Annotated in this window: 179 protein-coding genes (2 of these 179 cut by a window edge); 71 read left to right on the forward strand and 108 right to left on the reverse strand. The window is 38.9% G+C overall.

Annotated elements, in window-relative coordinates; translation table 11 throughout:
* The 27 genes from ACRD69_RS00655 to ACRD69_RS00785 form a co-directional block, all read right to left on the reverse strand.
* Positions 1-185 carry the 5' end (the start) of an LPD29 domain-containing protein gene (locus ACRD69_RS00655; protein WP_430813121.1) on the reverse strand. 607 nt of this gene lie to the left of the window's left edge, so 185 of the gene's 792 nt are visible here — the first part of the coding sequence; the start codon lies at positions 183-185; its stop codon lies beyond the left edge, outside the window.
* Between the two features lie 177 nt (positions 186-362).
* Positions 363-719, reverse strand: a complete 357-nt coding sequence (locus ACRD69_RS00660) for a hypothetical protein (RefSeq protein WP_430813122.1) — start codon at positions 717-719, stop codon at positions 363-365.
* Positions 720-1,225: 506 nt separating this feature from the next.
* Positions 1,226-1,477: a hypothetical protein gene (locus ACRD69_RS00665; protein WP_430813123.1), complete on the reverse strand. Its 252-nt coding sequence runs from the start codon at positions 1,475-1,477 to the stop codon at positions 1,226-1,228.
* Positions 1,478-1,494: 17 nt separating this feature from the next.
* Complete coding sequence (locus ACRD69_RS00670) at positions 1,495-1,899, reverse strand: M15 family metallopeptidase (protein ID WP_430813124.1); 405 nt, start codon at positions 1,897-1,899, stop codon at positions 1,495-1,497.
* A 210-nt stretch (positions 1,900-2,109) separates the two neighbouring features.
* On the reverse strand, positions 2,110-2,505 hold the full coding sequence (locus ACRD69_RS00675; protein ID WP_430813125.1) for a hypothetical protein: 396 nt from the start codon (positions 2,503-2,505) through the stop codon (positions 2,110-2,112).
* Between the two features lie 24 nt (positions 2,506-2,529).
* A complete protein-coding gene (locus tag ACRD69_RS00680) occupies positions 2,530-3,696 on the reverse strand; it encodes a hypothetical protein (protein WP_430813126.1) in 1,167 nt (388 codons plus the stop codon).
* 6 nt (positions 3,697-3,702) lie between these two features.
* Positions 3,703-7,023 carry a tail fiber domain-containing protein gene (locus ACRD69_RS00685; RefSeq protein WP_430813127.1) on the reverse strand — a complete coding sequence of 1,107 codons (3,321 nt, stop codon included), beginning with the start codon at positions 7,021-7,023 and terminating at the stop codon, positions 3,703-3,705.
* A 6-nt stretch (positions 7,024-7,029) separates the two neighbouring features.
* Entirely contained in the window at positions 7,030-9,114 is a 2,085-nt protein-coding gene (locus tag ACRD69_RS00690) for a hypothetical protein (protein ID WP_430813128.1), read from the reverse strand.
* Between the two features lie 2 nt (positions 9,115-9,116).
* Entirely contained in the window at positions 9,117-11,447 is a 2,331-nt protein-coding gene (locus ACRD69_RS00695; RefSeq protein ID WP_430813129.1) for a phage tail tape measure protein, read from the reverse strand.
* 31 nt (positions 11,448-11,478) lie between these two features.
* Positions 11,479-11,697, reverse strand: coding sequence for a hypothetical protein (locus ACRD69_RS00700; protein WP_430813130.1), 219 nt, complete (start codon positions 11,695-11,697; stop codon positions 11,479-11,481).
* 140 nt (positions 11,698-11,837) lie between these two features.
* Positions 11,838-12,149: a hypothetical protein gene (locus ACRD69_RS00705; RefSeq protein WP_430813131.1), complete on the reverse strand. Its 312-nt coding sequence runs from the start codon at positions 12,147-12,149 to the stop codon at positions 11,838-11,840.
* Positions 12,150-12,210: 61 nt separating this feature from the next.
* Entirely contained in the window at positions 12,211-12,672 is a 462-nt protein-coding gene (locus ACRD69_RS00710) for a phage tail tube protein (RefSeq protein ID WP_430813132.1), read from the reverse strand.
* 18 nt (positions 12,673-12,690) lie between these two features.
* Positions 12,691-13,053 carry a hypothetical protein gene (locus ACRD69_RS00715; RefSeq protein WP_430813133.1) on the reverse strand — a complete coding sequence of 121 codons (363 nt, stop codon included), beginning with the start codon at positions 13,051-13,053 and terminating at the stop codon, positions 12,691-12,693.
* A 2-nt stretch (positions 13,054-13,055) separates the two neighbouring features.
* Positions 13,056-13,529: a hypothetical protein gene (locus tag ACRD69_RS00720; RefSeq protein WP_430813134.1), complete on the reverse strand. Its 474-nt coding sequence runs from the start codon at positions 13,527-13,529 to the stop codon at positions 13,056-13,058.
* A 3-nt stretch (positions 13,530-13,532) separates the two neighbouring features.
* Positions 13,533-13,844: a hypothetical protein gene (locus ACRD69_RS00725; RefSeq protein WP_430813135.1), complete on the reverse strand. Its 312-nt coding sequence runs from the start codon at positions 13,842-13,844 to the stop codon at positions 13,533-13,535.
* Positions 13,844-14,362 carry a head-tail connector protein gene (locus tag ACRD69_RS00730; protein ID WP_430813136.1) on the reverse strand — a complete coding sequence of 173 codons (519 nt, stop codon included), beginning with the start codon at positions 14,360-14,362 and terminating at the stop codon, positions 13,844-13,846. Before ACRD69_RS00730 ends, ACRD69_RS00725 begins: the two co-directional genes overlap by 1 nt.
* An 88-nt stretch (positions 14,363-14,450) precedes the next feature.
* The gene (locus tag ACRD69_RS00735) at positions 14,451-16,163 is read right to left on the reverse strand and encodes an HK97 family phage prohead protease (RefSeq protein WP_430813137.1); all 1,713 of its coding nucleotides are present in this window, start codon (positions 16,161-16,163) and stop codon (positions 14,451-14,453) included.
* Positions 16,156-17,412 (reverse strand): phage portal protein, encoded by a 1,257-nt coding sequence (locus ACRD69_RS00740; RefSeq protein WP_430813138.1) that lies wholly within the window; start codon positions 17,410-17,412, stop codon positions 16,156-16,158. The genes ACRD69_RS00735 and ACRD69_RS00740 overlap by 8 nt, the downstream gene beginning before the upstream one ends.
* Positions 17,413-17,429: 17 nt before the next feature.
* Positions 17,430-19,166, reverse strand: a complete 1,737-nt coding sequence (locus ACRD69_RS00745; RefSeq protein WP_430813139.1) for a terminase TerL endonuclease subunit — start codon at positions 19,164-19,166, stop codon at positions 17,430-17,432.
* The gene (locus ACRD69_RS00750) at positions 19,135-19,509 is read right to left on the reverse strand and encodes a P27 family phage terminase small subunit (RefSeq protein WP_430813140.1); all 375 of its coding nucleotides are present in this window, start codon (positions 19,507-19,509) and stop codon (positions 19,135-19,137) included. Before ACRD69_RS00750 ends, ACRD69_RS00745 begins: the two co-directional genes overlap by 32 nt.
* Before the next feature lie 129 nt (positions 19,510-19,638).
* Entirely contained in the window at positions 19,639-20,010 is a 372-nt protein-coding gene (locus tag ACRD69_RS00755) for an HNH endonuclease signature motif containing protein (protein ID WP_430813141.1), read from the reverse strand.
* 1 nt (position 20,011) lies between these two features.
* Positions 20,012-20,164 carry a hypothetical protein gene (locus tag ACRD69_RS00760; RefSeq protein ID WP_430813142.1) on the reverse strand — a complete coding sequence of 51 codons (153 nt, stop codon included), beginning with the start codon at positions 20,162-20,164 and terminating at the stop codon, positions 20,012-20,014.
* Entirely contained in the window at positions 20,164-20,436 is a 273-nt protein-coding gene (locus tag ACRD69_RS00765; RefSeq protein ID WP_430813143.1) for a hypothetical protein, read from the reverse strand. Before ACRD69_RS00765 ends, ACRD69_RS00760 begins: the two co-directional genes overlap by 1 nt.
* Complete coding sequence (locus ACRD69_RS00770; RefSeq protein ID WP_430813144.1) at positions 20,411-20,599, reverse strand: hypothetical protein; 189 nt, start codon at positions 20,597-20,599, stop codon at positions 20,411-20,413. Before ACRD69_RS00770 ends, ACRD69_RS00765 begins: the two co-directional genes overlap by 26 nt.
* A gap of 282 nt (positions 20,600-20,881) precedes the next feature.
* Entirely contained in the window at positions 20,882-21,427 is a 546-nt protein-coding gene (locus tag ACRD69_RS00775) for a hypothetical protein (protein ID WP_430813145.1), read from the reverse strand.
* 204 nt (positions 21,428-21,631) lie between these two features.
* Positions 21,632-21,826 carry a hypothetical protein gene (locus tag ACRD69_RS00780; protein WP_430813146.1) on the reverse strand — a complete coding sequence of 65 codons (195 nt, stop codon included), beginning with the start codon at positions 21,824-21,826 and terminating at the stop codon, positions 21,632-21,634.
* Positions 21,826-21,993 (reverse strand): hypothetical protein, encoded by a 168-nt coding sequence (locus ACRD69_RS00785; RefSeq protein ID WP_430813147.1) that lies wholly within the window; start codon positions 21,991-21,993, stop codon positions 21,826-21,828. Before ACRD69_RS00785 ends, ACRD69_RS00780 begins: the two co-directional genes overlap by 1 nt.
* Positions 21,994-22,542: 549 nt before the next feature.
* On the opposite strand from ACRD69_RS00785, the gene ACRD69_RS00790 reads away from it, so the two are divergent.
* The 6 genes from ACRD69_RS00790 (at position 22,543) to ACRD69_RS00815 (ending at position 27,175) form a co-directional block, all read left to right on the forward strand.
* Entirely contained in the window at positions 22,543-25,572 is a 3,030-nt protein-coding gene (locus tag ACRD69_RS00790; protein WP_430813148.1) for a DEAD/DEAH box helicase, read from the forward strand.
* 59 nt (positions 25,573-25,631) lie between these two features.
* Positions 25,632-25,820, forward strand: coding sequence for a hypothetical protein (locus ACRD69_RS00795; protein ID WP_430813149.1), 189 nt, complete (start codon positions 25,632-25,634; stop codon positions 25,818-25,820).
* A gap of 146 nt (positions 25,821-25,966) precedes the next feature.
* Positions 25,967-26,185, forward strand: coding sequence for a hypothetical protein (locus tag ACRD69_RS00800; RefSeq protein WP_430813150.1), 219 nt, complete (start codon positions 25,967-25,969; stop codon positions 26,183-26,185).
* Positions 26,175-26,423 carry a hypothetical protein gene (locus ACRD69_RS00805; protein ID WP_430813151.1) on the forward strand — a complete coding sequence of 83 codons (249 nt, stop codon included), beginning with the start codon at positions 26,175-26,177 and terminating at the stop codon, positions 26,421-26,423. Before ACRD69_RS00800 ends, ACRD69_RS00805 begins: the two co-directional genes overlap by 11 nt.
* A gap of 30 nt (positions 26,424-26,453) precedes the next feature.
* Entirely contained in the window at positions 26,454-26,729 is a 276-nt protein-coding gene (locus ACRD69_RS00810) for a hypothetical protein (RefSeq protein ID WP_430813152.1), read from the forward strand.
* 146 nt (positions 26,730-26,875) lie between these two features.
* Entirely contained in the window at positions 26,876-27,175 is a 300-nt protein-coding gene (locus ACRD69_RS00815) for a hypothetical protein (protein ID WP_430813153.1), read from the forward strand.
* Positions 27,176-27,369: 194 nt separating this feature from the next.
* Here the strand turns inward: ACRD69_RS00815 and ACRD69_RS00820 are convergent, their stop codons facing one another.
* Complete coding sequence (locus tag ACRD69_RS00820; RefSeq protein ID WP_430813154.1) at positions 27,370-29,079, reverse strand: recombinase family protein; 1,710 nt, start codon at positions 29,077-29,079, stop codon at positions 27,370-27,372.
* 11 nt (positions 29,080-29,090) lie between these two features.
* Here ACRD69_RS00820 and ACRD69_RS00825 point away from each other — a divergent pair, with 11 nt between their 5' ends.
* Positions 29,091-29,489, forward strand: coding sequence for an alpha/beta hydrolase family protein (locus ACRD69_RS00825; RefSeq protein ID WP_430813155.1), 399 nt, complete (start codon positions 29,091-29,093; stop codon positions 29,487-29,489).
* Between the two features lie 120 nt (positions 29,490-29,609).
* Here ACRD69_RS00825 and ACRD69_RS00830 read toward each other — a convergent pair whose 3' ends face one another.
* Complete coding sequence (locus tag ACRD69_RS00830; protein ID WP_430813156.1) at positions 29,610-30,425, reverse strand: hypothetical protein; 816 nt, start codon at positions 30,423-30,425, stop codon at positions 29,610-29,612.
* A gap of 155 nt (positions 30,426-30,580) precedes the next feature.
* Between ACRD69_RS00830 and ACRD69_RS00835 the strand changes: the two genes are divergently transcribed.
* Together ACRD69_RS00835 and ACRD69_RS00840 are read left to right on the forward strand one after the other, a co-directional pair.
* On the forward strand, positions 30,581-31,525 hold the full coding sequence (locus tag ACRD69_RS00835; protein ID WP_430813157.1) for an alpha/beta hydrolase: 945 nt from the start codon (positions 30,581-30,583) through the stop codon (positions 31,523-31,525).
* Between the two features lie 71 nt (positions 31,526-31,596).
* Positions 31,597-32,007 carry a hypothetical protein gene (locus tag ACRD69_RS00840; RefSeq protein WP_430813158.1) on the forward strand — a complete coding sequence of 137 codons (411 nt, stop codon included), beginning with the start codon at positions 31,597-31,599 and terminating at the stop codon, positions 32,005-32,007.
* A 195-nt stretch (positions 32,008-32,202) separates the two neighbouring features.
* Here ACRD69_RS00840 and ACRD69_RS00845 read toward each other — a convergent pair whose 3' ends face one another.
* The 5 genes from ACRD69_RS00845 to ACRD69_RS00865 form a co-directional block, all read right to left on the reverse strand.
* Positions 32,203-33,024, reverse strand: coding sequence for a hypothetical protein (locus ACRD69_RS00845; RefSeq protein ID WP_430813159.1), 822 nt, complete (start codon positions 33,022-33,024; stop codon positions 32,203-32,205).
* 17 nt (positions 33,025-33,041) lie between these two features.
* Entirely contained in the window at positions 33,042-33,239 is a 198-nt protein-coding gene (locus ACRD69_RS00850) for a helix-turn-helix domain-containing protein (protein WP_262327717.1), read from the reverse strand.
* 187 nt (positions 33,240-33,426) lie between these two features.
* Entirely contained in the window at positions 33,427-34,530 is a 1,104-nt protein-coding gene (locus tag ACRD69_RS00855; RefSeq protein WP_430813160.1) for a methyl-accepting chemotaxis protein, read from the reverse strand.
* A gap of 721 nt (positions 34,531-35,251) precedes the next feature.
* Positions 35,252-37,957, reverse strand: coding sequence for a hypothetical protein (locus tag ACRD69_RS00860; RefSeq protein WP_430813161.1), 2,706 nt, complete (start codon positions 37,955-37,957; stop codon positions 35,252-35,254).
* Positions 37,958-38,099: 142 nt separating this feature from the next.
* Complete coding sequence (locus ACRD69_RS00865; protein WP_430813162.1) at positions 38,100-38,927, reverse strand: phosphatase PAP2 family protein; 828 nt, start codon at positions 38,925-38,927, stop codon at positions 38,100-38,102.
* A 315-nt stretch (positions 38,928-39,242) separates the two neighbouring features.
* Here ACRD69_RS00865 and ACRD69_RS00870 point away from each other — a divergent pair, with 315 nt between their 5' ends.
* The 6 genes from ACRD69_RS00870 (at position 39,243) to ACRD69_RS00895 (ending at position 48,929) form a co-directional block, all read left to right on the forward strand.
* Complete coding sequence (locus ACRD69_RS00870; RefSeq protein WP_430813163.1) at positions 39,243-40,355, forward strand: efflux RND transporter periplasmic adaptor subunit; 1,113 nt, start codon at positions 39,243-39,245, stop codon at positions 40,353-40,355.
* Between the two features lie 74 nt (positions 40,356-40,429).
* Positions 40,430-43,597 (forward strand): efflux RND transporter permease subunit, encoded by a 3,168-nt coding sequence (locus tag ACRD69_RS00875; protein ID WP_430813164.1) that lies wholly within the window; start codon positions 40,430-40,432, stop codon positions 43,595-43,597.
* Positions 43,587-44,918: a TolC family protein gene (locus ACRD69_RS00880; RefSeq protein ID WP_430813165.1), complete on the forward strand. Its 1,332-nt coding sequence runs from the start codon at positions 43,587-43,589 to the stop codon at positions 44,916-44,918. The genes ACRD69_RS00875 and ACRD69_RS00880 overlap by 11 nt, the downstream gene beginning before the upstream one ends.
* Positions 44,919-44,922: 4 nt before the next feature.
* The gene (locus ACRD69_RS00885) at positions 44,923-45,978 is read left to right on the forward strand and encodes a sensor histidine kinase (RefSeq protein ID WP_430813166.1); all 1,056 of its coding nucleotides are present in this window, start codon (positions 44,923-44,925) and stop codon (positions 45,976-45,978) included.
* Positions 45,971-46,738 carry a LytR/AlgR family response regulator transcription factor gene (locus tag ACRD69_RS00890; protein WP_430813167.1) on the forward strand — a complete coding sequence of 256 codons (768 nt, stop codon included), beginning with the start codon at positions 45,971-45,973 and terminating at the stop codon, positions 46,736-46,738. Before ACRD69_RS00885 ends, ACRD69_RS00890 begins: the two co-directional genes overlap by 8 nt.
* Positions 46,739-47,279: 541 nt before the next feature.
* Positions 47,280-48,929: a diflavin oxidoreductase gene (locus ACRD69_RS00895; RefSeq protein ID WP_430813168.1), complete on the forward strand. Its 1,650-nt coding sequence runs from the start codon at positions 47,280-47,282 to the stop codon at positions 48,927-48,929.
* A 155-nt stretch (positions 48,930-49,084) separates the two neighbouring features.
* On the opposite strand, the gene dnaB is transcribed toward ACRD69_RS00895, so the two are convergent.
* Positions 49,085-50,653 (reverse strand): replicative DNA helicase, encoded by a 1,569-nt coding sequence (gene dnaB, locus ACRD69_RS00900; RefSeq protein ID WP_430813169.1) that lies wholly within the window; start codon positions 50,651-50,653, stop codon positions 49,085-49,087.
* A gap of 172 nt (positions 50,654-50,825) precedes the next feature.
* On the opposite strand from dnaB, the gene ispE reads away from it, so the two are divergent.
* Positions 50,826-51,641, forward strand: coding sequence for a 4-(cytidine 5'-diphospho)-2-C-methyl-D-erythritol kinase (gene ispE / locus ACRD69_RS00905; RefSeq protein WP_430813170.1), 816 nt, complete (start codon positions 50,826-50,828; stop codon positions 51,639-51,641).
* Positions 51,642-51,696: 55 nt separating this feature from the next.
* On the opposite strand, the gene ACRD69_RS00910 is transcribed toward ispE, so the two are convergent.
* From ACRD69_RS00910 to tgt, 4 genes are all read right to left on the reverse strand, one after another.
* Positions 51,697-52,020: a biotin/lipoyl-containing protein gene (locus ACRD69_RS00910; protein WP_430813171.1), complete on the reverse strand. Its 324-nt coding sequence runs from the start codon at positions 52,018-52,020 to the stop codon at positions 51,697-51,699.
* 11 nt (positions 52,021-52,031) lie between these two features.
* Entirely contained in the window at positions 52,032-53,576 is a 1,545-nt protein-coding gene (locus tag ACRD69_RS00915) for an acyl-CoA carboxylase subunit beta (protein ID WP_430813172.1), read from the reverse strand.
* A gap of 172 nt (positions 53,577-53,748) precedes the next feature.
* Complete coding sequence (locus ACRD69_RS00920; RefSeq protein ID WP_430813173.1) at positions 53,749-54,831, reverse strand: LptF/LptG family permease; 1,083 nt, start codon at positions 54,829-54,831, stop codon at positions 53,749-53,751.
* A gap of 150 nt (positions 54,832-54,981) precedes the next feature.
* Positions 54,982-56,112: a tRNA guanosine(34) transglycosylase Tgt gene (gene tgt, locus ACRD69_RS00925; RefSeq protein ID WP_430813174.1), complete on the reverse strand. Its 1,131-nt coding sequence runs from the start codon at positions 56,110-56,112 to the stop codon at positions 54,982-54,984.
* A gap of 214 nt (positions 56,113-56,326) precedes the next feature.
* Here tgt and ACRD69_RS00930 point away from each other — a divergent pair, with 214 nt between their 5' ends.
* The 7 genes from ACRD69_RS00930 to ACRD69_RS00960 all read left to right on the forward strand — a co-directional run bounded on the left by ACRD69_RS00930 (position 56,327) and on the right by ACRD69_RS00960 (position 62,141).
* Positions 56,327-57,442 (forward strand): glycosyltransferase, encoded by a 1,116-nt coding sequence (locus ACRD69_RS00930; protein ID WP_430813175.1) that lies wholly within the window; start codon positions 56,327-56,329, stop codon positions 57,440-57,442.
* Positions 57,433-58,041, forward strand: a complete 609-nt coding sequence (locus ACRD69_RS00935) for an RNA polymerase sigma factor (RefSeq protein WP_430813176.1) — start codon at positions 57,433-57,435, stop codon at positions 58,039-58,041. Before ACRD69_RS00930 ends, ACRD69_RS00935 begins: the two co-directional genes overlap by 10 nt.
* A 58-nt stretch (positions 58,042-58,099) precedes the next feature.
* Positions 58,100-58,720 (forward strand): 16S rRNA (guanine(527)-N(7))-methyltransferase RsmG, encoded by a 621-nt coding sequence (rsmG, locus tag ACRD69_RS00940; RefSeq protein WP_430813177.1) that lies wholly within the window; start codon positions 58,100-58,102, stop codon positions 58,718-58,720.
* A gap of 190 nt (positions 58,721-58,910) precedes the next feature.
* Positions 58,911-59,069: a 50S ribosomal protein L34 gene (rpmH, locus tag ACRD69_RS00945; RefSeq protein WP_200464190.1), complete on the forward strand. Its 159-nt coding sequence runs from the start codon at positions 58,911-58,913 to the stop codon at positions 59,067-59,069.
* A 169-nt stretch (positions 59,070-59,238) separates the two neighbouring features.
* Positions 59,239-60,042, forward strand: a complete 804-nt coding sequence (locus ACRD69_RS00950; RefSeq protein WP_430813178.1) for a PASTA domain-containing protein — start codon at positions 59,239-59,241, stop codon at positions 60,040-60,042.
* A gap of 52 nt (positions 60,043-60,094) precedes the next feature.
* The gene (locus tag ACRD69_RS00955; RefSeq protein ID WP_430813179.1) at positions 60,095-61,147 is read left to right on the forward strand and encodes an RluA family pseudouridine synthase; all 1,053 of its coding nucleotides are present in this window, start codon (positions 60,095-60,097) and stop codon (positions 61,145-61,147) included.
* Positions 61,148-61,172: 25 nt separating this feature from the next.
* Positions 61,173-62,141 carry a D-alanine--D-alanine ligase gene (locus ACRD69_RS00960; RefSeq protein ID WP_430813180.1) on the forward strand — a complete coding sequence of 323 codons (969 nt, stop codon included), beginning with the start codon at positions 61,173-61,175 and terminating at the stop codon, positions 62,139-62,141.
* A 167-nt stretch (positions 62,142-62,308) separates the two neighbouring features.
* Here the strand turns inward: ACRD69_RS00960 and ACRD69_RS00965 are convergent, their stop codons facing one another.
* From ACRD69_RS00965 to ACRD69_RS00980, 4 genes are all read right to left on the reverse strand, one after another.
* The gene (locus ACRD69_RS00965) at positions 62,309-63,322 is read right to left on the reverse strand and encodes a DUF4097 family beta strand repeat-containing protein (RefSeq protein ID WP_430813181.1); all 1,014 of its coding nucleotides are present in this window, start codon (positions 63,320-63,322) and stop codon (positions 62,309-62,311) included.
* A gap of 128 nt (positions 63,323-63,450) precedes the next feature.
* A complete protein-coding gene (gcvP, locus tag ACRD69_RS00970) occupies positions 63,451-66,321 on the reverse strand; it encodes an aminomethyl-transferring glycine dehydrogenase (protein WP_430813182.1) in 2,871 nt (956 codons plus the stop codon).
* Between the two features lie 155 nt (positions 66,322-66,476).
* Positions 66,477-67,115 carry an MBL fold metallo-hydrolase gene (locus ACRD69_RS00975; RefSeq protein WP_430813183.1) on the reverse strand — a complete coding sequence of 213 codons (639 nt, stop codon included), beginning with the start codon at positions 67,113-67,115 and terminating at the stop codon, positions 66,477-66,479.
* Positions 67,116-67,282: 167 nt separating this feature from the next.
* Positions 67,283-67,927 carry a protein-L-isoaspartate(D-aspartate) O-methyltransferase gene (locus ACRD69_RS00980; protein WP_430813184.1) on the reverse strand — a complete coding sequence of 215 codons (645 nt, stop codon included), beginning with the start codon at positions 67,925-67,927 and terminating at the stop codon, positions 67,283-67,285.
* Positions 67,928-68,130: 203 nt separating this feature from the next.
* Here ACRD69_RS00980 and ACRD69_RS00985 point away from each other — a divergent pair, with 203 nt between their 5' ends.
* Positions 68,131-68,841 (forward strand): sugar transferase, encoded by a 711-nt coding sequence (locus ACRD69_RS00985; RefSeq protein WP_430813185.1) that lies wholly within the window; start codon positions 68,131-68,133, stop codon positions 68,839-68,841.
* 80 nt (positions 68,842-68,921) lie between these two features.
* Here the strand turns inward: ACRD69_RS00985 and ACRD69_RS00990 are convergent, their stop codons facing one another.
* The 4 genes from ACRD69_RS00990 to ACRD69_RS01005 all read right to left on the reverse strand — a co-directional run bounded on the left by ACRD69_RS00990 (position 68,922) and on the right by ACRD69_RS01005 (position 78,236).
* Positions 68,922-71,729, reverse strand: coding sequence for an alpha-amylase family glycosyl hydrolase (locus tag ACRD69_RS00990; RefSeq protein ID WP_430813186.1), 2,808 nt, complete (start codon positions 71,727-71,729; stop codon positions 68,922-68,924).
* A 65-nt stretch (positions 71,730-71,794) separates the two neighbouring features.
* On the reverse strand, positions 71,795-73,609 hold the full coding sequence (locus ACRD69_RS00995; RefSeq protein ID WP_430813187.1) for a SusF/SusE family carbohydrate-binding protein: 1,815 nt from the start codon (positions 73,607-73,609) through the stop codon (positions 71,795-71,797).
* Between the two features lie 13 nt (positions 73,610-73,622).
* Entirely contained in the window at positions 73,623-75,221 is a 1,599-nt protein-coding gene (locus tag ACRD69_RS01000; RefSeq protein ID WP_430813188.1) for a RagB/SusD family nutrient uptake outer membrane protein, read from the reverse strand.
* A 12-nt stretch (positions 75,222-75,233) separates the two neighbouring features.
* Entirely contained in the window at positions 75,234-78,236 is a 3,003-nt protein-coding gene (locus ACRD69_RS01005) for a SusC/RagA family TonB-linked outer membrane protein (protein ID WP_430813189.1), read from the reverse strand.
* Between the two features lie 538 nt (positions 78,237-78,774).
* Here ACRD69_RS01005 and ACRD69_RS01010 point away from each other — a divergent pair.
* The 6 genes from ACRD69_RS01010 (at position 78,775) to ACRD69_RS01035 (ending at position 87,467) form a co-directional block, all read left to right on the forward strand.
* Positions 78,775-79,806 carry a LacI family DNA-binding transcriptional regulator gene (locus ACRD69_RS01010; RefSeq protein ID WP_430813190.1) on the forward strand — a complete coding sequence of 344 codons (1,032 nt, stop codon included), beginning with the start codon at positions 78,775-78,777 and terminating at the stop codon, positions 79,804-79,806.
* A gap of 947 nt (positions 79,807-80,753) precedes the next feature.
* Complete coding sequence (locus ACRD69_RS01015; RefSeq protein ID WP_430813191.1) at positions 80,754-82,112, forward strand: MFS transporter; 1,359 nt, start codon at positions 80,754-80,756, stop codon at positions 82,110-82,112.
* Positions 82,113-82,120: 8 nt separating this feature from the next.
* Positions 82,121-82,774: a beta-phosphoglucomutase gene (gene pgmB / locus ACRD69_RS01020; protein WP_430813192.1), complete on the forward strand. Its 654-nt coding sequence runs from the start codon at positions 82,121-82,123 to the stop codon at positions 82,772-82,774.
* A gap of 61 nt (positions 82,775-82,835) precedes the next feature.
* Positions 82,836-85,148 (forward strand): family 65 glycosyl hydrolase domain-containing protein, encoded by a 2,313-nt coding sequence (locus ACRD69_RS01025; protein WP_430813193.1) that lies wholly within the window; start codon positions 82,836-82,838, stop codon positions 85,146-85,148.
* A gap of 138 nt (positions 85,149-85,286) precedes the next feature.
* Entirely contained in the window at positions 85,287-87,110 is a 1,824-nt protein-coding gene (locus ACRD69_RS01030) for an alpha-amylase family glycosyl hydrolase (protein ID WP_430813194.1), read from the forward strand.
* 138 nt (positions 87,111-87,248) lie between these two features.
* The gene (locus tag ACRD69_RS01035) at positions 87,249-87,467 is read left to right on the forward strand and encodes a hypothetical protein (RefSeq protein ID WP_430813195.1); all 219 of its coding nucleotides are present in this window, start codon (positions 87,249-87,251) and stop codon (positions 87,465-87,467) included.
* A gap of 369 nt (positions 87,468-87,836) precedes the next feature.
* Here ACRD69_RS01035 and nhaD read toward each other — a convergent pair whose 3' ends face one another.
* Positions 87,837-89,204 carry a sodium:proton antiporter NhaD gene (gene nhaD, locus ACRD69_RS01040; RefSeq protein ID WP_430813196.1) on the reverse strand — a complete coding sequence of 456 codons (1,368 nt, stop codon included), beginning with the start codon at positions 89,202-89,204 and terminating at the stop codon, positions 87,837-87,839.
* Between the two features lie 158 nt (positions 89,205-89,362).
* Entirely contained in the window at positions 89,363-89,686 is a 324-nt protein-coding gene (locus ACRD69_RS01045; protein WP_430813197.1) for a hypothetical protein, read from the reverse strand.
* 304 nt (positions 89,687-89,990) lie between these two features.
* Here ACRD69_RS01045 and ACRD69_RS01050 point away from each other — a divergent pair, with 304 nt between their 5' ends.
* The 9 genes from ACRD69_RS01050 (at position 89,991) to ACRD69_RS01090 (ending at position 98,452) form a co-directional block, all read left to right on the forward strand.
* Positions 89,991-90,404, forward strand: coding sequence for a hypothetical protein (locus ACRD69_RS01050; protein WP_430813198.1), 414 nt, complete (start codon positions 89,991-89,993; stop codon positions 90,402-90,404).
* Between the two features lie 90 nt (positions 90,405-90,494).
* Positions 90,495-91,118 carry a DUF4294 domain-containing protein gene (locus ACRD69_RS01055; protein ID WP_430813199.1) on the forward strand — a complete coding sequence of 208 codons (624 nt, stop codon included), beginning with the start codon at positions 90,495-90,497 and terminating at the stop codon, positions 91,116-91,118.
* A gap of 68 nt (positions 91,119-91,186) precedes the next feature.
* On the forward strand, positions 91,187-91,807 hold the full coding sequence (recR, locus tag ACRD69_RS01060) for a recombination mediator RecR (RefSeq protein WP_430813200.1): 621 nt from the start codon (positions 91,187-91,189) through the stop codon (positions 91,805-91,807).
* Position 91,808: 1 nt separating this feature from the next.
* Positions 91,809-92,261, forward strand: coding sequence for a hypothetical protein (locus ACRD69_RS01065; protein ID WP_430813201.1), 453 nt, complete (start codon positions 91,809-91,811; stop codon positions 92,259-92,261).
* An 11-nt stretch (positions 92,262-92,272) separates the two neighbouring features.
* Complete coding sequence (locus ACRD69_RS01070; protein ID WP_430813202.1) at positions 92,273-92,707, forward strand: BT0820 family HAD-type phosphatase; 435 nt, start codon at positions 92,273-92,275, stop codon at positions 92,705-92,707.
* A 45-nt stretch (positions 92,708-92,752) separates the two neighbouring features.
* Positions 92,753-93,919, forward strand: a complete 1,167-nt coding sequence (locus ACRD69_RS01075) for a glycosyltransferase family 2 protein (protein WP_430813203.1) — start codon at positions 92,753-92,755, stop codon at positions 93,917-93,919.
* Between the two features lie 362 nt (positions 93,920-94,281).
* Positions 94,282-95,877: a hypothetical protein gene (locus ACRD69_RS01080; RefSeq protein WP_430813204.1), complete on the forward strand. Its 1,596-nt coding sequence runs from the start codon at positions 94,282-94,284 to the stop codon at positions 95,875-95,877.
* A 131-nt stretch (positions 95,878-96,008) separates the two neighbouring features.
* Entirely contained in the window at positions 96,009-97,940 is a 1,932-nt protein-coding gene (locus ACRD69_RS01085; protein WP_430813205.1) for a hypothetical protein, read from the forward strand.
* On the forward strand, positions 97,940-98,452 hold the full coding sequence (locus tag ACRD69_RS01090; protein ID WP_430813206.1) for a GNAT family N-acetyltransferase: 513 nt from the start codon (positions 97,940-97,942) through the stop codon (positions 98,450-98,452). The genes ACRD69_RS01085 and ACRD69_RS01090 overlap by 1 nt, the downstream gene beginning before the upstream one ends.
* A gap of 53 nt (positions 98,453-98,505) precedes the next feature.
* Here the strand turns inward: ACRD69_RS01090 and ACRD69_RS01095 are convergent, their stop codons facing one another.
* Positions 98,506-98,961, reverse strand: coding sequence for a type I restriction enzyme HsdR N-terminal domain-containing protein (locus ACRD69_RS01095; protein WP_430813207.1), 456 nt, complete (start codon positions 98,959-98,961; stop codon positions 98,506-98,508).
* Between the two features lie 142 nt (positions 98,962-99,103).
* Here ACRD69_RS01095 and ACRD69_RS01100 point away from each other — a divergent pair, with 142 nt between their 5' ends.
* The 5 genes from ACRD69_RS01100 (at position 99,104) to ACRD69_RS01120 (ending at position 103,079) form a co-directional block, all read left to right on the forward strand.
* Positions 99,104-99,880, forward strand: coding sequence for an AMP nucleosidase (locus ACRD69_RS01100; RefSeq protein ID WP_430813208.1), 777 nt, complete (start codon positions 99,104-99,106; stop codon positions 99,878-99,880).
* Between the two features lie 144 nt (positions 99,881-100,024).
* The gene (gene holA, locus ACRD69_RS01105; protein WP_430813209.1) at positions 100,025-101,026 is read left to right on the forward strand and encodes a DNA polymerase III subunit delta; all 1,002 of its coding nucleotides are present in this window, start codon (positions 100,025-100,027) and stop codon (positions 101,024-101,026) included.
* A gap of 57 nt (positions 101,027-101,083) precedes the next feature.
* Positions 101,084-101,704, forward strand: coding sequence for a rhomboid family intramembrane serine protease (locus ACRD69_RS01110; protein WP_430813210.1), 621 nt, complete (start codon positions 101,084-101,086; stop codon positions 101,702-101,704).
* Positions 101,705-101,709: 5 nt separating this feature from the next.
* Positions 101,710-102,204: a D-glycero-alpha-D-manno-heptose-1,7-bisphosphate 7-phosphatase gene (locus tag ACRD69_RS01115; RefSeq protein WP_430813211.1), complete on the forward strand. Its 495-nt coding sequence runs from the start codon at positions 101,710-101,712 to the stop codon at positions 102,202-102,204.
* Complete coding sequence (locus ACRD69_RS01120; RefSeq protein WP_430813212.1) at positions 102,204-103,079, forward strand: aminotransferase class IV; 876 nt, start codon at positions 102,204-102,206, stop codon at positions 103,077-103,079. Before ACRD69_RS01115 ends, ACRD69_RS01120 begins: the two co-directional genes overlap by 1 nt.
* Before the next feature lie 21 nt (positions 103,080-103,100).
* Here the strand turns inward: ACRD69_RS01120 and ACRD69_RS01125 are convergent, their stop codons facing one another.
* Positions 103,101-103,694, reverse strand: a complete 594-nt coding sequence (locus tag ACRD69_RS01125) for a YqgE/AlgH family protein (RefSeq protein WP_430813213.1) — start codon at positions 103,692-103,694, stop codon at positions 103,101-103,103.
* Between the two features lie 302 nt (positions 103,695-103,996).
* Here ACRD69_RS01125 and ACRD69_RS01130 point away from each other — a divergent pair, with 302 nt between their 5' ends.
* Entirely contained in the window at positions 103,997-105,916 is a 1,920-nt protein-coding gene (locus ACRD69_RS01130) for a Na+/H+ antiporter NhaC family protein (RefSeq protein WP_430813214.1), read from the forward strand.
* 322 nt (positions 105,917-106,238) lie between these two features.
* Here ACRD69_RS01130 and ACRD69_RS01135 read toward each other — a convergent pair whose 3' ends face one another.
* Entirely contained in the window at positions 106,239-108,662 is a 2,424-nt protein-coding gene (locus tag ACRD69_RS01135) for an alpha-ketoacid dehydrogenase subunit alpha/beta (RefSeq protein ID WP_430813215.1), read from the reverse strand.
* A 343-nt stretch (positions 108,663-109,005) separates the two neighbouring features.
* Between ACRD69_RS01135 and ACRD69_RS01140 the strand changes: the two genes are divergently transcribed.
* On the forward strand, positions 109,006-109,248 hold the full coding sequence (locus tag ACRD69_RS01140; protein WP_430813216.1) for a hypothetical protein: 243 nt from the start codon (positions 109,006-109,008) through the stop codon (positions 109,246-109,248).
* A 238-nt stretch (positions 109,249-109,486) separates the two neighbouring features.
* Here ACRD69_RS01140 and ACRD69_RS01145 read toward each other — a convergent pair whose 3' ends face one another.
* Positions 109,487-110,614 (reverse strand): hypothetical protein, encoded by a 1,128-nt coding sequence (locus tag ACRD69_RS01145; protein ID WP_430813217.1) that lies wholly within the window; start codon positions 110,612-110,614, stop codon positions 109,487-109,489.
* Positions 110,615-110,827: 213 nt separating this feature from the next.
* Positions 110,828-111,832: an FAD:protein FMN transferase gene (locus ACRD69_RS01150; RefSeq protein WP_430813218.1), complete on the reverse strand. Its 1,005-nt coding sequence runs from the start codon at positions 111,830-111,832 to the stop codon at positions 110,828-110,830.
* 501 nt (positions 111,833-112,333) lie between these two features.
* Between ACRD69_RS01150 and ACRD69_RS01155 the strand changes: the two genes are divergently transcribed.
* The 3 genes from ACRD69_RS01155 (at position 112,334) to ACRD69_RS01165 (ending at position 114,073) form a co-directional block, all read left to right on the forward strand.
* A complete protein-coding gene (locus ACRD69_RS01155) occupies positions 112,334-112,708 on the forward strand; it encodes an HU family DNA-binding protein (protein ID WP_430813421.1) in 375 nt (124 codons plus the stop codon).
* Positions 112,709-112,877: 169 nt separating this feature from the next.
* Entirely contained in the window at positions 112,878-113,204 is a 327-nt protein-coding gene (locus ACRD69_RS01160) for a hypothetical protein (protein WP_430813219.1), read from the forward strand.
* A 146-nt stretch (positions 113,205-113,350) separates the two neighbouring features.
* Positions 113,351-114,073, forward strand: coding sequence for an outer membrane beta-barrel protein (locus ACRD69_RS01165; protein WP_430813220.1), 723 nt, complete (start codon positions 113,351-113,353; stop codon positions 114,071-114,073).
* 335 nt (positions 114,074-114,408) lie between these two features.
* Here ACRD69_RS01165 and ACRD69_RS01170 read toward each other — a convergent pair whose 3' ends face one another.
* The 13 genes from ACRD69_RS01170 to ACRD69_RS01230 all read right to left on the reverse strand — a co-directional run bounded on the left by ACRD69_RS01170 (position 114,409) and on the right by ACRD69_RS01230 (position 133,367).
* On the reverse strand, positions 114,409-115,851 hold the full coding sequence (locus ACRD69_RS01170) for a RagB/SusD family nutrient uptake outer membrane protein (RefSeq protein ID WP_430813221.1): 1,443 nt from the start codon (positions 115,849-115,851) through the stop codon (positions 114,409-114,411).
* Between the two features lie 143 nt (positions 115,852-115,994).
* Positions 115,995-119,078: a SusC/RagA family TonB-linked outer membrane protein gene (locus ACRD69_RS01175; RefSeq protein ID WP_430813222.1), complete on the reverse strand. Its 3,084-nt coding sequence runs from the start codon at positions 119,076-119,078 to the stop codon at positions 115,995-115,997.
* Positions 119,079-119,214: 136 nt separating this feature from the next.
* Positions 119,215-119,808, reverse strand: coding sequence for a LysO family transporter (locus ACRD69_RS01180; RefSeq protein ID WP_430813223.1), 594 nt, complete (start codon positions 119,806-119,808; stop codon positions 119,215-119,217).
* Positions 119,805-120,071 (reverse strand): LysO family transporter, encoded by a 267-nt coding sequence (locus ACRD69_RS01185; RefSeq protein WP_430813224.1) that lies wholly within the window; start codon positions 120,069-120,071, stop codon positions 119,805-119,807. The genes ACRD69_RS01180 and ACRD69_RS01185 overlap by 4 nt, the downstream gene beginning before the upstream one ends.
* 14 nt (positions 120,072-120,085) lie before the next feature.
* Positions 120,086-123,205: a beta-galactosidase, LacZ type gene (gene lacZ, locus ACRD69_RS01190; protein WP_430813225.1), complete on the reverse strand. Its 3,120-nt coding sequence runs from the start codon at positions 123,203-123,205 to the stop codon at positions 120,086-120,088.
* A gap of 26 nt (positions 123,206-123,231) precedes the next feature.
* Complete coding sequence (locus tag ACRD69_RS01195; RefSeq protein WP_430813226.1) at positions 123,232-125,238, reverse strand: MGH1-like glycoside hydrolase domain-containing protein; 2,007 nt, start codon at positions 125,236-125,238, stop codon at positions 123,232-123,234.
* A 534-nt stretch (positions 125,239-125,772) separates the two neighbouring features.
* The gene (locus tag ACRD69_RS01200) at positions 125,773-127,323 is read right to left on the reverse strand and encodes a tetratricopeptide repeat protein (RefSeq protein WP_430813227.1); all 1,551 of its coding nucleotides are present in this window, start codon (positions 127,321-127,323) and stop codon (positions 125,773-125,775) included.
* 102 nt (positions 127,324-127,425) lie between these two features.
* Positions 127,426-128,688 (reverse strand): NADH:ubiquinone reductase (Na(+)-transporting) subunit F, encoded by a 1,263-nt coding sequence (nqrF, locus tag ACRD69_RS01205; protein WP_430813228.1) that lies wholly within the window; start codon positions 128,686-128,688, stop codon positions 127,426-127,428.
* Positions 128,689-128,707: 19 nt separating this feature from the next.
* Positions 128,708-129,343 carry an NADH:ubiquinone reductase (Na(+)-transporting) subunit E gene (gene nqrE / locus ACRD69_RS01210; RefSeq protein ID WP_430813229.1) on the reverse strand — a complete coding sequence of 212 codons (636 nt, stop codon included), beginning with the start codon at positions 129,341-129,343 and terminating at the stop codon, positions 128,708-128,710.
* An 18-nt stretch (positions 129,344-129,361) separates the two neighbouring features.
* Positions 129,362-130,021, reverse strand: coding sequence for an NADH:ubiquinone reductase (Na(+)-transporting) subunit D (locus ACRD69_RS01215; protein WP_430813230.1), 660 nt, complete (start codon positions 130,019-130,021; stop codon positions 129,362-129,364).
* Positions 130,022-130,033: 12 nt separating this feature from the next.
* Positions 130,034-130,729 (reverse strand): NADH:ubiquinone reductase (Na(+)-transporting) subunit C, encoded by a 696-nt coding sequence (gene nqrC, locus ACRD69_RS01220; RefSeq protein WP_430813231.1) that lies wholly within the window; start codon positions 130,727-130,729, stop codon positions 130,034-130,036.
* A 12-nt stretch (positions 130,730-130,741) separates the two neighbouring features.
* Positions 130,742-131,917, reverse strand: coding sequence for an NADH:ubiquinone reductase (Na(+)-transporting) subunit B (locus ACRD69_RS01225; RefSeq protein WP_430813232.1), 1,176 nt, complete (start codon positions 131,915-131,917; stop codon positions 130,742-130,744).
* Between the two features lie 100 nt (positions 131,918-132,017).
* Entirely contained in the window at positions 132,018-133,367 is a 1,350-nt protein-coding gene (locus ACRD69_RS01230) for a Na(+)-translocating NADH-quinone reductase subunit A (RefSeq protein ID WP_430813233.1), read from the reverse strand.
* Positions 133,368-133,458: 91 nt separating this feature from the next.
* Between ACRD69_RS01230 and ACRD69_RS01235 the strand changes: the two genes are divergently transcribed.
* The 3 genes from ACRD69_RS01235 (at position 133,459) to pruA (ending at position 137,639) form a co-directional block, all read left to right on the forward strand.
* On the forward strand, positions 133,459-134,802 hold the full coding sequence (locus ACRD69_RS01235) for a type IX secretion system plug protein (protein ID WP_430813234.1): 1,344 nt from the start codon (positions 133,459-133,461) through the stop codon (positions 134,800-134,802).
* A 150-nt stretch (positions 134,803-134,952) separates the two neighbouring features.
* A complete protein-coding gene (locus ACRD69_RS01240; RefSeq protein ID WP_430813235.1) occupies positions 134,953-135,570 on the forward strand; it encodes a class I SAM-dependent methyltransferase in 618 nt (205 codons plus the stop codon).
* A gap of 440 nt (positions 135,571-136,010) precedes the next feature.
* Entirely contained in the window at positions 136,011-137,639 is a 1,629-nt protein-coding gene (gene pruA, locus ACRD69_RS01245) for an L-glutamate gamma-semialdehyde dehydrogenase (protein WP_430813236.1), read from the forward strand.
* 160 nt (positions 137,640-137,799) lie between these two features.
* On the opposite strand, the gene ACRD69_RS01250 is transcribed toward pruA, so the two are convergent.
* Positions 137,800-138,558 carry a hypothetical protein gene (locus ACRD69_RS01250; RefSeq protein WP_430813237.1) on the reverse strand — a complete coding sequence of 253 codons (759 nt, stop codon included), beginning with the start codon at positions 138,556-138,558 and terminating at the stop codon, positions 137,800-137,802.
* A 350-nt stretch (positions 138,559-138,908) separates the two neighbouring features.
* Between ACRD69_RS01250 and ACRD69_RS01255 the strand changes: the two genes are divergently transcribed.
* Together ACRD69_RS01255 and ACRD69_RS01260 are read left to right on the forward strand one after the other, a co-directional pair.
* Positions 138,909-139,214 carry an FtsB family cell division protein gene (locus tag ACRD69_RS01255; protein WP_430813238.1) on the forward strand — a complete coding sequence of 102 codons (306 nt, stop codon included), beginning with the start codon at positions 138,909-138,911 and terminating at the stop codon, positions 139,212-139,214.
* A 170-nt stretch (positions 139,215-139,384) separates the two neighbouring features.
* Positions 139,385-139,708, forward strand: a complete 324-nt coding sequence (locus ACRD69_RS01260; RefSeq protein ID WP_430813239.1) for a hypothetical protein — start codon at positions 139,385-139,387, stop codon at positions 139,706-139,708.
* Positions 139,709-139,894: 186 nt separating this feature from the next.
* On the opposite strand, the gene ACRD69_RS01265 is transcribed toward ACRD69_RS01260, so the two are convergent.
* The 7 genes from ACRD69_RS01265 to ACRD69_RS01295 form a co-directional block, all read right to left on the reverse strand.
* The gene (locus ACRD69_RS01265; protein WP_430813240.1) at positions 139,895-141,139 is read right to left on the reverse strand and encodes a glycosyltransferase family 2 protein; all 1,245 of its coding nucleotides are present in this window, start codon (positions 141,137-141,139) and stop codon (positions 139,895-139,897) included.
* A gap of 60 nt (positions 141,140-141,199) precedes the next feature.
* Positions 141,200-141,796, reverse strand: a complete 597-nt coding sequence (locus ACRD69_RS01270) for an OmpH/Skp family outer membrane protein (RefSeq protein WP_430813241.1) — start codon at positions 141,794-141,796, stop codon at positions 141,200-141,202.
* Between the two features lie 205 nt (positions 141,797-142,001).
* Complete coding sequence (locus tag ACRD69_RS01275; protein ID WP_430813242.1) at positions 142,002-143,093, reverse strand: PorP/SprF family type IX secretion system membrane protein; 1,092 nt, start codon at positions 143,091-143,093, stop codon at positions 142,002-142,004.
* On the reverse strand, positions 143,093-164,377 hold the full coding sequence (locus tag ACRD69_RS01280) for a PKD domain-containing protein (protein ID WP_430813243.1): 21,285 nt from the start codon (positions 164,375-164,377) through the stop codon (positions 143,093-143,095). Before ACRD69_RS01280 ends, ACRD69_RS01275 begins: the two co-directional genes overlap by 1 nt.
* Before the next feature lie 193 nt (positions 164,378-164,570).
* Positions 164,571-165,680 carry a DNA-processing protein DprA gene (gene dprA / locus ACRD69_RS01285; RefSeq protein WP_430813244.1) on the reverse strand — a complete coding sequence of 370 codons (1,110 nt, stop codon included), beginning with the start codon at positions 165,678-165,680 and terminating at the stop codon, positions 164,571-164,573.
* A gap of 89 nt (positions 165,681-165,769) precedes the next feature.
* Positions 165,770-166,420 carry an outer membrane beta-barrel protein gene (locus ACRD69_RS01290; RefSeq protein WP_430813245.1) on the reverse strand — a complete coding sequence of 217 codons (651 nt, stop codon included), beginning with the start codon at positions 166,418-166,420 and terminating at the stop codon, positions 165,770-165,772.
* Entirely contained in the window at positions 166,395-166,859 is a 465-nt protein-coding gene (locus tag ACRD69_RS01295) for a hypothetical protein (RefSeq protein WP_430813246.1), read from the reverse strand. Before ACRD69_RS01295 ends, ACRD69_RS01290 begins: the two co-directional genes overlap by 26 nt.
* A 222-nt stretch (positions 166,860-167,081) precedes the next feature.
* On the opposite strand from ACRD69_RS01295, the gene aroB reads away from it, so the two are divergent.
* Together aroB and ACRD69_RS01305 are read left to right on the forward strand one after the other, a co-directional pair.
* Positions 167,082-168,152, forward strand: coding sequence for a 3-dehydroquinate synthase (gene aroB, locus ACRD69_RS01300; RefSeq protein WP_430813247.1), 1,071 nt, complete (start codon positions 167,082-167,084; stop codon positions 168,150-168,152).
* Positions 168,153-168,211: 59 nt separating this feature from the next.
* Complete coding sequence (locus tag ACRD69_RS01305) at positions 168,212-169,444, forward strand: 3-phosphoshikimate 1-carboxyvinyltransferase (RefSeq protein ID WP_430813248.1); 1,233 nt, start codon at positions 168,212-168,214, stop codon at positions 169,442-169,444.
* 209 nt (positions 169,445-169,653) lie between these two features.
* Here the strand turns inward: ACRD69_RS01305 and ACRD69_RS01310 are convergent, their stop codons facing one another.
* On the reverse strand, positions 169,654-171,567 hold the full coding sequence (locus tag ACRD69_RS01310; protein ID WP_430813249.1) for a vWA domain-containing protein: 1,914 nt from the start codon (positions 171,565-171,567) through the stop codon (positions 169,654-169,656).
* A 102-nt stretch (positions 171,568-171,669) separates the two neighbouring features.
* On the opposite strand from ACRD69_RS01310, the gene ACRD69_RS01315 reads away from it, so the two are divergent.
* From ACRD69_RS01315 to ACRD69_RS01325, 3 genes are all read left to right on the forward strand, one after another.
* Complete coding sequence (locus ACRD69_RS01315) at positions 171,670-172,263, forward strand: RNA polymerase sigma factor (protein WP_430813250.1); 594 nt, start codon at positions 171,670-171,672, stop codon at positions 172,261-172,263.
* Entirely contained in the window at positions 172,256-173,542 is a 1,287-nt protein-coding gene (locus tag ACRD69_RS01320) for an energy transducer TonB (RefSeq protein WP_430813251.1), read from the forward strand. Before ACRD69_RS01315 ends, ACRD69_RS01320 begins: the two co-directional genes overlap by 8 nt.
* 63 nt (positions 173,543-173,605) lie before the next feature.
* The gene (locus tag ACRD69_RS01325; RefSeq protein ID WP_430813252.1) at positions 173,606-174,055 is read left to right on the forward strand and encodes a hypothetical protein; all 450 of its coding nucleotides are present in this window, start codon (positions 173,606-173,608) and stop codon (positions 174,053-174,055) included.
* Position 174,056: 1 nt separating this feature from the next.
* Here ACRD69_RS01325 and ACRD69_RS01330 read toward each other — a convergent pair whose 3' ends face one another.
* Complete coding sequence (locus tag ACRD69_RS01330) at positions 174,057-174,635, reverse strand: peroxiredoxin-like family protein (RefSeq protein WP_430813253.1); 579 nt, start codon at positions 174,633-174,635, stop codon at positions 174,057-174,059.
* Between the two features lie 141 nt (positions 174,636-174,776).
* Between ACRD69_RS01330 and ACRD69_RS01335 the strand changes: the two genes are divergently transcribed.
* Positions 174,777-175,385, forward strand: a complete 609-nt coding sequence (locus ACRD69_RS01335; protein ID WP_430813254.1) for a porin family protein — start codon at positions 174,777-174,779, stop codon at positions 175,383-175,385.
* A 196-nt stretch (positions 175,386-175,581) separates the two neighbouring features.
* Positions 175,582-176,157: an outer membrane beta-barrel protein gene (locus ACRD69_RS01340; RefSeq protein WP_430813255.1), complete on the forward strand. Its 576-nt coding sequence runs from the start codon at positions 175,582-175,584 to the stop codon at positions 176,155-176,157.
* Positions 176,158-176,412: 255 nt separating this feature from the next.
* Here the strand turns inward: ACRD69_RS01340 and folE are convergent, their stop codons facing one another.
* From folE to ACRD69_RS01365, 5 genes are all read right to left on the reverse strand, one after another.
* Positions 176,413-177,036 (reverse strand): GTP cyclohydrolase I FolE, encoded by a 624-nt coding sequence (folE, locus tag ACRD69_RS01345; RefSeq protein ID WP_430813256.1) that lies wholly within the window; start codon positions 177,034-177,036, stop codon positions 176,413-176,415.
* 104 nt (positions 177,037-177,140) lie between these two features.
* Complete coding sequence (locus tag ACRD69_RS01350) at positions 177,141-177,863, reverse strand: peptidase associated/transthyretin-like domain-containing protein (RefSeq protein ID WP_430813257.1); 723 nt, start codon at positions 177,861-177,863, stop codon at positions 177,141-177,143.
* Positions 177,864-178,003: 140 nt separating this feature from the next.
* Positions 178,004-178,567, reverse strand: a complete 564-nt coding sequence (locus tag ACRD69_RS01355) for a nitroreductase family protein (protein WP_430813258.1) — start codon at positions 178,565-178,567, stop codon at positions 178,004-178,006.
* Between the two features lie 102 nt (positions 178,568-178,669).
* The gene (locus ACRD69_RS01360; RefSeq protein ID WP_430813259.1) at positions 178,670-179,245 is read right to left on the reverse strand and encodes a superoxide dismutase; all 576 of its coding nucleotides are present in this window, start codon (positions 179,243-179,245) and stop codon (positions 178,670-178,672) included.
* Between the two features lie 806 nt (positions 179,246-180,051).
* Positions 180,052-180,654, reverse strand: a complete 603-nt coding sequence (locus ACRD69_RS01365; RefSeq protein WP_430813260.1) for a superoxide dismutase — start codon at positions 180,652-180,654, stop codon at positions 180,052-180,054.
* Positions 180,655-180,860: 206 nt separating this feature from the next.
* Between ACRD69_RS01365 and ACRD69_RS01370 the strand changes: the two genes are divergently transcribed.
* Complete coding sequence (locus tag ACRD69_RS01370) at positions 180,861-182,156, forward strand: MATE family efflux transporter (RefSeq protein WP_430813261.1); 1,296 nt, start codon at positions 180,861-180,863, stop codon at positions 182,154-182,156.
* A 672-nt stretch (positions 182,157-182,828) separates the two neighbouring features.
* Here the strand turns inward: ACRD69_RS01370 and ACRD69_RS01375 are convergent.
* Positions 182,829-183,740, reverse strand: a complete 912-nt coding sequence (locus tag ACRD69_RS01375) for a proline dehydrogenase family protein (protein ID WP_430813262.1) — start codon at positions 183,738-183,740, stop codon at positions 182,829-182,831.
* A 311-nt stretch (positions 183,741-184,051) separates the two neighbouring features.
* Between ACRD69_RS01375 and ACRD69_RS01380 the strand changes: the two genes are divergently transcribed.
* Positions 184,052-188,437: a PKD domain-containing protein gene (locus ACRD69_RS01380; RefSeq protein ID WP_430813263.1), complete on the forward strand. Its 4,386-nt coding sequence runs from the start codon at positions 184,052-184,054 to the stop codon at positions 188,435-188,437.
* Complete coding sequence (locus ACRD69_RS01385) at positions 188,437-189,492, forward strand: PorP/SprF family type IX secretion system membrane protein (protein WP_430813264.1); 1,056 nt, start codon at positions 188,437-188,439, stop codon at positions 189,490-189,492. The genes ACRD69_RS01380 and ACRD69_RS01385 overlap by 1 nt, the downstream gene beginning before the upstream one ends.
* A 157-nt stretch (positions 189,493-189,649) precedes the next feature.
* On the opposite strand, the gene ACRD69_RS01390 is transcribed toward ACRD69_RS01385, so the two are convergent.
* The 4 genes from ACRD69_RS01390 to ACRD69_RS01405 all read right to left on the reverse strand — a co-directional run bounded on the left by ACRD69_RS01390 (position 189,650) and on the right by ACRD69_RS01405 (position 192,425).
* Positions 189,650-189,946: a hypothetical protein gene (locus ACRD69_RS01390; RefSeq protein ID WP_430813265.1), complete on the reverse strand. Its 297-nt coding sequence runs from the start codon at positions 189,944-189,946 to the stop codon at positions 189,650-189,652.
* A 245-nt stretch (positions 189,947-190,191) separates the two neighbouring features.
* A complete protein-coding gene (locus ACRD69_RS01395) occupies positions 190,192-190,632 on the reverse strand; it encodes an Hsp20/alpha crystallin family protein (RefSeq protein WP_430813266.1) in 441 nt (146 codons plus the stop codon).
* A 544-nt stretch (positions 190,633-191,176) separates the two neighbouring features.
* Positions 191,177-191,770, reverse strand: a complete 594-nt coding sequence (locus tag ACRD69_RS01400; RefSeq protein ID WP_430813267.1) for an outer membrane beta-barrel protein — start codon at positions 191,768-191,770, stop codon at positions 191,177-191,179.
* Positions 191,771-191,804: 34 nt separating this feature from the next.
* Complete coding sequence (locus ACRD69_RS01405; RefSeq protein WP_430813268.1) at positions 191,805-192,425, reverse strand: DUF4136 domain-containing protein; 621 nt, start codon at positions 192,423-192,425, stop codon at positions 191,805-191,807.
* A gap of 179 nt (positions 192,426-192,604) precedes the next feature.
* On the opposite strand from ACRD69_RS01405, the gene ACRD69_RS01410 reads away from it, so the two are divergent.
* Positions 192,605-193,075 carry a hypothetical protein gene (locus ACRD69_RS01410; protein ID WP_430813269.1) on the forward strand — a complete coding sequence of 157 codons (471 nt, stop codon included), beginning with the start codon at positions 192,605-192,607 and terminating at the stop codon, positions 193,073-193,075.
* Between the two features lie 51 nt (positions 193,076-193,126).
* Here ACRD69_RS01410 and gdhA (ACRD69_RS01415) read toward each other — a convergent pair whose 3' ends face one another.
* The 3 genes from gdhA (ACRD69_RS01415) to ACRD69_RS01425 all read right to left on the reverse strand — a co-directional run bounded on the left by gdhA (ACRD69_RS01415) (position 193,127) and on the right by ACRD69_RS01425 (position 201,879).
* Complete coding sequence (gdhA, locus tag ACRD69_RS01415) at positions 193,127-194,464, reverse strand: NADP-specific glutamate dehydrogenase (protein WP_430813270.1); 1,338 nt, start codon at positions 194,462-194,464, stop codon at positions 193,127-193,129.
* Between the two features lie 15 nt (positions 194,465-194,479).
* Positions 194,480-197,491, reverse strand: coding sequence for a PEP/pyruvate-binding domain-containing protein (locus tag ACRD69_RS01420; protein ID WP_430813271.1), 3,012 nt, complete (start codon positions 197,489-197,491; stop codon positions 194,480-194,482).
* 173 nt (positions 197,492-197,664) lie between these two features.
* Positions 197,665-201,879, reverse strand: coding sequence for a PEP/pyruvate-binding domain-containing protein (locus ACRD69_RS01425; RefSeq protein ID WP_430813272.1), 4,215 nt, complete (start codon positions 201,877-201,879; stop codon positions 197,665-197,667).
* Between the two features lie 263 nt (positions 201,880-202,142).
* On the opposite strand from ACRD69_RS01425, the gene gdhA (ACRD69_RS01430) reads away from it, so the two are divergent.
* Both gdhA (ACRD69_RS01430) and ACRD69_RS01435 read left to right on the forward strand, forming a co-directional pair.
* Complete coding sequence (gene gdhA / locus ACRD69_RS01430) at positions 202,143-203,495, forward strand: NADP-specific glutamate dehydrogenase (RefSeq protein WP_430813273.1); 1,353 nt, start codon at positions 202,143-202,145, stop codon at positions 203,493-203,495.
* 156 nt (positions 203,496-203,651) lie between these two features.
* Positions 203,652-204,179 (forward strand): hypothetical protein, encoded by a 528-nt coding sequence (locus ACRD69_RS01435; protein ID WP_430813274.1) that lies wholly within the window; start codon positions 203,652-203,654, stop codon positions 204,177-204,179.
* Positions 204,180-204,304: 125 nt separating this feature from the next.
* Here ACRD69_RS01435 and ACRD69_RS01440 read toward each other — a convergent pair whose 3' ends face one another.
* The 18 genes from ACRD69_RS01440 to ACRD69_RS01525 form a co-directional block, all read right to left on the reverse strand.
* Complete coding sequence (locus ACRD69_RS01440; RefSeq protein ID WP_430813275.1) at positions 204,305-204,730, reverse strand: thioredoxin family protein; 426 nt, start codon at positions 204,728-204,730, stop codon at positions 204,305-204,307.
* A gap of 31 nt (positions 204,731-204,761) precedes the next feature.
* Positions 204,762-205,679: a S1 family peptidase gene (locus ACRD69_RS01445; RefSeq protein ID WP_430813276.1), complete on the reverse strand. Its 918-nt coding sequence runs from the start codon at positions 205,677-205,679 to the stop codon at positions 204,762-204,764.
* Positions 205,666-207,024, reverse strand: coding sequence for a TlpA family protein disulfide reductase (locus ACRD69_RS01450; RefSeq protein WP_430813277.1), 1,359 nt, complete (start codon positions 207,022-207,024; stop codon positions 205,666-205,668). Before ACRD69_RS01450 ends, ACRD69_RS01445 begins: the two co-directional genes overlap by 14 nt.
* An 87-nt stretch (positions 207,025-207,111) precedes the next feature.
* On the reverse strand, positions 207,112-208,509 hold the full coding sequence (locus ACRD69_RS01455) for a TlpA family protein disulfide reductase (RefSeq protein WP_430813278.1): 1,398 nt from the start codon (positions 208,507-208,509) through the stop codon (positions 207,112-207,114).
* Positions 208,510-208,586: 77 nt separating this feature from the next.
* Positions 208,587-210,017, reverse strand: coding sequence for a PKD-like family lipoprotein (locus ACRD69_RS01460; RefSeq protein ID WP_430813279.1), 1,431 nt, complete (start codon positions 210,015-210,017; stop codon positions 208,587-208,589).
* Positions 210,018-210,028: 11 nt separating this feature from the next.
* Positions 210,029-210,787, reverse strand: a complete 759-nt coding sequence (locus ACRD69_RS01465) for a DUF4843 domain-containing protein (RefSeq protein WP_430813280.1) — start codon at positions 210,785-210,787, stop codon at positions 210,029-210,031.
* Between the two features lie 7 nt (positions 210,788-210,794).
* Positions 210,795-212,252, reverse strand: coding sequence for a RagB/SusD family nutrient uptake outer membrane protein (locus ACRD69_RS01470; RefSeq protein WP_430813281.1), 1,458 nt, complete (start codon positions 212,250-212,252; stop codon positions 210,795-210,797).
* 11 nt (positions 212,253-212,263) lie between these two features.
* Positions 212,264-215,554, reverse strand: a complete 3,291-nt coding sequence (locus ACRD69_RS01475; RefSeq protein WP_430813282.1) for a SusC/RagA family TonB-linked outer membrane protein — start codon at positions 215,552-215,554, stop codon at positions 212,264-212,266.
* A gap of 150 nt (positions 215,555-215,704) precedes the next feature.
* A complete protein-coding gene (locus ACRD69_RS01480; protein WP_430813283.1) occupies positions 215,705-216,865 on the reverse strand; it encodes a FecR family protein in 1,161 nt (386 codons plus the stop codon).
* A gap of 73 nt (positions 216,866-216,938) precedes the next feature.
* Positions 216,939-217,508 (reverse strand): RNA polymerase sigma-70 factor, encoded by a 570-nt coding sequence (locus ACRD69_RS01485; RefSeq protein WP_430813284.1) that lies wholly within the window; start codon positions 217,506-217,508, stop codon positions 216,939-216,941.
* Positions 217,509-217,666: 158 nt separating this feature from the next.
* Positions 217,667-218,140, reverse strand: coding sequence for an ExbD/TolR family protein (locus tag ACRD69_RS01490; RefSeq protein WP_430813285.1), 474 nt, complete (start codon positions 218,138-218,140; stop codon positions 217,667-217,669).
* 3 nt (positions 218,141-218,143) lie between these two features.
* Complete coding sequence (locus ACRD69_RS01495) at positions 218,144-218,716, reverse strand: ExbD/TolR family protein (protein ID WP_430813286.1); 573 nt, start codon at positions 218,714-218,716, stop codon at positions 218,144-218,146.
* Between the two features lie 42 nt (positions 218,717-218,758).
* Positions 218,759-219,205, reverse strand: a complete 447-nt coding sequence (locus ACRD69_RS01500; protein WP_430813287.1) for a hypothetical protein — start codon at positions 219,203-219,205, stop codon at positions 218,759-218,761.
* Between the two features lie 8 nt (positions 219,206-219,213).
* Positions 219,214-220,026 (reverse strand): MotA/TolQ/ExbB proton channel family protein, encoded by an 813-nt coding sequence (locus ACRD69_RS01505; protein ID WP_430813288.1) that lies wholly within the window; start codon positions 220,024-220,026, stop codon positions 219,214-219,216.
* A 319-nt stretch (positions 220,027-220,345) separates the two neighbouring features.
* A complete protein-coding gene (locus tag ACRD69_RS01510) occupies positions 220,346-221,413 on the reverse strand; it encodes an asparaginase (RefSeq protein ID WP_430813289.1) in 1,068 nt (355 codons plus the stop codon).
* Positions 221,388-222,152, reverse strand: a complete 765-nt coding sequence (locus ACRD69_RS01515) for a TatD family hydrolase (protein WP_430813290.1) — start codon at positions 222,150-222,152, stop codon at positions 221,388-221,390. Before ACRD69_RS01515 ends, ACRD69_RS01510 begins: the two co-directional genes overlap by 26 nt.
* Before the next feature lie 141 nt (positions 222,153-222,293).
* Positions 222,294-223,634 (reverse strand): NADP-specific glutamate dehydrogenase, encoded by a 1,341-nt coding sequence (gene gdhA, locus ACRD69_RS01520; RefSeq protein ID WP_430813291.1) that lies wholly within the window; start codon positions 223,632-223,634, stop codon positions 222,294-222,296.
* A gap of 359 nt (positions 223,635-223,993) precedes the next feature.
* Complete coding sequence (locus tag ACRD69_RS01525) at positions 223,994-226,915, reverse strand: FAD-binding and (Fe-S)-binding domain-containing protein (RefSeq protein ID WP_430813292.1); 2,922 nt, start codon at positions 226,913-226,915, stop codon at positions 223,994-223,996.
* A gap of 75 nt (positions 226,916-226,990) precedes the next feature.
* Between ACRD69_RS01525 and ACRD69_RS01530 the strand changes: the two genes are divergently transcribed.
* From ACRD69_RS01530 to sufD, 4 genes are all read left to right on the forward strand, one after another.
* Positions 226,991-227,431, forward strand: a complete 441-nt coding sequence (locus ACRD69_RS01530; RefSeq protein ID WP_430813293.1) for a group III truncated hemoglobin — start codon at positions 226,991-226,993, stop codon at positions 227,429-227,431.
* Positions 227,432-227,724: 293 nt separating this feature from the next.
* Positions 227,725-229,173 carry a Fe-S cluster assembly protein SufB gene (gene sufB / locus ACRD69_RS01535; protein ID WP_430813294.1) on the forward strand — a complete coding sequence of 483 codons (1,449 nt, stop codon included), beginning with the start codon at positions 227,725-227,727 and terminating at the stop codon, positions 229,171-229,173.
* Positions 229,174-229,219: 46 nt separating this feature from the next.
* Positions 229,220-229,972, forward strand: coding sequence for a Fe-S cluster assembly ATPase SufC (sufC, locus tag ACRD69_RS01540; protein ID WP_430813295.1), 753 nt, complete (start codon positions 229,220-229,222; stop codon positions 229,970-229,972).
* Positions 229,973-230,083: 111 nt separating this feature from the next.
* A protein-coding gene (gene sufD / locus ACRD69_RS01545) for a Fe-S cluster assembly protein SufD (protein ID WP_430813296.1) crosses the window boundary here: on the forward strand, positions 230,084-230,686 show its 5' portion. The gene runs 786 nt beyond the window's last position; 603 of the gene's 1,389 nt are visible here — the first part of the coding sequence; the start codon lies at positions 230,084-230,086; its stop codon lies beyond the right edge, outside the window.

Consider the following 230,686-nt stretch of genomic DNA (forward strand, 5'->3'; position numbering starts at 1 on the left):
TTAACTTTATTTGCACGTTCTTCATTTTCTTCTGCTTCTAAATCGAACGGTGCAGTCATAATTGAAATATCAAGTGATGAATGGTTATCAATTACTACTGAAATTTTCCAACCTTCGTTCGATGGAAAATTAACTTTAATTTCTTTTCTAATTTCTGCTGCTTCTTGTTTGTTGATGTAAGCCATGATTTTGTGTTTTTGAATTATTAATTAATTATTGACAATTCAAATATAAGGCTTAATGTTGTTATTACAAAATATAAACAACAATATTAAGGTTTATTGTTGTTATTTGTAATCAATTAAAATAAGGCTAAATATTGTAATAAAAAAAGGTGGTTAAAAAACCACCTTTAAAAACTCTTACCATTTATAACACGGTATCTTTTCAATATATTCATCTAATGTATCTATCAACATATCAATGTAGATACCATCTAACCTTAATTTAATAACATCTTTAAGATTAGTTAAGAAGATAGTAAAAGTATCATTTCCATGTAAACAGATATAAACAAAACCTTTGTGGTGATGGCCTGATACACGAAATCTTAATACTTGGTCTTTAATTATTTCTGTTGGTTTGTGGTATCCCCAACTACCTGCAATCATACCCGAACTTCTAATTACTTGGTGTAACCATTTTACATCAAAATCACGGCATACTGCAACTTCTTCTGTTAATACTAACGTTTCGTCTTTTTGAAATTCTTTTTTCATTTTTGTAATGTTTAAAAGATTAATACTTAATTAATTATTGACATTACAAATATAAGGCTTAATATTGTTTTTACAAAATCTCAACAACAATATTTAGGTTTATATTTGTTATTTAGAATTTGAACAAATAACAATATTTAGGTTTATTATTGTTGTTTTTATTGAAATTATGCGTATATTTGAATAACCGTGAAGAAGGACCGTTTCCTTAAAAAAAAGGAATAAAAAAAGGTGATACAAATTAATGTACCACCTTTAAAATTTAAAACCCTAATTTTCCAATAAAATCTAATAACTCATTAAGCAAATAGACTATCATTAAAGATAGGGTTAATAGTTTTTTCAATTTTTTAGAAAAAAACTTAAACTTTAATCTACACATAATTAGGTAGTTAACTAGTTCTTATCAAATATATCAAAAAAACAGATAATTACTTTTTCAAAAATACTGACTGAACTTTAAAATACCTAATGTTTAATATTTTAGTTTTCAGTACTTTTCAACATCAGAAAAACAAAAAACCTTTCTTTTTCTTCTTCCCTGTATCATTAGTATCATCACCTGTTTCTTCTTGCTCTGTCTCAATGATGATATTACCATTCTTATTTTTCTCTATTACTATTTCGGTCTTATTTCCTGAATTTACTTCTGTATCAGTTTGTTTTTTAGTGTAAATTACACCACCTGCAAAACCTACTGCAATGAAAAACAAACACATAAATATCTTACCTACTAATGTCATTGATGTTTTTATCATGTATCATCAATTTATTTTTAATCCACCTGAAAATGTGGATAATCCTTAAATTTCTTCCAATTACCACCCCATGTAATTGATTTTAAAACATCTACTTTATTTAAAATCATCCAAAAATCTTTAAATAAATCAACCGACCAATCACATTTTCTATCTTTAATAAAAGCAATATCAATTGCTTTACCTACAATGTGTTTACTCTTTAAAGTATAGGTTACTACTTTCTTTTTATCGGTTATGTAATATTTACCATCACTACCTTTCTTTCTACCTTTTTTATATAGGGCTAATTGTTGTTCTTTAGTCCTTAGCCCTTGTGAAATAATCACTTTATAATCAGGGTGATTTTCTTCAAATATCGGTTTAGTTATATCGAAATATGTTAATAATCTATCATCTACCCCTTTTAAATTTGCGCTCAATCTTCATCATCATCTTTTTTTGAAGCATTAAAAGTTTTGATTTTTTCAATTCCTTTTAAACCTAATGTTGTGATAATCAAACCTAAAATACAATACATTGATACTTTAAAAATCTCTATATCAACATCAAATGTAAATGATGATAACACCACATATACTATCATGAATAAGACCATCACAAGACCAATTAACCTATTACTACTTGCTTTATCACTCCCTGATAATAGATTTATAACCAATGTTTTCAACGCTTTCAACATATTCAGTTTGATTCATTTTTTGATTGTAATTGTAGTTTCTTTTAATTGTACCTATGTAGCTGTAAATCTGTAGAATAGATACTAAAGCAAACACAATGAAAGCACCAATTACAATTTTAGGATATTTCTTAATCATCCTATATTCAGATAATTCATTATCAATTACTTCAACCTTATTTGATAGTACTTTTAAATCAGATGCATTTTTACAGTTATCACACTGATTTAGTGATTCTTTCCTTAGTTCTTTAACATCATCTTTTAGTTCACGTATATCTTCTTTAATATCAGATTTAAAATCATCTAAATTTCTTTGAAATATTGTTATTATCTCTTTGTCATTCATTTAATTAGAAAGATTATTTTTTAATTACATCGGTCCTCCCATTCCACCTGCTGCACCTGATGATGCTTCATATGTTGCAAGCGTTGACGCAATTTTGCTACCTCGATGTTCTAATTCAAAAGCTGTAGTAACATAATCATCAGGACCATCAGCACTTAATGCATAAGCATAGTAAAGTACTATTGTTGTTGAACTACCTGCACCGATTGATACAGAATTGATTGCTGTACCTGCTGTGTTATACATCTTACCATTACAATCAATAGAAACATTCATATTATCCATATCAGGTTTTATTAACCAATCTAAATCGTGGTCATATAGCGTATAACTTGATGCACTATTATTTTTAATTGTCAACTTCCAAGCTGCTTTATTAGTTGATACTAATGGTGTTTCATATGTATCTGCACCACTCACAAAAGTTCCTGTAGTTGTTATACCTACCCAATTAGCAGTTTCACTTAACACACTTTCATTTGTAATATTGATGGTGCATGTTCTGTATGTTCCTGAACCACTTGGTAAATTACACTTTGCATTTGCAATCGGTTCTGCTGCTCCTTGTGCACGTGGTAGTTTAGAAAGAAAAAACTTTACTGTTGCTGTTCCTGTTGACCACCCATTAAAGGGTGATTGGTTGAAATCTAACACAACCCCATCACCCATTGCTATAGTATCTTGTGCTGTTAGATACTGGGTTACTTCACCACTTTTAATGACTTCTGCACCTAAATACATTGTGTCTAATGGAATACCATTATAATCTAAATCACTCATATTTAAATAAGCAGAATTTTCAGGGGCCATCATGTACATAAACGTGATATAACTACTTGACCATAAGTTAAAACTTAATGATTGTTGTGGTTGTACTAATGGTATTTCTGCATTATGGTTATATCCCCTAAAATGCCCTAAATCGAATGGTTCAACTGAACCACCCGATGGTCTATGATACGTCCAATCAGTAGGCGTTTGACCATAGCTAAATGATGGTATAGTTAGTGAATAATTACCATCTTTCGCTTTATACCATTCTGATGCAGTGTTATTTTCCTGATATACAGGTTTCTTTAAAGAATACATGTTAATATTATTCGATGTACAAAGTGTACCAACATCGTTTGAATTATCACCTATTGCTGATTTTACATCATCAATTGTTAAATTAGTTTCGCTTAACGCCATTCATAATTATTTCTTTTTTAGTTCATTAACTTCTTTTGAAAGTTCTTGGACTGCTTTGATTAGGTGTGGTATTAACCTTTCATATTTCACACCTTTATATTCATCATAAATATCACCTACCACGTGTTGAAGTTCAGGTATTTGTTCTAATTCTTGTGCTATTACCCCTGTATCATAAACTTCATCACTTTTTAAACACATCAACTCTTTACCTACTGAATTATAATCAAATGAATAGGTGTTGATTTTATTGATGGTATCAATTGAAGATGTTAATGGTTGAATGTTTTCTTTTAAACGTTGGTCGGATGTTGAATAGGCTTTAATTGTACCACTCGCTGTTATATTGGATGAAAATTCAGCGTTTTCTCTACTGATAATATTTGAATAACTTTCAACTAAACCTGAAGGTGCTGTTGATGAGCCTGTATTTGACCAAGTAGGTGAATAACCATAATGACTAATTACCCTTGCATTTACATTTTTCCAAGTCGAATTTTTTCTAAACCATAATTCAATGGTTGTGCCATTCTTTTTATAAAACCATTGTTGATTAGCAAAATAATAACCTGTTTTATTTAAAAAAGTATTTCCAATAGTACCTGTTGAACTATTTGTTTCAAATCCGAGTGTTACAGTATAATCAACAGGTTGGCCTTGTTCTGTTCTACCTGCAATAGCTAATTTAATATCAGTACTTTGATAACTACCTGTTTGTGTCCAACTTGCTATTTTATAGTAATAACTTGCTGTACTACCACCTGTTGCACCAATTGTAAAAGCAGGTGCATAGTATTTATCATCATCTTCTGTTACAACTCTACTATTAGCTGATTTTTTTGATAGTGAATTGAAAGCGTTATAACTTCTCGTAGAGTTAGTGATTTCAAGTTTAGTACTACCATTATATTGTAGATTTAACGGTGAAGTATCATATGAACTTAAAGCACCTCCTATCAAGTACACACCCTGATTAAAAATAAACCTTCTATCGCTATACATATGACACCAAGTAGTATTTTGTGGTCCTAATTCAAGATAACCTGAATTAGTCTGAACCTTAACACTATTATTTGAACCTTCTAAGATTTTTGTATTTGAATCATTGATAGATAATTGACTTTTTATTTTAACACTACCTCCAAATTCAGTTTCAGTGTTTGTATAGTAGTTAATGTATGTTTTGTAACCATTAGCTGAATCTAAATGTAAATTACCATTGGTAACCGTAACAACACCCATTGATGTACTCCTATCACCTGTTATACCACCTATTTGTATTTGTTTACCTGAATCTTGACCTGCAAACCTACCTTTACCATTAACATCTAATGGTACTATTGGAGATGTTGATTTACCCAATGATAAATGACCTGAACTATTAAAAATAGCCTTGGTATTAGACGTAGAAAGAGATTGACCATATAACAGACCTAATTCAGAAGTCGAACGATTAAAACGCCAATGAAAAGCATTATTTAAATCAGTACCATCAACAAAACTTATTGGTACACCGTAACCACTTGATTTTATTCTAATACCCTGACCATCTGATATAACATTAACTACTAAATCATTGTTAAAAGTCCACCCACCTGTAACAGTTGCATTTTCAGATTTACGTGGAAAACTTGATGCATGATAAGTATCTAATGTATCAGCATCTAAACCTGAACCTGAACCATCATTACCTGAATGCCAAATCTTGTGTGTAGTTCCCCATGTATTACCTGCACCTGTCCTAAAATATAGTTGATTATCGGTTGACGTGCTGCATGATGATAGCAATTGCCATGAATAGTAAGTATCACCTGTCCAACCTTTTACATTAATGATTCCTTTCCAACCTGTAGCACCTGCAACCTGTTCATTAAATGCAAATGAAGCAGAAGCATCCGTATAGTAATTAGGGGCACGTTCAACACCTCTGTTATCTACTACTCGTATATTACGAACTCTCTCTTTATTAAATATACCTGATGTAATATCTGATGCATCGTGTGTATGTGTAGATGATGAATAATTAGCTGATACCCATTCTTCACTTGCTATTTTATTGTAAACGTCATCATCACCAAACACCCATTTACCTGTACTTGCTTGATAAAATACACGTGCTTTATCATCTGTACCATTATCTATTTTGATACCACTATCAGTAAGTACACCATCATTATTTAATTTAATAAAAGCATCTTCGATTGGTATAGTTTCAGCCTGAATAAAAGTTAATTCACCATACACATTAAGATTTTTAACTTTGAAATCTGTGGTTGATGAACCACCTTTTAAAGCGTATCTAAAATCACTTTCATTTTTATTATAGTAATCGGTTAAGTCCGTTGAAATACTTGATAAATCAATAGATGAACCATTAACACTAAGGATATTAGAATTTAAACTTAATGTTGGGTCAATAGCCGTTGAATTAAGCGATAATTGACCATTAGAAATTGTTAACGGTGAACTTTGATTAACTGATAAAATACCTTTATCTGTGTAAGATGCAATTGGTGCACCATCCCAAATTGTTGAACTACTTGAATTTGATGCATATGCTGTTACACTACCTTCACCTAATACATTTCCCTGTATGCGTACATTCTTATTTATAACAATTTCGTCTTCAATAGCATCATATGTGAATAACCCTGATTTTATAGTTAATTGTGAAGCACTAAATGCTGTTGATGTATTACCGTAAATAGGGTGATATGTGCTATTATGGTTATGGTCTGAACGGCTAATAGTTGATGCACTACCTGTACCTGCAAATGATTTATTAAATGCACTGTTTTTAGTTGTTATAATTGGTTCATAACCTGCTAATGTTGTATTTAATGATGTAGATGTTATATAATCGGTTAATTGTGAATTTACATAACTTTCAGTTGCATAACCTGTTAAATCAGGTGATAATGATGATAAATCAACTGTATTACCGTTACTAATACTTAAATCATTACCTGTTAATGATAGTGTTTGTGGTGTGATAACACTTTGGTCTAAACTAATAACCCCCTGATTTACGTTGAATCCTGAACCAACACGAACAACACCAAAATCTGTTGTACTTGCTTTTGGTGCACCATCCCATATAGTTGGTATTGTACCATTATCGTAATATGCTATTAAACTTTTTTCTGATACAAGGCTTTTATTTGCAATCAGAATATCATTAACCGTATCAAATTTAAAATATTGGTCTAAGAAACTACCACCAACACCTGAACCACCAATAGATGAAGATGATGATGAACCACCTGAATTATAAATCCTTTTATTTCTTCCGTATTCTTTACTCTTTAACTTTCTTGTATAAGTCATTCATAATTACATTGTTTTTATTTCTTGAAGCGTACAAGAAAAGGTATCATTATAATAATCGTATACACCACCTGTTGGTATCATTATTACATTTGGTAGGTAATTATTATAAGTTATTGGTTTTAAGATGTTAAAGTTGTTAAAATGACCTTTTAATATTGTACTTGGTGTTTCGTAATTCTTAATAACTTGCTGTAGCACAAAATACTCACTTTCACTACTTAAACCATCTTTCACGAATTTTTCAATAGGTGTGAAGTTTACACCATCATCTGACCATAGAAAAGCACCTCTTTGATTTGGGTTATTAACCTTAAAATCAGGCTCTTTTAAGATAGTACCACAATTCAATTCTATCTTTTTCCCTTTATTTTTAAAACGATTATCTAATATTTCATTACTACTACTTACTAACTCAGATAAATCTACACCATATTTAGTTGCAACATCATCATAGATAGATACTTTTATATCATAAATACGTGCATAATCAACAAAATCTAAATAACCATTTCTACGTGGTGTTATTCCAACCACAATATTGTTATCAACATCAATACCTGAATCATAGTCAAATTCTATGATGTTGTGAGTTGTAAAAGTTTCATCAAAACCATTGTATGGTGTATAGTCTGTAGCTGTTGCATCATGTGCTTGAATTAAACATTCTCTATTTGAGGTACCAGGATACCCAAGGTTAAGACTTGAATCAAAATAGGTATCAAACTTTTTAGTATTCTTATTATATGCGTAATTACCTGACCTAATGTAGATTTCACACCCATATTCATAAAAACCAAAATTCAAATTAGTACCACTTGTATCATCGGGGTTTTCCCAATCATCTTTACATTCTAAGTACATTTCGATGTTAATCAACAACTTACTACCATTGATTACATAAATAGGTACAGGTTTACTTTCAACTGCCCAATTATATGAACCTAATGGTGTCATTGCATAACTTTTAATATCAATGTAATTCTTATTCTTCGTGGGTTCATTTGTTTTAAAAGCTTTTACAAACTTAGCAGGGTATGTAGTTTGATTTGGATTAGTGCTAAAATTCGAATGTTCAGAATAATATTCTTTTGTCCAAGCATAATCACCACTACCAAATGATTCTGAACCTGTATTAGTTATAAATAGGTCATCTTCACCTATTTCACCATTTATTACATCATCATCAATTGAATATGGGTCAAATTCTATTTCTTGTGAATTGATTGCTGTTTGATAGCTAACACTTTGACCACCTTTATAAAATCCAATGTCATCAATTTCTAATGTAGATAAATCAATACTAACATTTGTTTGTTTAGTCATAGATGGTAAAGTATAGTGATAAAAAGAATTAGTTGAACTTGCTGTTGCTTGTAGGTTTATTGGTAATATGTAAATATCATCCTCTATTGTAAAGAGCTGTAAACCTGTACCCAATAACATATTTTCAAGTACATCACGCATTGATGCAGTTTCAAAATCTTCGTCAATCCAATTACTGTTATTTATATGTAGTTCTTCTAAGAAATTTGATTTAACAACACCATCAATTGTTATATCTGATAAGTTTTTGATATAAAGGCTTTTATATTCTAAACCTGTTGCTTCTATAATTCTTTGTAATAGTGTTTTGAAATTATCCACACCATAATAAAATTCACCATCTGATTGTATGTAATTCATTCTATCTAAAATTGATAGACCATTGTTTGCAGTTAATGATACTTCAACACCATTTTCTGTATTAGTTTCAAAATTTTCTGAATACATTTCAGTGTTTAAATAACCTAAGAAATTTACATTACTTTCTTGATAATGAATAACTTTGAAACGCTGTAAATCAGGTGTAAAAAAGTCATTTAAAAAACCTTCAGCACCTTTATATTCAAAAAACAGTGTTGCACCACAACTTCTAATAGGTTCATAACACAATTTCTTTTTCGGATACTCTATTTCTAAGCAATTATCAAGTGCAATACATTGTACTGCACCTGTATCATCTGCTTTATCTTTATCTCTGATTTCTACCCTGTTGTGTATTCCTGTAAATGAAGTCCATTCATAATATAATTTAAGACCATATGCCATTATTAAAAACGTCTTATTTTTTGGTTGCGATATTCAGCAACACCCTCTAAATCATCACCTTTTGCTATTACTCTAATGGTTTGAACACCTGATGAAGAATCATGTAATTGACCATACATTGCTGCCTGTTGTTGTCGATTTAAAATCAATTCACCTGAATTAACACGTGCTAATATTTTATCACCGTAAAATGATGAACCACCAACAATACCACCTGTTTCAAATCGTGGTAAACTTGCAAATACTGATGTAATTGTTGCAATGATTGCTGCAATAGCTGCAATATTTGCAGGGAATGGTAAACTACTTGCTGATGCTGTACCTGCTGACATTGATTTAGCTTGGTCAGTAGCAACCTGTTTAATTGCTTCTTGTTTCTGAACTAAACCAAGCTTTTTTAGGTTGTTCATTACCTGCGGTATACCTTTTAAAGCAGTACCGATAAAAGCACCTAATGAATTAGAAGCACCACCAAAAACAGTTGTAAATGAATTACCTAATGATTGTAATTCTTCATTAGTATTCATCACATATGAATCAATGATTTCTAATTTTTCAGGTATTTCATCTAATTCATCACCAATTTCAATTGAATGAATTGGTTGTGATGCTGTACCAACATCACCTGATGATTCAGGTTGTGAACCACCACCTGAAACTGTTGATAGATTTAATTTTACATGTGCAATCTCTTTACCATCATAAGCTGCTTTTATATTATCAACACTTTCTTTTAATTGGTTATTTAGTGTTTCTGCTGCTTCTGCACCTGCATTTTTAATATCATCAAAAGCATCTTTAAATTCTTCTGAAATGGTATCTATAAATGAAAAGTCATCACCTGTAAATAAACCTTTTACCTTTTTCCAAGCTGCTTCAAATATTCTATAAATAAATTCACCTACTGTTTTAATGTAATCAACTATTAACCCGAAATAAGTTTTAACACTTACCCATGTAAACTTTACATTCTCTATGATTACTGCAAATACAGTTCTTAGTGTGTCTGATTGATTGATAAAATCAATGGTTGCATTGATACCATTTTCAATTGCTTTAACTATATCATTCCAATATGCCACAATACCAACTGCTGCAACTGATATAGCAGTAATAATTGCTGATATACCACCTGTCATTGCTGCGTAAAGTGCTGTGATTGCTGTAGCTGCACCATAAATTACAGGTATTGCATTATCAAATGAACCTGTCATTTCATCAATGTAACCAACAAATGATGTTAGGTTAGTAACCACTTGTGTAATAAATCCAAGTAAACCACCTTCACCAAGTGAAATCATTAAACCCTCAATAGCACTATTAAGCTGATTCATTCCCTTTTGCCACGCACCAACACCATCTGTTGCCATTTGTGAAGCTGCACCATTAGAATTATTAATAGCTGTTGATAATCGGTCTATTTCTGTACCTGATGTGTTTATAATAGTTCCTATACTTTTCCAATGTTCACCAAAAATTGCAGCCATTTGTGTATTATTAATACCTGCTGCTGATAGCTTTTCCAAAGTACCAATAAAACCATCAGTTTTTAATGATTCTTCTGTGATGGTAACACCCATTTCTGCAAGTGCTTCACTAACCATTTTAGGCTGCTTTAAAAGTCTTGATAATGAACCTGCTAATGCTGTACCTGCTTCACCACCTTTAATACCATTATTAGCCATTATAGCAGTAGCAGTTGCCATTTCTTCTATTTCTAAACCAAGACCTGCAAATACTGGGGCCGCTTTTTTAGCTGCTTCACCCATCTCTGTAACATCTGTATTTGCTGTTCTTGAAGTTTGTGCTAATACATCAATTACACGTTCAGTTTCAGATATATCATAACCCATACCTGCAACTACATTTGATGCAATATCTGCTGCTGAACCTAAATCAATTGCACCTGCTGCTGCAAGATTAAGTGTATGTGGTAAAGCACTAATTGATTGGTCAGTGTTATAACCTGCCATACCAAGATATTGCAAACCTTCTGCTGCCTGACTTGCACTAAAAGCTGTTGTTGAACCTAAGTGTTTAGCAGTATTGGATAGTCTTTTAAAATCTTCATCTGTTGCTTGTGTAATAGCTTTTACCCTTGACATTGAATTTTGAAAATCACCACTTGCTTCAATGATTTTCTTAAATCCCATACCAATACCTAAACCTGCTAAAAGTCCACCAAGTTTACCAACTACTGCATTTGTATTTTTAAATGATTTGTTTACTTTTCGATTGATGTTATTAACTCCACGCTGATAAGCGTTCATTTTGTTCATAACATCTTTAATATCACCCCTTAAAGCAATTCTTGTTTCTATTGAATTTGCCAATTCATAAAGGATTCTTTTTTGAAATTATCTTTTAGAATGTTGCAACCTTACCTGTTGCTTTTTTACTTTCTAATCGTTTGATAATCTTTTCTTTATCTTCCTTGCTATATACCTTCTTTTCTTTCACCACTTGTTGTAGTTCTTCATTGTTTTTATCCCATTCGAATGGTATAAAATTTTGTGGTGTAAAATCTTTGATTGCTTTTTTATCAAGATGTGGTAAGATTGAATGGAAGGTTGAAATTCTCATTAGTTCCCATTCTTCACGCTGTTTTTTTGAAAGTGAATTAAATACTGCAACTAATTCTTTTCTACTTAATTCATACCAAAAATAATCAGGTGATATTGAAGTATTTGCAACAACATCACCAAATATTTCTACTATTGATACTACTTTTTTTTATCTGTATCTGTTGCTTCTTCAATAGTATCATCACTTTCTTCTGCTGTTGCTTCTGCAATAGTTTCAAATAATGACATATCATCATCAAGAATATCTAAGAAAGCTTCATAACCGATTGTGAATTTTTCGGTTTCATCGGTCTTTTTTCTGTTGCCATTTTTCAAGATGAAATAAAACATTTTCATCTGTTCCTTCATTGATTCAACAGTTGTTTTTTTCATTTCTTCTTCATAATCTAAAATAGCTCTCATTGTGCTTTTTAGATTGTACTTCTTACCATTTAATTCTATTAATTTCATTATTCCATACCCTATTATTTTTTAGAAAAAAAAGGGTGAAAAAATCACCCCTTTTAAATTATTATACTGTTGGTGCTTCTGCTTCTACTAAAGCATCTGTACCATCTAATGTACATGAGAATGTACTATCCTCACCAACCCCTGTTAAATTCCATGTCAGGTTAGTTATAATTGCCTGACCTGTATAAGTTAAATCATCAGTACCATCACTATATTCCATAACAACAGATACTTCATAATTATCTGCTGCTTTCATCTTTGCAAATAAATCACGAAATGAAGCAATATTACTATCACCACTTGCTACTAATGAGTAAGCAGATTGTGAAATATTCCATGAAAGCAAACCTGCTGTTTTCTTTGTCCAAATACTTGAACTTCTATCTGCTGATTTATATTTAACTTCTTTAGTTTCTCTTTCAATATTTAATGAACCATCTGTTTGTAAACCAATAGTTTTACCATCAACTTTTATTAAGAAATTAAGACCGTCAATTGTATCTGTTACATTTGTTAATGCCATTATTCATATTATTCTTTTTTAACTCACATTAAATGTGATTGTTTGTATGTGTGCGTATTCGCTTTTTACCTCTCTAACTGATTCACGATAAATACCGTTAATTCCATTGTTTTTATCTGATTTCCTATCAATTGTATCTGTTACCATCTTCACTATATCACAACCTGAATAGTAATCATCTGTGTAGATGTTCATTAGAATAGTTGCTTTATCATTTCTTGAAAGTTTATTATGGTTAGATTCTATTATTCTTGCAAATTGAATAACAGGGTTATCGGTTGATTCAGGAACATCAACAACGAAAATATTATCATTTACTAAATTGGTTAAAGCTGAATTACTTACAAGTGCATCATAAATAAATTCATTCAACCTTTCCATTATTATTTATCTATCTTTTTTATTACACTTTTGGTGTAATTTTGATACAGAAAATCAACAAATTTTGATTGCAAATCAGTTGATTTACTGCGTAGTGCAGAAGAATAGAAATCTAATCCTATAACTTTACCTGTGTATCTACCACCTTTTGTTGTTCTGTCTGTAGTACCTGAATCAAGTATATGTATCAATTGAGAATCATATCTACCTGTACGACCACCAATTAAAACCAATGGTGATTTTTTAGCAGATTTAACACCTAATGATTTAGCTGTTGCACCTGTACTATCTTCACTAAATGAAAGAAACTTTTTTAAATCCCTACGTGCTTCTTTTACAACTGTTTGAATAGATGCTTTTGCTAATGAACGGTTATAAATTCTTAACAACTCCTTATTAGTCAAATCAACCAATGATTTAGTATCTTTTATCAGTTCCGATTGGTCAATTCTAATATTTGCTTCAAATTGTGCCATTCATTAACTATTCTTTTTTGAAATAGATACATCTAACCAAATTCTATCAACTGTTGGTAATGAATTATTTAAAACATATTCAGCATCATTATAGATGAATTTATCTTCATTAGAAAAGTTATAATTATTTCTACATTTAAAGTTGATATTATTACTTGTAAATGTTTCATTATTATCTACACCTTTACTACCTGAACTTCTTGAAATATAAACCCTTAATTCTCTTTCTTCGTAAGTATAAGATACATCACCTTTATTATTGATTTTGGTTGATTTCTTCCATATGATTTTATCTTTTAATAGTCCACTTCTCATTACCAATATTTTCTTTTATAAGCTGCTGTAAGTGCTTCAACTACTTTTGTTGTTGTAATACCCACACCTGCAACTGTATCATTTCTTAAAGTATCATATAAATCAGAAGCATAGATAATTATAGCATGTCTTAAAGGTGTTGGTAATGTATTGTATCCTGTTATAAATTCAATTTCAATTGATTCTATTGCTTCAATATCTTCTATTTCAAAATGTGAATAGTATTCATTGATTGATAACCCTGATGTACTAATATTATTACCATCAACAATTAATGATGAAATAGATACAAATGGTGAAGTATAAAATATACCGTTTAAATTATCCTTATCTGTTGATACACCTTGATTTGTGGTTAACTCTATATCAGAATTGATTAAATTACTAACATGTTGTGTTGCAACCTCTATAAGTGATTGTAGATATGTATCATCATCAATGTAATCAATATCAATATTTAGGTGTTGTTTTAGTTCATTAACCGTTAGTGTATAACTGTTTATTGATTTATTAATCATTCATATTCTTTAATTTTTGAAGGGTGTGGTGGTGAAGAATATCACCACCTGAAAAACACCCTGATATATAGAGTTATGGAAGGACGTATTAAACAATCACACCTGAAACACTAAATGCATTAGGGTTTCTTAATGCTACTGCTAACATCTTAACTACTGTTACCTTAACTTGACCTTTATCTGAAAGGGTTACATTATCAATAATTACATGTTCGTTATCGAAATCTAAAACAGTAATTTTTGACATATCACCACCTGCAATTTTGTTTGCTACAGGTGAAAGAGTAGAAAAGTAAACCTTATCACCATCGAAAGTTTCACCAAACTTACCTGACTTCTTGAATAAATTAATACCTGAACCACTATCAATTTTAACTGATTTCTTGCTATAGAACATTGAACGTGACATTACAAATGAATATTCATTATCAATATCACATGCTTCTGCTAATGCATCTACACCTGCTTCATCAACTGCTGTTACACCTGCAACTACTGTTGCACCTGTAAATACTGCGTTAAATACATCTGCTGTTACCTTTCTGTCGATTGATTGACGTAGGTTATTAATTTGAGCTTCTAAACCCTCATTAGTCATATTAGAAAGAGTTTCTAAAGTCCAAACCTTAGTAGCTTGGTATCTTTTAGCTGATACAACAGTACCATTATCTGTTTCTGTTTGCTTGGTTACGCTTGCTAATTCTGCTAATTGTTCTGCAACAATTGCATCTTCATAAGGTAATGTGATAACACCTGAACACCCTGGCATGTAATCAACACCCATTTCAGCCCAAATTGGTGCTTTACCAACTATATCTAATTGTGCTACACTTTGAGGTGTTAACTTTGTAAAGTTTGAACTTTCACCATCACCTGCTGCACGTGAAATTTCAATTGTGTTTTTTGCTGATTCTGTGTTAATCGCTTGTCTAATTATCTCAAGTTGAGTTTTTTCATTCATTATGTTTTTTAATTCATTTTTTTCTGATGCAGAACGTTCAATTTCTTTATCAGTATCTTCTTCTACCTTTTCAGGTTCTTTTTCTTCTTTTTCTTCCTTTTCAGGTTCTTGTTCATCTTTTTCTTCCTTTTCAGGTTCTTGTTCATCTTTTTTAGATGGTTCATCTTCTACTTTTTCATCACCCTTTTCAGGTTCTTTTTCTTGTTCATCTTTTTCAGGTTCTTGTTTTGCTCTTTCAATTTCCTTTTCTAATGAAGCTACCTTTTCTTTTAATTCATTAATTTCTTCATCTGACATTAAATTATCATGATTATTTTTTTCATCATCTTCACCTGAACGTGTGATGATTTTTACAGGTGTATTAGCATATGCACCTTCTGTTACAATACTTACATCTTTTAGAATACTTATCTTTTTAATAGTGCGTAAAATCTTATTACCTCCTAAATATTCATCATCGTAATCAGTAATAATTGCTCTAAAAGATGATTCATATAAATCACCTCTATTCACCATTTCAATAGTATCTCTATGTAATTGTGTATCACCAATCAAAACAGATGCAATTAATTCATTATCAGTAATTTTTATTGATAAAGTTTCTGATTTTGTTCTACCTAAAATCTTTCCTTTTTCATGTTGAACAGTTGCAATAACATCTGATAAATCAGTATCATCTAATGCAGTTTTTTCAACTCTTTCAATTATGGTTTTACCATTTTCTTTAATTGTTCCAATCTTTGAATCTTCGTTGAATTTTATTGCAGTAATATCTAAATATTGATTACCTGAATCTGCATCTGACCTAATGATGATTTTTGGTGTTTTATTATCATTCATTAAGATTATTAGATTGTTTTTTATCCTCTATTTGCTTATCAATCATTGGTGAATCTTTAAGCAATGGGTTATTTTTTCCTTCTTCCTCTAATGGTAAATATTGCGCTTGTACTAAATGGTAATCACCCCATTTACCTGCAACGTGTGGTAAGTTTAATTTATCTGCTACCTGATTAGGTGTCATTATACCATTTGAAATTGCAGTAGATAGTGTTGTTATCTTATCTGCAAATGTTATATCAATCAGTGCATCTAAATCAAATTCAACTGTATAACCTTTAATTTTTTCTTCATCTGTAAACATCTTAAAAGCAATTTCATCTGTATAAATCTTACTGATATTAGCCATTGTATTATTTACAAAGCTTCTTGTTTGTTGCTCAATGTTTTGTGATGTATCATTAGCTGATAACATGTAGTTAGGTATCTGATAGAGTGAAGTAATTGTATCACGTGAAAATTCAAGTGTTTTAATTAATTCAGCATCAGCAAATTTTACTGTTAATGGCGTAATCTTTTCACCTAATGATAAGTGTATTGTTTTACCTGCATTAACTGAACCTGATTGATTACTATCAAATAACTTTTTATCAGCTATCATATTCTCATACTTACCACCACTTGGTATTGTTCTTTCAATAGCAAGTGTTGACATAGCATTATTTCGGTAGAAGTTGTTAATGGTTCTGTTTGCGTTACTCATTAACTGATATGTACCATGTGCTGCTGAAAGTGGTGATAAACCAAATACACCATCATTACTTACCCCTTTAAAGTGTAATATATCCTTACTATTGATGTATTTTCTATTTCTCTTACCTTTTATCCTAATATCTGAATTAGGGTAAATATCGTACTCTAATTGATTATTCTGTAACCTCCAATCTTTTACATCAGATGCAGATACATGTTCTAAACTATCATTGTGAATAATGTAGAAACTATTACCAAAAATATTACGTTCCCATTCAGATGTACTTTTTAATGTTTGTGGGTTAGTATAACCATTTGGTTTAATGTTGAATAAATAACTAATTCGATGGTCTTTTATAACTTGTCCATTTTCATCTTTTACTAATATTGGTAATCGTGAAAAGTTATCAGAAAGGATTTTAACACACGTGTATAAAACAGTAATATTTTCTGCTTCGTAGGATGCATCTAAACCATTTAAAATTGTTTGTGTATGACCATATTTAGTTGATGAACCAACCAACGGTAAACCGTTTAGTAAATCAAAAAATAACATTCATATTTGATTCTTTTTTATTCTTGATTATCAAGAATGTGTGAAAGTGTTGAATACTCACTTTCCATGTATAACGCCAATGATATAATAGTAGAAATAATACTATCAATTGGGTTCAACATTTCATCTTTAATAACACGTATTAAATTAGATGATTGTGAAAATTTTATTCGTGCGTTTGAATTACAATATTTCAAAGCAGGATTAAAACCAAAGTTTATATTTTCACTAATTACCAATTCTTCTAATAATTTAGATGGTGGTGAAAGTGTTGTTATACTTTGTGATACAGGTATTTTTTCAATATGTGCTATATCAATATCTGCTTTAAGTTTATTAACTAAATCTTCTGCTGAATATGGGTCATACCCAATAATTTGAACATCAAAATGTTCTATAATTTCTTTAATATCATGATAGATTAAATCATAATTGATTCTGTTTTCGTGTACCTTAATAAAACCTGCATCTATCATTGGTTGTAAGTCTGCACCATTTGCCCTTACTACCTTATTTCTTTCATTTCCAAAATCATCTTTTCTTGATGGGAAATAATGAAATGGATACACTTGTAATTCTTTTGTTGTTTGGTCTTCAATTAAAACTGTCATTGCAGTTAAATCAACCTTAGTTGATAAATCTAACCCTATCCAAGCACGTGCACCATAATGTTCTTCTAACTTAATTTCAGATTTACAACACTTTTCAAAATCTTCAAGTGCTATAAATGGGTCTTCAATAGAAGTTTGAAATATATTAGCATTCTTCACTAAAAAATGCTTCCATGATGATGGTAGTAATAATGCCTTATCCCTCATTGACAGTAGCCTACTTTCTGATATAGCCGAACCAAGACCAGGATTAGCCTTTTCAAGCACTGAAATATCAGATGATTTTGCTTCTTCTTCACTGTCTAATTGATAGATAGCATAGAAAGTTGCATCATCTTTTATTTTACCATTTAGAACTTTTTTAGCTAATTCTACCTGCTCATATAATGGGTAACCAATAGTAAGAAAACCTGTAGTACTTATGGTTAAGAATAAAGGGTTAGCCCTTGCACCCATACCTGTTATTACAACTTGCTTTAAATCAGCCGTTTTAAATGCGTGGCCCTCATCATATAGACATGCGCTGCAATTTTTTCCATCAGCCTTATCTGCTTGTTGTTCTGATAGTTGAGACAACACATGTAATGAATAACCATCATCAAAATGTAATTCATCACGGTATTGTTTAATTCTCTTTTTAATCATTGGTGAATTGCGAATGATTACTTTACAGTAATTCATAAGTTGTTGTGCTTGCTTCTGAACTGTTGCAGCACCAAATAATTCACCACTCATACCACCATATTTCAAAAGTATTGCAATCATTATTGCAGCACCAAACATTGTTTTACCTGATTTCCTTGCTACTAATACTAATCCTTCAGTGTGAAGTCTTTTATTATCATCTGTTAGTATTGCAAACAGGTTTAGTAAAATCCAACATTGCCAACCATCAGGTAAAAATTGTGTTGGTCTATCCTGTATTGGTATGTACATATGGTAGAATAGAATAGCTATATCCCTAAATGCTAATTCATTATAATTATATTCTTTTCTTAATTCCTGACTTCTTTTTATTGCCTTAATTAAATATTCACCTGCTGCAATCTTACCTGAAAGTACATCATCTTCATATTGAAACGCTCTTTTAATTACTTCATCTTCAAATACATTACTTTCTTTTATTAGTCTTAACGGTTTCAATATTATCTACTCTTTTTTTCAAAGCGTCATCAAAATCATCATCTTTTGTTGGTTGAATTTCTACACCATTTCTTTTCAATGATGCAGGTGTTAACATTAAACTATTTAGAATATTAGCTTTTGTTATTTCCATTTTATTTAATTCATTTAATAATGGATGTGGTACAATTCTATCTGCACCTTCACGGCTTGTTGTCTTAATCGAAAAACCATCTTTTTTAAGTGTTTTTCTAATTTCTTTTAATGAACTATCAACATCTATAAGTTGATGTATTGCAGGTAATAACGATGGGTGATAAATATTTAATTCTTCTAATTTCTTCTTAATTTGTTGCCATGTCATTTTGTGTTACCTGTTGTTTTTTCTGTGTTCCCCAAATCACCCCTGAAACACGATATTTTATGTAAGTCTTAGGGTGGTGTGGTTCAGGTACTTATGAGCTTTTTCATTTAATATACCCTCCACCGCTTATTATTTTTTATTTGGGAATGTGAATAAATCATTCATTAATTGATGATTTATCTTTTGTTCTCGATTAGTTTTTAAACTATGACATTTATTACACAATGACATTAAATTATTATCATCATATAACATTGAATGGTTATCACTGTATACATCATCAAGTGTTAATGGTGTGATATGGTCAACAACATCAGCTTCTTTTATTATATCTTTCTTCTTACATCGTTCACATAATGGATTAATGAAAATATAATAGTTTCTAATCTTTTGCCATTCAGAACGATTATAGAAACCTGATTGTGATACTTCGCTATAACCTTTCTTATACTCTTTCTTCTTAATATCCCATTTGAAAGAATATCTTTCTTTCTTCCTCACCCTAATAGATAGGCTTGATTTTGTAGTTAGCTATATTGTAATGCTTTAAATACTTCTCTAACTCCTTCTTAGTCTTAAATTCTTTATCTAATTCTCTAATATGACCACCTTTACCTGTATATGTTGCTGTATAGGCTTTTGCTTTCTTAGCCATTATTCATTGATTCTTTTTTGATATTCAAGAAATTCTAAATATTGCTTTTTCTTGATTTTATGCTTTCTATCTTCTTCCTTATACCACTTAATCAACTGCTTATACTTCTTATCTAACCACTTATGATTAAGTACTATCATTGAAATAATAATATCGGTAACCATTAGTGTATTTATAGATGATATAAACACATCAGGATTGATTATAAGAAGTAATGGATAAGTAAGTAATTTAAGAATTATTAAACTACTTATTATCACATGTTTCTTCATCTTGTGTTGGTTTAATTTCCTCTTTATTTAATTCTTGAATAGCTAATGCTTTAACCGTATTATTCAGATGAATAAATGATACATTAGTTATTGCATTTTGTGCTATTACAATTAAATCATTTAATGCAGCACCATCAACTTTTAAAATTTGTCTTTCTTCCATATCTCTATTATATCTTTTTTATCAGCTTAATTAAGTGGGTGGATAGGTTTTACTATTCAGATGAATAAACCACCCTGTTTTTATAAGCTAATTATGTTTTAATCTCTTTTGTTATATCCCTATACTATATAGACGAATAACTTTGTTAATAAATGGTGTTTTTTTCAATTATTTTTAAAATATTTTCAAAAACATCATTTAAATCATTTAAAGTGTGTTTTGAGTAGTAGTTTATGAAATGATATAACCCTTATATAGTTAACCCTTTTCATAAACTACTACTCAAATTAAATTCAATTTATTGATGATGTAATTATAATATTCTTCATCAGCTAATTTTTCAAAATCATTCAATACTATATCATCTTGTATATTATTTAAATACTTTACTTTACTACTATTCTTTTTATAACCATCAATAATTGCATTTCTTACTGATGCACCACATTCTTTTTTACTTTGAATAACATTAGTATTCATCATCTTTAACACCTGATTCATAAAGTAATCTTCTTTGGTCATAGATTGACCATCAATAATTTCAGGACGTTGATTATACTTATCAATATTTTCAATGAAGAATTTAGTAATTTCTACCTTATATTTTTCTGATAGTTCAACAGATGATGGTGGTGGTGTATCTTCTTCTAAATAAGCTTTATTTGCACCTGATTTGAAGATTTGTCTAATTGGCTTATCGAACAGAATAGATTGATATTGACTATCTGTAATATTGAAGTATTCTAATAGTTCTTCGTGTGGTAATGTACCGATGTAAAGGTCTAATAGTTCACGGTTTGGTAATTGTTTAATTCTTTTTCTATTCAATTCATAGTTTATTGTTTTTTTACCCTATCGGTTATCTTTTCTATTTTACTTTTTCTTTGTGCTATTTCCTTACATTTAATAATATAACTGTAAATAACATCAGCATCAGATGTTATTGGTAGTGGGTTTAGTTCTTTATCGTTTAACCTGATATAAATAAGTTTATTATGTGGGTCAAATATTGTTACTATTTTGTCTTGTCCTTCATTCAACCACCACGCCATCATCAACATCTTCTTTTTTCAAAAAGTAATAATTCTTACCAACTACATCTTTTTTACCTTGTATATCAAAATCATAACATATACAATAATGGTCGGGTAATTCTTCAATCAATAAGATATTATTATACCTTATATTTCTTGATTTGAACGCTTTAATTATTTGTTGTTTGGTCATTACACATCGTTTCTTTTTCTAAAAGATAATTCAGCTTCTAATTCTTCAATTTCATCTTTAATTATTCTTTTTCTGTTTTCCTTTTTCTTAATCTGCTGTTCAATTTCGGTTAATGTAATTTTATAGTCATTGATTTTAGATTGTATCCTTTTCTGCTCTATATTCATTTTATTTTAGTTATTTTTTAAGAGTAAACCCTATACTGTATATATCAATATCTGAAAGTCATTTTTTTCCATTTTTGAAGAAAAAAAAATAAACTTTTTTAATCATTCACCCTATCTATAATATAGAGTTCAGTAATTTATAAGGTTTATTTTTTATTTTTAGTTTGACCATCTTTCATTAGTTTGAAAGGTGGTTTTTTTATGTGGATATATTGAAGAAATAACCGAGAAATGTATATGAATTAGTTTAAAAATAATTTTGAGTAGTAGTTTAAGAAAAGAGGTAACCTATATAGGGTTATATCATTTCAAACATTACTACTCAAATTAACCTTTAAAGGCTTTAAATGGTGATTTCAAATATTTCTTTCACTTTTTTGAAAAAAAACTTTCAATTTTTCAACTTTTCATCTGAAAATATCAATATATACCTATATAGATTTAATGTAGTCTATGATTAAAATTCATTTTATGGTTCGGTGGATGGTCGGCCAATCATCCACCACTTTTTAAAACCTGAATGAATTAAAAAATGAACCATAAAAAGAAATGAACAATGAGTTATTCACTGACAAAAATTTTATTGAACAATTTAGAACAGAAATAGAACTAAATATCTTTGATAATATCAAAGAAACAACAGCTACTACAACAGCATTTTTAGCTGATTTCAGCAAATATTTCATTCAACCCGATACAACCAAGATAGAAAGAAGGTTAATTCAAATTAACCCTTTTAAAAGTTATAAAAAGAACAAATCAAACGCTTTATTACCTCACACAATCATAGTTGATATTGATTTTAAGGAACAGGAACAAATCAACCTATTTCTAAAAGATACACAATCTTCAACATTAGCTGAAGGATTAGAAAGAACACTTAACAATTTTAAAAATGATTCAGCTTGTTTAATAGCTGCTTACTCATCATCAGGTAAAGGCATTAAAGCAATCTACAATGTAATATCTGATTACTATTTCAATCATTATACATCTTTTGATGCTGATAATTCAACATTAGTAGATATGCTAATGATAAAGAATTATGAAGTAGTTAAAGAACATCTTAAAAAAATCAATCTTTATTCACATTTAGATTCAGATGGTAATGAAGTAGGTTATCTGGACCCATCAGCAACCAATGTTACACAAGGTATTTTTTCAAGTAATTCAATCTATCACTTTAATTACTATGCACATATCCTAAAATATAGAATTGATGGTGTTGCTTTTGATTCTGAATTGAATTATAAATCAAAAACATCGTTATCTGTAGAACAAACAGCATCACTAAATAACCTATATGCGAGCGATTTTTTAAAGTATCTCTTTCAAAAGAATAAAGAAGCACATGTTGATGAAGAAAGTAAAAAAGAATGGCTTAAAATCCTTGATATACTATCTTCAAAAATGGCGCATCTCCAACCATCGTTATCTTTGCGCTTTTCCTTGAAATATCTTGATGATGAGTATAGACAACACTTTTACAATTTCTTCTGTAAGTTATATGTAGGTAAGAAAAGACACATGTTTTTAAGTAATTATGAACAGTTTGTAAAACACTTACATACTCTTAACGCTACATATATCACACCATTATCTTCATTGTTTGGTGATATTTATAGCGTTAATCCTTTGCGTAATTCTTCATATAACAGTGATTTTTTCAATAATAAATATGATTTGATGCTTTCATATGATGAATATATTTCAGAACATCAAACCACCTTATTTGATGCTTTTGATAGTAATGAAAGAACAGTATTAAAAGCAGAACCAGGTGCAGGTAAAAGTACATTATTACAAGACTATTTTATTAAGTCTTTAGCAACTGATTTAAAACGTGTTGTATTCGTAATACCTAAAAATTCATTACTTGACCAACAACATCATATAATTGAAAGTAAATTAGAAGCATTCAATAAAGGTAGAGGTGATAAAATAAGATTAGTAAAAAATTACGGTATAGGTAATAGATACATCAAAGATGATTATTCATCAGATGAAAGATTATTAATTCTATCATCTACACCAAAATTAAAATATGTATCTGATGCAGAATTAGTATGTGTTGATGAAATTCAGAATTTAGTGTTCTATTCAAACGAAATTCTTTCAAATATTCCCGATGTTAAATTAATCCTAACCAGTGCAACACCTGAACCTTATTTAATAGCTAAATCATCATACTATTACATCAACCTGAACAAGAACAATAAGAAGAAAAAAAAGCTTACTAAAATAATCTCTAAGCATCACACAACCACATTAAAAGGTTTGATTGATGGTGATAGAAAGCAGTTGATTTTTTACAACAATTTCGATGCATCAAAAAATATAGCTGAAACTTTTAAAGATGTTGATTTTCACTATTTGAATAGTCAAGTTAAGAATGAAAAAGATGTAAAAGATGTGGTTATTGACCAAGAACTGAACCACACACACTACATCAGTACATCATTTATATCTGATGGTATCAACTTCAATAACATTGAATGGAATGATTTAATTATTATTGAAAACTCTACTTTATCACCATTTGAAATTGAGCAATTAAGTAACCGATTTAGAAAAATAAAAAACCTGAATATCTACCTATTATCAAAAAGTAGAACAGATAGTTTTTTAAAAAATGTTGATTTCACGAATTTTCATGATGATACATACTATCAGCAACGATTGAAAGAATTAAGAAAGAAAGAAGCTTTATTAAACGCTAATTTCATTGATGGTAAAGAGTATGTAAATAGTAATTACTTCATCAAGTTAGAAAATACAGGTAAATATGTGTTAAATACTGATGCAATTAAGTTAGAAATCTACAATAATACATACCATCAGCTTTACATGAATAAGATAGATATTTGTGATGCTTCATTAAACTACTACTTTGATACTGAACAGGTTTTTATATTGAAAGGTAATGATGATAAATTAGATTCATCTAAAATATTAGCTGATATATTTATTCAACACTACAAAGAAATCATCAACCATTTAACCAACACACCACACCTTCAATTTATAGGTGAATTTGGTGATGTTGATATTAATAATGATACTCTATCTGTTATCAAATTCAACCAATCATTCTATACTAAATTAGTTGGTAGGTGTAATGAAATGAAGATGTTAGATATTGATATAGATGATAACCTACACAATGTAGTGCAGAATGATAATGTGTTTGCACGTTTTTTAGCACGTCAAAAGAAATTAAAGTTAGATGAAAGTAATGGTAAACAATTAGATACACTATCTAAATTAGCTTATGAGCGACAAAATAAGATGATTGATATTATTTCTAATAATATTGAAATACATGATGGTTACACACGTGCAACAAAAAGGAATCCGATACAACAGCATTATAGATACATTCTAATTGATGATGTAATATCACACTTTGAAAATAATGATAAAGATTATAAATATTTTGAAAATGAAGATGGTAAAAAAGAATTTGAAAAAAATAATAAATCTTTAGGTATTTATTTAAGCTTCATAAAACGCTTTATATCAGGTAAGAAAAGCAAAAGAATTAATGGTTCACCAAGAAAAATTTACTTATTAAAATGATTTTGGAAAAATATGACTTTTAGAATTAAATAAATACTACTAAAAGAAATATTACAACCATGAATGATGAATTAAACAAACGTGAATTACATGACATATTCAATCAGCAAATTGATAACAATATTAGTGCTGAACAATTATTAGATGAATGGTCATATTTAAAAAGTCAAAAGCTAAGAAAAAAGAAAATTGATAAACTAAAATCAATTATAAAATCAAACCCTAACCAAAATGAAACTTCTAACTAAGAAAAAGATAACAACATCATCATTAATATGCTCGATTCCTGTACTAACATATTTAGTACATCCACCTGCAACTATTACTGCATTAGCTTTTGTTGTATTTGCTTATACTACACCATTATATGAATGGTTGATAGGAAAAAAAGAAGATGAAACCAATGGTAAGATTAAATGATTATAGTCATATTCAACTGTCAGATATTGACATTAAAAAAGATGGTAGTATTGAAGTACTAATCTTTTTATCTGATGATTGGTGGTGTTGGGAAAAATTCGAAAATCTACAACCTAACCTTCAAAGAAAAATTACTTGTCTTTTAAGAAAAGAGAAGATTGAAAAAATAATGAAAAAGATAGATGAAGAATAACACATTCCAGTTCGGACAACATATAGCATTAGTAAGCAGTCAATTAAGCCTATCAGGTAGCATAGTAACACATGATGATGATAGTATATTAATCAAAGTACCTGTGATTTCATTGAAGAAGAAAGAAAAATTGTTATCATCTATCAACTTCTTACACTATAAAAAAGTAGGAATAGTTGAAGTATTTGAAGATACCGATGGTATTATTGATGATGTTTATTTTAAATTTATTTGTTAATTTTGAGGTAAACATTTTAAAATTAAAACTATGAGTGAGAAAAAATTTAGTAGTGCAGAAGTTGCCAAATCAATTGAAGGATTATTAGAAAAAAAGCAACCAAAAAGCTATTACCAATCTTTAATGAAAGCATTAGGTGAACAGCCAACATTTGAATTGATAAGTAATCTAATTAGATTTTCAGTATTTGAAGAAATAGATAATTATAGAAGTGTAGCTGAATTAGCAGATGATAAAGTAGAAGAAATGAAAGCTGCTGAAATAGAAAAATTAGAAAAAAGATTAAAAGAATTAAAAGGTGAATAACACCTACATCTACCTCATTTAAAGAGCAATCAATTATGGTTGCTCTTTTTTTTTTGATTTTTTTTTAAACTTTTTTCAAAACTCATACTACAAATAGGACCGTTGGGTATTATAAGTAATAAATAAATAATTAAATTTTAAATAATATGAAAGAAAAAGTTTTAAAAAAAATGAATAAAGAAAAAGCATTAAATAATTTCTATAAAGAAGTTGATGAACAAAGTAAAAAATTCGGTGATATCTATGAAATAGAACTATGTGCAAATTGTCTTTCATCTGATGTTGTTGTTATCTACAATGGTGTACATATTGCACCGAATGAAGGTGGTAAGGTTGAAAAAATTGGTAATTACGTAGATAGTTATTGTAATAAGTGTAATTATATGGGTACGAAAATTTTTAAAAGCAATGAAGAGTTTGAAGATTATTTGGATGAAATATTTTAGAGTTAAGTATTCAACTAATTCATTTATAGTTTATAAAAAGAAGAAGGTGAATGAACTACTTTTCGTGTTGAAGAAAAATAATGATGCAGTTGAAATTAAAAAAGCTGCTTAAATTATGAAGCGATGAAAGAACTAAAAAAACTATGGATATGAAAAACCCTTAACAGCTAATTGTTAAGGGTTTTTTGTATAATCTAATTTAATACTTCACCATCATCACTTATATCTTTTACTATCGGTATCTTCTTCATAATTAGATTATCAAATGTTTCATTTTTTCTGAAACTAAACACCCTGTTATTAAAGTTTTTATCAAAAGTGAGGTTAGGTATCTTTATTAAAAAATCTAATTTACTACCTGTTAGAAAATATCTTTTTAAACCACCAACAAATTCAACACAAACAATCATATTAGTTGAATGTAGCTTATCTTCATAAATAGTATAAAGGTGAATTTTTGAAACCACGTTATCAATTAACCTTCTTAATTTAGCTGCATCACCTTTTACATTACGTAGAAATGATTTATAATCATTGAATTTCTCTTTATATTCCTTTAGTTCAGATATTTCAGTTTTATAACTATCAATATCATTAGATAATTTTTCTTGTTTCTTTTTTATGGTAGTGTGTTGTTTTTTAAGTAATTCAGCATCAATGAAAGTTAGTGAACTAACATTACTAACAAATCTTTCTTCTTCTTTAATAGCTTCTTCTAATTCTTTCTTTGATTCCTTTATAAATACCTTAATATCGCTGATTTTTTCATCAATGTTATTTAATGATACATCATCAGTAAAAGCGTGGTAAAGTTCGTTTTCTTGTTCTATTAAGAACTTCCAAACAGCACTATTTAATTTATCAACCCTGATTGAATGCGTATCAACACATCTTTCATTATACTTTCTACCATGACATTTATAACGTGTGTAAGTACGTGGATTACCCTTATATTTTGTTGTATTTCGTGTGATGGTCATTGCACAACCACATTCACCACATCTTACAATTTTAGATGGTAACAGATAATTATATCTGTTTGTATGACCAACATTAGAACGTGAGTTTCTAATTTCTGCTGCTGCTTCAAAAAGTTTATCTGAAATTATACGTGGTGTTGGGTAGTTCCCTTGTTTGATATACTGTTTATTTGCTAATATCTTATTAATAGTAGTATCACACCACTTATCACGCTTAATCATCTTTTTCCTATTCAACAATTTACCTTCTTCGTGTAGGTTTTGATGTTTAGTAGGAATACCATGATTATTAAGATATTGCATTATCTTTTTACTACCGTACTTACTATCAACGTAAAGTTTAAATATCTTCTTTACAATCTTCTTTTCATCATCATTTATAGTTATTTGCCCTGATTCAATATCAACATTATAACCATATGCTGCATAACTTAACCCTGGACTTAAACCATCATTTTTACGCTTTAAAACACCTTTTTCTTTCCTTGCTTCAATTGTAGATAGTTCATTTTCAGCGATTGAAGATATTATTGAAAATACCATCTTTGTGGATGGGTCAACAGTGTAATTACCATTTCTATCAGTGTGAAAAAGTGATATTTGCTCTTTTAGTGAAAATATATTTACCTCTAAATCAATTAGTTCATCCGTTACAGTCATCACATCGGAATTTTTACGACCAAAACGACTAATTTCATGGATACCGACTTCATCCACTTCATCTTTATTAGCCCTGATATACTCCATCATTTCTTTATACACAGGTCTATCAAAGATTGGTAGTTTACCTGATTTCTTTTCTTCGTACACCTTTACTATATTGTACTTGTTCTTATCCTTATAATGTTGTTCTAACATTAAAGTAGATGATGAAGTGTCTTGTCTTTTCGTTGACACACGGCTGTAGATAATTACATTCTTCATTTTCAATCATTTTGATTATTGACATTTCAAATATAATTATAGTTGGATTATTTTCCTACGGTATTGGTCAGTCGGCGCACCAGAATGTAGAGGAATACCGCCGCAGATCTCCTGCGTGGAATACTCATAAATTTAAAAACACACCATTGCTTATACATACCAACACAAACGATAACGATGTACATGTATTGGAAGTGGAGCATTTAATTAAGTCATTAAAAGCTGATAATAAACAGTTCGATTATGAGATTTACCAGGATGTGCCGGGTGGACATTCCTTCGATCGTATGGACACAAAAACAGCCAAGGAAATACGAGTGAAAATATATAAACACATGAATAAATACCTCAAACCTGAGAATCCGATTAACAATCTACAAGATATTCAAAAAGCCGGATACCGCTTTTAAGTATAATAAACGGATGTCAGAAATTCAGATTGAATGTACTGTTTACAACTAATAGTGCCTTATTTTATCGCTTATAAATTTCTGACATCCGCTTTTACTTATACTGCTAGTTAGGTATACTTAATGTTTCATAAGACCATTGAAGTATATCACCTGTGTTGAATCAACCGGTATTTCGTATGATACTTCAAGCCCTGCCGGCATTGGAGAAACATGGATGGTCATTTCGAAACCATCCTTTTGCTTCGTACAACTTATTGCATATGGTTCCCCCACACTAAAGTCCTTCACCTCATAAAAACAATTTTGCTTTGTTCCATCTTTGAAGTAAATATTAGCAAGCTCATCTGCCATAAATTCCAGCTGATAAATATTATACCTCTGCAATGAATCGGCTATTGTAAACGGATTATGACTTACGAGACCTGATTTAGTTCCTTCTCCCTTCAATTGCATTGGACTTAAATACAAGTTCCACAATCCCAACAACTCATTTGGTGTGTTTGGATACGAAGCTTCAGTAAGTTTACCATTCAACATACGTACATACAAATCATTTTGAACAATGAGGTCTTGCTGATAACCCTGAAGCCGGCTTAGCGAATCAAGCAAATAAATCGTTGAATCTTCCAGTAATTTATAGCGCTCGGTATTCTTGTTCCAAACACTATCAAAAAGTGAAACTCCAGCCTCTATGGGCTCATTCACCAGGTCTTTGTCAAGCATTGACAGTTTTACATGCCGATAAAAGGCATCGTACTTTTTCCATTCTTCAATCAATTGACCATACTCAACAACCAATCTCAAATGAGATTTATACAGAGTATCGAGCGTAAATTGAACCTCTCTCTTGGTTTGAGCACTTGTCGAACCAGATAAAAAAGCCAAAACAACAACCACGACCAACAACATGCTTTTTTTTATCCCAATTTTCATTTCTCAGTGATTTTATATTTAATATTTCTATAAAATATTGAAAAGTATTGTGCTTGTCCAGTATGAATTGGTTAATAAGTGTTTATTTTCAAGAGCAGTACGATATGGTGGGCAACAAGATTATAGTCGTATATTTATTCATCAAACTACTAGCTATGAAAACACTTATATTCAATATACTCATTGCAGTAAGCACCCTGACTTACGCACAAAAACACCATGACAAACAAGCTGTTCAATTATCAACACCCAGTGGCATACTGTGCGGCACCTTACTTGTTGCCGACTCAATCAATACAACTCATGTTGCCATTATCATCCCCGGCTCAGGTGCCACTGACCAAAACGGGAATTCGGGAATGGCAATGCATACCAATGCCTATAAATTGTTGGCAGAAGAATTGGCGAGGAACAAAATTTCAAGCCTCAGATTTGATAAACGGGGAATTGGCAAAAGCAGTAATGCTGCCATACAAATAAGTGAACTGCGTTTTGAAAACTTTATTGACGATGTAACGCTCTGGACAAACATGCTGAAATCTGACCAACGCTTTAAGAAGGTATATTTAATCGGTCACAGCCAGGGTTCATTAATCGGTATAATGACAGCACAGGCAAGCACTGTTGATGGTTTTATATCCATTGCAGGCGCAGGTTATTCCATTGATAAAATCCTGAATAAACAGTTGAAAAACAAGGTGTCAGAGGAACTATATAAAGAATCTACCACCATACTGGCATCTCTGAGAAAGGGCGAAGCGGTTGATTCTGTCAGCCCCTGGTTATACAGTGTCTTTTCACCATTGATGCAACCTTATTTAATATCATGGATACAATATGATCCCTGCAGCGAGATTAAAAAGTTGGATATTCCATCTCTTATTATTAATGGCACAACCGATATTCAAGTATCAGTCGATAATGCAGAAAAGCTTCATGAGGCTGCAAAAAACTCCCAATTGCTGATCATCGATAACATGAACCATGTATTAAAGGAGGCACCCCTGGAACAGAAGTCAAATATTGCAACCTACAGCAATGGAAAACTGCCAGTTGTTCCACTATTAGTTGAGGGCATTGTTGATTTTATTGGTAATTAAGTACGCATTAAAGCAACCATTCAAAAGAACTTGCATCTGCTATATTAATTAACAAAGCTAAAACCCGACACATGAAACAGCTTGGTATTATTTTTTGCATAAGTTTATTGCTGATATCCTGCAGCGTTGAGAAAGACGAACCCATTGGCAAGTGGAAAGATAACATTCATCTTTCTGTTAAGAGTGTTGACCTTGGTGCCGATGCCAGCTCGGCTACCATAACAACTAAAGGCGAATGGTGGTGGATCAGCGCCATTGAAATCAATGATAACATCTATCAGTATTATGGTTCAGAGGAAGTTGATATGGAAAAGAGTTCCTACATTATTGAGGAAGATGCATTCACTTTTGAACGTATAGAAAGCACTACAATGATTATCTCTTTACCAAAGAACACAAGTGGCAAAGTAATTCACATGTCAATTACACTGCAGGCCGGCAATTATTTTGATTACGTGAACATCAGTCAGGCCACTCAATAATTAATACTCTTTTACAACAATGAGGGTGTCCTGTATCAGACACCCTCTTTTTGTATTCTGCTTTCAACAGGCATGATAGAAAGTCTGTATAACAGAAAGAATACAAAACAGAAACCAAATGCGACAACCAGCTCCAAACACATTCAATGACCAATCTCCAGTGTCTGGATTATTCACGGTTTTGACGCATTACAATTAATATATCCAGCAATCCAGGGAAACAGCATCAGCCACCTCTTCTGTATATGCTTTGGTTTTAAAATAATCCTCACCGTTATCGTATTCACTCTGGAAATTAAGGTTTTGTCCGGCAAAAATAAATGATTCGGCATCCATATTAACTTCTTTAATACAGAACTGCTTGTCCTTATTTTTAATCAACCTGTTTTGTGCTGCTGCCAAATTCATAAGACCCTGGCTTATTTGTGCCACCGGTAAAGCTGGATATTCATCAAAATGTCCTACACACCATTCCGGTTTAACTTCCCCAAGTGAAGCTGAACTTGTATCAAGACATAGGTTCATATCATACAGCTTAACCACATCACCATAAGGGCTAAAACCATTGGCTCTGAATTCTGATGATTTGTACTTGCGGAAGAAACGCTCAAACAATTGAACTGTTAAAACCGAGTACTGCACCTTGGCGGTATACAATATTTTACCTTCACTATCGTGTATAGCTCCTTCTGCCACACCAAATTTCTTATTAAAATCAATGGCATTCATTATCCCCCTGTAGCTTGTTCCGGTACAAGGGCGATCATGGACCCTTTTAAGCGTAGCCTTACTTGCTAAATAAAAATGCTTGTTTTTTACAGGATTGATGTTAGCAACTGCCAAACTACCTAAAATGGCAATATGACGACCTGCTTCTGCTAATGTAATTCCTTCAACCTGACTGGCATCGAAAAGCTCTTGTTCAAAAGATGCTGTCACTGTTGTTCCCTGAGTACGAATATCCTTTAATGAATTGTACGGATAAGTGACCTCAATCAACTGGTTTAAATCTTTCATGACTTTAAAACTTTAGATTAATAAATTAGGTCTGAGATACTTACATCTAAAGCTCTGGCAATCTGGTCGAGTTTTAATATGGTTATATTGTATTTCCCATTCTCAATATAACCCATATACGATCGATCAATACCTGCTTTAAAGGCTAGTTTTTCCTGAGAGTATCCTCTTTCCTTTCTCTTTTTTCTAATATTAACTCCAATAACGTCTAACATTTCACACTTGAGTTTTGGCAAATTTGATATTATTAAAGTCACAAGTCTACAGAGTATACTCGGTATTTTCAAGAGCCTCTTATTCAACATAATTATATTGCTGGAAAATAAAAAAGCCACCCCTAAAAAGAGGTGGCTCTATATGCTTTTAATTTATTTTATGTTTATCTCATGTTACTCGTACGTATTAGACCTTAAAGACCTCAACCAACTTATTCATTTCATTAGCCTGTTCGAAAAGTCGTGTTGCACTGGCACTTAACTCTTCACTACTGGCACTGTTTTCCTGTGTAATTTCATTTAACTGTTGCATGGATATGGAAATTTGTTCCATTGCCTTTGTCTGCTCCATTGAGCTATTGGCAATTTCATTAACCATTGTCATGGTCTTCTGAACCTCCGGAACCGTTCTTGTTACATGCTCATTTGATTCCATTGTCAGTGATACCGAAACAGAAGCTTCCTTCGTTATACTCTCAGCGATCACTTCCGTGCTCTCTGCCAGCTTCTGCACCTCCTTGGCCACAATGGCAAAGCCCTTACCATGCTCAGCCGCTTTAGCAGCCTCTATTGATGCATTTAAAGCCAGTATTTTGGTATTAAGTGCAATTTCATTGATCGACATTGCATCCGTATTAATTTTCTTCATCGCATTGCTGGTCATGGCTGAAGCGTTGGATACATTCTGGATTCCTTTTTCAGCATTCCTGGAGATCTTTTCTGCACTGTTGGCATTGTACGAACTCTGCTGAATATTACTGTTGATCTCTTCAATGTTGGCACTTATCTCCTCAATATTTACAGCCTGCGTGTTAGATGTTGTACTTAAATGACTGGCCGAATTGGCCACCTGATCACCATGGTTGACCAGCTCAGCCGATATTTGCTTTATCTCCCTGATAATGCCAGAAATATTAGCACTCATTTTTTGCAGGTCGCGGCTGATAACACCAAACTCATTGTTTTCTTTTATCTGATCCAGGTTCTTCGCTTTTACCAAATCACCCTGTTCCAGGCTGGCAATGATCTTTTGAATATCACCAATCGGTTTTTTTACCACTTTTTGCAAAACATAAACCGTAGCGAACAAAGCCCCCAATGCCGGTACAAAAAGCCAGTAGTTGTGCGATACCCCAAAACTAAAAGCCGTAAAAGCCAATGTTGCCAAACTGGGTAAAAAATAAAGAGCCACTTTCCAAATGATAGACTTTCTACCGATATAATAAACTACAGGCAGGTAAAATAAAGAACTGGCAGTTAAAAGAATCACGTATTCCAAGTATACATTCATGATACTTTGCGTTAAAAAATATAAATAATTAGACAGATTGTTGTTTTACAAATATACATATTGCAATTTTCTTACAGCAATTAGTAGTTAACAAATTGTATTACTACGGTTACATTAATATTAGGTTACAGTTAACCTAATATATTTAATTAGTTATTAATATTTTGACCATTAAAAAGAGCCTGAACAGGCAAGAAATACAGCTGTAAGCAACCATTGATTTGAGCCCCTGTTATGAGTACCATTTAGTAAATATTACCTCTATTTAGTCATGGTTTTTCTCAGTGCTCATGATAAATATCGTCAATTTATTTTTGAAAGTATGGTGTAATAATTATACCGAGTATATCCCGTTTACCTTAATGTGCACAAGCAGATTTTTACAGTACTGGCTCCACTTGCTTGTCATCTCATTATCCCCACATTCTAATTACCCAAACAGCCAATCGAAACATGTATCAATAACAAAACAAGCTTCAAACCGCAATGGCAGATACCTGCAAAAAAGGTGATACACGTCTGTGCATCACCTTTAAATCTCCCAATTAGTAGTATTTAACCTATATTGAATCAGTATCTAAATTACTTAATAATTTGATTTTACCAAAAAAAGGATGATAAGCTAACGTTATCACCCTTTTGCATTATGAGTATGTATTCTGTTTTCTTTGTTACGCCTGTTTTAAAATCATAATTCATCAATCAGGCATCCTTACATCTTTTAGTTTATCACCTCGTCAATACTAACATTGCGCCTCGTATGATCAGTATCATAGTCAAAAACCATATTACCATCGGGCAACAGTGTAATGGAATTTAAATCGTACCATATTATGGCTTTGCCAACCTCTACTCCATTTAAAAACTTAATATGGTAATTGTCATCGTTGGGCCTGGTAATTTGCAGGTTACTGTTATTTTTAATTTTCATTGAAAACAAGGACACATTACGTTCCTTGTAGGTTTCAATCTTTACAACGCCTCCATCGTTAATAACAAACTGCATACTTAGCAGACTTTTATAAACATCAGGATTGTGTTTATAGAAATCAGGATTATGCTTGTTCATCAGGTTACGAACGGTGATACCAGAGATACGGCCACCATTTTGCGACAATAGCTTCAGTGTTGAAAACAAAGCCACCATATGACGGTTCACATCCTGCCCTTCAAACGCCCTCATGTATGATTCAATTTGTCCCTCGGCACTAAACTCAGCGCTTGACAGAATAATAGGTACATCTTTGGTCAATCCTTCTATTTCTCCAACTACACCGCGCACTACCACCTCATTTTTAGAGTCGATGGTAATTTTAGGTTCAAAGCTGATCTTGTCGGTTGGGAACGATAGCAAATCTATTTTGGTACCATCAGCTTTATACTTGCCGTAAAAAGCGAGCTTTTTGCCTTCGGGCACTTTAAAATCGATGGTCTCATTAAGTATGGGTTGCGCCCTTCCCGAGAGACCCAATACGAGGTGTGCAGCCTGTTCGCTTTTCCCAAGACGGCGACGATCCATACTTATCGTACCCGTATAATTAATGAGGGCATATACATTCCCCTCTTTGCCAGCGTTAAAAGCCTGTGTAAATCCGTTATTACTGCAATTAACGGGTTTGAACCACTCCAGTGAGCCTCCCTGGTCAAAGGTGGCAAACCACAAATCGCGGGTTCCTCCCACTGCTGTGTATTGATTGGATCCAATGGTAATATCGTTGATAAACCAACCGCTTACCATCATCTTTCCGTTCTCGGCAACTGTGCGGTCGGCAATAACTATATTGCCTTCATTACCGTTTTCCAGTGAACGTGCGATTATCTGCCAGATGTTATTCAAACGACTGTCGTTATTGATCTTTATGGCCAGCGGTGTGTACCCTTCATATTCGGGCATAACAGAGCCAATAGGTGCATTAATATAAGTTGGATCGGTTATGGTATAACGACGCCCGTCAACCAGGAATGAATAGCCTTCAACAGGTCCTGAAAAAGAAACAGCTGCAGCCATATGGCTGAAATAAGTGATCGCTATCGCATCGAGCCCAAGCAACTCATTCACCAGGCGGGTAAACAATACAGTGCGATCTTCACAATCGGAATACGGATAATAAAAGATCTCATCGGGGAAAAACATCTTTTCCCTGTTGAACTGATCGCGATCTGTTTTATACTCAAAAGAATTATGCAGGTAATCCAGCAAATAGGTAACAGCCTGTGTCTCATTTTTCCCTTCAATGCGTGGTTGAATGTGCTCGTACAAAGCTTCTTTAACATTGGCAGACATAGCGGCATTCAAATACACTGTATTTACGGTTTGCGGATAGCTGTTTAAAAAGGCCATTATCGTTTTATCCATCTTTAGCTGCAAAGGCTGCGTTTCGTTGGGTAAAGTGGTTTTGCGCACAACCGTATTGCGCTCATCTGTATAATTAAGTGCAAACGGTAAATGCAAATCCACTTTTTTGGTAGCCCCGCCAAAATCCTTCGTATAGGTCATCATATTTTTAATGCCCTTCTTTGAGCTCATCAGGTAAAAGTTACTACCGTCAATATTGTAAAAAGGCTTTTCGTAAACCTCCTGCATAAATGGCAACAGCAAATACACAGTGCTACCTGAATAGCCAATCTTAGCCTGGTAACCAGCCTGATTCAGCATCGCCCAAGTCCACATGGTACGTCCGTTGGCAGTTGAGTGCAATTGGCGTGATGTCAGATCAATTAGTTGATAAATACCCCAGTCATTGAGGTTTTTATCTTCAGCATATTTCAATAAAGACTCGAGATATACCTGGTAATAGGTGCCCGTAAAGTCATCCCAGTATCCTGCAAAAGCTGCTGGCTTCACCGTTTTGATGGTCAAGGCGCTCATGCGCTTATCGACCACAAGACTGGCCTGACTTCCAAAAAAATCAATGCTTACATCTTGCGTATAAGCCTCGCTGCCGGCGGGCACCTTAAAGATTGGGGAGATCGAAAAGGCAGCTGCATCGGCAATAACCACATCGGGCTTTACCGGTGCCGGCAATTCTATTTCAACCGGGTCTCTTTTTTCAGGGATATCAACACGGTCGGGTTCTTTAATTGGATCCAGTTTATCTACCGGCTTTACTTCAATATCTTTATCAGGTTTATAAACCGGCTGATCAATTGGTTTTGGAACCTCAACGGGCTTCACCTTTTCTTCGGTTGGCTCCACTTCTGTAAAGCCTTTTTTAAGGTATTTTTTAAAGGCCTGGTTCATTGCTTTTAAACGTGCGTCGTATTCTTCCTGCATCCGTTTCATGGTGGCCTCATAGTCCTGGTTCATCTTAGCCATGCGCGCATTGTACTGATCATCCATTTTTTTAAACGGATCATCCTGATCAATCTGCGCTGTAGATAAGAGAGTTACGCCAATAAAGACAAATAAAGATAAGAGTCGTTTCATAGCTTTGCTTTTTGGTTAGCAATTGCTCCATTTGAGTTTAACAAAGGTAGGGGATTCAAAAATTGTTCCAAGTTTTTTTTGAGATGATAGAAGCTGCCTTAGCCAGAGAGGTGAGTCAGATAGCAGGATTTGGCAGCAGGAATCAAAATCGATACACCAACGCAAGCATGTTTCCTGAGGTAATGACACTTACCTTACTCTTATTTTTCTTCTTTAAATGCAAGGTCGGGACCAAATATCCAACAGCACTGCCAAAAACAGCTCCGGCAATTATATCAGTGGGATAATGATGGCCTGATCGATATCGCAGATAACCGGTGGTAACGGCTAATGACAAACTGGTCCACAAAATAACTTTGCTTAAGGTATTATTTCCATAGATATCACGGTAGCTTTTCGAAAGAAAAACCGCCGATGCAAAGGCAGCTGAGGTATGCCCTGAAAAGAACGAGTCATACACATTACCCTCTTCAATCATCTGCTCCCGCTCTTCGAAACTGATAGAAGTATTGTACAGGTAGGGTCGCTTTCGCATAGCCAGCGATTTGGTCAGCGATGTGAAGCCCGACGTAACGATCAGAACTTCATAATACATCACAGCATAGGTGAGAACATTCTTAAACTCTTTACTGAAAGCTTCGTTAATCAGTATTACCGACGGTGCTGTTCGCAAAATCCCTTTGGTTACACTGCTCATATTATGCAGATCATCATTCCAGTAATTGGTAGCTCCCCTGTCAAAACAGTTGATGTCATCTTTTGATAAAGACATCAGCTCTTCGGAGGTCATTCTTTCCTGGTGCTCCATTCGGTAGTCGCCGTAATAATTGACCGACAAACCAAGGGCAATGATGACAACGTCCTCTAACATCAACTGATATGGAAATTCCTTATTCTGTCCCGATACTATGACTGAAAGCAGAAAAAGCAATATAAGAGCTACAGTTCGGTATATACTGCAAGGTTTCATTCTTTATTGATTTATACAACTGAATTTAAAAGCTGATCAGCCTTTTGGCAAGTACTACATGCTTAATTATATATCTAAAGCTTTATACCTTTAATAATTATACCGGGACCTGAATAAAACACAACGCTCATCTGTCGTTTGAATACCACAATTGCAGCATTTCATTATTGACACAGACATGAGCAGTCAACCAATTCCTCGCTTCATACGTTTTTTTTCAGGATTCATTCAATACTATTTTGCCCCTATAAATAAAAGATCAACTTTTGCGGCAATTCAAGAAACAGAAACATCAACAATATTATACCCACAGTTATGAATAAAAAAGGAGTATCATTACTAATTGCCATTGCAATTATTATTGCTGCAGTTGTTTTCAACAAGGTTATTTCAGCTTCAAAAGAAGAGGCCACAAAAGAACTGGAAGCAAGCAAAGGCCTGTTAGTTAATGTGGTTTACCCACAAAAGGAAACCATTAATAATCAATACCAGGGAACAGGGAAGCTAAGAGCTGTCGACCGCTTTGAAATAGTTGCCCAGGTAGACGGACAATTACTGCCATCGGCCCGAAGATTTAAAGAAGGGACCAGCTATAAAAAAGGTGAGCTGATGCTTGAGATCGATCACCAGGAATATAAAATGAACTTACTGGCTCAAAAAAGTGAGTTCGTCACCCTTGTCACTTCTATCCTGCCCGACTTAAAATCAGATTACCCTGATTCATATCCGGTATGGCGTCAGTACGTATCATCCATAAAAATGGAAAAGAAACTGCCAACTATTCCTGAAGCACAGAGTGAGCAAGAACGTTTTTACCTGTCGGGCAAAGGTGTTTTAAGCAAATACTACTCTGTTAAATCGGGCGAAGAAAAGTTTATCAAATACACCATACGCGCACCGTTTACCGGTGTAGTCACATCGGTAGATGCTGAAGCCGGCAAAGCCGTGCGTTCGGGCTCGGCATTGGGTACCATGATTAGTACTGCCAGCTATGACCTGGAGATCACAATTCCATTGCCGAATATGGACCAGATAAAGGTCGGAACTGAAGCTGTATTGGTTTCAAGCGACATAAGTGGTCGGTGGATCGGCAAGGTAGTGCGCATCAGCGGTGATATTGATGAGCAATCACAGAGTGTCAAGGTATTTATCAGGGTTAGTGGCCGTGAGTTGAAAGAGGGCATGTACCTGAATGCTGAAATAGCGCAGGCGCCGCTGGAAAATGCCATGCGTATCCCCCGCAAAATGGTTGATAATAACAACCGCATCTATATTGTGGAAAATAATCAACTCAAACATCTTCAGGTAGATGTTATTACCAGGCAAAATGATTATGCCATTATTCAAGGACTTGATGAAGGAACGGCGGTGCTATCGACCGTTATCAAGAGCGCTTATGATGGTATGCCGGTACGTGTGAATGAATAATGATCAGTGATCAATTATTAAACTGAACAGCAGTTCAGCACAATCACCTACTACTTATTAAACTTAAAAGTCAAATGAAAAACATCATAGCTTACTTTATGAAATTCCCGGTGGCGGTCAACCTCATTATGGTGCTGGTACTGCTATTCGGAGGTATTTCATTACTAAATATACAGAAGAACTTCTTCCCCAATATACCGCAACGCTATATCTATGTAGACATTGTATATCCGGGTGCTTCGCCTGAAGAGGTTGAAGAAGGTGCCATCCTTAAAATCGAAGAGAACGTAAAAGGACTGGAGGGCATGGAGCGAATCACATCTGTTTCGCGTGAAAACAGCGGTACCGTAACCATTGAAATGCTGAAAGGCACCGATATGGATGAGGCTCTGATCAAGGTTAAGAATGAAGTGGAGCGTATCGCCTCATTTCCGGTTGACATTGAATCGGTTGTAACTTACAAACATGATGATGTGAACTTCTCCATCAATTATGTGATCACACCAAACGAAGGTAAGCAAGTGAGCCTGGAGCAGTTGAAAGCTACAGCCCGTGACATGGAGCACGACCTTTTACGAATGGAGGGTATCTCTAAAATATCAATTGGTGGTTATCCCGATGAAGAAATTGCCATTCTTTTAAAAGAAGATGCACTGGAATCGTATGACATAACCTTTAGTGAAATAGCCACTGCCGTTAAAAGTACCAACCTGCTTATGACAGGTGGTAGTATAAAAGACGGTGAAGAGGAATTCTTTATTCGTGTGCGTAACCGTGAATACTATGGTGAGGGTCTTGAAAATATTGTTATCCGCAATACACCTCAAGGCGGTATTATACGCCTTAAGGATGTAGCGACCATAAAAGACCAGTGGGCCGATGCTCCGTCTGAAGTATTGTTCAATGGCAAGCAGGGTGCGGTTATTACCATACAAAATACCTTTTCAGAAGATATTGTTACAGCCACTGATGCGGTAAAAGAATACATTGGTGAATTCAATGAAAGCCAGGATCTGCTGACCGCAACAGTCATTCGTGACCAGAGCGACTTATTGGATCAGCGAATTAATTTGCTTGGAAAAAACGGAATCATCGGTATTGTTCTGGTATTATTATTCCTCTCTTTATTTCTTAATCCACGCATCGCCTTTTGGGTGGCAATTGGTATTCCATTCTCCATGCTGGGTATGTTCATTTTGATACCCGGCACTGGCGTGACCATTAATATGCTTTCATTGTTCGGACTGATACTGGTACTGGGTATCCTGGTGGATGATGCCATTGTGGTAGCCGAAAACATATACCGTCACTGGCAAATGGGCAAAACACCAATTAAAGCAGCTGTTGACGGCACCCTGGAAGTTACTCCGGCCGTATTATCAGGTATTTTAACTACCATGATGGCTTTCTCTGCTTTCATCTTTTTAGATGGCCGCATGGGCGATATGTTCAAGGAGATATCCATTGTGGTAATTGCCATACTATTTGTATCTCTTATCGAAGGACTTATTATTCTTCCGGCTCACGTTGCCCATTCTAAAGCTCTTAAAAAAGGCTATAAGAGTAAGTGGATGCAATACATGGGCTGGGCAGAAAGAGGCTTGATTAAAGTGCGTGACATTACCTACAAACCAGCAGTTGAACTGGCCATAAAATATAAAACCATCACCATTTCCATCTTTATAGCCATGTTTATCATTTCCATTGGAATGGTATCGGCACGATGGGTCAATGTAACATTCTTTCCGCAGGTTGACGGTGATAATATAACAGTTAGCCTGACCATGCCATCAGGTACCGATGAGTCGGTTACCCAGCAGCAACTTGATAAGATCAATGCCGCCATCTGGGAGGTTAATGAAGATATGCGACCATTACAACCGGGTAATGCGGGTATCATTAAGCAAACGTTCCAGCAGTTTCAAGGCAGCGGTAGCAACGCCTCCATACAAATCACCCTGCTTGATGGTGAGTCGCGTAGCTCAAGTACCGATGATGTAACCATACGCTTGCGTGAGAAAGTAGGTGATATACCCGGCGCTGAAGCGTTGCTGTTCGAAGGTTTTAATCCTTTTGGTAAGGCTTTGGTCATTTCGCTTTTGGGTGATGATAATGATGAATTGAGAGCGGCCAAAGAAGAGTTTAAACGCGGTCTGAACAACATGCCTGAGGTTACTGATGTATCTGATAAATCGCCGGTGGGCTATCGCGAAATTGAAATTACACTGAAAGAAAAAGCCCATCACCTTGGTTTAACACTGCAAAGTGTCATTAGCCAGGTTCGCCAGGCTTTCTGGGGTAGCGAAGCGCAGCGCATCCAAAGGGGAAAAGACGAAGTAAAGGTTTGGGTTAAATACAGCGAAGATAACCGTCGTAACATTGGACAGCTGGAGGATATGAAGATCCGACTGGGCAATGGTGTGGCTTACCCCTTATCAGAGTTGGTATCACTTAAGCTGGTCAATGGCTTCTCAAGCATTCAGCACCTTGACTTTGATCGTGAGGTGCAGATTGAAGCCAACCAGACAGACCCGACAGCTTCACTTCCCGACCTTATTAAAAAGATTGAAAAGGAAGTACTGCAACCGATCTATAAAAAATATCCCGGAGTAAAAGCTAACTACGACGGTCAGAAAAGAGAAAGTAAAAAGGTAAGTGACTCAATGGCAAAAGTAATGCCGGTGATCCTGTTGCTGATGTTTGCGGTTGTCATCTTAACACTTCGTTCTGTAACACAGTCTATCCTGGTTTACATGATGATACCGCTGAGTTTGGTGGGTGTTATTATCGGCCACTGGATCCATGGCATGTCTTTAAGTTTAATGTCGGGCATGGGTGTCATTGCCCTTATTGGAGTCATGATCAATGACTCGCTGGTACTGATCAATGCCCTTAACATTAACCTGAAGGAAGGCATGGTCTACGAAAAGGCCCTGATGGAAGCAGCCATATCGCGTTTCCGTCCTATTTTATTAACAACGCTGACCACCATAGCAGGTATGGCGCCTATGCTGCTTGAAACAAGTCTTCAGGCCCGCTTCCTTATCCCAATGGCTATTTCGGTGAGTTACGGTATGGCCATGGCCACAACAACCACCCTGGTATTGCTGCCGGTAATGCTGCTTCTTGCCAATAAGGGCAAGGTTAAGTGGCAAAAGTTTGCCTATGACCGGACTGTAAGCGCAGAAGATATTGAGCCAGCTATTAAAGAAATGAAATACATTGAAGAATATGAAGACTAGAATTCTATATACAATTGTATTGTTCCTGGGTGTAATCGGCACCCAGGCACAAACAGTACCCGATAGTAGCGAGCAATTAACGCTGCAAAAAGCCATTGAAATAGCAATGGTAAACAATTACGACATTAAAATTGCCAGTGCTGATCGCCAGAAGGCGAAAAACAATAACTCCATTGGTAATGCCGGATTATTGCCATCTGTAAGTATCAATGGCGGAGCTGATTATTCGAGCAGTGACACGGAAATGGAAATTAATAACGGTGGAAATACCTCAATTATCGAAGCCGACGGTGCCGTTTCGACCAACTATAATGCAGCAGCACGCGTTGATTACACCCTGTTTGATGGCTTTGGTAATATTTACACCTATAAAAAACTAAAGAGCAGCGATAACCTGCAGGAGACGATCTTCAGACAACAGACTGAAACGACCATTGTACAGGTGGCAGAGCAATACTACCAGGTTTGCAGGGCACAGCAAAATCTGCATCTGGCGCAGGAATCAATGCGTATATCGCGCGAACGCTACCAGAAAGCCATGGATCAGAAAGCCTATGGACAAGCCAACCAGTTGGATGTGCTCAACGCCGAGGTAGATATGAACAACGACAGCACTACCGTTTTACAAACGGAACAAACATTCATTCAAAGTATAAAAGACCTAAACCTTGTCCTGGGTGTGCCCATCCAAAATGTTTACGAGGTTGACAACAGCATCGATTATCGGGATGATTTTAAAGCTGATGTGGTTATTGCAGATGCCCTCATGAACAATGCCAGCTTATCGGCACAGCAACAACAGGAAAAAATCAGCAACCTTGATGTTAAAATCACCGATGCCAACAAGTACCCTACTTTATCAGCCTACGGACAGTACAGCTACAACCGCACTGATAATGATGCCGGGCAATTACTCTATAACCAGACACAAGGCCCCAAGGTGGGTGTATCATTAAACTTCAATGTTTTTAACGGCCGTCAGCAGCGCACCAAAGAAAAAAATGCTCGTCTGGACTATATCAGTCAGCAGGAACGTACCATGCAGGTTAAGTCACAGGTAGAGCGTGATGCGTCCAATGCATATACCGACTATATATACAAACGACGCATTGTTGATCTGCAGGAAAGTAGTCTCGAACAGGCAAGGCTGAACTTTGAACAAACGCAGGAAATGTTTCAACTGGGACGTGTCACTTCAATTGAATTCAGAACGGCGCAACAAAACCTCTTAAATGTTGCAGCGCAATATAACGATGCTCAATATACAGCAAAAGTCGCTGAATTTTACTTACTTCAGCTCACAGGTAAATTAATTCAATAGTCATATGCACAATATTCTGGCACGAAATAAAAGGCTGAAATTACTCTTGACACCATTGATATTATTTGGAATTATCTCAATGGCAATGGCTTTATCTGTAGTATTTAAATACAGAACATTAGAGGAAATAAGCCAGATGCCCCTTGAACGCATGGTAATTGGGTTTATTGAAACCCTGGCTTTAGTATTTTTCTATAATTATGTTGTTCGAAAACTTAATGTTAAGTTCCCCTGGGATCGCAATTGGCTGATTCGTTCATTCATAGACTTTGGCATTGCATTATTAATTCCTGTAATGCTTATTACATTAATTAATGTTGCCTTTAATTATGGCTGGCTGAAACCACACGATCATGACGATAAATATAAAATAATGATATACATTATGCCATTGATGGTCAGTGCACTGTTAATGGTAGTGGTGGAGATGATTGTTTCAACAGAAGAGCGCAATAAGCTGGAGGTTAAATTGGCCAATATTGAAAAGGAACAAATAGTATCGAAATATTCTGCTTTAAAAGAGCAACTCGATCATCATTTCCTCTTCAATAACTTAAGTGTGCTGTCATCATTAATATACGAGAGCACCGAGAAAGCAGACCGTTTCATTCAGGACTTTGCCAGTATTTATCGCTATGTTTTATCCATCAACAAACAGGACCTGGTAACGGTTAATGAAGAGCTGGAGTTTATATCAACCTATCTGAACCTGTATAAGTTCAGATTTGAAGAGGGTTTTAGCTACTCATTAAAGGTAGATGAGAAGTTTCATAACTACCTCATCCCTCCCCTTACTTTGCAGGTGGTTGTGGAAAATGTTTTTAAACACAATGTTGTATCAAGGCATCAACCTTTAACCCTTGAAATAAAAAACACAGACAATTTCCTGGTAATCGAAAACAACATGCAGGTCAAAAATAGTAAGGAAGTGTCAACACGAACCGGTCAGCAAAATATCATTGAGAAATATAAATTACTAAATTGTGAGTTGCCTGTATTCAAAGCGCAGGATGATAAATACATTGCTCAAATCCCTATAATAAAGCCAAGCCATGATTGATGTTTTAATTGTTGAAGATGAGATGCCGTCGGCGCGTAAGCTTAAATCAATGCTCGAACAGCGAGCTTCAGATTTTAACATCGTAACGATCTTAGATTCTGTTTCTTCAAGCATAGAGTTTCTAAGTAAGAATGAGGTTGACCTGATATTCCTTGATATACACCTGGCTGATGGCAATAGCTTTGAGATCTTTGAGAGTATTAACATCACAACACCCATCATCTTTACCACAGCCTTTGATCAGTATGCCATTCAGGCCTTTGACCAAAACAGCATCGGATACCTTTTAAAACCCGTGAGTGGCGATAAACTGGAGGCTGCCATCGAAAAATTCAGAGAACAACATCAGAAAAAAGATGCCGGCACCATTGATTACCAGTTATTGGGCAAGGCTATTGTTCAACAGCAGGAACAACCTGATTACCGGGAGCGCTTTATGGTCCATTATCGCGATAAAATAAAAACCATTGCCGTTGAAGATGTGGCCTATATTTATGCCGAGAACAGGGGCGTATTTATCTGCACCAAAGAAGGGCGTATTTACGATATCAATCAAACACTGGAGCATTTGATTGAAGAGCTTAATCCCCGTTTGTTTTTCAGAGCCAATCGCAAATACATTATCAGTATTACATCCATTGTCGAAGCGCATTTGTATTCAAAGAGCAAACTGAAACTGGAACTCAATCCTCCTGCCAGCAGTGAGGTCATCATTTCAAGCGAAAGAGCGTCTAAGTTTAAGAAATGGCTGGCAATGTAGTAGCTTTGGTAACGGATTGAGATGTTATAAGCAGCTTGACTGTCCAATGGATTAATTGTCTAATCGTTTAACTGTTGAATTGTTTATCTGTCTGTTCACTTCGCTACCGCGCGAACAATGTCATTCAGGTAAGGCTGAATTGAAAAACGATGCTATCCAAGGTACACCAATTACTCAAATTTTATTCCTGCCCCAAAATATGCTGGCAAGCTGTAAATAGCAGGCTCTAGGTCTGCCATATCATAGCCATGGGGCACACCGATAGAATAGTACGATAAGCGGAATGCACTTCCGACGGTAAGCGTAACAATTGTAAGACGGCAATGGTAGAGGCACTAACATGGTAATGGTGGAGATGCTACCAATTCAATTACTTTGCATCTGACAAACAGGATGTTTAACTTTGATGATACATTAAACCAAAAAATTGCCCTTTCAATACGCTTTTGCAAACAAACAATTACCCCTGTCTCTTGTTATTAAATCAAAGGCACTCATAGGCTGTGCTATTCATTAACATCGACAAAAACACGCATCATATATGGGATTTTTCAGCACTCTTCTTAAAAAGAAAGAAAAACCACTCACCCTAAACATACTGGACAATTATAATTGTCCGCCCGTCACCATTTTATATGGCACCAAAACAGGTAATGCCCAACTTATTGCGCAACAGGCACATAAATATTACCACCAGTGTGGCATCGAAAGTGAATGCTACAACATGGATAAATACGATGTTGGACGCCTGCCGTCGGAAAACAAACTATTACTTGTGATCAGTACCGATGGTGAAGGAGAATTACCGCCTAATGCTCGGAAATTTTACCAGTTATTGCAACACGAAGAAATGCCAATGCTCAACAACTTGCAGTATGCTGTATGTGCCTTGGGCGATTCGAGCTATGACCATTTTTGCGGAGCCGGCAAGCAGGTCGATGCCCAACTTCAAAAACTGGGTGCACATGCAATAATCAACAGGGTTGATTGCGATCTGGATTTTAAGAAATCAGCGTTACAGTGGATACAAAATTCCTATGATACCATTGTTGGCATCAAAAAAGGCAAGGAAGCAAGCGTTAAAGCAGAACTGGAATTACCCGACTTCGTATCCGCAAAGCTCTTAAGTCGCAGGCAATTGACCAAAGCACAGGTTGAACAGCCAGTATTCCACATTGAGCTTGATAATACAGAAAATGCTGTTACTTATGCGGCTGGCGATTGCATTGAGATCATCCCTGCAAATCCAGACAAACTGGTTAGTCAGATAATAGAGACATTAAACCTGCAGAAATCACAGGAATTAATATCCTATAACCATAGCCTGGAATATTCCCTGTTATATCAGTTTGAAATTACCAAACTAACAAGGCCCGTTATCAGGCGATTCATGAAAATAAACGATAGTGAGGCCCTAAGCAAGCTATACAACAACAAAGAAGAACTTCGTCATTACATCAACAACTCCGATGTGCTGGATCTGATAAGCGATTATCCGTTCAAGATGGATGCCGATGAGTTTGTAAGTATTTTACAGCCCATTCACTCGCGCTATTATTCAATTGCATCGGGCTTTAAGGCTAAACCCGGTCAAATAGACCTGACTGTTAAAACAGTGCGTTTTCAGCAAAAACAACGTCAGTATGAAGGTGCTGGCTCAACCTATGTCAATGAAGGTTTGAATGAGGGAGCGACTATTAATTACCGCCTGGTCAGTAACCCGTCTTTTAACCTGCCCGAAGATAAAGATACGCCTGTTATCATGATAGGCGTAGGTACAGGCATTGCTCCTTACCGTGCCTTTTTGCAGGATATGGAGGCCCAGGCAATCAAAAATAAAGCATGGTTAATATGGGGTGATAAACACCAGGCCAGTGATTTTATTTACGAAGATGAAATCATTCATTTCTATAAAAATAACACACTTGCCTTTATCAACACCGCCTTTTCGCGCGATCAGGAGGAAAAAGAATACGTTCAGCACCGCCTGACTGACTATAAAGAACGACTGTTGGAATGGCTGGATAACGGCGCCATTATTTACCTGTGCGGACACAATAAGATGGGTGACCAGGTAAAGGCAACGCTTGTACGACTGTACATGGACGAAAAAGGCATGAGCGAACAGCAGGCCAAAGCATACCTGCGTCAACAACGCGACAACAATATTATTCGGGAAGATCTGTATTAATAGAAAAGAGGAATCAGAAGTGGTGATTCAGGGCAGAGTAATTATCCTCTCCCTCTTCATCACTTTTCTTCATCAGTTTTCATTCCACCCACTATGTCTATGGTCCTCGGTTTACCCAGTTGTAGTTTACAAATAAAAGGTCAGAACCAATGATATTAGAAAGGAACATCACTGTTAAAGCCCGGACCTTCGGGGAATTCAGGTAAATGCTGTCCGTTATCAGCCGGTGGTCCTCCTGCTTCGGCTCCTTCATTCATTTTTGAACCAAAGGTTTGTGAGGAACCATTGTTACTGTTATTATCGCCAAATCCGCCTCCTTCTTCAAATTCAGTATCTTCAACATCCTGGAAACGCGCTAACTCGGCACGGAATCGCAAACGAACGTCGGCTGTTGGTCCCGCACGGTGCTTGGCAATAATAATTTCAGCCATACCAATCAATGAGTTACCCTGCTCATCCTCTGTAATACGATAGTACTCGGGACGGTGAATAAAACATACCATATCGGCATCCTGCTCTATCGCACCCGATTCACGAAGGTCAGATAGCTGAGGTCTTTTACCCTCTGCTCCGGCACGCCCTTCAACACCACGGTTAAGCTGCGACAGTGCAATAATCGGCACATCCAGTTCCTTGGCCAGTCCTTTCAGGTTTCGCGATATCAAACTCACCTCTTCCTGACGCGAGCCCGGGTTCATACCACTGGCATTCATCAGCTGCAGGTAGTCAATTATAACACACTGTATATCGTGTTGCTTCTTTAAACGGCGACACTTGGCACGCAATTCAAATACAGATAATCCGGCTGTATCATCCACAAAGATAGGCGCATCGATCAGGTTCTGTATCTTATGGTCGAGCTGCTCCCACTCATATGGTGCCAGGTTACCTTTCTTAATCTTATCGGCCGACAGCTCTGTTTCCGATACGATCAAACGGTTAACCAATTCCACGTTTGACATCTCCAGTGAGAAGATGGCAACAGGTGTTTTATGATTAAGTGCCATCTGGCGGGTCATGGACAGTACAAAAGCTGTTTTACCCATGGCAGGACGAGCAGCAATAATAATCAAAGCGGAACCCTGCCAACCTGATGTAATGCGATCCAGGGCGGCAAATCCCGAAGGTGTCCCACTCATACCATCCGTACGTTCCGATGCTGCCTTGATACGGTCAATGGCATCCTGAATAACGGGATTGATCTGCGTGGCATCGCGCTTCATACTTCCTTGCGAAAGCATAAAGAAAGTACTCTCTGCCTCTTCCAGTAAGTCATTGACATCAATCGAGTCATCGTAGGCTTTACCCTGCAGGTCACTCGATATCTGGATCATCTGGCGTTGCAGGTATTTCTGCCATATAATACGCGCATGGTATTCAATATGCGCAGCCGATGCTACCTTACTTGTTAACTGCGTGATATAAAAAGCACCACCACACTCCTCAAGCTTACCCATTTTTTTGAGCTGCTGCGTTACCGTCAGCATATCAACGGGCTGCTCATGAGCCTCCAGATCCATAATGGCTTTATACACATGCTGGTTGGCTTCTTTGTAAAAATGCTCGGGTTTCAATAGTTCCGAAACATTTAAAAAAGCCTCTTTTTCCAGCAACAACGCACCCAAAACCGCTTCCTCAAGATCAGTAACCTGAGGGGGAAGTTTACCCATTTCCAGCCCAGCTGCAGCAGGCTTTTTACGATTAGAATACTTGTTATCTGCCATATGTATATTTGGAAAATTTAAGAGCAGCAAAGATATAAATTAATTGTTGATTTGCTGATTTGCTCATTTGTTTATTTCTGATTCTAAGGATCTGATCATTAATTAAACCTTGTTGTTAAAGGGAAGTACTAATCACTAAAAAAACCTTTTCTTTGCATCAAATACTAAAAAGATGATTTGCTACCCCAATGCTAAAATAAACATAGGCCTCAACGTGGTTGAGAAAAGACAGGACGGATACCATAACCTGGAAACTATATTTTACCCGGTACCATTGTGCGATGCACTTGAAACCGTTTACCATGTAGATGGAAAAACACCCTATACATTTAGCAATACAGGTATTGAAGTAGATGCCAGGCCCGAGGACAACATATGTATAAAGGCATTGAACCTGATCAGAAAGAAATATGATGTTCCGCCCATTCAAATTCATCTGCACAAACAGATACCTTTTGGTGCCGGTTTAGGTGGTGGTTCTGCCGATGGCGCCTTTATGCTTAATCTGCTCAATAAAGAGTTCAAGCTTGATATCAGTGAGAATGAATTACATGAAATGGCAGCTCAGCTAGGTGCCGACTGTGCATTTTTCATCAACAATAAAGCGGCCTACGCAACCGGAATTGGCGACCAGCTGCAAACTATTGATCTGGATCTGTCAGGGTATTATATGGCATTGATCAAGCCTCCTGTTCACGTCTCAACTCCTGAAGCGTATAGTGGTATCGTTCCCAAGCCGTCAACAGAATCATTGGTCGACCTGATACAATTACCTGTTGAGCAATGGAAGCATCATATTAAAAATGATTTTGAGCGATCGGTATTTGCCAATCATCCTGAAATAGGAAAAATGAAGATGGACCTGTATGAAGCAGGTGCCCTTTATGCCTCCATGTCGGGAAGTGGTTCAAGTGTTTTTGGGCTTTTTAAGGAAGAACCTCAATTAAAGCTGAAGGATACTTACTTCAAGTGGATTAAAAAGCTATAAGCTAAAGGCTCTTGATCAGGATATAAAAAAAGGCTGCCCTCAGGCAGCCTTTTTTCTATTCTATCTCAACCATTAACTGGTTTTTAGGAATTCTATCTCCTTGTGAAACTTTAATTGATTTTACCTTACCATCGCGTGGCATGGTAATCTGGTTACGCATTTTCATGGCCTCCAGAATCAATAGCGATTCACCTTCTTTAACTTCCTGTCCCTCTTTAACAAACACTTCACAGATTGTACCCGGTATATAGGATAAAATATGATCAGGGTTTGGAGCTTCATACTTGACTCTGTTTTCGAATTTTTTAGTCAACTTTGTTTTATACTTCATACTAAGTATAGCAAAATCAACTAATCCTTCAGTTTTCTTTGTACCCATATGCTCAGCTATTAAAATGGAGGAATACCATGCTTCTTAGCAGGGCGATGATCGTCTTTATTAGCCGAAACTTCAATTGCATGTAATAACAATTCACGTGTTTCGCTAGGCTCAATTACAGAATCGATGTAACCTTTAGCTGCAGCAACATAAGGGTTAGCAAACTTCTCTTTGTATTCTTCAACCTTAAGAGCACGCATTGCATCCTTATCTTCAGCTTCATCAATCTCTTTCTTGAAAATGATATTAGCAGCACCTTCAGGTCCCATTACTGCGATCTCAGCCATTGGCCATGCAAACATAAAGTCAGCACCCAGGTGACGTGAGTTCATAGCAATATAACCACCACCATAAGCCTTACGTAAGATAACTGTTACTTTAGGTACAGTCGCCTCTGAGTATGCGTAAAGCACTTTAGCACCATGGCGGATGACACCGGCATGCTCCTGATCAACACCCGGAAGGTAACCCGGCATATCCTCAAGAGTGATAATTGGAATATTAAAGGCATCACAGTAGCGGATAAAACGAGCGGCTTTATCTGAGCTGTCGCAATCAAGTACACCGGCCAATACTAAAGGCTGGTTAGCTACAAAACCTACTGTTTCACCATTTAAGCGACCAAAACCAATAACAATATTGGCTGCCCAAAGGTCCTGAATTTCGAAGAAATCAGAATCATCAACAATAGCCCTGATAACATCACGTACGTCATACGGTGTCTTAGGATCTGAAGGAATAATATCCTCGATCTTACCTTTAAACTTAGGTGGTTTTGGTGGGAATGCTTTAGCTTTCTTACCGTTATTCCAGGGGATAAATGTTATCAGCTTCTTAATCTGCTCGAAACATTCTGCCTCGCTGTCTGAGAAAAAGTGAGCATTACCGGTTATTTCGGCGTGTACCCGGGCTCCCCCTAGGTCTTCCATCGAAATCTTTTCACCAAGTACTGATTCGATCACACCTGGTCCTGTAATAAACATTTTAGAAATATTCTCAACTACAAAAACGAAGTCAGTTAACGCTGGCGAATACACCGCACCACCGGCACATGGTCCCAGAATAACTGATAGCTGAGGAATTACTCCTGAAGCCAAAGTGTTACGATAGAAGATTTCACCATATCCAGCTAATGAGTTCACACCCTCCTGAATACGAGCACCACCTGAATCGTTAATACCGATTAATGGCACACGCATTTTTAAAGCGTGATCCATGATTTTTGTAATTTTACGGGCATGCATTAATCCTAATGATCCCCCGGCTACTGTAAAATCCTGTGCGAAAATACAGATTGGTGCACCATAAACGGTACCCGTTCCGATAATTACTCCATCACCGTGTAATTGCTTTTTCTCCATTCCGAAGTCTCGAGCTGTGTGCTCAACAAAAAGGTCATATTCGGTGAAAGAATCTTTATCAACAAGTGCAAGGATTCTTTCGCGAGCCGTCATTTTACCCATGGCAGCTTGCTTCTCAATGGCTCTGTCGCCACCACCCTTTTGTACTTGTTCCTTTCTTTTCCGAAGGTCAAGGATGTGTTTTTTCAATGACATAATCCAAAAATTTGATTTAACCTACTATTAATCAAAATATCAATTAACATACTCTGATTAACAATTTTTCAGAGTGCATAATTACTAATTTATTTTTTTTAACAAAAGGAATAAGGTCAGTAAGTGCGAATGCGAACAAACTAATTTCACACTTAATTTTTTAACTGTCAAGTTATTTAGGGGCTCTCATATATAAAAAGATTCCAACTGCGGCAAAAACAATATTTGGCAACCACACAGCCAGTATCGGATTCATATTACCATTGACAGCAAATGTTGTGGAGATGGTCATAAACAAAATATAACCAAAGCTTAATGCGATGCCAACACCAATGTGTAATCCCATTCCGCCTCTAACCTTTCGAGATGCAAGAGATACACCTATTAATGTCAGAATAAAAGCACTGAATGGCGAGGCCCATCGCTTATACTTTTCTATTAAAAATTCTTCCAGGTTACCAACACCTCGTGCTTTTTGTTCCTCTATATATTCATTCAGCTCTGTGTTGGTCATCATTTCAAAGTATTTGCGTTCTTCCTTAAAGTCCTTTGGTGTGATGTTCGGGATAAGGGTGTCAAGCTTCTGCCCGGTTATAATCTCATGTTCCACACCATTTTTAAACTCACGCAATACATAATTACTCAGCTGCCATTTGGTTGTTGCAGTATCGTATTTGGCATAGCGGGCCGATAATTTTGACAACAGCTCTTTACCATCATACTTTTCCATCGAAAAATGTTCGCCCCTGCCACTATAGGCACGGTATTTATCCATGTATACAAATACGCTCGGCTCTATTTGCATGTGAATCTTTTCGAGCCCCTTCTCTTTCCTGTTCTTTACATATTCATTCTCAAACTTAATGCGCGTCTGATTCGCAGGTGGGATAACATATCCACCCAAAAGGAATGAGAAAGCACCAATAATTGCAGCTCCTATAAAATAAGGAAACATCATACGGCGAAAACTTACCCCACTTGATAAAATGGCAATAATCTCAGTTTGATAAGCCATTTTTGAAGTAAAAAAGATCACAGCTATAAAAACGAACAGTGGCGTAAATAAATTGGCAAAATAGGGAATGAAATTTTTATAGTAATCAAAAACAACCGCTCTGAGGGGCGCCCCTGTTTCAAAGAAGTTATCAATCTTTTCAGTTACATCAAACACCACTGAAATGCTAATTATCAGCAGAATAGCAAAGAAGAAAGTCCCCAGGAACTTTTTAAGTATATAAAGATCAAGTTTTTTCAAAACCTGTTATTTTTAATTGAAGTATTGTGTCAGCTACAAAAGAACAAAAAAATAGTTACAAGCTAAATTTAATGCTCTTTAAGTTTTTTATCAGTCCTATCACTGTGCCCATAATAGAGACAATCATATACCCGATAACACTCACAGTAATTATAAACGCGTTGTTAACTTTTTAACCATAACATCTTTCCACTGGGCAAAATCACCTTCTATAATGTGTTTGCGTGCCTCACGTACCAACCATAAATAGAAAGTCAGGTTGTGCATACTTCCTATCTGGGCTGCCAACATTTCTTTTGACACATAAAGATGACGTAAATAAGCCTTGGTATAGTGATGATCAACAAAAGAAGTGCCGTTGGGGTCTACGGGAGAAAAGTCATTCTTCCACTTCTCATTGCGCATATTCAGGATGCCTTCTGACGTAAACAACATGCCATTACGACCATTACGGGTAGGCATAACGCAGTCAAACATATCCACTCCAAGTGCAATATTTTCCAGTAAATTAGCCGGTGTACCAACTCCCATCAGGTAACGGGGCTTATCTTTGGGGAGAATGCCATTGACCAACTCAACCATTTCATACATGACCTCGGTGGGTTCGCCAACAGCCAAACCACCTATGGCATTACCTTCCCTGTTTTGCGATGCGATAAATTCGGCCGACTGTGTTCTTAAATCACGGTAACCCGCACCCTGAACAATAGGGAAGAATGTTTGTGAATGCCCGTACAAAGGTTCAGTCTTATCAAAATGATCAACCCCTCGTTTTAGCCAGCGGTGCGTCAGCTCCATTGATTTTTTCGCATAGGCATACTCTGCATCGCCGGGAGGGCATTCGTCCAGTGCCATGATAATATCAGCACCAATTACCCGTTGTATATCCACCACATTTTCAGGCGTAAACAAATGCTTGGAACCGTCCAGATGAGATCGGAACATGGCCCCTTCTTCAGTTAACTTACGGTTATCACTTAAAGAAAATACCTGGTAACCTCCACTATCGGTCAGCATTGGCCTGTCCCATCCGTTGAACTTGTGCAATCCCCCTGCTGCTTTTAGTATATCAAGACCCGGACGTAAATATAAATGATAGGTATTACCAAGAATGATCTGAGCCTTAACATCATCCTCTAAATCACGAAAATGCACCCCTTTTACAGAACCAACCGTTCCGACCGGCATAAATATAGGCGTTTCTATTTTACCATGATCAGTGGTTATCTCCCCTGCCCTGGCACTACTTTTAGCATCTGTATGTTGTAACTCAAACTTCATTTTTCCAATTCTATCATTTACAATTGTTTCATTCTGACCTATATTCAGAACAGCCTGCAAATATACAATAGCTGCCGGGATAATTAAAATATTGTGCCGGCATCATCGATGAAATCTTATGGAATTGAATATTTTTAAAGATGTTCTAAAATTGCATGTATCAGAACAGGTTATTTTTTGAAAATTGTTGCACTTTTGACTAAAATTCAAATCTGTGGAGCAAACAACACTATATATTATAATCGGCCTCTATGCTTTTTCATGGCTGTTTCAGTTTTTTTACCATCTGTATTTTCTGTTAAAACCTGCTTTATTTATTCCCCGGGATAAGGATCAGCATCAACCTGTTTCAGTTATCATTTGCGCTAAGAATGAAGCAGACAATCTAAAGGCTTTTTTACCATCTGTATGCCGGCAAGATCATCCGGAATTTGAAGTCATTGTGGTCAATGACTGTTCAACTGATGACACGGAGATGGTACTGGCTCAATTAAAAACCGAATTCACTAACCTGTATTACACCAGTATCCCCTTAAGCAAGCAACACTACCAGGGCAAAAAACTCGCGTTAACACTTGGGATAAAGGCTGCCAACCATGAGCATCTTATTTTTACGGATGCCGACTGCCAGCCTGCCTCTGAGCACTGGCTGACCGAAATAAGCAGTCAATTCACTGATGAAAAGCACATTATTGTCGGTCATGGGCGATACGAAAAAAAGAAAGGCTTATTCAACCTGTTTTTGCGCTACGAAACTTTTTTCAACGCGGTTCAATACATGGGCTTTACCCTGCGCAACAAACCGTTTATGGCTGTTGGCCGAAACATGGCATACACCAAATCTTTATTTGAAAACAGCAACGTTTTTAAACGCTACCTGAACATAGCATCCGGTGATGATGACCTGTTTATGCGTCAATGTGCCACAAAACAAAATACCACTATACAAACAAGCTATAACAGCCAGACTATTTCAATAGCTCCTAAAAATTTCAACGAGTGGATAAGCCGTAAGTCAAGGCATTTAACCACCGCTCCGCTATACAAGTTCGGCATTAAAACGTGGCTGATCACTGAGGCAATGACCCGTCAAATATTTTGGGTCCTAACACTTTGTTCACTTTTTTTTCCTACTTTTGTTCCAATAGCGGCAGGATTATTTATTAGTCGTTTACTTGTACTGCACATTGTACTTGCTAAAGCAGCTAATAAAATGGGAGAAAATAAATTGTACTGGGCAACATTACTTTTTGATTTCATAACACCGGTTGTTATTGCATGCGTGTGGTTTAATAATTTTATTAGTGCAAAGAAGAAGAAATGGAAGTAAATCCCAATCTATCTGATAAGGCAAAATATGATTTAGACTTAGTAGAATTTGCGGTTAAGGGCGACCAAAAAGCCTTTGCCGAACTAATGGGCCGTTACAGAGATGCCATTTACTTCATGCTTCTCAAGATGGTGAATAATAAAAGTGATGCTGAAGACCTTACCATTGAGGCTTTCGGTAAAGCTTTTAAAAACATCCACCAATACTCGCCCAATTATGCTTTTAGTACCTGGCTGTTTAAAATCGCTTCAAATAACTGCATTGATTTCCTAAGAAAAAAACGCAATAACATTGTATCTATTGACGGTGGTATATCTGATGATAAAGAAAATGATCAGCCAATTCACCTGAAAGATGAAACACCTGATCCGGAAGAGCACCTGATCAAACAGCAAAAGAAAGTATTAATGCGTACCGTGGTTAAAAAACTTAAACCTCGTTACCGTATACTTATTGAGTTGCGTTATTTTAAGGAGTTCTCCTATGAAGAAATTGCTGAGGAGCTGGATCTGCCACTTGGAACGGTAAAAGCTCAACTTTTCAGAGCGCGTGAATTACTCTTCAACACACTCAAAAACTCTGATATTAAATTAGGATAATTACTATCTGTTTTCTAAACAAAAAGACTTTTCAGGACAAGTGTCCTGTGTTACTATTATGGAATTAATTAAAAAGTACTTTCCTGACTTAGATCCTGCCATTGAGGAAAAACTAGGCATGCTAGGAGAGTTATACAGCGACTGGAATTCTAAGATAAATGTCATTTCCCGCAAGGATATGGATCATTTTTATGAGCGACATGTACTGCATTCACTGGGTATTGCCGCCTTTATCCAGTTTGAAAACGACACTCGCATATTAGATGTTGGCTGCGGTGGTGGATTCCCAAGCATTCCACTGGCTATCATGTTTCCACATTGCCGGTTCCATTCCATCGATTCAATTGGAAAGAAGATCAAAGTGGTGAAAGGTGTGGCTGAAGCACTTGATTTAGACAACCTGACAGCAGAGCAGGTGCGCGTTGAAAACCACCCCAAACAATATGACTTTGTTATAAGCAGAGCAGTCACAGCATTTCCGGCCTTTGTTAATTTATGTCAGAATAAATTTCTTTCAAAAAACAAAAATGCCATTACCAATGGTATCATTTACCTTAAGGGAGGTGACTTTGACGATGAGCTAAAATCCTTTAAAAACAGGGCATCGGTAACACCTTTGACCAATTACTTTGAAGAGGAGTTTTTTGAGACAAAGAAGATAATCCACCTGTCAATGTAATAAGCCATTAAACAGATAAAGCATCAATTGTAAAAAAGCATTCATTTTTTTTTGGAAGATAAAAAAAACGTGTATTTTTGCAGTCCGAAAAGCTAGGGTAATAACTTTAGTTTAGCAATTCAATGGAGGAAGATCCCGAACGAATCCATTAGAAAAGCAATATTTAGGAAGATTTAAAAAATTACATACAATGAAAAGGACATTCCAACCATCGAACAGAAAGAGAAGAAACAAGCATGGTTTCCGCGAAAGAATGGCCAGCGCAAGTGGTCGTAAAGTTTTAGCAGCAAGAAGAGCTAAAGGACGTAAGAAATTAAGTGTTTCTAGCGAAAAAAGACACAAAGCTTAATTATTAGCTTTCAAAATATAAAAAGTAAAGAGTCCTACTATTGGATTCTTTACTTTTTTTATGCCCTTAAGTTTGGTAGCAGAAGTTTTACTATTTTTGAACGCTAGAGAACACTGATACTTATTTAGACGGTCAATTTTACTGAAAAGACTGTTACAAACCTATGCATATGTCATATATTAAAAATTTACTCAACAATGTATTTGTAAAGAATATTGTAATTGCAATTGTGGTTATATCATTTGTTTTAATCGCCACATTTGTAAGTCTTAATATTTATACAAATCATGGTGAATACTACCCGGTACCTGATTTTCGTGGTTTAACCGAAGACCAGTTCAGCAAGCTGATCAAAGAAAAAGGATTCCGATATAACATTATTGATTCGGTACATATTGAAGGTGCCTTGCCTGGTGCTGTTATTGAACAAATTCCCGCACCGGGAAGTATGGTAAAGGAAAATCGCAATATTCACTTTACCATCAAATCAATTGCACCTGAAAAGGTGCAGATCCCTAACTTAATTGACTATTCGCTTCGCAATGCCAAGGTAATTCTTGAATCATATGGCCTGGTGGCAGGTGAATTAATTTATGTACCAAGTGAATACCGCAACTTAGTCTTACAGCAACTTTACAAAGGCAAACCGGTTGAACCGGGAACCGTTGTTCTAAAAGGATCTGTAATCGACATGCACATTGGCCAGGGCCTGAGCACCGAAAGAACCAATGTACCCGACTTAAGGGCCCTTACCCTTGAAGAAGCACAAAGCTATTCGGTGTCGGTATCACTCAATGTTGGGGCCATCATCTATGATGAATCCGTTCAGACAGCAGAAGATTCGCTGGCAGCAACAATCTGGCAACAACAACCATCAGCTGTAACAGGCGCCCGTATTCCTTTGGGTGCGTCTATTGATGTATGGCTGAGTGTAGATAGTGCCAAAGTAAATACAGTGTTAGAAATTGAATAATCAACTGCAAACAGTTGAGTAAGGATTGACAAAAAGGTAAATAATAAAAAAAATGGCTGAGCACATACAGGAAGAAGAATTTGATGAATTAGAAGAAAGTAATGAATTGTATGAGCATTACCGGTTTGTAACTGACCCGGGTCAAAAGCCCCTGCGAATTGACAAATTCCTGGTTAACCGGGTTGACAATGCATCACGCAATAAAATACAGGATGCTGCTGCTGCCGGTAACATCAGGGTTAACGATGTGCCGGTTAAATCAAACTATAAAATAAAGCCCAACGAAGTCATCACCATTGTGATGTCATTTCCACGTCGCGAATTAAAAATAATTGCCCAGGACATTCCTCTTGATATCCCTTATGAAGATGATGACCTGATCATCATCAATAAGAAACCGGGAATGGTAGTACACCCTGGTCATGGCAACTACACCGACACCATGGTCAATGCCCTGGCCTGGCACTTAAAAGATGTGGAACTATTCAACTCTGAAGATCCTCGCCCTGGTTTGGTGCACCGTATTGACAAGGATACATCGGGCTTGCTGGTAGTTGCAAAAACAGAGCAGGCTAAGAACTTTCTGGCACGTCAGTTTTTTGAAAAAACATCAACACGTACCTATGTGGCCCTGGTTTGGGGACAACCCAAAGAAGATGAAGGCACCATAACCGGTAACATTGGCCGTAGTCTTCAGGACCGTAAACAAATGGCTGTTTTCCCTGAAGGAGACAGAGGTAAGCATGCTGTGACTCATTATAAAGTATTGGAGCGACTAGGCTATGTATCATTGGTTGAATGCAGACTTGAGACGGGTCGCACACACCAGATCAGAGCGCATATGAAGTACCTTGGCCATCCGCTTTTTAATGATGAGCGCTATGGAGGGCACCAAATCTTAAAAGGAACCACTTTTACAAAATACAAGCAATTTGTTCAAAACTGCTTCAAGATATTGCCACGCCAGGCTTTACATGCCAAAACATTAGGTTTTGTACATCCAACAACAAAAGAGTACATTGATTTCAACACTGATATTCCCAATGACATGATGGAGGCCATTGAAAAATGGCGCGGCTATATTGCAGGACGCGAAAATGACTAAAATTGAACCTGACATTAACTGAACTATGAAAAACATTGGCATTATTTACGGAGGTTATTCATCAGAAATAATTGTATCTGAAAAAAGCAAAGAAGGTGTTATGACCTTCATCGATGAAAATAGATATAATCGCTACCCCATTTTAATTACTAAAGAGAAATGGTGTGCTGTTATTGATGAGCAAGAATTTCCGATTGATAAAAATGATTTTTCGTTTACGCTTAATGATCAAAAAATAACAATTGACTTCGCCTATATAACCATACATGGTACTCCTGGTGAAGATGGTTTGCTGCAGGGGTATTTTAACATGCTTGACATTCCTCACAGCACCTGCGATGTACAGGCAGCCTCAATCAGCTTCAATAAGTTTACCTGCAACACCTACCTGAAAGGTTTTGGTGTGGCTGTGGCCGATTCAGTTTTGGTAAGAAAAGGAAACAGCTTTAATGCAGAGGATATAGTTGATCAATTGGGCTTACCTTGTTTTGTAAAACCCAATGCAGGAGGATCAAGCTTTGGTATTACCAAGGTGCAGGAAGCCGGACAATTAACACCAGCCATTGAAAAAGCCTTTACCGAAAGTAACGAAGTGATTATTGAGCAATTTGTTGCAGGCACCGAAGTTACCTGCGGCTTATATAAAACCCAAAATAAGCAAAGCGTTTTTCCGGTTACCGAAGTGGTGAGTAAAAATGAATTCTTTGATTTTGAAGCCAAATATACTGCCAGCAAAGTCGAAGAAATAACACCTGCCCGTATTGAAGATGCTGTTCGCGACCGCATTCAATCAATATCTTCACTTATATACGATATCCTGGCCTGCAAGGGTATTGTGCGCATTGATTATATTATCAGTGACAATAAGATATTCCTGCTCGAAGTAAACACAACTCCCGGAATGACAGTTACCAGCTTTATACCACAGCAAATTGAAGCCGCAGGACTGGATATAAAGGAAGTGTTTACTGAGATCATTGAAAGTGAAATTTAATTGGTGAGAAATGGTTGAGATGTCATATCTCAACATGATGTAATCTATTATTTACATGGTGTAAGTACGGATGACATCCTTAAATAAGGTCTGCAACAGCTTCACTGATTATAGAAACAAAAAAGCCCCGCGTCATGCGAGGCTCTTTAATGTCATTAATCCTATTGTTACTTATTAAAATTCATGGCCCCGGTGGTGCTTATGGCAGTTACAACAATTGGCCCATCACCCATCTTTAGCTTTTTCTTTTTCGATTTGCCATAGGCTACAATATAAGCGTGCTCTGACTGGCAGGCAAAGGTAAATTGTTCTTTCGGATTCTGAAATCTCATCTTGATCTTCCCTTCAGTTGTATTAAACGAAGATGATTCACTTAGTTTAACACGGCTTCCGATAATTGAACCTTTCGTAGCAACAAGGTTAAATACACCTTCGCAATTAAAAAGGTTTAAGGTACCTGAAACTGACAACGAGCCAATCGTCCCTTTGGAGTCTGATAGTTTCATTGCTCCCGATTTGGTTTTAAGATAGATATCTCCATTCACCTCTTTTATTGTCTGTGCTCCGTCAGTCGATTCAGTTTTCAGGGATCCATTGATGTTCTCGATGATCATTTCACCGCTACTTGAGTACAGTGAAGTAGCACCCTCAATATTTCGAACAACATGAGCTCCTCCCTTACTTTTAGTACTCAACTGCCCTTTAATATTTTCAGCTTTAATAGAAGCCGATCTGGACTGAAGACTGAGCTTAGCAGTAATATCTGTTGCCAGTATCTTACCAGACTTTGATTGAGCCACTATTTCAGCCCCATTCAATCCCTTAAGGGTTATGTATCCCGAAGTTGTTTCAACCTTTAATTGCATCCCCTCAGGCAGTGTCAGGTCGACAAATCCGGCGTGTGAGGTCCAGCCACTTTCAGGCTTCTTTACCTCTATTTTCAAAATACCTGCTTCTTCGGTGCAGTTAACAGCATACCCTTCTAACTCTTTTGCTGCTTTTAACTCAGCATTGACGTGCAGTTTATTGCCCGAACTAACTGTTACTTTGGAAAATTCACCAATTACTTTAACATTGGTAATATTATCAAATGATTGGTTAGCACTTGCCACAACAGGCATGTCCTGAGCCATTAATGACAATGGCAGCAATAGTAAAAGAAGTAAATAAGTTTTTCTCATCATCCTTTATTTAGATTATAACGGCTAATGGTACGCTATGAGCGATCAAAAGTTTCCATAAATAGAAAAAAGCCTGACAGTAAACATTACTGCCAGGCTTTATATCTTAAGCTATAGTAGTATAAGCCTTAGTCTTCCATATAGCTTTCAATTGGTTCGCAGGCACAAACCAGGTTACGATCACCATAGGCATCATCCACACGGGCCACATCAATCCAGAACTTATTCTCGCGAATAAATGGCAATGGATATGCTGCTTTTTCACGTCCGTAAGAGTGGTTCCATTCATCTGCAACTACCTTGTAAGATGGGTGTGGTGCATTTTTCAACACATTATCCTCTTTATCAGCAGTACCGTTCTCCACCTCTTTAATCTCAGCGTAGATAGACTTCATGGCAGCAATAAAACGATCCAACTCCTGCAGTGATTCACTTTCAGTTGGCTCTACCATTAAAGTTCCATACACAGGGAATGATAAGGTTGGAGCATGAAAACCATAATCCATCAAACGCTTCGCGATATCTGTTTCGGTAATGCCCGAGTCAGCTTTAAAGTGACGACATTCCAAAATCATTTCATGTGCCACACGACCATTTTTACCAGTATAAAGGATACCATAGTCATCTTTCAGTTCCGTTGCCATGTAGTTGGCGTTCAAAATAGCCATTTTGGTTGATTGCGTTAAGCCTTCACCACCTAACATTTTGATGTAACCATACGTAATTGGAAGAACGCTTGCACTACCCCATGGAGCAGCTGAAACAGCGGTAATTCCTGTACGACCGTTATCAACAACCGAGTGCTTAGGAAGAAACTCAACAAGATGCTTGGCAACTCCAATAGGACCAACACCCGGACCACCACCACCGTGAGGAATAGCAAATGTTTTATGAAGGTTTAAGTGACATACGTCGGCACCAATATGTCCAGGACTGGTTAGGCCAACCTGAGCATTCATATTTGCACCATCCATATAAACCTGACCTCCGTTATCGTGAATAATCTGACATACCTCAATGATCGACTCTTCAAATACTCCGTGAGTAGAAGGATAAGTCACCATAAGGTTAGACAGGTTATCTTTGTGCTCTTCAGCTTTAGCTCGTAAGTCTTCAACATCAATGTTACCATTGTCATCACACTTGACCACTACCACTTTCATTCCGGCCATAACAGCTGATGCAGGGTTAGTTCCGTGAGCTGATGCAGGAATAATTGAGATGTTACGATGTCCCTCACCACGATTCTCGTGATAAGCCTGAATAACCATTAAACCGGCATACTCACCTGCAGCACCTGAGTTAGGCTGCAAGCTTACATCAGCAAAACCTGTTATTTCAGATAAGTCACCACGTAACTCATCCATCATCATATGGTAACCCAAAGCCTGATTAGTTGGAATAAATGGGTGTAAACCGTTAAACTCGATCCAGCTTAATGGGAACATCTCTGTAGAAGCATTCAATTTCATTGTACAAGAACCCAATGAAATCATTGAATGCGTTAATGAAATATCACGACGCTCCAGCTTCTTGATGTAACGTACCATTTCAGACTCAGAACGGTATTTCTTAAAGATATCCTGAGTTAAGAAAGAGCTTGTACGTGCTATTTCCTTCTTAATATTTAATTCTTCACTAAAGTCACCTATTACAGGTACATCTTTACCTGCAGCCTTGGCAAAGACTTCAACAATCCAGTTTAAGTCAAACAGGTTAGTCGTTTCATCAATACTGATACCAACATCACCGTTTTCGAAGTAGCGGAAATTCATTTCCAGATCAATACTGAAACGCTCAATATCTTCTACCTTTACACCTTCAGGAATGGCAAAACGAATTGTATCAAAGTAATCAGCATTTAACTGTTTATACCCTAATTTTTCAACTTCGCGTGTAATTTGATAGGCAATCGAGTGAATACGTTCGGCAATGCGCTTAATACCATCTTCACCGTGGTATACTGCATAAAAACCAGCCATTGTTGCCAATAAAGCCTGTGCCGTACAAATATTTGAAGTAGCGCGCTCGCGCTTAATATGCTGTTCACGTGTCTGAAGAGCCATGCGTAAAGCACGCTTCCCATTGACATCTTTTGTAATACCTATTATACGACCTGGCAACTGACGTTTTAAAGCCTCTTTACAAGCGAAAAAGGCGGCATGAGGACCACCATAACCCATTGGAATACCAAATCGCTGAGTTGTACCAAACACGATATCAGCACCCCACTCTCCCGGAGGAGTTAATAAAGCCAATGCCATAATGTCGGCGGCAACTGCAATGCGACAATCATTCTCATGTAATTTTTCAGTCAGTGCCTTATAGCTCTCAGCAGTACCATTTGAATTAGGATACTGAACCATCACACCGAATACTGTATCATTGCACTCGAACGAATGGATATCACCAAACTGCAGCTCAATACCAAGTGGTTTGGCTCGGGTGATCAGTACCTCTTTGGTTTGAGGCCACATATTTTCATCGGCAAACATAACATTAACACCGGCTTTAGCCTGCTTGCGACTACGTGCATTATACATCATGATCATTGCTTCTGCAGCAGCTGTTGCTTCATCTAACAACGATGCATTGGCCATTTCCATACCTGTCATTTCTGTTACAACAGTCTGGAAGTTTAATAAAGCCTCTAAACGTCCCTGAGAAATTTCAGCCTGGTATGGCGTATATGAAGTATACCAAACCGGGTTTTCAAGCACATTACGGGTAATTACCGCTGGAGTAATTACATCATAATAACCCATACCGATATAGGTATTAAATACCTTGTTTTGCTGAGCAATATCGTGGATCTTTCTGAAATACTGACGCTCAGTTAAACCTTTTCCAATATTCAAAGGTCTTTCAAGACGTATAGATGAAGGCACTGTCTGGTCAATCAAATCCTCTAGACTTGATGCACCAACTTTCTTTAGCATAGTGTCTATCTCATGATCCCTTGGACCAATATGGCGAGAGACAAACTTATCGGTTCCCATATGCTTTTATGTTTACGTTATCTAATAATTTTTTGAGTTCTTTTATGACTTCAAATTGATTAATAAAATCTGAAAAAGAAAATGATATTTGCTTGGTTATTAGAAAATAATTATCAAACAAAAAACTCTTTCTCAATTGAGAAAGAGTTTTATATCTAAGTTAAAAACGGATTATTTGTTCGCTCATGCCCAATGGTAGATTCAGGTCCGTGTCCCGGATATACCTTTACATCATCATCTAAAACCAACAGTTTAGACTTAATATTTGACACTAAGGTTTCAAAATCACCACCCGGTAAATCGGCCCTGCCTATGCTTTCCCGGAATAACACATCACCAACAATGGCAATTTTATCCTCTTTGCAGTAAAAAACAATTCCACCCGGCGAGTGCCCTGGTACATGTATTACTTCCAATTCTGAGTTACCAAAATTTATAGTGCCTCCCTCATTAAGATAATTGCCAATAGCAGGCGGATTAGAATCAAGCTCCATACCAAAGTTAGCAGCATATTCTACTGTTTGCTCTCCCCAAAACTCATCATCTTTATGGGCCTCCAGTTTAAGATTGTACTTTTCGGCAATAAATTTGCTTCCGAAAACATGATCAAGGTGCATGTGTGTTTGCAAAAGACGCACCGGCTTGTAACCTTTATCTTCAATAAATCTCGCAACAGACTCTCGTTCCTCGGGAGCCAAACAGCCAGGATCAATTATAACACACTCTTTTGTTTCGTCAGAAAGAATATAAGTATTCTCCTGCCATGGATTAATTGGTAAAATATCGATATTCATTGAACTTATAATTTTTGGATGATAGATGTATAGAGGTTGGGATGTTTAGATGTGATGATATTTTTAAGAAATTTAATATGCATAAAGTTGAAATTAGTTCATTAATTATAACATGCTGTATAAATAAAATTCCAGATTAGTAAATCGTACATCGTCTATCAAACACCCTAAACGATTCCGTTTAACATAGGTACAAAGGCACATTCTTCAATCTGTTCCTGCTCGAACTCATCATCATCAAGTCGGGTAATGCGAGTCAACACCTGTTTTTTATCGCCTAAAGGTATTACCATTATACCACCGATCTTTATTTGTGTTAAAAGCTTACGCGGTATAAAGGGCGCACCTGCCGTTACAATGATCTTATCAAAGGGAGCCTGAGCTTCCAGTCCCTCATATCCATCACCTAAGAAAAAGCGACCTTGATAACCTAATTCTCTCAACAAACGCGTAGAACGTTGATAAAGTTCAGACTGACGCTCAATTGAAAACAACTTCACACCCATTTCAATCAAAACGGCAGCCTGATAACCTGAACCAGTTCCAACTTCAAGAACTTTCTCACCTGGTTCAACCTCTAAAAGTTGCGATTGCAAAGCCACGGTGTATGGTTGTGAAATGGTTTGACCGGCACCAATGGGGAAAGCTTTATCCTGGTATGCAAAATTTATAAAGCTGCTCTCTAAAAACAAATGACGAGGCACCTTACCTATTGCTTCAAGAACATGCCTGTCTACAATCCTCTTCTGCATCAATTCCTGAACCAGGCGATTCCGCAATCCTTTATGTCTGAATGAGTCTTTTTGCTGCATGCCGCAAAAATAACTTTTTATTCGAATTAGAAGCTCGTTAAAAACAAATCTCTATCAATATTAATTCACCAGCGTTATATTTTTTCAAGCCTTTTTTGAGCTATAAATGAAACCCTTACGACACAATACATGTAAATATCATTTGAATGACGTAATAATCTGTCATCATTTTCGTTTGGGATGTTAGAAGATGAAATTGGGATATGTTTAAAGATAGGGATTCACTAATGCAATTAGCACCCGGGTATACATATATATACGAACAGCAGTTAGAGCAGGCTATTAAGGAACGAAATGGCTCTCCAATTGTAAAAATACCCGTATGGTCAAAAACAAAAATTTTGATCAAGCGAAGTAGTGATATTTTCATTTCTTTGGTTGGTGTCACTTGCATCACCCCTTTTATTCCGTTGATTTACTGGAAAATTAAAAACGAATCAGAAGGACCAGCCATTTATAAGCAAGAGCGCATAGGAAAAAATGGCAAAAAGTTTCATATCCTGAAATTCAGGACCATGTATATAGATGCTGAGAAAAATGGTCCTGCACTCTCTTCGGCTAATGATGTAAGAGTTACTCCCTTTGGTCGCCTGTTAAGGAAATGGCGTATTGATGAATTCCCACAGTTTATTAATGTGCTCAAAGGTGATATGTCGGTTATTGGCCCTCGTCCTGAACGACAGTTTTACATTGAACAGATCGTTAAAAATGAGCCCGCATTTATTGAATTACTTAAAGTAAAACCGGGCATTACTTCTTTGGGACAAGTATTATACGGATATGCCGAGAATAAGACTGAAATGCTTCAGCGTCTTAAGCTTGAACTATTCTATATGCGTAAGTATTCACTACGATTAGACTTCAGGATCTTTATCTACACAATCAGAACTCTATTTAAAGCTGAAGGGAAGTAAATACCAAAGATGAATTGTGAGAAGTGAGGTGATGTACAAAAAATGGCCTTAAGATTTTAAAAACCTTAAGGCCTGTATCATTAGCGTTTTATCAATTTCCTGACCAGTATCTCATTGTCAACATGTATTCGCAGAATATAATGTCCTGCTGGTAAATCTCCCCAATTAAGTGTTGATTGTTGCTGATAGAGCTGTCCGGCTTTAACCTTCATACCAGAAATATTATACAACTCATATCTCCCTGTTGAGCCTTCAAAAGAAATTGTTACATCTGCCTCAAACGGATTAGGTGAAATACGCAGCTGGGTCTCTTCCAGTCCACCTTCAGCAGAAGTATGCGTATCAAAACCGCTTAACTTCTTTTGACTGTACATGACATACTCGCCAGGTTGCAACAATACTTCCATATTCATATCGCTTACCTGCATACTGTCTTTGGCAAAAATATTATACCATTTGCCGGTTGTACTAAAGTTTGGTTTGATTGATGCTTTAGTAACACCAAAATTACCGATAATACGAACATCAGTACCGCTCATATTTAGCTCAATACGCTTCATGGCACCGCTAACATCCATATTAAAATCTTTAGTGACAAAAACGTCTTCATTTGTCTTCATTTCATTCAACAGCTGATAAACCGAAAACAAGCGCATACGATCTTCATTATTCATATACTCCCATTTTGGCGGTTTCTGAGCCAAACGACAATCGTCACTAACAGTACCATCGGTACAACGATTAATGCTCAGGTCAAAGCCCAATTCACCAAACTGCCATATCATTTTAGGACCAGGAACAGGAATAAAGAAGACGGCTGCAGCTTCGCAACGTCGTAGTGCTGTTTCTAGTTCTGTTACATCATAATCGTCTTCTGAATTACCATACAACAAATTTTTATACATCAGGCGTTCTTCATCATGGCTTTCCATGTAGTTAACAATGTGTGGTTCATTCCAACCGCGATTCTTATATGAGGTCCATGATAAGTCGGATTTATTGTTATCATTATACCCCATGGTTGCTTCATTGTAGTTATGGTTTGCATTTCCCCACATTAAGATACCATGATTAGCTAACTCCTTCTCTTCAGCATTATCAGCCAGATGCTCAAACATTACAACTGCATCGTTTTTGCGCTTCCAAATCTCGTCAGCCATACGCTTTAAAATCCTGATACGATCAGGATCCGGCCCATTGGCCCACTCATCACCTCCGATCGGATATGGTGTATTTGAAAATCCTTTGGTGAAATCGAAACGGAATCCATCGACTTTATATTCACTCATCCAGTATGAACAAACACTATCAACCAAAGCCTGCGTTTCCAAACTCTCATGGTTAAAATCGTAACCCCAGCTTAAACCCGGATTTTCAATATTTGAATCAGTGTTGTACCAGGGATTATTGAATGGTTTTCCATCCTCACCCAAATACATGCGTGCAAAAGGTGATTGCCCATAGGAATGGTTAAGTACCATGTCCATTATAACAGCAATGCCTTCCTTGTGACACTCATCAATAAAAGTTTTATAATCCTCTACAGTTCCATAGGCTTTATCGGCAGCAAAATAGAATGATGGATTGTAACCCCAGCTATCATTACCTTCAAACTCATTAAAAGGCATAAGCTCAATGGCATTGACGCCTAATCGCTTCAGATAAGACAAGGTATCTGTCACAGTCTTGATATCCTGCTCGTCGGTAAAGTCACGAATCAGCACTTCATACACAACCAATTTCTCTGGTTCAGGTACCACGAAATTATTGACTTCCCAGTCAAATGACTGATCGGCTGTTGTGAATACACTAACTATTTCATCCTGACCTTCAGGGTATTCTTTTAAGTTCGGATAAATACTCTCAGGAATATATTGGTCATTCCATGGGTCAAGAATTTTTGTGGCATACGGGTCTGCAACCTTAATATCTCCATCGATCCAAAACTGGTAAGCGTATTCTTCGGTACTATTTAAGTCTGTTAGGCTGAGCCAAAAGTAATCGCCGTCCTTTTTCATCATGGCTGCATTGGACGGAGCCCAATCATTAAAATCACCTACCAGGTAAATATATTCCTTGTTTGGTGCAAACAAAACAACTGTTGCTGTTGATTCATCAATCACATTAACACCCCTTCTCATGCCTTCGGGCATCGGTTCTGTAACAACATCTCCTTTAACAAATATTTTTCTTGAAACCTCTTCTGTTTCACTTCCCGACGTAGCAACAGCCTTAATGATATATTCATCCAGTGTAACGTTGGTCAGTTGATAAGTGATAGCCGGGTTAGCAGTTGATTCCACCAAAGCATCGTTAATAAAAAGCTCCAACTTATCGTGCATTAATGCATTTGCTTTTACTTCAACGTTGTCTCCACTATTGAATATGGTGTTATTAACCGGCGACTCGATAGAAACACTCAAGACTTCATCAGATACGTCTACAAAAATATCTTTTCCCCCGGTATCTTTTCCTTCTTTCGAATTGTCAGAGCTACGAAATACAAAGGCTAACTGTTTAACAACTTCACCTTCAGCCACACCATAATACTGGCGAATATCGGGTGTAATTTCAAGCGTATAAACATCGGTTGACGTACGTGTCAACTTGTATTTTTCTGCATTGTCTCCCCATGTTGGTGCATACTTCCAGTCACCGCTGCCTGAACTTTTATCGGTGATGACACCGGTGTGGGCGTATACATCACCTGTGTAACCCGCAAGTCCGCCGGTTCCACGATCAGCATAAAAGGTAATGGTAACACTATTGGACTCAACCGGAATAGCCGGATCTGAAGTAACCACCTGAGCATTAACCGCCCCAATCAATAGCAGGGCAACTAATGTACTCCCTATTCGTTCTAAAACCTTTTTGTAGTAATTGGTCATTGTTATTTATTTAAAAAAAAGCCGCCACAATGGGCGGCTTTTAATATGTGTTTCTTTACAGATTACTATTGAGTAATTGTACCGGTACCATTAATAAAATCAAGAGTAATAACAGCGTTGCCAGCTGTCAATGCAACTCTATCCTGATCATCACCTGTTCCTCTAAATGCAATATTACCATCCAGAATCATAAACTCAGCCTGCCACCAATCAGCAGTTAAGGTTGTTGCACCTACGTGCATTCTTAATTCTGCTGCAGCAACAGTACCATCGTACTTAATAACTTTATTCTCTGCATCAATGGTAAACAAGTTACTTTCATTTGATGAATCCCAACTACCGAAACAGTCACCAATACCATATATTTTGGCTGGATTAGCTTCAATCTTATCAGTATCGTAGTCAACAACAACAGTATAATAACCAGCCGAAGGTACAACAATATTGTCACCTCCTTTGCTCCATACTCCGTCTACTGCATCACCAGTCACACCAAAATCGTTACCCCATGCTTTTTCCGGAGCAATTTTCACACCCGCATCCTGCACTGTTGGATCTAACCAAACAACAGCCCAAAACATATTAGGGTGCGAATGAACAGGTACAAATTCTGCTACATTAGTATCCCAGTTCCAGCCACCATCACCAACTGCATTTAAAGAAGCACCGGTCATGTATAAAGCGGTTGGATACTTAACATATTCTGTAATTGTTACTTTCTTCGCATCTCCTGAAGCTGCATCAATAGCTATTGTAATAATATACTCTCCCTTTTCTGTTACAGATAAGTTACCATCTTTATCAGCTACTTTATCACTACTATTTTCAGTATCAACAGCAGAGAAACCAACATCAAAACTCATACCATTAACAGGAGAAGCTTCTCCATTCTGAGTTCTTAGCTTAAATCCTTCATTCGCTTCAAGAACAATACCAGTCCATGTCCATGTGTATGTAGAACCATCAGCTGAAGGTTTACCTTCGTTATCTGGCAACAACACATTACCCCAGTTCCACGAGCTTCCATCTGCAGTAGCCTCAGGGTTATCGATACTTACACCTGTACCAACAGCATCAAGAACAACATCTGTCCAGTCAGTGAATTCACCAGCTGAGTTTTGAACAATGGTAAACTTACTATTAGTTACATCTAATGTAATTGTATAATTACCACCAGAACACTTAACGTTATCACCACCATCTTTAAGAACGATATTTTCACCATTATCAATGATAATACTTCCACCATCTAAACCTAAATTATACTTCCATGGATCTCCGCCGTCATCTTTCTTTGGCGCGCGGAATTTGAAATCACCAGGAACCATGTCTAAGGTAATACGATACACATCGTTAGCTTTGTCATAAGACATAAACTGATCGTTAGCTGTATCCCAACCACCAACAGCGCTACCAATAACACTCCAAGGCTCAGCGTCGAAATAAGTGGTAACATTCATTGTAATAGGATCAGATGCCAGGTGATTTCCAGCAACAACTCTCAACTGAATGTCATGAGCTTCACCACCTTCATATCCAAGGTTCAATAATGACTTATTGAAAGTTCCGACTTTTAAGTCAATTGGTGAAGTGGAACCGGTGGCTACAACTCTTCTGAATTCAAAATTGCCATCAGCATCATCTACTTCAACAGCATATTCTGTTACAACATCAAGTTTAAAATCAGCTTCTGAAAATACAATTGACGTTAATAGATTTTCTTCATCAACTTTTTGAAGAACATAAGTTTCTCCCGAGGCAGGTGCTTCAAGGACTGGGCTTACTGCATCTCCCGGTACTTTAGGATCCATATCGTCTTCACATGACGTAAAGAATCCAGCAGCAAATATTAATGCTAAGAATATATTTAAATACTTCATTGTAATTTCAGTTTTAGTTGTAACCCTCATTCTGTTTTAAATTCGTATTGGCACCTACATCAGCTGCAGGTAATGGGAATAAGTCTCTGAAACTTTCTGTTTGCTTACCATCAGCAACGCCACCTTTCCAAGGCCATAAGTATGTACCATCGGTAAACTGTCCAAATCTGATCAAGTCAGTTCTACGGTGTCCTTCCCAATACAATTCACGAGCTCTTTCATCTAAAATAAAATCAACAGTCATTTCTGCATCAGTTATGTCTCCTGAGTTATCTCCATAGGCTCTGAAACGAAGATCGTTAATATAACCTAAAGCAATTCCGCGATCACCATTACCTCTTACAGCACACTCTGCATAAATAAGGTGAGCTTCTGCTAAACGAATCATAGGGAAATCAGTATCCATGAAATCACCGTTTGAACCAGCCATTCCGTCAGAAGAAAGGTTTTTCCACTTTGAGATAGCATATCCATCCTGGAATCTGGTACGATCAACGATATCGATAGTTTGATTTGTTGTAAAGAACATTGCCCTTGAATCTGTATCACCCGAAATATCAGAAAATTTATCAACGAATGCAGATGTGGTTCTGTTACCACCCCAACCCTGATTCGTTCCAAATTCATCTTTAGGCATATCACCACCAATACCGGCAGCTATCAGGTATGTCATACCACCCCAGGTCTGAGTTCTCTGACCATCAAATGTTACAGGGAAAATGATCTCACCAGCTGCAGCTGACTGATCATTATCGGCCATAAATAAATGAGCATATTCAGGAGATAAGTCATAACCTCCCTCTTCAATTGTTTTCAAAGCATAAGTTGCAGCATCGGTATAACGTGCTGTGCCAGTATATACTTCAGCATTTAAGTATAAACGGGCTAAAAGCATCCATGCAGCAGCTTTATCCACACGACCATATTCGTTCGATTGTGGTTCTTTTAAGTCATTTACAGATTCCAGAAGTTCAGTCTCAACATAGTTGAATAAATCTGCACGCATGATTTGCTGAGGGAAGGTTCCGCCAACAACATGCTCATCAGTTACGAAAGGTACGTTACCATACATATCTAATGCATGTAAATAACTTAAGGCTCTTAAGAATCTTGCCTCTGCTCTGTATTCAGCTACTTCCGCTTTAATATCGCTTTGACCTCTTGCATCCAGTTTAGCATCAGTCGCCTCACGTAGAAATTCGTTAACCAGAGTAATCTGGTAGAATATACGGTTGTACATGGCTGTGATAAATGGGTTTGAAGAAGTCCAGTTTTGATCATGATAATCACTTAAACCGGCATCTGCCCAACAACATTCGGCTTCATCAGTAGATAATTCCTGAGCCTTGAAATATTGACGCAGATATGTTGAGAACCCTTCATCAATACCAGAAATATCTGGTTTACCTGCTGGCCCTTGCTGTCCACTAACAGCCAAACCTGCATAACACTTTGCCAACACTTGCTTATAAGCTGCCTTATCAGCGTAAATAATATCTGGTGTTGATTCATTCGGGTCAATTGGAAGAGTATCCAGGTCTCCCGTACAAGACACCATTCCTAATGTTGCAATAAGAAATGCAAGTATATTGAATTTGATATATCTTTTCATCTCCAACAATTTTTAAAAGTTAAAATTAGCACCAATCATAAATGTTCGTGGACGAGGATAAAGATCATAATCAATACCTCCTGACACTTCAGGATCTAATCCATCGTAATCGGTAATTACAAACACATTCTGAGCTGTGCATGACACACGTAAAGTAGTGTTGTCTTTAATTAAGTTTTTGAATGTGTAACCCAGTGAGATGTTATCCATTCTAAAGAATGAAGCATTTTTCACGTGATAATCTGAATAATATTGTGCTTCTGTAAATTGACTGAAGCTCAACTCTGTATTTGAATTATTCAGGAATCCAGGGTTAACGAACAAATTGTTATAACGGGCGCGTTCTGAGTTAACGTTGTTGTAAACATAGTTGCCTAAGTTAATACGTCCTGCAAAACTGAAATCCCAGTCTTTATACTCAACACGAGAGTTAATACCCATGAACACTTTTGCAGCTGGATCTTCGTAATAATAGCGATCATCAATATCAATTACACCATCGTTATTTCTATCAACGTATAATCCTTCAATTGGCTTTCCATTGTCATCATATACTTGTTCGTATACAAAGAAAGATGAAACAGGTTGTCCTACAGCGTGACGCTGAACTGTGTTACCTGTACCACCGGCAATACCACCGGTTTCAACTCCCTTATAGTTAGGATCCTCGTTATTATTTAACTTGGTAATTTCGTTATTGTTCATTGTAAGGTTAAAACCAAGATCCCATAAGAAGTCAGGTTTAGAAATTGGTTTAACATTAACGGCGAATTCGAAACCTGTATTTTCCAATGAACCAACATTTGTGAAAATACCATTGGTTAAGTTAGTACCTGCAGGAACAGGAATAAAGTTTAACAGATCTTCTGTCTTTCTATGGTAAAAATCCATAGTACCATAAACACGTCCATTCAAGAAACCATAATCTATACCAATATTATAGGTTGTTGTCTCTTCCCATTTGATCTCAGCATCATATCCCTCTGGACGTAATGTCGTGTAGTACTGATTACCGAATAAATACTGTGAACGCTCATCACCAATAGTATAACGAGGCATGTAAGGATAGTTAGAACCAATGTCCTGCTGACCTGTAACACCATAGCCTAAACGTAACTTAAGCTCACTTAAAGCATCAACATCCTGTAAGAAACCTTCTTGTTTCATTTTCCAGGCGAATGCCAATGATGGGAATAATCCCCAACGCTGATCTTCATGGAAACGAGAAGAACCATCATTCCTTACTGTCGCAGTAAATAAATATTTGTCTTTAAATGTATAGTTTAATCGTCCGAAGAATGAAACTAAATAATACTCAGAAGCATAACGACCATCTTTGGTTTTGTCTTTTGTGATATTCGGAGTTCCATCTTCAAAGAAGTTCATTTCATGCGTATAACCTTCAGTATGGAAATGTTGCCATGAATAACCACCCATTGCTTTTATATCATGATCACCAACTGTTCTGGCATACTCAAGATAGAAATCTAACAGCTTGTTGGTTTTTTCTTCATTGTAGTCTCTGTAAAAACCACTGACAGGCATATCATCAAATGTAGTTTGAGTCCATGCTGCAGTGTTATCTGTATTCACTTCTCCATTTGTATCTGCATAATCAATACCCACATTCAGGTTAGCTCTTAACTCAGGAAGGAAATGAAATTTATAGTCAAACTGTGCATTACCAATAAAACGGTTGACAGTGTTCTCATCTGATTGCTGCTCCAACAGTGCAATTGGGTTGGATGGAGCCAATGTCATGCGCGTTCCATCATTAGCTAACCATGTATAATAACCACCAAACTGGTCATAAGCAGGATCATCAACACGAACTGGTTTTGTTGGGTCGAAATATACTGCTGTACCGATAGCACCTTTGTTTGCAAAAGTATTATCTAACAACATTCCTTTCGCATTAAGATTAACTTTTAAATGCTTGTCAAAGAATGAAGGGTTAAAACCAACCGATCCGGTGAAACGCTTCATGTTGTCACCATCTAAAATACCGTTCTGATCAGTAAAACCTACTGAAGCACGGAATGGAAAACCACCAGCAGTACCAGTAAAACCAATATTATGGTCCTGACTTACAGCTGTAGTGTAAATAAGATCCTGCCAATCAGTATTGTATAATTCACCATTAAATCCTAAAGCATTGGCGGCATCACTGTTTTCTCCATAGTACGAGCGAATTAAGTTGGCATATTTATCAGCTCCATAAACATCAATACTATTTGATTTTGTAGATACTGACATATTACCTGCATAAGAAATTCTCAATGGTGCACCCTCACGACCTGTTTTTGTAGTTATAATGATTACACCGTTAGAGGCTCGTGAACCATAAATAGCAGTTGCCGACGCATCTTTCAATACAGTAAATGTCTCAATATCATTAGGATTAACAGTAGTCAGTGGGTTTCTCATACCTGCAATACTATTATCTACAGGTACACCATCAATAACAATTAAAGGATCATTGCTGGCAGAAAGAGAAGATCCACCACGAATACGAATAGTAGCTCCTGCTCCAGGCTCACCACCTGCACTGGTAATTTGAACACCAGGAGTACGACCAACAAGTAATTCCTGTGGCGAGGTAATTGCCCCTTTATTAAAATCTTTAGTTGAAATAGCGGTAACAGAACCTGTAGCATCTTCCTTTTTAACGGTACCATAACCGATAACCACTACTTCTTCCATTCCGATCACATCTTCTTCCAATGCGACGTTAATAGTTGTATTCGTTGCTACAACCTCTTGTGCTTTATAACCAATAAATGAGAAAACCAATGTTTGCCCATTTTCTACGTTTAAGGTGTACTTTCCATCAGGTGTAGTAATTGTACCTTGTGTGGTACCTTTCACTGCAACTGTTACGCCTGGCAACGGCATTCCGTCAGCGGCATCAGTTACTGAACCTGACACTGTTAATTGCTGCGCATACATAGCTGAAAAGCTAAAGAGGGCAACAACAATAAACAGTAACTTAAAAAGATTTGACTGTCTTTTCATAAAACTAGATTTTCATGTGATTAAATTCATTTTCAATCGCCACAACTTGTCCCGCAATTACGGGATGAAACTCACGTTTCGTGTATTGATAAAACATTATTAATATATCATGTTAGATTCCCGACACGTCGGGATAGTATTCACCACCGTTTATTTTTTTCACAGACGTGGTTACTACATTAACTAAACATCCGTTATCCGTTTTAAAGGATTTTTTGTGGATAAATTGAGAAGTGATTCTGTTAATACCTTTAAAACAATGTTTAATTGACCACTAAGAACGATACAAACATAGAGAATTAAAATCAAATTGTAAACACATTTTAACACTCCAATACATTCATTTGCAGAAAATTTACTGCAAACGTTTGCGGTGTCGATTGCGGTGTCGTTTGCGAAAAAAAAGCATGCTAAAAAACATGTTTTTATTTTTTTTGTTAAAATTTAAAAGGGCATCTGAAACGATATTTTTAGTGTAATTGACCGTTTTTATTATCTTTAATTTTTATCAGCAGTTAACTATTCCATAAACATAGGCATGAAGTCACAACCTATTACCATTAAAGATATAGCCAGAATACTTGGCATCTCACCTTCAACTGTATCCCGCGCGTTGAAAGACCATCCTGATATCAGTCCGAAAACCAAACAGTTAGTACAAACCTTTGCGGAGAAGGTAAATTACCGACCTAACGCTTTGGCCTTAAGTTTACGAAGCAGTAAAACCAACACCATTGGTATTGTCATACCTGAAATAGTGCACCACTTTTTTTCTACTGTAATAAGTGGCATTGAAGATGTTGCCTATGGCCGTGGTTACAATGCCATTATTTGTCAGACCAACGAAAACTATCAGCGTGAAGTTATTGACCTGCAAGCTCTTGTTGACAACCGCGTCGATGGTATTCTGGTATCAATGAGCAAGAATACCCATGAGTTTACCCACTTTGAAAATCTTAAAGAGAATGGTGTACCTGTTGTATTTTTTGATCGCATATGCGAACAGATCAGTTCTGACCGTGTTATTGCCGATGACTTTGAAGGTGCCCGTATTGCAACCAGGCACTTAATAAATAAAGGCTGTAAAAAGATTATGCACCTGGCTGCACCGCAACACTTATTAATAGGTAAAAATCGGAAAGAAGGATATACCAGTGCTTTAAAGGAGCACAAAATGCTTTGCGATGACCGATATATTATTAAATGCGATACGCGCGAATCTGTTTTTGCCAAGGCAGATGACATCATCCGTCTTGCACCTGAAATTGATGGCATATTTGCCGTTAACGACAGTACAGCCATCGCTTCCATGCAAATACTTCAGCGAAACGGGTATTCCATACCTAAAGATATAGCCGTGGCTGGTTTTGGTGATGGTCCCAATGCAAACATCGCCTACCCTCCCCTTACTACCGTTGAACAAAAAGGCTATGATATTGGTCAGGCAGCCATGCGATTACTGATTGGTCATATCGAAGGCTCAGTTGAGGAAGAAGAGTTCGAAACAAAGATCTTTACACCTGAATTAGTTGAACGCACTTCATCTCAGTTAGGGCACGACGCCAGGTAAATACTATAAGTACCTCGTCAATAAACCATTTAACTTTTAATACTGCTGTTTACCATATATATATTGTAGCTACATATATGTAGTATGTGCTAAAATAGCGACTTATACCTTGTCTTCGCGTTGGTATCGAGCTATAATTTCAATTGCCTGGCAGCATCAAACTCTGCGTTTAGTAGAAAGTTGCATATCAGGGTGGGCTTTCACCATCGTATTATAAACCGATTAAACTCAGACTAAACTCAGACTAAACTCATATTAAATTCGACTCATATCGACTTTACTCCGTCTTTAGTCTGCATTTATTATGTCTTTAACTTGTCTTTGAATGCATTTTGTTAAAACTTTCAAAGCAGCTAGCGTCGAAACCGATCAGCCATTGAGCTTCGATTTGTAAGCTGACCTCTTAAATGCTACATGTCAGTGACCATGCCAGGTACCGCCCATCTACAAGTACCAGACGCTGTTCCCGGGAAATTTCAGCTAACAGATCAACAGCCCACCGAAAACGATTGCGGAAGCGATGCGAGAACAATTTTCACTTTTTCGCACTTTCGCAATACCATTTCCGCAAACGTTTGCAATAGGTAAAAGCACTGATTTAAACATTAATAGAAGCAATCACCGCAACTTTTTCAGTTGACACCTTTGTTATTTTTATCTTAAGTTTGTAGTGGATATAATTGAAAAGAGACTTACCTGTTAATACCTTTTTACTGCTGTCAGAAACCACTGGCAGAGCATAGGTGTAATATTTTCCACTATTAAGTTTAGAATATGATTTTGTGCACATTACAATTGTATTGTAATGCTTCGTACATTTGAGATTCTTTTTTTAACAAACAGCGTAATATGAAACGAACATGGATTTTACCAATTTAATTGTTCAGCATTTAATTGTTAAAGCCATTGGGAGTTACATCTGACAAAATGTGAAAAACTATCAACAGATGAAAAAATTACCAAGATTATCGTTTTGGCAAATATGGAATTTAAGCTTTGGCTTTTTAGGAGTACAATTTGGCTTCGCATTACAAAATGCTAATGCCAGTCGTATTCTTACCAGTTTAGGTGCAGACCCGCATAACTTATCATTCTTTTGGTTGGTTGCTCCAATCATGGGTTTGGTTGTACAGCCTGTTGTTGGTGCAGCCAGTGATAAAACATGGACTCGATTAGGGAGACGCTCACCTTATATATTAGGTGGGGCAATTGTTTCAATGATCGCCATGTTTTTTATGCCTAATGCACCGTTGATTATGAAAGCCGGTGGCGCAGGCGTCTTATTTTTTGGTGTTGCCATGCTGGCACTAATGGATGGATCGTTCAATGTGACCTTTCAGCCTTTTAGAGCCCTTGTTGCCGACATGACTCCTGAAGAGCAGCGTAACCTGGGATATTCTGTTCAGAGCTTCCTGATCAATGCCGGTGCGGTAATTGGCTCAGCTTTACCTTTTATTCTGGCAATGACAGGGATTGAAAACAATCCTGAAGCCGGTAAAGTAGCACCTTCGGTAATCTGGTCTTTTTATATTGGTGGTTCACTTTTACTTCTTAGTGTTCTTGTAACGGTTATCAAAACAAAAGAATATCCTCCTGAAGAGTTTGAGGCATATAAAAACATCACCCAGGAGGACAAAGAACGCAAAGAAGGCTTTTTTACCTTATTAATGAACATGCCGTCAACGATGAAACAGTTGTCAGTAGTTCAATTATTTTCCTGGTTTCCATTTTTCTTGTTATGGGTATATGCCACTACGGCTATATCGCAACACTACTACGGTGTAGCCATTGATTTTAATGCAGAAACTGCCAGCGATGCAGAGCGCGCGATTTTTAATGATGCGGGTGATTGGGTCAACCTGTGTTTTGCTATTTACAGCTTAACAGCAGCTTTGTTCTCCATTGTACTACCTAAGCTGATCAGCCTAACCAGTCGAAAAACTGTTTACGCCTTGTCATTATTAGCCGGCGGACTTGGATTATTATCAATGTACCTGTTTGAAGACAAGAACCTACTGGTTATATCAATGATGGGAATCGGTATTGCCTGGGCTGGTATATTGGCTATGCCTTACATGATTCTTTCAGGTGCCATTCCGGCAAAACGAATCGGAGTCTATATGGGACTCTTTAACCTTACTGTTGTAATACCTCAGATATTAAGTGGCGTATTTGGTGGCCCTATACTTAAGCAAGTATTCAATGGTAACGGCATTTATATTATGGTACTGGCTGGTGCATTAATGGTAGTTGGAGCCATATCCGTATTTTTTGTTAATACAAAAACTGAGGAACAGACTATTTAAAAATTGTTATGGGACAAATTAAAGCTTGCTTATTTGATTTAGATGGTGTTATAGTTGATACTGCCAAGTATCATTATATAGCATGGAGGGAACTGGCCGCAGAGCTTGGCTTTGAGTTTACCGAAGAAGATAATGAACGTTTAAAAGGCGTTAGCCGGATGACTTCATTGAATATACTTCTTGAAATAGGAGGTGTTACATTGAGCGATGAAGAAAAACTTCGGTTAGCCGAAAAGAAAAACGAGAATTACAGAACGTTCATATTAAAAATGCAACCGGATGAAATCCTGCCTGGTGCTGAAGCATTTCTTAAAGAACTAAAAGCTCAAGGTATTAAGATCGCCTTAGGTTCAGCCAGTAAAAATGCCATGACTATTCTGGATCGTTTACAACTTACCGACCTGTTTGAAGCCATTATTGATGGTACAAAAGTAACAGAAGCAAAACCTGATCCTGAAGTATTTCTGAAAGGAGCGGAAGCATTGGGTGTTAACCCTGACGAATGTGTGGTATTCGAAGATGCCGAAGCCGGTGTTGAAGCCGCATTGGCAGGAAACATGCGTTGCGTGGGAATAGGCTCGCCAGATGTACTGGGGAAAGCAAACATAGTTGTTGATGGTTTACACCAGATGAACTATGAAAAACTAATGGAACTAAACTAAATAGTCGCGTTTTTGATGAGAAGTGGCGATGCCACCAATTGAAAATCTTAAACCAATTACAATGAAGGAGTATTTAAAACACGATGAGTGGTGCATTATAGAGGAGGGCTTCAACCCTGATAACCATCAATCTTCTGAAAGTATTTTCAGCCTGGGTAATGGTAAAATGGGTCAAAGAGCCAATTTTGAAGAAACATACTCAGGACCATCTTTACAGGGAAGTTATGTTGCAGGTATCTATTACCCGGACAAAACACGTGTAGGCTGGTGGAAAAACGGTTACCCTGAGTATTTTGCAAAAGTATTAAACAGTCCAAACTGGATTGGCATTGATGTGCAGGTTGATGGTCATTATTTAGACTTATATACATGCAAAACAGAAAACTTTAAGCGTACCCTGAATATGAAAGAAGGGTATCTGTTGCGCGAGTTCACAGCTATCATGGATGATGGTAAAAAGATCGCAGTAACAGTGAAGCGCTTCTTAAGCATGGCTGACACTGAAAACGGAGCTATCCGCTATTCGGTAACGCCACTTAACTTTGATGGTAAAATTGCTTTCACCGCCTACCTGGATGGTGATGTTGAAAATGAAGACTCGAACTACGATGAAAAGTTCTGGAACATCATTGACATGGAGGCTCATGCAGGTGAAGCATACCTTGTGACTGAAACTAAGAAATTGGGCTTCCGTGCCGGCTTCGGAATGAAAATCGCCGCCAGCATCGGAGAGTCAAAACTAAATATTACACCTGAAGTTCTTAAGAAAGAAAGCTGGGTGGCCAACCGTATCGAACGAACGGTTAAAGAAGAAGAATGCTTTACGATCGAAAAGATCGCAGGTGTTACCTGTTCGCTTAACTACTCAAATGACGAGTTGCTTGAAGCCACTAAAAAAGTAACGACTGCAGGTTTCAATAAAGGATTTGATGCTTTATTAAAAGATCATATTCAGAAGTGGGCGGATAAGTGGATTTTAAGTGATATTAAAATCAAGGGCGATGTTGCCGCACAGCAAGGCATTCGTTTTAACATCTTCCACCTGAACCAGACTTATACAGGCGAAGACGAACGGTTAAACGTAGGGCCAAAAGGATTTACCGGTGAAAAATATGGTGGTACTACCTACTGGGATACTGAAGCGTACTGTGTACCGTTCTTTATTGCAACTGCACCTTCAGATGTAACACGTAACCTTTTGGTTTACCGTTACAAGCATCTTGAGAATGCTATTAAAAACGCTGAAAAACTTGGCTTTAAGAATGGTGCTGCCCTTTACCCGATGGTAACCATGAATGGTGAAGAATGCCATAATGAATGGGAGATCACCTTTGAAGAAATTCACCGTAACGGTGCTATTGCTTTTGCCATCCATAACTATATCCGCCATACCAATGATGAGGCTTATTTAGCCGAGTATGGGCTGGAAGTGTTAATGGGCATTTCACGTTTCTGGAGCCAGCGTGTCACATTCTCTGAAGAACGCCAAAAGTTTGTGATGTTAGGTGTAACCGGACCAAACGAGTACGAAAACAACATCAACAACAACTGGTATACCAACAAAATGGCCGTTTGGTGTCTTAAATATACCATTGAAGCTTTAGCTAAGGTCAAGGCTATGGATGCTGCACGTTACGATGCTATTATCGCTAAAACATCGTTTAACTACGATGAAGAAGTGAAGCGTTGGAATGCGATCATCGAAAACATGCACTTCCCTTACAATGAAAAGTTGCAGGTATTTATGCAACAAGATGGCTTCATGGACAAAGAGCAGACGCTTGTTAAGGACCTGGATCCGGCAGAACGTCCTATTAACCAATACTGGTCATGGGATCGTATTTTACGAAGCTGCTACATCAAACAAGCTGATACATTACAGGGGATTTATGTTTTTGAAGAAGAGTTTGACCTTGAAACGATCAAGCGCAACTTCGAATTTTACGAACCACGTACAGTTCATGAGTCGTCGTTATCACCTTGTGTGCACTCTGTTTTGGCTGCAAAAATAGGCGATTATGACAAAGCTTATGAAATGTACTTACGCACTTCGCGCCTTGACATTGATGACTACAACCATGAAGCACATGAAGGTCTGCATATCACCAGTATGGCTGGTACCTGGATGTCGATCGTTGAAGGTTTCGGAGGTAAGCGCGTACATGATGGACAGCTCTTTTTAAACCCAATTATTCCACAGCAGTGGCAAGAGTATTCGTTCCGCATTTCCTTTATGGGTAATGATATGGAAGTAGTTGTTAACAACAAGGAAGTAACTATTATTTCACATGCTCAAAGTGAAATTACACTTAAGGTTTATGACCAGGATGTAAAGGTTGCTCCTCAACAGTCGACAAGCGTAAATACGAAATAAGTAGAATACTATACAACTAAAAAAAAGGAGCCCCGGGGCTCCTTTTTTTTATTTCCTGAGTCATAGATTTGCAATAGTTACAGACATTCTCTAATTTGTATTGTCCTCCTCATCTACCAAACAAGCAGATTACTGTCTATGATCAAGCATTTATTCATACAACTAGGCCTTTTGTTGTTTGCACCCCTTTGTTACGGACAACAACTTTCAATTACGCCCCCGAACTGGTGGACGCAAATGGGCACCCAACCGTTGGTGTTAGTTGTTGAAAATGCTCCCATAGGAATTACTGATGTATCGCTTGCCAATTCCTCGATCAAAGTAATAAAACATTACCCTGCAGCCAACAAGAACTTTCATATCATTGAAATAGATATCCCCCCTGGTGTTAATGCACATACGGCTAAAATTGTTTTCAAAACCACCTTCCAGGCGCCCGTTACCTATTCATTTAGGATCAGTGAACGACCAATACGATCTGAATCTGCACAACTGAATGCCGGCGATGCCATTTACCAACTAATACCTGATCGTTTTTGCAATGGGAATACCGGCAATGATAATGTACAAACATACTTTGAAAAAAAAGACCGACTCAACCCCACGGGCATTCATGGCGGTGATATTGAAGGGATCATTTCAAATCTTGATTACATAACTAAACTCGGATGTACAGCACTGGAGATCATGCCTGTTACAGAGAGTAATCTGATGATGAATTCCTATAAGCGTTTGGCTTCTACCAATTTGTACGAGATTGACAAACGCCTTGGAACGATTGGCTTATACAAAGAAATGATTGACGATTGCCAGTCCAGGGACCTGAAGTTTATTCAAACATTTACCCTCCATCAAATTGGCAACAAACATCCTTATTTTCAGCAAATGATAGATGCTGATTTCTTTAACGGATTAAGCTATGACTTTGACAGTCCATCGACTGATTTCAGCATTCTCACCGATCCATACAGTCCTGAATCGCTGAAAAAAGTAAATCGCCAATTATGGAATAAACCAAACTTCCCAACTCTTAATCAGGATAATAAACTGGTACGGCAGCTTCTAATACAGCAACTGATCTGGTGGATTGAAACAGCTGATCTCAAAAATATAAAAATTGAGCAGGCAGGAAGTAACTCCCCGGAATTGATAACAGAGTTGTACAGCAGTTTAAGTAAACATTATGATGACTTAAGCATCATATTAGACAATCCATCATTGAACAACCACCATGCATACTGGAGTCAACTAAGCGGTGATATTCCTACATTCATAGTCAATTACAATTATGCTGATGTTCTATCAAATGCCTTTTCTCCTTATGCAGACGCTGAAACCGGAACCCGGTCATTGTATCGACAACAACTAATGATAGCACCCGGAACTTCGGCGACAACCATCAACATGCTTGACAACCATCTGCTTAACAGAGCTTTCTCTAATGCCGACAGCGAAATACGTCAATTGATCATGATGACCGGTCATTTACTATGCACACCTGGCTTACCCTCGATCTATTATGGAACCGAATGGCAGATAAAAGGCCTTAAGAGCAAGGGCATGAGCAACCTGGCCAAGGACTTTCCCGGAGGGTGGAAAAGTGATGAAACAAGTGGTTTTAATGGAAAAGGCATGAGTGAACCCGCAAAGGAGTTTTACCTCCGTCTGACAAAGCTACTCAATTGGAGAAAAGACAATGCCGACCTGTTAAACGGTTCATTCACACATCTCCTTCCACAAAGCGACATATATGCCTTTATGAGGGCAAATGATGAGCAATCGATCCTTATTATAATCAATAACTCCAATGCGACCAGCTATCGTTTTAATGAAGAGGATTTCGCGGGAATGCTTACATCATACTCCAGGTGTAAGGAGCTGCTTAGCGATGATGTTTATCTTAGTTTCAAGGATATTATAGTACGTGAGAAATCAATTGCTATTCTTATACTTGAGAAATAATCCGGCCTGGCGGCCTTCATGAGTGACCTCAATACCAATTTGAGCTTTTTGGGATCAGGAATGACTGTTTTGGAGCAAAACAATAGTTCAAATACCATGACTTTTACAGTCATTATTAACACCAAAACAACAGTACTTATGAAGATTAGATTAAATAACGTATTAGGAAAGAAATACCATGAAGATCAATTGATAAACATACTTATCTCTAATCGTTTCAGAGTTGACCGCATCAAAAAGATAGTTTCCAATCCGAGTTTTGAGACTTCCGCTCACCTTCAGCAAATCAGGCTCGAACTATCGGCTATATTGTGGCAATTGAACCAGCTTGGTTGGTATGTGCCTTCGGCTAAGTAGAAACCCGGATAGTCGCACATGCCTACATGTGAGGTTTTAAACTAAAAGGAACGCGTGTATTTATAGCAAATTGCCTGTACACTGTTTATTCGCTATTACCCTGCTTGCAAGTAACAACACATAATGCAGTGATGAATGCAAGCTAAAAAAACATAGCGAGTGTTCGAACTGAGTAAACCAGGGATGCTATAAGTTCGAAACACTCGCTATTCACCAGAAAAATAAGGCTAGATCGATCCAAAGATCAATCGCACCAGCAGAACAATTATTGTAAGAGTAAGCGCCGCAATCCACGTTACAGGGAAATCAAGGGGCTCATGTTTATCTGAAAGTTTATTAGTAAAGTTCATCTCGTTTTGTTTTTAAAAATTACAGTCCTACACATTGCAATTGTAAGTAGTATGTTAGTGCCCCAGCCAAATAACCGGCTAAGGCGATCCAGGTGATTCGACGCACATACCACATGAAATTGATATGCTCAAGCCCCATGGCAGCTACTCCGGCTGCTGAGCCCACGATCAGGAGACTACCACCTGTACCGGCACAATAGGCTAAAAAGGTCCAGAAAGTGCCGTTTTGCATAAAGCTGGCAGCAGTACCTGTCGCCACTGATGCTTCAATCGGATACATTCCCATTGAAGCGGCAACCAGGGGCACGTTATCGATGATAGAGGAAATAGCTCCGATCAAAAGGTTGATGACATAAATATTCCCAAGGGTATTGTTTAGCCATCTCGCCAGCAGATCCAAATGTCCGGCCGACTGAAGTGCAGCCACGGCACTTAATACACCGAGAAAGAACAGAACTGTAGGGATATCGACCGCCTTAAGAGCAGCCTTAACAGTTAAAGTACGCTTATCTTCAATGCTCCGCTTTTTCAGATACCTGTCAGTCATAATCCACATCACCGACAAAGCTGTTAACATTCCCATAAAAGGAGGAAGGTGGGTTATGGTTTTAAATATTGGTACCGATATGAGCGCAAGTGTACCCACCACCAACATAAATACCTGCTCCCTGTGTGTTGTAAATGCACTTGTTTCATTAGCCGGCAACTCGGGTTTAATGGTATTACCTTTTACAACAAACAGGCTGAATAAAGCTGTGGATACGATCATATTAACAAGGCTGGGCACAAACAAGGCACCCACAATATGAGCAGCAGTCACCTGTCCTCCTATCCAAAGCATTATAGTAGTTACGTCACCAATGGGCGACCATGCACCGCCGGCATTGGCCGATAAAACAACCACACTGGCAAATATCCACCGGTTTTCCCGCTTGGTAATTATTTTGCGTAAAACGGTTATCAGCACAATAGTTGTGGTCAGGTTATCCAAAGCAGCCGACATGAAAAAGGTGAGAACACTGATGATCCACAGCAGCCGAATTACATTCCCCCCTCCTATTCGACTGGTAATAATCCTGAATCCCTGGTATTTATCCACCAGTTCAACAATCGTCATAGCTCCAATTAAAAAGAAAAGGATAGAGGCTGTTTCTGCCAGGTGGTGAAAAAGCTCATGATGGACGATAAAAGATACCATATCAGTGCCTCCACCCGCTTTATACTTCAACCATGATTCACTGGCACCCCTTGCTAATATCTCTTCTCCTCCAAGGGCATAAATTGTCCATAGCAATCCCCCGATAAGTAAAGCCGAAGCCGCTTTATTGATATGGTTGACATGCTCAAACACGATTAAGCTGTAGCCTGTAACAAAGACTACTAACATTAAAAAAAACATCATGATGTGATAAGAAATTTGTTGATAGTCATTTTGCCCTCACAGGCCAATGACAATATGTAAGAATAGTTATCAGATCACATGATATAATAAGCCACTAAGGTCTTACAGATCATCGATCCAAAAACAATAAACAGTAAAAGGTGTTAAGCAAAAACCGGCGGGGAATTATCTGATTCAAAAAGAATAAAGCTGGTAAGACCTTCTTTGCTGCAATAAGTACCAGGCTGAATGTCGATGTATTTATCACTATCAGACAAAGGACAAGGGCGAAGCAGTCGCCATTTATTAGAGTCGTCTTCTACTTCTTCAGCATTTATGGTTTCAAGGAGTGTATTGGATGATATGAACGACGATATACATTCTATGCTTCGTTCACCATCTTTAAATTCACAGCTTTGAATAGCTGTAGCTGAGGTATTCAGAATACCCCCGATATAAAGTGCCGCTACAATAAACAAATGAAACATCAAAGACGTGAATTATATTAAAGGCCGCAAAAGTAAAATAATTTTATTTACTAACATGGATCTTGCATAAAAAACTGAAATTATCTTTTCCTGTTAATTTTGAGGCATTTATTAATAAGCCAACTTGTTCCTCTGCGTTTACAAGCTAACAGGATAATGCATTCTCCTTTGTTACCAGAGGTTTTCCAGGGTAAACACAATGACAATTAATTTTTAATTGATCCCTGTTTTTGTTTGATATAACAACATCTTTTTATGAACCATTATCTTATAAAATCCTTTTCTTTACGGTAAATAGGAATGTATGAAGGCGAAATATAAGTTTTACCCAGGCAGTAAATTGTTGGTCGAAGCTTTTTATGGGAATATTGGAATGTCTGATCTGATAGAAATTGTCGAGGATCAGACCAGGCATCCCGAATTTAACATGATCGACAAAACGATTTCTGATATCAGGGCTGCTGATCTTATCGTAAGTATTGAAGAGCTTAACGCTTATATTGGTGAACTCAGAAAACTTATGGAAGAACAACCTTTAAGGTGGGCAATTGTGACGAACAAGCCAGGCTCCACTGCGTTATCAATGATCATAAAGCAAGATCCTTATTTTGATAACCGGGTGCAGATTTACAGCACACAAGCTGCAGCCATGCGATTTTTAGGACTTGACCTGCCAGTTGATAAACTACTGACCGACAACTTCTTTATTGTAGAATAACAAACGTATTAATTAGGTTCGGCCGCCAAATACCGGAATACCTTACAATAAAACTTGCCTAAAAATGAATTTCAATTTTATTTTTGTGCTATGCAAGGTAAAACAACATACTATTCGTTTCTATTATGGTTTTGCAGTTATTGGCTGTTTACTTTCCTAACTGTGCAGGAAGCCAAAGCTCAGGAACTGGCTGATTCGATTAACCTGATATTACAGCACCGTATTATTCAAAACGATACCCTGCCACATGTTAACCTTAAGGAAGTACCGGTCATTCCTCCTTATAAATTCAAGAATAAACGTCATAAACGACGCTACGGCAAACTGGTAAGGAATATTAAAAAAGTATTGCCATATGCCCGCAGTGCGGGAGAAAAAGTCAATTCCATAAATGATCACCTGGCAACTCTTAGCACAGAGAAGGAAAAAAAAGAATACCTGAAAGAAGCTGAAAAAGAATTGTTTGATGAATTTGAAGCTCCCCTGCGTAAATTGACTTTCTCACAAGGCCGCTTGCTTATCAAACTCATCAATCGTGAAACCGGCGATACCACCTACGATCTGATAAAACAATACAAAGGAGGCGTTACAGCTTTCTTTTGGCAGGGGGTAGCCAGGCTGTTTGGCTCCAACCTTAAATCGGAATACCACAAAGATGGTGATGATCAAATGATTGAACACATCATATTATTAATTGACAATGGTATTATTTAATCAAACACTGCGAACGGTCTGTAATTGTCAATCTTTACTATCTTTAAGCCCCAAATTGAAACTATTTAATGACAGCATCATCATATCCATCGAAACTGCTTGAAAGTGCCGTTAATGAATTTGCCAGGCTTCCGGGCATCGGCAAAAAAACTGCACTTCGCCTGGTTTTGCATCTACTGAAGCAGGAAAAAGAAATGGTATTTAAATTTTCTGATACCATTCACAATATGCGACAGGAAATAATGTACTGCAAAAGCTGTCATAATATATCAGACAGTGAAATTTGTAATATTTGTGCCGATACCAACCGCGATCACAGTTTAATTTGTGTTGTGGAAAGTATCAGGGATGTAATGGCTATAGAAAGCACACAGCAATTCAGCGGCATCTACCACGTATTAGGTGGAGTTATTTCACCCATGGACGGCATTGGCCCTGATGATCTGACGATTGGCCCATTACTGGAAAAGATACAGTCGGGATCGGTTAAAGAAGTCATCTTTGCCCTGAGTACAACCATGGAAGGAGATACAACGAATTTTTATTTGTATAAGAAGTTTGAAAAATTCGATGTCCAGACAACAACAATTGCCCGTGGTGTTTCCATTGGCGACGAATTAGAATACACTGATGAAGTTACCCTTGGTCGCTCATTGGTCAATCGGCTTCCTTTTGAAAAAACCTTGTAATATGACAGCAAAAAAAGCACTCAAACAAATAAAACTCATCTATTTTATAGTCACTATACTACTGGCTGTTTTTGCAGCCTTATCCTTGTTTTTTGTATCGATGAATGGTCCCGTTTATATTATGGAAGCCGGCGCTGCAAACAATTTAAAATCACTGATAATCATTCTGGCATTGGCAGGAATTCCTGCTTCGTATATGTTTCATAACCGAAAGGTCAGGCAAATAAATAAGGAGCTAAACGCCAACAGTAAACTTCAGCAGTTCAGAATGAGTTATTTTATAAAGATAATGACACTCGAAGGTGTTACTTTGCTGAGTCTTCTGAGTTATCTGATGATTGGCAATATTAATCAATTACTGGTATTTGCCCTGGTCTATCTTTTTTTGATACTCAATTATCCCAAACGGGCCAGCATATTGGATGAATTGGAAATTAACGAATCTGAACTTTAATTTTATTAGGCATGATTATCGCTGTTGACTTTGATGGAACTATCGTAGAGCACAAATACCCTGCTATTGGTAAAGAGAAAATTTTTGCGTTTGAAACCCTCAAATCCTTGCAGGACAAAGGTCACTTACTGGTTTTATGGACCATCAGGACAGGAAAACAACTTGATGAAGCAGTTGAGTTTTGCAGAAAAAGGGGATTAGAGTTCTACGCTGTAAACCGAACACATCCTGAGGAAGAGCTAAACGATAACATCAGTCGTAAAGTTAATGCTGAAATTTTTATTGACGACAGGAATGTCGGCGGTTTCATGGGTTGGGGCGAAATATGGCAATGGATTAATAAAGAGGCTCCTGATGGTGAAAAAGACGCTTTCAGAGAACAGTATGACAAAGCCCAAAAACGTACCCTTTGTGGTTTCTTAAAATCTATTTTCTGTCGTGAATAACATTTTTTTAAAAAGCTCGTTCATTAATAAGGATCATTAGTGCATATGAGCAAGGGAAATTACGACTTATCAATTATTATTGTCAGCTATAATGCGATTGACTTCTTAAAACTCACATTGGACTCTGTTGAAAAAGCCATTTCAACACTTAATGCTGAAGTTTTACTGGTTGATAATTCAAATAATAAAAATTTAAAAGAAACTGTCAGAAACAACTATCCATTTGTTAAACTGATCGATAACAGTGTAAACCTGGGTTTTTCAAAAGGTAACAATCTTGCCTTAAAACAAGCAAAGGGGAAACTGGCATTATTACTAAATCCGGATACGGTTGTTCCCGAAGATGCATTTACCTATATCCTTCATTATTATCAAACACACCCGGAGACTGGTGGTTTAGGTCTTAAAATGCTGGATGGCAAAGGCAGTTTTTTACCGGAATCCAAAAGAGGCTTTCCCAGTTTGTCGGTATCAATATTTAAGTTATGCCGACTTCATAAATTCTTCCCTGATTCCAAGATCATTGCTAAATACTATGAAGGGCATTTAGACCATAATTCAGAACAAAACGTTGATGTTTTATCGGGGGCCTGCATGGTTATACCCAGAGGGAGTGATGGCACATTGTCTTTTTTGGATGAGAGCTATTTTATGTATGGAGAAGACATTGATCTGTCATACCGGCTAAAACTCAAACACGGCAATAATATTTATTATCCAAAGGTTAGCATCATACACTTCAAGGGGCAGAGTACGAAAACAGATGTTCGAATCATAAAGCACTTTTACAATGCCATGTGGTTATTCTATAAACAACATATCAAACCACAAAAGTCGGTTTTTACAACAAGCCTCACCTGGATTGGCATTAAAACAATGACCTGTTACAAGATTCTCATTTCTAAATTATCATCTTCTAATCCAGAAAATTGCGAACCACCTTCTTATAATTCGGTGAGACTGATATCTGATAACGATTCCCTGTCAGCTTTAATCGGAAAACAATTAAATACACAAGTTACTGTCTCTGGTGTCAATGGTCAATCAATAAATGGTCAATTAACCATATTCGATTTCAATTCCATTACATATAAAGAAGCTATAGGAATAATGGCCAATCATACTGACAATTACGGCTTTATGACCAGAGACCTGCAATCACTTATTATTTGTCAAAACCCCAGTGAAAAAGGAATGGCTATTCATCTTTAGACAAAGATTGAATTCATACAATACCATTGCTGATCAACGATGATCGATCTTGCAAAGCTAAAAAGCTTATTATTCCAACCATATTGTCCTGTTCAATTCGTTTCTATCCATTAAGTTTCCAATTATGAGCAACAGTGTTGTCGGTTTATTCAGAACAACGAACACACGAATAGCATTCACCCCTACACACTGATAATGTACACTTTACACAAAGCAAACACTACATTACAAAACTGTAACAGTTTAAAATAAATGGAACTCACCCAAATACATCTTCCCTTTCTTATCCATTAACTTGCCTGTCAGCAATCATTTTTGCAATTTTATTGAAAATATTGAAGCTGTTGACAAATAACCTCACCATGAATAAAAACCTGTTGATAATAGGATTGTGCTGTTTCTTGTTCATCATTGATGCATCAGGAAAAAAGCCCAGGAAAAAAGATATTGTGCCTATTGAGAATCAGATGTTAATGGATAATTACCAAAAAGCATCCGAGTTAATTATCCAATTACAGAAGCGTTATCCTGATGATCCTTATCTACATCTTATGCAAGGGATTTGCTTTTTGAACATAGACGGCAAAACAAAAGATGCCATTAAACCATTAAGCCTGGCTAAAGAACATTATGGCATCTATTCAAAAAAAAATGACAAGGCTATTGAAGCCAACTACCACCTTGGCCTTGCTTATCATTTGAACCATGATTTTGATAAAGCTAAACAACTTTTTGAAGTATTGCAGGACACGGTACCTTCCAAACGTAAAAACATACACAAGCAACTTCAACAGTATATCAACTACTGTAACAATGCTATTCTTCTTAAAAAGAATCCGGTTGATTTCAGAATAACCAACCTGGGGCAGGCTGTCAACACAGAGTATGACGAGCACAGTCCGGTAATATCGGGGAATGAAGATCTTCTTTTATTTACTTCGAATAAGCATGGCGCCAATAAAAGAAGTAAAACCGATGGTTTATATACCGAAGACATATACTTTACCAAGTGGCGTGAAGGAGCATGGCTACCATCTGTGAGTGTGGGAGAAAGCATTAATACTGATGGATATGATGCCACCTGTAGCTTAAGTTCTGATGGTAAAACCTTAATTATTTACCGCAACAATGGCAATGGTGATTTATACCTATCACAATATAAAGATGACAAGTGGACGAACCCAGAAAAGTTACCAAAACCCATCAACAGTTCATTTGAAGAATCACATGCAAGCCTCTCACTCGACGGTAACACCATCGTTTTTACAAGTCATCGTCCTGATGGCACTGGAGCGAAAGATATTTACATGTCAAACAAATTACCCGATGGTAAATGGGGAAAAGTTATTTTACTCAACAAAAACATTAACACTGAACTGAATGAAGAAAGCCCTTTCTTGTCATACGATGGTCAAACATTATATTTTGCCTCAGAAGGACACTCTTCCATGGGAGGATATGATATTTTCAAATCAGAGAAAGATGGAAACGGACAGTGGCGGAAAGCGGTGAATATTGGTTACCCGATCAATACGCCCGGTGACGATCTGTTTTATATTCCGACGCTTGACGGACAACGGGTTTATTTTGCATCTGAAAGAAGTGGTGGTTATGGACGATCTGATATTTATATTATCGAATTTCCTGTAAGTGATGAACGCTCGCTGGCAGTTGTCTCAGGCTATTTATTCACCGAAGACGGGATGCCATCAGGCGAATCAGTTATTTCGGTTACCACTACAAAAAGTGGTGAAAAGATTGGAGACTATAAGCCTCAGACCAACACGGGCAAATACACCATGATTTTAGCAACCGGGGTAAACTACACAATGACCATTAATACACCTGGCATGATCAGCATCTCAAAGGAGATTGAAATTCCGTACCGGTCTGATTATAACACAAGAGAAAGTGCCACCTATTTAGATCCAATGGTATTGAAAAAAGCTGATCACTAACAGGCCGGTATTCTGTATCGGTCAATAATAGCTGGTAATTCATAAAAAATTGAATACTAAAAAACCTTTACCTGCACATTTTTAACTATTTTGCACAGTCAATTTAAAACCAAACATTAAGTACTTAAGGTATGTTACAACCAAACACGCTAATCATTGCTTTACTTCTTTTCATTTCACAGCTTACGCTGGCTCAATCAGACTCAAAGATTGACAATAGAAAATTCAACGAGGCAGTTAAACTGGCTGATGATAAAGCCTTTGATGAAGCCATTAAGTTGTTTTCTGAAATTTTAAAGGATAGCCCGGAAAACGTGCCGGCTTTATACAACATTGGTAATTGTTACCTCAACAGCTCCAATGGACCCGACACAGCCATTGTTTATTTCGAAAAGGCCTATGCTTTGCTTGAAGATGATGAAAAAATTGGAGACATAGGTGTTGACATCCAACTTTCAATAGGTAAATCACTGCAGTTTTTACTACAACACGAGAAAGCTATATCAACCTACGAGCAGCTGATTGAAATACTTCCTGCTGAAGATGATATTTTAAGACAGGAAGCAATGCGTGAAATTGAGGTATGTGAAAATGCCATTGAGCTAATGCAATCGCCGGTTCAGTTAAAAGTAAAAAACCTGGGACCAAACATTAACTCTAAATACGACGATCACAGCCCGATGATTTCGGCTGATCAAAGTGTGTTATTCATTACCTCAAGAAGAGCGTCCAGTTACAGTGAATTACTGTTTGACGGACAATATGCAGAACGTATCTATTCGTCCAAAAAAGAAGGGAACGAGTGGACCAAGGCCAAGTCATTACAAGAGCTGTTCAGAAAGCAAGGACACGAAGCCGGAGTCAGCTTATCGGCTGAGGCTACTGAACTGATCATTTACCGCAATGATGTTGACGGTGCCAACTTGTATTCAAGCATGTATGATGGTTCGAACTGGGGAGAGCCAGTGAAGATTGAGAGTCCTATCAATTCAAAATTTGATGAAACGCACATGACCAGCTCAGCTGACAAACAAACGGTATATTTTACCAGTGACCGGCCTGATGGAATGGGCGGCCTTGATATTTATCGTGTGCGCCGTTTACCAAATGGAGAATGGGGAAAAGCTGAAAATATGAAAGCTTTTAACACCCAGTATGATGAAGATACACCTATACTTCACCCTAATGGAAAGGTGATGTATTTCAGTTCTGAAGGACACAACTCCATGGGGCAGTTCGATATATTCTATTGCGTAATGGATGATGATGGTAACTGGGGACCTGTTCATAACATCGGTTATCCGATCAACACCCCTGACGATGATTTCTTCTTTGTTCCGACCACCACACCTAACATTGCTTATTATGCTTCATCAAGGTATGATGATAACTACGGAGGATCAGATATTTACCTTATCGAATACGAAGAGCCTGAAATCAACCGTTTAGCTGTGTTTAAAGGCTGTGTTAACAGCACAGACGAAGCGCCTATTGAAAATGTGGAAATACGTGTCACCCGTCAGGGCGACCCTGAAGTGATCGGTAATTACAAGCCTCACCCGGGCACAGGAAAATACATCCTGATCTTAGAAACTGATGACAAGTACAATATCGAATATACGGGTGTTGGTTTTGAGCAACAAACAAAAACAATTGATGTTACACGCGCCATGACTTATAAGAATTTAAGCGAGGCCAGTAATATTGATGACGTGATGATGATCGCTATCGCTCAGCCTGAAGAAACAACAGAAGAAGCTGTTGCCGCGACAAGTCCGGAACTTCTTGACACCTCGGATGGTATTCCTTATTACACAGTTCAGATTCTGTCTCTAAAAGAACCTGTATCAAGCTATAAGGTATTTATTGATCTTGAACACGATCAGATCAAAGAATACAAGTGTACTGATGGCTTCTACCGCTATTCATATGGCACTTTCAAAGGTTATAAGGCCGCTTTAAAAGGCAAAGATAAAGTTCTAAAGACAGGTCTGTGGTCTGATAGCTTTGTAAGAGATATTAAGCAATACGACAACCTGACAGAAAATACACCAGCAGAATAATGACAAGGGATGAAATTGCCCTCAGGGCACTTGAACCGGAAGATATAGACCTGCTTTATAAGTGGGAAAATGATATGAAGATTTGGGAGGTGAGCAATACGCTCACCCCTTTTTCTAAGTACCAATTAGTAAAATATATAGAGCAGGCGCAATTGGATGTCTTTCAAACCAAACAGCTTCGCCTTATTATTGAATCTGAGCGATCAAAGGAAGTGATTGGTATGATTGACCTGTTTGATTTTGATGGATTTCACCAGCGCGGAGGTGTTGGCATCATTATTCATGAGGACCATCGACAAAAAGGTTATGCCTTTGAAGCCCTGCGACTCTTTAGCGATTACTGCTTTCAACACCTGGGTATTAACCAGCTATATGCCAACATATCGGCTGAGAACAAAGCCAGCCTGACTCTTTTCGAAAAAGTTGGTTTTAAACTGGTTGGCGTAAAAAAGAAATGGCGTAAAACTAAAGATGGTTTTATTGATGAGTGCCTGTATCAGCTATTAAAGTGATCGTATTTAATAAGCTGAGTCCGACATTCAATTCCGAGCTCATATTAAAAGGCCTAACCATACACCTCATCAGCCGTGGGAATAGCTTGCAGCAGTTCATAATTTCCCATTTCATCGAGGAGTTTGGCGCAATAGTGCTGCATCCCGTTGGTGACGATCAGGTAGTCAACATTTAGCCTGGTATTATAGCGGGCAGCCTGGTTGAACACAGCTCTGCCTACCGCCACCTCAGGAGCCTTACACTCCACAATGACACGAGGCAAACCTTTTTTGTCATACAACACAATATCTGCCCGTTGGCTCAGCCCATTCACCTTAACCAGCATTTCAACAGCAATGAGTCCCGGCGCATACCCCAGTCCATTCACCAGGTAATGAATAAAATGCTGTCTCACCCACTCCTCGGGGGTCAGGGCTACAAATTTCTTTCTCACCTCATCAAATACCTGTGTTTTATTACCGGCCTGCTTCGTTCTAAACTGAACAGGTGGCAGGTTAAGCTTTTGCATCTATCCCTTTTTTTTCGACAAAATAAATCATTTTAGCCAGAAAAAGTTACCTTAGCGTGAAGAATAAACTCCTGCTATTCGCACTTTATTCCCACCCGTGCCCGGCTATATTGCCAATGCACTTAACCTTAAATTTTTTCCTATGAAGACTAAAAAAGAGATAGTAGATAACTGGCTACCCCGATATACCGGAAGAAAGCTTGAAGATTTCACCCCTTACATCTTATTAACTAATTTCAACCACTACGTTGAACTCTTCTCTGAATGGTATGATGCGCCCATCTTTGGCAAGAATGGAAATATGCCCAACTGCAGTGCCAACGGCATAACAATCATAAACTTTGGTATGGGTAGCCCTAATGCAGCTACCATGATGGACCTGTTAAGCGCGATTTCGCCTAAAGCCGTTTTGTTTTTAGGAAAATGTGGTGGTTTAAAAAAGAAAAATGAACTGGGTGACTTTGTACTTCCGATCGCGGCCATTCGCAGTGACGGTACTTCAGATGATTATTTACCACCTGAAATTCCGGCATTACCCGCCTTTAGTTTGCAACGCGCCGTATCGAGTGCCATTCGCGATAACGAACTGGATTACTGGACAGGAACAGTTTTTACTACCAACAAACGTGTATGGGAATATGATGAGCGCTTTAAAAAATACCTGGAAAAAACACGTGCGATGGCCATTGATATGGAAACAGCCACTATTTTTACAGTCGGTTTTTACAATCATATACCTACAGGTGCGTTATTACTTGTATCTGATCAGCCAATGATTTCAACAGGTGTTAAAACATCGGCCAGTGATAAGGTAGTAACAGAGAATTATGTGCAACAACACATACAATTGGGTATTAAAGCTTTATCTACCATTATGAATGGTGGTAAATCAGTTAAACACCTGAGGTTTGATAGTTAAGCCTGAAAAGAAATAAAAAATATGCATTAAATGTAAGATCATTGCCATTTAATGTTTATAATGAGGCTGTATTTTGGTTTGAAGGGCATATATCCGGAAATAACAATTTCGGGTTAATGCCTGATAAACTAATAAATTTATAAAATGACTTTTGAGCAGATATTACAGGAGTTAAAACAAAAGACCTATCGTCCCATTTATTTTTTAATGGGTGATGAAGGTTATTTTATTGATGAAATAACCAACTATATTGCCAATAATGTTTTAACAGAGGAAGAAAAGGGTTTTAATCAAACCATATTGTATGGTAAAGATGTAGACACCACAGAAATTATCCATGCAGCCCGCCGTTTTCCAATGATGTCTCAACATCAGGTAATTATAGTAAAAGAAGCTCAGAATATACCAAAAATTGAAGACCTGGAAGTGTATGCCAATAATCCGCTGACATCAACCATCCTGGTTATTAACTATCGTTACAAAACGCTTGACAAGCGAAAGAAATTTTATAAAAGTGTTGCAAAGAACGGCGTATTATTTGAAGCCAAAAAGCTATACGACAACCAGGTTCCGCAGTGGATCAACAGCTATTTAAAAGCAAAGGGCAAATCAATCGAGCCCAAAGCATCAGCGCTGTTGACTGAGTTTCTGGGCAGTGACTTATCCAAGATCGCTCATGAGCTGGATAAACTAGAGCTGGCCATCGGCTCATCGGTTCAAACCATTAATTCGGCTCACATTGAGAAGAATATTGGTGTTAGTAAAGACTACAATAATTTTGAGTTGCAAAAAGCCGTTTTAAACAAAGACATTTCAAAGGCCAATAAGATCATTCTGGCCTTTGGTAAAAACCCCAAGGCCTACCCCATTCAGATGACAACCGTAACCTTGTTTGGTTATTTTCAAAAACTGCTGGCTTTCTATTATTTGCCCGACAAATCGAAAAACTCAGTGGCCGCTGCCTTAAAGATCAACCCGTTCTTTGTTGCTGATTATACGACCGGTGCACGTCATTACCCGGCGCGTAAGGTTGTGCAGATCATTAGCCTTATTCGGGAGTATGATATGAAGTCGAAAGGTTTTGGCAGTTCCACAACCGAATCGGGAGAATTACTGAAGGAACTGGTATTTAAGATCATGCACTAGTAATGATCGGTCACTGAACTCTAAACCCTTATCTCTAACCATTAATCACTAACAAGCATGGATATTTCTATTATCATCATCATAGTTATCAGCCTGATCAGCATTGCTGGCTTTAGCCAGCCCGAGCTTATTTATAAGTTCCAGTTCAATGCCTGGCAAATTAAAAACCGCAAGGAATATATACGCTGGATCAGTCATGGATTTTTTCATGCTGATTGGGTTCACTTATTTGTTAATATGTATGTTCTCTTTTACTTTGGAGACTCATTACTTGATAATTTTAAATGGTCTATACCAATTAATAGTAACATTGCTTTTATCATCTTGTTATTTAGCGCATTTGTTACTTCTAGTTTAAGGTCATATTTTAAGGAAAAAAACAACTATAACTATAATGCAATTGGAGCATCAGGAGCAGTTTCTGCTATCGTATTTGCGAATATATTATACCAACCACTTGCCATGTATGGATTCTTCTTCATCAATAAACCAATACTTCCTGCGATAGCATTTGGTATTGGATATCTGATATATTCCAGGTATATGAGTAAGAAGAACGTAGATAACATCGGACATGATGCGCATTTTTGGGGAGCCGTATACGGTTTTGTATTTCCCATTCTGCTTAACCCGGCATTATTACTACACTTTTTTAACGAATTACTATCTATTTTTTAAACAATATGAATAAAGCAGTATTCATCGATCGCGATGGAGTTATTAACAACGACGAGGGCCATTACTATATCCACAAGGTCAAAGATTTCAAATTGAACCCTGGCATTATTGAAGGTTTGAAACTTTTACAGGATGCCGGATTTAAATTATTTGTCATTACCAACCAGGGAGGTGTTGCCAAAGGAGAGTATAGTGAAGATGATGTTGAAATGGTGCATGGTCACTTTTTACAACTGATGTTTGATAACGACATACGTATTACTGATATCTACTACTGTCCGCATCATGAATCGGTTGAAGACTGTGATTGCCGTAAGCCTAAACCTGGAATGATCAATCAGGCTTGTGATGAACACCAGATCGACAAAGCAAGTTCATACCTGATCGGCGATGCAGACAGGGATGTTGAAGCGGGTAATGCAGCTGGTTTAAAACAGAGCTTTAAGATTGCCAAAAACAGCTCCATCATCGACGTTTGTAAAAAGCTGATTTCGATTTAATGGAGCATCCTCAGTACATAACGATCAATGGCATTCAAACGCAGGCCGACAAAGCGGTTTTTAATGTAAATAACCGGTCTTTCAGATACGGTGATGCCCTGTTTGAGACCATCCGCTGTATTCATCAGAAGCCGATGTGGTTTCACGACCATTACCAGCGTTTGATCAATGCCATGAGCTTGCTTCAGATGGATATCAGAAGTCTGCCTCCCAAAACTGTACTTGAGGAGCATATCAGTTCACTGATTCAAAAGAACAGGTTGTTTGGCGATGTTCGTATCAGGCTCACCGTCTTTCGTGAAGATGGTGGGCTGTATACACCTGTCAGCAACAAAGTACAATGGCTTATTGAATGTTCAGCCCTTAGTACCTCCAACTATGAATTAAACAGCAAGGGCCTTTTAATTGACATTTTTGAGGGGGAAACAAAGGCGCTCAATCGCTTTTGTCATTATAAAACTGCCAACTCTTTATTATTTGTTCTGGCGGGTTTATTTAAGCAGGAAAAAGGGAAAGATGATGTGTTAATTATCAACTCGAACAAGCAGATCATTGAAGGTCTGGCTTCCAATTTATTTTGGGTTAAAAATAATGCCTTTTTCACACCATTACGTTCTTCGGGATGCGTAGACGGGGTAATGCGCAAACAAATTATCAGAATACTGCGGGAAAACAACTGGCCTGTTCATGAAGTGAGCGGCACCAATTACGATACACTTCTTCAGGCTGACGAACTATTCTTAAGTAATGCCATTCAGGGTATCCAGTGGGTTGTTGGCCTAAAGGACAAGCGCTATTTCTGCAAGCTAAGCAAGGAAGTGAATCGCCTGTTGATTAACGATGCCGTTAACGTTTTAGCCCAATCTCAATTTTAGACTAAAAATAATCTCAGCTTATCAGTTATAGGCTGGATTCTCAGGAAAGTTTGTCCAGGCTTTAAATACGGCACCCAATCCTTCCATGGCCTTTTTCCATATGTGATCGATATTATCATCCATCACCATTTGGTCATCGATATCAGCAACGATCCATGATTCCTCTTCAATCTCACTTTCCAGCTGACCCGGTGACCATCCTGAATAACCGGCAAAAAACTTCACCTGGGTGTGATCTGCCATTCCCGTGTTAACGAGGTTTTTGATCACATCAAAGTCACCTCCCCAATATAAGGTATCTGTAATCTTCACCGAATTGGGAACCTTATCACCTAAGGAATGAATAAAATACAGTGTATTAGACGCAACCGGACCTCCAACATACAATTCACCTTTGAAATTAAACAAATCCTCGATCACCTCATCCGGATATAGTTCAGAAGACTTATTCAATACAAACCCAACTGCACCGTCTTCGCCATGTTCGGTCAAAATAACAATCGAACGACTGAAGTACGGTCCCTGCAGAAAAGGTTCGGCGATTAATATGCGACCTTTAGCTGGTTTTAACCCAGGCTTATGAACTTTAAATATGTCAAAATCTAAACTCTTCATACAAATTAGTTCTTCTTTAAATGTAACACTTTTAATTTAAGATTGTATGAAACTTCGAAGACTTTCCTCAATAAAAACAGGTCATTCACCAAAAGAAACAAGATTTTAAAATCCTCATTTACTTACCCTTGATCCACCAAAACAACTTTCAAACACATTTATTTTGCTAAATCATAAATTGGTCATTTCATCAAATTAACGCATCAAGAAATTAACTAATCGGCAATTATTATTACCTTGTTTTTTATACATAAACACGATTGTCCTATTTTCTGAATTTAACTAAATATAAACATCTAATCATGGTTCTTAAGCGTTACGCTTTGCATCTGTCAATTCTTATTTCTTTTTTATTCTTATTTGTGAACAGCTCTGCTGAAAACAACTCACAACAGAGTCATTTAAAATTGCCACCTGCCGTTATGCAAGGGGTAAGCTGTACCATAAGAGTGGCAGAACCAGACGATATAAAAATTATCCAGACACAATTGCTCATTAATGGTGTCAAACGTGAATTATCGGAGGATGAAAAAGGCTTGTATTGCGAATACACCTTTGACGAAACAACTGAAGTTCAACTCATACAACAGAACCATGTAGAAAAGAGGCGTATTGTACCAATTCCTTTATGGCTATCAATACTCCCCCCCCTGATTGCCATTATGATGGCGCTTATAACCAAAGAAGTATTTTCATCGCTTTTTATAGGCTTACTAATTGGAACTACGGTCATATATAAGTATTCTGGTGTCAGCTTTTTTATCGCCCTGTTCAAGGGTGCCTTCGCTATTATTGACACATACCTGATGCAGGCGCTATTGAATCATGAGCATTTGTCGATCATTATTTTTTGCATGCTCATTGGTGGTATGGTGACGCTTATTTCATTGAATGGCGGAATGAAAGGCATTGTTGCCATCTTATCGAAGTATGCCAATAATCGTCGATCGGGCCAGATGATAACCTACTTAATGGGCCTGCTTATCTTTTTTGATGACTATGCCAATACCCTGGTTGTTGGTAACACCATGCGTCCTGTTACCGATAAACTGAAGATATCGCGTGAGAAACTGGCCTACCTGGTCGATTCAACCTCTGCTCCTATTGCGGCCATTGCCTTTATTACAACCTGGATTGGTGCTGAATTGAGCTATATACAGCAAGGTATCACCGAAATAGGTCTTGATGCTTCGGCCTATTCGGTTTTTCTTCAATCACTGAAGTATTCCTTCTACCCCATATTGACATTGATCTTTGTGCCTATGGTCATCTGGCAGAAGCGTGATTTTGGGGCCATGCTGACAGCTGAAAGGCAAGCCATAAGACACCAATATGAGGATATACGGAAAAAAGGCCGTTCGCCACAGATCATGAAAGAACTGGAAGTGGCCGAAGATGTGACTCCACGGTGGTACAATGCGGTTATTCCTGTACTTATCGTTGTCTTTGGCACCATGGCGGGCTTGATATATACAGGTTGGGATGCAACAACATGGAGCAGTCAGGCCCTGGGCTTTACGAGCAAACTGTCGAAAACCATTGGTGATTCAGATGTATTTAGTGCATTGATCTGGTCATCACTTGCCGGTGTATTTACCGCTATCGTATTAACTACTTCTCAAAAAATACTCAATTTAAAAGAAAGTATTGAAGGCCTGATCAATGGTTTTAAAACCATGTTTCATGCCATTCTGATCTTATGCCTTGCCTGGTCATTAGCCCTATTGACCGACCATTTGCATACGGCTGAATTTATAACGGGTATATTGACTGCCATTAACATCAGTCCGCAGTTTATACCTGCTCTTACATTTGTGTTTGCTGCTGTCATTGCATTTAGTACCGGTTCGAGCTGGGGAACGATGGCTATTATTTATCCGCTTATATTGCCGGCCATATGGAAGATCGGTTTGGACGCAGGTTTGCATACTGATGCTGTTTTACCCCTGTTTTATAACGCTGTATCATGTGTGTTGGCCGGATCTGTATTAGGCGATCACTGCTCCCCTATCTCTGATACAACCATATTGAGTTCACTGGCCTGCTCGTGTAATCACATTCACCATGTACGCACTCAGATGCCCTACGCCCTTTTGGTGGGAATTACAGCTTTACTGCTGGGGACCTTGCCCTCTGCCTTTGGCCTTCCTGTTTCCGTATCGTATTTATTGGCAGCAGGTGTTCTATTCGGGTTTATAAGGTTAAAAGGAAAGCTGGTTTAGACTTGCAGGCATGAGACTTTCAGATGAGAGACTCAATACTTGATATCCTGGGTTTTGAATAAATTTATAAACGGGAAGGGGCTGTCCGAAGTTTGAATTTTACGCAAAGTGCGATAGCTATCGCACCACTAAGAAATACGCAAAGACCGCAAAGTATATTGCTTTTTCAATCAATCCTTTGCGAACTTTGCATACTTTCTTTTTTGCGCTCTTTGCGAGAAAAATTATATATATGGACAGCCTCCATTTTATGTCTTTTATTTTCCCTTTTCCTTCTGGAAGACTTAATAACCTGAGGTCGAAGTTTAATGTCGAATTCAGCTTAGTAGATAGCAGGAAAACGTTTTGGATCAAACTCTGCCATTAAAGCGTAGATAGCTTCGTAAACATCTTCAGCATTGGGATTACTAAAATAGTCACCATCGGTACCATATGCAGGACGGTGATCTTTAGCTGTCACTGTTTTAGGAGAAGCATCCAGGTGATAAAAAGCACCATGCTCTTCTACCACTTTATGCATCATATAGGCGGTTGCACCTCCCGGTACATCTTCATCGAAGAAAACAACCCTGTTTGTTTTCTTTATTGACTCCAGAATGACCTTATTGGTATCAAACGGCAATAGTGTTTGTACATCTATCAACTCCACTGAAACACCTATATCGGCCAGTTGCTTTACGGCGTCCTGGGCAATGCGTACACATGAACCATAGGTAACCAATGTAACATCTTTCCCTTCTTCAATGATTTCAGGTACACCAAGCGGCACCTTAAACTCACCTATATTGGACGGACGTTTTTCACGTAAACGGTAGCCATTAAGAGGCTCAATAACCAAGGCAGGGTCATCGGCCGACAACAGTGTATTGTAGAAGCCTGCTGCACGAGTCATATCACGTGGCACACATACATATACCCCTCTGATGGAATTGATGACCATACTTAAGGGCGAGCCACTGTGCCAGATACCTTCAAGCCTGTGTCCCCGCGTACGAACAATAAGTGGTGCTTTCTGCCCGTTTTTTGTTCGGTAACGTGTTGTAGCAAGGTCGTCACTCATGGTTTGAAGAGCATACAACAGGTAATCGAAATATTGTATTTCGGCTATTGGACGCAGTCCACGTAATGCCATTCCAATTCCTTTACCCAATATGGTTGTTTCGCGAATACCCGTATCGCGTACACGCAGATCGCCATATTTCTCCTGCATACCTTCCAGTGTTTGGTTAACACCTCCCAAAAAGCCGGTATCCTCACCAAAGGTTACCACCCTTGGGTTATTGGCAAAAATATGATCAAAGTTATCACGTAAAATCTCACGTCCGGGCACAGTAGAGCTTTCGCCATCGAAAGCCGGAGGAACAGGTGTTACTTTCAGTGCCGAATAATCATCTTCACTGTACAGCCACTTACTGTAATTCTCCCATCCCTGATCAAAATACTTCTTAACCCATGCTTTTAACTGCGCCTTCATTGAATTTGGCTTTTCACAGGCTGCACAATAATGACGAAGCACTTTACGGGCTGCACTTAATATCTCTTTGCGGTTAAGCGATAAGCTGGTTTTAAGCTGCTGAACGATACCATCAATTTTATCCTGCTTAATTTCGTTACACACACAGTTTTTTTGCGTTATAATATCCAGCAGTTCCTGACGTTCAGCCTTAAAAGCATCATTGAATTCTTTAAAGGCCTCCTTTTGTGCCGTTTTTACTTCAATAACGGCATCTTCTTCAATGGCATCCAGCTCTTCAATGGTGGCCAACTTACTTTCAATCATCCACTGACGCATTTGTACCAGTCCATCGTAGTCTTTTTCCCATTGAAGTCGTTCCGACGATTTGTAGCGTTCGTGGGAGCCACTTGTTGAGTGACCAACAGGCTGTGTCAGCTCCTCAACATGGAACAAGACAGGCACATGCTCTTCACGACATCGCCTTATCCCCTCTTCATACATTTGGCATAAACCGGCATAGTCCCATCCCCTGGCATTGTAAATTAGCATGCCCGTTTTATCCTTAGGGCCTTTTTCAAATCCCTTAAGTGCCTTGCTAATGCTTTCTTTGGTGGTTTGAAACTTTTTAGGAACTGATATACCGTAACCATCATCCCAAACCGAAACAGCCATTGGTATTTGCAGAACACCGGCTGCGTTTAACGTTTCAAAAAAGTGTCCTTCAGATGTACTGGCATCACCAATAGTGCCAAAAGCCACCTCATTACCATTGATACTAAACTGGTCAAATTCTTTTAAACCGGGGTTATTACGATATAATTTAGAAGCCATGGCCAAACCAACCAATCGTGGCATCTGACCTGCTGTTGGTGAAATATCAGAGGATGTACACTTCATATCGGTCAGGCGTTTCCACTCTCCTTTTTCATCAATGGTGCGTGTACCAAAATGGTTATTAAACGAACGACCGCCATTATCAGGATTTAATTCTGTTCGGGTTTCACCGTAAAGCTGTGCAAAAAACTCCTTGGGAGTCATCATACCAGCTGCTAATATAAAGGTTTGGTCGCGGTAATATCCTGATCGCCAATCTCCTTTTTTAAATTGCTTGGCCATGGCAATCTGGGGGATCTCTTTACCATCGCCAAATATTCCGAACTTAGCTTTACCTCCCAGTACCTCTTTGCGCGCCAGTAAACTCATATTACGACTGACACAGGCAATTTTATAGTCGGCAATAACTTCATTCTTAAACTCAGCAAAACTGAGCTCATTTGCTTCAAATGACATATTAATGATTTTAACTGTTTTTAGTTGCTATGACACAAATCTAACAAGAATGTGTCATTATTTATTGGGCAACTATCAAACATATGAAGGGAGTGGTTTGTTTGCTTAATACCTGTTTTATTATAAAGAGGGCTGATGTATAACGATATACTTAAGCATGGATTACACAGATAAACACGGAAGAATAGATAGCATTTTATTTCGTCTTAAGTCTTCCGTTCTGATGCAATCTATGGTAAAAAAGAAATCTTTGCGGGAGTTAATACCTTAAGAAAGTTTAAATCGAATTGAGGTAAGTGCAAATTTTAGTAGTTTTGTACCGAATTAAAAAAAGGGAAAAATCATGTGGCCAGTTATTTTATTGAGCATAGTTTTAATGGGAATTGTTTTTGTTTTAATGGCAATCAGAATTCTTCTGCAGAAGAACGGTAAATTCCCAAATTCGCATATTGGCGGAAATAAAGCTTTAAACGACAAGGGCATTTATTGTGCGACCACACAAGACAAATTGGCCCGGAAAGAAGCATTTAACATTAAGCCGCTGAAGCTTGATGGTGAATACGAAAGCAGAACAACAAGTTGTTAAAATAAAAAAAGAGGATGTCTGAAATTTAAGTTTCACGCAAAGACAACTAAGAATTTCGCAAAGATCGCAAAGGGTATGGTGTTGCCATTCTGAACTTTGCGATCTTTGCGTTTTATCTTTTGCATTCTTTGCGAGAGTTATTATTATCTTGAACACCCTCTTTTTAATTCAACTCATTACACCCAAACCCAACACCTAATATTTTATATCGCTTCTTAAGAAACTGATTCCCTTTTTATTATTTATTTCTACAGGCTTCCTCGGCATATATTTGCCAGGCCAGTATGTTTATAACATATTTTGAGAGGTACAGGTCGCGCATTGAAATAAATAAAGAAGATAAAATATCCTGTGAATCACCCATTAACTGGGAAAGCAGGATTGGAGGCTCATCGTCCAGCATAATCTGATAATCCTTATTCTTATTCATAAATAAACAGTTGATGCTTGTTGGTGTTTCGCCATCATAAATAATAGCCTCAACAATGGCATCTTCGCGCAGTTCACCATCTATGTATACAACATACACCAGCTCATCTTCTTCGTCAAGGGATTTAATAATTCGCACATCACCCACCTGTATTTCGTATTGAAACTGAATATTGGGGTTACCGTTGATCAGGCTAAGGCTAAATGCCACCATTTCGCTGTATAAAGCAACTCCTTCGGCATCTTCAAGACTATATCCCACCTTTACGGTATCGGCAAGCTGTGTTTCAACATGAATAAAGTGCTCATCGGTAAAGCCAAATCTTGATGACGTATAAGCGTTAAACAGCCCGTTACTGCGCTCGTCAACCCATAACTCTCCTGCATATTCTTCTTCCAGGTCAAAGCGCGTTACCAAATGATAATCGTGCCACATCAGGTTTTTATCTGTCTCATAAAAGAACTCCGAGGTCGATACCATCAGGTTGTTGTTATATGTATCGCCCGGTTCATGTTTAAACAGGTCATGTGGATTTTGTGCCATCTCAAACGGCATATGTATAATGAACCAGTCACTGTCTCCTGTTCGCTGAAAAAACGACTGGCAGTCTCCATGACTGGCTAAAAGAGCCTTTGCATCCATTTCTGGCGAATACTCATAAACGCCTTGTATATCTTTCAGGTAAATGTTCAGACCGGGTGGTTTATCGCCTGGATTGGTGCTTTTATTACCTGCTTCGCGCACAAACAGGCTGTAGGCATTGGTTTGTGTAATGACTTCAACAACCTGGTCAATATCGTAAGCTGCCTGGTCAAGGGCCTGGGAAAGACTTAACTGTTCCTTTTCATGTACAGGATGATCACTGGATTTTTCGCAACTCGTAATCAGTATACCCATGGCGATGAGTAGCCATCCATAACCTGCAATTTTTCTCATGAGTTAATGATTTTATCTGGTTAACATTCTGTAACTCTTTTATACCATCAACCAGGTGGATGTCTGGAATACCTTTCACACAAAACCACTATGCAGAGCACACAGCCACACATCACACAGTTCTATGTTCTCAGGCCCATGCACTCTTTGTGAGAAAAACCAGTATCTCAGAAACTTCCTGATCAACTTTAATAGTGCAAGTTAAAACCTGATTTATGGCTTGTCAATAATAAACTTTGAAAAGCCAGGACTCATTTTAATCTCATACTCATCATCCTCTCCGTCTAAAATAAAATAGGCCTCCAGTTCGTTGTTTTGCTCAACAAGAGCCATGCTTTTTTCATAGCCCATCACCATAAAGGCTGTTGCATAGGCATCGGCACTCATGCAGTCGGGTGCCAGCACCGATACACCCAATAAGCGGTGATCAACCGGGTAACCCGTAAACGGACTGATAGTATGGGCATATTTCTTGCCTCCTTTTATATAGAAGTTGCGGTAATTGCCTGATGTAGCCAGGGCAATATCCGATATACCTATTATTTCCTGTAACTGACGGTTCAGCACCTCCGGGTCGTCAATGGGCTTATCAATACCCACACGCCAGGTGGTTTGTTTTGGATTAAGACCCTTGACACGCATTTCACCACCAATTTCAACCATGTAATTATCAACGTTAAATGACTCCAGCACATTGGCTACCACATCAACGGCAAAGCCTTTTGCAATGGCACTTCCATCGAGCATTATTTCAGGCTTTTCTTTAAGTATGCGCGTTCCTTCAAGACTTAGCATTTCCATCCCCACATATTGACGTATAGAATCGATCAGCCCTTCGCTAACACTATCCTTCTTTGAAAAACCAAAACCCCATGCGTTAACCAGGGGAGCAACCGTCATATCAAAAGCTCCATTTGTTTTTTCAGTAATCTCTTTAGCCTTTTTAAACACCTGCCTGAAGTAGGCATCGGTTTCAAGCGATACGTTACGGTTAATTTTGCTGATAGTCGATTCTTGCTTGTAGGTTGACATAGACCAGTCAAAGGCGTTTAAAGTGTTTTGAATGGTATCAGACAAATCGGCTGAATGCTCGTAGGTCATATGATAAATGGTACCAAAAATAAGCCCTTCGGTACGGATATATTCTTTTTTAGGCTGGCACGAGTAAGCTGCAATAAAAATGAGTGCCGCTATAAGGAGGTGGGTATACTTTTTCATTTAAATATGTTTTGAGGCAAAGGTGAGAAAGTGCAGCGGATTATCAAAAAGAAAAACAAGGCTAAGGAGGCAAAAATTAAAGTAGTGCTTAATGTTGACCGTCACACTCTTTGAAACAGTAGTGACTATTTCACTCACATACTGACAGATACACAATCTAAACAGAAAATAAAACAGTGTTTTTTTGCTGTTAACGGAATCAATTTCGGCTTTCAAATCAGCGGGTGAAAAAAAATGAAAAATACTAATTTTTCCCATATAGGACTCATTTGGTTCATATATATTTACCAACATAATTTTACTCTTAATTACAAGTAAAGAAAATACACGCTATGAAAAATCACATCTTAAACCCCCTTAAAAAAACATCACAAGCACAGTTGAAATCCCCGCGAGCACTTTTAAATATTATCACGAGCACTTTAAACAGGCAGCAAATAGCATCTCATTTGATATACATGTTAATATTTTTGTTAATTCCTAATTGTAACTGTTCTGGAAATTAAATTTAAGTTGATTCCACGCAAACATCCCGGTAAACCGGAAGCCGATCCGCTTTATTATGCAAGTGTTGTAAGGCCTGAAAAGATTTCACTGGACACACTGGCTAATCGTATTGCTGAAATATCGCCAGTCAATGAGCTGGATACAAAAACTGCATTGATGACCCTGGCACGGGTTGTACCTGAATACCTGGCCAAAGGCGCAACCGTTGAACTTGGTGAAATAGGCCGCCTGCAGGTAAACCTGTCGAGCAAAGGCGCTGAAACCGAGGAAGACTTCACAACTGACATGATCAAAGATTGCAAAGTATCATATCAGGCTGGTGTTAAGGTTAAAAAAGTGCTTAAAAGTGTAGAGTACAAAAAAGAGTAGTGTATTTAGTAGTGCTTCGGTCAGATAATACTGAATGACGGCATTAATTAAAAGCTACAGATAGTTTAATGAAAAAAGGGACTCCGGCCTGAGAAACCAATGAAGTCCCTGTCAAATGTTTAACACGGACCAGGTGCATTATGCATCTGGTCCACAATACAAACTTACCATGAAACAACTAAAATGTTTCATTATCGCCATATTATTTGGCGGAATGATGTTTTCAGGATGTGATAAATCCAATAGAGCAAATTACCAACCCATTGAAGACCAAGCAAACTTTGAAGGAGATATCGGTGAATCACAAATTACAGAAGAAAACGTAAAGAAGGTATTATCTGAATATGGTTTGAAATATAAAAAGGCAAGTGAAACGGACAGTGCCATATTTAAAGTTAATAGTATTGATGAGCTACACGACCTATGCAGTATCCTAAAAACAGCAGATCCAAATGCATCATATAATTCTTCAATTTTAATATCTCAGATGATTTAGCCTTGTCTATTACTCCTGCAATAATGGAATATGGTTCATCTTCTTTAGGACTCTTATTGACTTTTAATTTCAACTAAATATTTAATGTGCAAATGCCCACTATCTTTGATATTATTCTATATTAAAATCAGTTTAACAAACCACTAATGAAATACTCACTATTCCTTTTTTTTGTCTTCATAATAACAACAGATATCTGTTCTCAGGAAAACAAAAGACTAAATTATCAGATTAACGCAGGCACAAGCCTATCAGTACCTCATAAAAAAAAGATTAACACATTAACTATGACTGAAGATCAGCTTTATATTGAATATAGCGCAGCCTTTGGGTATTTCTTAGAAATAATGGCATCATATGATCTAACTGAAAAGTCATATCTTATGACAGGATTCAACTATAACACTAATACGACGAGCATATACGAGAAAGCAGGAGCCATTGAGAACAAGGGCGAAAAAACCACATCTTATATCAATGTACCATTGCTGTTTGGATTAAGATCGAGGAACATGTCATTGGCAGCAGGCCCCTATCTTGGTTTTGTAATACGTGCCAAAGAAAAGGGAACAATTTATATTGATACCACAGGTCTGATAACGCTGCCTGAAAATGAGTCATCATCGCTTTCAATAGATCCCGTACAGGACTATGACCGAGATATGACAGGAAGTTACAAGTCAATTGCTACAGGACTGTCAGCACAAATTGATTACACCTTTAAATTATCGGATAAGTTAAATGGCGTATTTCTGACCCGCTTTAATTATGGTTTAACAAGTGTGTTAGAGGAAGATGAGCTAAGCATGCTTATACCTGATTACTGGAAGGATCACAGTGTTATATTCGGCTTTGGTATTAAACTATAATGGGGTACCACAACAAACATTGAAAACCTTAACCATGAATAATCAACCACCAATCGTATAGAGCAAATGGACCATTAATCGCTTTGCGATTGTCAAGGAGAAAGTAAATGGCGTAGCCACAGAAAAATGGATAATCCGTTAATCCTTCGTTAATAAAATTGAGCCGTTTTTGAAGTTATCCCCCCTGATAGAATCATTGACTATGGGCCTGATAGAATATTCCATTTCAAATAAATTCAATAAAAAAGGCGCAGAAACGAGTCTGCGCCTTTATACATGCTAAAACGACAATATCTGGAACGATATTGATTTCAAAACATCTGTCTTTATATCTTTTAGAATCCTGGTGTTGGATCAACCATTGGGTTACGCTGCACTTCTTCCAACGGAACAGGGAAGTAATTGTGCTTCGTTTCAAAATTATCGGCATAAGGCTGACCTGCTGTTGTTAACTGCTCTTTGGCAATATCCCAACGTACTAAGTCATAAAACCTCGATCCTTCACCTACCAATTCGATCATACGTTGCTTTCTGATTTCGTCGCGCAATTGAGTACCCGACAGGTTCACATCATCAAGACCGGCTCTTTCGCGAATATCATTCACTTTTTCAAGAGCTTTTTCAGTATTACCAACTTCGTAATAGGCCTCAGCCTCCATCAATACAACATCGGCATAGCGCATCATAATCAAATCAACAACACTACGGTTGGTTTCGATAGCGTTTAATGATTCAACATACTTGATGCTCATTTTAAAATCAGGATAATCGTTGAAGGTAATCACCTCGCCGTCAAACTCCTCACCACTTAATAAAACGGATGCTTCACGACGAATATCGTTTGGCTCAAGCTGGCTCATAAAGTAATCAGAGATACTTGCCATGTGCCATCCACCTCTCAATTCTTCAGGTGATAAAGCAACACCAAGCTGGTGGTACAAGTAGAGGATATCCATTTGATCGGCAGTGTAACCACGTGAAAAAATGATCTCGTCATTTACTTCATTTGTACCATCGAACAAACTGCGGTATTCGGCACCCGACACCAATGACTGTCCTTTAATTTCAGCAAAGGCATCCAGGGCTTTCTGGTTCTCCTTATTGAACAGGCAGGTTTTGCCCAGAAATGCGAATGCGGCATTACGGGTTGCACGTCCCTCGTTCTCGTCATCCCATGAGGCTGGCAGGTGCTTTGATGCAAAGGTGAAATCCTCTTCCAGTTGCTTGTATACTTCCTCTCTTGTTGATGCAGGCAATTGTAATTCGCCCGTTGATCCGGCAACATTTAAAGGCATCACAATGGCGTGGAAGTTCTTTTGCAGATTAAACAGGTAGAACGAACGTAAGAATTTAGCTTCGGCCACCAACTGGTCTTTTTCTTCCTGCGAGATCATGTCCATTTGAGGCACATTCTCAATCACGTCATTGGCTAGTTTAATACCTTTGTACCAGCGTCCCCAGATATAATCTGACACATCGGCAGCAGTATTATTAAAACTAACGATACGCCCCAGGTAGCCCCAGGCTGTGGTTCCAAATTCAGGGAAGATATCATCGCCCCTGAAGTTTTGTGGTAAATAAAAGTACTCGTGGTAACTCCACCCTGTATTGGAGATATAGGTATAAGCCGACATCATATAACTCTCGGCTGCGTCATAGCTAACCCAAATCTGGTCGGTGGTTGGTTTATCCGGTGAATTCTGTGTCAAGTAATCTTCACATGATGTGAATAACAATGAAGAAAACAGAATAACTATAATGATTGAAATATTTTTCATCTGCTTAAAATTTAGTATCAGGATACAAGTATCAAGTATTAAGACTGATGACAATAAACGTGGTAAAACAAGCTTTGTATTTAGTCATCACTCCGGGTGTTTCATACTGGATCATGATAGTTTTTAAAATTTCTAAGATTGTTTTAGAATGTTAGCTGAACACCTGCAGTAAATGTTTTGTACATTGGATAGTTTCCATGATCAACACCCTGCGTCAGTGCATTTACAGGAACCACTTCAGGATCATAACCATTGTAATCAGTAATGGTAAACACATTGTCAGCGTTCAGGTAAATTCTCAATCTTTCTACTTTAATCTTATTCAATACACTTTGCGGCAGAGTATAACCGATCTGGATATTCTTTAAACGGAAATAAGATCCATTCTCAAGGTAACGATCAGACATCATGTAGTTGTTATTGTTATCTTCAATAACGTTACGTGGAATATCGGTATTGGTGTTAGTTGGTGTCCATGCATTTGTTAGCTTACCTGACACGTTGTAACCCGAGTTAGCCGCCTCCATTTCATAACGGTTCACATTTAATATTTCGTTACCGGCCACTCCCTGGAAGAACATTGACATGTCAAATGCCTTGTATGTTAAACCAATATTGAAACCATACTCGATAGATGGAAGAGGCGAACCTACTTCAGTGATATCATTGGAATCAATTGTTCCGTTACCATCAGCATCCACATACTTCACATCACCGGGTTTAGCATTAGGCTGTATCATATTACCCTCGCCGTCAACATAGTTATTCACTTCTTCCTGCGACTGGAATAAACCATCTGATTTATACATATAAAACTGAGATGCAGCACTTCCTACACCTGAGAAAGTATAAGAACCCGACCAGGCAATGTCATCACCCGGCAACATGCCCTCTTTTCCACCTAAGGATTTAACCTCGTTTGTAATGGTTGTGAAGTTACCTTTCAGGTCATACTTTAATTCACCTACCGATCCACGGTAACCCAGCTCAAATTCGAAACCGCGGTTAGAGATTGTTCCCAGGTTAACAATAGGTGCAGACACACCACTTGATGGCGGTGTATTGGGTTCCTCAAGCAATAATGACTCTGAATCGTTTTGGTAGTAGTTAACGGTACCATAAAGTTTATGCTTGAATAAACCGAAGTCCAAACCGATGTTCATTGTTTTTGACTCTTCCCACATCAGCTCGTTATTAGCCAGTTCGAATGAACCGATACCACCAACAGGTCTGTTGTTCAATACATACCACCAACCCGACTGCACCAATGCCTGACGGGAATAGGCTCCCAATGAGGTTTCACGACCAAGAATACCATACGAACCACGTAGCTTCAACTCAGAGAAGATATGTGTGTAGTCGGCAAAAAACGCTTCATTGTTAATTTTCCACGCTGCTGAAACTGATGGGAAAGTACCCCAACGATTGTCCTTACCAAATTTAGAAGAACCATCGGTACGGACGGTTGCCTGAATTAAGTAGCGGTTATCATAGTTATAGTTTAATCGTCCCATGTAGCTAAAGCGTGTTACCGTAGTAAAACCACCTTCACCAATGAAATCACCTGATGCCATACCATCCAGTGAAGGCTCCAGTCCTCCAAAGTCAGGGAACATAGCACCACCGGTCACTTCCATTTGAACATTGGAGTAATCGTATTTGTAACCTACAATACCCGCCATGGCAGTAAAGTTGTGCTTATCGATGGTCTTCATGTAGTTTAAGGTAAAATCGTAATTGATATCCATCCATTCAGCACGATATTCTAACAAATACGGGTCTTCACGACGTGTATCAGAAGCCAGCACATAAGCCGGTGAGTGTTTGCGCTCTTTATAGAAATTCTTGCTATAACCAAAGTTGGCAGCAGCGAATAAGTTACCGGTAATCTGGTAGTTTAAGCCTAAGTTGGCCTGCAATTGATCCTTGGTGATTTGACGGTCAATTAATTCGGACTGACCAACAGGGTTGGCACCACTGCGAATACCATATTCGTTAAGGTAACCATAACCCGACTCTTTGCTATCGTCATATACCGATACCATTGGAAAAGCCTTCTGCATGTTCGACATGCTCATGGTATTTTTATCGGTAACAGAGTGCATATACATTACCTGAGGTTTAACAGTCAGGTTTCCTTTTTCGAAGCTTGACTTGTAAAGGAAGTTATAACGCTCTGTTCCGGTATTGATAACCACACCCTCCTGCTTAAAATAGTTGGTGGAAAGGTTGTAGTTAGATGTTTCACCACCACCGCTGATACCAACAGAGTAATTTTGAATGGTACCTGTTTGCAGTGTTTCATCCTGCCAATCGGTATCAGCATAGTTATTCAGGTCGAAACCGGAATCTGGTTTCAGATAAGCCGGTATTTTATCTGGCGCTATGGAACCGTCATTAACAGAGTTACCGTAAGCATCGCCCATGATCGAATGCCACTGGGCCGAGTTAGCCATTGGCAAATCATTGGTTGCCGACTGAACGCCGGTATACATGCTAAAGTCAATTTTAGCCTTCTGATTCTTCTTACCTGACTTGGTTGTTACCAAAATAACACCATTGGCAGCCAATGAACCGTAAATAGCAGCTGCCGCACCGTCTTTCAACACCTCAAAAGAAGTGATGTCATCAGGGTTGATCATTGCCAGGTCACCTCCGGGAATACCGTCGATCACATACAAGGGCTGTACATCACCAAAGGAAGACATACCACGGATTTTAATATATGGTGCAGAACCAGGTGAACCGCCTGACACCACAGAAACACCAGCAGAGCGTCCCTGCATCATCTGACCTGGCGATGACGCTGCAATTTTATTGGCTTCATCGGCCTTAATGGTTGATACAGCACTTGACAGGTCACTCTTCTTCTGAATACCGTAACCGACAACTACCACCTCATCCAGCTGTTCGTTATCCGGTTCAAGCTGAACATTGTAAACATCAGTACCGGCACTAACTGTTACTGTGTAAGTATTATAGCCAATATAACGTAACTCCAGCACGTTGCCGTCGGCTACCTCTAAGCTATACCGACCATCTAAATCTGTTACTGTACCTGTTGTTGTGCCCTGTATAAATACGTTGACACCCGGTGTTCCAAAACCGGTTTCATCGGTAACAGTACCTGATACCATGCGCATCTGCTGCGCAAACATAACTGACGTAGAACACAATAAAAGTGTTGCTAGCACGAGACTTTTAAAGCCCCGTAACTGAAACTTCATTAATTCCCTCATTTCGAATTTTTAAAGTGTATAAAAAAGGATTTAGCAACCCGACTGCACCAATGGGTGAGTAACTCACCCATTTGGTACACCAGATCGTTGTGTAAAATTTACTTCTAAACTTTATTTAGCTTTACTAAAGAATCAATGGTATCAACAAGGGTACCAGAATCGTCAACACAATACCGCTGAATAGTGCTATCAAAGCATATTCTTTACCGGAAAATCTTGTAATTACTGGTAAGGTTGTATCCATTGAAGTTGCTCCGGCGCTGGCTATCGGAGACATTTTGCCGAATGCCTTCACCAATACCGGGGCCATTAGTAAGGATATAAGTTCGCGTGATATATTCGATATAAGTGCAATAACACCCAATATCGAATCATAGGTATTTGATATAATTATACTTGACAGGCTGTAGTAACCAAAACCGGCACCAACAGCCATGCCCTCAACAAAAGGTTCTGCTATCAGCCAGTAGGCCAATCCCGAACCCAGGATACTTCCCAGCCCAATTGAAACAGGCACAAGCAGTAATCCTACATTTACTTTCTTCAAAATATTAATGGATGCCTCGTCCATCCCTAAACTAACACCAACTAATCCCATTAACGCATATAACGCATAAGTGCTATAGTCGTTTTCCAGCAGAACTGCAGGTGTCAGGTCGTATATGGACAATACACATCCCAACACAAAAAATAAAACGGTGATTATTGTTCCCTTCATTGTTTAAAAAATCTACGATAAACCATATATGAGCAGGCTATACTGCCTGCAATCCCACCTATTGTCACAACCACTGCTTTACCTCCGATAACATGCATGTTCTCTATAATTTGCTCATTGGCTCCTATAGCGATACCCAGCAAAAGAAGTAAAGCCCATATCATAATGGTGATGCCTTTCTCCACATAATCACGCAGTTGCTTTCTGAATCGAATCAGAAAACCTATTACTATTCCTCCCCCCAAAAACAGAATGCTTTCCATTTAAATCCCTTGACTTAGTTATTGTATGTGTATTGTACTTTGTTCATTGTCTCATCAGCTTTTACCGGACTCAGGCGGAAGCTGAATGAATAGTTACCTGCCGGGACACGGTACTGCGGATGTGCCTGCGCACGCCAGCCCCATGTTGTGTCACCTCCTACACCCATGTGCTTGTGATCAAGACAGACTGATATTTCATCACCCGGCTCCAGATCCGTGCCATGTGCCATATCACGTTGCCCGCGATGTTCCAGCTGTTTGAAATCAAACTGCTGCACATTAAAGGCCAGTGCCTGATCAGCCACAACAAGTATACCTTCACCTTCATTATTGGTAAGAGTAAACCAGTTCACATCTTCCTTGAGGCCCGTTTCCTGCGGACGTACGTATGGGTAGTACTGGTCCCAGACTTTACCGGCATACACATCTTTCTTCATGCCTGTTTTACGATCGGCATAGCTTTCAAGCGGACCGCGTCCGTACCATTGCAGGTTATCATAGTCTGCTGATAGCTTAAATGCCAATCCTACACGTGGCAGTTCAGGCAATGTGTCGTTAATGGCATAATCAGCCCTTACACTAATATCGCCATTTTCAAATACTTCGTAGCTTGTCGTTACAAAAGAATTGGCCTGGCTCAATGCCAGTTTAATCTGTACTTCAACACGGTCATGCAATTTATTGACCTTTGTTTCTGCAGCTTTCCAGCTTGTGCTTTGCCATGATGCACATTTAATGTTCATGCCCCAGGCCAGATCATTTTCAGTTGGCGCACGCCAAAAGTTTGGTTGAAGCGGAGCGTTTAACAAGGCTTTACCCCTGGCCTCCCATTGTGTTAATTCACCTGTTTGCTTATTAAACACAAGCTTGTTTTGTGCATTGGAAATAATGATATCCGTTTTGGTTTCTTTGACCTTATAGCTGCTCGTGTTTGTTCGCGCTATTTCTTTGTCAAAAGCTTTGATGACAAACTGATCCCATCCCATTTCATGACCACGGCCAAGCAGAGCCGTCTTGTCCTTCTGGTGCAAGCGGAAGGTCACTAAATATTCTCCGCCTACCTGCTTATCAAGAGCTCCGTAATCAACTGTGAAAGCCACCTTTTCCTGTGGCGCCACTTCAGGCATTGCAACAGATCCCGTACTTACCACATCACCATAATAACTAATGGTATAATTTAACTCCCATGCCTCAGTACCTATAAAGTTAAAGCGATTCCACAGCTCAAACTCCCCTTTGGCTGCATCTACTTCCAATACTTTTAAAGGCTGGTATACCTTTTTCACTTCGTAGATATGTGGATTAGGCTTACGATCACTTGTGACCAAACCATTGGCACAAAAGGACGAATCATTGCTGATACCAACATAACCCAGGTCACCTCCATAGGCGTAATATGGTTTGCCTTCATGGTCTTTAACCGTAAAGGTCTGATCAGCCCAGTCCCAGATAAATCCACCCTGTAAACTTGGCTCGCTATCGATCAGGTCCCAGTAGCCCTGCAGGTTACCTACTGAGTTACCCATGGCATGTGCGTACTCGCACAGGATATATGGTTTAGTATAATCTCCTTCAATGTATTCGCGCATCCAGTCAATGGTAGCATACATTGGTGCCGTAATATCAGTGTGATCTTTTGAGCGGGCCTGCTCATACTGTACCGGACGCGATGTATCGCGTGACTTGATCCATGCAGAAGTCTTCTCAAAATTAATACCATCGCCTGCTTCATTACCCAATGACCAGATGATGATACTCGGGTGATTTTTAGTACGCTCCAACATACGTTGTGTGCGGTTCATATGCGTTGCCAGCCAGGCTGTATCCTTGGCCAGCGACTCTTTACCGTAACCCATGCCATGCGATTCGATATTGGCCTCATCTACCACGTACATTCCATATTCGTCGCACAACTCGTACCAACGAGCCATGTTTGGATAGTGTGACGCACGAACAGCATTAATATTGTGCTCCTGCATCAGGCGGATATCTTTGATCATATCCGCTTCAGTCAGCACATTGCCGTTGACTGCATGATGCTCATGACGGTTAACACCACGCATGGTAACAGCCTTTCCGTTGACCAGTAACTGTCGGTCTTTGATCTCCGATGTTCTAAAACCGATACGACGAACTGTTGATTCCAATACATTCTTCTTACTATCATATAAAGTAATGCGGAGGCCATACAACTCGGGTGTTTCGGCAGTCCATGCCTTTACGTTGGTAATTGGTTTTTCTAAGGACAGGTTCAATTGGTTTTGTGAACCTTTAAGCGTTTGCCTGGTCGAGGCGATCAATGTTTCGCCATCAAACAATTCCATACCTACCTGCAGCTTTTCCTTACCTGAACGCTGTAATTCGATATCCACATTAAGCGTTCCATCAGTATAGTTATTGTTTAAACCTGCATGCACAAAGAAGTCGCGTATATGATCAGGTGTTCGGGCCACCAGGTATACATCACGCTCAATACCACTCATCTTCCACATATCCTGATCCTCGAGGTATGAACCACTGCAAAAACGGTACAACTCAACAGCCAAATCATTCTCCCCTTTCTGAAGGTATTGGGTAATATCAAATTCCATTGGTGTTTTTGAGCCTTCGCCATAACCTACCTTTTGTCCGTTTACCCACAGGTACATGGCAGAGTTAACAGCGCCAAAGTGAATGATTACCTGCTTGCCATCCCAGTTTTGCGGCACGGTGAACTTACGCTTGTATGATCCTACCGGGTTATGATCGACCGGTACAAATGGTGGATTTGGCTCAAAAGGATATGGAACATCGGTGTATATTGGTGCAGAATAGCCTTGTAACTCGATATTTCCAGGCACCTTAATGTTATCCCAGTCACTTACATCATAATCCGGCTTATAAAAGTTCTTTGGGCGCTTTGTCGGGGCAACGGACCAGTTAAACTTCCAGCTGCCGTTTAATGACTGGTAACGATTGGATTGCTCCCAGGTATGCGCCTGTGCCTCTTCCGGATCATCATACACATAAAAGATAGCATGTGGCTCAAGCATATTAATGGCAAAGACATTAGGGTCTTCCCAGTCTTCCATCTTTTGTGCTCCACTCAATTGAGTCAGTACGATTAAAAATATAAGTGATAAATATCGAATCATCGGTTTAAGAATTGTGATCGTTAATATTAAAACAGCATTAAAATGTGAGCAGCACTCCAGCTAAAGTGGCTGGCATTAAGCCCTTCTTTAGTCAGTGGATGATAATTTTCACGTATTGGCTCCTGGGTATGCGCCAACCCCTTTGCACTCTCCACCATCTTTACAGCCATTTGTCGGGCTTCTGCCTCAAAGCCATAGTTGTTCATACCAACTATTCCAAAGTAAGCCTGGTCAAGCCATACAGGTCCTCGCCAGTACCCTTTCTCTGGGTTAAACTTGTTGTGAGCAGCACTTAAGGTCGGGAAAGGCATAGGCGTATTAAAACGTTTGGTATCCATAATCACTTTTACCACTTCAGTGGCCTGCTCAGCTGTTGCAACCTGGTTATACAAGGGCGCCCATCCTTCCGGTCCCTGTATCTGTATCTTCTTCTGGCTCTTCAGCTCCACGTCGTAGTAATAGCCATCTTCAGGGCAATACATAACATCCTGGATCATCTTAGTCAGTGCAACAGCTTCCTGTCCGTACTTTTCTTCGTTATCAACATCACCAAGGACCCGTGCTATTTTTTGAATATATCGCTTTTCCTGAGCCAGGTAAGCATTTAAGTCAACCGATTCCTGATTTATTGAATAGGCACCGTTGCCATTTTCAATAATTACAGCATCGTCAAAACGAACGGCATTATCCATTCCACTCTCCCATGCAGCGGCGATGCGTGTACCGTCGGTTGAACCATATTCGCATAAACCGTTTTTATCATGATCGCGATTGATGTACCACCACTCATGATACTTCAATAACTTAGGATATAACTCTTTCAAAAATTCAATATCCTGTGTTTGCTCGTACACTTCGTAGATGCACCAGCCCGACAATGGCGCTTTGGTGTTACGCCAGTTGACACCTTCGATGCTTAAGTCCCGGAAGAAGCAATCGGCAATCATGCCTTCTTCATTCTGGTAATCGTACATTGCACGTATCTGATCTTTGGCCAGTTCGCCTTCGAAAGGTGCTATTGCCACTGCGTGTTTCCACGAATCCCATGCCCATAATCCCTGGAAGTAGGTCGCCGAATACGATGGTACGATACCCTGGTGATAAATATCACCGGCGGCACTTCGCCAGTTATGTATCAATGTTAACAGGGCTTTAACTCCCAGCTTATCGTAGGTATCAATATCCAGTAAAGCATCATCTGAACCGGCCATTAGGTTTTCAATGTAGCCGTTCCAGCGTTTTTCATTTTTGGACAGTAATGCATCTGAATTTTTAAGGGCATATGTATTAAGTGCTGTATATTTTTCCAACTCCTCACTGTTGAATGTATACGAAAACACAGCAGATATCGTATGTTTTGTATCTTTTGCCAAAGTAACAGGCGCCAGGTTTACCAGGTATGTACTGTCGTCAATGGATATTTCATTACTATCAAACACCAGTTGTGCTGTTTCAGTCTCATTCACATTTACCTGCACGGACTGATTACCTGCATCAAACGATTGGAAAGCTTGAGCGAATATGCTTCCTTTCCATCCCAATTGCAATTCCCGTTCCGTAGCTGTATTGACCAGTTCGGCTGTTATAATGGTGCTTCTTTCGTTAATGCTGTACAGGTAAAGGTTAACCTCTACCTGGTTTACTTCAAAAGACTGCTTCAGCAAGCCAGGGTAAAATGTATTGCTAACATTTTTAGCCTTTGATAAATCCCAGATGCTTCCATCTTGTGCATCTTTAATTTGTAATCCGATGAATGACGGACTAAGCCACAAACTTTGTTGCTGCCTCATCAGGTATGGACCTACAAAGCTTCCTATTTGCTGTTTGTTGTCATCCTTTATTAAACTAAATGAATGCCAGGTACCCAGATCAGAGAAAGAAGAAACCCCATATTGCTGAGGCACGGTAACAGTGCCCTTTACATTTAATACATCAGGATAAGTGTAGCGATTTGTTGCGGTAGCGGTTTTAGGCTCATTTTGGCACGACAGCAAAACAAGTGCTATCACCAGGCCAGTGATTAACTTTTTCATTATAGAGAGTATTGACGTTGATAGATTTTTCACACTGCTAAATAGCGGAGTAATTGCGAAAAAATAAAGTAAGACACCTATATGCCATCTATACAAATTAACAAAACCTCATTAATCACTGTGCAACAACACCTTACAAATACCGCAGACTCTCAAAAAAGCTGACGATGCAGTGGTATTGTAGAGGCAAAACTCTACATATATTTATGAATATTTACATGATTTAATAAAGTAGCGAGATTTAAACACCAAGACGGAAGACATAAACAGGAAGGTATTAGATCATTTAAATGATGCAGAGTTCTATTATATTTTCTGGCTTTGCTGAAATAATTAAGAATACTAGTTATTCCGAAGTTCAGGCTTTAGAATTCCGGATCCTTATCCCAAAAGTTAAAACGTCAACAGGTCTGGCGACATTTTCGGGATTGAGTTAGCCATTTTATCATTAATAATTCTTCACTATCTTCTCACCTCTCATCGCTCACCCCTTCTCCGCCTCTTCCGTCGGTGGTCATCGGTCTTTTACTTAAGCTACAGCTTCATTATAAAATCCCTTAGCTGAACGCCTTTTTCGACGTTGAGTTTTTTGCGTAATCGATAGCGGCTCATCTCAATGGATTTTACTTCCACATGGTATTTATCGGCCAGTTCTTTAGAAGATAAATTATTCCTGATATCAATGATAAGCAGTATTTCTTTTTGAGTCAGTGACGGGTATTTCTGCTGAAGGCGAAGCTTCAAATCAGATATATACTCATCGGACAGTATATTTGAGAAGGAATATTCATTAAAGGCTGATTCGAACTTACGCCACGAATCCTTCACCTCTTTGGAGGTCGCTTTACCAATGCTGTCGGCCAGTTGCTGAACCAGTTCATTCCGTTTACTCATGGTTAGGGCGAGTGTTTCAATGGCTTCCTTTTTATGTGCCAGCTCACTGCTTAACTCAGCTTTCTCTTCTGCATTTTTCTCCAGTTCCTGACTAAGAAGTTTTTGACGTAGTCGCGAGCGCTCTGCCCTCGACTTTAAAACATAGAAAAACACGCCACTGATGATCAGCGTTAATACAATACCAATATATATCAGTATTTGCCGGTTAAAAGCCAACTGACGTGCCTGTTTGATCAATTGTTCATCCTGCCTGATCTTCTCCTCCTGCATGTTCATCATATAGTTCATCACTTCCTGAATATCGTCGTTATTGATTTTCTGGAAAAGCTGAACGTATTTGCTCTGGTAACGGTAAGCAGCATTAACATTTCCCCTCAGGTATTCATATTCATAGCGGACTTTATAATATTCAGAGAGGCTGAAGCTGTAGGTGGTCAGGTAGCTTAGCTCCTCAGCATCATCAAGGTATTGCCTGCACTTCTGAAATTGTCGGGTATTCAGGTAAACCCTTGCCAGTAATGAATAGGTTTCGAGCATACTTGAGGGATCGCCCGAACTGTTTTTCACAGCATCAAGCAGGAAAGTCTCTGCTTTATTCCAGTCTTCATATTCGATGTATATGATACCCATATTGTTTTGTATGGTCGATAAGAGGTATGGGTAATCTGCATCAGGCCTGCTTAGCAGAAATAAGGCTTTTTGAAATTGGCCCAAGGCTTTTTGAAATTGCTTAACACTTAGTGCATTTAAACCTAAGGCGTTGGTATAAACAACCTCACTGGGCAGGTCGTTTCGCCTCTGAGCAACCTCCAGGGCCTTCTGATGAAAAGGCTCTGCATGCTTATAATTGCCAATGTCGTAAAAGATCCAACCTGTGGTTGCCAGTATGTTCTGATAAAGAATGCTTGTATCGCTTTCGATGTACTGTTCCTTGGCTTTATGGGCATACAGCAAAGCCGTGTGGTATTTATGCTTGTACAAATATGCCTGAGCCAGATTCCAGAACACATAGGCCCGTTCTTCCTTTTGTTCGTCTTTAAGTTGCGTTAATATCCTTTGGGAAATAAATATACAGCTATCAGGCTTGTTTTCCTGCATATTTTTAGCTCTTTTCAGTTCATCCAGCACTGACTGCCCATTGACTAATTGAATGAAAAATATGAGGTATATAAATGAAATCAGGAACTTCATATGGTAGTAAGATTAAGGTTGGCAATTTAATCATTTAATACCTCAAAACAGGAAATGAAGGGATAAAAAAATGGCGTGGAACAACCACGCCATTTATTATATCTATGATCCGAAATCATCAAAGTCAACCATCTCATCCGGTACTCCAAGATCGTACAGCATTTTCGTTACTGCATCGTTCATCATCGGAGGTCCACATAAGTAGTATTCCACATCTTCCGGCTCCTCATGCTTGCTTAAGTACTCGTCATGAATAACCTGGTGGATAAAGCCTGTCGCACCTTCCCAGTTATCTTCAGGTAATGGCTCAGACAAGGCTATTGTAAACTTAAAGTTCGGGAACTCTTTCTCAATCGCACGGAAGTGATCTTCGTAGAAAATCTCTTTGCGTGAGCGTGCTCCATACCAGAAAGTAGCCTTACGACCTGTTTTCAATGTGTGGAACAGGTGGAAGATGTGCGAACGCATTGGTGCCATACCTGCACCACCACCAATAAACATCATCTCACGTTCAGTTTCCTTGATAAAGAATTCACCATAAGGTCCTGAAACAGTTACTTTATCTCCTGGCTTACGAGAGAAGATAAATGAAGAACAAACACCAGGATTAACATTCTGGAAACCTCCTGCTACGCGATCCCATGGAGGAGTAGCAATACGGATGTTCAACATCACAATGTTACCTTCGGCGGGGTGGTTAGCCATTGAGTAGGCGCGGTAAGTAGGCTCCGGATTCTTCATCTTCAAATCAAACATACCAAACTTCTCCCATTCGCCACGGTATTCATCTTCGATATCCATGTCTTTGAAGTCTACATCGATCTTAGGTACATCAATCTGGATGTAACCACCCGATTTAAAGTCTAAGATTTCACCTTCCGGTAACTTCACCACAAACTCCTTGATAAAGGTAGCCTGACCATCGTTAGATACCACTTCACACTCCCACTTTTTGATACCCATAATTTCCTGAGGTATCTGCATGGTCATATCTTCTTTCACTTTCACCTGACATGCCAAACGCCAGTTGTTCGCCTGCTCCTTACGTGTAAAGTATCCTGTTTCAGTTGGCAGAATTGAACCAGCACCACTATCAACCTGACAGCGACACATGGCACATGTACCACCTCCACCACAAGCTGAAGGAAGGAAAATTTTATTGTCTCCCAATGCCGAAAGTAAAGTCTGGCCCGGGTCTACCACCAATTCTTTCTCACCATCGTTAATGTTGATGGTAACTTCACCTGATGGCATCAGTTTTTTCTTAGCGTACAACAGAATAGATACCAAAGCAAGGATAACCACAAGGAATATCACAATACTGGTAAGAATGACCATTGTACTATTTATTGCTAATAATGTCATTTCTAATACGTTTTACTTTTTACAACTGAATTCCCATGAAACTCATAAATGCCACACCCATCAATCCGGTTACAATAAAAGTAATACCCAGACCACGTAAAGGAGCCGGTATATCAGAATATTGAATCTTTTCACGGATAGCGGCAATACCCACAATAGCCAGTAACCAACCAATACCTGAACCAACACCAAATACAGTTGCTTCACCAAGGTTGGCATATTCGCGTTCCTGCATAAATAATGAACCACCTAAGATGGCACAGTTTACAGCAATCAGCGGTAAGAAGATACCCAGTTGAGTATAAAGTGCAGGTGCAAATTTCTCAACTACCATCTCAACCAACTGCACCATAGATGCAATAACGGCAATAAACATGATAAAGCTTAAGAAACTCAGATCAAAGTTCGCAAAAAGCGGTTCCTGAACACCTAACAAATTATCTAACCATACCAATGCACCTTCGCTTAACACGTAGTCGTTAAGCAGGTAGTTAACCGGTACAGTAATACTTAGTACAAAAGTCACAGCCAATCCCAGACCAAAAGAGGTATTCACGGTTTTTGATACTGCCAGGTAAGAACACATTCCGAAGAAGTATGCAAATACCATGTTATCAATAAAGATTGACCGGATAAATATATTTATATAATCCATTTTTCTTCTTTTTTACAATTACGATTCTATCAAATCTTTATCACGTGAACGCTGTACCCATATGATGATACCTACCACAACCAAAGCCATTGGAGGTAGAATCATAAAACCGTTGTTGGCATATCCCCACTGATAGAAGATATCTGGTATAATTTGTATAGCGCCTAATCCTGGTAAAGTAAGGAATCCTGTTCCTAACAACTCGCGGAAGAAAGCCACAACGATCAGGATGAAACCGTAACCGGCACCATTACCAATACCATCTAATACAGCAGGCCATGGTTTGTTACCCAAAGCAAAAGCTTCTAAACGCCCCATAATAATACAGTTGGTAATAATCAGCCCAACAAATACCGAGAGCTGCAGACTCACTTCGTAAGCAAAGGCCTTAAGCACCTGGTCAACAATAATTACCAATGAAGCTACCACCACTAACTGCACGATAATACGAATACGTGAAGGAATGGTATTACGCAACAACGATATGATCAGGTTTGAGAAAACTGTTACAAACATTACAGAGATGGACAATACAATTGCCGGCTCCAACTTAACTGTCACCGCCAAAGCAGAACAGATACCCAGTACCTGAATGGTAATGGGGTTTTGTGCTCCCAGAGGAGTTGTAATCAGCTTCAGATTCTTAGCTGAGAACAATGGTTCTTTTTCACTACTCATCGTCACAATATTTTAGTTCTTTAAAAACTTTTCATAACCACTCAGGCAGTCTTTCAACATAGTACCAACACCAACACTGGTAATAGTACCACCTGAGATACCATCAACTTTATGAAGGTCTCCCTGCGACTGTCCTTTTTTCACCACTTCAATGGAGGCGAAAGCTCCGTTCTGGTCAAATAACTTTTTACCGGTAAAAGGCTTCTGGAACATGTCAGTTGTAATCTCAGCACCTAAACCTGGTGTTTCACCTTTGTGACCAAAAGTAGCACCGTAAACAGTGTTCTTGTCCTCATCAAGTGAAACGTAACCCCAGATAGGGCCCCAAAGACCTTTACCGCGTACAGGAATAATGTACTTGGTTTGACCATTGTCAAGCTTACACATATAAATAGGGTAAGCACGATCCATACCGGTTTTCTTAACCTCTTTGGCCATATCAACAGTAAAGGCATCGCCTTCTACTTTTTCGCCATTGACATTAATTACAAATGCATTATCACCGATATACTTTTTATATTTCTCAACAGCATCAGCTGCTGTACTCTCAATCTGTACCGACTTCAGGATGTCCATTTTTTTGGCTACAGCCGCATTTTGATCCTGCATTGGTTTTAACGATTGTGCTAAGAAGGCCAGAATTGCCGCTACCACAATCACCATAACAGATGCGTACAGAAAGGTATATGTATTTCCTTGTCTATCCATTTTACTAATTATTTAGGCAGCTACTTTAGCTCTTTTTAAACGACGTTTGATATTTCCTTGAACCACGTAGTGGTCAATCAATGGTGCAAATGTGTTCATCAATAAGATGGCTAACATTACACCTTCAGGGTAAGCCGGGTTAAACACACGAACCATGATGGCCAGGAAGCCGATCAGAAATCCATATATCCACTTACCTTTTTCAGTACGCGTAGCTGATACAGGATCAGTTGCCATAAATACAGCACCAAATGCAAAACCACCTAATAACAGGTGATGAACGGCGTCAACCTGCATTAATTCGTTGGCACCCCACAGGTTAAATAATAATCCCATAACGTAACCACCTGCAAATACTGAAGCCATAATTTTCCAGCTTCCAATACCAGTATAGATCAAAATAATGGCACCAATCAGGATGGCCAATGTTGATGTTTCACCAATTGAACCGGGAATCATACCCACAAAACTGTTCCAGATATCAAAGGCACCACCTTCAGCGAATTTGGCCATGTTACCGCTGGCAGCATCACCAAGAGCAGTTGCTCCTGAGAAACCATCAACCACACCTTCACCTTTAGTTAAGCCTGATATCCACACCTGGTCACCTGACATTTTTGATGGATAAGCAAAGAAAAGGAAGGCACGTGCCACTAAAGCAGGGTTCCAGATATTCATACCTGTACCACCAAATACCTCTTTACCAATTACCACAGCAAAAGCTGTAGCAACAGCAACCATCCACAAAGGAATGTCTACAGGTAATACCAAAGGAATTAACATACCCGACACAAGAAAACCTTCCTGTACCTCGTGGCCGCGGATCTGAGCAAACATAAACTCAATACCTAAACCTACACCATATGATATAATAACGATTGGTAATACCTTTAATGCTCCATGACCAATCATTTCCCAGAACGATGCATCCTGCCCCAATGCAAGGAAATGCTGGTAACCTGTATTCCAAATACCAAATAGCAATGCTGGAATTAATGCCTTCACAACAATTGCCATGGTACGCTTCAAATCAACCGCGTCGCGAACGTGAACCCCGTTTTTGTTCGTTGTATTAGGAACAAAGAATAAGGTTTCCAGCGCATCGTAGGTCGAATGAAGTTTCTCAAACTTCGCGCCCTTCTGAACGTGAGGTTTGATGTTATCAAATAAATTTCTTAACGCTTTCAATGTTATTATTTTTAGTATCAAGATTAAAGTATCAAGTATCAAGATGAATTACAGCATCCAAAGTCTTGCGTCTTGATACTTAAGTCTTATGTCTTAAAAGTTAACTCAACTCTTTAATCATTAAATCAATACCCTTACGCAATGTTGCCTGAAGTGGCTGCTTTGAAGTACATACAAACTCACAAAGAGCAATATCTTCTTCGGCCAATTCATAAATACCCAATTGCTCCATCTTATCGATGTCTTCAACCAGAATGGCTCTGAACAAGAATTCAGGAAGGATATCCATTGGTAATACCTGATCGTACTGACCTGATACAACAAAAGAACGCAAGCCTCCATGCATGTTAGCATCCAGGCGGTATTCTTTCTTTTTACACATCCAGCTAAAGAATGAACGTGACATACTGAATTTACCAAAACCAGGCATTGCCCATCCCATAAATTCGTAGTAATCACCTTCAGGAATAACTGTTACCTGTGAGTGATATGAACCAAGGTAACCGTCATCCTCAACCTGAGTTCCGGTTAGTACATTACCACTTATATAACGTAGGTTATCGTCTGTTTTAACATTATTTTTCACCAATGTAGAGATGCTGGCGCCAACTTTTGTACGGTAATACCCTTTCTTTTCAACTTCACTTCCTGCTAATACCACAATGCGGTTGGCATCGTAAATACCTTCAGTAAATAATTTACCTATAGCAACAATTTCCTGCGGTTGGGCAACCCATACAACTTCACCTTTATTGATCGGCAGTGTGTGGTGGATCTGAACACCTACATTACCAGCCGGGTGTGGGCCGTTAAATGCATGTACAGTTACACCTTGTAAGCTGTTGAACACTTTTGAAGCAGCATCGTGCTGAACTCCGACGTGTACATTGTCACACAATTGTCTGATCACATCAACTCCTGCTTGCAAAGCTTCTTCCTGACCCGACAGAATGAAATCCATATCCGGTGCTAAAGGAGCTGTATCAAAACCTGAGATGAAGAAGGCTTTTGGAGTCTCACTGGCATTTGCAATAACATCGTAAGGACGCTTGCGGATAAATGGCCAAAGACCAGCTGCTTGTAATTTTTCTACAATTTGTTCTTTTGAAAGGTCGGCAGGTGCAGCAGTTTCAAACTGCTCTTTTTCATCCGAACCATCGGCCTTAACGACCACTTCAAGGATTTTACGGCGCTCGCCACGGTTAACCGCAGCCAACTCTCCACTTACAGGAGACACAAATTTTACTTCAGGACGATTCTTGTCGAAAAATAAAACTGTACCCGCTTTCACCTTGTCCCCAACTTTTGCAACCATCTTAGGCACCACACCGTGAAAATCGGTAGGCTTTACTGCAAATAAATCGGGTAATTCGGCTTGTCCAAAAACCTTGTCGGCTTTGCCGGCAAGTTGGATATCAAGACCTTTTTTAATTTTTATTACCTCTGACATGTTTGAAAAACGGTTTTTTTATTTTTACGCGCAAAAGTACATAAATTTATCGCTATTCCATATATATTGCGTTTGCAAAACTCTAAAAGATATGCTTTATTTTAATAAATTTAACTATCTAGATACTTTGAAAGAGACATTTAGCTCTTTTTTAAGCCGTTTTTCCTTGCGACTTTTTTTCTCTTTTTGCCTTGTAAATGCCTTTATATTTTCAGCTTTTGGAAATAATCCGGTACAAACAGCATCGCATATCAAAACAGTTCAGCTCTACAAAAAAGGCTGGAATATGTCGTACCCCATTATCAATTTGTATCCACAGGAAATGCTGACTCTTGAGTTTGACGACTTTGCCTATGATTCGAGAAACTATCAGTATAGTATTATTCACTGCGATTCGAACTGGGAGGAGTCGAACCTGATGCAAACCGAATATGTTGATGGTTTTATGCCCAATGCCATTCAGGATTACCAATATTCGTTCAATACTACCTTCGACTATATTCATTACACGCTTGACTTTCCCAACCGCGATATCAAACTGAAGCTGTCGGGCAACTACATCATAAAAGTGTTTGAACTGGGCCATGAAGACAAACCGGTTTTAATTCGTCCTTTCTACGTAACCGAGCAGGTAGTAAGCATCTTACCCCGCATCAGATATACCTCCAATGCCAATTTAAGGGAATCGATGCAACAGGTAAACTTTACCATTCAACACCCCAATTTCAGAATTAATAACCCGCGCGATGAAGTAAAAGTGGTTTTGCAGCAAAACGGACGATGGGATAACCAGATCGATGACCTGAAGCCTCTCTTTATACGCAACGAGGAGTTGGATTATTCCTATAACCGCGAAAATCTGTTTGACGGTGGCAATGAATACCGGTGGCTGGATGTAAGAAGCACGCGCTTTGCTCCGGAACATGTGGCAGAGATTTCATTTTTTGACCCCCATTATCATTTCACCCTCTTTCCGGATAAATATTTAAGTCAGAAACCTTATTTCTATCGTGAGGACTTCAATGGCAGGTATTACATTGAAGTAAAGGAAAACCGCGACCCCTATATTGAAGCCGATTATGTTTATGTCCATTTCAACCTGCCTGTTAAGGCTCCTTTTGTAGATGGTCATATATATGTTACAGGAGGTTTAAATGACTGGCAGCAGAACGAGGCTAACCGCATGGAATACAATTTTAATACACATAGCTATCAGCTAACCATGCTGCTAAAACAAGGTTTTTACAATTACCAGTACCACTTTTTAGAAAACAATCATCAACAGGCCGAAGTGGCGCGTTTTGAAGGCAACTATGGTCAAACTGAAAATGACTACATCATTTATGTGTATTACCAAAATGTCAGTGATAATTACCAGCGCCTGATCGGGGTTAACATTTCTAATTCCCTTAAGTATAGCGTGCAGGGAAAATAAAAAGATTGACCAACGTTTTTATCGCATATTTCAGTTCTGTCAGATGGATAGGCTTCTATGCCAGTTGATCAAAGCAAAGCATGTGCTATTTTTTGTCTCCTAAAAAAAGCTTCCTGCCACTATTCATAGTAACTTTATATAATGAATCAAATGGATGACATATATAAGAACCTGCCATTGAATGATATTCCCTGGAATATGGAAACACCCCCTGATGCATTGATCGGGTTAATTGATAATAAGACAGTAACGCCCTGCACAACCATCGATCTGGGTTGTGGCACCGGTAATTATGCGAGTTACATAGCCGGTTGCGGCTTTGAGGTGACCGGTATTGACCTGTCGGGAGAAGCCATAAAACTTGCCCGCACAGGTGCTGCAAAGAAAGGTGTCCAAGTACGGTTCGAAAAGGCAGATATGCTGGGTGACATGGCTGATATCAATGACACATTTGATTTTGCATATGATTGGGAAGTATTGCATCATATTTTCCCCGAACAACGTCGAACATACGTTGAGAATGTGTGTCGACTGCTCAATCCAAAGGGTAAATACCTTTCTGTGTGCTTCAGTATAAAGGATAAACAGTTTGGAGGTCATGGGAAATACAGGAAGACAAGGCTGGGTACCAGTTTGTATTTCTCGACTGAAAATGAAATTGAAACACTCTTTGCCCCTTACTTTAATATTAAGGAACTAAAAACAATAAGTGTTGCTGGTAAAATGGGTGAGCATTGGGCTGTATATTGTTTTATGGAGAAGAAGTAAGCGCCTATCCAACTCTAAACCCAAACACAGACCTTTTAAAGGTTGTAATAACAAGCCTATCGGATACCTTTGAATTAAATCGTTTTATTTTTTTCCCGCCACATCTCAATTCTTAACATATTTATGTTCCTGCAGATGGAATTGGTTTTACAGCCTGCATCTACTGCAATAAATAGCACCTGATAAGGCATTTTTTTATGCTTATTTATAGCTCCCCTGTAGTTCTTAAAATAGCTGTTGTCCCGGCCATATGTAACAAATCATAAGCTTTAAAAAACTAAACCTGACAAATATTATTCAAATTCATTTCAAACCCTGACATATTTCATGTACATCGGCTTTTTTATTTCATAGATTTGTTTCTATCAGATGATTTGGATGAATATCCGATAACTAAAGTCAAGTTTGACTAAATAATTAAACCAAAAAAAATAAAATCTATGCCAAAAGGAATTTTTAATGTGCCGCCGGCTGTAAATGAGCCGATTAAAAGCTACGCTCCGGGATCTCCTGAGCGCGCCGAGTTAAAGGATATGTTGAACAAGCTTCGTTCTGAAGAGCTTGACATCCCCATGTTTATTGGTGGTGAAGAAATCAGAACAGGTAATAAGAAACGTATCCATCCTCCTCACGAAATAGCGCACACATTGGGTCATTACCACCAGGGTGATGAAACACATGTCCACATGGCCATTGATGCAGCATTAAAAGCACGTAAGCAGTGGGTCAACCTTAGCTGGGAACACCGTGCATCTATCTTTTTAAAGGCGGCTGATCTATTGGCTGGTCCTTACCGTCAGCTGATCAATGCCGCTACCATGTTGGGACAGTCTAAAAATGCTTTCCAGGCTGAGATCGATTCAGCATGTGAGTTGGCCGATTTCTTCCGTTTCAATGTGCAGTACATGACTGAGATCTATGCCGGTCAGCCCGAGTCGGCTCCTGGTATTTGGGATCGTGTTGAGTACCGTCCGTTAGAAGGATTCGTATTTGCATTAACGCCATTTAACTTTACATCTATTGCCGGTAACCTGCAGACAGCACCTGCAATGATGGGTAACGTTACAGTTTGGAAACCATCAAAAACAGCTGTTTACTCTGCATACTTCTTAATGAAGTTATTTAAAGAGGCTGGAGTACCTGACGGTGTAATTAACCTTGTCTATGCATCAGGTCCTGTTGCCGCTAAAGAGATTTTCTCTCACCCTGATTTCGCGGGTTTCCACTTTACTGGTTCTACAGGTGTATTCCAGAGCACATGGAAAGCTATTGGTGATAACATTGAAAAATATAAAACTTATCCACGCATCGTTGGTGAAACAGGTGGTAAAGACTACATTTTGGCACACAAATCATGTGATGCAAAAGGTGTTGCCACTGGTATTGTTCGTGGTGCTTTCGAATACCAGGGTCAGAAGTGTTCAGCTGCTTCACGCGCTTACATGCCTGCAAGTCGCTGGGAAGAAATCTTTGGCTATGTAAAAGAGCAGATGAAAGAAGTGAAAATGGGTCCACCGGAAGATTTCAGTAATTTTGTTAATGCTGTTATTGATGAGACTTCATTTGACTTATTAGCAGGTGCTATTGATGAAGCTAAAGAAAGCAACGAGGCTGAAGTTATTCTTGGTGGTGGCCACGATAAGTCAGTTGGTTACTTTATTGAGCCTACTATCATCTTAACAACTAACCCAATGTATCGCACAATGGAAGAAGAGTTGTTTGGACCTGTATTAACTATTTATGTATACGATGACAACAAGTTTGAGGAAACAATGGATATCCTTGACTCAACTTCTATCTATGCATTAACAGGATGTATCTTTGCACAGGATCGTTATGTTATCGAGCAAGCTACCAAGCGTTTGGTTGACACTGCCGGTAACTTCTACATCAACGACAAACCAACAGGTGCTGTTGTAGGTCAGCAGCCATTTGGCGGATCTCGTGGATCAGGGACTAACGATAAAGCCGGTTCGGCTATTAACCTTATGCGCTGGGTAAGCCCACGTACTATTAAGGAAAACTTTGTTCCTCCACACGATTTTAAATATCCGTTCTTAGCTGAATAGACAATTAAGTCGAGAGATTTATATAACAAGAAAGGCTCCTTAAAAAAGGGGCCTTTCGTTTTTTTTGAATCACTTTTGATTCATGTAACATTGTAATAAAGCACTTTACAAGTTGTATTTAGGTGTTAACCTGTGATCAACATAAACTCCTGGTCACAGATTAAAGTTTGAGAGCATGTAAAAACCGCTTGCTATAACGACGGCGCAAACTGGTCAGATATTTCACAAATAAGAGCTCATAAATGGTTTCATTCTCGTCTTTGTTTTTATAGTTGGCATAGTGGCGCGCCAGTTCTGTCAGGTATATAGGACTACCACTTATCTTTTGAAGAACGCGTAATCCCTTGTGAAACATGATGGGTTTTCCAATCTTGATACGGTTCAGGTCAACCAACATATACTCGTAATGCAGTCGTCCCAGTTTTCTGATGAGTACGTTGGTACTGTTAAAATCTTTGTGCTTGACACCTTTAGGATAAAGCCCATTGACCGTAAAATTGACAAAACCGTTAAGTATTAACTGCTTATCAGGCACATCATTGGCCAATACTTCTGACAACCTGAAATCCACATCTTCATACTTGCAGATATAATAGGAATGCGTCATGTAATGCCAACGGTTATAAACCTCGACATAAGCAATTGGTTCGGGTGTACTGATGTTTTCCTTTAATAAATGCTGAGCGATCTCGAAGGAACGCTGTGCCTTTGACTTTCTCACAAAGGAATATATAACACGGTTTAGAAGAGTTGCCTTACGAAAGGACTTGATGCATAAATCATAGCCCTCGTGCTGATAACGCTTGATCTGATTGCGCGCATCGCGGATCCATTCACCACTGGTTTGAAAGCTTTCATGAATTGATTCAATAAAAGGTCTTACTTCAGCATGTGCTTCATCAATTATTATTTTCTTCATCGGTCAAGTTGTAAATACATATCAAACTTACGCACTTTTTAATCAATTGTAAATGAATTGTGCATGAGCTATCATTTTTTTGACATCAAGTAACAAAATACCCGATTAAGCGAACATCATTGTCAGATGAATAAAAAAGCACAAAACACAATTCAACGTAAAACGATCACTTACTTATACTTACAGGAAGTACTTAAAAACAGAAAACTGCCAGCTGTTAATTAGTCTCCTCCACTTATAAAAGAGCATGAGGAGCAGCCCATAAAGCTTTAATACCCGCACACTGATTTTTCATGGGTGCTCTTCAAAAAATACATGATAAAAGCTTACATTTGTAAAAACCAAAATCAATGAACTGGTCAAACTTCAAAAAATACATTAAACCCCTAATTAGCAACAAGTTCTTTTTGGCAACCCTTGCTTTTATAGTTTGGATTACTGTGTTTGATCAAAACAGTTTGATCGATCGGTATCGACTATCCAAGCGAATTTCACAACTTGAAAAGCAAAAGCAACACTACATTGATGAGATAGAACAGAACAACCGAAAGATGGAAGAGCTGCAAAGTAACCTCGATAATCTGGAAAAATTTGCAAGGGAAGAATACCTGATGAAGAAGAAAGATGAAGTTATTTTTGTGGTTGAAGAAGAATAAGGGGATGTTGGGATGTGTGATGTTAGGATGTGAGGAGTTGACCTGTGAATGTCGATAGCTCCCGGGATTCACAATTCATCAAATCAACAGTTCATCAATTCAACTCATCAACATTTAAACTATTAAACTGCTCAACAGTAAACTTATCAACTTAAAAATATTAAGGAATAATGAATATATATAAAGTACTAAGTGTAAGCTATTACATTGGAATGGCACTTGTTTTTATTGGTGTATTAATGCACATGAGTGATTTAAGTTACGGCGCCTATGTATTCGGAGGAGGTTCGTTGATAATGATCGGTATTCGCTTATACAATATGCTGTTTGGAAAAGCAATCAATAAACGTGTTCATACCATCTTAGTATACAGTTCCTTAATGTTGCTTCCGGCAGCATGGGCAATGATCACCTATCGACGCTATTGGGTTATTTTCATTATACTGACAGCCATTCTTGATACATACGCGAGTTTTCGTCGCATTAAGAAGTAGGAATATATCACAACCATAAGCTGCTTACTTTCACCCATCAGATAATTGTGAAAGGATAATAATTGTAGCTTTAATCCATCGCATGACTATCAATTATTGTTAATCGTCACGCGGTGAGTTAAAACATATCAACATATTGAACAGTCGGCCAGTGGCACTTGATTGTCAATTCAATAAATTAACACCTTATTTTTCCAGCCTGCGGAATATATTTAGTAATTCGCCCGTATCAAACACATCGACCTGTTCGCCGTACTTAAGTTCATACAAGTTGACAGATGCATCAAAAACAGGTGTTTTTTCAAGAAAATGGGCATGAACATAGTTAAGATACTTAACTACTCTGAAAGCATTAAAAACTTCAAAAAAACGCCGTTTAAACACCTCAGGCGAACTGCAGTTTTCTTTAATTGGTTTTAAAGCTGTGAAAAAATCAGAGTTAACCAGGTAACTTCGTAAGCGACCACTCAGTTTATGTGTAAAATCTTCTTTATCATCATCGGCAAGGGTGTATAGCTGGTCCTTAATTTCAAACAGGGCCTTTAGGTCTACAAACGCCTGCAAGTTATAGGTCATATACTCACCTCCATCCTTAAGCAGCGTATTTATGGAAGGGCCTGTACCAAAGGGTACCCGGTCCGACGGACGTGAAGAAGGGCTGACTTTTGTTGAATCCAACTCAACAAAGCTGCCTGTGGGTATAACTTTTTGTAAAAAGTAAAAATCTTCTCCGGCCTGCTTGCGAGGCATTCCTCCAGCTTTTACATACGCCTCTGCTGTTACGGCAAAGCATGAACCTACAGTATGGAAGGCATAGGGGAAACCGGCAAATTTCAAAGCTTGCACATAATATCTTAGATGCAACTCGTATTCGGCAATGGCATTATAAATATCATCCGACAAATCTCCTTCAAGGGGATGCTCAAAGTAGATATTGCAGGCCGCTACAGCCTTGTCATCAAAACAACTTGTTAAGGCTGAAAAGTAATTGGACTCAACTACACAGTCTGCATCCAGTGAAGCAATGATACCTGCTGGTCTGCCTGCTTGTGCGAAAGCAAAGGCTGCATAATCCATTCCTGTTTTACGCGCATGACCAACCCCCGCGTGTTTTTTAGGGACTGAAAAGTCCTGAAGGATGGTCAGCCTCACCGATGGCAATTGGTATGATTCAAGCTCCTGTTCACATTGTCGCATCAGACCCAGCTGACGCCCGATAATCTCTTTTGAAGCTGTTTCGGCATAATTGAATACCAATACGACCTCGATACCAGCAGTACAGTTAAGAGCTGCTTTTTTGAGGCTTTTGAGCATTATAAACAGATCATCTTCCTCAAGGTAAACAGGTACAACCACTTTAATATCACTCATGCTGCCAGATGAATTTGCCTGAGGATGCTTTGCAAAGTATTTAGTGAATAACTTATCCATAAAAACTAAAAAAGGCAGAAGTCAACCGACCTCTGCCCCTTATTAATGCGTTTATTCTAATTATTTAGAAGCTGCGTGACGGGCGTTAAGCGCCTCAGTAACTTCTTTTGTGATATCAACTCCTTCTGCAGCATACAATACATTATCACCTAATGTATTGCTTAAGATCATTTTGTATGGATGCTTTTTAGCATACTCATCCAGGAATGTTTTCAAAGTATCGCGCAACTGACGGTTTAATTTATCCTGCTCCTGCATTAACGCATTTGTCAACTGCTGGTTCAACTGTGTCAGATCCTGCTCTGCTTTAGCTAAACGCTGCTGTTCTTTCTGAGCGCGTTCCATACTTAAGAAACCATTATTCTGAACCTTACGTTGAAACTCAACAGCATCTTGCTGAAATACCTTTGCCTTCTCGTTGAAATCAGCTCTTGAAGCTTCTTCCTGGCTCATCAACTGCTCATTTACCTCTATTGCAAAAGTGTAATTTAAAAGTAATGAATCTGTATTAATATATGCTACAGGAAATACGGCATCATCCTGAGCGCTACCTGCTACATTCGCCTGTTGATTACCTGTGTTAGTACAACTTGATAAAAATAATATATTAACAGCTACTAATAATACGCCATTCAACACTGTTGATAATTGTTTCATACTCTCCCTAGTGAAATTTAAACTTTTAATTTTACGGAGAACAAATATAAGTTATTACCTCTCATATAAAAATATTTGCCCCTTTTTTTTACCAATCTGTAAGCCTTTCAATTCGAGTAAATACATACTCAATTAGCCACAATCAACTTAAGGTCTTAATAACCTGTGTTCAACTAAAAATATGTGCTCTTACCATTAACATTTTTTAGAAGAAAGAACGTGAACGACGACGATACTTGGAACCAGAACCATTAATTCCTGGTGCACTACAAGGAATAGCCCCCCTGCTTTTAACACGCTTGCTTGATTGATTGAAGCGCCATGTTAAGGTTAACTCATTGGCTCCGTTACTATATCCTGACAATTCAGACAGTGTCCAGTCGTAACTGTAACCTAAACGTGCGTTTCCGATGTTTAACCCTAAAATAAAAATAAGCCCGTCATTGTTTTGGAGCCCTCCTGATGATGCAAAAGGAATTCCCCTGTACCATATCCCCAGTTCCATAGGATTAATATACCAGTAGGTACCAATGTCAAGCTGGCTGAACTTGGCTTGCATGCGGTAATTAAACGCCAGTGTTACACTTTGTTCATCATTGCGTCGCATCTTATCTTTATAGCGGTATTTATAACCTCCGTACACGGCTGTTCTGAAATCATTGAATGTTTCAATATCTGTGGCAGCAATATCATTTTTAACCAGGTTGTGAAAACCTAGGCCAAACCAGAAAGCATCGCTGTAAATCATGGCAGATGCTGCCGCATCAAAGTACTTATGATTATACTCTTCATTGGGATTCGATCCGCTTGACACATTGCCTCCATTAGCCCCCTGGTCAGATGGAAACACCGCGTCTATCAGGTTAAGGTTTCGCTCTTTATAAGAAAATTCGATACCGGGACGTACGAAAATATCTCGTGCCACTTCAATTTCATAGGCATACAAAGCACTGATATCCTGACGTACCAATAAGCCACCACCATTATCATCGCGCAATACCATCAGTCCGAGCCCACTGCTGTATTCATCGAAAAAATGGTCGACAGACAGTGCATAAGAACGATAAGTATTGGCAATTCCGGGCCATTGGTCGCGGTAGGTTAATCCAAGCCGTGTTCCCTGTGTCAATCCGGTAAAGGAAGGGCTCAGGTACATTGGAGTAGCATACATCTGAGAAAAAGAAACATCCTGTGCATTAGCATTTATTGACAATGCAAAATAAGCTATGACCATGCTAACTATCAGCAGGTGTCCTTTCTCTCGTAGTTTAGGGGTTATATTTTCTGTAATTGTCATTATCTAACTAATAAAACACTTCCGGCTTTGTTTTCTTCTCTTCCGTTTGTATAGCGTACAAATGCTTTATATACATATACTGCCTGTGGTACCAATTGACCCTGGAATGTCCCATCCCATCCTTCATCAACATCATTCGATTCATAAATCAATTGTCCCCAACGATTAAATATCTGTATATTGAATACTTCAACATCTTTACTTTTCGCTTTGAAGATAGCATCTTTTCGCTCACCTATGGTTCCTGAGTTACCCGCTCCACCCGGACGTGGCATAAAGGCGTTAGGGAACTCAATATATCCACTGTTTATAGCTTCAACCGCATCATCTTTAGTAAAGGAATTCTCACATCCCCAAGCGTTTTGAACAGTCAATGTTATGGAGTATACTCCCTCTTTGCTGTAGGTGTACGTAGGGTTTTGTTCCTGTGATGTTTGACCATCACCAAATTCCCACAACCAGCTAACTGCATCAACAGACATATCGTAACACCTGATCTCCTCCTGAGGCAGATACACTATTTCAGGACCAACATTGAAGTCGGCTACCGGATGGTTATGTACGACAATGCGCTGTGTGAAGACGGCATCGTTACCATCAGGACCTGCCACTGTTAAAACAGCAGTATAGGTACCTGGCGTCTGATAAGTATAAACAGGGTTGCGTTCAGTGCTGGTACCTCCATCACCAAAGTCCCATGAATGGCCATTACCGCCTACTGAGTAATTGGTAAACTTAATTTCAAGAGGGAAACAACCTTCTTCGTCACTAACCGTGAAACCTGCATCAGGCACCTCCTTGTATTCAATGGTAACTTCATCATAGGCCTCGCAACCGTCTGTTGTGATGGTCCAACGGAAGGTACTCTTACCAACAGGAAGATCACGCACACTCGTATTGAAGAAGCCAGGATCATCAAATGTACCACCGCCTGCTACAATCGTCCAAACTCCGTTAAGAGCGCCTGGATTCTGAGCTTGTAATGTGTATACGGGCTCATATGTCACATCGTCTTCTCCGGCGTAAGGATCAGCTTTATTACTTACAATGCTTACAACATCTTCAGTGGTACAGTCGCCATATGAAATGGTCCACTTGTAAATGTTCTCACCATATCCCACATCAGTTACCATGGTATTGTGCTGATGCTTATTCTCAAACATACCTTTACCACTCACAACAGTCCAGGTTCCCGAACCATCGACAGGGTTATTGGCATTCAGAACAATGTAATTCTCACAAGTAGTGCGGTCATCACCGGCAGCTGCCTGATCAGGAATCTTATTGAATATGGTCACCTGATCGGAGGTGAAACAATCGCCGTTGGTAATGGTCCACATGAGAATATTTTCACCAAAACCAAGATTACGTATCGTTGTTTTGGCCTCTGTAACATCATCAAAGTCACCCTTACCTGAAACAAGCGTCCACTCCCCTATGCCTAATCCACTTATTGGAATATTGGCATCAAGTTCAGACCAGTCTTTGCAATCAATAATATCAGGACCTGCATGTGCTTCGTCAGCTGCATTATTGGTAATGGTAATATAATGACTCAATTCACATTGTCCCTGTGTAATTGTCCACTTCAGCATGTTGTCACCCGGATTCAGGTTTGAAATGGTTGCCGTTGGATTTGTTGGATCATCAAAGTTACCCGCTCCATTCTCAATAGACCATAATCCTGCACCAAACAATGGTTCTTCTGCTTTCAATGTATAGCTATTGTAACATATCTCTTCATCACTGCCTGCATAAGGCACAGATGGCTGATTATTGACAATGCGTACTTCGTCGGTTGATGTACAAATGCCATTGGTGACTGTCCATCGGAATACGTTATCTCCTTTAGAAAGACTTGTAACAGCTGATTTCGCATCGGTCGGGTCAGTTATATTACCAGAACCCATCAGCACCTCCCAAGTACCAACACCAGGTGCCGGAAGGGTCGCGTCAAGATCTGTGTAATCAACACATATTTCCTGGTAGTTACCAGCATAGGCTTCACTTGGTGAATTATTGGTCATTCGTACTTCAGATTCTGTCTCACAACCTCTGTAATTAATTGTCCAGCGAAGAACATTCACACCTTTGGCCAGCTTAGACACCTTTGATTTAGGATTATTAACATCCTCAAACATGGCCTGGCTGGTTCCGCCAACAACACTCCAGGTTCCTGTACCAGGTTTGGCAGTATTACCTTCCAGCTGAACTTCATCAGTACACAGATCCTTATCGCTGCCTGCCGCGGCATCAATGCGGTTATAACTGATCATGACATCAGATATGGAACTACAGCTATTGTTTGTAATAGTCCATCTGAAAACATTGTCGCCAAAGGCCAGGTCATTAACCGTCGGATTGTTATCCAGCGCGCTGGTACCAAATGTAGCTGATCCATTGATAATAGACCATTCGCCCGTACCCCTTGATGGATGATTGGCAGTTAATGTTGTTGAGTTACTTGCACACAATGACTGATTATCTCCTGCAAATGCAGCAGACGGACTGTCGTTGGTAATGGTTACTTCACTGCTGTGTGAACATCCACCATAATTGATTGTCCATAACAGTACATTGTCACCCTGCTGCAGACCACGCACCTTAGTAAACGGACTTGACGGATCATCGAAACTTGCTGAACCGGCACCGGCTCTTACTCCCCAGGTTCCTGTTCCGGGATGAGCTGAATTCGCTTTTAGGGTAGCTGTATCGGCACACAATACCTGGTCATTACCTGCAATGGCTTCAATGTGATTATTTGAAATATTGACTTCATCACTAGAGATACAGCCATTATTATCAATTATCCACCTGAAACGGTTAACACCAAGTCCCAGTCCTGTCACTTCTGATTTTGGATCGGCAGGGTCGGTCACTGAACCAGAACCTGCAACCAATTCCCAGCGGCCTACACCACGACCCGACATCACCGTAGAGGCATCAAGGAAAGTATGATCGACACATAAGCCTTCAATTACGTCTTCTCCAGCATTTGGCTGATCAGGCTCATTATTGGTGATAATAACTTCGTCTGATAAGATACAGTTGTTATTATTAATGGTCCATACCAGTCTGTTTTCACCAGGAGCCAGGCGTTTTGCCCAGTCATTCTCCAATGCATCAGGCTCGGCATAGCCACTCGCTACACTCCATTCTCCAACACCATAAGCCGGCGTATTTGGCAATAACTGGACTGAATCAATACACATCACCCTATCCTCGCCTGCATCAGGGGTAGTAGGTGTATTATTGGTAATGGTCACAAAGGCTTCACTGGAACATTCATCTAAAGTGATCTTATATTTCAGTGTATTTACTCCCTGACTTAAACCACGAATGTATGTTGATGGAGATGTATCATCATCGAAGCTTCCGCTACCACTTATCACAGTCCATTGCGCTGCACCACGTCCTGCGACAGGAGCAATGGCACTTAGTTCGAATTCATCGGTATTACAAATAGACTTATCAAGTCCGGCATAAGCTTCAGCAACCACATTATTGGTAATGATTACGATATCGGATGATTCAGTACTTCCATTGTACAAGGTCCATTTAAAATGGTTTTCACCTTCGTCTAAACCAGTTACCATGGTATTAAAGTCTGTTTTATCAGCAAAAACACCAGATCCTTCAATCACACTCCATTCTCCAAGCGCATTGATCGGTTCGTTGGCATTCAGTTTATATTCCGAAGTACAGGTACTTCCGTCGCGTCCTGCATTGGCATCTTCAATTGCACCATTGGTAACGGTTACATCTGAATAATAAGAACAGATACCATTGGTCACAGTCCAGCGGAAAATACTTTCACCCATACGCAGGTCTGTAACCTGTGAACCGGCATTGTCAGGATCAACAATCGTACCACCTCCAGAGATAATGGTCCAGTAACCTGATCCGGCACCCGGCGCAGGCTCATCGGCTGCCAGGTAAATGTTTGATCCGGAAACCGTACGATCGTCACCGGCACTGATCTCTTTCTTAATAAAGATGCCTGAGCCGATAGGATCTTCCTGTAAGTAATACGGATTATTATTCGTTACAATAATTTCATCAGATGATGTACAGCCATCATGATCGATGGTCCATACAAAGCCGTTGTCACCATAGTCAAGAGCACCAACCAGGGCAACAGGACTAGTTTCATCACCTGGCTTAAAAGTACCACCACCAATGCCTGAGATCAGGGTCCATTGTCCAACATCACCAGGATTTGGTACATTGGCAGTTAAGGTGACTGACTTACTACAAATAACTGTGTCTTTACCTGCAAAAACATCGACATGCTTATTGTAAATCTCTATATCGGCAGATGATGTACAACCACTATGCTTTATTGTCCATCTAAAGACGTTTAAACCGTTCGCTAAACCACTAACACGTGTATCATGGGCTGTTTCATCATCGAACACACCAGAACCCTCTAAAACGGACCAGAAACCTGTTTCTCCCAATGCTGCTGAAGGAACATTACCCGTCAATACAGTTTCATAGGCACAAATCTCCTGGCGTGTACCAACACTTGCTTCGGTAGCACTGTTATTGGTAACGATTACATCATCATAACTACTACAACCATTCTTGGTCAATGTCCAGCGCAAGGTATTCGCACCTCGTCCCAGGTTACTGATGGTCGCAGTCGGACTGGTTCCACTGTCAAATACACCTGTTCCCATTCCGGCAGGAATTGACCATTGTCCGGTAACTCCAGGTCCCGGAACAGTTCCGCCAAGTGTTATGACATCACCACAAACAGAGACATCATCACTGGCATCCACGTTAAGTGCATTGTTACGGATGGTAACTGTTGCAACACGTATACACGATCCGTTCTGAATGGTCCATGTTAATTGTGTTTCACCATGAGGAATATCAGACAGGTTAATGGTACTTGCATTAATATTCGGCGCTATAGCAGCCGAACCCGCCACCACATTCCATGTACCTGTCTCACCTGCCCCAGGTGCAGTACCTGAAACAGTAGTGAAATCATCCTGACAATTCAGATCAATAAGAGTTGTAGCAATGCCACTGCTATTGAATATTTCAGGTTCTGTCGGTAAGTTATTCATGACATCCACCGAGGCTTTACTCTCACAACCATTTTTAACCAGTGTCCATTCAATGGTATTAAGACCAACGGCTAAATCAGTGATAACAGCTTCATTTGGTATCGTTGGTGTCGTAACATTACCACCACCGCTTGTTATTGTCCAGTAGCCGCTTTGACCGTCTGCAACATCAACAGGCGTTCCGTTAACCACAATTGTACCGTCACATGTTGAGGTCACATTGGCTCCAACGCTTATTGATAACTGATCGTTAAACAAGCTTACTTCATCAGAATTGACACACAATGTCGTATTGTTGGTAACCGTCCATCTGAATACACTTTCACCAATTGAAATACCGGTAACATTGGCATTCGGATTATTGATATCGGTCGCTACTATTTGTGCTGTTCCACTTATAACTGTCCACCTTCCTGTATAACCTGCTCCAGGATTAGTAGCATTTAACTGATGCGTATCACTACATACGCCATAAATATCGGTTCCTGCATTGGCAACTGGTAATGGATTAACGGTAACAACAACAGGATCTGATCCCTCACTGTTACCACAATCATTAATGGCTGTTACTCTTATTTCTCCGCTAAAGTTGTTATAACCATCTTTTACATTCAATACTACTTCTGTACCATCTGAAACGCCCTCAAACTCAAGGCCATCTGGAATGGTCCAGCTATAAGAGCCGGCATTGGCAACCGGATTGGTACTGAAACGCATACCTGTTTGTCCCTCACAAATAGTAAGAGAACCACTTGATGTCGGTGCATCAGGCTTGGCCGGCAGAAGACTGGCCGTAATGCCCAGACTTGAAGCAAGGCCATCGTTACATGCATTAATACCCCTAACTGATATATCGGTATTTCCTGTGAAAGCTGTTGATATGACCACCGTTATAGTGGTTGTACCATTACCTGAGACAATAGTACCTAAAGAAGCTGGTACTGTCCAGTCATATGAAGTGGCTCCTGTAATCGGATCGATCGTATATGTCTGAGTACTTCCCTGGCAAACAATCATGTCACCTGTTATTGTACCTGCGTCCTGTGGATTTTGCTGCACGTTAACCGTTACTGCTGTTCCATCTGCTATAGGCACATCACAACCATTGTTATCAGAAACACTAATTAACTGGTATACGGTTGTTTCAATTGGATTAACAGCTAACCTGAATTCATTTCCGGCTCCTAAAGGAATAGCATTAACAGTTTTATTCACTCCATCTTCTGAGTATGTCACCTGGTAATCAGGAGAACCCGTAGGGAATGTAAAGATCAATTCAGAGGCATCTCCAAAACAAATGGTTGTGTTGGCTGCATCAATCGCCATGGTTACACTTGGCAATTCATTAACAATTACGTCAACTATTCCGCTCACTGTTCCTGTACAATTAGCATCGCTGACCGAAACTAATTCATAGCTTGTATCTGTTGTTGGCGATACACTAATAGTTGTTAATCGCTGATTGACTGTTACTGTTGTATTACTTGTTCCGTCGGTGTAAACCACATCACAAGGCAACTGCCCCACTGTCACATTAATCTGTAACTGAACACTTTCTCCTGAGCAAATGGCATTATCAATACCGACCAATGAAATATTGGCGACAGGCAGTTCATTAACCACTATCGTGGCTTCACTACCATCACTGTTTCCTTTGATACATCCGCCATTCTCAACAGCTGATACACTGTAAACAGTAACTCCTGTCGTTGCCGGTGTTACAGTAATATTAGTCGTTGCTGAAGTAAGGGTATGAGTAGTACCGTCACTCAATGTTACATCAAGAGAGTTGGCACCTGTTCCTATTGGATAGTTTCCAACGGACAACAAAACGTTAGCTGATTCACCAATACAGATATTTGCATCATTGGCGATGGAAACAATTGCTTCAGGTTGTGCAATTGTTACCGATGTTATGGCATCACAATTATCACCTGGTATGAAAGCACCTGTTCCACTTACATCATCAATTACCTGTAAGGTATATTCACCTGCCTCCAGGCCAGTGATATCATAATTGGTATTAGCTTCTACAGTGGTGAAGCTCTGGTTGTAAGAACCAGCACCCCTTACTATGACCTTATAATGATTAGATGCATCAGCTATACCTCCATTAATCTGATATCTTATTACACCCGTTGCATCACCTGTACAATCAACTGGCGTTGTTACACTAGCTGATATTGATAATGCGGCAGGTTCAGTTATGGTTACTGCTTCGTTAATAACTGTTCCCTTGTTATCGGTAATGCGAATCGTATAAATACCCTGCTCCAGATCAACTACTCTAAGAGCATCAGCATTTACAAGTCCCACAACAGAACCTCCTGAGTTGGAAATCATGATATTGTAAGGTGCCTCACCTCCATTGGCAGTCACCGATATCTCCCCGTTAGCTGCTCCGTTACATGGCTGAATATCCTTTTTAGATACAGTCATTGACAAGGCTTCATCAGGTTCTGAAACTTTAATATTATCAATAGTGACCGAACATCCGTTATCATCAGTAATAACTGCGGCATATATACCAGCAATTAAACTGCCTGGATTAACCGTATTTTGTGTAATACCGGCAATCGGGGCACTTGCATTATCAACGCCTGTCCAGGCTATAGATTTATTACCTGTTCCGCCACTAACTGTTATTTCAATGGCTCCATCATTTCCACCGGGAACAGATACATCGGTAATATTTAGCAGGCTGGCTGTTAATTCTTCAGCCGGTTCTGCAATACTTACATTTAATGTGGTGCTGCTACAGTTGTTGTCATCACGCACTACCAGGGTATAATCGCCAGCTAATAAATTAGTCTGTGTCGCTACATTCTGAACCAGGTCCGGATCAGGTCCTGTCCACAGGTACTGGTAATTACTTCCTGCGAATAATGTTCCACCTGTTACACTCACAGTAATTTCACCTGTTCGCTGACCTTTACATTCAACATCAACAAGGTTATCAAGTGTAATAAGCAATTCAGGTGCCTGAGCTAAGGTAAATACCTCCTCTTTAGCACATCCGCTTACCATATCATTTACAATAACACGGTATTCACCAGCAATCAAACCGGACTGATTACGTTGTCCCTGTATAATTGCACTACCTGACGGTCCCGACCAAACATAGCCGTATGATCCTGAACCTCCTGTTACCTGTGACAAGGTAATGGCACCATCGTTACCACTATAACATGTCACCTCTGATAAATTGGCATTTACCTGAATATCAACTTCCGTGTTAACAAATATGGTTTGCTCAACCCAACATGCAGCTGGTGTACGTGAATCTGTTACCCTAAGTCTGTATTCACCGGCGGATAAGCCCGACTGGTTTTGGGCACCTGCTATTATTTTAGCAGCATTACCAGAAACTGTTGTCCAGTCAAAGGTATAAGGTCCAACACCTCCGGATATGTTAATATCAATCTGACCATTCTCAGTTCCGGCACATGCCTGATTGCTTACATTAATATCTAAGGTAATGGCTTTAGTCAGTATTATTTCTTTCTCAACGAAACAAGCACTGCGATTTTCTACCGGATCAGCATCCCATACTCTTACCAGGTAAGTCCCGCCAGGTAAGCCTGTCTGATCCTGATCATTCGCATTTGCAGGATTTATCACACCACCGTCTGATGCACTCCAATAATAGGCATAATTACCTGAACCGCCACCTGGTGTAATGTCTATTGCTCCATTCGTTCCATCACAATCTGTCGGTGTTTCATTAATAGTAAAGTCAACAGCAGCTGGTTCAGTCACTGTAAAATCAACTATTGAAGACACGCATCCATTGGCATCCCTGACCTGAACAGAGTATGTTCCACCGGTTAATCCTGTCTGATTTTGATTGGTGGCAATTAAACCACTACCATCAGCAGTGGTCCAGTTATAGCTGTAATCACCTGCTCCACCACTTACATTAATGGCAATTTGTCCGCTCTTGTCGCCATTACAAATAAGATCAGTAACCGAACCATTGATCACAATTGGCGATGGTTCAACTAATTCATAACTCCATGTATAAACACATGCAGAACCATCAGATTCACTGTTATCAGTCAGTGTTAATGTATAAACACCTGGTCCCTGACCACTTAGATCAATATTAGTAATATCGGTATCTGGTCCTTCAATCACATTGGTCGTACCAGCAGGGTATTCCCTCTCCCAGACATAGGTAAAGTTACCTGTACCGCCTGTAACAGTCATATCGAAAGCACCACTATTGCTTCCGTTACATGTTAGTTCACTAACATTACCAACGATAAGTACTTCCTCCGGCACAACAATTGACTTGCTAACACCACAAGCATTATCAGCAACTGTTACAGTGTAAGTACCACCAACGACAAGACCTGTTTGATTCTGCTGACCCTGAACGAGGCTCGCATCCGGTCCAATCCATGTATAGGTATAATCGCCTGCTGCAGCTGCATTTCCTCCCAGTGGATTTATAACATTAATACCACGGTTGTATGGAGAACAGTTCTCAACAACATACTCCAAAGTATAAGTGATGGCCTGTGGCTCTGCTATAGTCCAGTCTTTTGTATAGGTACAACCGTTATCTCTATCAGTAATTGTTAAAGTATATGTTCCCGGCTCTAAGTTTTCCTGTGCATCGATACGTGTATTATCAACAGTACCTGAACCAGTCCACAAGTAATCGTAATTAGCTGATCCAATAATTGTGACACCTGATATTTTACCATCATTGGCTCCGTTACACGTTACATCAACGGCATTACCAAGTATATCGAGCGTATTAAGAGTTCCAATAGTGAATGTTTTCGTTACCACACATCCTCTGTTAGCTGTATCATCGACTCTCAATACATAAGTACCTTCAGGTAGATTCTCCTGGTTAAGTTGTGTATTGTCAGTTACAGGATCACCGGCTACTTCATCCCAACTCCAGCTTGCTCCCGGAGAAGCACCTGTAATCGAAATGTTTCGTATAGCACCAATATTATTAGTTGTTGACGAACAGGCATTTGGCACTTCAGTTCCACTAATTGTTATTAACTCAAGTACAACCGTTTCCTCAGCAACAGTGCAGGTCGACGGTGAACTGGTTTGCTTATCAATAACAGTGATGGTATAAATACCAGCCGTTAAATTATTATATGTGACAGTACCCTCTGAATCAATATCTTCACGAGGAGGTTGCCCTGTCAAAAGAATATCGTATAATGGTTTACCTGCCACCATATTACCACCGCTCACATCGAACTGTATCTGTCCTGTACCGTCGGTAATACAATCAATAATGGTATTTACATTGTCAACAGCGATAGTCAAAGCATTTGGCTCCAGAATTGTAACCGTTTGCTCAACAGGAGTAGTAACACATGCATTACTATCACTTACGCGCAACTGATAATCACCTGCAAATAAATTACTTATGCTGAATGTTCCATCAGCTGATGTAAGATCTGTTACATTATCACCTGTGTAATCTAGGTTATAGATACCACTTCCTCCTGACACGACGATTTCTATTTGTCCTGAATTATCACCTGCACAGGTAGTTATATGCGTCAGATCAATGGTATTAACAACTAATTCACCAGGTTCATTAATAACAATACCACCTAAAGTCTGTGAACATTTTCCATCAGCAGTGGTGACTGTTACGGACCATGTACCTGCAATTACCGGATCAGATGATCCAATGGAAGGAACGATACCCGTGTTATATGTGTCTGTTCCATTGGTCCATTCATATGTAAATAAATGTCCCGGCTCACGACCAATAGTACTGACGGAAATGTATCCGTCGTTACCACCATAGCAACTTACGTCTTTCCGTTGACTGACATTTTCAACCACTGTAAATGACGGTTCTTCAACGACTATGGAAGTAGTCTTAATACAACCTGTATTTTTGTTTGTGACGCTCACGAGGTAATCGCCTGCTATTGAAATATTTGGTTCAACAACCTGCGTACCATTAAAATCTGTTGTTGCAATAGCTGTCGCACCACTTGGCACAACCCAGCTTACGAGGTAATCATCAGCCGGTACAATATCAACTGTTAATTCGGCTAAACAATTATCATAGTCTACTGAAGCACTTACTGTAAATGCAGCAGGTTCAAGAATCTCTTCGGTTCCGCTAACAACTCCTGTTAATGCATCTTCAACAGTAATATCATATTCCCCGGGAATCAGATTTTCAAACAGGTAGCTACTTGAATTTGTGTTAACAGTGATCGCCGGATAACCCGAACGCTGAATAGTAATGTCATAAGGAGCAGTACCCGAAGTCATTGTTACACGAATGGTACCCAGATCTCCATTACAGCTTGCATCCGTATGTGAAGTACTAATAGCCAAAGGCTTAGAAGCATCACCGATGGTGAAATCAATACGTTTAGTACAAGTAGCAGCTCCGGTAATAATCACATAATAATCACCTGGTTGTAATTCACTTAAAGTAGTCGTGACTTTATCAGTACTAATTAATGTTCCATCGCTCAGATACCAGTCGAACTCATATGTAGCAGGAATGCTACCTCCAGAAACGGGACTTAAGGTAGCCGTTCCATTTCCGCTGGCTCCTGTATCTGTATTTGGTATCGTATTATCAGTGGTTGAAATACTTACATCCCATTCCAAAGGTGAGGTAATAATCTGTTCAAATGTTGTCGAACATCCTCCATTATTATCACTCACTGTTAATACATATGTACCAGCAATGAGATTGCTAATATCCTGAGTATTGGCAATCAGCGCATTAGTTTCCACATTGCGCCATTCGTAAGTGTAATCAGCTTCTACGTTACCCCAACCACCTGTCACAGCAACGTTAATAATTCCATCGTTATCTCCGAAGCAATCCAATGCCAGTTTACTTCCTGCATCAATCACAACAGATAAATCTCCGTTAGTAGGTTCACTTACGGTGTAGTAATCGGACTGGTATACTTCGCAGTTAGTAGACTTGCGACGAACCCAAAGATGATAAACACCTGATGATAAGCCACTAAACGTTGGACTATCCTGATAAACAGGTACTCCTGCTCCATTGGTTTCAATGGCATATTCGAAAAGGGTACCTGCCATACCGTCGGTCGCACCAGCGGTAAATGCAGCATCTGATCCACCCAGACAAATAATATCACTAACTTTTACAGGCCCCTGAATAGTGATTTCAGGTGATTCGGCAACTGTAATATTAACATCAGCCGATTCACAACCATAATCCAGATCACGAACCCTGGCAGGGTACGCAGCAGCTGATAAATTCTCAAACACATTGGAAGACTGCCAGTTGAGACCTCCATCAATTGAAAACACATAGTTTCCTCCAGCTGGAGATGCCAGTAATTCTATGCGTCCATCGGTTCCTCCGAAACAACTTACATCAGTTGCGGTGAATGATGAAACCTGCAAGGTGTGACCGTCATTGATCACGTATGTCTTTTCTACATTACATCCTCGTGTAAGATCAGATAAGGTTAACTTGTATGTGCCCGGAGCTAAACCGGTTCTATCTGACAATAAAGTTACTACACCAATATCATCCCAGGTATAGCTTACATTGGAGGATATACCAGTAATAACAAAATTGCTAATGGAGCCATCACTTGTACCTCCACTACAAGTTACATGAGTTACATCTTCTGTAATGTAAATATGTTCAAGTGTTGTACTCTGTTCAAAAACAGGAATCGGACAAGAAACATTGGTTCCCGCAGATGCATTGGCATCCCATAACTTAACAGTATAAGTGCCCGGTGTAAGTCCTATACCATTATCAAATGAATATGGATAAGGATTAACAGCCACATCCCAATCTACATCTAGAACAGTACTATAGGAGAATCCGTTATCTCCCTCTATGATAATGGCATAGCTACTGATATTTCCTGGAGCTTGAACACCGCCGCTTACGCTAAAACTTATGGTTCCGTTCACATTCGCAGGATTACAATCTATAGTTCCGTCAAAGTTTGTGACAACAATAGGATCAGGTGCATTAACGATTTCTGTAACTGAAGGTAAACCACAATTGTTGGCATCCTGTGCAGTAATGGTATAAGTACCTGGTATTAAATTATTAAATGTAAAACTTGAACTACTTGATGATTGAGTCGATGATGTTACACCATCAGTAATGCTTACTGTATATGGCAAAGTTCCGCCTGCAACTTCGACCAATAAAGAACCTGAGTTATCACTGTCACAAGATGTAACATGATTTGGAGTAACATTGGAAATTGAGAACACAGCAGGTTGAGTAACTTCCACCAGAGTGACAGTTTCTTCACAGGTACCGTCAAAGGTCTGCACGGTAACAGTCCACAATCCAGCATCTACATCTTCTGAATCACCCAGGGTATTTCGGTTCCCTGTATTTATAGCAGCGGCACCGGTAGTTGTATTCTGCCAAACATAATTAAATACATGACCTGGCTCTCTACCAGAAACATTGACTGCAAGGTAAGCATCAAGACCACCATTACAACTTACATTTTTATGACGTACTAAGTCTTCTGTAACTGAAATAGTTGGGTCTTCAACTGTTACGGTGAAAGATTCAAAGCAACTTTTGGTATCGTGCTTAACCACCAAGGTATAATCACCTGGTATTGAGACAGCTTGACTAATGGCTATGGCATTGTCAGCCGATGTGCGAGACACATCAGGCAAAGTCGGTGCGCCAGCTGGCACAATCCAGCTTGCTGTATAATTTTCACCGACACCGGCAGGCACAACAGGTGTCACACTAATTGTTGATTCACAATTACTTGTGAATATTGCATTCCCTGTTATTGTAATTGGTACAATTGCATTTATTGTTCCTGTTTCTTCAATACTACCTCCATTACTATCTTCAATAATAACGGTGTATGAACCAGGCGTTCCTATAATTTCAGTAAATGTGTTTGCGGTTGTAAGTGTCTGTTGCGGATCTGCATTTCGCTTGTACTTAATAGTATAATCAGGTACACCTCCTAAAACTGAAACTTCAATACGCCCGTTATCATCTGCACATTCCGGATCGAAGAAATTAACAGTTGCGTTTAACGGAACCGTTACATCACCAATGGTAAAATCACGACGTTCAGAACATCCATCTGTTTTATCTGTGATTTCAATGTAATAGTTACCCGGATCCAAATTGTTGATAGTGGTCGCATCTTCAGTACCTGGAATTTCAGTACCTGTTGAGTCGTACCACTTGTATCCATAATTTTCAGAATTACTTCCGCCACTCACTGAAGCAAGATTAGCCGAACCATCACCAATAATTGCAACATCACTTGCTGCGTTGGTAATAGTATTCGGAGTGGTTATAATAGTAATACTCCATGGCAGTGGTTCCGTGATAATTTGTTCATAAGTTACAGAACAACCATTATCGTCGGTAACAGTTAAAACATAAGTCCCGCCCGGAACAGCTTTACCTGCGTTTACACTATTAAGATCTTCACTTGTTCCAAAATTTTCATTGGTGGCTTTGTCTCTCCATTGGTAAGAGTAGTTGGTGTTCCAACCTGAGTTGGCCATGTCAACATTGATAACTCCATCTCCGTCATCATGACAAAGCAAGGCCAGTTTACTTCCTCCATCCGGATTTATTACCAACTGTCCTCCAAGTGGTTCTTGTATTTCTACCGTTGTTCCGTAGTCAACTTCACAAGCTGTTGATAAATCACGAACACGTATATTGTAAAATCCTGATTTTAAATTAGTAAGTGGTGAAACTTGCCAATTGGCTCCTCCATCGATTGAATATTCGAAGGCCCCTGGTGAACCATCTGCATATTCAGTTGCCAGGGTAATTGTTCCGTTTTCATCAGCGGCACAAACCACATCAGTTTTTGTATGTGTGGTTACAAAGTTCTGTGGTTGAAGAACATCAATATTTATAATAGCTGATGTACAATTATTTACATTATCCTTAACCTGGAATGAATAGTTTTTCGCTAAGTCAGCTTCTGAATCCAAACCTGTAAATTCATTGGAAGCCTGCCAAACCGGAGTTTGACCTACTCCGTTAATAGCGACTACCGAGTAAACATAATTAACATTCGCAGGATTTGCTGTAAGTACAACCTTACCATCATTGCCCGAATAACAAGACACTGGCGTTGCTACACCTGATAAAGAAATAGCAGTTGCCGGGCTGATTGTAAATGACTTGGTAATCGAACAATTATTATCATCATAAATCGTAACTGTATGAGGACCAACTGATAAACCGCTTAACACAGGAATAGGTGCCGGTACCGTTGTTCGAGGATTAAGATCCAACTCATATTCATATGGTCCAACTCCACCAGTAATTTGCAATTCTGCCGTTCCATCATTATTGGTAGCACATGTTTCGTCAGTAATAAGCAGTGTTAAATCCAATGGACTAGCTGGCCCAGTGATATTTGCATTAACTGACAATTGGCAATTCGGATGATTGGCATCGCGTACCCAGATGGTATGCCAACCAGTTGATAAAGTAGGTGTCGTATAATTAGCTGCACCTGCCAACCAGTTTTCATCGGCATTCAATGAGTACTCATAAAGCCCTGAACCACCTGCCGCAGTGACAGTTGCACTCGCTATGTCAGTGCCGTAACACAGGTTATCAACCTGAGAATCATATATCAGGCTAAGAGCCGGTTCATTGGCAATGACCAGGTTCACAGTACTTGAACACCCCAGTGCATCAATAACCGTAATACTATAAGTACCAGCTGATAAGTTGGTTGCCACCAGTTTATCAGCACTAAGGTTGGTAACCGATGCCGGCCAGATAATATCGTAACCACTTGGGTATGTCGTCAGATCAGTAAACTGAGTTCCACCTGAAATACTTATACTTCCTATACCATCACATTGTAAAGGATCAACCGCACAGTTGCAACCAACTTTCTGAATTTCGGTCGGATTAACAACAAGTGCATTACCAGGCTCATTAATAGTAACTTGTACATTTCTGGCTGCATCCAGAACACAAGGTGCATCAACATCCATATCAATGATGCGGAAATTATATGTACCTGCACCCAGATTAACAAATTCATTTGGTACTGTATTGGTGTTCAATGTCCAACTAACTCCACCATCATCTGATATATAGTAGGCGTACGCACCACTACCTCCGGTACCTTGTAAGTTTACAACTCCATCAGTACCACCATTACATGTCACATTACTTACATAGTTAAGTCCCAGATTCAGGTCATAGGTATTAACATATGCAGAACCCGTCATCATTCGCTCACATGTATTCTGACGAGCAATAATGGTATAAGTACCTGTGGCAGTAAGGTTTGTAAAGTCAATTTGACCACCAGCGGCAGGTCCCGTAATAATCTGAACCGGTGCCATTGGGTTACCATCCAGGTATAGTTCATAATCTACACCTGCAGTTGAACCATCCAAACTAACTGTTACACCTGCACCACCTAAACAATATGGGCCGCCACCTGTAACATTGTAAGTTCCAACCGGTCCATCAATAATATCAAATGAACGATCTCTTGTATTAGTACAACTCTTTAATGGATTAACACGTTCGTATGAATAAGTAATCGTATGATTTCCAACCGATAATAGTGATGGATTCACTTCTGCTTTTCCACCTCCGGTATTCGTCAATCCATTCAGACCATTACCCAATACTCCATCAATATAGAATTCACCGCCAGCCTCTGAACCTTCAATTTCAAATATTGCATCTCCCTGACAATAAACTGCCTCGGTCAATCCACTGTAGTCAACTGCTTCGTTACGATAAATCGTTACCGGCTTGGTAATTTCACTCACACAACCGGCACCAAGTCCTGATGGTGTAAATGTATAGGTAACGTAGTAAGTCCATGATAACAAAGCAGGATCAACCGCAGGGTTAAATGTACCCGACTGATCACCAGCAGTATAAGTCAATGGATTTGGATTACCCGCTGACGGACTGGTTGTCGAACTGAACGTATAAGTTCCGGCATCACCAGCATTGGATGCAGAGATCAATACTGCTGCATCATCTGAGCAATAGGCATCAGCAAGATTAATAATATCTATGTTTGGTGTTCCCACTACTGTCACATCCTGGGTGTAAACTGACTGACAACTACCTGCCAGGTTCACTGTACATGTAATTGTATGTGTACCAACGCCTGCAGCTGAAGGTGAGAATACTCCAATGTTTGAAACAATACCATTACCAGTGAATAATATGGTTGGCGTTCCGCCTCCCGCATAATTTGGTGTCAATGTATATGCTGCGTCATTGACACAGGCATTTAATGGCAGACCGGTAAATGATGCATCCACAGCAGCACCAACTGAAGTAGTCCATGTTTGTGTCGTGACACATCCTGCTCCATCATCTATGGAGTAACTAATTTCGTAAGTACCTGTTTTACCAACACTTGCCAATCCTGTTGGATCAAAACTAAATTGTTCAGTTCCGGCAGGAGCGCCACCCAAATTTGGAGGACTGGTAATGTTACCACCTGGTTCTTTGATACTGAATGTACCACCATCAGGTGTGGCTGTGATCGTTTGAACTGCAACACCTTCACAATATGAAGAAGCCAGGTCAAGTGTCATGGTAACACCCACATCAATAATCATTGTTATAGAGCTTGAACAACCATTATTGCTATAGGTAAAATTAACCGGGTGCTGACCAGGACCTGCTGCTGTTGCATTAAATACAGCAGTGCCATCTCCATTATCAGTAACACCGTTACCTGTAATGGTGGCATTTCCTCCCGCTGCCGTAACAGTAATACCAGCCACTAATCCAGTTAGATCGTAATCGGTATTATCATCCTGACAAAGCGGCAATGCCATTACCGGGTTCGAATTCAGTGTTAGAACCCCAACGTTAAAGTTAAGTATCTCTGTGGTTTGTGAAGCTGTAACGGTACAACCAAAACCATCAGAATACTCATATTCAATGGTATAAGGGAAACCTGAGGAACTCGTCCCCGGATTAATTGTCATTTGATTACCCGTTACTGTATAATCAAGGCCTGCTCCCAACACATTAAAGGTACCTCCGGCTGGCAGTCCATAGATCACTTGTGCTCCGGCATCGGAACATATAGTAAGTGGTAAATTATTTATTTGAGGTGTGGGCATAGGCTTAACATCCACATCTGGGATGGTAGCTGTACTTGAACATCCGTTTACGTCGGTTACCTCATAGTATATCGTATTGTCATCCTGTAAAAAGGCTGGATTACCGGGATCGAAAGATGTAATACCTGCTGCAAGCGGATTACCATTTACATAGTATGTACCTCCTGTAGGGCTTGCATCCATTGGAACAGGCGCATTATCCTCGCAGTAGAAAGGTGCCAGTGCAGAAAAAGTAATTACAGGCAACGGATTAACCGTTACATTGTGCGTTGCAGTCGTTTGACAGCCATTGTTGGCAGTTGTTGTCACACTGTATAGCTGATCAGAACTCGGACTAACTGTAATGGCGTTGCTTGTTGCTCCGTTACCCCAAAGCACACCAGTTATTGCCAGGCCGGCCCCGGTAATATTCGGGTTGGCTGTCAGAACAACACTTTGACCCGAACACACATCTGAATTACCGGTAATAGTTACTGTTGGAGATTCTTTTACTGTAATAGTTGCAGCACCAGCTCCGGTTCCAACACAGCCATTACCACCAATAACCTGTGTAACCGTATAAGTTGTTGTACTGCTAGGGTCAATAAAGAAACCTGTGTATTTATCACTGTTGGAAACCAGTGTCCAGGTATTGGCAGGTGTTTTATCATCCGATATGGTAAAGGTAAATGGTGCTACTCCTGTAAAGTCGATAACAGGATTAAAGTTTTGGTTGGTACCATCACACTTTGAATTATCCGTCGGATCTATTGAAATGGTAGCTGTTGGTAAAGGAGTTTCTGTAATAACCACCAAACCCATGGTTTCAGAGCAACCCTCCGGCGTAGTTACCAGTACTTCATAGGTACCAAATGGCACATCAGTCCATTGCAGAGCAGAACCAACTCCACTACCCTGGGCTGTACCATAATTAGCAAAACCGGTTCCGGTATCACGTCTTAGCTGATAGGAATTACCAGGCTGAGATCCTCCCAGTTCTAATATTATACCTGAGTTAGCTAGTCCCTGACAATAGGATGTAACGCCTCCAAGTGCAGTTAAATTATAGTTGACCGGATTGATAATTGTTAAAGATGCGGACATAAAAAAGCTACATCCACCCAGCAGTGAGGTTGCTTCAACAGTATAAACACCATCTGTAACCTGAAGGGGGAAGCTAACAGTATTTCCATCTCCAATTCTGGATATACCGGTGTAACTTACTATACCTGAAGTTCTATCCTGCCGGTAAAGGCTATAGCGAATACCGGTTTCTGAATTAGGTATTTCAACTTGTCCGCTTAAACATACATTTCCTGTTGTCAGGAATGGCTTATCAATCGGTTCATCTTCGAGCACGTATGTATTGGTCATTTCTACATCACCAGTACACCCATTGGCGATAACCCGGTAAGTTCCGGGCACCACTTGTGTGGGCCACTGAATGGCAGAAACACCATCACCGGTTAATACTCCTATATTATCTTCATATACGCCATCGCCGTCTTTATCTCTTTGCAACTGATAACTAATACCATTTTCTCCAGTATTATTAACAGCTGTAGCAGGTAATGATATGGTCAGTCCGGCACCTGCCGCACAGGCTGGAGAGGGATTACCTGCCAGTTCCAGTATCGATGCCAATGGGCTTACTGTATAATCGAGCACTTTACTACCAGCCCATGTACAACCGGCACCATCTGTTACACTTACTAAATCATAAGAGGTGTCGGCTGTTATGATCGGCAGGCTGATGCTTGATCCATTAACTGCCAGAACAGTTGAATAACCACTGGCAAATGTTAAAGTATAAGGTGCTGTTCCTCCTGTAACGTTGACCGTCATTTCAGGTGTACCGGATGCACAAAATGGAGTTGCGTTATTCGCTTTAAAGATGACAACATCATCAAGTCGGGTTGTAATAACAGTGACAGGTAATGATGTACTTTTACACTCTGTATTACCAGCGTCTTTAAGTACTACGTAATACTCTCCGTAAGCGTTGTAGTTTACATTTAAAGGATCAGAGTTATTATCAAGGTTGTAAAAATTATTGTCTCCGGTTACAATAACACCGTTGTGATACCAATCGTAATCAATGACTGCCGGCACAGTACCTGCTCCAAGAGTAGTAGAAAGTACTCCGGCCAAATCGCCATCGCAAAGCTCGTATAAACCTGAACCAACGGGATTGTCATCGATTGATATTAAAGGTAAATTAGAGCTGTTTAATGTCACAGCAGGTGTAAAAACATCTGCACAGGCTGATGTCAAACTACGAACCCTTACGTAGTAATCACCCGGATTATCAGTTGTTTTAATTGTATAAGTATCTGTTCCGGTTGCTATTTGAGTAGCTCCCGCTCCTCCATCATAAAACCAGGTATATTCAAAGTTTATCGGGTCGTAAGGTGTGACTTCCAGCACATTTGTTCCATCAAATATAGAAGGATCACAGGCTGAACCTCCACCCTGCACCTGCACATTGACACTGCTTAATTCTGCCAGTTGAATTTTATTGGTTGTGATATCAAGACAGGCCCCGCTTTCAACAAGCGCATGAAACACATCGCCATCAGTATAGTTGATACTGGCATTCAGGTTGATTGTTTCAGGGTTTGTAGCACCTCCATTTTCATCAGTTGATCCATCTGTATGATAGATAATATAGTCAATACCATTAATGGGTGCGCCTACTGGATTAACAGCTACAACACTAAAGGTATAATTATTGGGTGTTGTACCAGGACAAAACAAGACATTGTCGGTGGTATTACTTTCATTCCGTAATTCAAATTCAGGTGATACATTGCTGGTAACAACAACAGTAATATCATATTCCTGATCAAGACCGTGGTACCAGGTCAATGTAAATGTGGCACCTGGTGTTGAAGGGAATCCGCTGATGATCGCATTCGGATCATTTATATTTGAAAAAGTTAAACCTGCAGTATTGGACCAATATCCTTTTTGAAGGTGTCCGGGAGGAGCGTCATTACCTGCTCCCATGTATGCCGGATCGGTTAAAAAAGCAGCCAAACGTACCACACCATCCTGGCAAACCGGCACATTGGTTTGTGCATAAGCATTTCCAACTCCCAATAACAAACTAAGGATTAACATCATAGATGCAATCCTTCCAAAAACCTTGAAAAAAACTAACGTTCGGGTATTCACGCCCATGTCCCCTAACTTATGTTAAAATTATACTCTCCTTGTGCTCTCAAAGAAAATTCTACGCAAAATAGTCATTTTTGTTATGCCATTTGTTGACTTTATGCATTAAATCGTTCTAAATTCAGCAAAAAACCTACTGAATTTACCTGATTAATTTAAACGCGTTACCAGGTAAACATTTTACCAGGCCTGCAAACTCCAGCGACAACATGGTTGCACTCACCTTACTCACAGGCAATGCACTTTTTACACAAAGCTCATTGGCCGTTAATTCCCTGTTTTCAACAAGAATATTATACAATACCTCTTCTTCAGCGCTGTTAAACGACTGAAACAAGGATGACTGAACAACAACTTCTCCTGCATTACTCTCCCAACCCAATGCATATTCCAGGTCTTCTATATTTTCAATTAAAGCAGCAATATTCTTTTTTATCAGGTAATTTCCTCCCTGTGACAATTCTTCTCCTACCCGACCGGGAAATGCCATGACATCGCGATTGTACGACTCGGCGATGCGGGAGGTAATAATAGCTCCCCCCTTAATACCCGACTCGACCATAACCAGGGCATCCGCCAAGCCGGCCACGATGCGGTTTCGTTTTACAAAATATGGTTTATCGGGCTTTGTTCCAGATGGAAATTCTGATATCACACCGCCATTCACCGTCATTTCTTTCGCAACATTCGGGTGCAACGACGGGTAAATACGATCCAGCCCATGTGCCAGCACGCCATATGTTGGTAAGCCATACTTTAAAGCAGCACTATGGGCACAAACATCAATTCCGTATGCCAGTCCACTGATAATAACAGTTCCCGGATGTCGCTGAGCAATGTCCTCTATTAATTTTTCACAATTGATGCAGGCGTCATCCGAAGCTTTGCGTGTACCAACAACAGCCAACACCTTTGTAACATCAAGATTAAATTGACCTTTAGTATACAAGACTATTGGGGCATCTTCACAATGCGACAGGCGTCTGGGGTATTGATCGTCGGTAAAGTAAACAGCCTTAATATTATGTTTTTGAATAAACTCCAACTCTCTTTCAGCCCTGTCTAATACATCGGCTGATTTGATGGTGGAGGCCAAGGCACCCCCAATTCCGGGAATAACCGATAGAGATCGTGTACTTTGTGAGAAAACAGCCTGCTCATCACCAACATAGGCAACAAGGTTGCGAGCCAGCTTTGGTCCGATACCTTTAATAAGGCTAATTGCAATTTGATATTTTAAGCGGTCTGACAAATTAAGGTTTGATTAGCTACTACTAAATTAGTAAATAATTTTGTTCAGCCAACAAATACCATTACTAATTAAGCACCTGTAAATCAACCTCAATATCTGTCGTGGGGAATACGAAAAGTAATACCTGTTGTAACCAGTCCAAGATTGCCATGACCAACTTCAACCAACATACAGAAATTATCATTGACAAAATACCTTACCCCCACCAATGGGCGCAATTTCATATCAAATGAACTACTCTCACTGCTTTTGAATTGTTCTGACTCTTCATTCCACACATCATTCTCTTCCCCATTCTGCCACTTGAAAAGAAGACCCAAACCGGCATATATATCCCAATCCCCTAAAAACACTTTGTAATTGGTCCATTCTTCAATCCAGCCGGCAAAATGCACATTGGCCACACTACCCAATACGAAATCAGAATAGATGTGCTTATTGCTCGACAGCGTATCATTCACGTATTTATCACGGCTATATCCAATCAAGGCACCTGCGCTCAGAAAGTCGGTCAGTCCTTTTTCAACCGTTAAGGAGATTGGCGGTACTTTGTGAATACTATAGCCATCCCAGTCGTTGCGATCACTATAATCAGCAAATGAAATCTTAGGACTAATGTATAAATCCTTATTACGAAATTGTGCTTCAACACCGAAGCAACACACACATAACAAAGTAATAAAAAGGCTCTTCCGCACCATAGCGATTCTGATATTAGGCTTTTGTAATGGCAGTTGCATATTTCCTTAATTCTTCAATATGAGCTTTTCCAACAGCACTTAGTCCAACTCTGGGAAATACCGCAATCCTTCCTTTAATTCTGCCACAAATTAACAACCCTGACCCAAGAATACCAAGACCATTTTTTACTTTTACGTATTTGATTCGTTCAACTGGTATTATAATTCGCTTATATTCACGCCAAAAAGGAAACAGGTTATAATATTTAACATCAAGTTTTGATGCATTGCATTCGACCTCGACATAACAAAACCCACCAATATAATAGAGCACAACAACTACAATCAAAAACAGCCATAGTATCATCTCAACCATCTTATCATTGGTTTCAATCCACAAATAATTAACGGCGATCGGCACAATAGTAAGCATTACAAGAATGCGCAGGAAGGTACTTACTTTGCGGGCTTTTTCTTTATTATCAAATTTGACTGTCATTTTACTAAAATTAAATTGCTTGATGGCACATCATCTTTCAATATGACATTTATCACCCAATTTTACTCACAAATCATTACTTTTTAGCAAACTCAGGTAAAAACATCGTTTCAATTGCTAAAAATAACTATTTTTGCAAGCATCAAAACAAAGCATATCCATTGTTTTGATATCCAACTCACATTAAACACAAACAGCTTGTTTTATCAATAAATTTTAAGAATGTTTCCTTTACTATCAAAAGAGTCGAATGTTTTTATTGCAGAAGATTTAAAGAAAGACGTTGAGTATTTCATTAATAATTTTTCGCACGATAAAGTATTTCTATTGTCTGATGAAACAGCTTTTGAAATGTGTTATCCGAAAATAAAGGAAGTTGTTGGTCTTTCTCCGGAGCGTACGGTAATTATTCCTTCGGGAGATAATAACAAAGGGATCGATTCTCTTGCCAAAGTATGGCACATGCTCAGTCATGGCGGGGCCGATCGCAAATCATTACTTATCACCCTTGGTGGTGGTATGCCTTGTGACCTGGGCGGATTTGCTGCGTCGACATTTAAACGCGGCATCCAGTTTATAAATATTCCAACCACTTTACTGGCGCAGGTTGATGCTTCGATTGGCGGAAAGACCGGCATTAATTTCGAAGGCTTTAAAAATGAAGTGGGTGTTTTTAACCAGGCCACAGCTGTATTGATTGAAACCAGCTTTCTGGATACGCTGGATCTGGAAAACATCATATCGGGCTTTGCTGAAATGATTAAACATGCTTTTATCTACTCCAATGAACGCTGGGAACAGCTGAAGGCTTTTGATATTAATAATCCTGACTACACTCAGCTTAAAGAGCTTGTTGCCGACTCTATTCGTATCAAGGATCATTTTGTACAAAACGATCCTTTGGAAAATCATATTCGAAAGGCACTGAACTTTGGACATACCTTCGGACATGCCTTTGAAAGTCTTGCCATGCATGAAAAGCGACCTATGTTACACGGCTATGCTGTGGCATTTGGCATGGTGTGCGAACTGTATTTATCACACATCCGCCTAGGCTTCCCAATGCCTTTGGTGATGGAAATCGCCAATCAATTAGAAGCTATTTTCGGACACTTTGATTTTACAAAAGAGCACTTTGACGAGCTGTATCAATTAATGACGCACGATAAAAAGAATGAATCGAACCAAATTAACTTTACATTACTGGAGGAAATTGGTAAAATTCAAATTAACTGCCGGGCTTCAAAAAAAGAAGTATTTGATGCCCTGCACTTCTACTGCAACATTAAATAGCCAATATTACGCTGACAACCATAGAGAATCACATCAGCTTAAAACAATAAAACAACACCATGCAATATACATTAGCCCACACTATCACAAGTGGTAATATCAAAGTACAGTTACCATCGTCAAAAAGTATCAGTAACCGTCTGCTTCTTTTAAATGCGTTGAGTTACAGTCCATATGAAATCAAGAACCTTTCCGATAGCGATGACACCAAGGCAATGCTGGGTGTACTCAATTCGAACAGCACCACATTTGATGTAGGGGCTGCCGGAACATCCATGCGTTTCCTAACGGCTTTTTTATCTAAGATAGTTGGCGAATGGGTTATTACAGGTTCATCACGCATGAAAGAGCGACCAATAAAAACACTGGTTGATGCCTTGAACCAGCTGGGTGGTAAAATAGAATACATTGAAAAAGAGGGCTACCCGCCATTACGTATTTTTGGCAGTAACCTTGAAGGTGGTGACCTGGAACTTCCGGGGAATGTAAGCAGCCAGTATATCTCAGCTTTATTGATGATTGCACCAACCATTGAAAACGGTTTACGCTTAACGTTAACCGGCGAGATAATATCGAAACCCTACCTGGAAATGACCTTGGCGTTAATGAAGGATTTTGGCGTTGAAAGCCATTGGAAAGGCAATACCATCACTGTTCCGGAAGGTAACTATCAACCTAAAGTTGTTACAGCTGAGTCAGACTGGAGTGCTGCCAGTTACTGGTACGAAATAGCAGCATTAAACCCTGAGTTAAACATCAACCTTCAAGGCCTGAAAAAGATAAGTTTACAGGGCGACTCCAATGTCCAAAAAATGTTTGAGCACCTTGGGGTAAAAACAAAATTTTCGCAAAAAGGAACAGTTTTAAGTAATACGGGAAGCAAAACAAGGAAGTTTAAATACAACTTCATTAATGAGCCTGACCTGGCACAAACACTGGCCGTAACATGTTGTTTGCTAAACATACCTTTTCACTTCACCGGTCTTCAGACTCTTAAAATTAAGGAAACAGATCGCATATCAGCCTTAATTAACGAACTTAAAAAACTGGGTTTTGTATTAAACAGCAACCATGTTGACGACCTTAGCTGGGAAGGTGACAAATGTGATCATTCAACTACCGAACCAATAGTTATCGACACCTATAAGGATCATCGAATGGCCATGGCTTTCGCGCCGGCAGCCTTTCAATTTTCAAACCTTGTTATTGATGATCCGATGGTCATCACCAAGTCGTACCCTAATTACTGGCAGGATATAGCCATGGCGGGTATTCAAGGGCTTGAGAAGTAATATTGAAAAAAACAGCAGACGCAATTACAGCTTAGATAAAAACAAAAACCAGCAGGCACTGAAATAGCTGCAGATGAGAAATGATTCCTCACCTCCCAAAGCTATTTCGGTGCCTGCTGTGTGCCTATACTTTATCTACCATCCGAATGGTAAAACCAGGGAAAGCATTTACTAACAACCTGCCTTCGACATAAAATCACGACCTCAGCTTAATACCGCCCTTTATTACTTACAAACCTGGTATTTAAAGATTCCGCTATTTCAATCAAACGCACCATTTCAGCTTTAAAGCCATCTTTATCTTTACCGCGGGCACCTGAAGCCAGCTCCTTAACAAAGTCATAATCTACTGTACCTTTATATTCTGAATCACGCAATAACATACCAAAAGCTGCCACAGAAGCAGCAAATTTAAAATCATCATTTGCACTGTTAAACTTCTGCACTTTACCGCTTACTGCTTTTTCAAGCAAAATACTTTTGGATGAATCGGGCTGTTTATACCGCAGCTTTATCGTTAGCCATTCATTCGAGGCATCCGCATCATCCAACTCTTTTGACTTCTGGTATTTTAGCTTATCAACAGTTTTGACCCAATCCTTAGCATCCTTTGCACCAAGCGGTATAAGTTCGTATAGCGCAGTAACGGTATGCCCGGCACCAATTTCACCCGCATCTTTTTTATCGTCGTTGAAATCCTCATCGTTTAACAAACGATTTTCATATCCAATTAATCGATAAGCCAATATTTTGGATGGGTTAAACTCTATCTGGAATTTCACATCCTTGGCAATCGTAAATAAAGTACCACCAAACTCGCTGACCAAAGTCTTTTGCGCCTCCTGTAAATTGTCAATGTAAGCATAATTACCATTGCCTTTATCAGCTATGATTTCCATGCGATCATCTTTATAATTACCCATTCCAAAACCAAGTACAGTCATAAAAATTCCACTTTCCCGCTCCTTTGCCACCAGGTCTTCCATTGCACCATTGGAACTTACGCCCACGTTGAAATCACCATCGGTAGCCAAAATTATGCGGTTATTGGCATGCTCCTGGTAATTTTCTTTAGCAAGCTTATAAGCAAGCTTTAAGCCGGCTCCTCCAGCTGTTGAACCACCTGCATTTAGTTGATCAAGAGCTTGTAATATATCTTTCTTATTTTTACCCGATGTTGGCTCCAAAACAACCCCTGCTGCTCCTGCATACACTACAATAGACACATAGTCTTCGGGGCGCAATTCGTTAACCAATAAGCGGAATGATGATTTCAACAAAGGCAGTTTATTGGCACTGCTCATTGAGCCGGAAACGTCGATTAAGAAGACCAGATTAGATGGGGGAAGCTTATCTTTTTCAATATTTTGTCCTTTCAGGCCAACCTTGAGCAGATAGTGTTCATCATTCCAGGGACATTCGGCCAGCTCCGGTTTTACTGAAAACGGATGTTTCCCCTCCGGCTGAGTATAGTCATAATTAAAATAATTGATCATCTCTTCAACCCTTACTGCATCTTTGGGAGGTAATTGACCATTGTTTAAAAACCTGCGAATATTGGTATATGAGGCCCTGTCAACATCAACCGAGAAGGTGGATAATGGACTTTTGGTAACTTGTTTATAACCATTTTCACTAACTGACGCATAGTTCTCGGTATTAAACTCCGCCTCATAATGATTGGCCGCAAAGTATCCTGCCGGATGCTTTTGCGCTTTTCGTTTAGAGGAAGATCGACTAATACTTTGGATGCCCCGTATTGCACCTGTAAAGGATATTTTCTTCGAAGTCCCATAACCTGTTACAACGACTTCCTGTATCTCACAAGCATCATTCTTAAGCGTCACATTTATTACCCGCTGTTTCTTCACCTCTATATCCCGCGGAACCATTCCAATAAAGTTGAAACGTAAAATATCATTTTCACCGATAACCTTAATGGTGTAATTTCCCTTAACATCAGTTACGACACCATTGTTTGTAACTTTACTTACAACAGACACCCCTGGTAATGCTGCTCCCTGCTCATCTGTTACCACACCACTTACAGTCCACCCCTGTGCTTGTATACCAAAACCCGTCAGCATTAACACTGCTATAACTAATAAAGCTTTCTTTTTCATATTCATAAGTTTTTGAGTTAAACACTTTGCCTATGGGATGCAGCTTATATTCTAATTCCATAAATCTTTTTAAGATTTTTTCTACTTTTAGAATCTACAGAAATGCATATGACACTTAAGTGGTTTAAAAACAAAGAGAAAAGCGATGAAGAATTATTAGATGCTTTTCAAAAATCGGGCAACATCGAACTGTTGGGGATGTTGTTTGAACGTTATATGCATTTAATTTATGGTGTTTGCCTGAAATATTTAAAAAATAAAGATGACGCCCAGGACGCCGTCATTGAAATTTATGAAAAGCTGGGCAAAGAACTATTGGAAAAACAGGTTGAAACATTTAAGCCCTGGCTGTATGTTGTTACAAAAAATTATTGCCTGATGGAGCTGCGCAAACAGCAGTCGCAACTCAAAAAAGCAAAAGAATTTGAAAAAAATGAGTTGTCGTTTATGGAATCAACCCAAAACATACATCTTAATACTGACGGGTGGGAACCTGAAGAAATGGACAAGCGCCTCCAGGAATGCTTAAGCAAACTAAGGGATCATCAGCGCTCTTGTATTGAATTGTTTTATTTTAAAGAACTTTGCTACCAGGAAATTAGTGATAACCTGAATATTGACCTAAAAAAAGTAAAGAGCTATATTCAGAATGGGAAACGAAATTTGAAAATTTGTATCGAGTCATACAGTGAGTAAAAAGAAACAACATAAAACCACTGATGCTTCCGAATTTCAAAAGTATTTAAACAATGAAATGTCGGGATCAGAAGCCAATGCCTTTGAACGTCAGCTACTCAATGATCCTTTTGAGGCTGACGCACTGGAAGGCCTGTCTATGCTTGATAAATCAAGGCTTGATACCGACCTGAATAAGCTAAAAAGAAATCTCAGTAAGCAAACTACTCTTTTCTGGCGACGCCCTGCTTTTTATGCCGCGGCATCCGTTATTCTATTATTCGGCATTAGCATTTCACTATGGCTATTCGTTCCTGATGAAAGAACATTAGTATCTGACAGCCAGTTAACACATGAACCTCAAATAGAATCGGAACCCGAAATAAAGGAAATACATACTGCGGAAGAGCCTGTCCTGGCAGAAAAGAAAGAAACAGTTCCTAGCACAGACGAAGTAATCGATCAGGAAGCCGAAATCTCAGAAACTGAACCTGCACCGGCACTTGCAAAAAGATCGGGCACCAAAGCAACGAAACTACAATCCAAAAGTAACTTTCAGCTGCGCGATTCAAAAGCTTTCACAATCAAAGCACCTCAATACGAAACCAATACCAGTAGAGTTGAGGAAGAAGTTATGGCTGTCAACTATGGTACTCTTGAAGGCGAACCTTTTAAGGGGCAAACCGGAATAGATACCGATGAACTTAAAATTGTAAAAGGCAAGGTGATGGACAAAAACAGAGAACCATTACCAGGTGCAACCATCAATATCAGAGGTACCCAGGTTGCTGCCGTAGCCGACATGGACGGAAACTACCAGATGAAAGTTCCGGTTAATGATACATCCAGGCCTATTGATGCATTTTATATAGGCTATGTTTCACAAGAATCAAACTCACCGAAAGCTGATTCGGTCAATTTCATGCTACAGGAAGACTTTATGGCACTCAGCGAAGTCGTTACTGTACAATCCAGCGAAGAAGAAAAACGTCGTATCAAAGAGTTTATACATGCCGAACCGGAGGGCGGACTTGAAAAATACATCAGTGATATTGAAGCTTCGTTACGCTATCCAGCCAAAGGAAGCGGTAAAAAAGAACAAATAACAGCCATTATAACCATCAATCAGCGTGGCGAAATAAAGAATATTGAGCTCAAACGAAGCCCGGGTGATGCCTTTGCTATTGAAACAATCCGCGCTATTCGTAATGGCGCAAAATGGCAGCCGGCCACCAAAAAGGGATTCCCGGTTGAGGATACGGTAAAAATAAAACTGAGCTTTATACCACAAGGCAAATAAATATTTACTTTGTCTAAGCAACCTTTTATATTTGCACTTGTCTACTAAAAGTAAAAACCTGACATGCGAAAACACCTAACCAAACTATCTGCATTATTGCTTGTACTTTTATTTATAAGCTGTGATCCCAACAGTTACATCACTAAAAAGCAATATTTCAAAAACGAGTATACCCTGGCAACAGTGGAGGCCCCGGATTTTCCCTTCCCTGATGATGAAAACATAAGCACCATCAATATCTCATTCCCAAAACAGGACGAATTTAAGCTGGAATTTTCCAATACATCATGTGGTGGCAATTACGAGGCAACAACTGAAGGAGCTATTAAATTTACACGTACCAATTGCTCTTCCGCCTGCTGCGAAACAGAATGGGATGAGTACATCCTGACACTTCTGCGAAAAGTAGAGAGCTATGATGGAGGGGACGACAGTAAGTTAACACTCTATATTGATGACAGTAACTACCTGGTATTGGAGACTTACAACAAGCCAATTATCAGCACGCCATAAACTACAAACTTCGCAGGATATCTTTCACACTCATTCGTGTTTTATAATTTTTATCGAAATGTCTGTTTGAAACGTAGCCGTCTTTACCGATTATGTATGTTGCAGGCACAGGCAGTGCCCTGTCTGTATTTCCGCTTGCCTTGTTAATATCAATTCCATATGTTTTATAAGCTGTAAACTTGGTTTTACTCATGGTAAATGTTACATCGTAAGCATCCATTATTTGATGCCCTTCATCATATATAACAGAAAATGACGCATTGGATTTATCAATGGTTTTTTCAATCTCTTCATTCTTCTCCGGTGTTATAGCTATTACCCTTGCTCCTTTATCTGTAATCATTTGCAGTGAATCCTGCAAGGCAGACATATGACGGTTACAGTAGGGGCACCATTGCCCGCGATAGAACACCAGTACAACAGAATGGGCTTCCAGTTCTTTGGCCAGGTCAACCCTGTTACCATGCTGATCATTTGCAACAAAACCGGGCGCTTTCTCATTAACCTGAATACCCTCCTGTGCACTCAAACTCACAAGTCCTGAAAATAATACTACACAAAAAACAATAATCTTTCTCATATTATAAGTATTTGATAGTTTAGCTTTTATTGCCTTTGCCATTTTGCAAAGGCAAACTTCACCAGGCAATTTAGTAAGTGCATTGCTTGCCATATCTGTCATACTTTTGTAAAAACAGATTATTAACGAAACACCTATAACATGAAAAAGGTTGTATTACTTACTGCAATTGCATTGTTAAGCATTTCTACTTTTGCACAAGATCGTTTTGCCCTTGGCTTAAAAGCGGGATTTAACTCAACGAAAATAAACCTTAGCGATATTCCGGATGGAACAACAATTAAGAATGAAGCTAATAACGGTTATCTGATTGGAGCATATGGTAAACTAAGACTATTGGGTTCTCTTTCTTTTCAGCCTGAGATCTATTATACAAAGAAATCATCTGAGATATCTATTTCTGATGAATTTTCACCTGTCATTAACAATGAGAGTGTTTTTCACACATGGGATATCCCATTATTAGCCAATCTTCAAGTTCTGGATTTAAAAGCCTTCAAAGTATATGGAATCGCCGGACCTGTGGCTTCTTTCATAGCTAAAACAGAGACTGATATTCCTGAGCTTGATGAATTCAAAAATACCAACTGGACGTTTCAAGCTGGTGGAGGAATTGAATTCTGGCGTTTAACTGCCGATGTACGCTATGAGTGGGGATTATCTGACATCTCTGACCTGGCCGATTTTAACCTGGGACAAAAAACTGACGTATTAACATTTTCAGTTGGATTTAAGCTGTTTGGAATGTAAAACATGGAATTCTAATTCAATCAAATATTCAAATCTATGCAAGCCGGCTCCCATTTTAGGAAGCCGGCTTTTTATTTACCCCTTCAATACGTATCAGGCTAGTAATTAAGTTCCTGCAAACATGAATAATGGCTTTACTTTCTACTTTACATTACTTAAATTACATAGAATTTTATATCAACTTAATTTAGTAACTATGAAAAGCGTATTAGGAATTTGCATGGCAATAGCTATGCTTGGCCTGGTTTCGAATGTACACGCCAGTGGAGATGGAACTGACGGCAGAGGTATCAGAGCAGGCTGGCAAAGTAGTTTTATTTCAATCGGAAACCAGGAATTGGATGAGTCATCAAACGGTTTCTATGTGGGAGTTTTTAAGAGTAATAACATCGGTGTCAGCCTTTTAAAGCTAGACTCTGGTATTGAGTATTATCAAATCAATGGTGAGGCCAATTCAGACCTGAATTTAAACACTGAATTAAAACTTCACTATCTAAGTATTCCTGTATCCCTAAGGGTAAAAGTTGGTCCTGTGTACGGATTAGCAGGCTTGAATGGGGCTGTTAAGCTGGGTGGTGATTACACCTTTCTTGGAGAGGACGTGGGTGTGAGTGATATCTCGACCTTTGATGCCGGAGCTCACCTTGGTGTTGGCGTTAAGTTTTTAATGCTCGGCGTTGAAGCCAAATACACCTGGGGATTGGTGGACATGGTGGATGATTATGATTCTAAAACTGAATATCTGCAATTGGGTGCAGTCTTATTTTTCTAATATTGATTATAAAATTGAAAGTGGGCTTGTTTCATTATGAAGCAGGCCCCTTTTATTTCCTGTCATTTCCCACAACATTGATGACAAACAGACACGCTCATTTGAAGCCGTTCGCATTAAAAATAAATCGGATCAGTTTATCAAGACTTCACCACTCAACAATCTTAATATCTTTTTAAACCGCAACTATAAGCACAAAAAAAGCTGTCTCAACAGCACTTTTGAGACAGCTTCTGTATATTCTCAGCAAGCTTACTAATGTAATCTTGAACTAATAATTTTCATGAATTCCTCACGTGTTGCCAGGTTCTTCTGGAAGGCACCCGTAAAATCAGAAGTCGTTGTAACAGAGTGTTGTTTCTGCACCCCACGCATCTGCATACACATATGTTGCGCTTCAATAACCACTGCTACACCAAGGGGATTAAGGGTATTTTGGATACACTCTTTGATTTGTGTCGTTAAGCGTTCCTGAACCTGTAATCGACGTGCAAAAGCTTCAACAACGCGCGCCAGTTTACTTAAGCCGGTAATGTGATGACGAGGAATATATGCCACATGTGCCTTCCCAAAAAACGGTAACATATGGTGCTCACACATTGAGTATAATTCAATATCCTTAACAACCACCATCTGCTGGTAATCCTCCCGAAACATGGCCGATTTAATAATCTCTTCAGGATCCATATGATAACCTTGCGTCAAAAATTGCATGGCTTTTGCAACACGAAGAGGCGTTTTCTCAAGTCCTTCGCGCGAAGGGTCCTCTCCCAGTGCACCTAATATTTTATGATAGTGTTCGGATAATTGCTCTGTTGTTTCATCATCATACGATTCCACCTTGGCGTATCCTTTATTTCCATTTAAAGTAAATTCCATTGTTGTGCGTTTGATAGTACAATCTTTTGCAAGCCACAAAAGTGCTTATTTTCTTTTAATATATTACTGATATTTATCTGATTTTATGCCTTACTTATCATGTTTTAAGGTTGCTCCTTTGACATGTCATGCTGTTGTTCATATATCCTGAGTAATAAATCCAGCTCATTCCTGTTGAGAGGCTGAACAGTAATTTCCTTAACCTTTTGTTCTGTAGGAGGTACAAACAAGCGCATCAAAGCCATGTTATCTGATGTGATTCCAATTGATTTTCCAGGTGGAATCTGCGTCTTGTATACAGTACTCCATGTTCGTTCCTGCAACACCATACGATGATTCATTTCAGCATCCATTTTTATCGGCGTCTGCGTCAGTGCCTGGTAGGTCGAGGCACGTACATTATTGGTTGCATAGGCCTGTTCGGGGGTAATGATCAAAGGCATTGTCTTTGCCTTTAATGACAGGTTCTCATAACGTGGCATCACAATTACCTCGCTTATCAGCACAGTATCACGGGTAAGAAATACACCCAACATGTAATTTTTATGCTTGAGTGAATCATTTACCTGAATGTAGGTGTCTTTGTAACCAACGTGCGAGAAGCGAACAATTTCACCCTGCTCTGCCCAAAATGAAAACTGCCCTTTTTCATCTGAAGAAAAATTGGTAGCATCGAGGTTAAACCTCGAATAAGGTAAAACATTAAGGCTATCTTGCTCAAAGACGACGCCGGTTACCCGTATTGAATCCTGATTATTTACTTGCGAAAAAATCAACTGAGGCAGGCAGCAGAGAAAAATGGAGATAAATAACTGGCTTCTATTCATAGCATTGAAAATTAGGATGGACTAATACAATAACTATACAACAAACCAAGATGGCTTTTAGTTGAATGAATAATCATGTGTGAATATCCATTAAAAAGCCCGGCTCAAAATAAGCCGGGCTTCAACATATACTAAAGGGTTTAAACAATAATATCTTTTAAGTCCCTTTTAGGAACATGGTGTACTTGCTGCACATCACGCCAGTACTTAATATTATCTTCTTTCATTTCTTCTACCTGCACTTCCTCCTTTGGTTTCCCCAAAGCGATGATGTGAACAATTTTTAAGTTGTCAGACAGGCGTAATTCGCGCTGAAGCTGCAGACGATTTAACGACCCGATAATACAACCTCCCAGACCTTTTTCAACAGCACCAAGCAGAATGCTTTGCGAAGCAATACCATCATCACAAAAATAATTGGCCGATATTTCGGTGTCATTCAGTAAGATGATATAAGCTGCCGGCTGTTCTCCTTTTTCTGGTCCTGGCCAGTCTTTCAGATAACCAGCCCATGACAGATGTGGAAAAATCTTATCATTAAGTTCAGGTGAATTAGATAAGAAATATTTTAGAGGTTGGGCATTACGTGCAGACGGCGACAAACGTGCTAAATCAACCAACTCATGTAAAGTCTCCAGCTCCACCAGTTCATCCTGATGGAAACGTCTGTAGCTGCGATTTTTAAGAATTAAATCTTTAAGCATAAAAACGATTTTTAGTTATTGTTTATAGGGTAAAAAAAAGCGAGACTTAATATACAAAAAATGTCATCAAGTCTCGCTTAAAATCCTTATAATTTCAATGTTTTAGTATCGTGACGAAATCACATCCCAATCTAAAATACTGAAGAATTCCTCAATGTACTTAGGACGAAGATTTTGCTTATCTAAATAATAAGCATGCTCCCATACGTCACAGGTCAATATTGGCGTTAATCCATTTCGAAGCGGATTACCGGCATTGCTTTCTTTAACTATTTCCAATGAGCCATCTTCTTTTTTCACTAACCATGCCCAACCCGAACCAAATAAAGTGGCAGCGGCAGCAGAAAATTCTTCCTTGAATTTATCAAATGAACCAAACGAAGCTTTTATCGCATCGGCTAAAGCACCTGTTGGCTCTCCTCCTCCGTTGGGTTTAAATGACATAAAATAGAAAGTATGGTTCCACACCTGTGCTCCGTTATTAAAAATGCCTCCCTCCGATTTCTTAACGATCGTCTCTAAATCAGCATTTTCAAATTCAGTTCCTTTAACCAGCTTATTCAAGTTATTCACATAGGCCTGATGGTGTTTCCCATAATGAAATTCCATAGTTGTTTTGGAAATAACAGGCTCAAGCGCATCCAGCGCATACGGTAATTTTGGTAATTCAAAGTTCATATTTGTTCGTTTTAGATATTTGTCTTGGGATTAAACAAACATAGCAATTTTATGTTTTCAACATTTCAATAATTTTTTGGATCACGTACAAAAGTTGGGTCTAATCTGGAAATGTTTAATTTTCTGGCGAATTAGAATTAAACTAAAGAGCTTACTAAGGAAGTTATCAGCTTTTTTCTATAAGCATAATACACCAGCTTGTATCTAAGATATTTCTTAGGCTGAAAGCCTAAAACATCACAACAAGGGGCAACGCCCCTTGCAGGATTAATCAATTAACTATCAGACTGTAAGTCTGAAACTATCGCCAATAATATTTAGGCTTGTATTCCAGGTTATACTCCTTAAAAAACATCTCAACCTCCTCTTGATAGGATAAATGCTTATGATGTTCTTTTGGGTTGATTATGATAATGATTGTCCCATAGTTTATGGATAAGCGTATTATAAATGTTCCAGACCTACAGCCTGGATTGTCATTGTATATATGTGCTTGGGGCGTTGCCCCAAGTTTTGATGTATCAGGCTTTCAGCCTGACATACAGCTATAATATTATTAAATTTTTCATCAACGGAGAAACTGAAATTTCAGTTAATCACCCCAAACCTAATATAATAAAAACAGATGGCTGTTTAGAGGCGTGACAGATGTGAAGTTCTTCTCTATCGTTTGTGTAAAATTTATGCCTGGACCCAGAAATTGTTTGTGATCCAATATTTTCAGAAAGTGTAAAAACACAGTTTTATAAAAAATAAAAAGGGAACTCACGTTTGAGCTCCCTTTTTTCCCAGACAAAATGAACAAACTAAACTTTAAAACGTCTCGTTACTTCGTCCCAATTGATAACGTTCCAGAACGCACCAATATAATCAGGACGTCTATTTTGATAGTGTAAGTAATAAGCATGCTCCCAAACATCCAATCCTAAAATTGGTGTTCCTTTAACATCAGCAATATCCATTAATGGATTATCCTGGTTAGCAGTCGATGTAACTTCAAGTGAACCATCTGCCTTTTTTACCAGCCACGCCCAGCCTGAACCGAATCGCGTTGCGGCAGCTTTGTTAAATGTTTCTTTAAAAGCATCAAAAGAACCAAAGGCCTTATCAATTGCAGCTGCCAACTCACCGTCAGGCTGTCCGCCTCCATTAGGCGACATTACTGTCCAAAATAAATTGTGGTTATAAAAACCACCACCATTATTACGAACAGCTACAGACTGTTGTGATACATTGGCTAAAATATCTTCGATACTTTTCCCCGCCAATTCGGTACCTTCAACTGCTGCATTTAAGTTATTTGTATAACCTGCATGATGTTTTGAGTGATGTATCTCCATTGTACGTGCATCAATATGTGGTTCTAATGCATCGTAAGCATATTGTAATTTTGGTAATTCAAAAGCCATATTCGTCTTCTATTATTTAGATTAAAATCAGATTAACGATTCAAAACTAAAAACTATTTGGAATTAGTCCAAATAAAATAAAGACATTTTTGTCTTTTATAGTGATTTTATTTTACACGCCTCCTAAAACACTTAATAATTAGGGATTTATTTAAAGCTTTAATTTTAATCAAATAAGCTTATCTTCGTCATCAGATTTCGCACACATGAATAAAGACATCCTTAAACTGGCAATTCCTAATATTCTAACCAATCTTACGGTGCCACTTCTTGGCATGGTGGACATGCATCTGATGGGTTATCAGGATTCATCAGTATTTATGGGAGCAGTAGCACTTGGGGGCGTTATTTTCAATTTTGTTTACTGGGGTTTTGCCTTTTTACGCATGAGCATTAGTGGCCTGGCAGCCCAGGCCTTTGGACGCAAGAACACCAATGAAATGGCCATGATGCTCTTTAGAGGTTTATTTTTAGCCCTTAGTGCCGGAGTGCTGTTACTACTATTGCAAAAAGGAGTGGCTGGCTTAAGTTTAAAAATCCTGGAAGGGAGCCCTGAGGTTAAACAACTGGCAGCCGATTATTTTTACATTCGCATATGGGCTGCCCCACTGGCCATTTCTCTGATGGTTATCAACGGTTGGTTCCTGGGCATGCAAAATGCCATTTACCCCATGGTCATCTCTGTCACTATAAATATTGTCAACATCCTGTCTTCTTTCTTTTTCGTTAAGCTATTGAACATGAAAGTGGAGGGTGTTGCTCTTGGGTCGGTTGTAGCTAACGGTGTCGGATTTATTTTGTCTCTTATCTTATTTCTTAAACGATACAGCTATATATTAAAGGAGTTTAATATTAAGGTGATATTGAATAAAAACGGCCTGTTGCGCTTTTTAGATGTAAGTGGAGATATTTTTCTACGCACACTATGCATCATTGTGGTGTTCACCTTTTTCACATCTAAATCAGCAGGCACCGGCGATTTGATTCTGGCAGCCAACAGCGCTCTTTTGCAATTCCTTTTCTTGTTCTCGTATTTTCTGGATGGCTTTGCCTATGCAGCCGAGGCATTGGTCGGAAAATTTACCGGAAGCAAAAACATTACAGAAGTCAGGCGGACGGTTCGCTACTTATTTGGCTGGGGAGCAGGCTTTGCACTGCTGTTTGTTGGCATATACGGTGGTCTTGGGAAGCAAATTCTACTCTTATTCACTAACCAGGCAGACGTTATTGAAGTTGCCGGAACCTATTTACCATGGCTCATTATATTGCCAATTACAGGTTTTTCGTCATTTATTTGGGATGGTATATACATTGGAGCAACAGCGTCGCGCCTGATGCGAAACACAATGCTACTGGCCACAGTCGTATTCTTTAGCTTGTTTTATGCGCTTAAAGCAGACATTGGCAATCATGCCCTGTGGCTGGCCATGAACTGTTTTATGCTGGGGCGGGGATTGTTTCAAACCTTTTTTTATAACAAATTGAATATCTTCAGACTGTAAACAAACTTCTTTTATTTATTAACATTCTGATTTTTAATCATTAATTCTTTCTGATTTTATTAATCAGTTACAGATGGCAGGCTCATATCTTTACATGTGCGGGATTTAAATCGAAGATGATCTCCATTATCTATTATAAAACTACGCCCCAATGATCATCAGAGGAAAGGATTAAAAGGATTACTCCAGAGCTGATTTAAGGATATCATCTATACCTAGACGATGTAAATTATAATGACATTCTTTTTTTAACGGGAGAAAAGTGGCTTGAAAGACAGGAAAGCTTCATCAGACATAAGGGTGGAAGCATTGATTGGCCCTACTCATATATTATTTTGGAATTACATGATTCATTACTCATTGTATAGTCATTCTTTATTCAATATTCATTGAACGAACATTGAACGAACATTGAACGAACATTGAACGAACATCGAACGAAATTCATATTGATTCCTAAAAATATATACAAGGAAATAATACGTTGGAATGTGCAGGATAGCTATCGACCTTGAGGTATTATATCAGTAAAAACTTCATTTATGATTTAAATAAATGCATAAGCACAACGGTTGTTCCATATGGTAAAATATATGATAGAAAATCCCAAAAAAAAAAAATGACACCCCATCATTCCGGGATGCCATTTAACTATTCAATAACAATTCTTATTTAGCCTTTAATAAACAATGACTTAATAATGTGATTAGCCATTTTAGGATTTTCTTTTAAGCGGCGTGTACTATAACCAAACCAATCTTTACCATAAGGTACATAAACACGCATCTTATAACCTTTATTCATTATTTCTTTACGTAACTCAGGAGTTACACCATATAACATCTGGAATTCAAACTGCTCGTTTGGAATATTATTTTCTTCAATGATCCTGATAGCACCCTCAACCAGCGGACGGTCGTGCGTAGCTATACCCACATATACTTTATTCTTTAACAGGTACTCCAGATCTTTCAGGTAATGCTCATTTACCTCATGGTAATCCTTATATGCAATTTCCTTAGGTTCAACATATATTCCTTTACACAAGCGGTAATTAATCGGCGTTTCATCCGAATGAATATCCATTAAGTTTTCCAGATCAGGCATTGTACGTTTAAGGTAGGCTTGGAATACCAATCCAACATTCTTAGGAAACTCGGCCTTTAACTTACGGAATAATTCAATCTCCAGGTCCACACATTTGGAGTCTTCCATATCTACACGCACAAAATTACCGTATGATGCTGCTTTTTCAACGATCTCACGAATGTATTGATAGCAAATTTCCTTATCGAGCAATAAACCAAAGCTGGTTGGTTTTAAAGAATAATTACCATCAATTTTATCCTTTTCAAAGCGTTCAATGATCTGAAGGTATTCATCCTTGTTCTGTTTAGCCTGATCAAGGTTTGTTATAAATTCCCCCAACAAGTCGACAGTTATCAACATACCATTATCGTTCAACTGCCTTGAAGCTCTAATCGCTTCATCAATCGTCTCGCCTGCAATGTACTTTTTCGAAAAAATCCAAACGAATTTCTTCGGGAAATAAGGTAAAGTTCTTGCAATTAATTTATTCATCATTGTAGATTTCCTTTTAGTTAGTTTCTGAAAAAGTTGCTATTTATCGGAACCAAAAAGCATATAGCTGCGTAGTACCGACTGTAGTCAATAACAATATTTGGATTTCCCAGGGAGTAATTCTTGAATTCAGATAGGTAAATTTTGCCACACTTTTGAAATTAAAAAATGACTAAACTCACCTTTTAACCTAAACCGAGTCAAACATGACATAAATCAGTGTAATAAATAGTGATAATAATCGTATAACAACGATATAATATAATACTCCTGTTAATTAAAAAGATAACAGGCCAATCGTATTAAAAATGCTTATGGACGGTAAAATAAAAGCAATTTTAATAGTATTAGGCATACTATATCCTTTTTTGAATGGACAGTCTCAGGAATGCAATGTAAATGTATTAACCAGGGGCGGACCTTTCACACCCTATAACCTTTGTGCGCCTGTTACTGTTGAGTGGGAACCTTTCTACACTCTGGCTGAAGACATCAGTGGCAGACAAGTCGAGTTTTTATTTGATTGGGACGATGGTAATGTGGAATTTATAGCAGCCAGCCTGGTTGATGCTGCCGCAAAAAAATGGGCAGTACCTTTAATGACACACGATTACGATAGTGACCAGTGCCACTATAATCCCGAGTTATACATTGTTGTTGATGGCGTTATATGCGAGAATTCATTACGCTCTGAAACGGTCATCGTATGGGATACAGACGACAAGAACGGTGGTGAGATTTCCATTGACCCGCGGGTCTTCCCTATTTGTGTTGGCAACAGTGGAGGCGTAACCTTTATGGACAATAGCCAATGGAACTGTGTTCCGCCTGACGAAGATGATACACCCAATAATTACAAACGCTGGATTCAATGGATTTACGGAACCAACAATGGCGCTCCTAACTTCATTGATAATGCACAGGTTAACGGAGTAGTCAGATCATACCCTTATACAGGATCTATTGATGTAACTTCAGAACCTATTCTGGCTCCGACAGCTCCCTGGAATGAGGCTTTACCCATATTTGTTCCTGCGGGAAGGGCGGTAGGCGATGAGTTTGAAGTGACATTAAACAACTGGAATTATTGTAACCCTTACGACCAGGGTTACCCACCGGTTACCACCACGGCCATTGTACTGATAGTTGATGACCCAGATGGTAGCATAACTCCTGTTGGGCCATTTTGTGAAAATGATAACCCGGTTATTCTCACCCCTGTTACCCCGGGAGGACAATGGTCGGGCCCTGGTATTACCGATGAGTGGACGGGTGAATTTGATCCTTCCCTGGCGGGACCGGGCACTCATACCATACAATATTATGTTGAAGATGGCAATAGCTGCAGTGCTACCGGAACAACAATAATTACCGTATTGGATTCTCCATTAGCAAACGTATCAACAGGACCGGAAGCCTACTTATGTCCTGGCACCCAGCTTCAGATCAATGGTAATCCAACACAGGGTCTGGTGCCATACACCCACCTATGGACAGGGGACACAAGTCCCTTAAATGATGTCAACATTGACAATCCCTTATTTGAAACAACCGTTGAAGGTACATATATATTAAGCTACCGTGTCACAGACAGCAACGGATGCTATGATGAGCAAACCATTACCATTGGTGTAGATTCGGTAAGCATACAATTTCTCAATAAAGATTTAATACTTTGCTCAGGTTTCAACCAAACACTGGAGCCTAACCCTGTTGGCGGCTCAGGCACCTTTGTTTTTCATGAATGGAGTGGTGACCGCGTCGATCTTCTTTCGGCTACAGACATTGAAAACCCAGTGTTTAATTCAGCAACACCAGGACTTTACAAATACCAGTATACGGTACGTGATTCATACGGGTGCGAAGATGTGGACAGCGTTTATGTCAACGTATACGAGCAACCTGTCAGTGAGGCCGGAGCCAATGATAATGCCTGTGGATTAAGCTATACTTTACAAGCCATTCCATCTGTCGGTTCAGGACAATGGAGCCTGACATCCGGTCCGGGAGCTGCCAGTTTTTCTGATGTTAATGATCCGAATGCTCTTGTTAATGTTGATCAATACGGCGACTACATTTTTGCCTGGAGTGAGGATAATAAGGGCTGTGCCGACATCGACGAAGTAACGATCACCTTTATTGAGCTTCCTACGCCATCTGTTATGAATGATGCGGATACATGTGGGCTTAACTATCTTCTAGTGGCAAATGCCGACATAGGGATTGGTATGTGGAAACAAATTTCAGGCAGTGGTACAGCCTTGTTTTCAGATGCCGGTTTGGCATCAAGCAATGTCACAGTATCTTCGCCCGACATGTATGAATTTGCCTGGGTAGAAGATAATAACGGCTGTATGGCGGGAGATACTGTCAGTGTGGAATTTTATCCGGTACCTGTTGCCAGTGTGGCTCCTTTTGATGATGAATCATGTAGTCCGACCGAGGTTCTTTTCAGCAATACCTCAACTGACGCAGATACATATTTATGGGACTTTGGCGATGGCTTCATATCAAACCAAAGCAATCCGGGTCATACATTTGTCAACAACACGTTTTCCCCGGTCGATTATACAATCGAGTTAAGGGCGTCAAACAACTATGGCTGTGTCGACACGAGCCAGTACAATATCAAGGTGCTTCCCACCCCTATAGCGGAATTTGAAAACGATGAAGAGCCTGCCTGCAGTCCTTTGGAATTAGAGTTCACAAACTTATCTGAAGGCGCAAGTACTTATGAGTGGGTATTTGGCGATGGGGAAAGCAGTACTGTAGAAAATGCCACTCACACCTATGTTAACTCCGAACTTTATGTGCAGTCATATAATGTCGAGCTTATTGCAAGCAATGCATACGGATGCCGTGATACCTTAGATAAATATGTGACGGTTTATCCATTGGTTGAATACGGATTTGATGTTTCACCAGTTGAAGGCTGTCATCCTTTAAAGGTTGATATGGTGGCTGAACCCGGGGCCTATTCTTACAAATGGGAGTTTGGAGATGGTCAATCACTGGATGGAGCCAACATTGCAAGCCATATATTTGAAAATACTGAAAGCAACCCCAAAGAGTTTACCATTAAGTTGCACACAAGTTCAGCATTCGGATGTCGTGATTCATCTGAAGCAAATGTGAGGGTATTACCGTCTCCTCAAAGTCAGTTTGAGCTATCTGACAACGAAGGATGTTCTCCTTTTGAAGTTCAGTTTACCAATCAATCTACAGGTGCAAGCTCTAGCACCTGGATATTTGGCGATGGGGCGATATCAGATGGAAACGGCACTTCAAATACCAGTCATTCTTATGTAAATCCTGAATTAGCAGCTATTTCGTTCCAGCCTAAACTTATAGTGCAAAACGAATATGGCTGTAAAGATTCAAGTCTGCATTATTTGAATGTTTATCCAAAGGTCGTGGCTTCCATTTCTGACGGTGGTGCCGGATGTACGCCTTATTTCGAGAGTTTACTCAACAACTCCGTCGGTGCCAATCAGTTTACCTGGAATTTTGGTGATGGCAACACATCAAATGCATTCAACGGACATAATGAATACCTAAATAACACGCTTGAAGATCAGAATTACCAGGTTGAGATGATTGCTGAATCACCTTATGGATGCAGTGACACTACCTATACGTCTGTGACAGTTTACAGAAAACCGGTTCCGGCTTATACCCTTACGCCAAAGGAATTACAAATGCCTGAATCAACAATTACTATCAACAACCAGACACAGGGCAACGGATGGAATTACCACTGGCAATTTGGCGACTCACAAACCAGTGATGTGAAAGATCCCGGAACCCATACCTATGGAGTATCGGGTGAATATGAAGTTTGGTTAAGAGTTAATGGTGAACATTGTGCTGATTCATTGATGCAAATGCTTACTATTTACCCAACATTACCGGCTCTGGATTATGGTCCTGATGCCGAAGGCTGCCCTCCGCTTGCTGTGCAGTTTTACAATAACACAGTTGATGCACACACCTATTTTTGGGACTTTGGCGATGGTAATGTTTCATCAGAGAAAGAACCCGAGCACACGTATCACACTGCAGGCAGGTACAAGGTGAAATTAATGGCTGAAGGTCCTGGAGGAATGGTTGAGGCTGACAATGTTGAAGTATGGGTTTACGAAAAACCCTTTGCGAATTTTGAGGTAAGGCCAACACTGGTTAAGCTACCCGAAACTGTTTCGTTCATCAACCTGTCAGAAAGAGCGACAAGCTATCTGTGGGACTTTGGTGACGGAACAACATCTACCGACCACTCGATACAATACCAGTATGAAAATGCAGGTGTTTACGATGTAACCCTTCAGGCAATAAGCGAACAAGGATGTATTGATGAATACGTCATGAGAGAAGCCGTTATTGCAGAGGAAGCCGGCAGCATTAGTTTTCCAAATGCCTTTACCCCTAACCCGGCCGGGTCGTCGGGCGGACATTACAAACCAGGTTCATCTGACAATTTTGTCTTTTACCCGTTTGTGGTCGAAGGTGTTGTTGAGTATGAATTGCGCATCTACACCCGTTGGGGTGAATTGATATTTGAGAGTCAGGATATTAACATTGGCTGGGACGGTTATCACAGGGATAAAATATGTCCTGGCGGCGTTTACATCTGGAAAGTCAGGTGTCGCTTCTCAAATGGTAATATGGAAGTAAAAACAGGTGATGTAACACTATTCAGGTAATGAAAAAAACGATATATATACTCTTATTCCTCATATCGGTGGTGAGCAAGGCACAGGACCCGCATTTTTCGCAGTTCTACGCCAATCCACTGTACCTCAGCCCATCATTGGCCGGGTCGACCGATGGTGGACGTCTGATTGTGAATTATCGCAACCAGTGGCCTGAGGTATCAAAAGCCTTTTCAACATATGCCATTTCATTTGACAACTTTTTTCCGTCATTCAATAGCGGCATTGGCTTCTATCTCATGCAGGACAAAGCTGGTAGTGCAGGACTTACCACAACAAATGCTGCTTTTCAATACTCCTATAATCTGATTCTATCGGATTACTGGCAGGTAATACCGGCCGTTCAGTTTGCCTATGGCAATAAAAGCGTTGATTTTACAAAAGCGATCTTCCCTGATCAGCCTCCATTATCAGGAGGTTCAACAGGTGCATACAATCGCCTTTCAAATGATCAAATTCATTATATCGATCTGGCCAGTTCAGTATTTCTGTATTCGCCAAAGTACTGGATCGGAGTAACTGTCGATCATCTTGCTAAACCCAACTATACCTTCCTCAATGAGGAATCAAAAGCTGAGTTAAAATACACAGTATTTGGCGGGATGAACATCTGGAGTGAAAATCGCCGAAACAGAGCACAACATGCCTTTTCAGCCAGTTTCAGATATCAGCGACAGGCTGAATTTGAGCAAGTGGACCTGGGTGTTTACTGGCACAATTCTCCTCTTGAAATTGGCGTATGGTACCGGGGCTTACCCATCATAAATAAGGCAGAAGGAAGTGCCGCTGTCAACCAGGATGCGATCATAGCCTTGTTGGCTTATGACCTCGGACCCATAAGAGTGGGATACAGTTATGATATAACCATCGGAAGCCTTGGATGGTCAACGGCAGGTGCTCATGAATTATCACTGATATTTGAGTTTAATCAACGTACCAGGTTACGTTCCGGCGGCCGTCGTCCTGCAGTACCTTGTAGCGAAAGCGCCAATCCTCTAAATAGTGTTGGTGGAAAATATACGCGCAAAAAGCGTAAATTATATTAATGTTTAGACACAAAAACTCAAGATAATAAAGTTAAGAGCAGGGATTAATACGACCAGTTGTCATCGTTGTATTCGTCTCGCTCAACCTCATCGTACCACAGGCTGATATCAACAGAGTCATACTCTGAGCCATAAATGATTTTGTAAAAGGTTATGGTCACTGTTTTGGATGCTTTGGAAGACAATAACCAACATCAACGCTTTGTTTCTCTATCACCATATCGCCCATTTTAAGGCTTGCTGTGACGGTAAGGTTACAAGCATCCAGTTGCCCTTTGTTTTTCACCTTAACATCCATAACTGCTTTACCTTCGGTAATTTTTCTGACAGATGATTGCTCAACGACTTTACAATTAGCCTCATGGTGACCATAAAGGGCTTCGTCTAACAGACTTTCGCATGATGTTAACAGCATGACAAGAAAAAGAAAGGGTATAAGGTTAAAGTATTTCATTGTTGTTAAGCTTGGTTTGTAATAAAGACAATCGATACCATAAAAACACTTAACCCACCACATCAGTATATGCTAAAGAAAGCATACATACCTTTCTGAAAAGCGGGGCGTATTGCACAAAAAAAGGCTGCCTTTCGGCAGCCCAAATCACATCCATATGAAAAAGTCACTCTATTTGCGTCTCTACTCTAATTATTAGTTGACAGAGAACAGCACCCGAGCCAAACCCCGGGGCATTCTATTGATTATACGATATCAATTAATCGTTTTGGTTGAGGCTTCGCCTCTTCTTTCTTAGGCAAGGCAATATTAAGGATGCCGTTTTCGTACTTTGCTTCAATGTTCGACTCTTTTACCTTGTCTTTTGGTAAGGTAAATGAACGTTTGAAGGAACCATAGTTAAACTCAAAGTGCGAATAGCCTTTTTCGTCTTTCTTAGCCTCTTTCTTAGCCTCAATCGTCAGAATGTTATTGTCAATCTCAACGTTAAAGTCTTTTTTATCAAACCCGGGAGCCGCTACCTCAATACTAAAAGCATCGTCTGTTTCTTTAATGTTGACTTTTGGTGTGTTGTAATACTGACCACCTTTAAACACATCTGAATCATTCACTAATTCATTACCAAAAAAATGGTTTAATAAACTTCCTGATTGTGGATACCTGTTGTTAAATCTTACTAATCTCATGATAAAATCTCCTATTATTTAAATTTTTAATTGTTTTCTGTTGTGTCTATCCTATTTCAATGATGATGCCAATTGGACATACAGGTCAGACTGTCAGAGTTTTACCTTTAGCTGATGTCATTTTGTCTGATAATATTAAAAAATAACGCCATTTTGACATTAACAATTAAGTAACACTTGGTAATCTTTATTTAAACTATAAATAACAAAGAGGTAACCGGCAGGTGAAGCTAAAAGAAGACATTTGTCACCGTTATGAGAGTTATTTTCCTCCCAACAATTCCTGTGTGTATAGAGGTTGCCCCAGGCAACCTCTTTTTTATGTAAGATATTTACAAAAGTATTTATCCCGCTTATATATTAAAATGAGCCTTATTATCGTGAGAGCAATACATTTTAACTGCAAAAGAGATCCGATATCCTTTGAGAACTCACAGATATAAGAAAAGCGAAGGCACAAAAAAACCGCCCCTTAAATTGGGGCGGCCTATCAATTTTTAGAAGTATTATCTTCTCTATCTTCTAATAGCTTTAAAAATTAAGCTTAGTAATCCCAGCTAAATCCTACATTGATCCCTAACCAGTTTTGTTGAGGCAGATCAGATGATTTAAAGGATGTGCTGTAATCAAGGCTAATGGCTAAGCTGGTTCGGTAATTAAATGGTACTAATATCCCTGCTTTGGGAGCAAGCGACCATGTCCATCCCTTATCACTTGTTGAGAACAAACCATTATCCACACGGCGTTCCATATAGTAGGTACCTGCAGCCAATCCAACAAAAGGTCTTATAACGGCATCATCGCTGGCAAAATAGTACTTTCCTGTAGCCTGAATAGGAATAGCATTTAAATAGCGATACTGTTTACTGGTAATAGCACCATTCTCGATTGGATAGGTATCTCTGTCCATCGCTTCGTAAAAAGTATTCCATCCAACCAGGAATCCAACACCTACACTTGGATTAACTAACTTTTCAAACTCAATATTACCACCACGGAAACTGGCGGGATTGATATAATCTTTGGTATCACCCATTGGTAAGGCCATACCATAATATGCGTTTGTTTTGTTTTGTGCACTTACCCCAATGCTTACTAACGTAAGTGCAACTATTAATAAAGACTTTACTAATTTCATTTCTTTCTAATTAATATGTTGAGGTAAATGTTAGTTAAAACGGTGCCTGATTAAACAATTCATCAATACCCCTTTCAATACGGAATGAAGCATAATCCTGACTTCCCTGAATCAGCCCATCCAAAACTCCGGTATATACCAAAGGAACTGTTTCTTCTTCAAGGTTTTTGTTTTGATAATCGGCCATTTCGATAACCACTGAACCCGTTTTAAAATTGTAATAAACCGGATACCATGGGTAGTAACCACCCCATCCCCAACCGGGATACCATGGATACCAACCACCCCACCAGCCACCGCCGGGAATCCAGGCAGCACCAGAGTTGTTTTGTTCAATAATTACAATGGCTACGGCAAGCGTCGTATCTCCAACAGCTTCAGTCATCCCTAAAGCCTGCAGTTCTCTTGTCACCTGAGCCAATATATCTGCATCATGCACCCGATCCGGATCTTCAACTTCATCTCCATCTTTAATATGAAGAATCTCCTCGGGCAAAGCGTATGTTTCTCCACTTAAATTATCGAAGTCATAATCAGGATCAAATTTTGAAATGGATGTATCCAGCTCATCAACATACTCAGCCCCGCCCGGGTAACAAGCATAGACAGTAAATGCCAGAGCAGTAGCTAATAAAAAATTCAGTTTTGTTTTCATTATCTATTCATTTGTTTAAGGTTAGATGAATTAACTCAATTCAAGTTGCTTCACCAATAAAGTTTCATTTCAATAAGACTTTCTCCAAATTCCGTTAAATTATTGAGTTATATTAAAACAAATATATCACCATTTTGGTTTATTTTAGCATATCAATTAACCGATAACAAAATTAAACTATGAAAAGATTATTGTTCATGATGGGAATTTGCCTTTTGACGCTTTCCACCACAAAGGCACAAACTACTGATCAGGAGATCAGTCTGATAACTTCGATTTTAAAATCTGAGATCAAGGTATTTTACGCACAAAACCTTGAGTTGACTACAGGGGAAAGTGAACTGTTCTGGTCTATCTATGACCAATACGAAGTCGACTTAAAAACACTTAGTAATGAGAGAATTAAGTTACTCCAGGCTGTTCTCACAAATCCGGAAGAGGTATCTGCCGAAAACCTGGATAAAAACATCAGCGGACTGCATAAGTTAAACAAACAGCGTCAGGACCTGAAGTTCAAATACTACAAGCTACTTAAGAAAAAAGTAAGCCTTAAGGTGGCCACTCAATTCTATCAGATTGACTCGTATCTGCATACAAACATCAATGCTTCATTAAGCGAAAGTATACCTTTGATCGTCCCTAACAAGTAAACTAAGAATAGTTACAGAAAACATATAAGACCAGCGGAAGCTGGTCTTTTTTCATATCACCCCCTGGTCCATCATAGCCTCAGTAACACGTTGGAAGGCGGCGGTATTGGCACCTTTTAAATAATCGGTTTGTCCGCCGGGCTTTGATCCGTATTTACAACATAATTGATAAGTACGTTCCATAATATCCTGTAAGCGACTATCTATTTCCGATTCTGACCAGTTTACTTTCATGTTATTTTGCGCCAACTCAAGGGATGAGATGCCTACTCCACCTACGTTAGCGGCCTTACTGGGTACATATACCAATCCCTGGCTGGTAAATAACTCAACGGCTTCTTGCAGGCATGACTGATCGGCTCCTTCGATCAGGTAGCCACACTTGTTTTTCAATAAACTCTCGGCCTCATTAATACCTATTTCATTTTGAATGGCACATGGAATAGCAATATCACAGCTAACCTCCCAGGGCTTTTTACCCTCGTAATACATGGTGCCGGGGTACTCAATAGAATAGGGCCTTATTAAATCCTGTGATGTCGCCCGCAACTCCAGCAGATACTCCAGCTTTCGTTCGTCAATACCCTGCGGATCGTAAACATATCCATCAGGTCCTGAAACCGTGACCACCTTGGCACCCAATGCAATTGCTTTCTTAATGACACCATAGGCCATATTTCCAAAACCCGAAATTGCAATGATTTTGCCATCCAGTGAGTCATCATACCTTTTTAACAGTGATTTCAGGAAATAGATAACTCCATAGCCATGAGATTCTGCTTTGAGCTTCGTTCCTCCCCAATCAGGCGATTTACCGGTAAAAGTTCCATTATGACGGTGCGATAGTTTTTTAAACATTCCAAACATAAAGCCAATTTCACGGCTTCCCACACCTATATCACCTCCCAATATGTCAATGTCATCGCCTAATACATCCCATAGTTGTAAAAGGTAGCTTTGACAAAAGCGCATGATCTCATTTTCAGATTTTCCCTTTGGGTCAAAATTAGCTCCTCCCATTGCTCCTCCCAATGGCAGTGATGTAAGGCTATTCTTAAAAACCTGTTCAAAAGCCAGCATCTTAACAGTTCCCAAAGTCAAAGCCGGATGAAAACGCAAACCTCCTTTGTAAGGTCCAAGTGCATTGTTATACTGCACCCTATAGCCCCTGTTAACAACAACCTTTCCTTCATCATTCAGCCATGGGACCTTAAACATGATCACACGGTCTGGTTCTGTTAAACGCTCAAGAATAGCGGCATTATTCAATCGGTAATCATCACTGATCCATTCCTGAACAGATGTCAGGAATATTCTTACACTCTGAATAAATTCAGGCTCATTGGAATTAACTCTCTGAAGGTTGATCAAAAACTTATCCAAATTCATACTACCACTTATTTGTTAATGTAAATTAAAGTCAGATGATTCATCAGGTTCAATAACTTTCGTTTCGGTTGGCGGCATTACCACACCAATTCCTTTCTGCCCGTCGATCTTAACGCAACAAACCTTATCTAATCTAACATGTCTAATATATTCATCTTCATAAACGGCAGGTAAAGCATCCAGATATTCCGTATCAATAAACCCGTCGCCAATGGATGGCGTAACCGTAAAATAGCCAACGCGTAAACTGGTCAGGTTCTGAAAGAAATGAGTTCCCTGACTCGGATCAACGCGGTAATTTTCAAGCCCTGTTTCAACAATCAAACGGGCACCCGATATCTGCGTCCACTTTACCGGAACACCTAACCATGGATCCTGCGAACCCCAACGACCAGGGCCAATCAGAACATAGGGCTTGTTATCGGCATGGAATGGAGCATTTAGTTTTTCAATGATGGGGACCAGCTTGGTATTGTTGGCCGGATTAAAATTATCTGATTTAATATAGATGATATCCTGAATATCATCTATAACACCATTACCAAGTGCTGATCTGGAATGTATAATTGTCTCATCAGGCTTTATTTCCTCAAGCTTCTCAGCTATTGATTCTTTTGAATCAACAATGGGCCTTATCTGCAACAGGTAAAAAACCGGCAGCTGTCCTGTCGGAACCTGCAAGTCAACAGCAAACTCCACCTCAACCGGCTGATTCATTTCTTTCTGACCGATCTCCAGTACCTTTTCAATAATAGGTGCCAGTGGAAAGGCATCGTATTTAAGTACATTGGCAAATGTTACCAGGCGCAATCCTTTAGCTGTTAATCCATCACGAATCATGTGGTTGTTATAATCATATACAGAGCCTAACCAGCGCAGTGTACCATGGGCTTCAGCTGCTTTCAGATCCAACTTCACAATATTTACAGAGTCATTAACAGAAGGGGAAAAACTAGACGATTTCATGTCTAAGGCAAAAAAGCTTTTTTGTGTTTCACGCACTGCCATATCGGTACTTGACAACTGCAATATCTTTTGCGGATACTTAGGCGAGAACCTTAATGAAGCACTTCCTTCCACAATATGCTTACCCAGCCCCATGGCTACATTAACAGTACCATGCTCAGCTTTCTCCGGTTCGATAGGGTAGAAATTGACCGAACGCCCCACTCCTGAAATGGTAGGATAAAAGACATCACCATGTCGCTGCCCGACCACTTCCTGTAAAACAATACCCATGCGTTCCTCATCAATAACATTCATGGTAGCCTCCATGTATCGCTTACTCGAGTTATAAAAGGCAGATGCATAAACACACTTAATGGCGTCACACAACTGATCAAGCACTATGTTTTCAACATCACTGTTGGCAACCATGTAAGTTGAATAAATGCCTGCAAAGGGCTGATAATGGCTATCCTCCAGCACACTTGAGGAACGAACAGCAATAGGGCCTTTGGATATGGATATCAGTTTATAAAGATCACCATGTATTCGCTCAGGTAAACGCGACTTGACAAATGCTTGTAATATTTCTTCATCGCTCGCCTCTGACAATGCCAGTGGATAAAGTTCATTAACCTCCATAAACTCCTCAAATACATCGGTACTCAGCACCACAGTCCGTGGAATGGTAACAATCACATTATCCAAAGAGTGAAACTCGTTGTATTTTTTGATCAACAGATTAAGAAAAGCCAGGCCACGCGCCTTACCTCCTATCGTACCATCACCAATACGTGTAAAAGTCAGGTATTCATCAAATTTATCGCGGTAAAACTTAGCAATAACCCCACGGGCTTTACTAAACCTGAAATTGGCAATTGTATCAAACAAAAAGCGTTTTGTGGCGTCCAGGTCCCCAAAGTCCTCCACCTTTAAATACTTGATCACCTCAGCTACTGCAAACAGTGCACGGGCATTGAGCCATTTTGAAACATGATCTCGTTGAAAGTGATAGAACAGCGATTCATCAGGTATTTGAAACAGTTTTTCCTGCAACTCTTTCAGGTTACTCACACGCCCTACTTCAAGCCCTGTTTTCGGATCAACAAAAACAAAATCACCAAAGGCCAGGTATTTATTGATAAAATGCTTCAGTCGACGTAACAATGATGATGAGTGTTTGTAAAGGAACCCGACTCTAAGTTCCTTGGCTACACGTTCCAGGCTCCTGTTTGATGATTGCAAAAGAAAAGGCATGTATTTGTTACGCTCCTTAACATGCCTGGCCAGTTTAATACCTGCCTCTGTATCCTTTATTCCATCTTTGTTATATGATACATCTGAAATGATTCCCAGCAGGTTGTCTTCATATTTTTCATACAGTTCAACCGCCTCTTCATAAGTTCGTGCCAACAGTATTTTTGGCCGTCCTCTCATGCGCATCATCTTCTGGTGTTCATTCAAGCCTTCATCCATAAACTTTTTAGCCTGCTTAAGGATAATACGATAAATAAGTGGCAGGTAACTCGAGTAAAAACGTACTGAATCTTCCACCAAAAGAATGGTTTGTACACCAACTTCCTCAACATCATGCTCCACATTCATTTCATCCTCTATCAGCTTGATAATGGCCAGCATAATATCGGCATTCCCAAGCCAGCAAAATACATAGTCGATCGCACTGGTATCCTCACGGCTCATGCGTACCGACACTTCCCTTGAAAAAGGTGTCAGCACAACTATTGGAATAGACTCGTATGATTCCTTGACCTTCTTAGCCATCGAAAAAGGATCCATACCACCGATACTCAGCATGGTAATTACCAAATCAATCTGGTCATATTTCAATACTTCCAGTGCCTCTTCTGATGTTTCAACATGAATAAACTGCGGAGGATACCTAAGGTTAAGCGAAACATATTCGTTGAATATCTGCTCATCGATCCGCCCGTCTTCATCCAGCATGAAGGCATCATAGCCACTACAGATAAGCAGTACCTTGTGAATACGTTTCTGCATCAGGTGGCCAAAAGGCGTATCTGAAAAATAACTTGCTTGTTGTATATTAATTGGTTTAGTCATTCGTATATGTATCTTCTTCAGACCTTAAGGTCTAACTATTTATTAATCGTTCAATCGTCAGGTAGCCAAACGTATTGTTATGAAATAAATTCATTAACCTCTACAAAACTTCCAACAACCTTATCCAGCTTTAGTTTCGCTGTTCTCAAACTTAGTCTGGTGTAATAGTATTTTTACTCCTCTAAAGTAATAATTGCTTTTCGTTTCTTTCCATCTAATCGCACCACTAAAGGCTTTTCAAACCGGACATGACGACAGAATATTGTTTGTTCAACCAGGCGAGCGCCAAGTAAAGCATCCCATTTAATGAACGATGACTTATCGCTTTTAACGACTGAACAGTAGCCAACCTGCATGCTTGTAACGTTATGAAAGAAATGCGAACCGCCTGATGCCTCCAATGGGAACTCGTCAAGATCAGTCTCCACAATTACCTTGGCCTCTGATATTTGTGTCCATCCAACCGGAATGCCTATCCATGGATCGCGTGTTCCCCACCTTCCCGGACCAATAAGAAGATACTGTCGCTTCTCTACTTTCATTTTACGATTGAGCAGTTCAATCTCTTTGGCTATTTCGCGGGTTTGCGACTTATCAAAAGTGGCGCTGTCAACATAAATAACATCGCATACGGTTTTAACTTTTCCATTCCCCATGCTCTGTGCCGACTGAAGAATGATCTGTTTCTCATTGATGCGCTTCATATTAATGCTGTAGTTTTGAGCTCCACCCATCAATGGTTTTATCTGCAACAAATAAAAGGTTGCACGGCCCTGTTCATCTTTCTTCAAATCAACCGCGAACTCAATTTCAACAGGTGCCCCCATGGCTTCCTTTACCACATCGAGTACAACCTCAATGGCCCGTGGCAATGGAATGTATTTATACTTTAGTATATCGGCGAAATTTAAAATACGGGGGCCTGCTGATTCTAATCCGGGTTCAATCGTATTATTATCCGGATGATAAACCGATGCCAGGTGACGCAATGAACCATGCATTTCGGCATCATAAATATCCAGGCGTTTTAGTCCGGCTGCCTCACCTTCCAGCAGATTTAAACTCTTTTTATCTAAATCGATGGCATAAAACTCTGTTTGTGAATTTTTCATCTGATCTTTAGGAGAGTTATTATCCAGGTCGGGATAGACAGGGCAAAATCGCAAAGCCTTTTCTCCATCAACAACGTATTTGCCAAAACCCAGAGCCATTACCGCAAAGCCATCCTCAGGATTCATATGGCTAAAAGAATAATAGTTATAGGATTGAGCTACTCCGCTGATATGTGGATAAAACACTTTGTCATAACACTGACCTACCGCCTCCTGAATTACAACAGCCATTTTTTCCTCTTCTATTTTAAAATCAACAGCTTCGGTAAAAGCCCGGGCATTATCACTAAAAACAGAAGCAAAAACCAGCTTGACTGCATTACACAGTTCATCCAGGCGTTTTTCATCTGCATCTGCATTATTGGGCAGCAGGTAGGTTTCAAAAACACCGGCAAAGGGCTGTTTCTGACTATCTTCAAGCATGCCCGATGAACGCACCGCTATCGGGCCGGTAAACATCGTAAGCAGACGCCTTAATCGCTGTACCAGCGACATGGATAATTCACCACCCAGGAACAGTTTCTTTATTTGATGATAACTTAAATTCCTGAATATCAATTCACGGAAGTTATTACGCTCCATAAACAATTCAAATTCATCGGTCCCTATAACGGTTGTTCGGGGCGTGCGAATATTAATTCCCGGCACATGAGCTGAGAAATCAAAATTAAAAAGTAAGGTGTTGATAAATGATAAACCACGACCTTTACCACCTAAAGAGCCCCCCGATAAACTAACAATATTGGTTGAACCAACTGTTTCCACCTCATCAAAGTCAATGACCTTACCCTGGTTTTTTTCTTCCCGATGACGTGTTATCACTTCCAGGAGGTAAGAGCGAATTTCTTCAGCCTCTTCAAAATCAGTTATACGATACGGAGCTATTTTGCGCGACATCTTTATTTCACCACGTGCCATAAGCCAGAGTGAGAAATGATTTTTACGGGCATGGTAAACGATGGATTCAACCGGCACCTTGCGCATGGTGCGTTCAAACTCTTTGAGATTCCGCGCCACGGCAATAGTCCGGCCATGCGCATCCTTGTAGGCAAAATTGCCAAAACCAAGGTAATGCCTGATAAAGGTTTTAATATCCTGCATCAGGCTTTCGGAATATTTGTTGATAAAGACGGTTTTCAACTCATAGGCATCCTGCGAATATTCAATCTTTGACGACTGTAAGATAACCGGCAAATCTTTAATCTGCGTTTTTACATAATTAACAAGCTCGAAACCTGCATTGGCATCCAACCTTCCATTTTTATAGAACTCGACGTCTGAAATCAGGCAAAGTAAAAAGTCACGGTATTTCTCAAATAAATCCTGTGCCTCTTCATAGGTGCGTGCCAGTAATACTTTTGGCCTTGCCTTTAAACGCAAAACAGCATATAGCTCATCTTCTTTTACATCTTCAATTAAGCGTTTGGTCTGCTCCAGAACACTGGCATATAACAAAGGCAGGTACTTGGAATAGTACCTCACCGAATCTTCAACCAATAAAATAACACGCGCCAGGCCTATTTCCGTATCATTCTCCACGTTTACCTTATCCTCCAAATGAAATACCATCGAAGAGAATACTTTCGGGTCTCCATTCCAAACAAATATCTCGTCCAGAACCCCAAGTTCCCGTTGCCTCTTTTGAAAATACGGTATATCGCCGTCATTATTGAGCAACATAAAAATGGGTATGTAAGGATACTCTTTTTTTACCAGCTTACTCAAATCAATGGGTGAACGTTTTTCAACACCCACCATCACAATGATCAGGTCATAATGCTTCTCACTCAGTTTGGCCATTGCCTCCTCATAGGTTGTAACTCCTGTAACACGTGGGACCAATGATAAATGTAACTGATAGAATCCTCCCATCACCTGTTCGGTAAAGCGCCCTTCATTTTCAATGGCATAGGCATCGTAAAGCGTGGCTACAAGTAATATTTCTTTAACCTTAAACGGCATTAAATCGTGATATATATCGCGTACCGCGTTGTTTCTATGCATGAAGTTCTGAAGCAGGTGCTTGCTATTGGTCGATTCCGGCTTATCGATCACCTGAGGCTTATAGTTCGACATTCCTGCTGAACGCTTTACTTTTTCCATTAAGTTGCGCGCTGCCATGCCATTTAAATAACCCGCTATCAGATTACAGAGGTTTCTGATCAAATCGTTTTCCTCATTTAAAAACAGTTCCTCCTGTGTTTTAGCCAACTCCTTCAAATAGTATATTTCGATCGCTCCTTTTTTACCATTAATGGTTTCGAACTGATGACGCAAAAGCCAGGGTGTTTCGATAAAACCGGGGCTAAGGTATTCCTGCGCATCAAAAGTAATTCGTGCCACCGAATAATCAGGATGCTGCATTCCGGTTGGTATCTTATCAACAATATGACTCAGCGTATATGCAACCGGCATGTTTAAGGCAATAATGCGCGACGTTTCATTGATCGTATTTAACTCTTTTACCCTTTCCTGTTTGTCAAACTTATCTTCGGCCGCAATATGCCTGTTAATAAAATCACTTATTAAGCGGGAAAGATTGATCAGCAAATCCCTTTCCTCCGATAAGAACGGATCCCCTTGAAGAGAGGGGAATTCTTTCACATAAAAAACATCTATAGAACCGGACAAACCGTCTGTAGTTTGAAATCGTTGTGTCTGAACCCATTCGCTTTCTATAAAATGATCACTTTTATATTCTTTATCCTGAAAGGTAATACGTACTACTGTAAACTCCGGATATTGCCACCCAAGCGGCAGTATAAATGCAATTTGCTGCAAGACATCATCGACACTTTTGCCCTCATTTATTATTTGTGTGGTTCTGTTGATGGTCGAAAGTTCTTTTAAACGTTCCAACGATTCAGAATGGTTTAGCTCGGCAACGATTCGATTAATATAACCCGACAATAAACGAACCAGCTGATTCAGCAAGGCACGTTCTTCCCGGGTAAACGGTCCTTCATCACGGCTCTCGTGTTCATCAAGGTAAAAAACATCGACCACCCCTTTTTCTCCATCAATGGTAGCAAAGCGTTCTGTCAATCCGTGCTTAGTCTCAGTAAAACCCTCGGTCTCGAATTGCTGATTACGATAACGAATACGCGCTACAGCGTCATCAAATTTAAAGCCTTTAGTCAAAACTCCGCTAACATCTTCCAGGGTATGGTCAATATCATTCTCCAGTTGAATAATCTCACTTATCTGCCTTAAGGTGTCAAGCACGCGCTGTGAGGCAGAATTTGACTCTGATATTTGCTGATGATTTAGTGACATTGCTATGAGGTCATGAATGCATAAGTTACGTAAAAAGAAACATATGTGCTCATTTACTTCATTGTATAGAAGCAATTTAATTCATTTTTTTATCTGGTATAATAATCGCGATTGAATAATTTATTCCTTAACTTTTTTTACGGAAAGCAGCCTAAGAACACAATCCTGATTTATAACCGAAAGCATGCATTGAGGGCGCAATCGTTAAAAAAGATATCATTATTAATACCAATTTATTTAATAACCCTTTAAAAGCAGCTATTATGTCACAAACTTCATCATTAGGCACCTCGGCCTTTATGGCTGAGTTGATGGCGAAGAATCCGGCCGAACCCGAATTTCACCAGGCCGTACACGAGGTGGTTGAATCCCTGGACCATTTTCTTGAAGAAAATCCAAAGTACAAACATGCCCGAATCATTGAACGCATAGTTGAACCGGAGCGCATTATCATGTTTCGTGTTCCATGGGTGAATGACAAGGGTGAAATGCAGGTTAACCGCGGTTACCGCATTGAAATGAACAGCGCTATTGGCCCTTACAAAGGTGGATTACGTTTTCACCCCACTGTTAACCTGGGAATTTTAAAGTTCCTTGCGTTTGAGCAGGTATTTAAAAACAGCTTAACAACCCTGCCTATGGGTGGTGGTAAAGGTGGTAGCGATTTTGATCCCAAAGGCAAATCGGACAATGAAGTGATGCGCTTCTGTCAAAGTTTTATGACTGAACTGTACCGTCATATCGGCCCTAATACCGATGTACCTGCCGGTGATATTGGAGTAGGTGGCCGTGAAATTGGTTTCATGTACGGCCAATACAAACGTATTGTTAATGAGTTTACCGGTGTGCTGACTGGTAAAGGACTCAACTGGGGCGGCAGTGTTATACGTCCTGAAGCTACCGGTTATGGCAATGTTTACTTTGCCCAGGAGATGCTAAAGACAAGAGGAGAAAGCTTTAAAGATAAGATCGTACTGGTGTCAGGCGCCGGTAATGTGGCTCAGTTTACTGTAGAGAAAGTGAATGACCTGGGTGGTAAAGTGGTTACTCTTTCCGATTCCAGCGGCTATATTTATGACCCTGAAGGCATTGATGCTGAAAAACTTAAATACGTCATGTACCTTAAGAATAATAAGCGTGGTCGTATTAAGGAGTATGCCGATAAGTATGGCGTTAAATATGTTGAAGGAGAACGCCCCTGGGGTGAAAAAGGCGAAATTGCCCTCCCAAGCGCCACACAAAATGAAATTAACGAAACAGAAGCCATCACCCTTGTTGGTAATGGTTGTATGTGTGTATCGGAAGGGGCAAATATGCCATCAACTCCCGAAGCCATTCAGGTATTTCTTGAAAAAGGCATCCTTTTTGGTCCCGGAAAAGCAGCCAATGCCGGTGGAGTGGCCGTTTCCGGTTTAGAAATGGCACAAAACAGCATGCGCCTAAACTGGACTCGTGAAGAAGTAGACAATCGTCTTCAGACAATTATGCAGAGTATCCATTCAACATGTTGCCAGTACGGAACCAAAGACAATGGTTTTATCAACTATGTGGATGGAGCCAATATTGGTGGTTTTGTTAAAGTCGCCGATGCCATGATGGCTCAGGGAGCAGTATAAACGATCGTAACACCCCAAACTATTCAGGCCTTAAGGTTGCAGTAACCTTAAGGTCTTTTCGTTTAATAAATGATTACTTTTAGGAACGGATAATACCAAATGTATTATTGAAGATTTGGTGATTTTTTTTGGTATAACAATCAATAAACACATTCTATGAAATACATTGCACTTGCCTGCCTGATTGTATTAGCTGCCTGCCAGCAGAAACAGGAAACCACAGAACACCAGCATTACTTTTCGTTTGTGATAGATACACAGCTACCCGGAAAGCCTGAAGCGGTGTATGATAAACTAACTGGTGACATCAGTCCCTGGTGGGATCATACTTTCTCTGGTAACCCGCATCAATTATATATTGAAGCTAAACCGGGAGGCGGATTCTACGAAATATTTGACGAATCGGGTGATGGCGTCCGTCATGCGGTTGTAACAGGGGCTCAACGGGGGCAGATGCTTCGTATGGAAGGACCTCTTGGCCTGGCCGGACATGCTCTTAGCCTGGTCACGACTTACCACTTATCCGAAGCAAACGATTCAACTCAATTGAAAATAGAGGTACATGGTGCCGGCGAATTTGAAGATGAGTGGCCTGAAATAATAGAAAACGTTTGGAAACACTTTATCATTGAGCAGTTCAAACCATATTGGGAAGAAAAACACAAGACTGGCATGGCCCAATAAACATATTGATATTAACTCATCGGATGACTATTAAAACCACTCTTAGTCATCCGATGAGTTATACCCTGTCCTGCCATACACATCACCCATATCTACACACTACGCATATAACAAAGGCCTTTCTTCTAACTGCCAGACAAAGCCTTATCCAGCACTTGATTAAATTCTTTAACATCTTTTCCTCCAACAGCTTTAGATAGCATATCTCCGTCTGCTTTGAAAAATAGCATTGTAGGAAAACCTTTAATTTGATGAACCTCTCTGGCTCTTTTTTCAAGGCTTCTATCCTTTATTGGATCCAGCTTTATGCAAACAAAATTCTTATTCATTTTCTCTGCTGTTATACTATCGGTATATACAGTCAAATCCATCATTTTACAAGGAGCACAGCCATTGGTGGAATAATTCACAAACACTTTTTTTCCTTCTTGCCTTGCCAGTTCAAAAGCTTGTTCAAAACTTATATCCTGGAATTTAACACCTTCTTTTTCTTGTGCCGAGCATATTCCTATACTGAAAATCAACACTAACACTAGCTCTAAATATTTCATATTCTAATTTTTTAATAAGTACTATTCGTTTTTAATCATGTAACACTATGAGTTCTTTTAATCGACTAACCGGAATGATCTCCTTAATGGTGCTTTGATATACATTTCCTTCCTGATCGTAGTAGATATTTTGTGTTCCTGCCACAACACCCACTACATTACCACACTTATCCATAACAGGAGCGCCACTTGAACCTTTGGCAAATTCGGCGGAGATAGACTGACGAATCTTTTTAGAACCAGGCTTAAAGTATTTACGGTCAATATGTCCTTGTGTATAGGTGTAAAAGCGATGATCGGGGTGACTGATCAGGTGTATCGCTTCACCCGGGCCCTGCTCCTGCCCCAAACTCAGGGCCGGTACTTTTTGACCTTTGGTATCAATTCTGAAAATGGCCAGGTCATCGTGCTTACTTGCTGCCAACACCTCGACCACCGGATAAATATTCTGCTCATAATCCATCACGAAAAATGTAATGTAGTCATTGGGTTTTGAGGGATCATAAGATTTAAAAACATGGTAATTGGTAGCACATACTCCATCTTCTGATATCATAAAAGCTGATGCGGTGCTGATATGGTCTTCGGGGCAATGGCCGCATTTATACATCTTCCCCATCATTAAAACACTCTTTCTGAATCGCCTGTAAAAAGCATAAGCCGAGTAAGGTACATGCTGTAATGGCAGTACTTCCGCTTCGCATTCCTTACTACTCAACTGTTTTTTATAGGTATCTGCATCAACACCTCCATGCTCTTTGTAAAAAGCCGAAGCTTGTTGTTCAAAGCTTTTTAAGCGTTCGGCATCATTGATTGGTGCCTCGGGTTTGTAATTACTTTCAATTACCGGATTGTCAGATTTCTCCTGACGACCCGACTGGCATGCATTGATGGTCAATAGAAAGAAAAGGCCAAACAATAAGCATACTGAGTTTTTATAAATATTCATCAATTAATTCCTTTAGTTGTGGATTGGAGGGGCGCGGTGCATTGACAGTTAAGATCTTGCCATCTTTATTAAATAGCATAAAACGCGGCACGCCATTGATCTCATAATCATATATGATATCTGATTCGAAGGCGTAATCCGCCAACAATTGAATGCCTCCTAAATGATGTTCATCGATAAATGCAAGCCATTTTTCTTTTTCTCTATTCTTGTCTATTGAGACACTGATAAAAACGATCTCATCATTATCTGTATAATTTTTCATTAATTGCTCCAGGTGGGGTATTTCAGCTTTACAAGGTGCACACCAGGTAGCCCATATATCGACCAACACCAACTTTCCTTTATAATCCGACAAGGCATGCATTTTACCCTGTGCATCCGGATACTCAAAATCAAAAGCATCGGCTCCTTCAGCAAACTTCATTATTTGTGTCTCATATGCTTTTAATTCTTTTTGTTGAAGATCAGTTACAATCAAGTCACCATAAGCTGCCATCACCTGATTAAAGTATTTCCCCGAAATACTGCGTTGAATTATATAATTGGTTAAATAACGACCTCTCAGTGTGTCATTATCAAATACATTTAAACTGAATTCCAAATAATTCTTGCCTTTATAGGATTGCCAGTATGCTTTGAAAGAAGTAAACATCCCTGAAGCCATTGCCCCATCTTTTATTTTCAGAATATCAGCAGATGTATGCGGCCGATTATACATTTCCTGCATGATAGGGCTCTTCTTAAGTATTGCTCTAGCATCGGGGGGTACCATGGAGAAATTACGTAACCAATGCATATCAAACTCAGCCTGTGCTTTTAATTTCATAAGCTGATTTAAAGTTGGGTCATCAGAACGTAAGCTTGCCTTAAAATCATTGAGTGCCTTATGATGCTTTGTAATAACATCTTCTACATGCTTTGCTTCACGTGCTTTTAACCAGGTACCTTCCAAAGCTCCATTATTTAGTTCTTCCCAATGATGTTGGTATGCATAAGCTTGTTGATTGGGCAATGAGGCCGGAACAATCTTTTTATTTTCAATGATAAGCCTGGCTTGTTGACCAGCTTTCATATAACAATCGCCAAATACCGATTTAGGGTTTTCTGAAGATCCGAGATAATAAAAGCCTGTTGGTGCATGGTCAATGGCAAATGAAAAGGTACTATCAACATCCAGTATTTGAAAATCATGTAAAGTCAATGTCCCCTCTTGCACAACAAACAGGCTGATACCTTTGGAGCCGTTAAACGAACTCACTTTGCCATCTATCCTGATCTGAGCATGAATAGTGAGCTGCAGAAACAGTAGTCCTATTACTAGTATTCCTTTATTAAAACACATAATTTGACGCTTAAATGAAATTGCCCTGAAACAAGACCTGAAGAATACAGGAGCCAAGCATTTCGGGGCAACTTCTCGTTTCAAAATCTATAAATATTGCTTTAGTAAGTCACTAATTTTCTCATCTGACGGACGCGGTGCATCAATGGTAACGATCTTACCTTCCTTATCGAACAGCATAAAACGCGGAATAGCATTGATACCGTATGCTTTGGCCACATCAGAATCAAAAGCTTTATCAGCCATCAGTTGAACACCTTCCAGATGTTCCGTTTTAACAAAATCAATCCATTTTTGCTGATCCTTCATTTTATCAACAGAGATACTAAGAAAAGTAACTGGCTGACCGTGAAACTTCTTCTCCAATTCCTTTAATGCCGGAATCTGTGCCTTACATGGTCCGCACCAGGTCGCCCACACATCAACATAAACCAACTTCCCTTTATAGTCAGACAACCTGTGTTCATTGCCGTTTATATCTTTACCGGCGAAATCAAATGCTTCGGCCCCTTTCTCAAATTTGCGAATGGTCATTTCAAACTCATTCACCTTATTTTTCAGATAATCGGTAGACAAGTATGGGGTAATCAATTCCTTATACTGCAGGTAAGCATCGTCGTAGGCTTTGAAGCGATTAATATTATTCAGTCCGTAGTAGCCTTTTAACAGAGAATTGGGAATCAACTCCATAGCCACTCTATTCCACTCTGAACGCGACGGTTTATCGGGAGATGATAGTATTGCAAACATGGTATAAAGGCGAGTATAATCATATCCGGCAGGCAACTCCAACAAACGATTTGACCGGGGTGCACATTCATTTAATACATAGTCATAGTAGTCCGGATAATCCTTACGTTCGGGATGCTGGCTACGAGGAGTATATATAAAGTTTAATGCAGCCAGGTTTAAATCAGTCTCCACCATCAGATTCATTAACTCATCAAAGCTTTGGTCTCCCGATTTAATTTTGCTTTTAAAAGCCTTTCCCTGTTCTACAAATTCAGGTAAAACGGGAAAGAAACTGGTATAATCAAGGATATTATAACTGAAGCCATGTGAATATGAGAAAACGGAATCTACCTGTGCATTCCATTCTGACATTAAGTTATTCTTCGGGCTGTTACTTGCCAGCAACTGATAAGTCCCATCACTGATACTGATTTCGAGTTCAGTTCCTTTTTCCAAATAAACACGTTTCAAATTATGGTCTTTCTTAACAGCTCTCAGTGATTTATCCCACATAACATTAACCACATATAATCCTGGTTCGTCAACAGCATAAGCAAAGCCAAATCTACCGTCACTGCCCAAGCTGGTGACAGCCACTTTTTGGGTTTCTCCGTGCTCTACTTTACACAAATGGATTTCACGTCCTTCTTTTTCGCCAATAAACTGGCCTTTGATTATTGCAAATTCTGTGTTTTTAGTGGCGCATGACGTTAGCATTAGAGCCAACAAAGCCACAGCTGTGATGAGTTTCATACAGTTAATTTATTAATTGTTAAAAGATTAAGGAGCAACCAGAAGCTGCGCATACTTCTGGTTGCTATTGAATTATCCTAGTAGTTTTCGAAGAAGTCAACCACCTTACCAAACTTATGATCATAAGCTTCGTGAATACCGAGAATTTCTCCGTCCAGGTCAATGTTCATAATATAAACACTACCTGAATCAACATCATCAGAACCATCACCCAGACCAACGAATAGTTGTTTGTCATTGGCAGAAACTTCAATATGACTAATGTTTATCTCACTTCCCATTTCATAGGTATATAAGACCTTATTGGCCACAACATCATAAGTATAAATCTTATTGGCAAACGCATAAAATAACACCTGCTTACTATTAAGAAAATCAAAGATGTCAGCATTCTCCAAATCAGCACCATTCATCTCTTTTTTAAACGCAGCCTCCTTATTCAGAATGGCTAATAAATACCTCTGATTGGTGGCTTCGTCTTTAAATACACCCATGGCATAATCACTTACACGCTTTCCATAAACAGCACTCAGTCCTGTATTTGTACGATCAAACGGTGCCTCTTCATCATCGATCGGAGGATACTGACTCACCCTGCTACCCCAACTATCTACCTCACAAAAGCCTGTTGTAACAGGATTAAAAAGAACGAAACCACCATATGGTATAACTGAATTAAAAGCCGGGCTAACATTATCAAATGACCACATAAATGAGCACTCGTCGCCAAACAAACCAGGCTGATAAGTCGTATAGAGCTTGTTATCATCAGCAAAAACACCTGTTGCAAATGACTCAGGATGTCCCAAAGCACCTTTAATGCTTGTTGGTGCTGCAATCTGCTGAAAGGCATCAGTAACATCAATGGTCTTTTCCAACTTTGTACCAGTCGCATAACTGCCAAGCTTATCATCATCACAATACAAAGCTATGCGAAACGGTTTGCCTCTTCGCATAAACTCGTTAATACCAATAATACTAACCGGATTAGCTCCGGCTACCTGGTTATCATTCTGAAGTTTAAAGGCTTCAAAGTCACTCAAGCCCTCGCCTGTACCTCGTAATATGGATACTTGCGCATTACCTTCTCTGCTGCTTAAAACCTGTAAACCATCAGGAAAACCTTTAACATACAGTTGTGAACGGTAGTCATAATAGATGCCTGTTGAAGTATCTGTGGCTCTAAACACCAATTCGTAATTTTTAGGGTCAAGCTTTAAGGAGTCCAGATCCAAATCTTTTGAAAAGCTAAGTGTATCGGCACTATACAATTGCGAACCCGCATTGTAAGCATACCACATATATTCCAGTACACTTTCGTCATCAACCAGCTTTTGTTCTACCGTAGGTAAAATAGTAAAAGGAGCTTCACTTAATGCGATATACTCATCATTTATTCCTGATATCAGAACCTCATTTAAAGGGCTGTAATCATATGTTCCTTTATCCTCTGTACAGGCAGATGCCACCAGAATTAATATTGCTATATATTGAAATATTTTTTTCATCTTGATAAATTTTACCATGGTTCAACACGATCACCATTCTCATCATAAACTTCATTAGCTTCGAGGTACTCGTTCATAGGTGCCCGCCACGCTCTTACCTCATAATAGCCTCCAATATCATAGTATTCACTCACTGTATTAGGCACTGTTTTACCTCCGTTAGTCATAAGCACCACCCTATGTTTAGCTTTTGAATATGGACCTAAATGGCGGTATAAATACCTATCCCATATTTCAGGCTTTGTTACATCGTTATAGATTTGAATGCGAACATGTGTTCTACCTTCAAGCCCCAGTATAAAGTCAGCATTTTCCGCCAAATCAAGATATAGTGTAAACGGATCTGCACCCAATGACTCATGATTGTATAGTATGACCGGAAAAGAGGAGGAAACTGTATCAGCCTCCAAAGGGTATTGATCTTCAATTGCTTCGTAATGAACAGATTCCTCAGTATCGCTTTCACCCTGATTCACAACCACATCAAACAAACGCTCCGTTGAAGATATTCTTCCCAGCACATTTACCTGAAGCCAAATGGTATCCTTTTCTTTATAATCGGGATGCCCGACCGGAATACCACCAAAAGAATAAATCAGACTATCCCCTTCGTAATCCAGCCAATCGTCCCAGGTTGTATAAGAACGACTGAAGTCTGTTTCACGTAGCTGAAAATATACAGCATCCGGCTCATCAAAGTTTGTTAATTCTGATTCTTCACAACTGGTGAAAATCAGCATTCCTATTAAAAGATATATGTAATTTCTCATTTCAGACCTAATTAATTAATCCACGTTCTTTTTCAACATCAGGAATGGGAAGAACAAATTTTCCCAGATCTTCCATATCGACATTCACCAATTGGTTTAAGCGTTTGTAGTAATAAAACATTTGCCCTTCACCCAGTAACTCCTTACGATATTCGGCTTCAATCTCTTCTTTAAGGGATGCTCCTGGTGCCATAACCTTTAATCCTCTCATCCGTCTCAAACTCATTAAATGCTCCCAACTATCCATGCATTCTGCAATAATCAGATACATCTCTGAAACTTTAATAAGAGGAACTCTTTTAACATTATAGTTACCATAATCATACTTCGCCAGATAGTAGCTTAACCCATCGGTATTGATCGTAAAAAGCTTGTTTAAACGTACATCAGCAACCCCACCATACTTCTCTGTTTCAAAATACTCGTTCCTACGTGGTTCATCTATCTCTAATTCATCATAACTACTGGATGTTTCAACGAATTTGAAATACTTCTCATTAACCGATTCGGTCATATTTCTGTTATAAAGTGAAAACAAGTATTCCTGCGCCAAATAGGTCATGGCTATCTGGTTACTTGACTGTTCAGAAATTGTTTGTGAATCGTTAAGAGCAAATTTTTCGCAGTTAATAACGTCATTGGCATATTTATAGGCCTCGGTCTTATCCTCATCACCTCCACGGTAAAGGTAAACTCTTGCTAATGTACCAAGCACCGCATAATAATTCATTCGCTCCTTACGAAACATTAGAAAGCTGGATTCACTTATACTTTCATCAACAGAAGTATACCCATACCTTGATTCCTCATATGAATCAAAAGCGGGACCAATTGGATCGTGATCCTTCAGATACATTTCTGCTTCCAATAAGTCATCTATAACACGCTCCAAAACCTCACCAACACTTAGTTGTGGAAATGGAGAAGTTGAAACTGCATCCACATAGGGTATCGCAGGGACTTCAAGACCATTGATAGGAGCCGGTGCAAAGTTTCGCAGCAGATCAAAATGAATATAAGCCCGTAATGCCAGTGCTTCTCCTTTAATTATTTCATAGATACCCTCATTAAAAACAGACTGTTTCTCATCAATATGTTCCAACAGGTTATTAATATTGGCAATGGTTGAGTAATTAACCGCCCATAAATTATCAATTCTTGATACATTCGCAGAGCTTTCATAGTTGTACCATGATGCCTCGAAGTAATTATGATTATTGTCCCGAACGCTGGTATAAGCACCACTTAAAACCTCAATAAATGCCAATGTTCCTTCAGCACCATAGGCACTATTTCCCGCCATCTGGGTATAAACACCTATTAAAGCTCGCTTAAAACCACCTTCACTGTCAAATAAGTCATCCGTTTTAACCTGTGTCTTAGGCTGAACGTCAAACCAGTCTTCACAAGATGTAAGTCCGGAAGTGAAGACCAAAACAATTATGTAAATTATATATTTCTTCATTTTTCTTTCTTTTAGAATCGTGCCTGTATACCAAGTGAAAAGCTTCGAGCAAATGGATAGTTAATACCACGCTCTACTTTAACCGTAGAAGTTCTGAATATATCATTCATGTAAAACAGCATTTTTAAGCGCTTCATACCTACCTTTTCCGCTACCTTTGGATTAAATTCATAGGATGCGTTTATTGTGGCAAACTCCAGAAAGCTGTAATCCTGAATAAATCGTGAGGTTGGTTTGGTGTAGCTATCGTCTTTTATATCCTTATAGAAAGTCATATCCCCTGGCTTCTCCCAACGGGCTTCTAACACTCTTCGGTCTGTATTATAAGCAGGATCAGCATTCTCAACCCGGTCAACAAGTGTTTGGTTGTAGTACTGCCCGCCAACACGGTATCTGAAAACAACGTTTAACAAGAAACCTTTATAACTGACATTTGTCCCGAAATTACCGAACAGATCCGGACTACTATCGCCGCAAACCATCATATTATCTGCATCCCATACCAGTGTCGTTCCACCATCTTTAGTAACAAATATCTCTTTCCCAGTTGTTGGATCAATACCCAGGGACTTATTGGCCCAGATGGCATTCATTGATTGTCCTTCAACATACCTGACGCGTGGGCGGGTAACAAGATGTCTTTTACCACTTTCCGGATTGGTTATTTCTTCATCTTGTCGGGCGTTAAACTCTTCCAGAGAATCTGATAGCTTTAATAAAGTATTTTCATTGTGAACGGCATTGCCATAAACTGACCAGTTTAGGCCACCCTTATTGCGAATAAGGTCATAACGTAATGACAATTCAATACCTTCATTCCTGGATTCCCCAAGGTTTTCCTTGTATTGAGAAAATCCTAATGAAGGTGCCAGGTCAATATCAACCAATAGGTTTTTAGATATATCATTATAATAGTTTATGGTAGCAGATAAGCGATTATTAAAAATTACCAAATCAAGTCCAATATTGCGTTTCAGTGTTTGCTGCCATGATAAGTTTTCATTTCCCATAGCCATCAGTGTCGCTCCTGCTTCAAATCGATGAATCAAATCGGTGCGATAATTATACATCATCATGGCCTGGTAAGGATTAAAATCAACGCTTCCTGTTGAACCATAGGAGCCTCTTAATTTAAACTCATTAATTGTTTTAGAATCTTTAAAGAGGTTCTCATTATGCAAATTCCAACCTGCTCCCATGGCCCAGAATGGAGCCCAGCGTTTGTCTGAACCAAAAGCTGATGAACCATCCATACGGTATGATAAATCCATTAAATAACGGTTATCAAAGCTATAGTTAATATTACCTGATAATCCTATTAACCTCGATGTAAATTCACTACCACCAGGCGTCCCATCTTCCTCATACTGAATGGCGAAGTCAATATGATCCATGTCTTCATTTGGGAATCCCTCAGCTAAAACAGTCATGTTTTTAAAATGCTCCTCACTGGCATTGAATATACCGTTGGCATTGAAAACATGTTTATTAATCTGCTTGAAGTAATTTAAAACAATATTGGACTCCCACCTGGTTAGTTCACCTCTTTCAGTATAGTATTCTCCTTTCTTATTAATATCTGATTGAGTCGCATAATCGGTATGTATTCCGGGCTTAAAGTTATCAACCGAATTAATTCTCTTATTAATTGAAAGCGAGCCTTTCAACCTTAAATCATCTGTCATTCGCCAATCAATGTCAAAATTATTGATCAGGTCATCATATTTAGATTCGTCAATAGTATTTAGCGTACTATTATATAAAGGATTATACACATTACTATACCCTATTCTCTCGAGAACGTATTCATACTCACCCAAATCATTTTTGTACCTGTAGTAAGGGTTCAATTTTGCATAAGTACTAAATGTACCATAGGGAGAATTAACAGCCTTTACATTGTCGTAGGTCAGCTTATTCCTTAAAATCAGATTTTTATAAGTATACTGAAACTTCAAGCCAATTCCCATCCGCTTACGCCCCGACTCTTTCATAATACCGTTCTGATCATTATAATTCAGGTCGATACCATACCGAATTTCATCATTACCACCTTCTAGCAAAAGAGAATGTTTATGGCTAAGAGCTGTCGTTTCAACAGGTTTATTCAACCAATAGGTATTATAGCCCTGAGTTACCAGTTTTAACTTTTCGTTATATTGTTCCTGGGCATCTTCAAAATTCTGCACCAGGCCTGCTCCTTCGTATAAGCCGGCTGCCACTTCAAGGTCTAATTTTTCTGTAGCATCCAGCAGATCGTAGTCTGATAAATCTGCACCTGAGAAAGTGAAATCACCTTTATAACTTACTGCCATCTTGCCTCCTTCAGGAGCCAGTGTCTCGATAACGACCACTCCATTGGCAGCGCGCGAACCATAGATTGCAGTAGCGGCAGCATCCTTTAGAATTGTTACTGAACGGACTCTGTATGGATCAAGGTCATACACCTTTTCTACGGTCACTTCAAAGCCATCAAGAATAAAGGTCGGCATATTGGGTTTGCCTTCATACTCATCGCGCATATCTACACTGGCTGAACCTCGTATCTGAAAATCAGGCATTGCATTGGGATTAGATCCTTCCAGTGTATTTTCAAGTTGCATAAAAGAAGGATCTACCAATTGAATGGATTGTAAAATATTTTGATTGCTTGCCTGGATTAATTTATCGGCAGAGATAGTAACAGCTGATCCGGTAAAACTTTCCTTTGTTTGATTAAAGTAACCAGTAACCACTACATCACCAATCTCACTGATCTCGGTTTGAAGCTGCACATTAACTTCCGTTTGGCCTTCAAGAGCAATGGTTTGTTTTTCAAAACCAATAAAAGTAAAGGCCAGGTTAACATTTGCATCCGGCACACGTAACTCATAATTACCATCTGCATCGGTGATAGTACCGTTGTTATACTCGACCACAATAATATTAACCCCCGGGATAGGTAAACCTTTTTCGTCTGTAACTCTACCTTTAACGATGATATCCTCTTGCTGAAAGTTATTACTATCAGGTTTAATAATAATGACTTCATCTATCACCTGCCAGGTTAAGCCTGATTCAGACAAACAGGTTTTTAGTACAGACTCAATGGTTTCGCCGTCAACATTTAATGAGATAGATTCAACCTTGGCAATATCTTCTTCATTAAAAATAAAGGTAAATTCACTCTGTTTCTTAATGGCTTTAAATACCTTCTTTACAGATGCATTCCTAACGTCCAACGTCAACTTAGTTTCCTGACTATAAGTTGTTGCTGATACCTGCCAGAGCACAACGAACATTAAGATAAGGGTTAATTTCATAATCCTCATGATTTTGGGTGTACCCCTCCCATCCGGGTACAGTAATTCCCGATTTTTTTTCATAGATTTGTAATTGAATGATTAAACATTAAGCCATAAGCATTAAGCTTTTAGGCTCAAACAGGAGGTGTTGCACCACTTCCTGTTTTTTTATTTATGCTTTGATACTAATACAGTTGATCCGTTGATCTCAAAGTAGACTTTTTCAGTTAATTGAAGTTTTGACAGTATGTCGTTCAGTTGTTCATATCGCCTCACATCAACACTAAAATGCAAGTCTTTGATAACTTCTTCCTCATAGGCAACTTCCACACCATACCAGCGCGATAAGGATTTCATAATGTTTTCCAGTGTTTCACCTTCATAGACGAAGCGCCCATCTTTCCACGCTATATATTGATATACATCAACTTCTTTTACTTCTATATCCTTACTAAAGTTATCCTGCACAAGTAATTGTCCGGGTTCAAGTATACGTTCTTTTCCCGTTTCGGACCTCCATAAGATACTACCTTCCACAAGTACTGTTTGCTGTTCTTGATCTCCGGGATATGCCATTACATTAAACTGTGTGCCCAAAACCTGAATAGCATCTGCCGTTGGAAGATTCACAATAAATGGTCTTTCAGCATCTTTGGCAACTTCCAGATAAACTTCACCTTCTGCAAATATTTCACGCCTGTCGGTAGCAAAGGGATACTTAAATTCGACCTTACTAGCTGCATTCATCCATACTTTTGTTCCATCAGCTAATACAAACTGGTATTCTGATTGTAAAGGCACCTGAACAGTCATCTTTACTGTATCTACACTCTTTCCATACGAAATTTGTCCTTTTTTAACACTTGCTATCAGTTCCTTTTCTTTAGTAATTTCAGAACTTGCTGAATCAGTCAGGGAAACAGCTTTTTCGTCATTGACCTTTAAAATGGCATTTGTACTACCCGGTTCAATGATAGTGTTGACCAAAACAACCTGCTCCTTTGGTATTATTGTCAGAAAATAAACTGTAACACTTACAGAAACAATCAATGCAGCTACGGCAGCAACCCTTAGGAATGGAATTAACATGTTGTTTTTCTTGAGATGTATATTCTGCCTGCTCTCAAATTTCCCCCATGCTTTAGAAACATCAAATTGATTAAACCTTTTTAAGTCATTGACCAGACGTTCTTCATCCTGTAATTGCCCTATCAGCTCCTGATGTTGAATATCATCTTCAAGCCAGCTGTTAAGCATAGCTTCTTCATCAGTAGAATTTTCACCTCTGAGATATTTTACAATTATATGGGACAGTTTGAACAGACTCATTGCATCTTCTTTCAGGTATGACAATCACAAAATAAAATCAGGTGAAAAGACTTTAAAAAAAATATATATTTTTTTAGAGACGCAAAATAATGAGCAGGTCAAACAAGTGTTTCAGTTCATCTTTTAATATGGAACGCGCCCTTTTTTTGTGGGTTTTAACCGAGTTAACGGAGATTCCAAGTCGATCAGCTATTTCCTGTTCCCGCAATTGAGTCAGATAGCTCAATTCAAAGACTTCACGCGCTCTTGCAGGCAATTGTTCAATGGATGCCATTATTTCACGATAAACTTCAGCTTTGACTATTCGAATTGATTCATCACTCTCCCAATCTTCTATAGGAGTTTCGTGTGCCTGGTACTTTTGAAGGTGGCCAAGGCTTCTAATTTGATTTAAACACTTATTGCGAACCATGGCGTACAGGTAGCCTTGCAGTTTTGAAGCACCTCCCAGCTCCAGTCCCTTTTCCCATACTTGTGTAAATACGTCCTGAACAATGTCTTCGGACAAACTTTCCTCTTTGGTATATTCACTGGCAAAAAAACACAGACTTTTATAATAGTGGTGGTATAATAACTTAAATGATTCCAGATCATGATCAGACAGGAATTTCTCACAAGCATTTATGATCTCTGATGTATTCAAGGTATTATCTATCTATTTAGTGGCCGGAATAAATTTAAGTTGCCTAAAATAGAAACATTTTTTAATTGTAACAAAATGTTAATAAAACACCAGGGTGAAAAGCACAAAAAAAGGGAAGTCAAAATGACTTCCCTTTTTCTATATACTAGTAGTATCGATTATCTGTCAACAACCATTTCTGCAGCTGAATAATTTAGTTTCAATGCTGCTGCCTTACGTAATGCCTGTTTGATATCAGTAATGATACCCATTGGACATTCTTTATCAGCTTTGATTGAAACAATCATTTTCGACTGGTTTGCTTCACTCATGTTATCACGCGACTGGGCGATATAACTTTGAATGTCAGCAACTGTTGAAAATTGATCGTTTAACTGAATACGAGGTTCGCTACCATATAACGATTGATATTTTTTAGCCGGTACACCTACATAAATAAATGTTACCAACTCTTTTTTCTCAAGCGTTACTAATTCTGTTGCTTGTGCTGGCTTAACTATTACATTTAAGTCAACCTCTTTCATGGTTGTTGAAACCATGAAGAAGAAAAGCAACATAAATACGATATCAGGTAAAGAGGCCGTGTTAATAGCTTGCTGGCCTCCGCTCTTCTTTTTTCTGAACTTTGCCATAATCTATTTTCCTATGTTTTTAGGTTCTGCCTCAGAGATTTTACGTGGATAAAGTGTACGTACTGCTTTTTGCTCTTCTTTCTCAAGCTCGTTGTATTCTTTACCGAATTTTCTCTTTGACGCTTCGTCTCTTAACTCATTGATTGCTCTCGACAATTCGTTTTGAACCATCAAATAAGTCTGATATTCTGTATCACGGTCGTTCTGTAACGATATTATACCCTTTCCTATTTCCACAGTACCAAAGAATTCAACTTCCTTCACATTTTTTTCAGGTAAGTTTTCGTCATCCAACGGATTGACGATGAATTCTTTTACTGCTTCTGTTAGGTTGCTTATCTCCATCGGTTTACCTTCAACCAGCAACTGATTCTGACTGTTAATTAGCACCGTAAATACGTTACGCTCTTTTACAGGCGGTGTATCTTCTGGCTCTTCTTCAACCGGTGGTGGAAGAAGTGTTGCTAAACCAGTATCAGTATCCATGGTTGTGGTTACTAAGAAGAAGATAAGTAACAAGAAAGCAATATCTGCCATTGACCCTGCATTAACTTCTTGTACTTCTCTTTTACCCATAGATAATTAAATTTATGTCCTGAAATGAATCAGGACGGGCCATTATTTAAACAGACGCGATATTTCTGAATATAGAATAGCTACTACAACTATTCCAAACAAAAGGTAAGTTCCATATAACATGGTACCAGCTAAGGTTAACATGCTAGGAACATTATCAGATCCATTATAACCTACCATTTGAAGAGGTGTATCATCAGACATTAAATAAGCCACTAATACAATCACCGTCAAAATACCCATCGATATGATAGAACGCATTGCATTCCTTGGGTTGACGACAAGGTGAAATACTTCAAATAATAGTGATAAACCTGCTGCAATGTATACTAACAACTTAGCCCAGTTCAAGAATGATCCTGTATACAATGGTGTATAAAGGGCTGCACCTACTTCATCACCACCGAAAAAGAACAGTCCGGCGAACACAAGTGTTATTGCTAACAACAGGTATAATACAATATTTAAAATTTTTGAAAGCTTCGTCATAATGACAATTATTTTTTCATGTTATATTTTACTAAGATATCTAGTAGAGAGATAGAAGCATCTTCCATAGTATTTACAATACCGTCAATTTTTGACACAAGGTAGTTGTAGAATACCTGAAGGATAATTGCTACGATCAAACCAGATACAGTAGTAATCAAGGCCAACTTAATACCACCTGCTACAGCTGTTGCAGAAATAGTACCCATCGCCTGGATGCTATCAAATGCGTCAATCATACCGATTACCGTACCCATGAAACCAAGCATAGGAGCAAGTGAGATAAACAATGAAATCCAGGTTAAACCTTTTTCTAAAAGACCCATTTGAACTGAACCGTAAGAAACTACTGACTTCTCAACCACTTCAATACCTTCGTCAAAACGATCAAGACCCTGGTAGAAAATAGAAGCTACAGGTCCTCTTGTGTTACGACAAACTTCTTTTGCAGCCTCAACACCACCGTCGTTCAACGCATTCTCGATGTTTTGAAGCAACTTCTTAGTGTTTGTAGAAGCAAGATTCAAGTAAATGATTCTTTCAATTGCTAATGCTAAACCGAAGATTAGACATAACAATACGAAACTCATAAAGATGGCACCACCTTCGATGAATTTCACTTTAATTTGTTTGTGAATACCTTTTGGTGCTTCTGCCATTTCTTCCTCAACGGCCATCGCTGGTGTTTCACTAGGAGCTGTTTCTTCAGCCACCTGTTCCGTAGCTTCGCCAGCTACATTTTCTTCTTCCTGAGCATATACGGCATTGGCACCGGCACTCAGCATTCCAATTACTGCTAAAAACGCAAATAGCTTTTTCATAGTCTGCTAAAAATTTTGATTTGTATTAGTATTGTTAATACTCAAAATAGTTTAATGTTGTCCCCTTTTCCTTTCTTATATAAAGTTACAAAAAAGGTTCAAACCCTTTAATTTTTCAGGGTTGCAAATTACAAAAAAAAAGTCAATTACAAACTTTGAACTGTTAATTTTCGTTATTCACAACATATTGATGACTATTCGAGTTAAATATTCGGAAACAGAAAGATAAGCTACATCTTTTCAGCGATGCAACTACCTCTAAGCTAACCTGAAAGAATTAGAGATTAAGATGGGGCGTTAAAATACGACGACCCGTAATTTATATATGAATCTCTCCCTGTAGCGATTTATTTAAACCTGCCTTCACCTCCTCGATTGATGAACAGTTCGCCAAAAGATACATTAGCTTGGTTACTGCGGTCTCAGTTGTCATGTCATAACCACCGATAACGCCAAGTTCCAGCAGGTGAACTCCTGTCTCATAGCGCCACATTTCAACACTACCTGCCAGGCATTGTGTTACATTTAATATAATAAGATCGCGATCGAGTGCTTCTTTGATAGCATCCAAAAACCACTGTTTAGTAGGTGCGTTACCCGAACCGTATGTTTCTAACACAACAGCTCTGATATTTGGTGCGTTAAGTACAGCCTTAACCACATCTTTGTTAATACCGGGGAAGATTCTTAACAATGCCACATTTGTATCCATCTTTTTGGACACCCGGAATGTACCATTCAAAGTTGTATACCTGATATAAGGATAATTGTACTTTAAATGAATCCCTGCTTCAGCCAACGGTGGATAATTATCGGAACGAAAGGCGTGAAAATGCTCAGCATTGTATTTCGTCGTTCTGTTACCCCTGAATAATTTATCCTTAAAGTATATACATACTTCAGGCACCAGTGCCTGGCGGTTTTTTTGTGCCGCGGCAATTTCAAGTGCAGTAATTAAATTTTCTTTCCCATCGGTACGAATGGTTCCCAGTGGCAACTGACTTCCTGTTAGAACAACAGGTTTTTTAAGGTTTTGAAGCATAAAGCTCAGTGCACTGGCTGTATAGGCCATCGTATCGGTACCGTGAAGAATAACAAATCCATCATATAATGAATAGTTCTCTTCAATTAGTTCTACCAATTCAACCCATATATCGGGGTGCATATCTGAAGAATCAATAAGTGGTTCGAAAGAAATACTTTTGACCTGAAAATCAAAACGGCGTAATTCAGGTACATGCTTTGATATACTTTCAAAATCGAAAGGCACCAATGAATTGGTTTCAGGATCGATAACCATACCAATTGTACCTCCGGTATAAATAATTAATATCTTTCTTTCTTCCATCTCTGTTCTTACTTTATACAGCAAAAAGCTGCGTTGCATTTATGGTTGTTTGCTTCTTAACCTCTTCTATCTCTACACCATGAACCAGTGCAATTGTTTCTGCAACTTTTTCAAGGTATGCCGGCTCATTTCGTCTGCCGCGCTTTGGTACAGGTGCCAGGTAAGGTGCATCTGTTTCCAGCACCAGTTTATTCAATGGAATTTCTTTAACCACCTCTCTCAGGTTCGTATTTTTGAATGTCACTACACCATTGATACCCATCATAAAGTTATTGTAGCTCAAAATTCGCTGTGCTTCTTCATGACCACCTGAGAAACTATGAAAAACACCAAATAACTTATCGTCTAATTGCTTCTCTACAACTTCAAATACTTCAGCGAATGCATCTCGACAATGAATGACAATTGGTAACTTAAGCTCTTTTGCCCAGATAATCTGTTGCTCAAAGGCTTCCATCTGTTCAGCACGATAAGTTTTATCCCAATACAGATCAATACCAATTTCTCCGACAGCGATATACGCCCTTGCATCCAGGTGCTTTTTCACTTCATCAAGCGCTCTTTTATAATTCTTGTCAACAGATGTCGGGTGTACTCCCATCATGGCATGACAAAAACCACTGAATTGTTCCTCCAGCTGATGCATCGACTCGATGGTATCTCCGTCAACATTGGGTAACAAAATTTTTTTAAGCCCTGCACTTTTTGCCCGCTCAACAACTTCTGCTCTATCTTCATCAAATTCAGACAAGTAAATGTGCGAATGTGTATCAATCACGCCTCTTCAGTTTTTGTGAGCTCAAAAATACCAATGTTTATCGATTTTAAGGTCGATAAACGAATGATTTATTCCACATTTCTGCTTACAAGAAGGCCGTCCCGGGGAGGAGACGGCCTATATTGTTGCATCTAGAAAAATTTAAACAACACCTTGAGCAATCATTGCATCGGCCACTTTCACGAAACCGCCAACGTTAGCTCCTTTGATGTAATTTACTTTGCCGTTTGGCTCAGTTCCATATTGAACACATGCATTGTGAATACTGGTCATGATCTGATCTAAACGATCATCAACTTCTTTCTCAGTCCAGTTCAAACGCATGCTGTTTTGTGTCATTTCCAAACCTGATACAGCCACACCACCTGCGTTAACTGCTTTACCAGGAGCAAATGCGATCTTTTCAGTTGCTAAGAAAGCTGCTTCAGCAGTACAACCCATGTTAGATGCTTCAGCAATTACCTGACATCCGTTAGCGATCAATGTCTTAGCATCTTCTTCATTCAACTCGTTCTGAATTGCACAAGGAATAGCGATATCAACTTTCTGTTCCCAAGGCTTCTTACCTGCGTAGAATGTAGCTTCCGGGTAACGCTCTGCGTAAGGAGAAACGATATCCTGGTTAGAAGCACGTAATTCTAACATGTAATCAATTTTATCTCCTGAGATTCCTTCCGGATCATATACATATCCATCAGGACCTGAAATAGTAACTACTTTAGCTCCATATTCAACAGCTTTTAAAGCAGCACCCCAGGCAACGTTACCAAAACCTGAAACAGATACAGTTTTACCTTTCATTGTTTCACCTTTAGTAGCTAGCATTTCACGAACAAAATAGATAGCACCGAAACCTGTAGCTTCAGGACGGATCAGTGATCCTCCAAACTCAGCTCCTTTACCTGTTAACACACCGGTAAATTCGTTACGTAGTTTTTTGTACTGACCGAATAAGTAACCGATCTCACGACCACCAACTCCGATATCACCAGCAGGCACGTCGGTGTTAGGACCAATATGACGGAATAGTTCGCTCATAAAAGCCTGGCAGAAACGCATGATTTCATTATCTGACTTACCTTTTGGGTTGAAATCAGAACCACCTTTACCACCACCCATTGGAAGAGTAGTTAAGCTATTTTTGAAAGTCTGCTCGAATCCTAAGAACTTAAGACCACTTAAAGTTACACTAGGGTGGAAACGCAAACCACCTTTATAAGGACCAATTGCCGAGTTAAACTCAACACGGAAACCTCTGTTTACTTGCACCTCGCCACTATCGTCAACCCAAGGTACACGGAACATGATTACCCTCTCAGGCTCACACATACGTTCCAGTATCTTAGCTTTTTTATAGTGAGGGTTCTCCTGATAGAAATCCCAAACTGTTTCTACTACTTCTTGCACTGCTTGCAAAAATTCGTCTTCGCCAGGGTTTTTAACCCTAACACTGTCCATGAATTCCTTCATCTTAGCGTCCATATTGAAAAGGTATTAAATGTTGGATCTTGTTATTTGTAATAATTATGGTATCAAAAATAGATATTTTTAAATAACGACATTATAATTTGTAAGGAAATTTCGAGTTTTTTGCATTTTGTGCATTTAGTTGATTTTTAGTTACTTAAAAATTATACAAACATGTTTTTTAGCACTTCATGACAATTATCACCAAAACATAAGGCCTCAAATAGTCAAAAATTGTAAGCAGTTGCGTTTTGTCATGTTTTAAAGCCCCTCCCCACTCCTTTAATTTTATAGAAAAAAGCTCGCTTACTATCTATCAAGTAATATTAAAAAAACAAATAAAGGTAAGAAACGTCATGAAACTTTTCAATTCATTACTTCAATGCATTATAGAGCACAATGGCCGGATGCAATGCTTCGACGCCGGTCCCGTCCTTTATTTGATGACGACACGATGTGCCCGCAGCAACAATGAGTGATTCCTTTTCTGACTTCCTGACTTCCGGGAAAAGCACCAACTCACCTATTTTCATTGATAAATCGTAATGTTCACGCTCATATCCAAAAGATCCAGCCATTCCACAACAGCCTGAAGGAATTTCTTCGGCCCTATAGTTTTCAGGTATTTCCAAAACAGACTGGGTTAATTTAGTATCAGATAGTGCCTTTTGATAACAATGCGCATGATACCTGATGGTTTGCTTATTTTCAATAAACTGATTTGACGAAATATTACCCTCATTGAACTCTCGCGCAATAAATTCTTCAAATGTGAAGGTATGGCTTGCCAGTTTAGCAGCCTTATCTCTTAAGTCCTCCGGCACCAATTCGGGATATTCATCGCGTATGGTTAAAATAGCAGATGGTTCAATGCCGATCAATGACGCCTCCTCATTTATCACATCAGCCAGAACAGAAACATTATGAACAGCTAACTTACGGGCATCTTTCAATAACCCTTTGGATAAATAGGTCCGTCCACTGGCCTTATGATCAGGTATGATCACTTTGTATCCTAACTTTTCCAAAAGCAAAACAGCAGCAACACCTTCTTTAGTATCATTATAATTGGTAAACTCATCAGCAAAAAAGTATATCTGCTTTCCATGCTCTGACGTCAAACGCTTTTTATTCCACCTCATCAATGATTGGCTGGAGAGACCTGGCAAATGCCGCTTGGCAGAAACACCAAAATATTTCTCATTAAGCAATTTGACCCATTTATTTTTCATACCTATATTATATAGGTACGAAAATGGCATTAAAAATTTATTGAGTGAAGGTAAATTGGCGATTAGTTTTGAGCGCAATGGAATACCAAACTGTCCATGATAGGCATTTATAAACTCCGCCTTCAGCTTGGTCATATCCACATTGCTCGGACACTCTGTCTTACAAGCCTTACACGACAGACACAGGTCAAGTACTTCTTTAACTTCATCGAAGCCCAACCTGTTAGCTGGAATAGTTCCTACGAAGAATTCACGCAACATATTAGCTCTTGCGCGGGTTGTCTGACGCTCATCGCGTGAACCCATATAGCTCGGACACATCGTTCCTCCAATCAAATGACTTTTACGGCAATCACCTGACCCGGTGCATTTTTCAGCTGCCCTGGCAAAACCCAATGTAGAAGACCAGTCAAACAAGGTATTGTTGTTCAGTTCATTCTCAACAGCTTTATAACGCAATGAAGTATTCATCTGCGGTGTGTCTGTGATCTTTCCCGCATTAAATATGTTACCCGGATCAAAGATTCCCTTAACATCTTTAAACAGCTGGTAATTGCTTTCACCAACCATTAAAGGAATAAACTGACCACGCAGGCGACCATCACCATGTTCACCACTCAATGATCCTTTATATTGTTTTACTATTTCTGCTGTATCTCTCGCTATCTGGTAAAACAATTCAACATCCTGTTCCTTTTTCATATTCAAGACAGGTCGCAGATGCAATTCACCGGTACCAATATGCGCATAGTAAACACAATCCTTACCATATTTATTAAGCATAGCCTTTACATCGGCAATAAAAGCAGGCAAATCTTCCGGGCGAACAGCTGTATCTTCGATCACCGGAACAGGACGCTCATCTCCCGGCATATTACCTAACACTCCAAGACCGGCTTTTCGAAGGTTCCATACTTTATTTATATCACTGCCATACACAACAGGATAAGCATAACCAAAACCTTTTTCACGCATGGCAGCGATCAAATCATTGGCCAACTGCACTATTTCATTTTTATTATGACGGGCAAATTCCACCAACAACAATGCCTCAGGGTCACCTTCAACAAAGAAGCGATTCTTATTTTGAAGCACATTCTTTTTAGTCAGGTCCATAATGGCCTTATCCATTAGTTCGATAGCCCCCGGATTAAACTTCAGTCCTATTAAATTAGCTTCAAGGGCTTCCTCCAGGGAATTAAGATGCACACATACCAGCCCTTTCTCTTTGGGTGGCAGGTCTATCAGGTTAAGCTTTATTTCTGTCGTAAAGAATAAGGTACCTTCAGAACCGGCCAGAAGTTTACACATATTAAACAGCCCACCTTCTTCCTTGTATGGGTAAGCATCAATCAGGTAATCCAGCGCATAACCCGTGTTTCTCCTATGTATTTCGGGGTGTGGAAATTCTTTTCTTATGCTTTTCCGATTTTCCTTATTCGTTAAAACATCTCGTATGGAGCGATAAATTTCACCCTCAAACGATTCCTCACGGCACTTCTGTTCAAATTCCCAATGCTGGATCGCCTTAAACACAGCCTCATCTCCATTACTCAGATACCCTTTAAGCTCGATGGTATGGTCGCGGGTACTGCCATATATTAAAGAGTGAGCCCCACACGAATTATTTCCTACCATACCTCCGATCATACAGCGATTGGATGTCGATGTCTCAGGCCCGAAGAACAAGCCATAGTCGGCCAGGTATTGATTCAATTCATCAAGCACAACACCAGGTTGCACGCGCACCCATCTTTCTTTCTCGTTAACCTCAAGTATTTTATTCATGTACCGACCAACATCCACAACAAGGCCTGCACCAACAACCTGCCCTGCCAATGAAGTACCTGCAGCGCGTGGAATTAAATTCAACTGATGCTTTTTCGCGAACAAAACAATTTCACATACATCAACACTATCACGTGGTACAACAGCACCAATTGGTTTTTCAAAATAGGCCGACGCATCAGTACTATATACCATACAGGTAACATTATCAATGTCCACCTCCCCTTTTATTTTGCTTTTTAGCTCTACTAATTGACTTGCATCAAAATCAGGCATAATTAAAACTTAGAATGAATTAATTAAACAATAGTCAGCATCCGCTGTTTTGAAAATACATAATATGATTCACACATGACTAAATCAAAATTACAAACAAGAAATGACATAGAGCTTTTAGTAAGGAAGTTTTATAGCAAAATACAAACAGATGATTTGTTAGGACCCTTTTTCAACAAAATGATCCCAACAGAAAAAGAATGGGAAAAACACTATCAATTACTAACAGCTTTTTGGGAACTTAACTTAATGGAAGTAAGAGGCTTTGATGGCAACCCAGCCAAAGCACACCATGGAGTGGATAAAGCTTTTAAACAATCAATAACCACTACTCATTTCGACCGATGGGTTGAACTATGGTCTGAAACAATTGATCAGTTATTTGAAGGTGAAATGGCAGAAAAAGCAAAAAAGCGAGCACAAGGTATGGCAAAGGGCATGTATAAGAAAATATTGGACCAACGACCAGGTGGATATATCTTACCAGGTAATGCTTCAGATCTTAAATTCGGATAATTTCTTATTTAGGTAATAAAAGTACTTAATATATCACCTGAAGCTGCAATGACATATCACAAAACCATTGCACATCAAATTAATTAAACCAAGCCAAAGCTGCATGAATACTAAAGCATTGATAGATGTCGTAAAGCATATATTTCGGCAATTTTTGCTTTTATTTAATCTAAATAATTGTGTATTTTTGCGCTTCCAATAACCAATCAATCCAATAATTATTGAATTAAAATTCACAATGAACTTAAAATATGCTTCGTTGTTAGGTTGACGAACATGAGTTAAAGTACAATATGGCTGAAGATCAAGATAAAATATTAGAAGAAGTAACCGGTGGGGAATATAAATATGGGTTTTATACCGATATTGAGATGGAAGAGTTCCCTAAAGGTTTGAACGAAGATATCGTTCGCCTGATTTCGGCAAAAAAGAATGAGCCGGAATTCATGCTTGAATTTCGTTTAAAAGCATTTCGCCACTGGAAAACGATGAAACAACCCGACTGGGCTCATCTTAATATTCCGGCGATTGATTTTGATGATATCATTTACTATGCGGTTCCGAAGAAGAAACCTGAACTGGAAAGCATGGATGATGTAGATCCGGAATTAAAAGCAACATTCGACAAATTAGGTATACCGCTTGATGAGCAGAAAGTGCTGGCTGGTGTGGCTGTTGATGCAGTTATTGACAGTGTATCTGTCAAAACTACTTTCAAGGAAACACTTGCTGAAAAGGGCATTATTTTCTGTTCAATAAGTGAAGCTATTCAGGAATACCCTGATTTAATAAAGAAATACCTTGGTTCTGTTGTTCCTCACCAGGACAATTACTTCGGTGCTTTGAATGCTGCTGTATTCAGCGATGGTTCCTTTGTATACATTCCTAAGGGTGTTCGCTGTCCAATGGAGCTATCAACATACTTCCGCATCAATGCAATGAATACCGGACAGTTTGAGCGTACATTAATTGTTGCCGATGATGACAGCTACGTAAGTTACCTTGAGGGCTGTACTGCTCCGCAGCGGGATGAAAACCAGCTCCACGCAGCCATTGTTGAGATTGTTGCCATGGAAAGAGCCGAGGTGAAGTATTCAACGGTTCAGAACTGGTATCCGGGCGATAAAGAAGGTAAAGGTGGTATATATAACTTTGTAACCAAGAGAGGTATCTGTAAGGGAGACTATTCTAAGATATCATGGACCCAGGTTGAAACCGGTTCAGCGATCACCTGGAAATACCCAAGCTGTGTATTACAAGGAGATCATTCTGTTGGCGAATTCTACAGCGTGGCGGTTACAAATAACTACCAGCAGGCCGACACAGGAACAAAAATGATCCACCTTGGGAAAAACACTCGCAGTCTGATCGTCTCCAAAGGAGTTTCAGCTGGTAAAAGTCAAAACAGTTATCGCGGATTGGTTAAAGTATCGAAGAAGGCAGAAAACGCCAGAAACTTCAGCCAGTGTGACTCATTGCTATTAGGCGATAAATGTGGCGCTCACACATTCCCATACCTGGAAATTGCCAATAACTCAGCCAAGGTTGAGCATGAAGCAACTACCTCTAAAATTGGTGAAGATCAAATATTTTACTGCAATCAGCGCGGCTTGAGCACTGAAGATGCAGTGGGTTTGATCGTTAATGGCTACGTTAAAGAAGTTATTAACCAATTACCGATGGAATTTGCTGTCGAAGCGCAAAAGCTTTTACAAATCAGCCTTGAGGGCAGTGTGGGATAACCCACAGTTAATTAACAATAATTAGAAACATTTACAGTAGCAACATATGTTAGTCATTAAAGATTTACACGCCAAAATAGATGATAAAGAAATATTAAGAGGTATCAACCTTGAAGTTAAACCAGGTGAAGTACACGCCATAATGGGACCAAATGGTTCAGGCAAAAGTACCTTATCATCAGTATTGGCCGGTAATGAAAAGTTTGATGTGAGTGAAGGCCAGGTTTCTTTTAAAGGAAAAGACCTTTTAGATCTGGCCCCTGAAGACAGAGCTCGGGAAGGGCTGTTCTTAAGTTTTCAATACCCGGTTGAAATACCAGGTGTTAGCATGGTCAATTTTATGCGAACGGCTGTTAACGAGCATCGCAAATATCGTGAAGAAGATCCATATTCTGCGAGTGAATTCCTGAAACTGATGCGTGAAAAGAAAAAGTTGGTAGAGATTGATTCTAACCTGACAAACCGCTCTGTAAATGAAGGGTTCTCAGGTGGTGAGAAAAAGAAAAATGAAATATTCCAGATGGCAATGCTAGAACCGAAATTAGCCATCCTTGATGAGACTGACTCAGGATTAGACATTGATGCATTGCGAGTTGTTGCTAATGGAGTTAACAAACTTAAATCTCCTGAAACATCAACAATTGTGATCACTCACTACCAGCGCCTGCTGGATTATATCGTACCCGACTACGTACATGTTTTATACAAAGGCCGCATTGTTAAGTCTGCCGGCAAAGAGTTGGCGCATGAGCTGGAGGAAAAAGGATACGACTGGATCAAGAAAGAGTTTGAAGATTAAGATTTAGTACTGAGTACAGATCGGCATAAACAAATGCAGGTTTGAAAAGCAAAACAGATACTTTGTACTTACCCCGTATTCAATGGGGCTCACTACTAAAAATCAATAATTATGAATAAAACTTGCCGAATAGTCAATCTGCAAGATGAATATAGCCAACTATACAAAGAGAACCTTTCTCTTATAGAAAACGGCGCTCCTGACAAAATGAATAAATCAAGGGCCGAGGCATTTGAATCATTCATTAACAAAGGGATACCATCAAACAAGGTTGAAGAATACAAGTACACCAACCTGCAACCTTTCTTCAAAGGCTCGTTTGATATTGCTTTTGATTCAAAAGCAGCTATTAATGGCTCTGCCGGTAAATTCAATTGTGGCGTTCCTAACCTGGATACGCATAACGTCTTTTTAATAAATGGTTGGTTTGCTCAGCAAGATGAAGCGAGCGACTTACCTAAAGGTGTAATCATTGGAAGCATTCGCCAAAAGGCTGCTGAGCAACCTGAGTTATTTGAAAAATATTACAACAGCAATGCTCCTGTTGACAGCGATGCAATGGCTGCCATGAATACAGCATTTGCCCAGGATGGTGCTTTCATCTATATACCCAAAGGCATTGTGGTTGATAAACCAATTCAGCTGGTTAACATTATGACAGGTGATAATGACCGCCTGGTATTTCAGCGCAACCTGGTGATAGTTGAAGATAAT

Origin of the sequence: Carboxylicivirga agarovorans, assembly GCF_050589845.1 — a bacterium.
GTDB classification, from domain to species: domain Bacteria; phylum Bacteroidota; class Bacteroidia; order Bacteroidales; family Marinilabiliaceae; genus Carboxylicivirga; species Carboxylicivirga agarovorans.

Coding starts and splice junctions, on each gene's coding strand:
- ACRD69_RS01130 (WP_430813214.1), top strand. CDS start 103,997: ATGGTTCTTAAGCGTTACGCTTTGCATCTGTCAATTCTTATTTCTTTT.
- ACRD69_RS00990 (WP_430813186.1), bottom strand. CDS start 71,729: ATGACCAATTACTACAAAAAGGTTTTAGAACGAATAGGGAGTACATTA.
- ACRD69_RS00890 (WP_430813167.1), top strand. CDS start 45,971: ATGATTGATGTTTTAATTGTTGAAGATGAGATGCCGTCGGCGCGTAAG.
- ACRD69_RS01240 (WP_430813235.1), top strand. CDS start 134,953: ATGGATGACATATATAAGAACCTGCCATTGAATGATATTCCCTGGAAT.
- ACRD69_RS01330 (WP_430813253.1), bottom strand. CDS start 174,635: ATGAGAAAGATTATTGTTTTTTGTGTAGTATTATTTTCAGGACTTGTG.
- ACRD69_RS00685 (WP_430813127.1), bottom strand. CDS start 7,023: ATGACTTATACAAGAAAGTTAAAGAGTAAAGAATACGGAAGAAATAAA.
- ACRD69_RS00975 (WP_430813183.1), bottom strand. CDS start 67,115: ATGAATATCGATATTTTACCAATTAATCCATGGCAGGAGAATACTTAT.
- ACRD69_RS01150 (WP_430813218.1), bottom strand. CDS start 111,832: ATGAAAAAGTATACCCACCTCCTTATAGCGGCACTCATTTTTATTGCA.
- ACRD69_RS01470 (WP_430813281.1), bottom strand. CDS start 212,252: ATGAAGAAATATATAATTTACATAATTGTTTTGGTCTTCACTTCCGGA.
- ACRD69_RS00740 (WP_430813138.1), bottom strand. CDS start 17,412: ATGTTATTTTTTGATTTACTAAACGGTTTACCGTTGGTTGGTTCATCA.
- pruA (WP_430813236.1), top strand. CDS start 136,011: ATGCCAAAAGGAATTTTTAATGTGCCGCCGGCTGTAAATGAGCCGATT.
- ACRD69_RS01055 (WP_430813199.1), top strand. CDS start 90,495: ATGCAAGGTAAAACAACATACTATTCGTTTCTATTATGGTTTTGCAGT.
- ACRD69_RS01275 (WP_430813242.1), bottom strand. CDS start 143,093: ATGACAATTACAGAAAATATAACCCCTAAACTACGAGAGAAAGGACAC.
- ACRD69_RS01390 (WP_430813265.1), bottom strand. CDS start 189,946: ATGAAATACTTTAACCTTATACCCTTTCTTTTTCTTGTCATGCTGTTA.
- ACRD69_RS00735 (WP_430813137.1), bottom strand. CDS start 16,163: ATGAATGATAATAAAACACCAAAAATCATCATTAGGTCAGATGCAGAT.
- nqrE (WP_430813229.1), bottom strand. CDS start 129,343: ATGGATTATATAAATATATTTATCCGGTCAATCTTTATTGATAACATG.
- ACRD69_RS01440 (WP_430813275.1), bottom strand. CDS start 204,730: ATGAAATATTTAGAGCTAGTGTTAGTGTTGATTTTCAGTATAGGAATA.
- ACRD69_RS01395 (WP_430813266.1), bottom strand. CDS start 190,632: ATGAGATTAGTAAGATTTAACAACAGGTATCCACAATCAGGAAGTTTA.
- ACRD69_RS00795 (WP_430813149.1), top strand. CDS start 25,632: ATGAATGATGAATTAAACAAACGTGAATTACATGACATATTCAATCAG.
- ACRD69_RS00805 (WP_430813151.1), top strand. CDS start 26,175: ATGAAGAATAACACATTCCAGTTCGGACAACATATAGCATTAGTAAGC.
- nhaD (WP_430813196.1), bottom strand. CDS start 89,204: ATGTTAGTAGTCTTTGTTACAGGCTACAGCTTAATCGTGTTTGAGCAT.
- ACRD69_RS01005 (WP_430813189.1), bottom strand. CDS start 78,236: ATGAAAAGACAGTCAAATCTTTTTAAGTTACTGTTTATTGTTGTTGCC.
- ACRD69_RS01125 (WP_430813213.1), bottom strand. CDS start 103,694: ATGAAGAGTTTAGATTTTGACATATTTAAAGTTCATAAGCCTGGGTTA.
- ACRD69_RS01380 (WP_430813263.1), top strand. CDS start 184,052: ATGGACGGTAAAATAAAAGCAATTTTAATAGTATTAGGCATACTATAT.
- ACRD69_RS01360 (WP_430813259.1), bottom strand. CDS start 179,245: ATGAACTTTGAATTACCAAAATTACCGTATGCGCTGGATGCGCTTGAG.
- ACRD69_RS01175 (WP_430813222.1), bottom strand. CDS start 119,078: ATGAAGTTTCAGTTACGGGGCTTTAAAAGTCTCGTGCTAGCAACACTT.
- ACRD69_RS00815 (WP_430813153.1), top strand. CDS start 26,876: ATGAAAGAAAAAGTTTTAAAAAAAATGAATAAAGAAAAAGCATTAAAT.
- ACRD69_RS01075 (WP_430813203.1), top strand. CDS start 92,753: ATGAGCAAGGGAAATTACGACTTATCAATTATTATTGTCAGCTATAAT.
- ACRD69_RS01500 (WP_430813287.1), bottom strand. CDS start 219,205: ATGACGAAGCTTTCAAAAATTTTAAATATTGTATTATACCTGTTGTTA.
- ACRD69_RS00810 (WP_430813152.1), top strand. CDS start 26,454: ATGAGTGAGAAAAAATTTAGTAGTGCAGAAGTTGCCAAATCAATTGAA.
- ACRD69_RS00855 (WP_430813160.1), bottom strand. CDS start 34,530: ATGAATGTATACTTGGAATACGTGATTCTTTTAACTGCCAGTTCTTTA.
- ACRD69_RS01370 (WP_430813261.1), top strand. CDS start 180,861: ATGAATAAAGACATCCTTAAACTGGCAATTCCTAATATTCTAACCAAT.
- ACRD69_RS01350 (WP_430813257.1), bottom strand. CDS start 177,863: ATGAATAGAAGCCAGTTATTTATCTCCATTTTTCTCTGCTGCCTGCCT.
- ACRD69_RS01400 (WP_430813267.1), bottom strand. CDS start 191,770: ATGAAATTAGTAAAGTCTTTATTAATAGTTGCACTTACGTTAGTAAGC.
- ACRD69_RS00995 (WP_430813187.1), bottom strand. CDS start 73,609: ATGAAGTATTTAAATATATTCTTAGCATTAATATTTGCTGCTGGATTC.
- ACRD69_RS00950 (WP_430813178.1), top strand. CDS start 59,239: ATGTCATATATTAAAAATTTACTCAACAATGTATTTGTAAAGAATATT.
- ACRD69_RS00955 (WP_430813179.1), top strand. CDS start 60,095: ATGGCTGAGCACATACAGGAAGAAGAATTTGATGAATTAGAAGAAAGT.
- ACRD69_RS01445 (WP_430813276.1), bottom strand. CDS start 205,679: ATGAATATTTATAAAAACTCAGTATGCTTATTGTTTGGCCTTTTCTTT.
- ACRD69_RS01065 (WP_430813201.1), top strand. CDS start 91,809: ATGACAGCAAAAAAAGCACTCAAACAAATAAAACTCATCTATTTTATA.
- gdhA (WP_430813291.1), bottom strand. CDS start 223,634: ATGGACGCTAAGATGAAGGAATTCATGGACAGTGTTAGGGTTAAAAAC.
- ACRD69_RS01480 (WP_430813283.1), bottom strand. CDS start 216,865: ATGAGTCTGTTCAAACTGTCCCATATAATTGTAAAATATCTCAGAGGT.
- nqrC (WP_430813231.1), bottom strand. CDS start 130,729: ATGGATAGACAAGGAAATACATATACCTTTCTGTACGCATCTGTTATG.
- ACRD69_RS00700 (WP_430813130.1), bottom strand. CDS start 11,697: ATGAGAATTTCAACCTTCCATTCAATCTTACCACATCTTGATAAAAAA.
- pgmB (WP_430813192.1), top strand. CDS start 82,121: ATGGGACAAATTAAAGCTTGCTTATTTGATTTAGATGGTGTTATAGTT.
- ACRD69_RS01495 (WP_430813286.1), bottom strand. CDS start 218,716: ATGGGTAAAAGAGAAGTACAAGAAGTTAATGCAGGGTCAATGGCAGAT.
- ACRD69_RS00835 (WP_430813157.1), top strand. CDS start 30,581: ATGAAAACACTTATATTCAATATACTCATTGCAGTAAGCACCCTGACT.
- ACRD69_RS01325 (WP_430813252.1), top strand. CDS start 173,606: ATGCGAAAACACCTAACCAAACTATCTGCATTATTGCTTGTACTTTTA.
- ACRD69_RS01340 (WP_430813255.1), top strand. CDS start 175,582: ATGAAAAGCGTATTAGGAATTTGCATGGCAATAGCTATGCTTGGCCTG.
- aroB (WP_430813247.1), top strand. CDS start 167,082: ATGTTTCCTTTACTATCAAAAGAGTCGAATGTTTTTATTGCAGAAGAT.
- ACRD69_RS00960 (WP_430813180.1), top strand. CDS start 61,173: ATGAAAAACATTGGCATTATTTACGGAGGTTATTCATCAGAAATAATT.
- ACRD69_RS00770 (WP_430813144.1), bottom strand. CDS start 20,599: ATGGAAGAAAGACAAATTTTAAAAGTTGATGGTGCTGCATTAAATGAT.
- ACRD69_RS01450 (WP_430813277.1), bottom strand. CDS start 207,024: ATGTGTTTTAATAAAGGAATACTAGTAATAGGACTACTGTTTCTGCAG.
- ACRD69_RS01335 (WP_430813254.1), top strand. CDS start 174,777: ATGAAAAAGGTTGTATTACTTACTGCAATTGCATTGTTAAGCATTTCT.
- ACRD69_RS01070 (WP_430813202.1), top strand. CDS start 92,273: ATGATTATCGCTGTTGACTTTGATGGAACTATCGTAGAGCACAAATAC.
- ACRD69_RS01365 (WP_430813260.1), bottom strand. CDS start 180,654: ATGGCTTTTGAATTACCAAAATTACAATATGCTTACGATGCATTAGAA.
- gdhA (WP_430813270.1), bottom strand. CDS start 194,464: ATGAATTTGGATAAGTTTTTGATCAACCTTCAGAGAGTTAATTCCAAT.
- ACRD69_RS00780 (WP_430813146.1), bottom strand. CDS start 21,826: ATGACCAAACAACAAATAATTAAAGCGTTCAAATCAAGAAATATAAGG.
- ACRD69_RS01510 (WP_430813289.1), bottom strand. CDS start 221,413: ATGCAACGCAGCTTTTTGCTGTATAAAGTAAGAACAGAGATGGAAGAA.
- lacZ (WP_430813225.1), bottom strand. CDS start 123,205: ATGATTCGATATTTATCACTTATATTTTTAATCGTACTGACTCAATTG.
- tgt (WP_430813174.1), bottom strand. CDS start 56,112: ATGAAGTTTGAGTTACAACATACAGATGCTAAAAGTAGTGCCAGGGCA.
- ACRD69_RS00850 (WP_262327717.1), bottom strand. CDS start 33,239: ATGTTAGACGTTATTGGAGTTAATATTAGAAAAAAGAGAAAGGAAAGA.
- ACRD69_RS00785 (WP_430813147.1), bottom strand. CDS start 21,993: ATGAATATAGAGCAGAAAAGGATACAATCTAAAATCAATGACTATAAA.
- ACRD69_RS01460 (WP_430813279.1), bottom strand. CDS start 210,017: ATGAAAAAAATATTTCAATATATAGCAATATTAATTCTGGTGGCATCT.
- ACRD69_RS00675 (WP_430813125.1), bottom strand. CDS start 2,505: ATGAATGACAAAGAGATAATAACAATATTTCAAAGAAATTTAGATGAT.
- ACRD69_RS01165 (WP_430813220.1), top strand. CDS start 113,351: ATGAAATACTCACTATTCCTTTTTTTTGTCTTCATAATAACAACAGAT.
- ACRD69_RS01145 (WP_430813217.1), bottom strand. CDS start 110,614: ATGAGAAAAATTGCAGGTTATGGATGGCTACTCATCGCCATGGGTATA.
- ACRD69_RS01120 (WP_430813212.1), top strand. CDS start 102,204: ATGGAGCATCCTCAGTACATAACGATCAATGGCATTCAAACGCAGGCC.
- ACRD69_RS01425 (WP_430813272.1), bottom strand. CDS start 201,879: ATGTCACTAAATCATCAGCAAATATCAGAGTCAAATTCTGCCTCACAG.
- ACRD69_RS01110 (WP_430813210.1), top strand. CDS start 101,084: ATGGATATTTCTATTATCATCATCATAGTTATCAGCCTGATCAGCATT.
- ACRD69_RS01180 (WP_430813223.1), bottom strand. CDS start 119,808: ATGAAGGGAACAATAATCACCGTTTTATTTTTTGTGTTGGGATGTGTA.
- ACRD69_RS01235 (WP_430813234.1), top strand. CDS start 133,459: ATGCTTTATTTTAATAAATTTAACTATCTAGATACTTTGAAAGAGACA.
- ACRD69_RS01200 (WP_430813227.1), bottom strand. CDS start 127,323: ATGAAGTTCCTGATTTCATTTATATACCTCATATTTTTCATTCAATTA.
- rpmH (WP_200464190.1), top strand. CDS start 58,911: ATGAAAAGGACATTCCAACCATCGAACAGAAAGAGAAGAAACAAGCAT.
- ACRD69_RS00865 (WP_430813162.1), bottom strand. CDS start 38,927: ATGAAACCTTGCAGTATATACCGAACTGTAGCTCTTATATTGCTTTTT.
- ACRD69_RS00860 (WP_430813161.1), bottom strand. CDS start 37,957: ATGAAACGACTCTTATCTTTATTTGTCTTTATTGGCGTAACTCTCTTA.
- ACRD69_RS00725 (WP_430813135.1), bottom strand. CDS start 13,844: ATGAGAAGTGGACTATTAAAAGATAAAATCATATGGAAGAAATCAACC.
- ACRD69_RS01260 (WP_430813239.1), top strand. CDS start 139,385: ATGAATATATATAAAGTACTAAGTGTAAGCTATTACATTGGAATGGCA.
- ACRD69_RS00875 (WP_430813164.1), top strand. CDS start 40,430: ATGAAAAACATCATAGCTTACTTTATGAAATTCCCGGTGGCGGTCAAC.
- ACRD69_RS00750 (WP_430813140.1), bottom strand. CDS start 19,509: ATGACATGGCAACAAATTAAGAAGAAATTAGAAGAATTAAATATTTAT.
- ACRD69_RS01280 (WP_430813243.1), bottom strand. CDS start 164,377: ATGATGTTAATCCTTAGTTTGTTATTGGGAGTTGGAAATGCTTATGCA.
- ACRD69_RS01455 (WP_430813278.1), bottom strand. CDS start 208,509: ATGAAACTCATCACAGCTGTGGCTTTGTTGGCTCTAATGCTAACGTCA.
- ACRD69_RS01420 (WP_430813271.1), bottom strand. CDS start 197,491: ATGACTAAACCAATTAATATACAACAAGCAAGTTATTTTTCAGATACG.
- ACRD69_RS01295 (WP_430813246.1), bottom strand. CDS start 166,859: ATGACAGTCAAATTTGATAATAAAGAAAAAGCCCGCAAAGTAAGTACC.
- ACRD69_RS01490 (WP_430813285.1), bottom strand. CDS start 218,140: ATGGCAAAGTTCAGAAAAAAGAAGAGCGGAGGCCAGCAAGCTATTAAC.
- ACRD69_RS01170 (WP_430813221.1), bottom strand. CDS start 115,851: ATGAAAAATATTTCAATCATTATAGTTATTCTGTTTTCTTCATTGTTA.
- ACRD69_RS00965 (WP_430813181.1), bottom strand. CDS start 63,322: ATGAGAAAAACTTATTTACTTCTTTTACTATTGCTGCCATTGTCATTA.
- ispE (WP_430813170.1), top strand. CDS start 50,826: ATGATTTGCTACCCCAATGCTAAAATAAACATAGGCCTCAACGTGGTT.
- recR (WP_430813200.1), top strand. CDS start 91,187: ATGACAGCATCATCATATCCATCGAAACTGCTTGAAAGTGCCGTTAAT.
- ACRD69_RS01475 (WP_430813282.1), bottom strand. CDS start 215,554: ATGAAATTAACCCTTATCTTAATGTTCGTTGTGCTCTGGCAGGTATCA.
- ACRD69_RS01410 (WP_430813269.1), top strand. CDS start 192,605: ATGAAAAGATTATTGTTCATGATGGGAATTTGCCTTTTGACGCTTTCC.
- ACRD69_RS00705 (WP_430813131.1), bottom strand. CDS start 12,149: ATGAAATTAATAGAATTAAATGGTAAGAAGTACAATCTAAAAAGCACA.
- folE (WP_430813256.1), bottom strand. CDS start 177,036: ATGGAATTTACTTTAAATGGAAATAAAGGATACGCCAAGGTGGAATCG.
- sufC (WP_430813295.1), top strand. CDS start 229,220: ATGTTAGTCATTAAAGATTTACACGCCAAAATAGATGATAAAGAAATA.
- gcvP (WP_430813182.1), bottom strand. CDS start 66,321: ATGGGAACCGATAAGTTTGTCTCTCGCCATATTGGTCCAAGGGATCAT.
- ACRD69_RS01095 (WP_430813207.1), bottom strand. CDS start 98,961: ATGCAAAAGCTTAACCTGCCACCTGTTCAGTTTAGAACGAAGCAGGCC.
- ACRD69_RS01025 (WP_430813193.1), top strand. CDS start 82,836: ATGAAGGAGTATTTAAAACACGATGAGTGGTGCATTATAGAGGAGGGC.
- ACRD69_RS01015 (WP_430813191.1), top strand. CDS start 80,754: ATGAAAAAATTACCAAGATTATCGTTTTGGCAAATATGGAATTTAAGC.
- ACRD69_RS01160 (WP_430813219.1), top strand. CDS start 112,878: ATGAAACAACTAAAATGTTTCATTATCGCCATATTATTTGGCGGAATG.
- ACRD69_RS01035 (WP_430813195.1), top strand. CDS start 87,249: ATGAAGATTAGATTAAATAACGTATTAGGAAAGAAATACCATGAAGAT.
- ACRD69_RS01100 (WP_430813208.1), top strand. CDS start 99,104: ATGAAGACTAAAAAAGAGATAGTAGATAACTGGCTACCCCGATATACC.
- nqrF (WP_430813228.1), bottom strand. CDS start 128,688: ATGACATTATTAGCAATAAATAGTACAATGGTCATTCTTACCAGTATT.
- ACRD69_RS00660 (WP_430813122.1), bottom strand. CDS start 719: ATGAAAAAAGAATTTCAAAAAGACGAAACGTTAGTATTAACAGAAGAA.
- ACRD69_RS00760 (WP_430813142.1), bottom strand. CDS start 20,164: ATGGCTAAGAAAGCAAAAGCCTATACAGCAACATATACAGGTAAAGGT.
- ACRD69_RS00830 (WP_430813156.1), bottom strand. CDS start 30,425: ATGAAAATTGGGATAAAAAAAAGCATGTTGTTGGTCGTGGTTGTTGTT.
- sufB (WP_430813294.1), top strand. CDS start 227,725: ATGGCTGAAGATCAAGATAAAATATTAGAAGAAGTAACCGGTGGGGAA.
- ACRD69_RS00880 (WP_430813165.1), top strand. CDS start 43,587: ATGAAGACTAGAATTCTATATACAATTGTATTGTTCCTGGGTGTAATC.
- gdhA (WP_430813273.1), top strand. CDS start 202,143: ATGTCACAAACTTCATCATTAGGCACCTCGGCCTTTATGGCTGAGTTG.
- ACRD69_RS01000 (WP_430813188.1), bottom strand. CDS start 75,221: ATGAAAAGATATATCAAATTCAATATACTTGCATTTCTTATTGCAACA.
- ACRD69_RS00665 (WP_430813123.1), bottom strand. CDS start 1,477: ATGATAAAAACATCAATGACATTAGTAGGTAAGATATTTATGTGTTTG.
- ACRD69_RS01270 (WP_430813241.1), bottom strand. CDS start 141,796: ATGAAACAATTATCAACAGTGTTGAATGGCGTATTATTAGTAGCTGTT.
- ACRD69_RS01465 (WP_430813280.1), bottom strand. CDS start 210,787: ATGAGAAATTACATATATCTTTTAATAGGAATGCTGATTTTCACCAGT.
- ACRD69_RS01135 (WP_430813215.1), bottom strand. CDS start 108,662: ATGTCATTTGAAGCAAATGAGCTCAGTTTTGCTGAGTTTAAGAATGAA.
- ACRD69_RS01305 (WP_430813248.1), top strand. CDS start 168,212: ATGCAATATACATTAGCCCACACTATCACAAGTGGTAATATCAAAGTA.
- ACRD69_RS01530 (WP_430813293.1), top strand. CDS start 226,991: ATGACTAAATCAAAATTACAAACAAGAAATGACATAGAGCTTTTAGTA.
- ACRD69_RS00730 (WP_430813136.1), bottom strand. CDS start 14,362: ATGATTAATAAATCAATAAACAGTTATACACTAACGGTTAATGAACTA.
- ACRD69_RS00680 (WP_430813126.1), bottom strand. CDS start 3,696: ATGGCGTTAAGCGAAACTAATTTAACAATTGATGATGTAAAATCAGCA.
- ACRD69_RS01355 (WP_430813258.1), bottom strand. CDS start 178,567: ATGCTTAAAGATTTAATTCTTAAAAATCGCAGCTACAGACGTTTCCAT.
- dnaB (WP_430813169.1), bottom strand. CDS start 50,653: ATGGCAGATAACAAGTATTCTAATCGTAAAAAGCCTGCTGCAGCTGGG.
- holA (WP_430813209.1), top strand. CDS start 100,025: ATGACTTTTGAGCAGATATTACAGGAGTTAAAACAAAAGACCTATCGT.
- ACRD69_RS01085 (WP_430813205.1), top strand. CDS start 96,009: ATGTTACAACCAAACACGCTAATCATTGCTTTACTTCTTTTCATTTCA.
- ACRD69_RS00980 (WP_430813184.1), bottom strand. CDS start 67,927: ATGCAGCAAAAAGACTCATTCAGACATAAAGGATTGCGGAATCGCCTG.
- ACRD69_RS01050 (WP_430813198.1), top strand. CDS start 89,991: ATGAAGGCGAAATATAAGTTTTACCCAGGCAGTAAATTGTTGGTCGAA.
- ACRD69_RS01230 (WP_430813233.1), bottom strand. CDS start 133,367: ATGTCAGAGGTAATAAAAATTAAAAAAGGTCTTGATATCCAACTTGCC.
- ACRD69_RS00870 (WP_430813163.1), top strand. CDS start 39,243: ATGAATAAAAAAGGAGTATCATTACTAATTGCCATTGCAATTATTATT.
- ACRD69_RS01185 (WP_430813224.1), bottom strand. CDS start 120,071: ATGGAAAGCATTCTGTTTTTGGGGGGAGGAATAGTAATAGGTTTTCTG.
- ACRD69_RS01505 (WP_430813288.1), bottom strand. CDS start 220,026: ATGAAAAAGCTATTTGCGTTTTTAGCAGTAATTGGAATGCTGAGTGCC.
- ACRD69_RS01195 (WP_430813226.1), bottom strand. CDS start 125,238: ATGAAAAAGTTAATCACTGGCCTGGTGATAGCACTTGTTTTGCTGTCG.
- ACRD69_RS01030 (WP_430813194.1), top strand. CDS start 85,287: ATGATCAAGCATTTATTCATACAACTAGGCCTTTTGTTGTTTGCACCC.
- ACRD69_RS01385 (WP_430813264.1), top strand. CDS start 188,437: ATGAAAAAAACGATATATATACTCTTATTCCTCATATCGGTGGTGAGC.
- ACRD69_RS01310 (WP_430813249.1), bottom strand. CDS start 171,567: ATGAAAAAGAAAGCTTTATTAGTTATAGCAGTGTTAATGCTGACGGGT.
- ACRD69_RS01375 (WP_430813262.1), bottom strand. CDS start 183,740: ATGATGAATAAATTAATTGCAAGAACTTTACCTTATTTCCCGAAGAAA.
- ACRD69_RS00845 (WP_430813159.1), bottom strand. CDS start 33,024: ATGAAAGATTTAAACCAGTTGATTGAGGTCACTTATCCGTACAATTCA.
- ACRD69_RS00985 (WP_430813185.1), top strand. CDS start 68,131: ATGTTTAAAGATAGGGATTCACTAATGCAATTAGCACCCGGGTATACA.
- ACRD69_RS00885 (WP_430813166.1), top strand. CDS start 44,923: ATGCACAATATTCTGGCACGAAATAAAAGGCTGAAATTACTCTTGACA.
- ACRD69_RS01090 (WP_430813206.1), top strand. CDS start 97,940: ATGACAAGGGATGAAATTGCCCTCAGGGCACTTGAACCGGAAGATATA.
- ACRD69_RS01010 (WP_430813190.1), top strand. CDS start 78,775: ATGAAGTCACAACCTATTACCATTAAAGATATAGCCAGAATACTTGGC.
- ACRD69_RS00820 (WP_430813154.1), bottom strand. CDS start 29,079: ATGAAGAATGTAATTATCTACAGCCGTGTGTCAACGAAAAGACAAGAC.
- ACRD69_RS00710 (WP_430813132.1), bottom strand. CDS start 12,672: ATGGCATTAACAAATGTAACAGATACAATTGACGGTCTTAATTTCTTA.
- ACRD69_RS01265 (WP_430813240.1), bottom strand. CDS start 141,139: ATGGATAAGTTATTCACTAAATACTTTGCAAAGCATCCTCAGGCAAAT.
- ACRD69_RS00915 (WP_430813172.1), bottom strand. CDS start 53,576: ATGTCATTGAAAAAACACATCCTTGACCTTCGGAAAAGAAAGGAACAA.
- rsmG (WP_430813177.1), top strand. CDS start 58,100: ATGGAATTAATTAAAAAGTACTTTCCTGACTTAGATCCTGCCATTGAG.
- ACRD69_RS00895 (WP_430813168.1), top strand. CDS start 47,280: ATGGGATTTTTCAGCACTCTTCTTAAAAAGAAAGAAAAACCACTCACC.
- ACRD69_RS01435 (WP_430813274.1), top strand. CDS start 203,652: ATGAAATACATTGCACTTGCCTGCCTGATTGTATTAGCTGCCTGCCAG.
- ACRD69_RS01115 (WP_430813211.1), top strand. CDS start 101,710: ATGAATAAAGCAGTATTCATCGATCGCGATGGAGTTATTAACAACGAC.
- ACRD69_RS01525 (WP_430813292.1), bottom strand. CDS start 226,915: ATGCCTGATTTTGATGCAAGTCAATTAGTAGAGCTAAAAAGCAAAATA.
- ACRD69_RS00765 (WP_430813143.1), bottom strand. CDS start 20,436: ATGAAGAAACATGTGATAATAAGTAGTTTAATAATTCTTAAATTACTT.
- ACRD69_RS01140 (WP_430813216.1), top strand. CDS start 109,006: ATGTGGCCAGTTATTTTATTGAGCATAGTTTTAATGGGAATTGTTTTT.
- ACRD69_RS00690 (WP_430813128.1), bottom strand. CDS start 9,114: ATGGCATATGGTCTTAAATTATATTATGAATGGACTTCATTTACAGGA.
- ACRD69_RS01255 (WP_430813238.1), top strand. CDS start 138,909: ATGAACTGGTCAAACTTCAAAAAATACATTAAACCCCTAATTAGCAAC.
- ACRD69_RS01250 (WP_430813237.1), bottom strand. CDS start 138,558: ATGAAGAAAATAATAATTGATGAAGCACATGCTGAAGTAAGACCTTTT.
- ACRD69_RS00840 (WP_430813158.1), top strand. CDS start 31,597: ATGAAACAGCTTGGTATTATTTTTTGCATAAGTTTATTGCTGATATCC.
- ACRD69_RS01290 (WP_430813245.1), bottom strand. CDS start 166,420: ATGCAACTGCCATTACAAAAGCCTAATATCAGAATCGCTATGGTGCGG.
- ACRD69_RS00720 (WP_430813134.1), bottom strand. CDS start 13,529: ATGGCACAATTTGAAGCAAATATTAGAATTGACCAATCGGAACTGATA.
- ACRD69_RS00715 (WP_430813133.1), bottom strand. CDS start 13,053: ATGGAAAGGTTGAATGAATTTATTTATGATGCACTTGTAAGTAATTCA.
- ACRD69_RS01045 (WP_430813197.1), bottom strand. CDS start 89,686: ATGTTTCATTTGTTTATTGTAGCGGCACTTTATATCGGGGGTATTCTG.
- ACRD69_RS00790 (WP_430813148.1), top strand. CDS start 22,543: ATGAACAATGAGTTATTCACTGACAAAAATTTTATTGAACAATTTAGA.
- ACRD69_RS00935 (WP_430813176.1), top strand. CDS start 57,433: ATGGAAGTAAATCCCAATCTATCTGATAAGGCAAAATATGATTTAGAC.
- ACRD69_RS01315 (WP_430813250.1), top strand. CDS start 171,670: ATGCATATGACACTTAAGTGGTTTAAAAACAAAGAGAAAAGCGATGAA.
- ACRD69_RS01080 (WP_430813204.1), top strand. CDS start 94,282: ATGAATAAAAACCTGTTGATAATAGGATTGTGCTGTTTCTTGTTCATC.
- ACRD69_RS01405 (WP_430813268.1), bottom strand. CDS start 192,425: ATGAAAACAAAACTGAATTTTTTATTAGCTACTGCTCTGGCATTTACT.
- ACRD69_RS01215 (WP_430813230.1), bottom strand. CDS start 130,021: ATGAGTAGTGAAAAAGAACCATTGTTCTCAGCTAAGAATCTGAAGCTG.
- ACRD69_RS00800 (WP_430813150.1), top strand. CDS start 25,967: ATGAAACCAATGGTAAGATTAAATGATTATAGTCATATTCAACTGTCA.
- ACRD69_RS00910 (WP_430813171.1), bottom strand. CDS start 52,020: ATGGGTACAAAGAAAACTGAAGGATTAGTTGATTTTGCTATACTTAGT.